Origin of the sequence: Paenibacillus silagei, assembly GCF_017874735.1 — a bacterium.
Classification (GTDB): domain Bacteria; phylum Bacillota; class Bacilli; order Paenibacillales; family Paenibacillaceae; genus Paenibacillus_AQ; species Paenibacillus_AQ silagei.
In genome coordinates this window covers 115344-346029 of sequence record NZ_JAGGLV010000001.1, presented here as the reverse complement: position 1 = coordinate 346029, position 230686 = coordinate 115344, and the positions used below count along the sequence as shown (strand labels likewise).

Annotated in this window: 189 protein-coding genes, 1 pseudogene and 1 riboswitch (2 of these 191 only partly in view); of the genes and pseudogenes, 157 read left to right on the top strand and 33 right to left on the bottom strand. The window is 53.0% G+C overall.

Annotated elements, in window-relative coordinates; translation table 11 throughout:
- Positions 1–1071 carry the end of a bifunctional lysylphosphatidylglycerol flippase/synthetase MprF gene (gene mprF / locus J2Z70_RS01385; RefSeq protein ID WP_209869313.1) on the top strand. It extends 1584 nt beyond the left edge of the window, so only the last 1071 of its 2655 coding nucleotides appear in the window; its start codon lies off the left edge, out of view; the stop codon is at positions 1069–1071.
- Positions 1072–1608: 537 nt separating this feature from the next.
- Here the strand turns inward: mprF and J2Z70_RS01380 are convergent.
- Positions 1609–3402, bottom strand: coding sequence for an ATP-binding cassette domain-containing protein (locus J2Z70_RS01380; RefSeq protein WP_209868632.1), 1794 nt, complete (start codon positions 3400–3402; stop codon positions 1609–1611).
- Positions 3399–4211, bottom strand: a complete 813-nt coding sequence (locus J2Z70_RS01375; protein WP_209868630.1) for an ATP-binding cassette domain-containing protein — start codon at positions 4209–4211, stop codon at positions 3399–3401. Before J2Z70_RS01375 ends, J2Z70_RS01380 begins: the two co-directional genes overlap by 4 nt.
- 225 nt (positions 4212–4436) lie before the next feature.
- On the opposite strand from J2Z70_RS01375, the gene J2Z70_RS01370 reads away from it, so the two are divergent.
- The gene (locus J2Z70_RS01370) at positions 4437–5045 is read left to right on the top strand and encodes a biotin transporter BioY (protein ID WP_209868628.1); all 609 of its coding nucleotides are present in this window, start codon (positions 4437–4439) and stop codon (positions 5043–5045) included.
- A gap of 439 nt (positions 5046–5484) precedes the next feature.
- On the opposite strand, the gene J2Z70_RS01365 is transcribed toward J2Z70_RS01370, so the two are convergent.
- The 3 genes from J2Z70_RS01365 to J2Z70_RS01355 form a co-directional block, all read right to left on the bottom strand.
- Entirely contained in the window at positions 5485–6969 is a 1485-nt protein-coding gene (locus J2Z70_RS01365) for an alpha-amylase (RefSeq protein WP_209868626.1), read from the bottom strand.
- 94 nt (positions 6970–7063) lie between these two features.
- Positions 7064–7909, bottom strand: coding sequence for a DUF72 domain-containing protein (locus J2Z70_RS01360; protein ID WP_209868624.1), 846 nt, complete (start codon positions 7907–7909; stop codon positions 7064–7066).
- A 363-nt stretch (positions 7910–8272) separates the two neighbouring features.
- Positions 8273–9865: a histidine kinase N-terminal 7TM domain-containing diguanylate cyclase gene (locus J2Z70_RS01355; protein ID WP_209868622.1), complete on the bottom strand. Its 1593-nt coding sequence runs from the start codon at positions 9863–9865 to the stop codon at positions 8273–8275.
- Between the two features lie 330 nt (positions 9866–10195).
- Between J2Z70_RS01355 and J2Z70_RS01350 the strand changes: the two genes are divergently transcribed.
- The 6 genes from J2Z70_RS01350 (at position 10196) to J2Z70_RS01325 (ending at position 16805) form a co-directional block, all read left to right on the top strand.
- Positions 10196–10978: an ABC transporter ATP-binding protein gene (locus J2Z70_RS01350; RefSeq protein WP_209868620.1), complete on the top strand. Its 783-nt coding sequence runs from the start codon at positions 10196–10198 to the stop codon at positions 10976–10978.
- Positions 10979–10980: 2 nt separating this feature from the next.
- Positions 10981–11793: an ABC transporter permease gene (locus J2Z70_RS01345; RefSeq protein ID WP_209868618.1), complete on the top strand. Its 813-nt coding sequence runs from the start codon at positions 10981–10983 to the stop codon at positions 11791–11793.
- Positions 11793–12647 carry an ABC transporter permease gene (locus J2Z70_RS01340; RefSeq protein ID WP_209868616.1) on the top strand — a complete coding sequence of 285 codons (855 nt, stop codon included), beginning with the start codon at positions 11793–11795 and terminating at the stop codon, positions 12645–12647. Before J2Z70_RS01345 ends, J2Z70_RS01340 begins: the two co-directional genes overlap by 1 nt.
- An 86-nt stretch (positions 12648–12733) precedes the next feature.
- On the top strand, positions 12734–13843 hold the full coding sequence (locus J2Z70_RS01335) for an ABC transporter substrate-binding protein (protein ID WP_245367897.1): 1110 nt from the start codon (positions 12734–12736) through the stop codon (positions 13841–13843).
- A 100-nt stretch (positions 13844–13943) separates the two neighbouring features.
- Positions 13944–15407: a CoA-acylating methylmalonate-semialdehyde dehydrogenase gene (locus J2Z70_RS01330; protein WP_209868614.1), complete on the top strand. Its 1464-nt coding sequence runs from the start codon at positions 13944–13946 to the stop codon at positions 15405–15407.
- A 30-nt stretch (positions 15408–15437) separates the two neighbouring features.
- Positions 15438–16805 carry an aspartate aminotransferase family protein gene (locus J2Z70_RS01325; protein ID WP_209868612.1) on the top strand — a complete coding sequence of 456 codons (1368 nt, stop codon included), beginning with the start codon at positions 15438–15440 and terminating at the stop codon, positions 16803–16805.
- Here J2Z70_RS01325 and J2Z70_RS01320 read toward each other — a convergent pair.
- Positions 16771–18459, bottom strand: coding sequence for a PucR family transcriptional regulator (locus J2Z70_RS01320; protein ID WP_209868610.1), 1689 nt, complete (start codon positions 18457–18459; stop codon positions 16771–16773). The genes J2Z70_RS01325 and J2Z70_RS01320 overlap by 35 nt on opposite strands.
- A 304-nt stretch (positions 18460–18763) precedes the next feature.
- On the opposite strand from J2Z70_RS01320, the gene J2Z70_RS01315 reads away from it, so the two are divergent.
- The 4 genes from J2Z70_RS01315 to J2Z70_RS01300 are packed head-to-tail and all read left to right on the top strand — an operon-like array spanning position 18764 to position 23143.
- Entirely contained in the window at positions 18764–20155 is a 1392-nt protein-coding gene (locus tag J2Z70_RS01315; protein ID WP_209868608.1) for an NAD(P)-dependent oxidoreductase, read from the top strand.
- Positions 20156–20186: 31 nt separating this feature from the next.
- A complete protein-coding gene (gene preA, locus J2Z70_RS01310; RefSeq protein ID WP_209868606.1) occupies positions 20187–21476 on the top strand; it encodes an NAD-dependent dihydropyrimidine dehydrogenase subunit PreA in 1290 nt (429 codons plus the stop codon).
- 1 nt (position 21477) lies between these two features.
- The gene (hydA, locus tag J2Z70_RS01305; protein ID WP_209868604.1) at positions 21478–22905 is read left to right on the top strand and encodes a dihydropyrimidinase; all 1428 of its coding nucleotides are present in this window, start codon (positions 21478–21480) and stop codon (positions 22903–22905) included.
- Position 22906: 1 nt separating this feature from the next.
- Positions 22907–23143 (top strand): hypothetical protein, encoded by a 237-nt coding sequence (locus tag J2Z70_RS01300; RefSeq protein WP_209868602.1) that lies wholly within the window; start codon positions 22907–22909, stop codon positions 23141–23143.
- Between the two features lie 7 nt (positions 23144–23150).
- On the opposite strand, the gene J2Z70_RS01295 is transcribed toward J2Z70_RS01300, so the two are convergent.
- The 4 genes from J2Z70_RS01295 to J2Z70_RS01280 all read right to left on the bottom strand — a co-directional run bounded on the left by J2Z70_RS01295 (position 23151) and on the right by J2Z70_RS01280 (position 28924).
- A complete protein-coding gene (locus tag J2Z70_RS01295) occupies positions 23151–23462 on the bottom strand; it encodes a GNAT family N-acetyltransferase (protein WP_245367896.1) in 312 nt (103 codons plus the stop codon).
- A gap of 73 nt (positions 23463–23535) precedes the next feature.
- The gene (locus J2Z70_RS01290; RefSeq protein WP_209868600.1) at positions 23536–24210 is read right to left on the bottom strand and encodes a cohesin domain-containing protein; all 675 of its coding nucleotides are present in this window, start codon (positions 24208–24210) and stop codon (positions 23536–23538) included.
- 464 nt (positions 24211–24674) lie between these two features.
- A complete protein-coding gene (locus J2Z70_RS01285) occupies positions 24675–25802 on the bottom strand; it encodes a response regulator (RefSeq protein ID WP_209868598.1) in 1128 nt (375 codons plus the stop codon).
- A gap of 2 nt (positions 25803–25804) precedes the next feature.
- Entirely contained in the window at positions 25805–28924 is a 3120-nt protein-coding gene (locus J2Z70_RS01280; RefSeq protein WP_209868596.1) for an ATP-binding protein, read from the bottom strand.
- Between the two features lie 181 nt (positions 28925–29105).
- Here J2Z70_RS01280 and J2Z70_RS01275 point away from each other — a divergent pair, with 181 nt between their 5' ends.
- Positions 29106–29744, top strand: coding sequence for a TVP38/TMEM64 family protein (locus J2Z70_RS01275; RefSeq protein ID WP_036728222.1), 639 nt, complete (start codon positions 29106–29108; stop codon positions 29742–29744).
- On the opposite strand, the gene J2Z70_RS01270 is transcribed toward J2Z70_RS01275, so the two are convergent.
- The 6 genes from J2Z70_RS01270 to J2Z70_RS01245 form a co-directional block, all read right to left on the bottom strand.
- A complete protein-coding gene (locus tag J2Z70_RS01270) occupies positions 29730–31244 on the bottom strand; it encodes an aminotransferase class V-fold PLP-dependent enzyme (RefSeq protein WP_209868594.1) in 1515 nt (504 codons plus the stop codon). The two genes, J2Z70_RS01275 and J2Z70_RS01270, sit on opposite strands and share 15 nt — an antisense overlap.
- A gap of 180 nt (positions 31245–31424) precedes the next feature.
- Positions 31425–31901, bottom strand: a complete 477-nt coding sequence (locus J2Z70_RS01265) for a DsrE/DsrF/DrsH-like family protein (RefSeq protein WP_209868592.1) — start codon at positions 31899–31901, stop codon at positions 31425–31427.
- Positions 31902–32141: 240 nt separating this feature from the next.
- Positions 32142–32453, bottom strand: a complete 312-nt coding sequence (locus tag J2Z70_RS01260; protein WP_209868591.1) for a hypothetical protein — start codon at positions 32451–32453, stop codon at positions 32142–32144.
- Positions 32454–32536: 83 nt separating this feature from the next.
- On the bottom strand, positions 32537–34681 hold the full coding sequence (locus tag J2Z70_RS01255; protein WP_209868589.1) for a bifunctional diguanylate cyclase/phosphodiesterase: 2145 nt from the start codon (positions 34679–34681) through the stop codon (positions 32537–32539).
- A 260-nt stretch (positions 34682–34941) separates the two neighbouring features.
- A complete protein-coding gene (locus J2Z70_RS01250; RefSeq protein WP_036692138.1) occupies positions 34942–35565 on the bottom strand; it encodes an acetate uptake transporter in 624 nt (207 codons plus the stop codon).
- 122 nt (positions 35566–35687) lie between these two features.
- A complete protein-coding gene (locus J2Z70_RS01245) occupies positions 35688–38057 on the bottom strand; it encodes a bifunctional diguanylate cyclase/phosphodiesterase (protein ID WP_209868587.1) in 2370 nt (789 codons plus the stop codon).
- Positions 38058–38228: 171 nt separating this feature from the next.
- Between J2Z70_RS01245 and J2Z70_RS01240 the strand changes: the two genes are divergently transcribed.
- The 4 genes from J2Z70_RS01240 to J2Z70_RS01225 are packed head-to-tail and all read left to right on the top strand — an operon-like array spanning position 38229 to position 41967.
- Complete coding sequence (locus J2Z70_RS01240) at positions 38229–39149, top strand: prenyltransferase (protein ID WP_342592972.1); 921 nt, start codon at positions 38229–38231, stop codon at positions 39147–39149.
- Between the two features lie 48 nt (positions 39150–39197).
- Positions 39198–39971: a DUF6081 family protein gene (locus tag J2Z70_RS01235; protein WP_245367895.1), complete on the top strand. Its 774-nt coding sequence runs from the start codon at positions 39198–39200 to the stop codon at positions 39969–39971.
- A 32-nt stretch (positions 39972–40003) separates the two neighbouring features.
- Positions 40004–40957 carry a 1,4-dihydroxy-2-naphthoate polyprenyltransferase gene (locus J2Z70_RS01230; RefSeq protein WP_209868585.1) on the top strand — a complete coding sequence of 318 codons (954 nt, stop codon included), beginning with the start codon at positions 40004–40006 and terminating at the stop codon, positions 40955–40957.
- A 14-nt stretch (positions 40958–40971) separates the two neighbouring features.
- Positions 40972–41967 (top strand): Gfo/Idh/MocA family protein, encoded by a 996-nt coding sequence (locus J2Z70_RS01225; RefSeq protein WP_209868583.1) that lies wholly within the window; start codon positions 40972–40974, stop codon positions 41965–41967.
- A gap of 100 nt (positions 41968–42067) precedes the next feature.
- On the opposite strand, the gene J2Z70_RS01220 is transcribed toward J2Z70_RS01225, so the two are convergent.
- A complete protein-coding gene (locus J2Z70_RS01220; RefSeq protein ID WP_209868582.1) occupies positions 42068–43438 on the bottom strand; it encodes a dicarboxylate/amino acid:cation symporter in 1371 nt (456 codons plus the stop codon).
- Between the two features lie 330 nt (positions 43439–43768).
- On the opposite strand from J2Z70_RS01220, the gene J2Z70_RS01215 reads away from it, so the two are divergent.
- From J2Z70_RS01215 to J2Z70_RS01185, 7 genes are all read left to right on the top strand, one after another.
- Complete coding sequence (locus J2Z70_RS01215; RefSeq protein ID WP_209868580.1) at positions 43769–44590, top strand: hypothetical protein; 822 nt, start codon at positions 43769–43771, stop codon at positions 44588–44590.
- A 70-nt stretch (positions 44591–44660) separates the two neighbouring features.
- Positions 44661–48410, top strand: a complete 3750-nt coding sequence (locus J2Z70_RS01210) for an S-layer homology domain-containing protein (RefSeq protein WP_209868578.1) — start codon at positions 44661–44663, stop codon at positions 48408–48410.
- A 194-nt stretch (positions 48411–48604) separates the two neighbouring features.
- The gene (locus J2Z70_RS01205; protein ID WP_076080960.1) at positions 48605–49405 is read left to right on the top strand and encodes an ABC transporter ATP-binding protein; all 801 of its coding nucleotides are present in this window, start codon (positions 48605–48607) and stop codon (positions 49403–49405) included.
- Positions 49398–51062, top strand: a complete 1665-nt coding sequence (locus J2Z70_RS01200) for a hypothetical protein (protein WP_209868576.1) — start codon at positions 49398–49400, stop codon at positions 51060–51062. The genes J2Z70_RS01205 and J2Z70_RS01200 overlap by 8 nt, the downstream gene beginning before the upstream one ends.
- A gap of 225 nt (positions 51063–51287) precedes the next feature.
- Complete coding sequence (locus J2Z70_RS01195; RefSeq protein ID WP_209868574.1) at positions 51288–53297, top strand: putative bifunctional diguanylate cyclase/phosphodiesterase; 2010 nt, start codon at positions 51288–51290, stop codon at positions 53295–53297.
- Between the two features lie 365 nt (positions 53298–53662).
- Positions 53663–54229 carry a transposase gene (locus tag J2Z70_RS01190; RefSeq protein ID WP_209868572.1) on the top strand — a complete coding sequence of 189 codons (567 nt, stop codon included), beginning with the start codon at positions 53663–53665 and terminating at the stop codon, positions 54227–54229.
- 27 nt (positions 54230–54256) lie between these two features.
- Positions 54257–55069: a transposase gene (locus J2Z70_RS01185; protein ID WP_209868570.1), complete on the top strand. Its 813-nt coding sequence runs from the start codon at positions 54257–54259 to the stop codon at positions 55067–55069.
- A 321-nt stretch (positions 55070–55390) separates the two neighbouring features.
- On the opposite strand, the gene J2Z70_RS01180 is transcribed toward J2Z70_RS01185, so the two are convergent.
- Positions 55391–57085 (bottom strand): methyl-accepting chemotaxis protein, encoded by a 1695-nt coding sequence (locus J2Z70_RS01180; protein ID WP_209868568.1) that lies wholly within the window; start codon positions 57083–57085, stop codon positions 55391–55393.
- 272 nt (positions 57086–57357) lie between these two features.
- Between J2Z70_RS01180 and J2Z70_RS01175 the strand changes: the two genes are divergently transcribed.
- Positions 57358–57768, top strand: a complete 411-nt coding sequence (locus J2Z70_RS01175; RefSeq protein ID WP_209868567.1) for a MarR family winged helix-turn-helix transcriptional regulator — start codon at positions 57358–57360, stop codon at positions 57766–57768.
- A gap of 162 nt (positions 57769–57930) precedes the next feature.
- On the opposite strand, the gene J2Z70_RS01170 is transcribed toward J2Z70_RS01175, so the two are convergent.
- Complete coding sequence (locus J2Z70_RS01170) at positions 57931–59871, bottom strand: LTA synthase family protein (protein WP_209868565.1); 1941 nt, start codon at positions 59869–59871, stop codon at positions 57931–57933.
- Between the two features lie 202 nt (positions 59872–60073).
- On the opposite strand from J2Z70_RS01170, the gene J2Z70_RS01165 reads away from it, so the two are divergent.
- Together J2Z70_RS01165 and J2Z70_RS01160 are read left to right on the top strand one after the other, a co-directional pair.
- The gene (locus tag J2Z70_RS01165; protein WP_209868563.1) at positions 60074–62389 is read left to right on the top strand and encodes an ATP-dependent DNA helicase; all 2316 of its coding nucleotides are present in this window, start codon (positions 60074–60076) and stop codon (positions 62387–62389) included.
- A gap of 53 nt (positions 62390–62442) precedes the next feature.
- Entirely contained in the window at positions 62443–63411 is a 969-nt protein-coding gene (locus J2Z70_RS01160) for a Gfo/Idh/MocA family protein (protein ID WP_209868562.1), read from the top strand.
- A 27-nt stretch (positions 63412–63438) separates the two neighbouring features.
- Here J2Z70_RS01160 and J2Z70_RS01155 read toward each other — a convergent pair whose 3' ends face one another.
- Positions 63439–64119 carry a CidB/LrgB family autolysis modulator gene (locus J2Z70_RS01155; RefSeq protein WP_076080997.1) on the bottom strand — a complete coding sequence of 227 codons (681 nt, stop codon included), beginning with the start codon at positions 64117–64119 and terminating at the stop codon, positions 63439–63441.
- Positions 64119–64490, bottom strand: a complete 372-nt coding sequence (locus J2Z70_RS01150) for a CidA/LrgA family protein (RefSeq protein WP_209869297.1) — start codon at positions 64488–64490, stop codon at positions 64119–64121. The genes J2Z70_RS01155 and J2Z70_RS01150 overlap by 1 nt, the downstream gene beginning before the upstream one ends.
- A gap of 112 nt (positions 64491–64602) precedes the next feature.
- Here J2Z70_RS01150 and cidR point away from each other — a divergent pair, with 112 nt between their 5' ends.
- The 7 genes from cidR to J2Z70_RS01115 all read left to right on the top strand — a co-directional run bounded on the left by cidR (position 64603) and on the right by J2Z70_RS01115 (position 74839).
- Positions 64603–65520 carry a cidABC operon transcriptional activator CidR gene (cidR, locus tag J2Z70_RS01145; protein ID WP_209868560.1) on the top strand — a complete coding sequence of 306 codons (918 nt, stop codon included), beginning with the start codon at positions 64603–64605 and terminating at the stop codon, positions 65518–65520.
- A gap of 114 nt (positions 65521–65634) precedes the next feature.
- Positions 65635–65919 (top strand): aspartyl-phosphate phosphatase Spo0E family protein, encoded by a 285-nt coding sequence (locus tag J2Z70_RS33810; protein WP_209868558.1) that lies wholly within the window; start codon positions 65635–65637, stop codon positions 65917–65919.
- Positions 65920–66063: 144 nt separating this feature from the next.
- Entirely contained in the window at positions 66064–67470 is a 1407-nt protein-coding gene (locus J2Z70_RS01135) for a hypothetical protein (protein ID WP_036728250.1), read from the top strand.
- 403 nt (positions 67471–67873) lie between these two features.
- Positions 67874–68260 (top strand): MarR family winged helix-turn-helix transcriptional regulator, encoded by a 387-nt coding sequence (locus J2Z70_RS01130; RefSeq protein ID WP_051478267.1) that lies wholly within the window; start codon positions 67874–67876, stop codon positions 68258–68260.
- Positions 68253–70013, top strand: coding sequence for an ABC transporter ATP-binding protein (locus tag J2Z70_RS01125; RefSeq protein WP_209868557.1), 1761 nt, complete (start codon positions 68253–68255; stop codon positions 70011–70013). Before J2Z70_RS01130 ends, J2Z70_RS01125 begins: the two co-directional genes overlap by 8 nt.
- Entirely contained in the window at positions 70010–71908 is a 1899-nt protein-coding gene (locus J2Z70_RS01120; protein ID WP_036728258.1) for an ABC transporter ATP-binding protein, read from the top strand. The genes J2Z70_RS01125 and J2Z70_RS01120 overlap by 4 nt, the downstream gene beginning before the upstream one ends.
- Positions 71909–72610: 702 nt before the next feature.
- Complete coding sequence (locus J2Z70_RS01115; protein WP_209868555.1) at positions 72611–74839, top strand: MMPL family transporter; 2229 nt, start codon at positions 72611–72613, stop codon at positions 74837–74839.
- 514 nt (positions 74840–75353) lie between these two features.
- Here the strand turns inward: J2Z70_RS01115 and J2Z70_RS01110 are convergent.
- From J2Z70_RS01110 to J2Z70_RS01100, 3 genes are all read right to left on the bottom strand, one after another.
- On the bottom strand, positions 75354–75677 hold the full coding sequence (locus J2Z70_RS01110; protein ID WP_209868553.1) for an antibiotic biosynthesis monooxygenase: 324 nt from the start codon (positions 75675–75677) through the stop codon (positions 75354–75356).
- A gap of 61 nt (positions 75678–75738) precedes the next feature.
- Entirely contained in the window at positions 75739–76458 is a 720-nt protein-coding gene (locus J2Z70_RS01105; protein WP_036728266.1) for a 3-ketoacyl-ACP reductase, read from the bottom strand.
- A 175-nt stretch (positions 76459–76633) separates the two neighbouring features.
- Complete coding sequence (locus J2Z70_RS01100; RefSeq protein ID WP_209868551.1) at positions 76634–78187, bottom strand: FAD-dependent oxidoreductase; 1554 nt, start codon at positions 78185–78187, stop codon at positions 76634–76636.
- Between the two features lie 155 nt (positions 78188–78342).
- On the opposite strand from J2Z70_RS01100, the gene J2Z70_RS01095 reads away from it, so the two are divergent.
- The 31 genes and pseudogenes from J2Z70_RS01095 to J2Z70_RS00950 all read left to right on the top strand — a co-directional run bounded on the left by J2Z70_RS01095 (position 78343) and on the right by J2Z70_RS00950 (position 114578).
- Positions 78343–79710 (top strand): spore germination protein, encoded by a 1368-nt coding sequence (locus J2Z70_RS01095; RefSeq protein WP_209868549.1) that lies wholly within the window; start codon positions 78343–78345, stop codon positions 79708–79710.
- Complete coding sequence (locus tag J2Z70_RS01090; protein WP_209868547.1) at positions 79710–80807, top strand: GerAB/ArcD/ProY family transporter; 1098 nt, start codon at positions 79710–79712, stop codon at positions 80805–80807. Before J2Z70_RS01095 ends, J2Z70_RS01090 begins: the two co-directional genes overlap by 1 nt.
- On the top strand, positions 80804–81913 hold the full coding sequence (locus J2Z70_RS01085; protein ID WP_051478268.1) for a Ger(x)C family spore germination protein: 1110 nt from the start codon (positions 80804–80806) through the stop codon (positions 81911–81913). Before J2Z70_RS01090 ends, J2Z70_RS01085 begins: the two co-directional genes overlap by 4 nt.
- Positions 81914–81980: 67 nt before the next feature.
- A complete protein-coding gene (locus tag J2Z70_RS01080; RefSeq protein ID WP_036692190.1) occupies positions 81981–82382 on the top strand; it encodes a Fur family transcriptional regulator in 402 nt (133 codons plus the stop codon).
- A gap of 233 nt (positions 82383–82615) precedes the next feature.
- Positions 82616–84670: a methyl-accepting chemotaxis protein gene (locus J2Z70_RS01075; protein ID WP_209868545.1), complete on the top strand. Its 2055-nt coding sequence runs from the start codon at positions 82616–82618 to the stop codon at positions 84668–84670.
- 91 nt (positions 84671–84761) lie between these two features.
- Positions 84762–85574, top strand: a complete 813-nt coding sequence (locus J2Z70_RS01070; protein ID WP_209868543.1) for a uroporphyrinogen-III synthase — start codon at positions 84762–84764, stop codon at positions 85572–85574.
- Between the two features lie 61 nt (positions 85575–85635).
- Entirely contained in the window at positions 85636–86268 is a 633-nt protein-coding gene (locus tag J2Z70_RS01065) for a ThuA domain-containing protein (RefSeq protein ID WP_036728279.1), read from the top strand.
- Between the two features lie 115 nt (positions 86269–86383).
- The gene (locus tag J2Z70_RS01060; protein WP_036728281.1) at positions 86384–86731 is read left to right on the top strand and encodes a phasin family protein; all 348 of its coding nucleotides are present in this window, start codon (positions 86384–86386) and stop codon (positions 86729–86731) included.
- Entirely contained in the window at positions 86732–88402 is a 1671-nt protein-coding gene (locus J2Z70_RS01055; protein WP_209868541.1) for an ABC1 kinase family protein, read from the top strand. It abuts the gene before it with no gap.
- Positions 88403–88790: 388 nt separating this feature from the next.
- Positions 88791–90710 carry a DEAD/DEAH box helicase gene (locus J2Z70_RS01050; protein ID WP_209868539.1) on the top strand — a complete coding sequence of 640 codons (1920 nt, stop codon included), beginning with the start codon at positions 88791–88793 and terminating at the stop codon, positions 90708–90710.
- Positions 90711–90956: 246 nt separating this feature from the next.
- Positions 90957–91790 (top strand): M15 family metallopeptidase, encoded by an 834-nt coding sequence (locus J2Z70_RS01045; RefSeq protein ID WP_209868537.1) that lies wholly within the window; start codon positions 90957–90959, stop codon positions 91788–91790.
- A 543-nt stretch (positions 91791–92333) separates the two neighbouring features.
- Positions 92334–92672 carry a DUF3243 domain-containing protein gene (locus tag J2Z70_RS01040; RefSeq protein ID WP_209868536.1) on the top strand — a complete coding sequence of 113 codons (339 nt, stop codon included), beginning with the start codon at positions 92334–92336 and terminating at the stop codon, positions 92670–92672.
- A gap of 332 nt (positions 92673–93004) precedes the next feature.
- Entirely contained in the window at positions 93005–93604 is a 600-nt protein-coding gene (locus J2Z70_RS01035) for a methyltransferase family protein (protein ID WP_209868534.1), read from the top strand.
- A gap of 36 nt (positions 93605–93640) precedes the next feature.
- Positions 93641–94662: pseudogene (locus tag J2Z70_RS01030) on the top strand (LLM class flavin-dependent oxidoreductase).
- A gap of 118 nt (positions 94663–94780) precedes the next feature.
- Entirely contained in the window at positions 94781–95257 is a 477-nt protein-coding gene (locus J2Z70_RS01025) for a glutathione peroxidase (RefSeq protein WP_209868532.1), read from the top strand.
- A gap of 243 nt (positions 95258–95500) precedes the next feature.
- Positions 95501–97135 carry a formate--tetrahydrofolate ligase gene (locus J2Z70_RS01020; RefSeq protein ID WP_209868531.1) on the top strand — a complete coding sequence of 545 codons (1635 nt, stop codon included), beginning with the start codon at positions 95501–95503 and terminating at the stop codon, positions 97133–97135.
- 127 nt (positions 97136–97262) lie between these two features.
- Positions 97263–97646 (top strand): hypothetical protein, encoded by a 384-nt coding sequence (locus J2Z70_RS01015; RefSeq protein WP_209868529.1) that lies wholly within the window; start codon positions 97263–97265, stop codon positions 97644–97646.
- Positions 97647–97935: 289 nt separating this feature from the next.
- Entirely contained in the window at positions 97936–99300 is a 1365-nt protein-coding gene (locus J2Z70_RS01010; protein WP_209868527.1) for an FAD-dependent oxidoreductase, read from the top strand.
- 161 nt (positions 99301–99461) lie between these two features.
- Positions 99462–100130: a response regulator transcription factor gene (locus J2Z70_RS01005; protein WP_245367894.1), complete on the top strand. Its 669-nt coding sequence runs from the start codon at positions 99462–99464 to the stop codon at positions 100128–100130.
- Positions 100127–101137, top strand: a complete 1011-nt coding sequence (locus J2Z70_RS01000) for a sensor histidine kinase (protein WP_209868525.1) — start codon at positions 100127–100129, stop codon at positions 101135–101137. The genes J2Z70_RS01005 and J2Z70_RS01000 overlap by 4 nt, the downstream gene beginning before the upstream one ends.
- A gap of 94 nt (positions 101138–101231) precedes the next feature.
- Positions 101232–101999 carry an ABC transporter ATP-binding protein gene (locus J2Z70_RS00995; RefSeq protein ID WP_209868524.1) on the top strand — a complete coding sequence of 256 codons (768 nt, stop codon included), beginning with the start codon at positions 101232–101234 and terminating at the stop codon, positions 101997–101999.
- Positions 101989–104043, top strand: a complete 2055-nt coding sequence (locus J2Z70_RS00990) for an FtsX-like permease family protein (RefSeq protein ID WP_342592970.1) — start codon at positions 101989–101991, stop codon at positions 104041–104043. Before J2Z70_RS00995 ends, J2Z70_RS00990 begins: the two co-directional genes overlap by 11 nt.
- Positions 104044–104229: 186 nt before the next feature.
- Positions 104230–104358: a hypothetical protein gene (locus J2Z70_RS33585; RefSeq protein ID WP_281068106.1), complete on the top strand. Its 129-nt coding sequence runs from the start codon at positions 104230–104232 to the stop codon at positions 104356–104358.
- A gap of 119 nt (positions 104359–104477) precedes the next feature.
- Positions 104478–105875: a PapB family radical SAM/SPASM ranthipeptide maturase gene (gene papB / locus J2Z70_RS00985; RefSeq protein WP_209868520.1), complete on the top strand. Its 1398-nt coding sequence runs from the start codon at positions 104478–104480 to the stop codon at positions 105873–105875.
- A gap of 153 nt (positions 105876–106028) precedes the next feature.
- Entirely contained in the window at positions 106029–107747 is a 1719-nt protein-coding gene (locus J2Z70_RS00980) for an ABC transporter ATP-binding protein (protein WP_209868518.1), read from the top strand.
- Complete coding sequence (locus J2Z70_RS00975) at positions 107731–109518, top strand: ABC transporter ATP-binding protein (protein WP_209868516.1); 1788 nt, start codon at positions 107731–107733, stop codon at positions 109516–109518. Before J2Z70_RS00980 ends, J2Z70_RS00975 begins: the two co-directional genes overlap by 17 nt.
- Positions 109519–109744: 226 nt before the next feature.
- The gene (locus tag J2Z70_RS00970) at positions 109745–110488 is read left to right on the top strand and encodes a LytR/AlgR family response regulator transcription factor (RefSeq protein WP_209868515.1); all 744 of its coding nucleotides are present in this window, start codon (positions 109745–109747) and stop codon (positions 110486–110488) included.
- 271 nt (positions 110489–110759) lie between these two features.
- Positions 110760–111587 (top strand): formate/nitrite transporter family protein, encoded by an 828-nt coding sequence (locus J2Z70_RS00965; RefSeq protein ID WP_209868513.1) that lies wholly within the window; start codon positions 110760–110762, stop codon positions 111585–111587.
- Between the two features lie 543 nt (positions 111588–112130).
- Positions 112131–113342 carry an MFS transporter gene (locus J2Z70_RS00960; protein WP_209868511.1) on the top strand — a complete coding sequence of 404 codons (1212 nt, stop codon included), beginning with the start codon at positions 112131–112133 and terminating at the stop codon, positions 113340–113342.
- Between the two features lie 59 nt (positions 113343–113401).
- Positions 113402–113926: a GNAT family N-acetyltransferase gene (locus J2Z70_RS00955; protein ID WP_036726156.1), complete on the top strand. Its 525-nt coding sequence runs from the start codon at positions 113402–113404 to the stop codon at positions 113924–113926.
- Positions 113916–114578, top strand: coding sequence for an MOSC domain-containing protein (locus J2Z70_RS00950; protein WP_235191902.1), 663 nt, complete (start codon positions 113916–113918; stop codon positions 114576–114578). Before J2Z70_RS00955 ends, J2Z70_RS00950 begins: the two co-directional genes overlap by 11 nt.
- 714 nt (positions 114579–115292) lie before the next feature.
- Here the strand turns inward: J2Z70_RS00950 and J2Z70_RS00945 are convergent.
- Both J2Z70_RS00945 and J2Z70_RS00940 read right to left on the bottom strand, forming a co-directional pair.
- Positions 115293–115841 (bottom strand): GNAT family N-acetyltransferase, encoded by a 549-nt coding sequence (locus J2Z70_RS00945; RefSeq protein WP_209868510.1) that lies wholly within the window; start codon positions 115839–115841, stop codon positions 115293–115295.
- Positions 115842–115883: 42 nt separating this feature from the next.
- Positions 115884–116129, bottom strand: coding sequence for a DUF2164 domain-containing protein (locus J2Z70_RS00940; protein WP_209868508.1), 246 nt, complete (start codon positions 116127–116129; stop codon positions 115884–115886).
- A 214-nt stretch (positions 116130–116343) separates the two neighbouring features.
- Between J2Z70_RS00940 and J2Z70_RS00935 the strand changes: the two genes are divergently transcribed.
- A complete protein-coding gene (locus J2Z70_RS00935) occupies positions 116344–118047 on the top strand; it encodes a glutamine--tRNA ligase/YqeY domain fusion protein (protein WP_209869292.1) in 1704 nt (567 codons plus the stop codon).
- A 169-nt stretch (positions 118048–118216) separates the two neighbouring features.
- Here J2Z70_RS00935 and J2Z70_RS00930 read toward each other — a convergent pair whose 3' ends face one another.
- Positions 118217–119434, bottom strand: a complete 1218-nt coding sequence (locus tag J2Z70_RS00930) for an MFS transporter (RefSeq protein ID WP_036726163.1) — start codon at positions 119432–119434, stop codon at positions 118217–118219.
- A 240-nt stretch (positions 119435–119674) separates the two neighbouring features.
- Here J2Z70_RS00930 and J2Z70_RS00925 point away from each other — a divergent pair, with 240 nt between their 5' ends.
- The 3 genes from J2Z70_RS00925 to J2Z70_RS00915 are packed head-to-tail and all read left to right on the top strand — an operon-like array spanning position 119675 to position 123211.
- Positions 119675–121540 carry an ABC transporter ATP-binding protein gene (locus tag J2Z70_RS00925; RefSeq protein ID WP_209868507.1) on the top strand — a complete coding sequence of 622 codons (1866 nt, stop codon included), beginning with the start codon at positions 119675–119677 and terminating at the stop codon, positions 121538–121540.
- Positions 121470–122141, top strand: coding sequence for a response regulator transcription factor (locus tag J2Z70_RS00920; protein ID WP_209868505.1), 672 nt, complete (start codon positions 121470–121472; stop codon positions 122139–122141). Before J2Z70_RS00925 ends, J2Z70_RS00920 begins: the two co-directional genes overlap by 71 nt.
- Before the next feature lie 2 nt (positions 122142–122143).
- Complete coding sequence (locus J2Z70_RS00915) at positions 122144–123211, top strand: sensor histidine kinase (RefSeq protein ID WP_209868502.1); 1068 nt, start codon at positions 122144–122146, stop codon at positions 123209–123211.
- 490 nt (positions 123212–123701) lie between these two features.
- Here the strand turns inward: J2Z70_RS00915 and J2Z70_RS00910 are convergent, their stop codons facing one another.
- Positions 123702–125321: an aminotransferase-like domain-containing protein gene (locus J2Z70_RS00910; RefSeq protein WP_342592969.1), complete on the bottom strand. Its 1620-nt coding sequence runs from the start codon at positions 125319–125321 to the stop codon at positions 123702–123704.
- Positions 125322–126131: 810 nt separating this feature from the next.
- Here J2Z70_RS00910 and J2Z70_RS00905 point away from each other — a divergent pair.
- Complete coding sequence (locus tag J2Z70_RS00905; RefSeq protein ID WP_209868499.1) at positions 126132–126749, top strand: LysE/ArgO family amino acid transporter; 618 nt, start codon at positions 126132–126134, stop codon at positions 126747–126749.
- A gap of 15 nt (positions 126750–126764) precedes the next feature.
- Here J2Z70_RS00905 and J2Z70_RS00900 read toward each other — a convergent pair whose 3' ends face one another.
- Entirely contained in the window at positions 126765–127433 is a 669-nt protein-coding gene (locus J2Z70_RS00900; RefSeq protein WP_209869357.1) for a YhfM domain-containing protein, read from the bottom strand.
- Between J2Z70_RS00900 and J2Z70_RS00895 the strand changes: the two genes are divergently transcribed.
- From J2Z70_RS00895 to J2Z70_RS00880, 4 genes are all read left to right on the top strand, one after another.
- Entirely contained in the window at positions 127432–128808 is a 1377-nt protein-coding gene (locus J2Z70_RS00895; RefSeq protein WP_209869286.1) for a helix-turn-helix domain-containing protein, read from the top strand. The genes J2Z70_RS00900 and J2Z70_RS00895 overlap by 2 nt on opposite strands.
- Before the next feature lie 287 nt (positions 128809–129095).
- Complete coding sequence (locus tag J2Z70_RS00890; protein WP_036726170.1) at positions 129096–129275, top strand: aspartyl-phosphate phosphatase Spo0E family protein; 180 nt, start codon at positions 129096–129098, stop codon at positions 129273–129275.
- Between the two features lie 76 nt (positions 129276–129351).
- Positions 129352–130674 carry a helix-turn-helix domain-containing protein gene (locus J2Z70_RS00885; RefSeq protein WP_209868497.1) on the top strand — a complete coding sequence of 441 codons (1323 nt, stop codon included), beginning with the start codon at positions 129352–129354 and terminating at the stop codon, positions 130672–130674.
- A gap of 212 nt (positions 130675–130886) precedes the next feature.
- Complete coding sequence (locus tag J2Z70_RS00880; protein WP_209868495.1) at positions 130887–131468, top strand: hypothetical protein; 582 nt, start codon at positions 130887–130889, stop codon at positions 131466–131468.
- A gap of 82 nt (positions 131469–131550) precedes the next feature.
- Here the strand turns inward: J2Z70_RS00880 and moaA are convergent, their stop codons facing one another.
- Positions 131551–132552, bottom strand: coding sequence for a GTP 3',8-cyclase MoaA (gene moaA / locus J2Z70_RS00875; RefSeq protein WP_209868493.1), 1002 nt, complete (start codon positions 132550–132552; stop codon positions 131551–131553).
- Between the two features lie 325 nt (positions 132553–132877).
- Between moaA and J2Z70_RS00870 the strand changes: the two genes are divergently transcribed.
- Together J2Z70_RS00870 and J2Z70_RS33580 are read left to right on the top strand one after the other, a co-directional pair.
- On the top strand, positions 132878–133573 hold the full coding sequence (locus tag J2Z70_RS00870) for a TorD/DmsD family molecular chaperone (RefSeq protein ID WP_209868491.1): 696 nt from the start codon (positions 132878–132880) through the stop codon (positions 133571–133573).
- A 267-nt stretch (positions 133574–133840) separates the two neighbouring features.
- Entirely contained in the window at positions 133841–133969 is a 129-nt protein-coding gene (locus J2Z70_RS33580; protein WP_281068105.1) for a hypothetical protein, read from the top strand.
- Between the two features lie 331 nt (positions 133970–134300).
- Here J2Z70_RS33580 and J2Z70_RS00865 read toward each other — a convergent pair whose 3' ends face one another.
- Both J2Z70_RS00865 and J2Z70_RS00860 read right to left on the bottom strand, forming a co-directional pair.
- Entirely contained in the window at positions 134301–137510 is a 3210-nt protein-coding gene (locus tag J2Z70_RS00865) for an efflux RND transporter permease subunit (protein WP_209868488.1), read from the bottom strand.
- Positions 137511–137569: 59 nt separating this feature from the next.
- Complete coding sequence (locus J2Z70_RS00860) at positions 137570–138469, bottom strand: TetR/AcrR family transcriptional regulator (protein WP_209868486.1); 900 nt, start codon at positions 138467–138469, stop codon at positions 137570–137572.
- A gap of 198 nt (positions 138470–138667) precedes the next feature.
- Between J2Z70_RS00860 and cls the strand changes: the two genes are divergently transcribed.
- Positions 138668–140176, top strand: coding sequence for a cardiolipin synthase (gene cls, locus J2Z70_RS00855; protein ID WP_209868484.1), 1509 nt, complete (start codon positions 138668–138670; stop codon positions 140174–140176).
- A 66-nt stretch (positions 140177–140242) separates the two neighbouring features.
- Here cls and J2Z70_RS00850 read toward each other — a convergent pair whose 3' ends face one another.
- Entirely contained in the window at positions 140243–141790 is a 1548-nt protein-coding gene (locus J2Z70_RS00850) for a phospholipase D family protein (RefSeq protein ID WP_209868483.1), read from the bottom strand.
- 288 nt (positions 141791–142078) lie between these two features.
- On the opposite strand from J2Z70_RS00850, the gene J2Z70_RS00845 reads away from it, so the two are divergent.
- From J2Z70_RS00845 to secA, 80 genes are all read left to right on the top strand, one after another.
- On the top strand, positions 142079–142996 hold the full coding sequence (locus J2Z70_RS00845; protein WP_209868481.1) for a MerR family transcriptional regulator: 918 nt from the start codon (positions 142079–142081) through the stop codon (positions 142994–142996).
- Positions 142997–143209: 213 nt separating this feature from the next.
- Positions 143210–144766: a phytoene desaturase family protein gene (locus tag J2Z70_RS00840; protein ID WP_281068104.1), complete on the top strand. Its 1557-nt coding sequence runs from the start codon at positions 143210–143212 to the stop codon at positions 144764–144766.
- Entirely contained in the window at positions 144763–146283 is a 1521-nt protein-coding gene (locus J2Z70_RS00835) for a phytoene desaturase family protein (protein WP_209868479.1), read from the top strand. Before J2Z70_RS00840 ends, J2Z70_RS00835 begins: the two co-directional genes overlap by 4 nt.
- Entirely contained in the window at positions 146276–147133 is an 858-nt protein-coding gene (locus J2Z70_RS00830) for a phytoene/squalene synthase family protein (RefSeq protein ID WP_209868477.1), read from the top strand. The genes J2Z70_RS00835 and J2Z70_RS00830 overlap by 8 nt, the downstream gene beginning before the upstream one ends.
- Before the next feature lie 2 nt (positions 147134–147135).
- Positions 147136–147921: a carotenoid biosynthesis protein gene (locus tag J2Z70_RS00825; protein ID WP_209868474.1), complete on the top strand. Its 786-nt coding sequence runs from the start codon at positions 147136–147138 to the stop codon at positions 147919–147921.
- A complete protein-coding gene (locus J2Z70_RS00820) occupies positions 147890–148630 on the top strand; it encodes a lysophospholipid acyltransferase family protein (protein ID WP_209868472.1) in 741 nt (246 codons plus the stop codon). Before J2Z70_RS00825 ends, J2Z70_RS00820 begins: the two co-directional genes overlap by 32 nt.
- The gene (locus tag J2Z70_RS00815; protein ID WP_209868470.1) at positions 148627–149787 is read left to right on the top strand and encodes a glycosyltransferase family 2 protein; all 1161 of its coding nucleotides are present in this window, start codon (positions 148627–148629) and stop codon (positions 149785–149787) included. Before J2Z70_RS00820 ends, J2Z70_RS00815 begins: the two co-directional genes overlap by 4 nt.
- Positions 149784–151259 (top strand): phytoene desaturase family protein, encoded by a 1476-nt coding sequence (locus J2Z70_RS00810; RefSeq protein WP_209868469.1) that lies wholly within the window; start codon positions 149784–149786, stop codon positions 151257–151259. The genes J2Z70_RS00815 and J2Z70_RS00810 overlap by 4 nt, the downstream gene beginning before the upstream one ends.
- Before the next feature lie 821 nt (positions 151260–152080).
- The gene (fni, locus tag J2Z70_RS00805; RefSeq protein ID WP_209868467.1) at positions 152081–153226 is read left to right on the top strand and encodes a type 2 isopentenyl-diphosphate Delta-isomerase; all 1146 of its coding nucleotides are present in this window, start codon (positions 152081–152083) and stop codon (positions 153224–153226) included.
- Between the two features lie 44 nt (positions 153227–153270).
- Entirely contained in the window at positions 153271–153744 is a 474-nt protein-coding gene (locus J2Z70_RS00800; RefSeq protein ID WP_245367892.1) for a GNAT family N-acetyltransferase, read from the top strand.
- Positions 153745–153890: 146 nt separating this feature from the next.
- Complete coding sequence (gene ychF, locus J2Z70_RS00795) at positions 153891–154991, top strand: redox-regulated ATPase YchF (RefSeq protein ID WP_209868465.1); 1101 nt, start codon at positions 153891–153893, stop codon at positions 154989–154991.
- Positions 154992–155276: 285 nt separating this feature from the next.
- Entirely contained in the window at positions 155277–156344 is a 1068-nt protein-coding gene (gene prfA / locus J2Z70_RS00790) for a peptide chain release factor 1 (RefSeq protein ID WP_209868464.1), read from the top strand.
- Between the two features lie 4 nt (positions 156345–156348).
- Positions 156349–157434 (top strand): N5-glutamine methyltransferase family protein, encoded by a 1086-nt coding sequence (locus J2Z70_RS00785; protein ID WP_209868462.1) that lies wholly within the window; start codon positions 156349–156351, stop codon positions 157432–157434.
- A 353-nt stretch (positions 157435–157787) separates the two neighbouring features.
- The gene (locus tag J2Z70_RS00780) at positions 157788–158981 is read left to right on the top strand and encodes an FtsW/RodA/SpoVE family cell cycle protein (RefSeq protein ID WP_209868460.1); all 1194 of its coding nucleotides are present in this window, start codon (positions 157788–157790) and stop codon (positions 158979–158981) included.
- 286 nt (positions 158982–159267) lie between these two features.
- The gene (locus tag J2Z70_RS00775; protein WP_036721745.1) at positions 159268–160464 is read left to right on the top strand and encodes an FtsW/RodA/SpoVE family cell cycle protein; all 1197 of its coding nucleotides are present in this window, start codon (positions 159268–159270) and stop codon (positions 160462–160464) included.
- A gap of 139 nt (positions 160465–160603) precedes the next feature.
- Positions 160604–161362, top strand: coding sequence for a stage II sporulation protein R (spoIIR, locus tag J2Z70_RS00770; RefSeq protein ID WP_425355093.1), 759 nt, complete (start codon positions 160604–160606; stop codon positions 161360–161362).
- Positions 161363–161924: 562 nt separating this feature from the next.
- Positions 161925–163049, top strand: a complete 1125-nt coding sequence (locus J2Z70_RS00765; protein WP_245367933.1) for an L-threonylcarbamoyladenylate synthase — start codon at positions 161925–161927, stop codon at positions 163047–163049.
- An 80-nt stretch (positions 163050–163129) separates the two neighbouring features.
- A complete protein-coding gene (locus J2Z70_RS00760) occupies positions 163130–163279 on the top strand; it encodes a hypothetical protein (RefSeq protein ID WP_209868455.1) in 150 nt (49 codons plus the stop codon).
- Between the two features lie 138 nt (positions 163280–163417).
- Positions 163418–163993 (top strand): manganese efflux pump MntP, encoded by a 576-nt coding sequence (locus tag J2Z70_RS00755; protein ID WP_209868454.1) that lies wholly within the window; start codon positions 163418–163420, stop codon positions 163991–163993.
- A 75-nt stretch (positions 163994–164068) separates the two neighbouring features.
- Positions 164069–164656: a low molecular weight protein arginine phosphatase gene (locus J2Z70_RS00750; protein ID WP_209868452.1), complete on the top strand. Its 588-nt coding sequence runs from the start codon at positions 164069–164071 to the stop codon at positions 164654–164656.
- Between the two features lie 49 nt (positions 164657–164705).
- Positions 164706–164789, top strand: a riboswitch (ZMP/ZTP riboswitch).
- Between the two features lie 137 nt (positions 164790–164926).
- Positions 164927–165532 carry a TIGR01440 family protein gene (locus tag J2Z70_RS00745; RefSeq protein ID WP_245367932.1) on the top strand — a complete coding sequence of 202 codons (606 nt, stop codon included), beginning with the start codon at positions 164927–164929 and terminating at the stop codon, positions 165530–165532.
- A 167-nt stretch (positions 165533–165699) separates the two neighbouring features.
- Positions 165700–166947, top strand: coding sequence for a serine hydroxymethyltransferase (locus J2Z70_RS00740; protein ID WP_036721737.1), 1248 nt, complete (start codon positions 165700–165702; stop codon positions 166945–166947).
- A gap of 421 nt (positions 166948–167368) precedes the next feature.
- Positions 167369–167998: a uracil phosphoribosyltransferase gene (gene upp, locus J2Z70_RS00735; RefSeq protein ID WP_036721735.1), complete on the top strand. Its 630-nt coding sequence runs from the start codon at positions 167369–167371 to the stop codon at positions 167996–167998.
- A 64-nt stretch (positions 167999–168062) separates the two neighbouring features.
- Positions 168063–169238 carry a non-hydrolyzing UDP-N-acetylglucosamine 2-epimerase gene (gene wecB, locus J2Z70_RS00730; RefSeq protein WP_209868448.1) on the top strand — a complete coding sequence of 392 codons (1176 nt, stop codon included), beginning with the start codon at positions 168063–168065 and terminating at the stop codon, positions 169236–169238.
- Positions 169239–169402: 164 nt separating this feature from the next.
- Positions 169403–169636 carry an ATPase F0F1 gene (locus J2Z70_RS00725; protein WP_209868447.1) on the top strand — a complete coding sequence of 78 codons (234 nt, stop codon included), beginning with the start codon at positions 169403–169405 and terminating at the stop codon, positions 169634–169636.
- Complete coding sequence (locus tag J2Z70_RS00720) at positions 169629–170006, top strand: ATP synthase subunit I (protein WP_036699219.1); 378 nt, start codon at positions 169629–169631, stop codon at positions 170004–170006. Before J2Z70_RS00725 ends, J2Z70_RS00720 begins: the two co-directional genes overlap by 8 nt.
- Positions 170007–170035: 29 nt before the next feature.
- On the top strand, positions 170036–170803 hold the full coding sequence (gene atpB, locus J2Z70_RS00715; RefSeq protein ID WP_036699217.1) for a F0F1 ATP synthase subunit A: 768 nt from the start codon (positions 170036–170038) through the stop codon (positions 170801–170803).
- A 104-nt stretch (positions 170804–170907) separates the two neighbouring features.
- Positions 170908–171120, top strand: coding sequence for a F0F1 ATP synthase subunit C (gene atpE / locus J2Z70_RS00710; RefSeq protein WP_036699216.1), 213 nt, complete (start codon positions 170908–170910; stop codon positions 171118–171120).
- 97 nt (positions 171121–171217) lie between these two features.
- The gene (gene atpF, locus J2Z70_RS00705) at positions 171218–171706 is read left to right on the top strand and encodes a F0F1 ATP synthase subunit B (RefSeq protein ID WP_209868445.1); all 489 of its coding nucleotides are present in this window, start codon (positions 171218–171220) and stop codon (positions 171704–171706) included.
- Positions 171703–172254 carry a F0F1 ATP synthase subunit delta gene (locus J2Z70_RS00700; RefSeq protein ID WP_036721725.1) on the top strand — a complete coding sequence of 184 codons (552 nt, stop codon included), beginning with the start codon at positions 171703–171705 and terminating at the stop codon, positions 172252–172254. Before atpF ends, J2Z70_RS00700 begins: the two co-directional genes overlap by 4 nt.
- Before the next feature lie 11 nt (positions 172255–172265).
- The gene (gene atpA, locus J2Z70_RS00695; RefSeq protein WP_036721723.1) at positions 172266–173777 is read left to right on the top strand and encodes a F0F1 ATP synthase subunit alpha; all 1512 of its coding nucleotides are present in this window, start codon (positions 172266–172268) and stop codon (positions 173775–173777) included.
- A gap of 71 nt (positions 173778–173848) precedes the next feature.
- Positions 173849–174718 (top strand): ATP synthase F1 subunit gamma, encoded by an 870-nt coding sequence (gene atpG / locus J2Z70_RS00690; protein WP_076084536.1) that lies wholly within the window; start codon positions 173849–173851, stop codon positions 174716–174718.
- A 52-nt stretch (positions 174719–174770) separates the two neighbouring features.
- Positions 174771–176168, top strand: coding sequence for a F0F1 ATP synthase subunit beta (gene atpD, locus J2Z70_RS00685; protein WP_036721719.1), 1398 nt, complete (start codon positions 174771–174773; stop codon positions 176166–176168).
- A 63-nt stretch (positions 176169–176231) separates the two neighbouring features.
- A complete protein-coding gene (locus J2Z70_RS00680) occupies positions 176232–176648 on the top strand; it encodes a F0F1 ATP synthase subunit epsilon (protein ID WP_036699230.1) in 417 nt (138 codons plus the stop codon).
- A 271-nt stretch (positions 176649–176919) separates the two neighbouring features.
- Positions 176920–177177, top strand: coding sequence for a DUF1146 family protein (locus J2Z70_RS00675; protein WP_209868443.1), 258 nt, complete (start codon positions 176920–176922; stop codon positions 177175–177177).
- Between the two features lie 197 nt (positions 177178–177374).
- The gene (gene murA / locus J2Z70_RS00670; RefSeq protein ID WP_036699206.1) at positions 177375–178751 is read left to right on the top strand and encodes a UDP-N-acetylglucosamine 1-carboxyvinyltransferase; all 1377 of its coding nucleotides are present in this window, start codon (positions 177375–177377) and stop codon (positions 178749–178751) included.
- 275 nt (positions 178752–179026) lie between these two features.
- The gene (gene spoIID / locus J2Z70_RS00665) at positions 179027–180193 is read left to right on the top strand and encodes a stage II sporulation protein D (RefSeq protein ID WP_209868442.1); all 1167 of its coding nucleotides are present in this window, start codon (positions 179027–179029) and stop codon (positions 180191–180193) included.
- Between the two features lie 61 nt (positions 180194–180254).
- Entirely contained in the window at positions 180255–180992 is a 738-nt protein-coding gene (locus tag J2Z70_RS00660) for a M23 family metallopeptidase (protein WP_036721710.1), read from the top strand.
- Positions 180993–181213: 221 nt separating this feature from the next.
- Complete coding sequence (spoIIID, locus tag J2Z70_RS00655) at positions 181214–181501, top strand: sporulation transcriptional regulator SpoIIID (protein ID WP_019915029.1); 288 nt, start codon at positions 181214–181216, stop codon at positions 181499–181501.
- Positions 181502–181628: 127 nt separating this feature from the next.
- The gene (gene mreB / locus J2Z70_RS00650) at positions 181629–182627 is read left to right on the top strand and encodes a rod shape-determining protein MreB (protein WP_036699265.1); all 999 of its coding nucleotides are present in this window, start codon (positions 181629–181631) and stop codon (positions 182625–182627) included.
- A 49-nt stretch (positions 182628–182676) separates the two neighbouring features.
- A complete protein-coding gene (locus J2Z70_RS00645; protein WP_209868440.1) occupies positions 182677–183555 on the top strand; it encodes a flagellar hook-basal body protein in 879 nt (292 codons plus the stop codon).
- 71 nt (positions 183556–183626) lie between these two features.
- Positions 183627–184448, top strand: coding sequence for a flagellar hook-basal body protein (locus tag J2Z70_RS00640; protein WP_209868438.1), 822 nt, complete (start codon positions 183627–183629; stop codon positions 184446–184448).
- Positions 184449–184457: 9 nt separating this feature from the next.
- Complete coding sequence (locus J2Z70_RS00635) at positions 184458–184697, top strand: DNA-directed RNA polymerase subunit beta (protein ID WP_036699259.1); 240 nt, start codon at positions 184458–184460, stop codon at positions 184695–184697.
- Positions 184698–185001: 304 nt separating this feature from the next.
- Complete coding sequence (gene fabZ / locus J2Z70_RS00630; RefSeq protein ID WP_036721704.1) at positions 185002–185424, top strand: 3-hydroxyacyl-ACP dehydratase FabZ; 423 nt, start codon at positions 185002–185004, stop codon at positions 185422–185424.
- A gap of 47 nt (positions 185425–185471) precedes the next feature.
- Positions 185472–187190 carry a phospho-sugar mutase gene (locus J2Z70_RS00625; protein ID WP_209868436.1) on the top strand — a complete coding sequence of 573 codons (1719 nt, stop codon included), beginning with the start codon at positions 185472–185474 and terminating at the stop codon, positions 187188–187190.
- A gap of 147 nt (positions 187191–187337) precedes the next feature.
- Complete coding sequence (locus tag J2Z70_RS00620; RefSeq protein ID WP_209868434.1) at positions 187338–189377, top strand: DUF5693 family protein; 2040 nt, start codon at positions 187338–187340, stop codon at positions 189375–189377.
- Complete coding sequence (gene csaB, locus J2Z70_RS00615; RefSeq protein ID WP_209869277.1) at positions 189350–190513, top strand: polysaccharide pyruvyl transferase CsaB; 1164 nt, start codon at positions 189350–189352, stop codon at positions 190511–190513. The genes J2Z70_RS00620 and csaB overlap by 28 nt, the downstream gene beginning before the upstream one ends.
- Positions 190514–190520: 7 nt before the next feature.
- A complete protein-coding gene (locus tag J2Z70_RS00610; RefSeq protein ID WP_342592968.1) occupies positions 190521–191279 on the top strand; it encodes a WecB/TagA/CpsF family glycosyltransferase in 759 nt (252 codons plus the stop codon).
- 113 nt (positions 191280–191392) lie between these two features.
- Complete coding sequence (locus J2Z70_RS00605) at positions 191393–192520, top strand: glycosyltransferase family 4 protein (RefSeq protein WP_036721693.1); 1128 nt, start codon at positions 191393–191395, stop codon at positions 192518–192520.
- Between the two features lie 198 nt (positions 192521–192718).
- Complete coding sequence (locus J2Z70_RS00600) at positions 192719–196639, top strand: S-layer homology domain-containing protein (protein WP_209868432.1); 3921 nt, start codon at positions 192719–192721, stop codon at positions 196637–196639.
- Positions 196640–196765: 126 nt separating this feature from the next.
- The gene (locus J2Z70_RS00595) at positions 196766–197107 is read left to right on the top strand and encodes a hypothetical protein (RefSeq protein WP_036721689.1); all 342 of its coding nucleotides are present in this window, start codon (positions 196766–196768) and stop codon (positions 197105–197107) included.
- 589 nt (positions 197108–197696) lie between these two features.
- Positions 197697–200456, top strand: coding sequence for an Ig-like domain-containing protein (locus tag J2Z70_RS00590; protein ID WP_209868431.1), 2760 nt, complete (start codon positions 197697–197699; stop codon positions 200454–200456).
- Positions 200457–200542: 86 nt separating this feature from the next.
- Complete coding sequence (locus J2Z70_RS00585) at positions 200543–201112, top strand: hypothetical protein (RefSeq protein WP_209868429.1); 570 nt, start codon at positions 200543–200545, stop codon at positions 201110–201112.
- A 188-nt stretch (positions 201113–201300) separates the two neighbouring features.
- Positions 201301–201573, top strand: a complete 273-nt coding sequence (locus J2Z70_RS00580; protein ID WP_209868427.1) for an alpha/beta-type small acid-soluble spore protein — start codon at positions 201301–201303, stop codon at positions 201571–201573.
- A 203-nt stretch (positions 201574–201776) separates the two neighbouring features.
- The gene (metK, locus tag J2Z70_RS00575) at positions 201777–202979 is read left to right on the top strand and encodes a methionine adenosyltransferase (RefSeq protein WP_036699242.1); all 1203 of its coding nucleotides are present in this window, start codon (positions 201777–201779) and stop codon (positions 202977–202979) included.
- A 188-nt stretch (positions 202980–203167) separates the two neighbouring features.
- Complete coding sequence (locus tag J2Z70_RS00570; protein WP_209868425.1) at positions 203168–207196, top strand: Ig-like domain-containing protein; 4029 nt, start codon at positions 203168–203170, stop codon at positions 207194–207196.
- Positions 207197–207452: 256 nt separating this feature from the next.
- Positions 207453–210167, top strand: coding sequence for a stalk domain-containing protein (locus tag J2Z70_RS00565; protein ID WP_245367927.1), 2715 nt, complete (start codon positions 207453–207455; stop codon positions 210165–210167).
- A 57-nt stretch (positions 210168–210224) separates the two neighbouring features.
- A complete protein-coding gene (locus tag J2Z70_RS00560; RefSeq protein WP_036721752.1) occupies positions 210225–211382 on the top strand; it encodes a sensor histidine kinase in 1158 nt (385 codons plus the stop codon).
- Positions 211383–211386: 4 nt separating this feature from the next.
- Positions 211387–212109, top strand: a complete 723-nt coding sequence (locus tag J2Z70_RS00555; protein WP_036699238.1) for a response regulator — start codon at positions 211387–211389, stop codon at positions 212107–212109.
- A gap of 251 nt (positions 212110–212360) precedes the next feature.
- A complete protein-coding gene (locus J2Z70_RS00550; RefSeq protein WP_051477750.1) occupies positions 212361–212804 on the top strand; it encodes a hypothetical protein in 444 nt (147 codons plus the stop codon).
- Between the two features lie 93 nt (positions 212805–212897).
- Complete coding sequence (locus J2Z70_RS33055; RefSeq protein WP_245367890.1) at positions 212898–214178, top strand: hypothetical protein; 1281 nt, start codon at positions 212898–212900, stop codon at positions 214176–214178.
- On the top strand, positions 214175–215137 hold the full coding sequence (locus tag J2Z70_RS33050) for a helicase-related protein (RefSeq protein ID WP_342592967.1): 963 nt from the start codon (positions 214175–214177) through the stop codon (positions 215135–215137). Before J2Z70_RS33055 ends, J2Z70_RS33050 begins: the two co-directional genes overlap by 4 nt.
- 115 nt (positions 215138–215252) lie before the next feature.
- Positions 215253–216134 (top strand): ComFC family protein, encoded by an 882-nt coding sequence (locus tag J2Z70_RS00540; protein WP_209868422.1) that lies wholly within the window; start codon positions 215253–215255, stop codon positions 216132–216134.
- A gap of 141 nt (positions 216135–216275) precedes the next feature.
- Positions 216276–216683 (top strand): TIGR03826 family flagellar region protein, encoded by a 408-nt coding sequence (locus tag J2Z70_RS00535; protein WP_036694666.1) that lies wholly within the window; start codon positions 216276–216278, stop codon positions 216681–216683.
- Positions 216684–216788: 105 nt separating this feature from the next.
- Positions 216789–217076: a flagellar biosynthesis anti-sigma factor FlgM gene (gene flgM / locus J2Z70_RS00530; protein WP_036694667.1), complete on the top strand. Its 288-nt coding sequence runs from the start codon at positions 216789–216791 to the stop codon at positions 217074–217076.
- 12 nt (positions 217077–217088) lie between these two features.
- Positions 217089–217589, top strand: coding sequence for a flagellar protein FlgN (locus tag J2Z70_RS00525; protein WP_076080047.1), 501 nt, complete (start codon positions 217089–217091; stop codon positions 217587–217589).
- 57 nt (positions 217590–217646) lie between these two features.
- Positions 217647–219242, top strand: coding sequence for a flagellar hook-associated protein FlgK (gene flgK, locus J2Z70_RS00520; protein ID WP_209868420.1), 1596 nt, complete (start codon positions 217647–217649; stop codon positions 219240–219242).
- Between the two features lie 12 nt (positions 219243–219254).
- A complete protein-coding gene (gene flgL, locus J2Z70_RS00515) occupies positions 219255–220172 on the top strand; it encodes a flagellar hook-associated protein FlgL (RefSeq protein WP_209868418.1) in 918 nt (305 codons plus the stop codon).
- Positions 220173–220190: 18 nt separating this feature from the next.
- The gene (locus J2Z70_RS00510; protein ID WP_245367889.1) at positions 220191–220754 is read left to right on the top strand and encodes a DUF6470 family protein; all 564 of its coding nucleotides are present in this window, start codon (positions 220191–220193) and stop codon (positions 220752–220754) included.
- A gap of 85 nt (positions 220755–220839) precedes the next feature.
- A complete protein-coding gene (locus J2Z70_RS00505; protein ID WP_209868414.1) occupies positions 220840–221286 on the top strand; it encodes a flagellar assembly protein FliW in 447 nt (148 codons plus the stop codon).
- A 1-nt stretch (position 221287) separates the two neighbouring features.
- Positions 221288–221524 (top strand): carbon storage regulator CsrA, encoded by a 237-nt coding sequence (csrA, locus tag J2Z70_RS00500; protein WP_209868412.1) that lies wholly within the window; start codon positions 221288–221290, stop codon positions 221522–221524.
- 255 nt (positions 221525–221779) lie between these two features.
- Positions 221780–223516, top strand: a complete 1737-nt coding sequence (locus J2Z70_RS00495; protein ID WP_209868411.1) for a flagellin N-terminal helical domain-containing protein — start codon at positions 221780–221782, stop codon at positions 223514–223516.
- A gap of 203 nt (positions 223517–223719) precedes the next feature.
- On the top strand, positions 223720–224112 hold the full coding sequence (locus J2Z70_RS00490; protein ID WP_209868409.1) for a flagellar protein FlaG: 393 nt from the start codon (positions 223720–223722) through the stop codon (positions 224110–224112).
- Positions 224113–224129: 17 nt separating this feature from the next.
- Positions 224130–226013 (top strand): flagellar filament capping protein FliD, encoded by a 1884-nt coding sequence (gene fliD / locus J2Z70_RS00485; RefSeq protein WP_209868407.1) that lies wholly within the window; start codon positions 224130–224132, stop codon positions 226011–226013.
- Positions 226014–226041: 28 nt separating this feature from the next.
- A complete protein-coding gene (gene fliS, locus J2Z70_RS00480; RefSeq protein WP_076080054.1) occupies positions 226042–226434 on the top strand; it encodes a flagellar export chaperone FliS in 393 nt (130 codons plus the stop codon).
- Positions 226427–226762: a flagellar protein FliT gene (locus J2Z70_RS00475; protein WP_209868405.1), complete on the top strand. Its 336-nt coding sequence runs from the start codon at positions 226427–226429 to the stop codon at positions 226760–226762. Before fliS ends, J2Z70_RS00475 begins: the two co-directional genes overlap by 8 nt.
- A gap of 240 nt (positions 226763–227002) precedes the next feature.
- Complete coding sequence (locus tag J2Z70_RS00470) at positions 227003–227200, top strand: cold shock domain-containing protein (RefSeq protein ID WP_036721237.1); 198 nt, start codon at positions 227003–227005, stop codon at positions 227198–227200.
- Positions 227201–227689: 489 nt separating this feature from the next.
- Entirely contained in the window at positions 227690–229144 is a 1455-nt protein-coding gene (locus J2Z70_RS33570) for an S-layer homology domain-containing protein (RefSeq protein ID WP_209868403.1), read from the top strand.
- A 224-nt stretch (positions 229145–229368) separates the two neighbouring features.
- The gene (gene hpf / locus J2Z70_RS00460; protein ID WP_036721235.1) at positions 229369–229926 is read left to right on the top strand and encodes a ribosome hibernation-promoting factor, HPF/YfiA family; all 558 of its coding nucleotides are present in this window, start codon (positions 229369–229371) and stop codon (positions 229924–229926) included.
- Between the two features lie 308 nt (positions 229927–230234).
- A protein-coding gene (gene secA, locus J2Z70_RS00455; protein ID WP_036721232.1) for a preprotein translocase subunit SecA crosses the window boundary here: on the top strand, positions 230235–230686 show its 5' end (the start). 2053 nt of this gene lie beyond the right edge of the window; the window shows 452 of its 2505 coding nt (coding positions 1–452); it begins with the start codon at positions 230235–230237; its stop codon lies off the right edge, out of view.

The following is a 230686-nucleotide window of genomic DNA, read 5'->3' as shown; positions in this document are numbered from 1 at the left end:
GCGGCCGGCGGACTGATTTTCTCTTGGCTGCTGCTGACGATGGTTGTAGCCCTCAGGCCGCAGCACAAGGCAGATATGCTTCTCGCGGATAAGGATATGGCGCGGCTGGAGCGCTTCCTCTCGGAGGGCTGGGGCAATACCTTAAGCCATATGCTGTTTCTTGGCGACAAAAGCTTCTATTGGGCCCAGGAAGGCAAGGTGCTGTTCGCCTTCGCCAGAGTCCGGGACAAGCTGGTGGTACTGGGTGATCCGCTTGGGCCGATGAATCTGCTTAATAACGGAATCAGTGAGTTCAGGCAGGCCGCTGATTTGTATGGCCTCTCTGTAGTCTTCTATCAGGTGACCCCGGCGCATCTTCCGCTCTATCATGAGCAGGGCTACCGGTTCTTTAAGCTGGGGGAAGAAGCGCTGGTTCCGCTGGCGGACTTCAGTATTAGCGGTTCGCGGAACGCCAGCCTGCGTAATGTGAAGGGGCGGTTCGAGCGCGAGGGTTACCGTTTCGAGATCACAGAGGCCCAGCATTCGAAGGAGCTGCTGCAGGAGCTTCGCCTGTTGTCAGAGGAATGGCTGGCCGGGCGCAAGGAGAAAGGCTACTCGCTGGGCTGGTTCAGCGAGCCGTACCTCCAGCTCGCACCGCTGGCACTGCTGCGTGGAGCAGACGGCCATTTGCTGGCTTTTGCCTCCATGGCTCCTGGTTATGACGGGCAGAAGACGGTCTCGGTGGATCTGATGCGCCATCACAAGGATACTCCGAACGGGACTATGGATTACCTGTTCCTGTGTCTGCTGGAATGGGCGAAAGCGCGCGGATACAAAAGCTTCAATCTGGGGTCTGCCCCGCTGTCTAATGTCGGGGGCCGCTTTGGAGCGCTGCGGGAGGAGAAGCTCGCCCGGCTGGTTTTTGAGCGCGGAGGCCACTGGTATGGCTTCTCCGGTCTGCGCCGGTATAAGGAGAAGTTCAACCCGGTATGGGAGCCGCGGTATCTGGCCTATCCCGCTGCGGTGACTCTTCCTCTCTTGACTCTGGATCTGGTGAGGCTGGTCTCCAGGCATCCGGAGGAGGGGAAGTGAGACCTTCACGCTGGAAGGTATGCGACATGGGCTGACTCGAGGGTCGCGGGCCGAATGTATGTCAAAAACAGCATACAAAGTGCTTGCATGCAGACGCACGGGCCAAATGTATGCCAAAAACAGCATACAATGTGCTTGCATGCAGGCGCACGGGCCGAATGTATGTCAAAAACAGCATACAATGTGCTGCCGCGCAGGCAAACGGGCCAAATGTATGTCAAAAACAGCATACAATGTGCTGTCGCGCAGGCAAACGGGCCGAATGTATGCCAAAAACAGCATACAATGTGCTGGTACGCAGACGCACGGGCCAAATGTATGCCAAAAACAGCATACAATGTGCTGACGCGAAGGAGAGTAAAACGAATTAAGGCCAATGGAGCAAAAATCAGGGGCACTAGTGCCCCTGATTTCGCCGGATGCCCACAAGTAGCGGATAGGTAAGAAGGGGTTAACTGTATTTGCTGCGCAGCCGTATAAGTTCTTACACATCCATCCGCTATGGTGATTTTGTTCGCTGAATCGTCCCGTACCCGCTCAGCTGATACGCGCTACCCACCACAGCATAGCTGCAACTGCCAGGATACCTAGCGCTGCCAGTGTATCACGCCTGCTCCAGCGGAGCTGATAGACCGGGGTCCGCTGCTTGGCGGGATCATACCCCCGTGATTCTACGGCTGTCGCCAGCTCGTCGCCCATGCCCAGGACAAGAATCAGCAGAGGCACGATGATTAGGGCGATCTGCCTCGGGGACCAGCGGGCCACCCCGCGGGCGCGCCTTCCGCGTGAGCCCAGCGCAAGCTGCAGCTGGGCCAGCTTGCCGAGAATCCACGGCACGAACTGCAGGGTCACGGATACGGCAAGCGACCAGTTACGGGTGCGGATGCCTAGGGTCCGCAGCGGAGCGATGCCCCATTCCAGACCCTCGCGCAAGGGGGCGCCGGTGGTCGTCTCGGTGAACAGGAAGCCCAGGGCAATTAACAGCAGGAAGCGCAGCACGTTAATTCCCCCGCGCACGAGTCCTGCATAGCTTAAGCTGAGCGGCCCGAGTGCGAAGTCGGGAGAGCTCCAGCTAAGCCCGGACAGGAGCCAGAGGAACAGGAACATCAGCAGGAACGGGCGGAAGAAGCGGAAGGCCCGGCGCCAGGAGATGCGGGCCGAAGCCGCGAGCCCGGCCAGCAGACCGGCGGTAAGCAGCAGCGGGAGCAGAGTGTTCATCCCTAACAGGACCAGCGAGCCGAGAATCATCCCCAGCCATTTGGCCCGGGGATCAAGTCCTTGCCAGCCGGGCCTGCGCGGGGTGTTCTGTTCTAGTCTTGGATTGCCAGGCCTGATTATCGTCTGAACCCGCTCTGTTCTGGAGGATCGAGGAGAATGATCTCGCTTCCAGGTGCCTTTTAAGCTGTATTCCGCACTGTGTTGTTCGCTGGTTTTGGTATTCTGGTTGCCGGGTGACATGGCGCTGCTGCGGGCAGAGGCGCCAGTGCCTGCCGGCCACCTGTCCGTCTGCGGCATAGGCAGCGGGTGCTTTTCCAGCCCTATCAGCAGCTCCTCCAGATTGTCCGGGACTGCTTCCAGCAGGCCATGCTGCACCGCTCTGCGTCCCATAGAAGCATAGACGGGGGGCGTGAGTCCGGCGTCTGCCAGCAGGCCGGGATCGGCAGTCAATGCCGGAGCAGGGCCGTTATAATGGATAGCACCCTGCTTCATCACGATGACCTTGTCGGCAACCGGCAGGAAGCTGTCCAGATCATGGGTGCCGATGATCAGGGTCAGGCCGCTACTGCGCAGCTGCTGTACCATTTCGAGCAGTGCTTGCGCTGCCTGAGGGTCCAGCCCTGCGGTCGGCTCATCCAGAATCAGAAGCCCGGGCTGTACGGCCAGGGCACCCGCAATACATACGCGCCGCTTCTCGCCCCCGCTAAGCAGAAAGGGAGAGCGCCCGGCGAATTCATCGTAAGCCAGCCCGGTCTTCGCCAGGGCGCCTGCGATGATCTCCGTCCGCTTCTCCTTGGACACCCCGCGCTCCATCAGGCCGTATTCGATATCCTTATGTACCGTACCCGCGAACAGCTGGGTCTCCGGCTGCTGGAATACCATGGACACAGCTTCGGCAGTCTTGTAGTCCGTCTTCTTCCCGTGATCGTAAAGTATCTGCCCGGAGGAGGGCTGTGCAAGGTCCGCGAGCAGACGGAGCAGCGTAGACTTGCCGCTCCCGTTCACCCCGCAGAGGACGGTCAGTGTACCTGTAGGGATATCCAGAGAGATATCCTGAACCGCTGGCCTGCCGCCTTCATAGCAGAAAAAAAGATGCTCCGTACGAATTCTCATAGCAGCTCCTCCAGATCCTGTCCGGTCAGCGGCAGCAGGTGAAGCGGCCAGCCCTGCTTCTGCAGCAGCTTCCCGACCCGGACGGCCGGAGAAGGAAGCCAGCCGAGGTTCTCCGGCAGCTCCGAGGTATAGAACAGGCTGCGCGGGCTGCCGTCATAGAGCAATTGCCCCTTGCCCAGCACCGCAATGCGCGGGCTTGCGGCCAGCTCCTCCATCCGCTGCGTGACCCAGAGGATGGTAGTCCCTGCCTGCCATAGCCCCTGGGCCAGCTCCAGAATATCCGATCTTCCCTCAGGGTCCAGCATCGAGGTAGCCTCATCGAAAATAATCATCTTAGCTTCCAGTGCCAGGCAGCAGCCTACCGCCAGACGCTGGCGCTCTCCGCCGGATAGTGTAGATGCCTCTGCCTCCGCTTTATGGCTTAGTCCTACCTGCTGTAGAATCTCATGGATTCGTGCAATCATCCGCTCCCGTTCCAGTCCCCGGTTCTCCAGCCCGAAGGCGATATCCTCGAACGGGGTGGAGCCAACCGTCTGTGCTTCGGGATTCTGAAACACAAGCTGCACGTGCTGCTTAACAGCCATACGGTTCTCCGGCAGGCGCAGATCCAGTCCGGCCACGGACAGACTGCCGCCGGAGGGGGTGTTCAGTCCGTTGAAGGAGCGGATTAGCGAGGTTTTGCCGCAGCCGTTGGCCCCTGTCAGCGCTACCCATTCCCCAGGCTCTATATGAATGTTAATCCCTTGCAGTACCGTTCGGCGATGCTGCCCCTCCCGCCCGGACAAGCTTATATTATGCGCCCTGATCATCCTCATGCCTGCTTTCCGTCCAGCTCTAGTCAACAATTGCTACCCATTATAACAAAGATTTCAGAATTGATGTATCTGGAGGGTGATGTTATAGTGATCCCAAGTGGAAACGGCTTTGCCATCTTTTTAAAGGATGGTACCGTTTCGATGAGAAATAGAAGGATAATTTGTAGCGTGAAACATATAAATTCTTATATTTTAAAAAAAAGGGGGAACCTCTCGGCCATGAAGAAATGGACCACCCGCGGCCTGATATTCAGTGCCTTATTCGCCGCCGTCATGATAGCTCTGAGTTATTTGAAAATCTCGCTGCCCTTCTCCACGGTACCCATTACCATGCAGACCCTCGCGGTAATGCTGGCTGGTTCAATCCTTGGGGCCCGTTACGGGGCGCTTGCTGTACTGATCGTGATCGGACTCGCCGCTGCCGGATTCCAGGTGATGGGCGGAAGCGGAGGATTGGCGGTCCTGGTTGGCCCTACCGCAGGATATATTTTCTCCTGGCCGTTCGTGGCCTGGCTGATCGGCTTTTTCGCTGAACGCATTAAGCAGGACGAATACACCTTCGTGAAGCTGCTGGCCGCTAACTTTATCTTCGGGGCACTGTTAGTTTATCCGGGCGGTGTAGGGTGGCTGGCCTATTCCACAGGCATGGATTCACTCGCCAAGGCACTGACGGCAGGCATGTGGCCGTTTCTTCCGGGGGACCTGCTCAAAGCAGTCTTGTGTTCGGCTGTAGTAACGGCGGTATGGAAGGTATATCCGATCGAACGTATTCTGAACCATGACACAGGCGTCTGGGCTGACGGGGACAACACAACCACAACTCCTTAACCGCAAGCTGCTGACCAATAAGTGCAAATGCTAACTGCAAGCCGTGTCTTGCTCAGCAAAAATAGGTGAATTCATAGCCCCTGTGGCGTGGATTCGCCTATTTCGCGTTGTTCACAATAGTAATTCTATAGGCATCCGTCAGATGTTGAACGTACTGTGGATAAAATGTGGATAACATTGTGGAAAAATCCCAGTGGTGGCGCTGAGTTTGGCCGGATGAGTGTCAAATGAGCCAATGAGTAACTTGTTTGCGTGTAAATAGAGTAATATATTTCTTTTGTGAATAATATGTGGATAAAATGGGAGGTTAGTTGCTCTGAGCCTGCGAATGAAATAAGGTGGACAGATACCCTTGATTCCACTACAAGCGTCACTTCTCACCTATTAAAAAATGCCGCCCCCGTAATCAACAGGGACAGCATTCTTTGTGTCTACAAGCTCACTCCTCCGCGCAGGCATCGGCTGGCTTCGGCTCGGGCAGTGCCCAGACGGAGACGCTGCCGCCGTTCACCGGGAAAACGGCCCAGCCGTCTTCGCCGATGGTGACGGACTCCCCGCGGTTATGGGTGAAGTCCTCCCATACCTCTCCGCTGCGCGCTTCGCCCACGAACATCCGCTTCTCTCCGTTGTCTCCGTTGGAGATGACTACAGCGCAGCCGGAGCCTTCGATCTCCTGAACGCCGCGCCGGACCCAGCCGATAGTGTTCGGATGGTCGAAGTAATCGTCCTGATCACCGTAAGCTTTAGTGTAGCGGGCACAGAGCAGAGGATCGATGGCGTCCTTCTTGCCTTCCATCGGCGCAGGGCCGCCGATGCCGTAATAATCCCCGTAGAAGACAACGGGATATCCGTCGCGCCGCAGCAGAATCAGGGCGTAGGCGCTTTGCTTGAACCAGTCGCCCACCCAGGATTCCAGGGCCTCATGAGGCTGGGAATCGTGATTGTCGACGAAGGTGACGGCATTCGCGGGGTGCGTCTGTACGAGCGTATCATCGAAGATATGCGTCAGGTCGAAATCCCGGCCTGCCAATGCGGCGGAGTACAGCTTGTAATGGAGAGAGACATCGAACAGATCGATCTGGTAATCGACAGTGTTCAGGAATTCGCGGCAGGCCTCCAGATTGGAGTTCCAGAATTCACCGACGATGTAGAAGTCCTCGCCGCGCTTCTTTTTCATCTCCATGGCGAATTCCTTGATGAACTCGTGGTTGATATGCTTGATCGCATCCAGCCGGTATCCGCTGCATTGCAGCGTATCGACCAGCCACTTGCCCCAGTTCAGCATCTCCTGCTTCACATCTTCATTGAGGTAATCAATGTTGGCGAACATCAGATAGTCATAGTTGCCGAATTCAGTATCCACATTCTCATTCCAGCCTTTATTCGTGCCGTCAATCCGGAATACGCCGTTGCGGCCTTCCTTGGCATCGAAATCGGTTCCGTTGAAGTGGGTGTGATTCCACTTGAAGCTGGAGTATTCCTCGCCGCGTCCCGGGAAATCGAATTTGGTCCAGCCTTCAATCTCGAACGGCTCGGAGATATCCTTGTTGCGGTCGTTCGGGTCCACCTCAATAACCTCGAAGACCTCGGTCTCATCCGCTCCGGCTTTATGATTCATGACCAGATCCACGTAGACCGCAATGCCGTTCTTCAGGCACTCGGCAATCGCGTCGATTAACTCCTGCTTGGTTCCATACTTCGTGCGCACATCACCCTTTTGATCGAATTCACCGAGGTCATACAGATCGTAGACTCCATAACCGGTATCTTCGGGCGAGACGGCCTTGGTAACAGGGGGAACCCATACCGAATCAATGCCCGCCGCCTTCAGTTCCGGGGCCATCTGGGCAAGGCGTTTCCAGTGTTCTCCGTCCGCCGCGACATGCCATTCAAAAAATTGCATCATAGTATGATTTCTCTTCATAATTCTTTGGCCTCCTCTACAAATATAAGACGAATGGGACGGTGATCAAATGCTTCAGCAGGGAGTAGAAGAGATTTATGTAGACCTCTGTACATCAGTTGAATAAGTCCAGTTGGCGCGGGGCCAGTCCGCCGTCGATCCCAAGCAGCGATTGCAGCTCTTGGGCATTAGGAGTGGCATCCCCGGCAGAATTATTATTAAATACCACGTAAATATTCTTACAGGTCTGTTCAAGCTCCAGCAGCCGGTCCCGCCACTGCGTTAACTCTTCGGTGCTGTAACGGTACAGATAGCGAAGCTTACGCCAGTCCGGGTGGCTGCTCTGATTCCAGCCTGTAGTGTTGCGCCCGTGCAGCCGTACGTAGGTGAGGTCCGGCCGGGTGGCGACAGGGACAATCGGGATGGAGCCGGAACCTGCCTGCGGCTCGTCGGCTATCGTATGAATCCAGCCTTCCTGCTCCAGGAACCGGAGGGTCCGCTCACGCATCTCAGGGCTGTACCAGGAATCATTACGGAATTCGATGGCAGCGGGCACATCCAGCAGCCGCTCCTTCGCTTCGCGCAGGAAATCCACATTGTCCTTGGTGCAGTCGAACCAGGGCGGAAATTGAAACAGCGCCATCGCCAGCTTCCCCGCTGAGCGGACAGGAGCGATAGAGGTATGGAAGGCCCGGTACATCTCCTCCGGCGTATCGTAGTAATTCTTTTTCCCCCGCAGATGTCCGGTCATTCCCTGATAAGCCTTCACAATGAACTGGAACGCCTCCGGCGTCTGGTTGACCCATTTCTCGTAATTTCGGACCGGCTGAACCGCGTAGAAGGAGCTGTCAATTTCCACAATGGGAAAATGGGCGCTGTAGGCGGGCAGGCGGTCGGCAGGTTTGATTTTGCCGTACAGCTCCTCATGGTCTCCGAAGCCGGTCAGCCCGATCTTGATCATAGAACCCCCTCCATGTCGCATGAACCTGAATTCTGCCGAACGGATCGGCTAACTCTTATTAAACTGAAAACCCGCCTATGCAAACAACAGGAGAACAGGAATGACGGAAATCAGTGCAGGGACAGGAAAGAACTGGAGAAAAGGGGCTATGGAAGCTGGTATCACCAAAAGAGCAGGCGGATATACCCGGCGGGTGCCATTTATTCAAATATAAGAATTTTTGTTTCACGCTATAAATTATCCTTCTATTTCTCGCTGAAACGGTACCGTCCTTTGAAAGGACGGCGAAGCCGTTTCTACTTGTTATGCAGAGGGAAAGCGTGAGGTGACGCGCGGGGCAGGAAAAGATAGGCTTCTCCTCCATCACATGGGCTTGAAGCGGGTGATGGAGGAGACGCCATACAGATGAACGCTATTGCGGCCGTTACGCTTGGAGGAGTAGAGGGCATGGTCTGCTTCCGAGAGCAGCTCCTCCAGTGAGATCGAACGGCGGAAGGCTTCAGTCACGCCGAAGCTGGCTGTGATTTTAATTGTTCCTGTGATGGTGGAGAAGGTGCTCTGCTCGATGTCCCTGCGGATACGCTCAGAGATCAGGGCTGCTTCCTTCAAGGGGGCTCCCGGCAAGCTTAAGACGAATTCTTCACCTCCGTACCGTCCGAAGACATCCCCCTCCCGGACATGCTGGCGGCATACGCTTACTACATGCTGTAAGGCCATATCCCCGTGATGGTGCCCGTAGCGGTCGTTAATGCTCTTGAAGAAATCGATATCCAGCAGGATGACCGAGAAGGGGGCGGCGGAACCGGCAGCTTCCTGCAGCCGTTGCCGGCTCAGCTCCATGAAGTGGGTCCGGTTGTAGATGCCGGTCAGGCTGTCGATGGTGGCGAGCTGCAGCAGCTTTTCCTGGAGCAGGGTGCGTTCGGTAACATCAATCAGCATGATCATCCGCCCGGCAAGATGGCCGTCATGCTTCTGGACTGGAGAGGAACGGACCTGATAATAGCAGACTTCTCCGCCGGAATACCATACCAGCTCCTGCTCCTCGCAGATCTGCGGATTGGAATTCATTACATAATCGACAGCTTCCTTGCCGGCAGGCAGGAAGAGCTGGGCCAGCGGGCGGCCGATGGCGGAGGCATCCAGATCCTCAAGCATCTCGGCAGCGGCCCGGTTATAATCCACCAGCTTGTCGGAGAGGTCCATGACCAGTACGCCGTCGCGCATGCTCTCGAACAGATTCTCGCGGGCAATCGGTGCGGCGGTCAGCATCCCTCTGGACAGAATGGCCCATATATACAGGGACGAGGTTACGCTCATCACAACGGGTACAGGGTCTGTTCCGTATGGAGTCAGGTCCATCAGATAGAGGAAGGCCCCCAGCGCAGGCAGGAATTGTCCGACAAAAATAATCAGCATCTGCCGCAGATAAGCCCGCCGCATCCGCCCCCAGCGCCAGAGGATCAGGCACATACCGGCCAGCATACAGCCGAAGGTCAGACTGCCCTGCACGATATACCAGGGTCCCATGACGATATCCACCAGCGGTGCAGGCGCGCCTTCCCGGAAGTAGATAGCCTTATAGAACAGGTGATGGGAGTCGTTGGTCCAGACAAGCACCGTGGAGATCACCGGGATGGAGTAGAGGAGGACCAGCAGTTTTCGGGAGACTAGCTTCTCTAAGCCCACGAAGTGCATGATCATCAGCAGACTGGAGGGCGCGATGTACGGCATTCCGAGATACTCCAGCTTGATCCAGAACTTAATCTGTTCCATCGAGTTCCCCGAGAGTTCGAGCGCGAAGGCGAATGTGTACACCGCCGAGGCGGCGGAGCTGACGATGAATGCGCGCAGGCCCGAGAAGTCAGTCTTCCTGTAAAAAGCAAACAGGGCGAGCAAGGCGTTCAGCACACCGGAGATCGAAACGATAATAATGTAGTTGGAAATCAGAGATGCCATGGGGAGCGCCTCCATGAATTGGGATAAGCATTGGACATTGTGAATAGTCTCCTGGACACAAAATGAAATGCAATGGCAACGCCGTTTTCACTTATAGTTACTTACTGTTTTTATCGGCAATCAGCTCTATTATTTACACTGTAAGCGGCTCCCTAGACAAAGTGACGGAATTTCACAGTCTCAATGTTACGCTTTGTCTAATGTGGGATTCGCAGGCAACGTGTAACATGTTAATTAATCCTACATGGGATGAGGAATAGGACGGTAGTTAAGATAATAATGTGATGTTAATTAACATTAAATAGATTCAGGGATGGAGGGGGACTGGAGATGTCACTAGTAGCAGCGAAAATTCCTGAAATACAGCTGGAGCATGTCGAAATGCGTTACCAGACGGAGACGGCAGATGTGCTGGCCCTGCATCAGGTAAGTCTCGATATTGCCAAGGGGGAGTTCGTCTCCCTGCTGGGTCCTTCCGGGTGCGGAAAGACTACTCTTCTGAGGCTGATGGCAGATCTTATAACACCAACGGCTGGAAATATTATGGTGGCAGGCAAAAACGCCAAGGAGGCCCGGCTGGCACAGAAATACGGTATTGTGTTCCAGAGTCCGGTGCTGTATGACTGGCGGAAGGTCAAGCATAATATTACACTGCCGCTGGAGCTGCTGGGCGTCAAGAAATCGATCCGTGAGGACAAAGCGCTGGAGCTGCTTGATCTCGTGGGCTTGCAGGGGTTCGCCGATAAGTATCCCTGGCAGCTCAGCGGGGGGATGCAGCAGCGTGTAGCCATTGCCCGGGCGCTCTCCATGGAGCCGGAAATCCTGCTCATGGATGAACCGTTCTCGGCGCTGGATGAATTCACGCGCGAGCGGCTGAATGAAGAGCTGCTCTCCGTCTGGAGTAAGGTACAGAGCACAATTGTGTTCGTTACCCACAGTATTCCCGAATCGATCTTTCTGTCAGACCGGGTGTTCGTCCTGTCTCCGCATCCGGGCAGGCTCTCGGCGGTTGTCGATATTCCGCTGCCCCGTCCGCGTACGGCGGACATGAGGAACAGTCCGGAGTTCTTCGAGCTGATTGCCCGTATCCGCGACAGCTTCGAAGGGGTGTAGTGATGAAGCTGAACCGTGCGTTAATGCGGAACCGCGCGCTACCGCTGTTTGTCTGGATCTGCGGCCTGCTGGTGCTGTGGGAGGCGGTCTCCTGGTGGCTGCTGCATGTGGCGAAGACGCCGCTGGCCCAGTCCAAGCTGCCTTATGTCCACGAGGTGGCGCTTACTCTGTGGCAGTACAGCGGCACCCTTTTCCGTGAAGGGGGAGCTACCTTCGGCAATGCCGGGGTGGGCTTCCTGATCGGAGCGCTCTCTGGAGTGCTGCTGGCCGTGCTGATGAGTCTCTCCCGGACGATAGAGCAGCTTGCCTTCCCGTATGCGGTTGCTTCGCAGATGATTCCGATTCTGGGGCTGGCGCCGATTATATACGGGATTATGCGGGATGAGCAGCTGTCGCGGATCATCATCTCCGGCTATATCACCTTCTTCCCGGTGGCGCTGAATATGCTGCGCGGTCTGCGGAGTGTGGACCCCTCTGCCCTGGAGCTGATGCACTCTTATGCCGCTAAACCGTGGGCTGTATATTGGAAGCTGCGCTTCCCGGCAGCGCTGCCGGGGCTGTTCAGCGGGCTGAAGATTGCAGCGCCGCTGGCTGTAACGGGCGCAATTCTGGTTGAGCTCATGGGTGCGCAGCGCGGGATCGGGGTCATTATGCTCCGCAATCTCTATTACGGACCCTCCCATACGTATATGTTCTGGTCTACGGTACTGGTTGGTGCTCTGCTGGGCATGGCCAGCTATTGGCTGATGAGTCTGGTGGAACGTCTGGTAGCCCCCTGGCAACCGGAATTCCGTCCCCAAGGAGGCAGCCGCTAATGGAAAGTAATACGGTTCGCGAATTCCCGTCATCTAACAACGTTATTACGCCAGATGCGGATCGAGGCGGAGATCCATGGAAATTCCTGAAATGGCTGAACCCCGGGTTCGTGCTGCCGCTGCTTGCCGGAGCTTTGTTCCTGCTGCTGTGGGAGCTCCAGATCTTTCACCGCATCTTCGATCTGAAGAAATATCAGCTCCCCTTGCCCTCCGCCATCGCTGAAGCGATGCGGGACAATCTCAGTCTGCTGCTCTCTTATACAGGGTATACCCTCACTGAAGCCGTTCTTGGTATGCTGATCGGCTCCGGCTGCGGCTTCCTGATTGCCTTGGCTGCTACGGCCTGGCCCCGCTGGGGCGGCGGCAGTCTCACGATGGTAGCTGCACTCAATGCCGTGCCCATAGTGGCGCTTGCCCCTATCATGAACCTGTGGTTCGGGGACGGCATCGGCTCGCGGGCGGCGATTGTGACCGCGACCACGATGGCGGCTATGGCGATCAATGCCTACAAGGGCATGGCGGCTGTGGACCCGCTGGCGCTGGACCTGATGCATTCCTATGCGGCAGGCAAACGGGCGGTATTCCGCCATCTGCGGATTCAGAACAGTCTGCCTTATGTATTCACCGCCTTGAAGATCAACGCTACAGCGAGCATGATCGGGGCGATTGTCGGAGAGTTCTTCTTCTCCTCGCGGGGGCTGGGTTATCTGCTCTCGAATTCCATCAAGGTGGCGAAGATGCCGCTGGGCTGGTCCTGCATCGTGCTTGCCGCGGTTGCCGGAGTAATCTTTTACCTAGTCGTAGAGCGGCTGGAGAAGGTGTTTATCAAGTGGCACCCTTCCCGGCGAACGTAGCGTGTAATTCCTGCATAGGGCAACAAGAACGCAATCATACTGTGTTAGGCCGTCTTACAAAAAAATGATTGGTAGGGGGAGTTGCTATGATGAAGGGCAAACAGAGCAAATATCGTGGAGGATTATGGCTTGCGGCGGCTCTAATGCTGATCTCGCTGCTTGCGGGCTGCGGCGGCAACAACAACGCCAGTCCCTCCGGAGCAGAAGCAACTGCGGGGAATGCGGCGGCAGCTTCACCGGAAGCTGCGGCAACCACAGAACCGGCTGCTGAGCCGGTTACCGTGAAGCTTCAACTCAAATGGGTGCCTCAGGCCCAATTCGCCGGGTACTTCCTGGCGCAGGACAAAGGGTATTATGCGGCGGAGGGCCTGAAGGTTGAGATTCTGCCGGGCGGGCCGGATATCGTGCCTGAGCAGCAGGTGGCCGGCGGTTCGGCCGATATCGGGGTGGACTGGGTGGCGAGTCTGCTGACCAGCCAGGAGCAGGAGATGCCGCTGGTGCAGATCGCCCAGATTTTCCAGAAGAGCGGGCTGGTGCTGGTATCCAAGAAGGAAGCAGGCATCACTACACCGGCTGATCTGAAGGGCAAGAAGGTGGGCAACTGGATGGGCGGCAATGAGTTTGAGCTTCTGGCGCTTTTTGATAAATACAAGCTGGATTCAGGCAAGGATCTGAACTTCACCAAGCAGGGCTTCACGATGGACCAGTTCCTCGGCGGTGAGCTGGATGCGGCCTCGGCCATGACCTATAACGAATATCAGGTGGTGCTGGAGTCGGGCATTAAGGCAGAGGACCTCAGTGTTATCGACATGAATGACGAAGGTGTGGCGATGCTCGAAGACAATCTGTTCGCCAATAAGGAGTGGCTGGAGGGTAACAAGGAGACGGCGGCCAAGTTCGTCCGCGCTTCCCTGAAGGGCTGGGCGGATGCGATTGCTGGTCCGGAAGCAGCTGTGGACAGTGTGATGAAGCTTGCGGAAGCGGGCAGTACAACCCGGGAGCATCAGCTGACGATGATGACAGAGGTTGCCAAGCTGATCCAGCCGGAGGGCTTCGATGCTTCCAAGCTGGGCTATACGGATGCTGCCGCCTTCCAGCAGACCGCCGATATCGCGCTGAAATTCGGGGTCATCAAGACGGCTTCCAAGGTGGAGGAGGCTTACACGAACGAGATTGTGGAGATGGCGGCGAAATAACAGGCAACAGGATTCCTTCATAGCTGAAGCAGATGGCCGCCTGGTAAGGCGGTCATCTCTTCTAGGGTAGCGGACGAACACAGGAAAAGAGGTGCGGACGATGACACTGCTCACGGGGCAGGCCAGTAAGGTGAAGAACTATATAAATGGAGCTTGGGTGGAGTCCTCCTCCGGGCGGCAGGAGGAAGTGTTCAACCCGGCGACCGGCGAAATCATTGCCTATGTGCCGATCTCTAGCCGGGAGGAGCTGGATGCAGCCGTGCGGGCAGCTTCCAGAGCTTATTCCGAGTGGAAAAGAGTCGCCGTCCCGCGCCGGGCCCGCTATTTCTTCCGGTACCAGCAGCTGCTGGTACAGCACAGCAAGGAGCTGGCGGAGCTGATCACGCTGGAGAACGGTAAAAGCCTGGAGGAAGCGCTGGGAGAGGTGCAGCGCGGCATCGAATGCGTGGAATTCGCCGCTGGCGCTCCCACGCTGATGATGGGCAGCCAGCTGCCGGATATCGCGACAGGCGTAGAGTCCGGCATGTACCGCTATCCCCTGGGAGTTGTGGGCGGCATCGCCCCGTTCAACTTCCCGATGATGGTGCCCTGCTGGATGTTCCCGCTGGCGGTAGCCTGCGGCAACACCTTTGTGCTGAAGCCCTCCGAGCGGACACCACTGCTGGTGAACCGGCTGGCCGAGCTGTTCGCAGAAGCGGGCTTCCCGCCGGGGGTGCTGAATGTGGTGCACGGGGCGCATGAGGTGGTGGATGGCCTGCTGGCGCATGAGGAGGTGAAGGCGGTCTCCTTCGTCGGCTCGCAGCCGGTGGCGGAATATGTCTATAAGCAGGGGACTGCGCACGGCAAGCGGGTGCAGGCGCTGGCCGGCGCGAAGAATCATTCGATCGTGCTGAAGGATGCCGATCTGGACCATGCGGTGAAAAATATCCTGTCCGCAGCCTTCGGCTCGGCGGGCGAACGGTGCATGGCCTGCGCTGTAGCGGTGGTGCAGGAGGACATTGCCGATGAGCTGGTGGGCCGGATCGCTGCGGCCGCAGATGGATTGAAGATCGGGAACGGCCAGGAGGAGGGCGTGTTCCTGGGCCCGGTCATCCGGCAGGCGAACAAAGACCGGACGATCGATTACATTGAAGCTGGGCTTGACGAGAAAGCGGTGCTGGTGCGGGATGGCCGCAAGGATGCTGCAGCTGCGGGCAACGGCTATTTCCTGGGCCCGACGATCTTCGATCATGTGGTGCCGGGTATGAAGATCTGGCGTGACGAGATCTTTGCGCCGCTGCTGGCAGTGGTGCGGGTGAAGGATCTGGCGGAGGCGATAGCGGTCACGAATGAGTCGCCCTTCGCCAACGGGGCGTGCATCTATACCGACAGCGCCAGGGCGGTCCGTGAATTCCGCGAGGAGATCGATGCTGGGATGCTGGGTGTCAATCTGGGCGTGCCTGCGCCGATGGCATTCTTCCCTTTCTCAGGGTACAAGAAATCGTTCTATGGAGATCTGCACGCGAACGGCCGTGACGGTGTGGAGTTCTACACCCGCAAGAAAATGATTACCGCGCGTTACTAAAAGAAGGAAAGCCAAGGAGGAGAGTGTGCCGTGCAGAGTCTGGGCAAAGAAAGTGAGCTGGCGGTTAAGAAGGACCAGCGGTATTTGTGGCATAATATGACTCCTTACAGTGAGCAGCATCCGCCGATGATTGCCGCTTCCGCAAGCGGTTCATGGGTTACCGATATCGACGGCAACACATTCCTGGACGGCATGTCCGGCCTGTGGTGCGTGAATGTGGGGTACGGGCGCAAGGAGCTGGCGGAGGCGGCGTACAACCAGCTGCTGAGCCTGCCGTATTTCCCGCTGACGCAGAGCCATATGCCGGCCATCGCGCTGGCCGAGAAGCTGAATGAGTGGCTGGAGGATGAGTATGTCATCTTCTTCTCCAACAGCGGATCGGAAGCGAACGAAGCAGCCTTCAAAATCGCCCGCCAGTACCAGCAGCAGACCGGCCAGCCTGACCGCCATAAATTCATTGCCCGCTACCGGGGCTATCACGGAAGCTCGCTGGGCGCCCTGGCGGCGACCGGGCAGGCGCAGCGCAAGTACAAGTACGAGCCGCTGGGCGGCGGGTTCCTGCATGTAGCGCCGCCGGACAGCTACCGCCGTCCGGCCGGCATGACCGAAGAGGCGTTCAACCTCCAGTGCGCGCAGGCGATTGAGGATATGATTGTCTGGGAAGGCGCAGAGTCTGTAGCGGCGGTAATTATGGAGCCGGTCATTACCGGCGGGGGCGTGATCGTGCCGCATCAGGTCTATATGGACCGGGTGCAGGAGATCTGCCGGACCCACGGCGTATTGCTGATTATCGACGAGGTGATCTGCGGCTTCGGGCGGTCCGGCCGCAAGTTCGGACACCACAACTTCGGAATCAAGCCCGATATTGTCACGATGGCGAAGGGGCTGACGAGCGGCTACCTGCCGTTATCGGCTACTGCTGTACGCAAGGAGATCTATGAGGCCTTCAAGGATAACAGCGATGACTACGGGCACTTCCGTCATGTGAACACCTTCGGCGGCAATCCGGCCGCCTGTGCGCTTGCCCTGCGCAACCTGGAGATTCTGGAGCAGGAGCAGCTGGTCGAACGCGCCGGAATTCTGGGCCGCAGGCTGGAAGGCGGGTTCGCTGGGCTTCTGGAGCATAAGCTGGTTGGCGATATCCGCAGCTTCGGGCTGGTTCTGGGGATTGAGCTGGTGGCGGATAAGGCCACCAGAGTGCCTGCTGAGCTAAGTGTGGTTAAGGGAATTATTGCCGGCTGCAAAGCCAAGGGGCTGATCATCGGCAAGAACGGCGATACGGTGGCTGGCTTCAATAATGTGCTCACCTTCGCTCCGCCGTTATCCTCGACGGATGAGGATGTGCAGTTCATCATCGATACCTTCACAGCTGTGCTGAACGGGAGCTGGGCAGAGTAAATTTCTCCGGGTACAGGAACTGGTAGGCGCGCAGGGCGACCTGAATGGAGATCCGGTTCTCCGGGAGCATGAAGTCCTCGCCGAGCAGCTCGGTGATTTTGTCCAGCCGGTAGTAGAGGGATTGCCTGACGATGAAGAGGCTGCGGGCGGCGATCTGCTTCGACCCGTCATGATCGAGGTAGACGCGTAGCGTCAGCAGCAGTTCGCTGCCCTTCGCCTCATCATGGTCAATCAGCGGGCCGATATAGCTGCGGATGAAATTCTCCAGCGTCTTGCCGTCGTTCAGGCTCAGCAGCAGCTGGAAGACGCCTAACTCCTCATACATCAGGACCGGCTTCTGGTAACAGGAATAGAGGGACAGCGCTTGTACAGCTTCCTGGTAACCGGCATGAGCATGCTTCAGGCCCTTGTGGGACTTGCTGACTCCGATGACGAGCTGCAGGTCCTTCAGTTTCTCATCCGCACGGATATGCTGCAGGGAATCAAGCGCCTGCTGCAGGCGCAGCTTGCCGGGCAGCTTGGACTGGATATCCAGTGCAATGACGGTCAGCCGGTTGTTCTTCAGGGTGATCAGCGGCCGGAGGGAATACTTCTCGAAGATGGAGCGCAGAATGAGCGAAAGATGGAAGGTGATGGATTCCCAGTCATTCTCCGAGCTGTTCCATTTGACATCCCGGGGATTCTCAATCTCGATCAGACAGACCCGGTAGGGCAGCTCATTGACCAGGTTGAAGTCCGGGCCGACCAGCCCCTTGAGCCGGTTGTCGTCCTGAGTGCGTCCAGAGGCCAGCTCATCCACCCACAGATTCTCCGAGAACAGCTTCCGCTCCTCCATGTACCGCGTGCGCAGCAGCTCCTGTGCGATGGATAAGGAGGCGGAATCGAGCAGCAGACAGTCGAATTCCTGCGGCTTGTGATTACAGACCATCAGGATATAGGCCCAGGTCTGATCCAAGGCTCCAACGGGCTTCACGGCGATGGTCTTGTGGCCGTATTCGCGGATATAGGGGGCCGCCTCGGGCTGTACCCCTTCCATCTCTTCGCTGAAGGTCTCGAAGAAGCCCAGCAGCGGGCGCTGCTCCTCGGGCGCGAGGGCCGGGAAGAAGAGAGGTTTACCTTGCAGGTGCATATAGAGAATCTGTGTGCGGGTGCTTTTACATAACAATTGCAGGACCTTAAGGGTCCCCTGGGAGGTTAGGGTCAGCCGGTGGAATTCGCGGGAGATGCTCTCCAGCTCTTGCAGCATCCGGTGATGGCGGTTGATGATGAGAGAATGCAGATCGAGTGTAATGTCGACGAACCGTACAGTGCGGGTGAATTGGATCAGCGGAAAATCATGCAGGTTTGAAAGAGCGATCATCTCCTGCGGAATGGCACTGAAGTAGGCTCCCAGCTCAATGCACAGGCAGGCGGCGTTCTTATCAATCAGATTCTGCATGAAGGACAGGGCGGCGTCCAGATCCGTGCTTGCGCTCATTCCGGTAGTCAGAATCATCTCTTCCCCGTGAATCAGACTCTCCAGGCTCGCGCTCTCCAGCACATGCACCCAGCGGACTGCCCGGTTCAGGCCGTTTCTTCCCCCGATCAGCTCAGCTTCAGCGAACAGCGGCCGCTTCAGCGCGTCGCGGATCGTAAATACAAGTTCAAAGTCCATAAGCTTCCCCCTCGTTAACATAGTTCTCAGGCCATTCTCACAGGTAAAAAATAGACTTTTGAAATTAGACAATCTGTCTAATGTAACGAAAAAACGAATTGACTATAGTTTGAATATAATATGTCAGGAAACTTAACTCAGATTGGAGTTCGATTAGCGATTTTATCGGCTTGAAGTTTATTTTACTACAATAATTCTTACAAGTATGCAAAATATTAAGGCGATCATCGTAATAATGTTATATTATATAACATAAATCGAAGCCGAGAGTGGAAGCTACTTTGGCCAGAAGGAGGGGTACCCGATGGAGCAATCTTCACCGTTAACCACATTTACACCTGAGCTGTTCATGCGTAATTTTGCCGAGGCAGAGCCGGGGCTTACCCGCAAGGGAGCTATCGAAGAATCCAACCGCTGTCTGTACTGCTATGATGCGCCGTGTATCCAGGCCTGTCCGACCAGCATTAATATCCCTTCCTTCATCAAAAGAATCGCAACCGACAATCTCAGAGGGGCGGCGCAGACCATCATGGACGCTAATCCGGTCGGCGCAAGCTGCGCACGGGTATGTCCTACGGAGGAGCTGTGCGAGGGGGCCTGTGTGCTGAACGGCACTTCCGCGCCGATTGAGATTGGCCTATTGCAGCGATACGCTACGGATTGGGCGATCCGCAGCGGGCTCCAGCTTTTCCAGGCTGGTGAGTCTAACGGCAAGAAAGTAGCGGTGATCGGCGGCGGACCAGCAGGTCTGTCAGCGGCCAGAGAGCTGGCGCGTGAAGGCTTCCAGGTGGTGATCTATGAGGCGAAGCCGCTGGCCGGAGGCCTGGATACCCACGGGATTGTCTCCTTCCGGCTGCCGCAGGATATCTCGCTCTGGGAAGTGGAGCAGGTGGAGAGGCTGGGCGTAGAGATCCGCACGGGAATGAAGGTAGGCTTGGATATTTCCATAGAAGAGCTTAAGGCCGGATATGATGCCATTGTGCTGGCGGCCGGGATGGGTTACGTCCCTCCGCTGGGGATTGAAGGCGAGAAGCTGTCCGGTGTCTATGATGCGATCGAACTGGTGGAGACCACTAAGACCGGGATTCCTACCCTAGAGCTGATGGGACAGCGTGTGGCTGTCATTGGTGCGGGCAATACGGCCATTGATGCGGCTACCTGCTCGGTGCGGCTCGGCGCGGCGAATGTGAAGATGATCTACCGCCGGACGCGCGGGGAGATGACGGCTTATGATTTCGAATATGAATTCGCCAAGCAGGAGGGGGTGGAATTCAATTGGCTGACCCTGCCGAAGCGGATTGTCGGGGATGAGCTGGGGAATGTCGCGGCACTGGAATGTGTGCGGATGGAGCTGAGCGGTGAGGCCGGGCCGGATGGACGCCCCTCTCCCGTGCCGGTGGCAGGCTCGGAATTCCTGCTCCCGGTGGATGCTGTAGTGGTGGCTATCGGCCAGAAGCGGCGGATGGACCTCATTGAGGCGCTGGGGCTTAAGCATAAGCGGGGCGTAGTGGAGATTGATCCCGCGACCGGCCGTACCTCTGATCCGCAGATTTATGCTGCCGGCGATATTGTCTTCGGCGCAGGGACGGGGGAGGCCATGGTGGTCTCTGCCGCGCAGCAGGGCAAGGATGCTGCCTATGCGATTGTGAAGCAGTGGTCAGGCCGTCAGGATGGCATAGTCGGCTCTGCCGTATAAAGCGTATTTCTTAGAAGGGGAGGGAATGGCAATGGCAGATCTCAGTATTGATTTTGCAGGCATCAAGTCACCGAATCCGTTCTGGCTGGCCTCTGCGCCGCCTACCAATACAGGCTATCAGGTGCAGCGTGCGTTCGAGGCAGGCTGGGGAGGCGCGGTGTGGAAGACGCTCGGAGAGCCAGTCATCAATACCTCGGCCCGGTTCGCCGCCGTTCATTTTGGCGGCCAGCGTGTAGCGGGCTTCAACAATATTGAGCTGATTACCGACCGTCCACTGGAGGTCAACCTGAAGGAAATCTATGAGACGAAGCGGAGATTCCCGGACCATACGATCATTGCTTCCCTGATGGTGGAGCCGAAGCGGGAGAAGTGGCATGAGATTGTGAAGCGCGTGGAGGCTATCGGGGTAGACGGTCTGGAGCTGAACTTCGGCTGTCCGCACGGCATGGCTGAACGCGGCATGGGCGCGGCTTCGGGCCAGCAGCCTGATTTGGTGCAGGCGCAGACCGCCTGGGTCAAGGAGGTGGCAACCACCCCGGTCATTGTGAAGCTGACGCCGAACATCACCGACATTACCGTGGTGGCCCGGCACGCCGTCAAGGGCGGAGCGGATGCGATCAGCCTGATCAATACCATCAACAGTCTGGCCGGGGTGGACATCCACAGCTGGAATACGATTCCGAATGTCGGCGGCCAGGGAGCGCACGGCGGTTATTGCGGCCCGGCCGTCAAGCCGATTGCCCTTAGCATGGTGGCAGAATGTGCCCGGGACCGTGAAGTCGGCGTACCGATCTCCGGCATCGGCGGCATCTCCACCTGGCAGGATGTCGTCGAATTCATGCTGATGGGCTCGACAGGTATTCAGGTCTGCACAGCGGTTATGCATCATGGCTTCAGGATTGTGGAGGAGATGATCGACGGTCTGAACCATTACCTGGACGAGAAGGGGCTGGCTTCGGTAACCGAGCTGATTGGCAAGTCGGTGCCTAGGTATTCCAACTGGGGCGATCTTGACCTTAACTATCAAGTCGTTGCGCGGATCAACGAGGAGAACTGTATCAACTGCAATAAATGCCATATTGCCTGTGAAGACGCCTCTCATCAATGCATCGATATGCTGACGAATGCGGAGGGCAAGGCGATTCTGCAAGTGCGTGAGGAGGATTGTGTGGGCTGCAATCTGTGTTCGATTGTCTGCCCGGCAGACGGAGCCATTGATATGATTGCGCTGGAGGGCGGAGCGGCCCCGATGAGCTGGAATCAGCGCAGCCGGATCATCAGCGGGGTTAACGGTTCTTATTCGGAAGCGGAGGTGGGATAATATGAAGAAGATCATCAAGCACGGAATTATCGTTACAGCGGCAGATACGTATACGGGGGATGTCCTGATTGAGGATGGAATCATCAGCGGCATCGGCCTGAATCTGGAAGCGCCGGGAGCGGAGATCATTGATGCTTCCGGCTGTTATGTCTTTCCGGGAGGGATTGATCCCCACACCCATCTGGATATGCCCTTCGGCGGTACGGTTACCGCCGATGACTTCAAGACCGGCACGATTGCCGCTGCTTACGGCGGAACCACCACGGTCATCGATTTCTGCCTGACCACGAAGGGGCAGCCGCTCCAGCAGGCTGTAGATACCTGGCATCACAAATCGCAGGATAAAGCGGTCATCGACTACAGCTTCCACCTGATGGTATCAGAGCTGAATGACAAGGTGCTCAGCGAGCTGCCGCAGATTATCGAGCAGGAGGGCATCACCTCGCTGAAGGTGTTCATGGCCTACAAGAACACCTTCCAGGCCGACGACGGAGTTCTGTATAAGACGCTTCAGGCGGCGAAGCGCGAAGGGGCGCTGGTTATGGTACATGCCGAGAATGGGGATGTCATCGAGTATCTGGTGGACCAGGCGCTGGCCGCAGGAAATACCGATCCGCTCTATCATGCGCTGACCCGTCCTCCTGAGCTGGAGGGCGAGGCGACGGGCCGGGCGGCGTATTTGACCGGGCTGACGGATTCACAGCTCTATGTGGTGCATGTCACCTGCGCCGAGGCGGCCTGGAAAATTGCGGAGGCCCGCAAGAAAGGGCTGCGCGTCTACGGCGAGACCTGCCCGCAGTATCTGGTGCTGGATCAGTCGGCGCTGGCGAAGCCGGACTTCGAAGGCGCCAAGTATGTCTGGTCTCCTCCGCTGCGCGAACAGTGGAACCAGGATGTGCTCTGGGATGCCCTCTGGAGCGGGACGCTGCAGACCATCGGCTCCGACCAGTGCTCATTCAACTTCAAGGGACAGAAGGAGCTGGGACGGGGGGATTTCTCGAAGATCCCGAACGGTGGACCCACCATCGAGGACCGGTTCAGTGTCCTCTACTGCGAAGGGGTGCAGAAGGGCCGGATCACGCTCAACAAATTCGTGGATATCATCGCCACCTCAAGCGCCAAGCTGTTCGGCCTGTTCCCGCAAAAGGGTACGATTGCCGTGGGCAGCGATGCTGATATCGTGATCTTCGATCCTGCAGTGGAACGGACACTGTCGGCAGAGACCCATCATATGAATGTGGACTATAATGCGTTCGAGGGGCTGGAAGTCAAGGGAGAGCCGGTCTCTGTGCTGAGCCGGGGAGAGTTCGTGATCCGGGACAAAGTATTCGTCGGTGCCGCAGGCCAAGGCAAATACCTGCACCGCAAGCGCTTCGAGGCCGAAGCTCCCCATCCGGCCCAGGCAGAAATCAGTGGAGGAGTGGTCTGAGATGTCAGCATTTGCAGAGTTCGACCGGGAACGGCAGGAAATCGACAATCTTGTCGGGCTGGGCTATAACGTTGCCGGAATCTATGAGGATCTGGACGGTGCCAGGGTTACCTTCATCCGCAGGGAGCCGGCCGGCGGGCCGGTGGAGCTGCTGCTGCTCACAGCGGACGCACGTAAGCATGTGACGACGCTGCTTGTGGGCGGAAGCAGGCAGGCTGCTGCTGAGATTCATCGGTGAACCCGCATTACAGTGAATCATTCCCCTTATATTCCTCACGAAGGATCGACATGATTGTCAGCGATTCAAATCCACCCTCCGTCCGTATACATTCGCGGAGGGTGCCTTCCTTTTTGAAGCCGGCCGCTTCATAGATATGCTGCGCTCTGACATTGTAATCCTTAACGTCGAGCCACAGCCGGTGCGTATCCGTGTGATTGAATGCCCAATGGATCAGCAGCTTCAGCGCCATTGTTCCGTAGCCGCGGCCCTTGGCCTGAATCACAATCCGTTTGATGCACAGTGTGAGATTAGGATATGTATATACACCATAGTACAAGAAATATAGCCGGCAGCTAATTATGTAAGGGATATGTATGTGGATGGAGCTGCCGCAGTTGCAGGGTACACTGCTACGTCAGACGGTTAACGGACTCCAGTGCAGAGAAGACGGAGACGGACGGAGATTGGGTAATTTCGATCCTTGCCGGGGCGTTCGCTGTGACATCGGGCGAGTAGAGATAGATGCTATTCGCGGCTTCAGAGGTGCGGATTCTGGTGAATTCATTGGCCAGGCTGATCGTTGAGGAGGAGGCAAGCGTAAGTTCTTTGACCCTCAGCTTGAACGTGACCAGAGTCTGATCTACTGCCGGAATCGCCTGCTGCCCGCTGCCCGCTTCAACCTGAATATCAATGCCGCGCATACTTGTGTTTTTTCCGAGATAGATACTGCCATCCACAGGACTCTGGAAATTGAACTGGAACAGGTTATCCACCTCATTGCCAGCCGTATAATTTCCTTCCGTATAGACCGAATGCTGTGTATATTCAAGGTTATCAAATACCTGGCTGTCATATTGGATAATGAAGTTAAGATAGCTGTAGCCAAGGTCATTTGGCGCGAAGTCTTTTAAATGCACCAGCACGGTAACTTCATCCCCCGGATTATAGGCCTCTTTGTCAGTGGTCACCTCAACAGACATCGCAGGAGCGGTGGTATCCACTGCAGCCTCACGAATCATGGACATCATAAGCGGCAGTACCTTCATCCCTCTGATTGCCCGCTTGAATCTATTCCTTTTATTCATGTTACATCCCCCATTGCCATCATAATGATGCATCCCTATGCACGAATGATCTTGTATATGAACAATGGTAACAATTGTCACTGATAAAATACTGATAAACGTCGAACCATGGCGTAAAATATCGAAAAAATGCCGGGATAATTCCTGGGGTGAAGGGATAGTTGCAGAATGTACATTTAAAAACAGCGGAAAGGCATGAATATATCTTCTAACTGTATTCTATACAACTAAATCTGCCTAATGAGGTGAAAACCCAGAGAAGGCTGCTGTTTAAATGTACGAAATACAACTAAACCGGGAAGTGGGTATAAATCCGGCGTTTTAGTTGTACAAAGTGCAATAAGGCTAATTCCACCTTCCGTCCTCGGGTCATGGCTAACTTTTTTCCCGAATAAGCGCTGCTTGGTCCGTTACGCCGAGCCAAACGCCCGTGGAGAATAAATCCGCCGGCAATGCTCCGGCGGCTATTTACCCAGCCGCCGGTATTCGTCGACGAACCAGTCCGGCAAGGCGTCGCCGGTCTCTGCGATGTAGGATTCACTGAACTGGGTGAATTTGCGCTGGGCGCGCAGGGGTTTGGCGGTTTCGTAATAGATCGCAATCAGCCGCAGGGCGTAGCTCTCCTCCAGCGGCTCCAGCTCCGTCAGGCGCATGGCGTAATCTTCGGCCTCGTGTGGCCGTGCAGCCTGCACCAATCCCAGGGTAAGCTGCTCCAGCAGCTTGAGGTACAGCCGGCGATATTTGTCACGGGCGGAATACACCCAGAGGCTGTCCAGCGACTGAAGCAGATCACCGGTGTACAGAGCGGCGGCCTGCTGCATACCCTCTAGCTGGCTGCTTTGCAGCGCAAGCGCCGCAGCTTCCTGGAATTTCTCAATGTCCCCCTCAATCCCCCTCGATTCCAGCCTGTAGTTCTCCCTGCCGAAGGTCAGCTCAATCTTGTCCTCCAGCGAGGCTTTCTTCAAGGTGGTGCGGATCTGGTAGACCGTAGTGTGCAGATATTGCTTGCCTTTCTCGTAATTCCACTGCGGAAACACATCATTCAGAATGACGCTGACACTGCCCTGCCTGTGAATCCACAGATACGCAAATAATTCCTGGGCCTTATGTGTCCTCCACTTCACCAAGCCCTGAGGGCTGGTTAGCTCATAATCCCCCAGGAGCCGGAACGCAGTTGTCCTCCCGGCTGCTCCAGTTGCTCCGGCTGCTCCGGCAGCCCCGGGCGATAGGCGCTTACTGAGCAGCTTGTTCCAGGTCTTGAGCAGCCGCGAAGGATCAACGGGCTTCAGCAGATAATCCATCGCAGACAAGTCGAAGGCTTCGACAGCATAATTCCGGTAGGCGGTTACGAATACGATGTCTGTGTCCGGAGATACTGGCAACAGCTTCTCGGCAAAAGTGAGGCCGGACAGCTCCGGCATCTGGATGTCCAGGAATAGAACATCCGGCTTCAGTTCGGAAGCAGCAGCGAGGGCTTCGCGCGGGTTATCGTACGTCAGGACAGAGGATACTCCTTCACACTGGAGCAGAAGCCGCTTCATCTGATCCAGTGCCGGCCATTCGTCATCAATTACCATTACAGAGATGCTCATACTCAGGAGATCTCCTCCTTCCATGGGATTGTTATCAGTACATCTATACCTCCGCTGGCTCCCCGGGAAAGAATCAGCGGACGCCCGAACTGTGTGAGCAGCCGGCGGTTAATGTTCCGCAGGCCGATTCCGGTGCCTTCGCCATGCGAAGATCGGTAGTCGTCCTTCATCCACGAGGATAGCTGTTCATCGCTCATTCCCTTTCCGTTGTCCGAGACGGTGATCAGGATATCACCGCCCTCCTGCCGGGTGGAGATGATCACTGTTCCTCCGTCAATTTTCTCCATCAGTCCGTGACGAACAGCATTCTCTACAATGGGCTGCACAATCAGCGGCGGCAGCGGGAATTCACTAACCTCAATATGATACTCGGCATTCAGCCGCTTCCCGAACCGGGCCTGCTCCAGTGACAGATAGGCTTCGATCAGCTCCAGCTCCTTCTCGAATGGAATGGCGGTCTCCTGGTTGCTGAAGTCGAAGCTGCCACGCAGGAAATGGCTCAGATCGTATAGCAGCAGCTGCGTCTTCTCGGTGTCACGCGTACTCATCCAGATGATTGTATTAATAGCGTTGTACAGAAAATGCGGCTTGATCTGCGCACGCAGCATGGCGATCTCCGAGCTGAGCCGCTCGGAGACAGACCGCCTTAGCTGAACCAGCGTGTTAACCCGTCCCTTAAGATCGCTCCAGATATAAGGCTTATGGATAAAATCATTGGCTCCGGCGCGGAAGGCCGCCTCGTTGAAGTGAAGCTGCTGCCCGGCTGTAGCCATCAGGATCGGCAGGTCCAGCGGGGTGTAAGTCTGGCGGATGATCCTGCATAGCTCAAGGCCGGACATCTCGGGCATCATAACATCGATCATACAGAGATCGAAATTACGGTCCACAGCCAGCAGTGCAAGCGCCTCCTTGCCGCTGCTGCGGCTTGCGATGCTGTAATTCTCCAGCGACAGCAGGTTGGTCAGAGCCTTCAGGCTGGCATAGTCGTCATCTACGATCAGGATACGCGGCGCATAGGGAATGGCTTGTCCGCTGGACTGCGGCGGGTCAGCCGACCGGTATTTCCAGAGGTCATCCAGCATTTCCGGCTGGGTATACGCTTGTCTTAAGAGCGCCTGTTCTCCGGCTTGGGCGGCAGCGGCGGCTTCCGCCTCGTTGCCCGGAAGCGTGAAGGTGAATGTGCTGCCCTGGCCAACCCGGGAAGAGACGGAGATGCTCCCGCCATGCAGCTCTACCAGCTTACGGCTGATCGCAAGGCTCAGCCCGAGGCCTCCGGTCTCAAGGGAATCGGCCTCGCTCAGCTGCTCATAGTCATGGAAGATACATTCCAGCTGATCCTCGGGAATGCCCTTTCCGGTATCGGTGACGGCAATGGAGAGGAACTCCTCCTGCCAGGCGGCCTCGATGACTACGCTGCCGCGGTCCGTGAATTTCAGTGCATTATCCAGCAGGCTATAGAGGATCTGCATCAGCCGCTGTTCATCAGCTTGGACCAGGAAGCGGCCCGGCGGGATGTGATTTTTGATGCGGATGCTGCCCTTCTTGTTCAGGAACTGGAAGACCTCAATGACAATGGCTGCTACCCCCTGGACATCGACAGTCCCCCATTGCAGGGTGATGCGCTGGCGCTTGATCTGCTCATAATCGAGAATATCCCTGACCAGGAAGGCCAGCCTTCTGCCAGTACCGAGAATCAGCCGCATATCCTCCCGCTGGGACGGGCTTAGCGGTCCTCCGGCTCCCTCATGCATGGATAAAGCCACGTTAATGATGGCATTCAGCGGCGTACGCAGCTCGGCGGAGGTCTTCAGCAGGAACTCATCCTTATCCCTGTCCTTGCGCTCCAGCTGCCGGGACAGCTGCTTAATGGTCTCGTAGGCATGGGCGTGGCGCGCAGACAGGAACAGCCCTTCGGCAAGAATGAAGATCGGACCGGCTACCGGCGGAACAGCGTAGAGTTCGGTACCGAAGAACAGATTGCTGGCTAAGGATAAGGTGAACATGACTGCGGCAATCACACCGATCAGTAGATAGTTAGAACCGGTCTCCCTCAGCCAGGCAGCCTTGACCATGACATAGAAGGTATAGCAGACAGAGATGAAGCTGAAGGCCAGCAGCACCCCTGTAATCCGCGAATATACAGGCAGTGTGGTGAACAGTACAATGGTGCAGAAGCACAAGGCATATACGAAGCAGATCCGCTTGAAGAGCCGGGAATACAGTGCGGGAAACAAAGAATGGGTATAGCTGGACACGCAATAGAACCCGACTACACCCGACACCGCCTGCAGCTTGCTGAATCCTTCATAGGAGAGGGATGGAAGGTACTCGAAGAGCAGCTTCTCACTGTGAGTCAGCATGTAGAGGGCGATCACGAAGCAGTAGACGGCCAGCTGGAGCGAAGACTTGTCCTCTTTGCGCTGCAAGCCCTGGCCGATGAAATAGCAGCCGATAAAAGCAAAGCCTGCTACCAGCAATATATCGTAGGTCCGGTTCCGCTGGTCGATGGCAGCTATAGCAGCAGGAGTGCCGATCCGGATAGGCTCCGCAATGCCTCCGTTTGAATAAGTGAAATTGGATGTATGTATCAGAATCTCCGCCAGGTTATCCTTGCTGTGAAAAATCAGGGAATACGGATGATTGCGCGGCTTGGTGGTCTCCCGGGATTCCCCCGGCGTTCCGCTTCCGCCCAGCCGCTCGCCATTTACATATACCTCGCTGGCATTGCGGATATTGCTCACCTTGAGGGCGAAGGCGGGAACCTCCGGCGGCAGCTGAACCAGCAGACGGTAGGTTGCATATCCGTAGCGGGAGAAGCCGGTAGCCTCCGATGCCCGGCCCCAAGCGCCGGGCACGGACATATAGGCCGGTGCCTCTGCTGTTCCGGATAAGGTATCCAGCGGTTCCAGCAGATCCTGCCAATAGAATTCCCATTTCCCTTCAAGCGGGTAGACGGCAGAATTATCGAAGGTGCAGGAGGATAAATCGGCCCATCCTGACCTTGGGCTGTAGCAGGCAGACGAGGAGCCGAGCAGGGGGATCAGCGCCACTGCGGCGAGCAGGCCGATGCATAACAGGGCGAGCACTCTTTTGGCCAGCAGACTATAATCAAATGTTCTCATAATTTCATCATATCTCCGGCAGCTTGCGCTTGTCCAGCCTGTTGATTACATATCCTTCTATTTCCCGCTGATACGGTATCGTCCATAAATTAGACAGTAAAGCCGCGTCCGATTGGCATCAGAGAAGCAGAAAGTATTGTATAATTGAAGCTCACTAGAGTACTTGAGGAGCGCTGAAGAAATGTTCTATATAGATATCATGTCATGGCTGACCGAGGAGCGCCTGTTGCAGCTGCTGGAGCAATACCGCTCGTTCGGGCCGCTGCCGGGTGTGGGGCTTACCTTCATGAAATCGTTCGTACCTCCGCTGCCGACTATAGCGATTGTAGGGCTTAACGGGGCGGTGTACGGGTTATGGCTGGGGTTCCTGTATTCCTGGATCGGTCTGGTCGCAGGCTGCACGGTCACCTTCCTGATTATCCGCAAGATTGCCGGACATCCCTACCTCACCAAATGGGCCAAGCGGCCCAAGGTAGCCAAAGCGATGACCTGGGTCCGCCAGAGCGGGTTCAGCTATGTGTTCCTGCTTAGCCTGTTCCCGGTGGGGCCGTTCGTGGTGATTAATATGGCGGCGGGTCTGGCCGGAATGCGGCTGCGTTCATACCTGATTGCGCTGTGTGCTGGCAAAGCTATTATGGTATTTGCGGTATCCTACATCGGCAATGATGTGCAGCGGTTCATCCGTCATCCGGCGGAAATCATCTATGTGCTGCTGTTTATCGGAGCTTCTCTGTGGGGGGTTAAAGCGATTGAAGCCAGGTTCGCCCGGCTGGCGCGGGAGCGGGAGCTGCGCGGCCAAGCGCCGCTACAGCACAAATAATTCACGAATCTCCCCGTCCTCTGTAACGCCTCTCTCCCCGGTATGAAGCCAGCTATTGGTGACAGCATTGTAGCGGTAATCCTTGCTCCATTCCCCAATATTGCTGACGATAGACTGTACGGCGAAGACCATATGCTCCACCTCCCGGTCCGTCATGATCGGGTGCAGGGACAGGCGGATCCAGCCCGGCTTCAGCGACTGGTCCCCGGCGTGGATCGCCTGGATAAATGCCTGGGATTGCGCCGGGTTCAGCCCGAGCAGCTGATGGCCGTACGGACCGGCGCAGGAGCAGCCGCCACGCGCCTGAATGCCGAAGCGGTCATTCAGCAGCCGTACCGCGAGATTGTAATGAATCTCCTTCAGCGTGAAGGAGACAATGCCATGCCGCTTACGGTGTACGCCCTCCAGCACGGAGCAGCCGGGAATCTGCGCCAGCCCTGAGAGCAGCTTAAGGCATAGCTCTTGTTCACGGACGATCATATATTGTCCAGTTCCGTTCATCTGCTCTTTCAGCTTCACGCAGAGGGCGGTGCGGATCGCCTGCAGGAAGCCGGGGGTGCCCCCGTCTTCGCGGACCTCAACATCATCGATGTAGCGGCGTCCGCCCCAGCGGTTCACCCATACCACGGTGCCGCCGCCGGGCTCATCCGGCAGCCGGCCGGTGCAGAGCGCGGTGTCGAACAGCAGCACGCCACCGGTTCCCGGGCCGCCGAGGAATTTATGCGGCGAGAAGAAGATGGCGTCCAGCTTCTCCTGCGGGGCTGCCGGATGCATATTGATCTCCTGATATGGGGCGCTGGCTGCAAAATCCACGAAGCATACCCCTCCATGCCGGTGCATGAGCGCAGCGAGCTGATGATACGGGGTCTCCATGCCGGTGACATTGGAGCAGGCAGTGAAGGAGCCGATCTTAAAGCGGCGGTTCCGGTAGATCGTCAGCAGCTCCCCGAGCTGCTGCAGATCCACCTCTCCTCCTGGCCCGGATGGAACGGTAACCACATCGCCGAAGCTTTCCTGCCAGGGCAGCAGATTGGAATGATGCTCCATATGACTGATGAAGATAACAGGGCGCTCCTCCGGTGCGCAGAGGGTTTCCTGCTTCAGCCATTCCGGCAGCTTCAGGCCCATAATCCGCAGCAGCTTGTTCACCGCGCCGGTGGTGCCGTTGCCGCAGAAGAGCAGGGCATCTGCGGGGGCGGCGTTCACATGCTGCCGGATGATGCTCCGTGCTTCATGATAAGCCAGGGTCATGGTCAGGCCGGTGGTGTTGGAGTCGGTGTGCGGATTGCTGACATAGGGGCCGAAGGTCTCTTGTATTTTGCGCTCAATCGGCTCATACAGTCGGCCGCTGGCCGTCCAGTCGGCGTACAGCAGCGGCTGCCGTCCGTAGGGGGTGGAGATCAAATGGCGGCTGCCGACAGTGTGCTCACGGAATGCCGCGAAATGCTCTTGCAGTGAAGACGGCGCGTCTGCCGCAGCGGCGCGGTGGATACTCAGCACGGACAATCCCTCCAGGCAATGAATGCTCTATCATTTGAGACGGATTCCGGCAGGCGCTGGTGCTGCGCAAGGCAAATATCGTATGAGTCGCAGCCTCTGCATGCCCGCAGGGGTAACCAATCCGTCTTCGTCTGCCTCAGTATATGCCCGGTGGCGTAATTAGGTTAAAGCCCATAGCCATCAGATGAAGAGCTGGATATCGCTCTCCAGCGCATCCTTCAGATACGCGGCGGCATCGATAATCTCCACCTCGGGCAGCAGCTCCTCCGGCTTGAAGCCCATGATCTCCACCGAGAGCTTACAGGCGTAGAACTTGATGTTCTTTTTGCGCGCGCCCTTCAGGAAATGTATAAGCTTCGGTGCTCCTTGATCCTCCATCATCTCCTCCAGCATCAGCTTGCCGAGCCCGCTGAAGTTCATCCGCGAGAGCGGAAGCTCCTCCGGTCCCTTGGGAGTAATGACATCCATCAGCTTCTCATAGATACTCTTATCCTCTAGCGTCATAGTCTCCGGGTCCCGGACGAGAAACAGCCCCCAGAACGAGAAGAACATCGTAACCTCCACCTCAATATCCCTGGCCGCATTCGCCAAAATCAGCCCGGCCATCGCCTTGTCATACTCCCCGCTGAACATCAGCAGATTCAGTTTTTTGCCCATTCATCAGCCCTCCATCGGTATCCATAGAATGTCATTAGTATGGTTAGGGAGAGGGAAAGTATGCCTGCTGCCCGGCCGGAAGACACAGAAAAGGCTCCCTGGCGGGAGCCTGAAACGTAAATATAAGCTGGTACAGCGCGTATGGCCGAATGTATGCGAAAAACAGCATACATTGTGCTCACATAATCTGCGTAATCCGGATAGAGAGAGGGGCGAATGGTGGCCGGGTTACCGTGTCCCTCACTGCTCCTCTTCTTGCTCGGCCTCAGCCCGGCGGGCATTGTCATAGCGGCGGGCGGACAGCCAGATGCTGCCGGTGAACAGGACGATCAGGCCGAGGATAATGCCGAAGCGCCAGTCTCCGGCCTTGAAGTTGAGCTGAAGGACGGTAAGCACCAGGGCGACCTGGGTCCAGACGAGGGTCCGTTTGCGGAAGGCGGTAATGTCTCCGGCCATCTTCGGCATGCCGCGGATAATCCGGTACGCCAGGAGGGCCAGGATCAGCGCAAACAGGGCGGTTCCGGCCATTTCGCCGGTAGTCAATCTATTCATGTTCTCAGAATCCTTTCGGGTTAACATCGGATGAAGCTAATTATAACGATCCCCATACCCGCATGCAAAGCATCCGGACAGCTTCAGGAGAACAGCTTGCGGATCTCATCGGCAGGAAGCGGAGGGAAGAACAGGAATCCCTGAATATGCGGGCAATTATGCTGCACCAGGAAGGCCAGCTGCTCCTGCGTCTCGACCCCTTCGGCAATCAGGTCATAGCCAAGCTGGGAGGCGACGAAGACGATGGATTTGATGATGGTCTCATCTATGGAGCTGACGCCGATGCCGGTGATGAAGGTGCGGTCAATCTTGATTTTGTTCACGGGAAAATGCTTCAGGTAATTCAGCGACGAATATTTCGTACCGAAATCATCGATGGAGACGATGATCCCGTGATCACGCATCTGCTGCAGCAGCGGATAATGCTCCTCTAGTAGTGCGGTGCTCTCGGTGATCTCGAATTCGAGCACACCGGTATCCAGCCCGTACTCGTCAAGCACGGCGAACAGATTCTCAATCAGGTTACGGTTGTAGAACCAGCTGTTGGAGATATTGATCGAGGTCCGCAGCAGCGGCATCCCCAGGCTGCGCCACTCGCAGAGCTGGCGGCACACCTCGCGCAGCACCCAATCGGTGAGCTGGATCATCAGTCCGGCTTCTTCAACGGCAGTGATGAACGTCCCTGGTCCAATCAGCCCCTTCTCGGGGTGATTCCAGCGGATCAGCGCCTCTATGCCGATCATTTCGCCTGTGATGGCGTTGATCTGGGGTTGATAATAAAGCACGAATTCTTCCCGTTCCAGGGCGGAGTGCAGATATTTGGCGATCATCGTCTTCTGCTCCAGCTTCTCGCGCAGCTCCCAGTCGAAGATGAAGTAATTGGTGTCCTCCTGCGACTTGGCCTGATACATCGACATATCGGCGAATTTCAGCAGATCGTCCGTATTCTGCGAATGCTCGGGGTACAGGGAGATGCCAATGCTGGTGGACAGACTCAGATGCGCTCCCGAGATCAGGAGGGTCTGTGAGATCAGCGTGCTGATCCGCCCGGCGATCACAGGAATATCCGTGTGCGGCAGACCCGCGAAGATCATCACGAATTCATCTCCGCCGGTACGGGCGAACAGCTTGAAGGGCAGGCTCCCGGATTTGAGCCGTCCGGCCAGGGTCTTAATCACCTGATCCCCCGTAGAGTGGCCGAGCGTATCGTTGATCTCCTTGAACCGGTTCAGGTCGAAAAAGAATAAGCTATAGGTCTGTGTGGGCTCCGAGCTCTGCAGCAGACGCTCAAATTCGTCCATGAAGAACCGCCGGTTGGGGATCTCCGTCAGACTGTCGTAGTGCGCAAGCTTTTCATAGAGACGCTTGGAAATACGCAGGTCCCGGGTCCGGATGCTGACCACCCGTTCCAGCTCACGGTTGAAGCGGCTCTGATACCAGAAAATATATAGAATAAAGGCAATCACCAGCAGAAAAGCAATATCGATCCACAGTACGCTGAGCAGCACCTGCCATTTCTTATGCGGGGGCATGGAAGTACCCATCAGCCAGTGCTGATTATAGGTGTTCACGGGAACCGTAAGCTGCGGGTCCTTCGAATGGGCTTCATTGCCGAACAGGAAGGTATGATCCTTGGTGGTGACAGATATTTTGCTGTCCTTATACACAAGCTGGTTAACGATATTATCCATCTTTACGGTGACGGAGACGATGCCCTCCAGAGAGTTATCCTTATAGATGGCCTGCCGGATCACCATGCCATAGCCGCCCTGGGCAAGTGTGCGCGGACCGTCTATTGTAATGCTGCGGGAGCGGAGCGTTTCTTGGATCATGCCGGGAGAGGCCAGGGAGGAATCCAGCAGCAGGCTTCTGCCGAGCAGTGTCGAATTACCTTCAAGCGGGTAGAGGTAGCGGATCAGACCATCCGGAGCGATCATGATATTCGTGACATTGCTGGTGTTCTTGGCGTGTGCGGTGACCAGGTAGCTCTGGATTAGTGCAGGATCGGCATCGAAGCCGACGGTTTGGATAAAGGAGCTGACCCCTTTCACAATGGCCACCCGCTCTTCGATGTTCGAGGCCAGCATGACCGCCTGTGAGGCCAGATCCGCCTTCTCGGCTCTATATTCCCGGGCCAGGGATACGGAATAATAATAGAACAGGCAGAGCTGCAGGATGATGATGAAGCCGATGATGATGCTTAAAGGCTTTTTACTAAGGAAAGCCATGGATTGCCCCCGATACCGGAAAAATAAAAGCCGCAGATGTCAAAGTGTATAATAAGCGGTTCCTAGACCGCAGGGAAATGTCGATAAATGTCGTTTGGGTCTCTATAGCATGTCATTATTATCGTGTTTGCGCAAGGGAATTCCTAACAAAACCCGCCTGAATCCAAAAACGGATAAACACCATCTGCATAAAAGGGCAGTAAGCATTTATCCGAGTCTTTGGAGAGAAGCGCATGGCCCTGCCCGGCTGGAAGCCGGTGCTATTTTTTGAAGATGCCCAGCGGGGCACCAATCGGCAGGAAGGTACGTCCGAAGTGGGCGTTGAGCACAGATGCGCCGCAGCCGTAGAGCGATACGATACCGATAGCCATTTCCGATACGGCAGCCAGCTTGTGGAAGAATTCCGCAGCGACGCCGAAGGCATCCATCGAGAGTCCGAGGAACAGGAAGTCGATCAGGATGAAGATAATCAGCAGTACACGGTTTGCCTCAACGGCGCCGAGCGTCATGAAGAGGGTGAACACAAGATATCCTGCAAAAACAAATCCCAGCTGCTTGGGGTCAACGCCCTCTGCCAGCACTGCACCGAACACACCGAGCTTGATCAGCCAGCTTGCCCCCATGCCGAACCAGAAGAACGCATAGGCGCCAAAGGCAGTCATGCCGAAGGTGTTGTTGTGCTTGGCATCCTGGATGGATGCGAATAGCTGGGCGAAGGCTCCAAGGAAGATGGCCCATGGAATACAGTAGCTGAGACCTGTTGTAATTTCGAGCTTTTGTGAAGAAGCGACCAGGGTAACGATGGCTAGTCCGAATAAGCCGATGGCGCTGGGGTCGGCGGTAACGATTTTGACGGACTGTGCGGTGTGCGGTTGCGCTGACATAACAATGAAAGCCTCCAATTTTCATAAGTGTTCGCATAGGATAACAGCACCCTAAGTCGGGTGCTGTTATCAGCCTGCCTATCATATCATATCGCCAGTAGCTTGCCTATAAAAGAAGTCTCTTAACGGCCGGTGTAATAATTACCCTGCTCCAGAAAAGAATACAGTGCCTGGGCCTGAAGCGGCCTGCTGATATAGTAGCCCTGAAGCTCGTCGCTGCCCAGCTCCCGCAGCATATCGAATTGCTCTCTATGCTCAATGCCTTCCGAGACTACGCGCAGCCCCAGATTATGGCTCAGCTCGATAATCGCCTTGACGAGCACATCGCCCTGGGCCTCCCGTGACATCTCGGAGATGAAGGAGCGGTCAATCTTGATCACATCCACCGGGAAGCGGCGCAGATAGCTGAGGGAGGAGAATCCGGTGCCAAAATCATCCAGCGAGATCCGGAACCCGTGGGCCCGAAGCTGCTGCAGCGACAGGAAGATGCCGTCCCCGGAGACGAGCACGCTCTCCGTGATCTCCAGCTCCAGGCTGGAAGCGGGCAGCTCATATTCATCGAGCAGCTCTAAGAGCAACTCCAGCAGGCCCGGCTGCATGAGCTGCAGCGCGGAGATATTCACTGCGGCGGTGAGCTCAAGGCCCCGGCTGCGGAAATCGCGCATATCAGAGCAGACCTGGCGCAGCACCCAACTGCCGATGCCAACAATGGAGCCGCTGCTCTCTGCCAGCGGGATGAATTCGGCCGGGGAGACGGGGCCATAGGCTGGGCTGTGCCAGCGCAGCAGGGCCTCCACCTTGGATACCCGTAAATGTCCCGCGCCAAGAATCGGCTGATAGTGCAGCTCGAACTCGTTCCCGGCGGCAGCGGAGAGGAGCTGCTGGGCCAGTACCTTTTTGCGCCGGATGCCTGCTTCCAGATCCTCTGAATACTGGAAAATGTTATTGCGGCCGGTCTCCTTGACATGGAACATGGCCAGGTCTGCCTGCTTGACCAGATAATCGGCGTCTTCCCCGTTCTGCGGATAAATACTGATGCCGATGCTGGCGGTATTATATAGAAGATGCCCCTTGATCCGGTGCGGCATGGAGAGGGCTTCCTGAATCCTTGAGAGCTGCCGGGCAATGCTGCCTTCATCAGGCACATCATAGAGCAGAATGGTGAATTCATCCCCGCCGAGCCGGGAGACGACATCATGCTTGCCGACAACCTGCGTGATGCGGAAGGCGGTCTCCTTCAGGATGGCATCTCCGAAGTCATGGCCGAGGGTATCGTTCACCGTCTTGAAATGATCCAGATCAATGAAGACCAGCACGATCTGCCGGTCACTTCCCTTGACGGCGGCAATCGCTTCATTCAATTTGTCGAAAAACAGCGAGCGGTTGGGCAGACGGGTCAGCGGGTCCAGCATCGATTGCTGCCGCAGCTCATCCTGGGTCTGCTCCAGTGAATCAATCATCCGGTTGAATTCAACCTCCACTTCACTGAATTCATCCTTGCCGGAGCTGGGAATCCGGATGGAGAGATCCTTGCTGCTGCCGATCATTCGGATGTTGCGTACCAGAGTGGACATCCTTCTCAGAATGAACCGGTTCACGAAGAGGAGGCTGGCACCCAGCATTAGCAGAATGGAGATGAAATAGAACATACGGAAGGTGGAGAGCGACTTGAGCCCGCTGTTGTAGAACTGGCGCGGCTCCTTCAGGGTGAGGACCATCCCGGGATCTTCGAACAGGTCGTCCAGTATGGTGTGGATGGACATCTGCCCGCCCCGGGCGGGGCTGGTCCAGACGCGCTCCCCTCCGCTGTCCGCAAGCAGCGGGGTAGTGAGGCGCGACATCTCCATTGTGGACAGGGTATCCTCCCAGATCTGTGCGATTCCATCCTGGTGCAGCATCCGTCCGGCAATGGCCGTTCCAATGACCGGCTTGTTCTTGCTGCTGTTAAGAATAGGCGTAAGGGTAATTAGCATAGTCCCTTTATCCAGATTAACGAAGCCGCTCCGGCTCTTGCCGGGAGATCCCGGCACAGGCAGACGGCTTCGGATCAGCTTGATTAACGTCAGTTGCTCCTCAGTTAGCGGGGTGACTATTCCTGCCGGAAGGTCGTAGGAGCCGCCGTACAGCGGTTGTCCATCCAGATCAAGCAGGGCAATCATATCGAAATGATTCATTGGATAAGCAGCCGGTTCAAGGCTGCTGCGGATGAAGGCGGCAGCCGTACTGCTGGAGTCCGCAGAGCCGGTAGCCGCTGCGTTCTCTATGAAGCGGTAGGTTTCATCCCGGACAGCAACATCAAGGAGTCCCGTTCTCAGGTTGTCCAACTCTTGATGATAAGCTGCGGTAGCCTTGCTCAGGTTGCGCTTCAGCTCTGCCTCGTCCAGCTTCTCGAAGCGGTTCAGCAGAATCACATGAAGCATCAGATAGGTGGCGCCAATGCCGAGGATAGCGACAAAACTAATGAAGATGATTATTTTTTTGCGGAGTTTCATCTGATCCCCTTCATTATTTAAGATTTAATAGGAAATAAGTACCATCGGTTATAGTGTACCACGATTAGGGAATATTTTGCAGCGTAAATCTGCCCGAAGTGTCGAATTTTGATGTATAATAATTTAATGATAATAATTATCAAATAATAATAAAAGGAGATTTTTCTTGGCATGCTGGAGAAGTGGACCCTATTTAAGAAAGCCTCACGGTTTGGAGTAATCCCCGTTATGCTCATACCGGTTGTCCTGGGAACAGCCGGGGCCTATGTATGGCAGGGAGTATTCCATCCGTTTTTATTTGTAATAACGTTCATTGGAGCGGCTGCAGCGCATTTATTCTCCAATATGGTGAATGACCTGTGGGATTTCCGCAACGGAACCGATACAGAGGCGCAGCATACTCCTGGTGCTATCTCCACGAACTCCGGGTTCCTGTCGGGGGGCGTTATGCGTGAGTCCCTGTTTGCCCTGCTGACCTGGGGGCTGCTGGCTGTTGCGGCTGGCTGCGGACTGCTGCTCAGCTTGTACATCGGCTGGGAGATTCTGTGGTTTGTAGCCGGAGGGGCGCTGATCGCTTACTTCTATGTGGCGCCGCCGCTGCGGTTCGGATACCGGGGCAAGGGCTACAGCGAGCTAGCCATCTTCCTGGCCTTTGGATTAATGCCGGTGCTTGGCGCATACTTCGTTCAGACCGGAGCGTTCAGCCTGAAGCCGGTGCTGCTGTCGTTGCCGGGCGGCCTGCTCACAACCCTGCTGCTGTTCAATCATCACTTTCTGCACTGGAGAGCCGACCGGCAGGCCGGCAAACGCACACTGGTCGTGGTATGGGGGGAGCGCAGAGCGCTGATTTTCTCGCAGGTACTGCTCTACATCTCCTATGCTTCGCTGATTGTATGTGTACTGCTTCATATCTTGCCGATATACGCGCTGCTCGCTCTGCTTACAGCCATTGCCCCGATACGGATCTACCGCAGCCTCCGGCCGGAGAATCCTTCTGAAGCTTATCTGCCGCTTATGGGTGCCTCACAGCGCGCATCGGTACGCTGCGGGGCGGTCATGACGGCAGCGCTGCTGATCCAGGGGCTATTTTAAAATATAAGAAAAGGATAGGCTACTACACTACAGAAAGCGGGAGAATTCATGGACAAGCATCTGCCAGCGAACGAAGGCATGCCTGCAACACAGGGCAAGCAAACGGTGATCGGGGATTTCCATACCATTCTGGAGGAAGGGAAGGTCTGGCAAACGGGCGGCTTTAAGCTGCCGGACGGCTCGTTCTGGGCGTATCGTGAGCCGGAAGCGGTGGTGATTGTACGTAATGAGTATCTGTACGTGCGGGCTCAGCTGAGCCGCCGTCATGATCAGGTGCAGATTCTGGATAATGCCAAGCATATGTACTATTCGGCTCAGCCGGTAGAGATTCCGGAGGAAGGCGAAATCCGCTTCGAGCTCCAGATCCGCGCCCGCACACAGGGCACTGCACCAGGGGATCTGTATGACGGCTATGTGTCGCTGAATCTGCTGGACTTCACCACAGGCGCTGCGCTTGATTTCTTCGCCGGCAACGACAAATACGCCAGTGTGTACGGCATCCTTCCGTTCCCCGGGGTAACCGTACCCGAGACGGGAGGGACCAAATACTTCTGTATTTTCAAGGAGGATACGGACTTCAAGCCGCGCGAATTCAACACGTACACCATCACCTACCACAGGGGCAACAATGAGGCTGTCTTCTATGTGAATGGGAATGAGGTTCGGCGCGAGCGCAATGTGCCCGTGAAATTTAACAGCTTCACCATCGCGCTGGGCATTATGACGGAGAAGGACCTGACCCCGGAAGGCAGCGTGTCGGCGCACGGACAGACGGTTATCGCTGAATGGTCGCCGGTTACCATTACAACCACTGCACAGTAACGTGCTCATATGACTGATAAGGATGAATGGCCGTGAATATAAGAACTTTCTTCAAGTTTGTCGAGCTGCCGACGAAGGTGGCCAGTATGCTCCCGCTGCTGCTGGGAACGCTGTATGCCCTGTACCGGTTCGAGGACTTCTATATCCTGCGCTTCGTGCTGATGCTGGTGTCCCTCTTAAGCTTTGATATGGCGACAACAGCGATCAACAATTACTATGATTTCAAAAAGGCCGCCAAAACCCATGGCTACGGGTATGAGACCCATAATCCGATTGTCCGCTTCAAGCTGAAGGAGTCTACGGTGGTGGCGCTGATCGTCATTCTCCTTGTTCTGGCGGCAGGCGGGGGCATTGCTCTGGTATTCCAGACCGGACTGCTGGTATTCCTGCTCGGGGGACTCTCCTTCCTGATCGGCATCCTGTACTCCTTCGGACCGATCCCCATCTCGCGGATGCCGCTCGGCGAGCTGTTCTCCGGGCTGTTCATGGGGTTCGTCATTATTTTCATCTCGGCCTATATTCATTCGGATCAGGCGGTGGTCACTCTGCTGCTGAAGGGCGAATGGATCAGCCTGCATATCAATTTCCTTGAGGTGCTGTATCTGTTCTGGTTCTCCGTCCCGGCCATTCTGGGCATTGCGGGAATTATGCTGGCGAACAATATCTGCGATATCGAGGATGATATCGAGAACCGCAGATACACGCTGCCGGTGTACATCGGACGGGAGAATGCGCTGCTGCTGTGGAAGCTGCTCTATTATGTGTCTTTTGCCGATCTGATTGTGCTGGTGCTGCTCGGGGTCCATCCGGTCCTGGTCCTGCTGCTCCTGCTGACCCTGATTCCGCTGCGCCGCAATATTGCACGCTTCTATCAGGAGCAGCATAAAGGCACAACCTTCATTCTGGCGGTGAAGAATTTCGTGCTGATGAGTGCGGCAAGAATCCTTGTGCTGGGTATAGCTGTTATATGGGTCACACTAAGATAAGGAAGGTGATAACTATGGCAGAGAAGCTTCGCTGGGGAATTATGGGCTGTGCGCAGATCGCTACAGGTTCGGTAATGCCGGCTATCCAGGAGTCTGAGACCGGGGTGATCCGGGCGGTGGCCAGCCGCGGACTCACGAAGAGCAGCAGCGTAGCCGCCGAATTCGGCATTGAGCAGGCATACGGCAGCTATGAGGAGCTGCTGGCGGACCCGGAGGTAGACGCTGTCTATATTCCGCTTCCTAATCATCTCCACTGTGAATGGGTGATCCGCGCGGCTGAAGCGGGTAAGCATATCCTATGCGAGAAGCCGATTGCGCTGAACAGCCGTGAAGCAGCCGAGATGGTAGAGGCCTGCCGGAAGGCGGGCGTTCACCTGGCGGAGGCTTATATGTACCGTCATCATCCGCGCATCAATGAGCTGCAGGTGATTATCGCCAGCGGCGAGATCGGCGCGGTACGTACCATCCGCGGCACGTTCACCTACAACGATGCTACGGATACCTCCAACATCCGCTTCAACGCTGCCTGGGGAGGCGGATCGCTCTACGATGTCGGCTGCTATCCGCTCACGGCCGCGCGGCTGCTGTTCGGTACAGAGCCGGAGGCGGTAACCGTGCACGCGCTGTTCTCTCAGGAGCATGATAATGTAGATATGATGGCCTCCGGGCTGGTGGAGTTTCCCGGCGGGAAGAGCCTGATCTTCGACTGCGGGATGTGGGCGTACAACCGCCAGCTCCTGGAGGTGCTCGGTACGCAGGGGCGGATCGAGATTCCGATGCCGTTCAATGCGAGATTCGATGATGCGGAGTTCTTCGTGTACGGGGGCGGAGAGCCCCGGCGTGTCGAGGCCTTTGGAGCCAACCCTTACGTCCAGCAGGCCGACCATTTCGCCACGGCGGTCTTCACGGGCAAGCCCTGGATTGCGGAAGAGGACCCGGTGCTGAATATGAGGCTGATCGAGAGCTGCCTTACATCAGCCCGGAAGCGTGAGCGGATCAGCATGACGTAATCATTTGTTCCATCTGTTAATAACGCCAAGCAGCGATTCTTCCGGTTATGGAGGAATCGCTGCTTTTTGGCGTCCTTATGCTTTTATAGAGGGAGCTTGCTTAGATTGGGTTCAGGAGGAGCTCATCATCCTCTTTATCCCCACGGTTGAAGGCTTCGCGGTCGAATTCGCCCTCTGAATTCGCCACCAGCAGAGCTGTAACGGTAGTCCCGGTAGCATTCACAGCGGTGCGGCCCATGTCGATAAGAGCTTCCACCCCGGCAACGATGGCTATACCCTCAAGCGGCAAGCCTAGCGCGGTCAATACAACGGTGGTGGAGATTACAGCCGGTCCAGGCACTCCCGCTACCCCAATAGAGGAGATAATGCTGACCAGCACCAGCGTGATATAGTCGGTTCCGGTAAGCTGAATCCCGTAGACCTGAGCGGTGAACACAGCCACAATGGCCGGCCATACGCCGCCGCAGCCATTGAAGTTGACGGACGCGCCGAGCGGAGCCACGAAGCTGGCAATACGCGGGGAGACATGCAGCCGTTTCGTGATGACCTCCAGATTGATCGGCAAGGTGGCGTAGCTGCTTCTGGTGGTGAAGGCCACGGTCAGCATCGGATAAATTTTGCGGAAGAAGCGGAGAGGGTTCACCTTGGCAACGAGCAGCACCAGTCCGCCGAAGATCAGGACAAAGTGCAGGATCAGTGCGGCATAAGAGGTTAGGATGACACTGCCTAGCTCCTGGAGGGTATCCCAGCCGTAGCGTGCCGTAATTCCGGCAATCAATGCGAATACGCCGTAAGGCGTCAGGCGGATGACGAATTTTACAACCTGGTGCAGCACTGTCGTCAAGGATTCAATAAGATCGCGGACAGGCTTCACAGCCTCCGGCTTTTTGGAGCCGACCTTAATAATGGCCACTGCCAGGAAGATGGCAAAAATCAGCAGAGGCACAACCTTGCCGGTAGCGGCTTCATTCACCGGGTTGGAAGGGACAAGGTCCAGGATCACCTGTGAGAAGGTGGGAATTTCACGGGCGGTGAAGTCCTCGGGAACGGTCTGCTGGATACCTTTGCCCGGGTTGAACAGCAGAGCCACGGACAGGCCGATGATGGAGGCGATTCCGGTGGTGCCGAGGAACCAGGCGAAGGTCTTGATTCCGATTTTGCGCAGGTATTCCAGGTTAGTTAAGGAGGAGATGCTGTTCAGCACCAGAATGAACACCAGCGGCACAACAAGCATACGGATCAGACTGACATAGATGCTGCCGAAGGTGCTGATGGCCTTAGTCTCCAACGTAAAATATTGAAAAAATATTCCCGCAATCAGTCCGATGCCCAGCCCTGCCAGAACACGGGTGCCGAAGCCGATTCTCTTGCGGGCCATGAAGAACAGGATACCGAATACGATAATAGAAACCACGAAGCCATGCCAGTTCGTCTCGATGGCTGTTAATAGATTGTTGTCGATATTATTCATGCTGCTCTAAAGCCTCCTAATAAAAGTTTTTTGGTCGGAATTATGGGGTTAAATGTATATGGTAATTTTATGAATGTCAATGTATAAATATGTTAATTAAAATCAATTCCGATAAAACACATGTGATAAATAAATTTGTGATTGACAAGGGATGTCAGGATGAATAATATGGAACTTATCTGCAAGCCATTTCGGGATCGACTGGACCGCCAGAGATTCAACAGGAGCGCATAACCATGCGTGCTGTTGAATCTCTTTTTGCGTTCTGTTGTCCTGTAATCGGCAATGCCAACTATCAGCCAAGGGCGAAGTGAAAGGAATGATTCATCTATGAAAAAGCTTACGGTATCCGTTATTACCGCAGCGGTAGTCTTCTCGGCACTGACCTTTGCCGCAGTATCCGCCACTAAAAAAACAGCGGAGGCTGAGCCGGTTCAGGAGAAGGCCGCCGCTGCCGCAGCGGCAAGCCAGCCACCGGTAGCACCCGTGCAGAAGGCCCAGCCTGCAGAGAGCTCTTCCGCTGTAGCGGTGCAGACTGAAGCACCTCCGGCTGAGGCGGCTCAGACCGCAGCAGTCCAGCCTGAGGCATCAGCAGTACCGGCTGTGGTTGCTGCCGTGCAGACTAAGGCCAGCGCAGCCCCTGCCGTGGCGGCTCCAGCCGCCGCAGCTTCAGCAGAGCCGAAGGATGCCGCAGCATTGAACAAGACGGCGGCTCAGCCGAAGGCTACCCCCGCCGCTGTCGTTCAAGCCGCTCAAGTGCAGGGTGCCGGCGCCAAGCCGCAAGCAGCCGTTCCAACAGCAGCTCCTGTAATTAGCACCCCTGCTCCTAAAGCAGCCGTTGCAGCGGTTCCTACGGCCGCTCCGGCTGCTGTTACCGCCACGCAACAGCCGGTGGTTGCTGCAGCGCCTGCTGTAACACAGGCCCCTGCTGTAACACAGGCCCCTGCTGCGACACAGGCTCCAGCCAAGGCGGTTACATTCTCCACAACCGAGGTGGTCAAAGCCAAAGCTACTGCAGCCCCTGCTCCTTCGGCTAACACAGCTAATTCTGCACCGCAGCAACCGGTAAGCGCTCCTGCGCCTGCACCGGCAGAAGCTGCCCCTGCGGAGGCTGCTCCGGCTCCGGCAGCCACAGAAGAGGTTTGCCCATGACGGGCAAGCCTGCTTCTGAAGTCCGCTGGCCGTTACAGACCATACCCCAATCCGAGTCGAGGTGCACATAATGACAAAACTGATTAAGCTGAAAAAAATTGTTCCGCTGCTGCTGGCAGCCTCTCTATTTGTTCTCCCGGTTCACCAGGCAACAGCAGACCGGGCCGTGCCGGAAACGGAGGCCGTAGTTCAAGCAGCTTCTAAGGGCGGCGTAAGCCATTATAACTATTTCAACAATGTCTACGGAAATTTGAAGGACGAGAATCATGTGTTCAAGACAGCGACGTATGAGGACATCGTCCATCTGTTTGAGAGCGAAGGAAATTACGCGGTGCTGGTGGGCGGAGCGTGGAGCGAGCATACTCAGGCGGAGATAGGCTTTATTAATGAGGCTGCCAAGGCGTACGGTGTATCCACCATTTATAATTTTGATACGAAGCTGGATGGCGATAACCTGGATATTTCTGACATAAATAATAAGTATGCATATAAATACGTGGATCTGGTCAATAAGTACTTGAAGAATCTTGCCTTGTACGACAAAAGCATTCCCGAGCACAATGTCAGCTACATAAACAAAGCGGGAGCCGTAATTACTGCGAATAAGCTTGAAGCGCCTTTTCTGTTCGTCTACAACAAGGATCATAAAGACAGCCAGGGCAACAGTGCTCCGATCGTATCCTATCTGAATGAGAGCAGGTCCTGGAGTGATTTCCAGACGGGAGGAACGCTGGACCCGGTTAAGGTTGCGGACTACAAAGCCCTTCTGGAGCCTGTATTCCGGTCAGTGCCTTCCTTTAACACAATTGATGAGTCAGCTTATATTAAGGCGGCCTTCAATAACAACTATCTGGGGGAGAATCCGGGCAAGCCGGCAATCTTCACCGAAGGGGACGGCAGCCTTGTCTATGAGCATGTAACCTATCATCAGCTCAAGCAGATTTTGGCCAGTGACGGGAATTTTGCGATTCTGTTCGGCGGGTCCTGGTGCCCGAATACGCAAGCGGTCATCAAATACATTAACGAGTATGCCAAAAGATATCAGGTGGACAAAATTTACTTCTTCGATACCAAGCTGGATGCCGGGGTGACTGTTGCCGAACCGGATAATAACAGCGGTGGTACCTATCCGGCCAATCCGCACGGCAATGAAGAGCTTCAGATCCGGCTAACAGGACATCCCTATGCGAACCTGTATGTAGATCTGGTCAACACCTATCTGACCAACATCAAGACAGAGAACAATACGGCGGCGAAGCCTTCCGTCATTAGCTATATCGATGCGAGCGGCGTTAAGGTTAGCGGCGACCGGCTTCAGGTTCCGTATCTGTTCACTTACAGCAAGAATAATAAGGATGAAGCCGGGAACAGCGCTCCGATCCTGGGGCATGTGGAGCTGATGTACTCCTGGACGAACATTCAGCCGGGTTATGTCGATACCAGATATCCTGGCGTGTATCCGGCCGGCGTCAGATTTTCCAATACCGTAACGGCCTTGTCGGCTTTGTATTCGCGACTGGAGAGCGTGCCGGTGGGATTGACAGGAATAGCTCCTGTTACGGCGGGAGGTACTGACGGGCAGATTGCAGGCACAGCAAACAGAGCATTGGAGTACACAAGAGAGGGGGAAACTGCATACACCCCTGTAACAGGCGATGCCATTACCGGACTCGCTCCGGGAACCTACACTGTCCGCTACGCCTCCAAGCCGGGGTATCAGGGGCCGATTACATCCAATGGCGGTGCAGTAGCCATCTCTTACCCGGCAGGAGCTCCAGTGAAGGTAGTGGTACCGGAATATATTGAGTCCCAGGCGGCACCTTCCGGACTGACGGGGGTAGCTCCTACTACAGAGGAGAATATTGACGGGCAAATCACAGGGACGTTGGCCGGACAGGAATATAAGCTGGCTGAAGGCACTGAATACGTTAAGGTAGAAGGCTCGTTGATCACCGGACTGACCCCGGGGATCTATCTGGTGAGATACCCTGCCAGAGAGGGCTATAGCGCCAGCCCGGCAACGGAGGTTGAGGTTCCTGCCTACGGGGAGCAGGCGGCGCCGACCGGACTGGCAGGCATTGCACCGACCACTCCCGAGAATAAGGATGGACGGATCACAGGCACCACCTCGCTACTAGAGTTCAAGCTCTCCACAGTCACCGATTATGTCTATGCGACGGATGGTGAGATTACCGGACTCGTGCCAGGTGTATACAATGTAAGATTTGCAGCCAAAGAAGGCTATAAGGCGGGGCGCGCTGCGGATGTAACCGTGCCGGCTTATACGGCTGAGCAGGCAGCCCCAACAGGACTGGCCGGGATTGCTCCAACATCGGCAGCGAATAAGGACGGCCGGATTACCGGTACCACGGCAGCGCAGGAATATAAGCTGTCTACGGCTACGAGTTACGTGTATGCAACAGGCCCGGAGATCACCGGTCTGATTCCGGGTACGTATGAGGTCAGATATTCAGCCAAAGAAGGCTATAAGGCGGGGGCGGCAGCCAGCGTCATTGTGCCTGAGTATGTACCAGCTTCCGGCGGCAATCCCCCGGCTTCCCCTGGCACTACAACGCCAGGGTCTGCACCAGGCTCAACACCGGCCACGCCTGTCAGCAGCGAGCCTGTTACGACAACAGTGGGGGCAACGGTGACGGTATTGGCAACGGCTTCGGCCACCACTGATGATACTACCGGAGTAACTACGGCGTCCCTTACAGCGGATACGCTGTCCAGGCTTGTGGAGAGTCTCACAAAGGCCGAAGCCACCGGTAAGAAGGCCGTCCTGGAGATTAAGGTGGAGACTAAGAGCGATACGCAGACCGCAGAGCTGATTTTGCCAAGAAGTGCTTTCAATGCCTTGGCCTCGGGGACGAAGGCTGAAATTAAAGTGAGCTATCTGAATGTGGGGACCATTACACTCGATGCCCGGTCCGTAGCCAGCATCAGCGGCGCAGCAGACGGTGGAGATATCCATATCCGGATCGCCAGGGTCTCGCTGAACGAGGAGGGGCAGGCTGTGCTCGGCAACCGGCCGGTCTATGATCTGTCCCTGACTGCAGGCGAGAGTGAGATCAAGTCGTTCGGCGGCGGTAAAGCCCGCATCAGTGTGCCGTATACTCTGAAGGAAGCTGAAGATGCCGATGCCTTGGTTATCTACTATATTACGGAATCCGGCAGCCTGGAAACGATTCGCGGCGGGTATAGCCAGGCGGCAGCCAGTGTGAATTTCGTTACCCCTCACTTCTCCCAGTACATTATCGGGTATAACAAAGTGAGCTTTGCCGATGTGCCGGAGAGTGCCTGGTATAACAACGCAGTGAGCTTCCTGGCAGCCAGAGGAATAACCTCCGGTACAGATGACAACAACTACAGCCCAAATGCTGCTGTAACCAGAGGCCAATTCATTGTTCTGCTGCTCAAGGCGTATGGAATAGCGCCGGAGAGTGAAGGAGCAGCGAACTTTACCGATGCGGGAGCTGCCTATTACACCCCTTATCTGGCCGCTGCCAAGAAGCTGGAGATTGCCTCCGGCTCCGGGGATAACCAGTTCAAGCCGGATAAGCAGATTACACGGCAGGAGCTGTTCACCTTGCTGTATCGCGCATTGAATACGCTGGGAGAGCTTCCCGGGAAGTCGACAGGCGCAGCGCTTTCCGCTTACAGCGATACCCCACAGATTGCCGGATATGCCCAAGAAGCCCTGCAGGCTCTTGCGGAACGCGGAGTGATCCAGGGTGACAACGGCAGATTACAGCCGCTTGCACTGTCCACGAGAGCAGAGGCGGCCCGGGTCATATATAATCTGCTGGCGCAATAGCACCGTTCCTCAGTAGCATAGCAAATTCACCAAGAGTAGCCTAAGGGCTGCTCTTTTTGCTGTTTCCGGGTTGATGCAGAATTCCGGCTGCGATAAATCACAGGAATCAAGTGCTAAAATTTGCTAGAATAGGGTGAATGGTAATTTCTGTTTGCGGGATGAAGAGTATGCTTACTGAAGGGAGAGAGACGTCAATGGGCTTAACGGAAGAGCCGGTGATTTCAATTGAGGGCTTGTGGATGAATTATAGTGACCGGATGGTGCTGCGGGGGATTGATCTGAAGGTATACCGCGGGCAGATTATCGGATACATCGGACCCAACGGGGCCGGTAAAAGCACGACAGTCAAGATTATGCTCGGTCTGGTGGAGGGTTACAACGGGACCATACGGATTTTTGGCAGGGATATCTCGGACGGGGATACGGCTTACAAAAAAAGAATCGGTTACGTGCCTGAGGTAGCAGAGCTGTATGACAGCCTGACAGCGCGGGAGTATCTGACCTTCACCGGTGAGCTCTACGGACTGAAGCAGGCGGATGCCGATGACAAGGCGCGGAAGCTGATGGGGCTGCTGGGCATGGAGAAGGCCTATGATATGCGGATTGCCTCCTACTCCAAGGGGATGAAGCAGAAGGTGCTGCTGATTGCCAGCATGCTGCATGACCCGGATATTCTGTTCCTGGATGAGCCGCTCAGCGGGCTGGATGCCAATAGTGTCATGGTGGTCAAGGAGATCTTCGCCACGCTTGCCGCCAGGGGCAAGACCATCTTTTATTCCTCGCATATTATGGATGTGGTCGAGAGAATCAGCAGCCGGATCATCCTGCTGGACGGAGGCGATATTGTCGCGGACGGAACCTTCACGCAGCTGCGGGAGCAGAGCCGGGAGGGGTCGCTGGAGGAGATTTTCAATCAGCTGACCGGGTTCGATCAATACAGGGATATTGCAAGCGAGTTCGTGGCTGTGATAGGCGAGGGTGCGGGGCATGAATGAATTCCTGATTCTGAAGCTGCTTGACCGGATACAGTGGATCTTTAAGGGCCTGGGAGCCGATTATGCGCTCATGCGCCGCATTCTTCAGGTCAAGCTGACGATGGATGGCAGACGGACACCTACCCTGTTCTCCGGGTCGCAGAATTCCAAGCTGGAGATGGAGGGCTCGCCCTTCAGAGTCCAGTGGCTCTATCTGCTGCTGGGGCTGATGCTGATCGCTATGGTCGCACCCAGAGATCATCATATGCTGATGATGAGTCTGCTGTTCAGTATAGTGATGTTCCTGATCACCACGACGCTGATCTCCGACTTCTCGACGGTGATGCTGGATTTGCGGGATAAGAACATCCTCTTCTCCAAGCCGGTGGACCGCCGTACACTGAACATGGCCAAGAGCTTACATATTCTGATCTATCTGCTGACCTTAACGCTGACTTTCACCGGACCTTCGCTGTTATTCTCTTTATTCCGGCACGGGCCGGGCTTCTTCTTCGTGTACGCAGCTGAGATTCTGCTGATGGACGGCTTCATTCTGGTGTTCACTGCGCTAATCTATCTGCTGATCCTGAGGTTCTTTGACGGGGAAAAGCTCAAGGACATCATCAACTACGTTCAGATTGTCCTGTCTGTGGCGGTAACCGTCGGCGCGCAGCTGGTTAGCCGGATGTTCAATCTATCGGAGCTGGGGCTGGATTTCACTCCCGCCTGGTGGCATTTTCTGCTGGCTCCGGTCTGGTTCGGGGCGCCGTTCGAGCTGCTGGGCGGCGGAACAGGAAGCCGGTCCGTGGTTATTCTGACAGCGCTCTCTGTGGTGGTGCCTGCCGTGATGTTCGCCGCCTACATCCGGCTGATGCCGGTATTTGAACGCAGCCTTCAGAAGCTGGCTGAGCATGGCGCAGAGGGCCGGGATAGCGGGCGGCTTGCCCGTGTGCTGTCGGAGACCGTGTGCCGGAACAAAGCGGAGGCCATGTTCTTCCGCTTCACCTGGTCGATGATGAAGAATGAACGCGAGTTCAAGCTCCGGGTATATCCGACCATCGGCTTCTCGCTGATCTTTCCCTTTATCTTCATCTTCAATCAGGTGTGGAGCGGCGATCTGGCCGGGATCAGAAGCTCCAAGTCCTTCCTGTTTATCTATTACAGCGCGCTGCTGCTGATGACGGTCGTGCAGATGGTCCGTTACTCGGCCAGCTATAAGGGGGCATGGATCTATCAGGTGATTCCTTTGCCGGGCAAGGGGCTGGTCTACCGGGGAATGCTGAAGGCAGCGGTCGTGAAGCTGCTGGTGCCGCTCTTTCTGCTGGAGGCGGCAGTGTTCACCGCTCTCTTGGGCTCCTGGATTATTGCAGATATGGCAGTCGTCCTGCTGGCTCTGCTGCTGTATGCCGTGATTTGCTTCCTTACGTTCCCGAAGGCGCTCCCGTTCTCGGAGAAGTACGAGGCGGCGCAGCGGAAGGAATTCACCGGCAGTGCTTTTGTACAATTGTTCATTCTTGGGGGGCTGGCCGGAGTGCACTATGTCTTCACCCTGATTCCTGCAGGAATATACATCTACATGGTAATTCTGGTAGCTGCAAATGCCTGGATCTGGCGCAGGGCCTTCCTGCCGGATACCTCCCGGGACAACGGATTTCCAACCCTCCGCGCAGGCGGCTGAGGACAAATATGGACAATTTTTGCCGGCGTTCAAAAAAGGGTCCAAGTTCCATTATTTACTTAGACAGCCCGGTGATTACAAGGTAAAATACAGCTAAAGTTAGTTTTCAGAGAATACCTGCAATCATTATATACTCTTCCATTTATCCGCTATCCGTATATTGATTTATAACTTAAGATAGACCCTGAAACGACGCTGATACTATAACCAGTGAAGAGGTCAACTATGGATCAAATGGGAATCCACTATAATATCTGGATCGTTTTACTATCCTATACGCTAGCTGCCGCAGCAGCGTACTCCGCGCTTAATCTGATTTCACAGGTTTCCCATTCCGCGGGCCGGGTCAGACGTCTCTGGCTGCTCTCAGGTGCCTGTGTCCTTGGCGGCGGGATCTGGGCCATGCATTTTGTCGGCATTATGGCCAGCCGCCTGCCGTTCAAGGTCAGCTACCATCCGGTGATGGCTGCCGTGTCCCTGCTTATTATTATGTCCTCCTGCTATGCAACCCTTCAACTGGTTACGGCACCCCGCCAGAGAAGCTGGCGTCTTCTTGCGGGCGGCGGCATACTCGGCAGCGGCATCTCGTTCATGCATTATGCCGGAATGTCCTCGATGGAGATGGAGGCCAAGATTCATTACAGGGCAATGGATCAGGCTGTATCGGTACTGATTGCCCTTGCTGCTTCCTACATCGGAGTTCTAATGTTCCGCAGATTCAAGGATCATACAGGCTTCAACCGCTGGAAGCTGTATTCGGCTCTATTCATCGCCCTGGCGGTTACCGGTATGCATTATACGAGTCTGAGAGCGAGCGACCTGCATAGTTACAGCTGGCAGGCGCCCGCCCCGATGCTGATGGAGACCGATGTGGTTCTGCTGACAGGGATTTCACTGGTTACCCTGTTCGTGCTGGCAGTCTCCGGCGGGACTGTTTTTCTGGACAGGGATGTATTGGAGCGCATGGCCTATCATGACCCGCTCACCGAGCTGCCGAACCGGCATGGTCTGGAGCGCTACTTCAAGGATGATTTCTTCGGCGGGATCTCCGGCGCCGTGTTTTTTGTTGACCTGGACCGCTTCAAATCGATTAATGATACGCTGGGCCATGATATTGGAGACTTGCTGCTGTGTGAGGTGTCTGCCAGGCTGACCTGCTGCGTGGGCGGGAAGGGGAAGGTGTTCCGGCTTGGCGGGGATGAATTCCTGATTGCGCTGCCGGATTGCACCGCCGTGGCGGCGGAGGAGGTAGCACAGCATATCCTTCAGGAGCTCAAGAAGTCTTACAGCATTGAAGGTAACGAATTGTACGTAACTGCGAGTGTTGGAATCAGCATGACTCCGGCGCACGGCACCGACCGTTCGGCGCTAATGAAGGCAGCCGATACGGCGCTATATACCTCCAAGGATTCGGGCAAGAATAAATTCAGTGTGTTCGATCTGGAGATGAACCGTCATCAGGTCCGGCGGATGTCACTGGAGAAGGATCTGCGCAAGGCACTGGCCCGCTCGGAATTCATGGTGGTCTACCAGCCCAAATGGGATTCGCTGCTGAATGTCACCGTGGGGCTTGAAGCGCTGCTGCGCTGGAGACATCCGGAGCATGGCGTCATCTCTCCGGGAGAGTTCATTCCGATCGCCGAGGAGACCGGCCTGATTGTCCCTATTACATACTGGATGCTGCATGAGGTGTGCGGACAGAATATGCTCTGGCATCAGGCGAAGGTTGCCAGTGTAGCGGTCTCGATTAATATGTCGGCGCGGATGTTTGAAGGCGGAAGCCTGTATGAGGTAGTGGAAGAGGCGTTGTCGCGTTCAGGCCTTGCGCCGCATTTCCTTGAACTGGAGATTACTGAGTCGATTGCGATGAACAATATGGAAGAGACGGTAGCCCAGCTCTCCAAGCTGCGGGATCTCGGTGTGCGGGTGTCCCTGGATGATTTCGGAACCGGTTTCTCTTCGCTTGGCAATCTGGATGAGATTCCAGTGAATACCCTGAAGATTGATCAGGTCTTCATCCGCAAGAGCAAGATGCATTCCAAGAAAGCGATCATCAGCAACATCATTGCCATTGCCAGCAATCTGAACATGGAGGTTGTGGCTGAGGGCGTGGAGACTACGGAGCAGATTGAACTGCTGCAATCGCTGGGCTGCAGCGTGATGCAGGGCTACTACTACGGCCGTCCGATGCCGGTTAACGAATTAGGCCAATGGTTCATTGAGAATACGGCATAATGCTCCTGGTTGCTGTTGCACGCAAAAGGCTGTCCTGGATGTGGAGGGTTGTTCCACATCAGGGCAGCCTTTTTAGCTACTTAGGAATTGTATGCGAAAAAGCGAATACAATGGGTGCTGATATGCCGAGAGAAGGGCCCCATGCTCTAAAGCCAGTAACATTTATAGAGAAATCTTGCAAGAAGGAGACAATTTCATAATTCAAAACCCTTGCTATACCTGGCTTTTTTGAGCACAGAAAAAGGAGTACCTCCCCACATTCTCGAAGTTATAGGCGACGAAACCAACACCCGAGAAGAAAAGAGGTAATCCCTATCTATTCTATTCGACAAGAAGAACTGTTTTCCTTTGAGGAATTGCTCCAGATGGGTCCGGAAGATAAATACAGCCAAATCTTTGAACACCTACATTTAGCTCCTGTTCTGTCCGCACTGGGGAAAAAGAGCCATCGCGGACGGCCTGAACAATTAAACGTACCTGCCATGATCTACTCGCTGCTGATTGCCAAAATGGAGAACATTGAGTTTATCTCCGCCTTGGTCCGGCGACTGAATCATAGCCACGAATTTCGAGTCCAGTGCCGGTTTACGGGCTCGGACAACATTCCAAGCCAGGCTTCCTATTCTCGTTTGATTCATGCCCTAGAGCAAACGGGAATGCTGGAACAACTTCAGGATCGCCTAGTCACGTCTGCCCTAGAAGAAGGCTTTGTGAGCGGAACCCATCTTGCTGTGGATTCCTCCATGGTCGAGGCGTGGGATTGCCAATTTAGCGAATCAGCTTCCAAGCGTCGTGCGGCTCGTCGGGAGCAAAAGAAAGGCGAAGCTCCGGTGGCCGAGCAACTTCAGCTCGAATCTCCCGAGCCTGAGCCGAAGGCGGTGAACGAGCCGCTGAAGAAACCCAAGTACAGCAAGCCAGGTCGTCCATCCTAGGCCGAAAAGGAACGTCGGCGCGAGGAAATGGAAGCCTATGAACAAAGTCTCGGACCGTTCCAGAAAACCATTGAAGCGATGTTGCCTTACACGTACGATGAACTGCTGATCGCGTTGCCCCGGCATGCTGCGCGTTGTGACAAGAAAAATACGAAGGGCCGAATGACCAGCTATTACGGGTTCAAGGCGAATCTGCTGGTCGACACGGACAGCCAGTATATCCTCAGTGGCCTCTTTAGTTCGGCTAATCCGAATGACCAGCGGATGGCGGTCGTCCTTCTCAAAGGCCTGCTCCTGAAGTTTCCGGGGCTAAAGGTCAAGCATATCTTGGGCGACAAAGGCTACGACTGCGCGGCGATCTACCAGTTGATTCATTCGCTCGGCGCCTATCCTGCGATTTCCCTGATTCACCACAAAGACCCGCCTGCAGGAATGAATCTGGATTACACGCCGGTGTGCGCTCAAGGACATGCGTACCGTTACGACAGTTTTGATGCCAAGTATGAGACCCTGAAGTACACCCGGCCTAGCGAATGCAAAGGCTGCGCGCTCTCCGGTACCGATTGCCAAAAAGTGTTTAAAATTCGCATGCAAACGGATTTGCGTTTACACACCTATCCCGCAAGAGGTAGCGAAAGTTTTACCACGCTGTACAACAAGCGTACGGCGGTGGAGCGTGTGTTTGCCTATCTCAAAGAGTATTTCGGGATGAAACGCACACGTCACCGCGGTGTCCGGGCAAGTGTTGATTTCCAGCTCAGTACGCTCGCGTACAATTTGAGTAAATTTGCCTTAGACAAGTTGAACCAGCAGATGAGAAGCTCTCAGCAAGTCGCCTGATTTTTTTAAAAAATGACCTTAAATTCTTGGCCCAGTCTTGATATCTAGCACACTGAATTATGAAATTGACTCAGAAGTGCAACAATACTGCCCCATAGAAGCGGTCTATGCCGAAATCCTGCACGAAATGCAACAAAGTCAGCATTAACTTGCCCTCTGCCCCGGAATTTGTGCAAATAATGCAACATTGTACCCGTATCCAGTAACTTTTATAAAGGAATCCTGCAAAATGTGCAACAATACAAGCGGCGGGTGAGAGAAGGCAGCAGCATCCTTCACCCGCGGGGTGATTTTGTTCTGAAAAATGTATGAGAATCCGGTCTAGATTTTGAAATTCTCGACTAATACCTGCAGCTTCTCTGCGAGGGAGGAGAGGAATGCGGCGGAGGATTCGACCTCCTGCATGGCGGCAAGCTGCTCTTGAGACGAGGCGGACAAGGTCTCCGCGCCCTCGGCCGTCTGATTGGAGACCGCTACGATCTTCTGGATCGAAGCGACCAGTCCGTCAGAGAGCAGGGCCAGCTCACGCACGGTGGCTGAGATCTGTTGGCTATGTGCAGACATATCGGAGACGGATGACTCAATCTCGGAGAAGGAATGGCCGGCCGCTATAATCATTTCTTTGCCGTGATGCATTTCTTCCGTGGAGTGCCTCATGGTCTCTCCGGCCTTGTCCATCTGCTGGACAATCAGACTGACCAGCTCACCGATCTGGCGGGCAGATCCGGCAGATCGCTCGGCCAGCTTACGTACTGAGCCTGCCACAACAGCGAAGCCGCGGCCCTCTTCTCCGGCCCGTGCGGCTTCAATTGCCGCATTGAGGGATAACAGGTTCGTCTCCTCGGCAATACTGGCAATGGTGCCGACAATATTCTCAATCTCTTTGGAATGGCTGCCCAGCGTCTCAATAATGCCGGAGAGATCCGAGATGCTCGCACCTACAATGGCCATCTGGGAGGTGGTCGAGTCCATAGATTCCCGGCCTGTCCGGGCCTTCTGGGAGTTGATGGCTGCCTGGTTCATTGCGCTGTCCGCATTGCATGCAATTTCAGTAATGAAATGCGACATATCCTGCACGGCCTTGAAGCTGCCTTCCAAATTCTGCAGCTGGGTGTGTGCCCCATCGGCCAGATCCAGAGTGACATTAACGCTGTGTTCTCCGGCCCGGTTGGTCTCCTGGGCGCTGGCGGACAGCTCCTGGGAAGAAGAGGCAACCAGCATGGACGTATCGTTAACCTGTGTGATCAAGTCACGCAGATTCAGGGTCATCGCATTGAAGTCGCGGGCAAGCTCGCCGATCTCGTCCTTGGCTGTGAAGAGCAGCGGTTCCCGGGTCAGATCGCCTTGGGCTACCGTGTTCACGGATGCGGACAGCTTGGTGAGAGGGCTGACCATCCGGCGGATCAGCAGATAAGCGGCGAGAATCGCAATAATCAGAATGGAGCTGCCGATCAGGAAGGGCTGGGTGATGATATCCATGGTCCGGGATTGAATTAAGGGGCCGTCGAAGTTAATCGCCATTAATGCAATGATGGGTTTGGTAGGGTCATGGTCCTGATAGATGGGGCCGTAGCCGGTTTTGAGGGAGGTGCCCTGATATGTATACACCTTCGAGTAGGCGGAGTGCTTCATCGTGGTAATCATTTCTTTATCTTCATCTGCGAAGTAGAAGGGGTCTCCAGCTTTGTAGCCGCGTTGTTTGAAGTTCTTGTCAGCGGCCAGCACCTTGCCGTCCAGTGATAGAATGAAGGCTTCTTTGAAAATAGGCTTGTGATCACTGATCCATCCGATGCGGTCTTCGATCGCAGTCAGCTTGCTGGTATCGCCGGCAGCCAGAGCGGTTATGTCGGCAGGATCGATAAGACCGGTTGTTATATTCGCGCAGCCTACCAATTCAATGCCTGCAGCTTCATCGATCTGCTTGTAAGCCGCATGATAACCGAAGAAGCCTATGGATGAACCAACCAGTAGCAATACAATCAGCATCATCCATGTTAATTTTGTTGCCAATTTCATAACAAATATCACCAGCCCTGACTCTAAAAGATTAAGTGAATTATGGGGTTCACTGCTACGATTATAGCGCATACGCTGCGGTTTGAGCAGACGTCAGAAAAAAGAATTTTTGTGTCGGAAAATGATGGATTATGTATAAAAAATCATTGAAAAACAGGCGCCTAATCCTATTTCAGTTTCAAAAAATATTGTATGTCGGACCCGTATAATGGTACGCTTGAAGCAGAACAAACGGACTGGGAGCTGAAGGGATGTCACAAGAAGTCAATCCTTTGATCGAACGTGTGGGATTATCCATGTGGAAGGTTCAGCGCAGAATCATGTCGCAGATGTCATTTCATAAGGAATTGGGCTTGACTGTGCCGCAATTCGGGCTGCTGCATATGATCTTTCAGGAGCAGCAGGCACGGGTGATTCAGCTGGCGGACAAGATGGAGGTGAAGTCCAGTGCAGTCACCGTCATGCTGGACCGGCTGGAGCTGCTGGAGCTGATCGCCCGCGTGACGGACGAGAATGACCGCAGAGCGGTAATCGTCACGATCACCGGCAAGGGACAAGAGGTGCTGGAAGAAGCACAGCGCCGGTCACTGCTGCTGCTGGAAGAGCATCTGGCCATTCTGGAGCCGGCAGAGCTGGAGAACTTCGCGGATTATTATCTCATGCTGGAGAATCAGGAGCGTTAACATAAGTATTACAAAGAGGCAGCGCTTCTCCCGTTACGGAGAGGCGCTGCCTCTTGTCTAAATATAAGAATTTATAAGTTTTACACTATAAATTATCCTTCTATTTCTCGCTGAAACGGAACCGTCCTTAAAAAGGACGGTTCCGTTTCCACTTGAGTCTGGCTATTCTGCGGCAGGTTCTTTGTCCGGCAGCTGCGTGACATAACTGTCAGACAACTGGCGCAGCCGCAGAGCGCGGTTGTATTCATCCTCGTTGCCGGCCGGAGCAGTACCTCCGGTCGCCAGCGGATATTGGGTATTATCCTCGAAGCTGTTGCCCGGAATCAGCAGGGCAGAGCTGGAAATAAAGGAGCCTGTAGGCAGGTAATACCGCTGCGGCAGCAGATTGTAGGACTGGCTGAGCAGATTTTGGCCGAAATAAATGTTGTTATCCATGGATACCCCCAGCAGGCTGGCAGCTGTAGGCATAATATCGACTTCTCCGCCTACCTGTGCAAGCTTCTGCGGAGCAATTCCTTCGCCATGGATAAGCAGCGGAATGTTGAGCATATTGGCGTAGCTGTAATCATATCCGTAGATTTCCTTCATTAGCTGCTTGTCGTCATGATCCAGCGAATAGATCGGCAGTCCCATATGGTCGCCGTAGACCATAACCAGACTGTTCTCCCATAATCCATTCGCCTTCAGTTCATCTACGAACTGTCCGAAGGCATAGTCCGCATAGTTCTGCGACCGGACATAATCGCCGACGAAGGTTCCTTCATACCGCTCAGGAAGCTTCATCTTGTGCTTTTCTTCAGGAATAGTGAACGGGTGATGCGCCGACATGGAGATGACCTGGGCATAGAACGGCTGGCCCGCATCGCTCATTTCCTTCAGCTTCTCCGAGGATTTGCGGTAGAGCACCTCATCGGAAGCGCCGAAGAAGAAGGCATCCTCATCACCGAAGAACTGGTGATCGTAATACTTCTGCCAGCCGAGGGCCTTGTATAGCTCGCCCCGGTTCCAGAATTCCACTACATTGGTGTGGAACGTGGCCGTCTGATAGCCGTTGTCTCCCAGCAGACGGGGGAGACTCGGCAGCTGCTTGTCGATATAAGACATGGTGGCCGCACCCTGCGGAGGAATATAGAAGGACGAATTGACCACGAATTCCGCATCGGAGGTATTGCCCTGGCCGACCATCTGATAGAAGTTCGTGAAGTACAGGCTCTCCTCCATCAGGCGGTTCAGGTTAGGGGTAATCTCCTGGCCGTCTATCTTCAGACCAAGCAGGAAGTTCTGGAAGGACTCCAGCTGGATCACAATCAGATTCTTGCCCTTGGCGGAACCGGCATAAGCCGAGACAGCTGAAGGGTCGATGCCCTTGAGCTGGTTAATCGTGCTCTGTGTGATTTCACTGGCCTGGACCAGCTCGGTTTTATCTTTGGCAAAGATCGTGTATGCTTCATAATTAAGGATGCCCATCTCCTGGGCCTTCTTGATCTCATTCATGCTCGCCTTATTCGGAAGAATATTGAACAGGCAGAGTCCGAGCGAGACCGCGAACAGTACGACATGCAGCGTCCGGCCACTGCGCCGGTTGATCTGGTCTTTTTTATAATTGCGTCCGTTCTTGTTAATGAAGAAGTAGAAGCCCAGCACGATAATATCGGTGAAGATCAACAGATAATAAGGGTCCATCAATGAGAACACGCTGTTCTTGACGGCAGTGACCTGGTTCACCTGCTCGGCGGCATGGTAAGTGACAATGACCCCGTAATATTTGAAGTACATAATGGCGGCAAAAAAGATCGCGGTAACCAGCAGATTGACCGTCATGTAATAGCCGAGCTTCCGTCTGGAAGCAAAGCGCTCAATCAGGAAAAACAGGGCCCAGACAAAGGGGAGCTCTGTCAATACGGATTTCCAGAATTGCAAATCATCAAAGATTACACCCCAGGCCAGCAGGCTTTTGAACAGAAAAAGAATGGAAAAGAACACAAATGGCTTAAGGAGCCAGCGTTTCACAGTTTGGGATGACACAGCTTCGCCTTCTTTCTGAAGAATGAACAGGTTTCCCGGGTGATAGGAAACAGCAGCATGAGGACATAAGAATACCATTATCAATAGAACTTATTATGCAGTGCCAGGGAAGGAATGTCAAAAATCAGAAGCGGCCGTATACTCCCTGGAGCGCGCGTAAACTACGGCTAGAACGAACCCGGCGCAGGCCACTCCCTCAGGCGGGGGGATATCGGCGTTAAACGAAGAATATGAGCCTTACGCAGCGGAAGCTGGCGGAAATTATTGGAGGTGGGGGCGGATGGAGCATACAGAAATCATACTGTCCGTGAGGGCGCTTGTGGAATTTGCCTACAGCAGCGGCAGTCTGGAGCCGGGCTTCCGCAGCGGAGCCGCCATGGCGGAGGGGACGCGCAGCCATCAGCTGATCCAGAAGCAATACAAGGAAGGGGACCGCAAGGAGGTCTATTTGAAGACCGGAATTGCTTACGGAGAGCTGCTGTTCCAGATTGACGGACGCTGCGACGGACTGCTTACGGCAGAGGATGGGAGCCTGACAGTGGAGGAGATCAAGTCCATGGCCGGAATCCCGGACCCTGCGCTTGAAGGGAAGGAGGTACACTGGGCCCAAGCTTATATGTACGCTTACATGCTGGCAACGGATCTTGAGCTTCCCTACATTCAGGTGAAGCTCACCTATGTGCAGCGGGGAAGCGAGGCACAGTACAGTCTCTACCGGGAGATGTCCCGTGAAGCGCTGACGGCCTTTGCGCTAGAGACAGTAAGCAGATATGCACCGTATGCCGAGATGATGGTCCGTTACAAGGCGAAGAGAGGGGAGAGCATCACGAACCTGTCTTTTCCGTTCTCGGCTTACCGGCCCGGCCAGCGCCATTTCGCAGCCGCAGTCTACACCTCCATTGCTGAGGGGGCGAACCTCTTCGCCCAGGCACCGACAGGCATCGGCAAAACCATGTCCACTCTGTTCCCGGCGGTCAAAGCGCTGGGCGAAGGCAAGGCGGCCGGTATCTTCTATCTGACCGCAAAGACCGTTACACGGATCGCGGCGCAGGAGGCAGCCTCGATGCTGAACCGCCGGGGGCTGCATCTGCATGTCATTGCGCTGACGGCGAAGGAGAAGGCCTGCTTCCGGGAGGAAGGCATCTGCGGCACGGATTCCTGCGCGTATGCGGAGGGCTATTATGACCGGATCAACGGCGCGCTGATTGATATGCTGGAGCATGAGACGCTGATGACCCGGGAGACGATCGCCGGCTATGCCCATAAGCATCAGGTCTGCCCGTTTGAGTTCTCGCTGGATGCCGCCTATGCCTGCGATGTTGTTATCTGCGATTATAATTATATCTACGACCCGCGCATCAGTCTGAAGCGCATGTCCGAGGAGCGTAAGAAGAACACCGTGCTGCTGGTGGATGAAGCGCATAATCTGGTGGACCGGGGCCGGGAGATGTATTCTGCTTCGCTTACCAAGGCACCCTTCCTGGCGCTCAGCCGGACCTACAAAACGGCGAATCCCCGGCTCGGCACTGCCGCCAAAGCGGTGAACGCTTTCTTCATTGCGCTGCGTAAGATCTGCGGTGATAAGGGTGCGGGAGAGTGGGCGGCCTATCCGGAGGAACTGCCGGAGCTGCTGGAGAACTTCGCAGCCGAAGCGGAGCTGGAGCTGCTGAATTCCTCTTCCCCGGTAAGCTCTGTGCAGGCGGACGAGGACGAGGTGGTTAGCCTGCTGGATACCTATTACGCAGTACAGGGGATGCTTCGTACCTTCAAAACCTACGATGAACGCTACATTACCTATGCCGAGGTGCGCAGCGGAGATGTGTATCTGAAGCTGTTCAATCTCGATCCGTCGCATTTGCTGCAGCAAATGGGCAAGAGCTTTCGCAGCCAGATTCTGTTCTCTGCGACCCTCTCGCCGCTCTCGTACTACAGGGACATGATCGGTGCAGGCGAGGAGGACTACAGTCTGAGCCTGGCCTCACCTTTTCACAAAGAGCAGTGGCAGGTGTCTGTCCTGCCGGTATCCACCCGGTTTCATGACCGGGAGGCTTCCTTGCAGCCGCTTAGTAATGCTCTTAGAGGCATGGTCTCGAAGAAGGGCAACTACCTGGTCTTCTTTCCCTCTTATCTGTACTTGAGGAATGTCTATGAGGTGTTCACCGAGAAGTACCCTGAAGTCCCTACGCTGCTGCAGGGCAGCGGGATGAGCGAGCCGGAGCGGGAGGGCTTCCTGGCGGCCTTCCGCCCGGATAACCCGGAGCCGCTGCTTGGCTTTGCCGTGCTGGGCGGTATTTTGTCCGAAGGGGTGGATCTGCCCGGCGACCGGTTGAACGGGGTAATGGTGGTGGGGGTCGGACTCCCGCAGGTGGGTCTGGAGCGCAACCTGCTCCGGAGCTATTTCCAGTCACAGGGCAAGAACGGCTTCGATTATGCTTATATCTACCCTGGCATGTGCAAGGTGCAGCAGGCTGGAGGACGGCTGATCCGCAGTGAGAACGACAGCGGGGTCATTGTGCTCGCAGACGACCGCTTCATGCAGCCTTCCTACCGGCAGTTGCTTCCAGAGGAGTGGCGGGACTACTCTGTGTTGACCTAAGCGGGTATAATCTATTGAAAAGGCATTCACCAGACAACTCAGGAGGTAATGACATGACGCTTAATATCGGACTTGTTGGAACAGGCTGGTTCTCCAAGGTACATGCGGATTTGCTGGCGGGCATGCAGGATGTGTCGCTGAAGGCGGTCTGCGGCAGCAGCAAGCTTAAGGGAGAAGAGATGGCCCGCCCTTACGGGGCCGAAGGCTACGGGGAGATTACCGAGATGCTGGACAGCCACAAGCTGGATGCCGTCTACATCTGTGTGCCGCCACAGTCGCACGGGGCGATTGAGCGGGCACTGATCCGCAGGGATATCCCCTTTTTCATCGAGAAGCCGCTAGGCTCAAGTACGGCCATTCCGGCCAGTCTGCTGGAGGATATCAAGCAGCATCAGCTGCTGACCTCGGTAGGCTATCATTTCCGCTATCAGGAGAATATCCAGCGGCTGAAGCAGACGCTTGCCGGAGACAAGGTAGGGATGATTACCGGAGAATGGATGGGCGGAATGCCCGGCGTGGCGTGGTGGCGCAATCAGGAGCAGTCCGGCGGGCAATTCACGGAGCAGACGACGCATATCGTTGACCTGCTGCGTTATCTGGCCGGTGAGGTGACAGAGGTCTACGGCATGTTCGGCAACCGGATTATGCATGAGAAGCATGAAGGGGTGACCGTAGCCGATGTGGGCACCGTGTCGCTGAAGCTTGCGAGCGGCATTATCGCCAGTATCTCCAATACCTGTGTGCTGCCCGGTGAGGTGAACAAGGCCGGAATCAGCTTCTATAATGACAACGGCATGCTTGACTGGAATCCGGAGCGTCTGCTCGAAGTCCGCAGCGGGGACAGCAAGGAATACAAGAATACGGGCAACCCTTACGCTGTAGAGAGCGAGGCCTTCCTGTACGCTGTCCGCACCGGAGACCGCTCCCGTATTCTCAGCGATTATGAGGACGGGTACAAGACGCTGAAGGTAACCTGCGCCGCGTATGAATCCGCCCAGAGCGGATTGCCGGTGAAGCTGTAGGATTCTGTCTTAGGGGCAGGGAGCTGCTTAATGAATGAACACTGCGATCAGTGCGGGTGCCAGCCCAATGGAGAACAGCGCCGCCAGAATCATTGAGATACTGGAGATGGTGCCGGTCAGCGAGCTAAGCTCGAAGGCCTTGGAGGTGCCGGTGCCATGCGCTGCGGTGCCCAGCGACACTCCGCGCGCCACTTCATTCTCAATGTGGAAGAGGCGCAGCACCGAGGGCCCCATCATCGTTCCAAGCACACCCGTGAGAATGACGAAGACTGCGGTGATGCTGGGAACTCCGCCGATGCTCTGCGAGATGCTCATGGCAATCGGCGTAGTTACCGAACGGGGGACCAGACTGGTGGCGAGATCTCCGCTCAGGTGCATTAATTTGGCCAGCAGCATGGAAGACAGTACAGCCGTTACCGTTCCTGACAGCACGCCTGCCGCAATTTCGGCGGCGTGCTTTTTGAGCAGCTTGAAGTTCTTGTGCAGCGGAATCGCAAAGGCGATTGTCGCCGGCTGAAGCAGGTCTGACAGCCATTTGCCGCCTGCATTATAGGATTCATAGGAGCTGCCTGTGATCAGCAGGAAGCCGATGATTACCAGCGGGGTGATGATCAGCGGAGAGGCGTACATTTTGCCGCTGGCCGCATAAATCCGTTTGGTTACAAGGTATACCGCAATGGTAAGTCCAAGGAATAATAGTCCGGTCATCATGAGCTTCTACGCTCCTTTACTTTATAGATCATCCCTGTCAACAGACCTGAGCTGGCCATGACAGCAAAGGTGCCCACGAGCACAACAGCCAGTACCTGCAGGCCGAAGGATTCCAGCAGCTTCGAGTAGTTCATGACCCCGATAGCCGATGGAATGAAGAACAGCAGCAGCTCAGCCAGCAGCCAAGAAGCTCCTGCCTCCACCCAGTTCAGACGGATCACGCCGGATTCGAGCAGCAGGAATAATAGAATCATCCCGATAATGCTTCCGGGAAGCGGAATATGCAGTAGTGAGGTTAATCCGTTAACGAGCAGGGAGAACACGGTTAGTCCGGCCACCTGCAGTAAGCCTAAGGTAATCTTTTTCATCATGATTACCTCCTTTCATCTCTTACTGAAATTTTACATCTAATTCTTTCATAGGTACAATGAATGAATTGAATAGCTCACATTCTAATTGTCTATGCATGGAGGTTACCTAATGGATATCAGACAGCTGGAGTATTTCGTGCAGGCCGCCAGGCTGAACAGCTTCTCCAGAGCCGCAGAATCGCTGTATATCACCCAGCCGACCATCAGTAAGATGGTCCGCAATCTGGAGACGGAGCTGGGGGCCGACCTGTTCTACCGCGAGGGCCGGAGCATCCGTCTGACGGATGCGGGAGAGCTGCTGCTCGTCAAGGCGCAGAACATTGTAGAGTCCTTTGCCAGCCTCTCCTCCGAGCTGGACAGCCTGCGCAATCTGAAGCAGGGGCATATCCGTATCGGACTTCCGCCCATGGTTGGAGCCAGCTTCTTCCCGGCGGTCATCGGGGAATTCCACCGGAAGTATCCCGAGGTGACGATCCGGCTGCATGAGGACGGGGCGAAGAAAGTGGAGGATGACGTAGAGTCCGGCCTGCTCGATATCGGGGCGATTGTACTGCCGGTGGACCCGGCCAGATTCCACTGCTTCACCTTTGTGGAGGAGAAGCTGGAATTGCTGGTTCCCGCAGGCCACCGTCTGGACGGAGCGCAGCAGGTGCCGCTGAGAGAGCTGGCCGAGGAGGAGTTCGTCCTGTTCCGGGAGGACTTCGCCCTCCATGACCGGATTATCTCGGAATGTGTCAAAGCTGGCTTTCAGCCCAAGGTGGTCTATGAAAGCTCCCAGTGGGATTTGATCAGCCGGATGGTCGCCGCCGGGATGGGCATTGCGCTGCTGCCGGAGACCATCTGCCGGGATATCGACCGTTCGCGGATTGCGGTGATTTCCCTGACCGAGCCGGTGATTCCCTGGCAGCTGGGCATGATCTGGCGCAAGGACCGCTATTTGTCCTTTGCCGCCAGGGAGTGGATTGCTTTTGCGATGAATGTACTAGGAGAGCGGTATTCGCGGCCGGAGCCTCCCGAGGATATATAAATAACAGAGCTTATTTATACTTCCGCCGACATTTTTTTCTTTTTTTGCAAATTTTGTTTTTTGGCATCATGATTTATGATAGGGGAGAAGTTGATAGAGAGAAGGTGAGTAACCGTGAACCTTTACCAGAATTCTCCTGATGTTAGCGGCCGGGATTACAGAGAAGATGAGCTGTTCCTTACTATAGAGAATTTAAGAAGCGAGCTGCTGGAGGTGGCCCGGGAACGGAGTCTGAGCGACCATACAGTGCTGGAGCTTAGCCAGCGGCTGGACGGATATATTGTGATGGCCCAGAACCTGATGATGGAGAGCCTGCGCAGCCGCAAGAATGGAGCCGCGCCTTACGGCAAGAATAAGAAGGGCCAGCGGATCAGGAATCAGGCGGCTCTGCAGCAATAATCCATAATACATCCGAGCATCTGACGGTGTTTGTTAATCATGGTCCTACTAAATGTGGGGCCATTTTGTTGTGCTTTTCATAGTGTTGTCCTATAATGGCAATTAATAGAAGGATAACCTGAATGATGGATAGGGAGGTGCCGGGTGGAGGCGAAGCTGACTACATTACGTACGGAAATCGAGAAGAGTCTGTCCCGCTCGGGCCATAATCTTGCCTCATTTGCCAAAGTCTCCGGCCTGAACCGCGGCAGTCTCAGCGCCATTCTTCACGGCAATCCGCCGAAGCCCATCTCGCTGGGACAGCTCGATGCCATGATCCGGGCCTTCGGCTTCCCGGAAGGCTGGCTGTATCCGCTGTATGTGGATGAGTGCTTCAGTGAAGAGCGGATCTCACGCCGCCGTATCGAGCCCTTCCTGGTTAAATGTGCCGAGATGGGCAAGCAGCAATGCATTGAAGAGGTCTTAAGGCGGATTATGGAATATCAGCGGCCGCTGGATATCATCTACAGGGTGGCAGAGAGGCTATTCTGCAGCGGCAAAGTACAGGAGTCCATCGTATTCTACAAGCTGATTGTAGACCATGAACAAGATAGCTATTCCGAGCGTATGGCGATTAGCCAGTACCGTATCTTCATGTCTTTGCAATCCACTCCGGATGTGGATATGGAGCAGAAGCTGCGCGCCGTAATCAGCTTCGAGCCGTATCGTGGGTTGCTTCCCGAGGAGATGCAGCTGGACGGGCTGCTGAAGCTGGCGAAGGTATGCTTCGCGCTGCACCGCTGGAAGGATGTGGAGAAATTCGCTGATGAGCTGAGGGCATTAGCAAGCGGAATCTACCGCGAGGAGCTGCGCCGCAGCAAGGGGAAGAGGGCAGAGGCCTTTCAGGCAGAACGTCCGCTGGTGGTCTATTACGGGCACGGTTATCTGATGAAGGCATCGGCGCTTACCAAGCAGGGAGAATATCAGCAGGCCAAGAAATATACCGCCGGCTATGCGGACCTGGGATGGTTCGAGATGCTGGATGACGAGGGGCGCAGCAGTGTGGACAGCTTCAAGCTGTTTGCCACGGCCAACGGGTTCACGCTGGAGATTCTGATGGGCAACATCTCTGTATTGCCGTCCTATATCGCTTTCTTGTCCGAGCATCCCGGCGAGATTCTGTCCGGCATGGTGATCATTATGGAGTCGGCCAACCGCTTCGGGTTCTCCGCTGATGCGGTGATGTCGCGCTTTTCCCGGGAGATGCTGCGCTTTGAACAATTCCAGGATACGATCAATGTAGACCGGGTGTACCGTCTCTATTATCAGATTGCGATCTACCATATCTCCCGCAAGCAATATGCCAAGGGAATAGACTATATCATTCATTGTCTGCGTCTGACCATCAGGCTGAACAGCGGCAAGGACTTTATTAATTGTGTAACCTTATTTGAACTGAACAGAGACTATGCCTCGGATACCCAGCAGAATGCGTACCGGGAGCTGATCAGGGAGGTGAGAGCACATGAAGAGATCACTGTTGACGACGGTCAGCGTTTTGGTATTGTTTAGCTTCATTCTTGCGGGTATAGGAACAGATCAGAAGTCCAAGACCAGAGGGTTTACCGCTGTTGAACACGGAGTGGAATTTTAGAGCAGATTAGAGCAGTTAATTGCATAGCTTGAAGAGACTCCCCGGCCCTCTGTGTCGCGGGAGCGTTTGCGCGTGGTAATGTGAAATAAATTACATAGCAAGGACGTAATCAGGAATTGACAAATTGCAGGCACGAAAATATAATTAGGTAGCCTAATTAATACATGGTTTAATTATTTGTAGACCTAACTAAAATGGGGTGGAAGCATTGGGATAAATCGCGAAGGTGAAAACTCAGTCGGACACAAGCTTTTCTCTGCACTTCGGAAGCTGCGCAAAGGGCATTGGCATCACTCAGTGGAGGGGCATAAGCCAAGTGAGATGACTTTATTGATATGTATTGCACGGGCGTCGCATGCTTCAGATCTGGGACTTAAGGTGTCGGAGATCAGCCGCTTCCTGGGACTGACTCCGCCAACAGTAACCCAACTGATTAACAGTCTTGAAGCCAAGCAGATGGTAGAACGGCAGGCTGATCCGTCTGACCGGAGGGTAGTGCGCATCAAGTTGACCGAACAGGGGAAAATTATTACCCGCAGAGCCAGGGACCATATGGACGCCACACTTAACAGGATGGTGGAGTATTTAGGTGAGGAAGAATCTGATCAACTGGCGGAACTGCTGCTGAAAGTCTATGCCTTTATGGAGGATAATCCTCCGCCTAATCTAGACCGGCTACAAATGAACGGAGATGAGAAGCATGATTAAATTAATGAAACAATTGAAGCCCTTCCGCTTGGCCATCGCAGGGGTACTGATTCTGGTATTCCTGCAATCCATGGGTGATCTGTATCTTCCCACCTTGATGAGTGACATTATCGATAAAGGGATTGTGGACGGAGACCAGCCGTATATCTGGAGAATAGGCGGCTTCATGCTGCTGGTGGCGGCTGGCGGTGTGCTATGCTCCATTATTGCCAGCTATCTGTCAGCCAGAGTGGCAGCAGGCTTCGGGAAGAATACCCGTTCCCGGGTGTTCAATCATGTGGAGAATTTTACGCTCCATGAATTCGATAAGCTGGGTACGGCCTCATTGATTACACGTACCACTAATGATATTACACAGGTTCAGACAGTATTGACTATGATGCTCCGCATGATGGTCGGTGCTCCGATGATGATGATCGGCGGGATTATTATGGCGGTGTCGGAGGACGCCAAGCTCTCGCTGATCTTTGTAGTGGTGATTCCGCTGCTGGTGGGAGCAATATTTTTCATCGGAATGAAGGGTCTGCCGCTGTTCAAGGCGATTCAGATCAAGCTGGACAAATTAAATCTGGTGCTGCGCGAGCATCTGACCGGTATCCGCGTCATCCGCTCCTTCAACCGGATTGAGCATGAGAACCGTCGCTTCAGCCTGGCCAACGCAGATCTTACGGATACTGCAATCAAAGTCAACAAGGTTATGGCGGGACTGATGCCGCTGATGATGATCGTCATGAACTTCTCGATGATTGCCATTCTGTATTACGGCGGAATCCGCATTGGCGATGGGGATCTGAAGGTTGGCTCCCTGATGGCATTCATTCAGTATGCCATGCAGATTATGTTCTCGCTGATCATGGTGTCCATGATGTTCGTGCTGATTCCAAGAGCTTCTGCCTCAGCACTGCGCATTAATGAAGTGTTAGATATGCAGCCAGAGATTAAGGACCCTACCTCTGCAGAACTGAAGACTACGGCTACAGCTACACATGAGGACGGCCGTGACGGGATGCACGGGTATGTGGAGTTCGACAATGTATCCTTCGCTTATCCGGGTGCAGAGCAGGCAGCCTTGTCGGGAATTACCTTCAGTGCGCGCCCCGGTGAGATTACCGCCATTATCGGCGGAACCGGGTCAGGCAAGTCCACGCTGCTGAACATGATTCCGAGATTCTATGATGCCATAGAAGGTACGGTAAGTGTGGACGGTGTGGATGTGCGCCAGATGACGCAGGAGGAATTGCGGAGCAAGATTGGTTATATTCCGCAAAAAGCCGTGCTGTTCACCGGTACCATCAACGAGAATATCCGTTACGGCAAAGAGGATGCTACCGAGGAGGAGATTCTTCATGCCGCCAAGGTGGCACAGGCCTATGACTTTGTCACAGCGATGAAGGAAGGCTTCGATTCAAGCATCTCCCAGGGGGGCGGTAACGTCTCCGGCGGCCAGAAGCAGCGTCTGTCGATAGCCCGTGCCCTCGTCCGCAAGCCGGAGGTATATCTGTTCGATGACAGCTTCTCCGCGCTGGACTTCAAGACCGATGCCAAGCTGCGTGCCGCGCTCAAGGAGGAGACTACGGAATCTACTGTCCTTATCGTCGCACAGCGGGTAAGCACGGTAATGGATGCAGACCGGATTATCGTACTGGATGAAGGTCAAATTGTCGGTATGGGCACGCACCGCGAGCTGCTGGACAACAATGAGGTGTACCGCGAGATCGTATCCTCGCAGCTGTCAGAGGAGGAAATAGCATGAGTGAGCAGAACAAAGCAATGAAGCCGCCCGCCCGCAGACACGGCGGATTCGGCCCCGGCCCGGGCGGACCCGGCATGGGTATGCCTCCCGAGAAGGCGAAGGATTTCAAGGGCACCCTGCGCCGCCTGATCCGGTATTTGCGCCCGCGCCAGGTACAGCTGATTATCGTATTCGTAATGGCGATTGCCAGTACCGTATTCAGTATTTTCAGCCCTAAGGTGATGGGTAAGGCAACGACCAAGCTGTTCGAAGGCGCTTATGGCAAGATGATGGGCGTGCCTGGGGCGGCGATTGATTTTGGCTATGTGAATGATATTCTGATCCTGCTGGCAGGCCTGTATCTGTTCAGCGCGCTGTTCAGTTATATCCAGCAGTATGTCATGGCCGGTGTGGCGCAGAAGGTCGTATACGACATGCGCGAGCAGATCAACAGCAAGCTGGAGCGGCTGCCGCTGAAATATTTCGATTCCCGGACCCACGGGGAGATTCTTAGCCGGGCGACCAATGATGTGGACAACATCAGTACCACCCTGCAGCAGAGCTTAACCCAGCTGATCACCTCTATTGTGACGATTGTCGGGGTTATTGTGATGATGCTGACGATCAGCCCGTGGCTGACCCTAATTACGATCGTAACGCTGCCGCTGAGCTTCGTGGTGATCATGTTGATCACCAAGCGCTCCCAGACCTATTTCGTCGGACAGCAGAAATCGCTGGGCCAGCTGAATGGTCATGTGGAGGAGATGTATACCGGGCACCGGATCATCAAGGCTTTTGGACGGGAGAAGAATTCCCTGAAGGATTTCAATGCCATCAATGAGGATCTGTATAACTCCGGCTGGCGCTCCCAGTTCATCTCCGGGATTATTATGCCGCTGATGATGTTCATCGGGAACCTGGGGTATGTGCTGGTATGTGTGGTCGGCGGGATCTTCGTGACCAAAAAAGCGATCGATGTCGGTGACATCCAGGCATTCATCCAATATTCGCGCCAGTTCACCATGCCGATAACGCAGACTGCCAACATTGCCAACATCATTCAGTCCACCATCGCTTCGGCAGAACGTGTATTTGAACTGCTGGATGAGGACGAGGAAGTCCCTGAAGTGGCTGCTACACTGGCGAAACGTTCAGCAGCTGCAGAAGAGGGCTCTGTGGAATTCCGTCACGTGCAGTTCGGCTACAAGCCGGGTGAACTCCTGATTGAAGACATGAACATCGAGGTCAGTCCGGGACAGACCATTGCGATTGTAGGACCAACCGGAGCCGGTAAAACCACACTGATCAACCTGCTCATGCGCTTCTATGAGATCAGCGGCGGGGAAATTGTGATCGACGGTGTGAACATCACCGATATGAAGCGCAGCGAGCTGCGCAGCAAATTCGGTATGGTGCTTCAGGATACCTGGCTGTTCAACGGGACCATCCGCGATAATATCGCTTATGGCCGGGAAGGGGCTTCGGAGGCTGATGTGGTGCGGGCAGCCAAGGCTGCGCATGCCGATCACTTCATCCGTACGCTGCCGCTCGGGTATGACACGATTCTGAATGAAGAGGCCTCGAACATCTCCCAGGGTCAAAAGCAGCTGCTTACCATCGCCCGGGCGATTCTGGCCGATCCGTCCATCCTCATTCTGGATGAAGCAACCAGCAGCGTAGATACGCGGACAGAGGTGCAGATCCAGAAGGCGATGAACACGCTGATGCACGGCAGAACCAGCTTCGTGATCGCTCACCGCCTGTCCACCATCAAGGACGCCGATCTGATCCTGGTGATGAACCAGGGTAGCGTCATTGAGAAGGGCACCCATGTGGAACTGCTGGAAGCGGGCGGCTTCTATGCCGATCTCTATAACAGCCAGTTCTCCGGTGATGACCTGCCGGACGCAGGCTGATCCGAATAGAACAGTTACCTGAATATAGCCGGCTGTAGACCACAGCTAAAGTTAACCAGCGTTCATGCAGAGCGTCTTCGGACATTCTCTGTATGAACGCTTTTTTTATAAAAACCGAATACAATGCAACTCACACATCAACTCACCACTTAACTATGCCACTACTCGACTCCACCAACCTAGCCTTTCCTGCATAAAATACAACTTTTCCCGCGTATAATTGGCCTTAATCTCAAATTGTTGTACAGAAGGCAGCATTCCCCCTTCATCCATAAGCTACTAATAAAAATTCCTGCATTTTATACAGCATTCCTCGAATTATCAGCTTATCTGTGAGCGGAAGTTGCAATTCCTGCAACATTTCTGTCTGCGGATTCAAAAGCAGGTCTAAATCGAATTCTCCAGATAATACTAGAGAGAGTGTCTACGATCACCCGTTATTAGCGGCATTGAGTCAGCTATTTCCGGGCAGCAGTGGTAGTGATCACTCTAGTTTTTCAACATTTTAGAAAAAAGATTTGCTTAAAATTTTCGGGGTATATATGATAAGGATATCAAAATGACCCGCGGCTCATTTTTTTGGAATATAAGAATTTATATGTTTCGCGCTATAAATTATCCTTATATTTCTCGCTGAAACGGTGTCGTCCTTTAAAAGGACAGCACAGCCGTTTCTACTTGGGCGGACGGATAGGAGAGAGGATGAAAGGTATGTCGGGCTACGGAAAATGGGTAGCAGGGAGCAAGACCAAATGGATCACTCTGCTGGTATGGGTTGCACTGGTCGGGGTGCTTACGATGCTATGGCCATCAGTGAATTCACAGGTTGCTAACAATGCCTCCAATCTGCCGGAGGATTCACAATCGGTGCGGGCATCGGTCGTTGCTGAGAGAGAATTTCCGGCCGGAAGCGGAGTGCCGGCACTGCTTGTATGGCATCGTGACGGAGGAATCGCGGAGGAGGATCTCGTACATATAACAGCAGTATACAGCAAGCTTGAGCAGCAGCCTCTTATGCATCAGAACTTCGTTCCTCCGCTGGGCAAGCTGCCGCCGCAGGCGCTGCAGGCGTCCTTGTCGGAGGACCGGAGCACGCTGGTCACCCCGGTGCTGTTCGACAAGACGGCGGACAGCGACCAGCTCGGAGAGTCGCTGAAGAGCCTGAAGGAGCTGGTCCGGACGGAGACGGGGACTGACCCGTCTGCCGCCAAGCCCGACAGCGGAGACTTGAGCCTGCGCGTATCCGGCCCGGTCGGAATCTCGGTAGATGCTACAGGGCTGTTCAAGAATGCCGATGTGTCGCTGCTGATTGCCACTGTCATTCTGGTGCTGGTCTTCCTGCTGCTGATCTACCGTTCACCGATTCTGGCGCTGATTCCGCTGGTTGCTGTAGGCTTCGCTTATGGCGTAACCAGCCCGGTGCTTGGTCTGATGGCCAGGGAAGGCTGGATTACAGTGGACTCGCAGGCGGTCTCGATCATGACGGTGCTGCTCTTCGGGGCAGGGACAGACTATTGCCTGTTCCTGATCTCGCGCTTCCGTCAGATGCTGAAGGTGGAGGAGAATAAGGGGCGCGCACTGCTGAGCGCCATTTCCCACTCCTCCGGGGCGATTGCGATGAGCGGCTTCACCGTGGTGCTGGCCCTCTTCGCTCTGCTGCTGGCCAAATACGGCGCGTACCACCGGTTTGCAGTGCCGTTCAGCGTCTCCATTCTAATTATGGGAGTAGCCAGTCTGACCCTGGTTCCGGCCTTGCTGGCGATCTTCGGACGGACCTCCTTCTTTCCGTTCGTGCCGCGCACGCCGCAGATGGAAGCAGAGCGGGCCAAGGCCAAGGGCAGACCGGTGCCGCAGCCGCAGCCTGCCCGCCGTAAGGGAATCGGGTACCTGGTGGTATCCCGTCCGTGGGCCATTGTCGGAATTACCGTAGTACTTCTGGGAGTGCTGGCCTCATTCTCCAGCGGAATTAAGTTCACCTATGATATTCTGTCGTCATTCCCGAAGACTATGGAGTCGCGGGAAGGCTTCGACCTGATTGGCGAGCAATTCTCCCCCGGTGAGCTGGCACCCGCCAAGCTGATGGTTGATACGGAAGGGTTACCCGGCGGAGAAGACCTGAAATCCGTGCTGAGCAGCCTGTCTTACGTGGATGTGGTCTCAGACCCGCAGCAGGGGGCCGTCAACCCAAAGATTACTGCCTATGATATTGAGTTCAAGGACAATCCGTATTCGATTGAGGCGATGGACCATATCCCGGCACTTCAGGCTACGGTTGAGTCGGCCCTGACGGAATCCGGGATTGAGAACGCGCAGGATAAGGTATGGATCAGCGGCCAGACCGCTACCCAGCACGATACCAAGGAGCTTGGGGAACGTGACACCGATCTGATCATCCCGGTCGTTATCGGCCTGATTACGGTGCTGCTGCTGGTCTATCTCAGATCTGTCGTAGCCACAGTATATCTGGTGGGGACAGTAATTCTATCGTTCTTCTCGGCACTGGGCCTGGGCTGGATCATCATTCATTACGTGCTCGGTGCAGATGCGATTCAAGGGGCCATTCCGCTATATTCCTTCGTCTTCCTGGTAGCGCTAGGGGAGGATTACAACATCTTCATGATCTCGAATATCTGGAAAAAGCGTAAGCATATGCCGCTGAAGCAGGCGATTGCAGAAGGTGTGAATGAGACCGGCTCGGTCATTACCTCCGCCGGATTAATCCTGGCCGGTACTTTCGCCGTGCTGGCAAGCCTACCTATTCAGGTGCTGGTCCAGTTCGGGATTATCACTGCGATCGGTGTCCTGCTGGATACCTTCGTGGTCCGTCCCTTCCTGGTACCGGCTATCACTGTTCTCTTCGGCCGTCTGGCCTTCTGGCCGGGTAAGCATCAGGAAGTAAGTGAAGCCTCTGCTTCGGATACACAGCGGTAAGAAGTAGTTAGTTCTACAATTTTCTGGAAAAACAACAAAGAAATCGCCCTTTCGGGAAAATGGAAGATCCATCAACCATCCCGAAAGGAGCGATTTTTTTGCTGTTGCCAGCGAATCTCTATTAAAGGGAGAAGCCCTTCTTTTGAGCGAAGCTAGTAGATCATCAGAATTAAACAAGTGAGTTCATTCCATAAAAGCAGTAAGGTACGAAGCTGCCTTCTTCGTAGCGAAAAAACAGGGATAAGTATATTCTGTGCAACTAAAAACAGGGAAACGGGTTGACTTCCTCTTCTAAGTGTAGTCTGTACAACTAAATTTGCCCGGATGGGCGAAAATCCAGGTATTGGGGCATTTTAATTGCACGAACTACATCTAAATGGAGATTTGGCAGCATATCCGACGATTTAGTTGTACGAATTGCGATTAAGCCTACCCCTTGCACCCTAATCGGGTGAGGTAACCCCTCAGCAAGCCATTAGTTAAAGTAATTCTCAACATGTTTAGATCTGATGTGCTACTGGTCAGCCTGGACATCCGGAGTACGGCTGTGCAGCAGCTCGTACTTGTCGAGCGAGGAGCCAACAATGGCTTCGTTCCGGCCGGCACCGCGGTGCGAGTCCCGGAAGGCGGGACTCGAGGTCCAGCCGTTCAGCGCTTCCTCATTCTCCCAGACGGTGCTGATCTTCAGCTCCTCCACGCCTTCCTTGGGAGCGCCGCGCCACACTTCCATGCGGATGAAGCCGGGGATGCTCTGCACCCCGTTATCTGCGCTGAACCGTGAGGCCAGCGCTTCACCATGTCCTTCCTTGATCTTAATCGTATTGGTAACTACCAGCATGCCAAGTCCTCCTTGTAGGGCTGTACTTAATGTCTGTCTTTGTTGTACGTAATGTCTGTCGTTACTGCGGATTCGTGGTCCAGATACCTGCTGTTTTCAGGAAGACGCGGTCAGGCAGCTTAAGTGCAGCGAGCGTCAGCTCGGCCACATCCTCCGGCTGCATCATCCGGTCCTCGTCCCCGATCTTAAGACCCGCATCGGCAGCAAGGCCTGTATTCACTGTGCTTGGGGTCAGCGCTACGACACGGATATTATGCTTACGCACCTCCATCGCCAGGGACTCTGTCATGCCCATGAGCGCAAACTTGGAAGCACAGTAGGCTGAGCCTGTGGCGAAGCCGCGTTCTCCTGCGGTGGAGGAGATATTGATGATATTGCCGCTCGAACGCTCGATCATCGCAGGCAGTGCCGCGCGGGTCACATAATAGGCCCCGAACAGGTTGATCTGCATATGCCGTTCCCAGTCCGCCGGATCCATCTCCAGGAACGTGCCGAACTGGGCGATCCCGGCATTGTTAATAAGCGCGTCGAAGGGGCCGAGGTCCTTCTGCAGGGCCACTACCGCCCGCTCCGCTTCTTCACGTACGGCAATATCGGCTACAGCGATACTGACCTTGATGTCGTACACCTCGGTCAGCGCCGCCTTCAGCGCCTCCAGATCCGCCGAGGTTCTGGAGATCAGCCCCAGGTTGGCACCTTCCTTAGCCAGCGCCATAGCGAGCGCCTTGCCGATTCCCTTGCCTGCACCTGTAATGACAATACTGGTTCCTCTCAAATCCATAACCTGTCGTCACGCTCCTTATATATAGAATGATGGGTAATTCTAGAAGATACTGTCTATTATACCTGAGCGGCCGGGCACAATCACGCCGGAGCCGCAGCTCCGGCAGTGCAGACCGCCAGGCCCCCGGTACCGCCTGTGCCGCTAATGCCCCGTAGCGCCCGGTCATCCCGCTTTAGTCTTCCGGCGTAATTGTCTTAAGCGGCAGGGTCGCCGGACCTTCGAGTACATCGCCTTCGTAGGAGAAGCGGGAGCCATGACACGGGCAATCCCAGGAGCGCTCGGCGTCATTCCACTCGCATTCACAGCCCATGTGAGTGCAGGTTCTGTCAACGAGATGCAATTGGCCCTCAGGGTCGCGGTAGGCACCTACGCGTTTGCCGTCATGGAAGACAACAGCCCCCTGATCCGGCTCCAGATCTTTTGTCTTGGTGTGCACAATCTCCACTTTGCCGGCCACCAGCTCCTTGGCGACCGAGAAGTTCTGCACGATGAAGTTCTTGATGGCTGGAACGGCCTTGAAGCGTGAGGGATCATATAACCCGGTGTACGGGTTGCTGCTTCCTAGAATGCCGTCTGCGATCAGGCGGGCAGCCACGGTTCCGTTCGTCATGCCCCATTTTCCGAAGCCGGTGGCGATATAGATCTCCTCGTCCTCGGCGCGCTTGCCGATATAGGGAACCCGGTCCAGCGTGATCAGGTCCTGGGTGGACCAGCGGAACGGAATACTGCGGATGCCCAGCAGCTCCCCGGCGAACCGCTCCAGATTCTCATAATGGCCGAACGTACAAATGCCTTGACCCGTCTTGTGGTTCTCCCCGCCGGCGATGACCAGCTTCCGGTCTCCCCATTCCACTGCCCGCAGCGAACGGGCCGGTTCACCGGCACTCAGATACATGCCGCCCTCATAATCCGTCTCCGGCTCGAAGGCCAGACAGTAGGAGCGTTCGGCATGCAGCCGTGAGAAGTAGAGGGAGCCGCCGTCATAGAAGGGAAAGTGGGAAGCCGACACGGCATGGCGGCAGCGGATCTGGAGCTTCTCTCCCTCGGTATGCAGGGTTATCTGTCCGTCCGTATCGACCTTCTCTCCGATCATCGTATGCTCAAATACGGCGCCGCCCCTATCCAGAACCGCCTGCAGCAGTCCCTTCAGGTACTTTAGCGGGTGAAAACGGGCCTGATCCGGCATCCGGATGGCCCCGCCCGCGCCCAGCGGCAGGGGGACCTGATCCAGCCACTCTCCGGGCAGTCCCAGCTTGCCGTAAGCCTCGAATTCCTTATTCAGCGCCTTCAGCGTCTTCTCGTCACCTTGATCCGCATACAGGTAGGCCGCCTCCCGCTTCATCCCGCAGGACAGGTCCAGCTCCTCCGCTGTGGCAATCATCCATTCCATGGCCTCGCTGTTCGACTGATAATACATCCGGGCCTGCTCTTCGCCGAAATGCTTCAGCAGATCATGATAGATCATGCCGTGCTGGGCGGAGATTTTGGCGCTGGTATAGCCGGTGGCCCCGCCGAGAATCTGTCCGGCTTCAAGCAGTGTGACCTTATATCCGACCTTGGACAGCAGATAAGCGGTAGTAATCCCGGTAATTCCTGCCCCTACAATAGCTACGTCTGTGACATGATCTTCCGCAAGCACCGGAAAAGACGGCAGGCCTGTACTGTCTATCCATAACGATTCCGGAAATTGCGGAAGACCTTGCGGACGGGGTTCCTGTGTGCTCATAGTCTAGTCCCTCCTAAGTGATGATCCATTTCATTTATTACCACTCTTCCGTGAAAAGAAACGCCCCGCTCCCCCGGCAGGTGCATGAAAACCGCCAGAAAGTGCCAACCTAAGAAGAAATTCACGGAGCAGCGGGCGGAGAGGGGCAGAGACCTATGTCGGAACAACAGCATACACAGGCGGTTCTGCTCGAATGGATCAGAAGCCAGCTAAGCGGGTTCGGCGACCTTGAAGACAAGGTCTTGACGATTCCGGCGGGACAGGTCAGCCTGCTCTATATCAAAAGTGTGACAGACGGACAGGCCATCAGCCGCAATATTATTGCTCCGTTCTACGAGATGGGCCATCCCGCAGCCTACTACAGCTATGTGGCCGATTACCCCGGCAGTGAAGAGGTGACAGACGGGCAGCGTGCTCTGGATCTTCTGCTCAGCGGCTATGCCTGTATTGGGCGGGAGGGCAAGCTCTGCTGCTTCGATGTCCTCCGGGCGGAGGCCAGCAGTATCAAGGAGACGATTACGGAGAGCATCAGCCAAGGCCCTTCTGATGCGCTGGGGGAGAGTCTGGCGGTGAACCTCAATCTGGTCCGGCGGCGTTATCTGTCCTCTGCGCTCAAGATGGAATTTACCGTTATCGGCAATGTGTCCAAGACCAAGGTGGCGATTCTCTACGACGAGAGCCGGGTGAATCACCAGGTGCTGGCGGAGTTAAAAGAGAAGCTGGATTCGCTGAAGCTCGACATTTTGCAGGCTGCCGGTGAACTGGAGAAATATATCAGCAGCGACAAGCTGCGCATTTTTCCCAAGACCATAGTAACCGAGCGCCCCGACCGGGTGGTATTCAATCTGGCAGAGGGCAAGGTGGCGGTCCTGCTGGATACGACCGGGTATGCGATTGTGCTTCCGTCCATATTCAATGATTTCTTCACCGCCATGGATGACAAAATCCATCTGCCCTTCGTCGGCCGCTTCCTGAAGCTGCTGCGCATTCTGGGCGTGGCCATGACGTTATGGCTGCCGGCCTTGTACATTGCCTTCACCTCATACAATCCGGAGATTGTGCGGGTGCAGATCGCCCTGCTGATCGGGGGAAGCCGCGCTACGGTGCCTTATCCTTCTTTTGTCGAGGTGATTCTGATGATGATTATGATGGAGTTCCTGACGGAGGCCAGCTTGCGTCTGCCCAGAGCCATCGGTCCTACAGCGACCACGGTCGGCGGTCTGATCCTGGGGCAGGCTGCTACAGCGGCGGGGCTGATCGGCAACATTATGATTATTCTCGTCTCCGTAGTGGCGATATCCAATTTCCTGGTTCCGCTGAATATGATGAGCTTCTCCATCCGTGTGCTGAAGTATTTCTTTGTCATTGCCGCAGCTGTGCTCGGGCTTGTCGGTGTCGTTATCTGCCTGGTGGGCTTCACGCTGTACTTATGCAGCCAGCGCAGCTTCGGCCAGCCGTATTTCAGGATGTTCGCCCTCGATGTACTGGGAGCAGATCAGAGGAAGAAAAGCGGGGGTCAATAATGGCGAAGAACCGCTATTTCTATTGTCTTTTTGTCATGAATACCCTGATCAATATCCTTAATTTCACTCCCAGGGAGCTCATTGATGCCCGCTTTGACGGTGCCCAGTCCTCCATTCTGGTTGCAGTGGCTGTGGGCACCTTGTTCATTTATCTGTTCACCAGAGTCATTCATAAATTTCCTGGGCAGGGGCTGCCAGAAATCTTCGGATCGGCGTTGCCGAAACTGTTGGCTTCTCCGCTAATTTTTGTATATGCGGTACTCTGGTATATGGCGGGGACGCTTATCCTTCTGTCATTCGTAGATATTACCCTGCGGTTTATCAGTCCGGACACAGGGCCGTATGCGATCATGTTCGGGTTCCTCGCGGTTGTCTGCCTCTGTTCGCGGATTGATTCGTTGTCTCTTCTCTACGGACTGGAGGTCACGCTGGGGATTACAATACCCTTAATTCTGTATACGATCGTTAAGGCAATAATTAACCCGGACTTCAGCTGGGATGCCGTGCTCGAGGTGATGACCCATTCCCTGCATGCTCCGGATCTTAACAGCATTGCAGCGGCCACATTTACGTTCAGCGGCTATATTAATATGGCGGTCTTCAACCGGGTGTTTCATGGGCTGAAGCTTAAGCATCTATGGATTCTGAGCCTGGAAGGCTTCCTGATGCTGCTGATCACTTTTTTTGTGCCCATAGGGTACCATGGGACAGTCGGCATCGAGCGTCATGTGTATACGTGGTTCTCAACGGCGGACAGCATCCGCATTGAGGCTTTTTTGATCGAACGCATGCTGTATGTTTTCTATTTTGCTTGTATTACGTTATCACTGGTTAGTGCCATTATCCAGTGGCATGTGGGCAAGGAATTACTCCTCAGCCTGCTTCCCTCCCCCTCCGGGAAGCCAAAGACAAAGCTGCTGCAGGAACTGGTTATCCTGGTTCTGTTTGCTTCCGGAGCGCTTGCTCTCATGCGCCTGGATCAATATAACCTTAATATGCTTGGGGTGTTTCTGCAGCATATCCGCTGGTACGGCGAGATGCTGATGATCGGGCTGCTGTTCTGGTGCTACTGGGTTGTTAGGGGGCGAAGAGAATGAGAAGCCTGCGTGGCGGGATTATCGGGATTATTCTGCTGCTGGTGTGCACGGTGTTGGCTGGCTGTAACTTCAAGGATATTGACCGGAGAATATTTGTAGTAGCCATCGGAATAGATCCCGGCAAGGAGGAGGGAGTCTTCAAGGTGAGCTTGAAGCTGGCTATCCCCCAAGGGGATGTCACGAAGATTGACGAGAAGATGCTGATTCTCACGGAAGAATCCGAGAGCATCTCTGAAGCACTGCGGAGAATGAAGTCCAAAGTAGAGAAGGAGCTGGATTATGTCCACTGCAAGACAATAATTCTGGGAGAGCGAATAGCGGCGAAGGATATCCGACATGTGACAGATTGGGCGGTGCGTCGCAGAGATATCCAGTCGATTCTAAACTTTGCGGTAGGAAGACCGGGAGCGCTTGAAGTTTTGCAGGTCAAGCCGCCCTCCGAGCGTATCCCGTCCAACTCGCTGATTCTGGCGATGAGCGGGCAAGGTACAGAGTCGCCTTTTATCTCCAGTGTATATTCCTATCAACTGATGCGGAATATTTATGAGAACGGCATAGATCCCATCCTGCCTATTATTGAAGCACAAGGGAAGGAACAGTTCCTTATCGATAAGATCGCCCTGCTGGATAAGAGCAAAATCAAGCTTGTCTTCTCCCCGAATGAGACCAGACTCTTCAATCTGCTGTCGCGTTCCAATCTGCGTACGAACTTTCCGGCCCATATCGGAAGCGGAATGTACCAGTATTACACCGAGAGCTCCTCCTCCAGTTACCGGATTGTGACGAATCGGGACGAAGAGCCTTACATCCGCTACACCATTAAGATCCGGGCGATCCTGGAGGAAAACAGTACGGAGGAGATGATCACCCACCATATGCTGAAAAAGATTGGTAAGGCCGGTGCAGCAGAGCTGGGCGGTGCAGTTAAGGCTCTGCTGGTCAAGATCCGGGATAGCGGCATGGACCCGCTGGGCTGGGGACTGCATTACGGCGCACGGCATTGGAATAACGGCACGGAGATGGCCGAATGGGGCAGGCTGTATCCCCGGCTGAACTTCCAGGTGAATGCACAAGTGGAGGTGAAGTATTCCGGCATGATCAAGTAGAGGCGCATTGACGCTTCCGGCATCAGGACTTATACTTGATCTAAAAACAAATTAGAGGATGATAAAGATGAGAACCCTGAACCTGACCTCTCAGCGTCAAGCCGTGTATGATATCGTCCGCAATTCCCATGATCACCCTACCGCTGCGGAGGTCATGAACCGGCTGGTTGAGCAGGGGCATAACCTCGCTTATGGAACGGTCTACAATTCCCTGCGCTACCTTACAGATAAGCAGATGATCCGCGAGCTGAAGCTGGGCGAGGCGGCCAGCCGGTATGATGCGCGCCTGGACGACCACCAGCATATTGTCTGTGAAATCTGCGGTGCCGTGGATGAAGTGATGAGCCAGGTCCCGCAGGAGTGGAGCGACTCGGTGGCAGCAGATACAGGCTATTCGATCACTCATACGCATGTGGTATTCGGAGGCATATGCCCGGCCTGCCAGAGCAGAAATTCACGCCAGAACTAGGACGTTTGTATGAGGCGTGCTGGCTCGCTTAGTAACGGAATATAACAAAAGACCGTTTTCATGGAAACGGTCTTTTTGCTGTGCTCCTATAAAAATTATCAATAAATATAGGGAAATTATCATTAATTGCCGGAAAAAAGAGGGTTTCGGGGGCTGATATTTAATTATATAAAGCTGCCGCTATGATCCTTCTTAAGACCCAGGAAGAATGAAAGAGAGAGTGAGTCCATTATATGAATAAAAAGGTGCGTCTGAACATCCGTACGAAGCTGATTACTACCTATCTGCTTGTCCTGCTGGTACCGAGCATCATTATAGGCTGGTTAACCTATCAATCGGCCAGCAGCAACATAGGGGAGCAGCTTACCAATAATGCCCAGGAAAGTGTAGTTGCAGTGAACCAGATCATAAGTTCCAATATTCAGTCGAAAATAGATGATATTCTCTATTTCGCCGGACAGCTTCCGGCAGATTCCATTAATAACGAGGCGGCCGGACTGGCGGCGCCTGCACTGGAGAACAGATTGCGGGAGTATGCCGCGCTGCATCCCGATGTGCTTGATATTTATGCCGGAACCAGCAAAGGCAAGAGCATCCGAGCGGCAGAGCTGGAGCTGCCGGAAGGCTATGATCCGCGCAAGGAGAATACATATATCAATGCGCTTAAGAAGGGCAGCGGCACTGTGATCTCACCGGTATTTCAGACGGTGAACGGGGAGAGCGCCATTGCGGTATCGGCGGTGCTCGCAGGCGGGGACGGCGTAGTCAGTCTTGATCTGAATCTGTCCTCCCTTGCCGGTATGACGGATATCAAGGTCGGTCAGGAGGGCTATATTCTGATTATCGACAGCAGCAAGAAATTCCTGGTTCATCCCACAGAAGCGATTGGTGCGGAATCCTCGCTTGAGTTCGTGAAGCAGATGTTCGGGAGTGAGAGCGGAAGCTTCGATTATGTATATAAGGATGCACCCAAGAAGATGACCTTCATGGTGAATGAGCTGACGGGCTGGAGAATCGGAGGCACCATCAGCTTGAATGAGATTACGCAGGCAACCAGCGGCATCCGTGAGACGGTCTGGCTGGTCATCTCTGTATCCGTGCTGCTGGCGCTGGTGCTGATCTATTTCAACATTGCGTCGATTCTGAAGCCGCTGATCCGCCTGCGCAAGGCAACCGAGCGGATTGCCGGCGGCGACCTGTCGGAGGATATCGGGGAATTCCGGGGGGATGAGATCGGCCTGCTGGCCGGGAATTTCCGCCTGATGGTGGAGAATCTGCGGCAGATGATTATCGGGGTGCAGACGATGACGGATAATGTCTCTTTCTCTGCAGAGCAGCTGAGCGCGGGGGCAGAGCAGACGACCAAGGCTATAGAGCATGTGACAGTGGCCATCCAGGAGGTGGCAGCGGGCACGCAGCAGCAGGTGGGCAGTGTACATAAAGGAATGGCAAGCACGGCAGCCACCACCACCGAGGTAGCCCATATCTCTGAGTTCATGCAGCAGGTGTCGGTAATGATGGACAAGACCTCGCTGTCGGCTTCGGAGGGCAATGATTCGGTCATCAGCGTAGTCGACAAAATCAACGGCATTCATGAGACCGTGGAGGAGATGGGCAAGGTCATCGATCAGCTGAGTGAGCGGGTCGGGCAGATCCAGGGGATTACCGGAGTGATCTCGGGAATCTCGCGGCAGACGAACCTGCTGGCGCTGAATGCGTCCATAGAAGCGGCCAGAGCCGGTGAACAGGGCCGCGGGTTCGCTGTGGTAGCCTCGGAGGTCCGCAAGCTTGCGGAAGAATCCGGAAAGTCAGCAAGCCTGATCTCCGAGCAGGTTGCCTCTATCCATTCAGAGATGCTCCGGGCTACGGCAAGCATGGAGGATGCGAAGACCAAGGTGATGGACGGCATCATGGCTGTGGATACAACGGGACGTTCGTTCTCGCGTATCCGCAGGGCGATTAAGGGGGCAGCGGAGACTATAGGCGGAATGAACGAAGGCGTTCAGACCCTGACTGCAGAAGCAGATAGTCTGGATCAGGCTATTAACGAGATCCGCGGCATTACCGAGGCTGCGGCAGGCAGTACCGAGACGATCTCGGCAGCCGCCCAGCAGCAGCTTGCCTCGGTGGAAGAGATCGCCTCTTCCTCAGCCGACCTGAGCCGGCAAGCCGATGAATTGCAGCAGCTGGTCGGACGCTTCAAGCTGTACCCGGGAAACCAGGCTCCTGCTGCGCCGGAAGCGGTCAAGCCGGGGGAGAACCTCGCTGGGGATCAGCAGAATTCATGAGGCCGAATATGCAGTCTGGTCTTTTCTTTTACCTCACTTTGCAAGTATACTGGTAAGCAACAATACGGGGTGATGAAGGGGAGAAGCGTTCATGGCAGAGCAATTAAAGGGCATTACCGTAGCCCTGGCCGGTCCGCGTAAAGCGGAAGACATGGCCAAGCTGGTAGAGAATATGGGAGGCACCGCGCTGCACCGTCCCGCTCAAGGGACAACCTTTCTGGATGATGCAGCCCTGCGTGAGGGGCTGATTGCCTGGACAGAGCAGCCGCCGGATCTGGCTATTCTGACTACCGGTATGGGGCTGGACGCATTGTTCAAGACGGCTGCGAAGCTGGCGCTTGCGGACCGCTTCCTGGAGGTTCTCTCTGGCTCACCTGTTGCTGCCCGTGGTTATAAGACAGTGAATGCCCTGAAGAAACGGGGACTTGAGCCGGTCGTGCGTGACGATGACGGCAGCTCTGCCGGACTGATTCGCGGCCTGCAGGATTATGATCTGCAGGGCAAGCGGGTCATGCTTCAGCTGCATGGGGAGACTGCCCCGCAGCTGACCGGTTGGCTGGAGCAGGCGGGCGCAGCCGTAAGCTGTGTGCAGCCTTACCGGTATACTCAGCCGGAGCCTGGAGCGCTGGAGCTGCTGCTCACAGAGATCACCGAAGGACAGGTGGATGCAGTGGCGTTCACCAGTGCGCCGCAATTCCGCTTCCTGGCACAGCATGCGCGGGAGCAGGGGCAGCTTGCGGCGTTGGTGCAGGCTTTTGAAGAGAAGGTGCTGGCGGTATCTGTCGGCCGTATGACCTCGGAGGCCCTGAAGGAAGAAGGCGTGAAGCGGATTGTCATGCCGGAGCACGAGCGGATGGGCAGCATGTTCGTTACCCTGGGCCGCTATATTGCAGCTAACCGGTAGCAGCAGGCTGTTCAATTACATTTACTACTACAATTACAGAGAGATATGGAGGAGGAGACCTATGGACAAGAGAAAATGCCTGTTGTTAGGCGATTACACACACCCCCGGTTTCACCCGTTGCAAGGTGTGGACAAGCAGGTCAGTGAAATTCTGAATGAGCTTCTGACGGTACAATGCTCGGAGAACAAGAAGCTGATGCTAAGCGAGCATTTGTCCGGATATGATCTGTGCATCGCATATAATGAATTGTGGAATGAAACCGTATCTCCGCAGCAAACGGCAGGTCTGCTGAGCTATGTCAGCGGAGGAGGCGGTCTGATTGTCCTGCACACCGGGGTATCCCTGGCGAAGCGTTATGAGCTGGCCCAGCTGATCGGTGCCAGATTCACCGGCCATCCGGCTTATACTCCGCTTCAGTTCAAGGTGCAGGAGCATGATATTACCGAAGGCATCGAAGACTTCCAGCTCGATGAAGAGCCGTACCGGTTCGAGTTCGATCCGTTCACCGAGAAGCAGATTCTGCTCGAATACGAAGCGGACGGGGAGATGCTGCCTGCGGCCTGGTGCCACAGCTATGGCCTGGGACGGGTGGTCTATCTGATGCCCGGCCATCATGAGCCGTCGTTCCGGCATCCGGCGGTCCGTCAGCTGATTCTGCGGGCAGCCACCTGGGCGGCGCGTATCCCCAGATAATCAGCAAATAATCGGCAATATCGAAGCTTAGCCCCACTTTGTGGGGTTATTTTGTGAAATGGCGGGCGAAGGGGTATACTTTATCCATAACTGCAATCTTTGGGAGGGAAGTACCATGAGTGATCTGTTGAAGAAAGCTATCTCATTAGGCGTAGGCCTCACCATTGTCAGCAAGGAGAAGGTTGAGAAGGTCGTTGACGAGCTGGTAAAGCGGGGCGAGCTGGCCCCATCGGAATCCAAGGCGCTGGTGGAACGGCTGGTAGAGCGCGGAGATGAAGAACGGGGTGTGTTCAAGTCTGCCGTGCAGGAGCAGGTTCAGCGGGTGCTGAAGGAGCTTAAGGTACCTGTGCAGGAGGATATCACCAGGCTGGAGTCGCGCATTGCCCAGCTTGAGGGCCGTGTTGCCGAGCTTGAGGGCAAGTCACCCCAGGAGACCACCGTGCCGGAACAGCGTACGGAATAAATGGCTGTCCGCATAAGGCATGCCGGACGTTACCGGGCAATCGCCATGGCGCTTATGCGTCATGGCTTCGGCTATATGGTGGAGGAACTGGGCCTCTACCATCTTCTGTCGCTTCCCCGCCGGATCATCACACAGGAGGTTCATGAAAGTGTGACCCTCGCTGAACGGGTCCGCAGGGTGCTGGAGGAGCTGGGGCCGACCTTCGTCAAATTGGGCCAGCTTGCCAGTACGCGCTCCGATCTGCTGCCTGATGCGATTATTCAGGAGCTGGTCAAGCTGCAGGACAATGTGCCGCCGTTCTCAGCCGAGACGGCCCGCAATATTCTGGAGCAGGAGCTGGACCAGCCTATTGATGCGGTCTTCGAATACTTCGAGAACAATCCGCTCGCTGCCGCCTCCATCGGCCAGGTGCATCGCGCTGTGCTGCATGGCGGACAGAGTGTTGCGGTCAAAATACAACGTCCAGGCGTCATGCGGACGATGGGCAGGGATCTTGAGATTCTATCGGATCTAAGCCTGCTCGCCGAGCGCAAGATGGACTGGGCCAGGCAATACGGATTAGCCCGGATGGTCGAGGAATTCTCCCGGGCGCTGCTGGCGGAGCTGGATTATGCCCAGGAAGGGCGCAATGCCGAGCGTATAGCCGGGCAGCTGTCTGCTCAAGATAACATCTATATTCCGGCCATCTACTGGGATTTCAGCTCCACAAGGGTTCTGACTATGGAGTACATGGAAGGGATTACGCTGAACCGCAAGGACGAGCTCCTGGGCTCGGGCATGAAGCTTAAGACGATTGCCCAGCAGCTCGTGGAGATGATGCTGAACCAGATTTTTATTCATGGCTTCTTTCATGCCGACCCGCATCCCGGGAATGTCATGGTGCTGGAGGACGGAAAGCTGGCCCTGATCGACTTCGGAATGGTCGGGCGGCTTAGCGAGGAGATGAAGGATGGCCTGTCCGCGCTGGTGATTGCACTCATGCGCAAGAATACGGACTCAATGGTACGGGCCATTCTGCGCCTGGGAGTAATCCCGGAGGAGGCCGACCGGATGGCACTGCACGAGGATATGGACCGGCTGCGCGAGCAGTATTATGATATCCCGTTCAAGCAGGTCAGTATCGGCAAGGCGCTGAATGATTTGTTCAGCATTGCCCGCAAGCACCGGCTGGTCATTCCGCCGGATCTGGCGCTGCTGGGCAAGACGATGCTGACCCTGGAGGGCATGGTCGCCAGCCTGGACCCGGCCTTCAGCATTATGCAGATGGCCGAGCCGTTCGGCAGGCGGCTGATCAAGCAGCGCTTCAGCGGAAGCCGCCTGCAGCGCAAGCTGCTGGGCGGAGTAGCTGATCTTGCCGAGAGTCTGGTTGAGCTTCCCGCTCAGGCCCGGCAGCTCTCCTCGCTGATCAGCAAGGGGAAGCTGAAGGTGGAGATCGGGGTCCCCGAGCTGCAGGACCTGGAGCATAAGTTCAGCCGGATCGGCAACCGCCTCTCCTTCAGTATCGTGCTGCTGGCCTTCAGCATCATCATGGCCGGACTGATTGTTGCCTCCTCCCTGCGCGGCGAGCCGTCGCTGCTCTGGGACTTCCCGATTGTGGAGATCGGCTCGGTCATCGCGCTGCTGATGATTCTGTGGCTGCTGTTCTCTATCTTCAAATCGGGCAGATTCTAGCCGGAAGAGACGGATAAATAATTATTCTTCGCCGAATGCATACAAAGGTTGCAAAATCAAGTACAATATTAAGATAACTTGCCACAATTAAAGTGTAATGGAACGCAAATGGAGTGCCGTCTGAACGTCCGGTGGATCGCTGCTGCGCCGTATAACCGAACGTTCGACCGCTGCCTTGCGGGCCCATGGGACGGAAGGGCTCCGGTGACGGGGTGCTTCCGCTTTTATTTAATACGATAAGAATGTGAAACGGTACCGTCCTTATACAGGGCCTGAGGGTGAGATCCCCTCTGCTTACCTTGCGTACATTACTCCGTTACATGGATGAATATAAGTTATGGACTGCCATGATGAACTGAAAATTTAGAAAATTAGTGAGGTGGAGCAATTGCCGGGTTTTAAAGATTTAGGAGTATCTGAAGTGCTGATTGATCTGCTCAAGGGGCAGGGCATCGTGAAGCCGACGCCGGTGCAGGAAGAGGCGATTCCGCCGCTGGTGCAGGGTCTGGATGTGATCGCACGTGCGAAGACGGGAACGGGGAAGACGCTGGCTTTTCTGCTCCCGATTATGGACAAGATCCGGGTGGAGGCCGCTTATCCGCAGGCGCTGATTCTGGCACCGACGCGTGAGCTGGCGCTGCAGATTACCGAAGAGGCACGCAAGCTGGCCCGTCATACGGGTGTGAAGATTCTGGCGGTCTACGGCGGTCAGGATGTGGAGAAGCAGCTGCGCAAGCTGGAAGGCGGCAGACATCTGATCATCGGTACACCGGGACGGCTGCTGGATCACCTCCGCCGGGAGACCCTGGACCTTAGCGGCGTGAAGATGCTGGTGCTGGATGAAGCGGACCAGATGCTGCATATGGGCTTCCTGGAGGATGTGGAGACGATCATTACGGCTGTGCCTTACCGCCGCCAGACGATGCTGTTCTCCGCGACGATGCCGGACCCGATCAAACGGCTGGCAGCGAACTATATGAAGGAGCCGCTGGATGTCATTATCAAGAGCGGTTCGCCGATCCCTCTGGATAATATCCGCCAGCAGGTGGTGGAATGCTCGGACCGCAACAAGGAGGAGGCGCTGATCTCCCTGATCGAGCGCGACCGTCCTTACCTGGCGATCATCTTCTGCCGGACGAAGCGCCGGGCCATCAAGCTGAACGAGGCGCTGCAGGCGGCCGGGTATGACTGTGACGAGCTGCACGGCGATCTGTCGCAGGGCAAGCGCGAAGCCGTCATGAAGCGGTTCCGTGACGCCAAGCTCCAGTTACTGGTGGCTACGGATGTGGCGGCACGGGGTCTGGATGTTGAAGGGGTCACCCATATCTTCAACTATGATCTTCCGCTGGATGCGGACAGCTATATTCACCGGATCGGCCGCACCGGCCGCGCCGGAGGCAAGGGCCTCGCGATCACGTTCGCTTCGCCGCGTGAGCGCGCCGGGCTCGAACTGATCGAGCACGGCATCTCCCAGCGGCTGGACCGCCGCCGGTACGAGAAGGATGAATTCGGCGTAGGCGAATTCACCTCGGTGCAAGGCGGCGGCTCGCCGCGCGGGCGGCAGAGCGCGGCGCCTGAAGCGGCGCGCGCCGGCCGTGGCGGCCGCGGGCAGGGCCGCAGCGGCGGTGCGCCGCGCGGCGAAGCCGCAGGGCGTCCGGGCGGGCGCGGACGCGGCGGCAAAGACGCAGGCGGCTGGGGCGCGCCTGCGGAAGGCGGCGGCCGCAGCCGGAAGGACGCGGCCGGAGGCGGCAAGCGCAGCGCGTACAGCGCAGCTGCGGCGCCGAAGGGCGACTCCGCCGGGCAAGGCGCGGCGAAGAAGCCGAGACCTGGCGGCGGCTACGGCGCCTTCGCCAGCGGCGGCGACAGCGCACCAGCCAGCGGCTATGCTGCGGGTGCAGGTGCGGGTGCTGCAGCCGGGCGCGGCGGCAAGGGTGGCGCTGCGCGGGGCGGTTCCGCCAGAGGCAACGCCTCCCAGGGCGGGCCGAGCAGCGGCTACAGCACCAACGTATCCCGGGGTGCAGATGCCGGCGGCTTCAGCTACGGCGCTTCGAAGGGTGCCGGCTCGGGTGCCGGGTATAATCCCGGCGGCGCGAAGTCGAGCCCGAAATTCCGGGCGCATGTAGCGCGCAGCAACGATGCGGGCGGCTATAACGCCTCCGCTCCCAAAGGCGGCTCACGCGGCGGCTCCAAGGGCGGTAAGGGCGGCTTCAGCTCGGGCGGACGCAGCAGCGGCGGGAGTTCATCGCGCGGCGGGCGCAGCGGAGGCTCCGGCGGCGGTGCACGCGGCGGACGCGGCTCCTCCAGATAAAGGCGCTTTACATGCATAGCTAATCCTTGTTACCATAGGGCCGTTGGCGTAACAGCCAATGACTCTATGGTAATATTTATTTACTGAAACCTTTTGGCTATCAGGCCTGTCTAATAGATACTGCCGTAACATTCGGGTACAAGTATAAATAGAGAGATAAAGAATGTAACCTGCACTTTGGATCAGGCGGGGTTCTGCCGAATTCAGGAGTGCGGGGGTACACAACGTTTAGGAGGATTACACAGCATGTCCAAAACCGCTAAAATTGTCATTCTACTTATCGCCGTCATTGCGGTCGGCTGGGGAATCGGGAAGTACACGGCACCGTCCGCTTCCCAGGAGAACGAAACCAATATAAGCACAGGCACAGATCTGGGAGCCGAGGGGCCGGAGGCAGCGCCTGAAGCTTCGGCAGTGCCGGAGCCTACGGATCAGCCAGCTCCTGGCGGTTCAGGCAATGGCACATCCGGGAACAATGCTGCGCAGATGGTGGTAGCCGAGCCGGAGAGCATCACGGTTATGGTTAATAAGCAGTACAGCCTGCCTGATCAGTATAAGCCTGCCGATCTGGTCTACCCGGACGTACCTTTCATCTTCTCGGAGAAGATTGAGAAGCGGATGCTGCGGCGTGAAGCGGCTGCGGCGCTGGAGGAGATGTTCGCGGGGGCGAAGGCGGACGGGGTCTATCTGGCCGGTGTATCCGGCTACCGTTCGGAATCGACCCAGAGACGGCTGTTCGATAACTATGTCGCCAGAGACGGCGAAGAGAAGGCCCGGACTTACAGCGCCATGCCGGGACACAGCGAGCATCAGACGGGGCTGGCCATTGACCTGTCCGGCAGAGACGGCAAGTGTGCGGCGGAGAGCTGCTTTGCAGGAACGAAGGAAGCGGAGTGGCTTGCCGCCCATGCCGCTGAATACGGCTATATTATCCGGTTCCTTGAAGGCAAGGAGGCGATTACCGGGTACAAGTATGAGCCTTGGCATGTCCGGTATGTAGGCAAGGAGATTGCAGCTTCCATAGCCGAAAGAGGGATCACACTCGAAGAATATTACGACGCCGTCCCGGTGTCGAATTAACCTACACTATGATCAGGCGGTCCCGCGATTTGCGGGGCCGTTTGTGTGTCTGGGCGGGAGGGAGGTGGTTTGTTCGCCAGTTGGCTGTATCGCCACAATGAAGCGTGTACGGACATTAACGGGGCGCTATAGTAAGAGGTTGCATCTCTGAAGCTACAAAGAAGCAGGCTAGGGTGAGTAATGTATGCTTTTGATGCTACAAGGCACGCTAATGTCGGGTAATAGATGCTCTGATCATACGTGTGTCAGGAGAATAAGTGGATTTCATCCACCTGCTGTGGCGCGATTGAGCCCTCCTCTGGTAGCAATTGGAAAAAGAGCACTTAATTAATCACTATCCAGCAAAAGTAGCCAAACGCTCCAAATTAGATGCTGTTCATCCACTTTCTTCCGGCCAATCGTCTGAAACCGGGAAAATAAGATACGTTAATCCACGTGCTTGCTTCTGAGGCGGATAATGGCTCGTTCAGTAGCATGGTTCACCCCCGGAAACGCTGGTTAAGTAGTGGGAAACCGCACACTATGAAATGGGAGGCGTTCTGGATGTCTGAACATAATCATGTGGTGAGTAAGGACGGCAGTGTGACCATGAACCGGGTAACGGAGGCGCTGGACCGGATCGATCCGGGGCAGAAGGAGATGATTCTGGACAATTTCGGGCAGTTCAAGGCGTATTTAGGAAAGCGCATTCAACTGGCGCAAAAAATCGGTCTCAGCGACGAACAGCTGGCGCAGGCCGCCGAGAAAATCGCCGATTATCTGGCAGCGTATGAGGAGCCCCGCAATAGCGAAGAGAAGCTGTTGCTGGAATTGTGGAAGGCCGGGAACAAGGAGGAGCGCCACCGGCTGGCGCATATGCTGGTAAAGATGGTGCAGCACTAAAAGTAGCGGTACCGGAAAGTAGCAAACGTTTTTGTAGTAATCAACGCTGATGGCATAGAGTGCCTATACTCTCCTGCAAAAAGCATGAACAAGCAGCATGGCTCCCTGAAACAGTAACAACGTTGCTCCATCCCATCCTATAAAAGTAAAGTAAATCAGGCGGTTCCGTGATACTTGCGGTGCTGCCTTTTTGCTGTGCAGGAAACAATTGACCCAGCAGCGTATGGGAGATATAATTATTTTATTATATGAGCATTTGTTCATATGTATGATAATCAACCATCCAACTATTAACCATCCAAACCATCCATCCAACAAAGGAGCTATGTCCAATGACCACCCTCAATTTCCTATCCCTGATTTTATTCTTTACGTTCCTTGCCTCTTATGTGTTAAAGCTTGTAATTCTCAACAGAAAGAACAACATCCAGGCCAATGTACTGGGCAAAGGTAAGAAGATTACGACCATTAAATCAACCGAATGGTTTGTCAAAATCGCTACGCTTCTGTGGGGCGCTACATGGTTCCTGATGTCCATAGCTGAGCCGTATCTTGTGAACTTGCTTGGGCGGCATTATAATCTTCCGGTTGTGAATTATATCGGTGTGGGTATAGTTAGTATAGGGTGTGCGGTATTCATTCTTGCCATGGCAGCGATGAGCACTTCCTGGAGAGTAGGAATTGATAAGTCCACAACAACCAGGCTGGTGACCCGCGGGGTATATAAGATTAGCCGGAACGCTGCTTTTGTCGGCTTCGATCTGATGTTCGCAGGTCTTTATCTTATGTATCCGAGCTGGCTGACGCTGGTTATTCTAGTGTTGAATGTTGCTGCTATTCATCTGCTGATTCTGCAGGAGGAGAAGCATCTGCGTCTTGTCTTTGGCGAAGAATACAGATCCTACAGCAGCAGGACGCCAAGATATCTCTGAAGACTCTAAAATCCAACCCATTGGAGTTGCTCTCATATGAAATTAAGCATTCTCGATCAATCTCCGGTATCGGAGGGAAGCACTCCGGCAGAGGCGCTCCGGCAGACGGCCCTGCTGGCCCGTGAAGCGGAAAGGCTCGGCTATCACCGCTTCTGGGTTGCGGAGCATCATGCTGCGCCAGGCCTTGCCGGCTCCAGCCCTGAAGTGCTAATGGCGCATCTCGCTGCGGTGACCTCAGCGATCCGCATCGGCTCGGGAGCGGTGCTGCTCCCGCATTACAGTGCGTTCAAGGTCGCGGAGAATTTCCGCGTCCTGGAGGCGCTCTATCCCGGGCGGATCGATCTCGGGATAGGGAGAGCGGCAGGCGGCGGTGCCCTGGCCGCCAAAGCACTACAGGATACCCGTGTGACTATTGACGACGTTGACCGGTACGAGCAGCAGATTCAGGAGCTGATTGCTTATCTCTATGAATTTGAGGGCGGAGCATCCCCGCAGCGCTATGCCGGATTGCGGGCAACGCCTGCAGTAGACTCAGCACCGGAAATCTGGCTGCTGGGCTCCAGCCGGGAGAGTGCGGCGCTCTCGGCCCGGCTGGGAACCGGTTATGCCTTCGCCCGGTTTATTGCCGGGAATGGGGGAGCGGAAGTGGTGCATGAGTACCAGGACAGCTTCGCGCCATCCGTGGCCGCTGCATCGCCGAAGCCGCTGCTTGCGGTGTTCGCCGTCTGTGCAGAGACATCGGCCGAAGCAGACCGGCTGGCTGCCAGTATGGATCTCTCACTGGTAGCCTGGAGAGGGAACACCTCTCTTCCCCGACCCCGTCCGTAGAGACTGCACTGAACTATACATATACCCCTTACGACCGTTTTACCATTAAGGATAACCGGAAGCGGATGGTCATAGGCTCGCCTGCTGAAGTCAGGGAGCAGCTTCAGCTGCTGGCGGAGGAATACCGCTGCGGGGAGCTGATGATTTCTTCGCATATCCATGAGTTCAGGGACAAGCTGCAGTCCATCCGGCTCATCGCCGAAGCCTGCGGGCTGCAGCGCAGGGCGTAGCCTTTGCCGCCGGAATTTGGTTTTGGCTGCGAATAGGGTAAAATGAAGAGGTTACTTATCTAAAGCTTAAAGCGCACTTCAAAACTGGGCCATACAGCCGAAAGGAAGCGAAGCAGAGATGTCAATTTATAGTTTTGCCGGAGTGAAGCCTTCGGGTACAGAAGTGCCGTTTAAGGACTATGAGGGCAAGGTGCTGCTGATCGCCAATACCGCCAGCAAGTGCGGACTGACCCCGCAATACGGGGATTTGCAGAAGCTGTACGAGCAGTACGGGGACCAGGGGCTGGTGGTGCTGGGCTTTCCGTGTAACCAGTTCGCCGGTCAGGAGCCGGGCACAAGCGAGGAAGCGGAGTCCTTTTGCCAGATTAACTATGGGGTTACGTTCCCGGTGTTCGCCAAGGTCGATGTGAATGGTCCGGAGGCGAGCCTGCTGTTTCAATATTTGAAGGGTCAGCAGCCGGGTGACGGCGAGAGCAGTGATATCCAGTGGAACTTCACGAAGTTCCTGGTTGACCGCAGCGGCAATGTGGTGGCCCGTGTCGAGCCGAAGGAATCACCGGAGAGCATGAAGGGACTTATCGAATCCCTGCTGTAATGAGGCTGAAATCATCCGCTCTGAAGGCTGGAGCCAGGCAATACGTGTTCTCCCGGATAGTGGTGCAGATGCGCCCGGTCCGGGAGTTTTCTATACAATTAAGTTTCACCCTTTATGAAAATTATCCTTGAATCTTTTCAGAGACCCTGTATTCTTTGAAGAGAAATGCTTCGCCTGACTACATGAATCGCATACAGGAAGCAAGAATGCAGGATAATAACGGCAGGAGGGTTACATAACGGCATGAGGTTAATTACAGAGGTAGCATCGGCAGCGGGGATCAAGGAGGAGCATCTGGAACTTTACGGCAAATATAAAAGCAAGCTGGCGCCCTCGCTCTGGGCAGAGCTGAAGCACAAACCGGATGGCAAGCTGGTTCTGGTTACCGCAATGAATCCTACACCGGCAGGTGAAGGCAAGACGCTGACGACGATCGGGCTCGCCCAGGCGATGAATGCAGCGGGTGTACGGACGGTAGCAGCGCTGCGTGAACCCTCGCTTGGTCCCTGTCTGGGGATGAAGGGCGGAGCGACCGGGGGCGGCAAGGCGCAGATCGTTCCGGCAGATGAGATTAACTTGCATTTTACGGGGGATATCCATGCGGTGACGTCAGCACATAACCTGCTCTCGGCGATGATCGACAATCATATGTTTCAGGGCAACATCCTGGGGCTTGATCCGCAGCGAATCGTCTGGAAAAGGGTCATGGATATGAATGACCGCAGCCTGCGGAATATCGTGACCGGCATTGGCGACGGCAATGGAACTGTGCGGGAGAGCGGCTTCCAGATCACAACAGCCTCCGAGATTATGGCCGTGCTCTGCCTGTGCAGCGACCTTGCGGATCTGAAGCAGCGGCTCAGCCGCATTCTGATCGGGTATGACCATGCGGGTCAGCCGGTAACGGCACAGGCCATAGGAGCCGTAGAGGCGATGACTGCGCTGCTGAAGGAGGCGGTGAAGCCGAATCTGGTGCAGACGCTGGAAGGAACACCGGTCATTGTACATGGCGGCCCGTTCGCTAATATTGCCCACGGCTGCAGCAGTGTGATCGGAACCCGCTACGCGCTGAAGCTGGGCGATGTGGTGGTGACCGAGGCAGGCTTCGGCGCGGACCTGGGCGCGGAGAAATTCATGGACATCAAATGCCGCCAGGCCGGGCTGGCACCTTCGGCCGCTGTTCTGGTGGTTACGGTGAAGTCGCTAAAATACAACGGCGGCGTCCGCAAGGAAGAGCTGTATGAGGGCAATCGGCCGGCGCTGCTCTCCGGATTGTCCAATATGGAGCGGCATATTGAGAATCTGCGCAAGTTCGGTGTGCCTGTGTTGGTGGCGCTGAATCATTTTGAAGGGGATGCCCCTACTGAAGTGAATGAGGTGCTGGAAGCCTGCGGGCGGCTGGGTGTACCTGCTGCCGTATCCAAGGTATGGGCTGAGGGAAGCGCGGGCGGACAGGAGCTGGCGAAGGAGCTGATGAAGCTGCTGGACCGGGAAGAGCCTGTGAATTATGCGCCGCTGTATGAAGACCATCTGGATATTCCGTCCAAAATCAACCGCATCGTCACGGAGATCTACCGTGGTGCGGGAGTAGCCTTCTCTCCGGCAGCCAAGCGCAGTCTCGCTGTCATTGACCGGCTGGGCCTGCACCATCTTCAGGTCTGCATGGCCAAAACCCCGTATTCCTTCTCGGATCAGCCCCGGCTGCTCGGAGCCCCGGAAGGCTTCACCATGGGCGTCCGGGACATCACCCTGTCCCTCGGGGCGGGATTCGCTGTTGTGATCACCGGCAACATGGTCACGATGCCGGGTCTCCCCGCCAAGCCCGCAGCAGAAGGCCTGCTGGTGGATGAGGATGGCGTGATTTCGGGTCTGGAATAAGACAGCAGCAGCTAATAGTTGTAGTTTGGCCTCACTTTACCGCAGATATGCTGCGGAGGGTGAGGCTATTTGGTATGCGAAAAACCGAACACAATATGATACCCAGTAGGAGAATGGACCAACGTAGGTGAAAAACCGAACACATTGTGCAGCCGCGAGGGTCAGTGACCACAATGTAATCGAAAAACCGATTACAATGGGCTGGCGCGGCGGACACGGAGCAAATGTAATCGGAAAACCGATTACATTGGGATGGAGCAGCGGACACGGAGCAAATGTAATCGAAAAACCGATTACAATGGGCTGGCGTGGCGGATACGGAGCAAATGTAATCGGAAAACCGATTACATTGGGATGGAGCAGCGGATACGGAGCAAATGTAATCGAAAAACCGATTACAATGGGCTGGAGCGGCGGATACGGAGCAAATGTAATCGAAAAACCAGGGCTGCGGTTCTGCCTGGCTGCCCCTTGTGCTCCTCCTGCTGTTTCCTGCTCCTGGCAGACATAATGCCCCTCCTCCGGGGGAAACTAAGCTAAGGTTGAAGAGTGCAGCGGTGGTACAAATGGAGTGGATGATGCGGTGAAACTCCAAAGTTATTAAAATTTGAAATTGTGAACAATGTGAGAAAAATCACAATAACTCTTGCAATGTGATAAATATCACAATATAATCAGTGTATAAAGTGAAAACAATCACAAATGTAAAGTTGTATAAATGCAGTCAGTACAGCACTTTTTTACAGACGCAATCACAAGCCCTGATAAATAAGCTTTTCAACTTGGAGGAGGAAGAAATTATGAAAGTAGCAGTCATTGGATGTACCCACGCCGGAACGGCCGCCATTGTAAATACCGCACAGTTATACCCGGATGCCCAGATTACGGTGTACGAGCGCAACGATAATATCTCATTCCTGTCTTGCGGCATTGCCTTATACGTTGGCGGTGTGGTCAAGGACCCGCAGGGACTATTCTATTCCTCCCCGGAACAACTTGCCGCCCTGGGTGTGCAGACGAAGATGCGTCATGAGGTAATCAACGTGGATACTGCCCGTAAAACCCTAAAAGCCCGCAACCTCGTGACCGGCGAGGAAATGGAAGATACTTATGACAAACTGATTATGACAACAGGCTCATGGCCGATTGTGCCTAAGCTTGAAGGAATAGAGATGGAGGGCATCCTGCTCTCGAAGAACTACAATCATTCCAACACCATTATCGAAGAAGCACAGAAGGTGAACAGAATTACTGTGGTCGGCGCCGGTTATATCGGGGTCGAGCTGGTAGAGGCTTTTCAGATGAATGGCAAGGAAGTTACGCTGATTGATGGGGAAGACCGCATCCTGAGCAAATATCTTGATGAAGAGTTCACCGCACCGATCCAGCAGTCGCTTGAGGATCACGGCATTAAGCTGGCGCTGGGCGAGAAGGTCGCCTCTTTCGCTGGTGAGAACGGCAGAGTGACCAAGGTGATTACGAGCAAGGGTGAGCATGAGACGGATCTGGTGATTCTCTGCATCGGCTTCCGTCCGAATACCGAGCTGCTGAAGGGCCAAGTGGATATGCTGCCGAACGGCGCGATTATGGTTAACGATTATATGCAGACCAGCCTGCCGGATGTGTATGCTGCTGGTGACAGCTGCGCGATTCATTACAATCCGACTGGTAAACACGCGTATATCCCGCTGGCCACCAACGCAGTGCGTATGGGAACGCTGGTTGCCCGTAATCTGGTCTCGAATACGATCCCTTACATGGGAACACAAGGAACGTCGGGCATCAAGATCTATGAGGACAATATTGCCGGAACCGGACTGACGGAAGAGGCTGCTGCAGCCGAGGGAATGGATACGGAGAGTGTGATGCTGATCGACAACTACCGTCCGGAGTTCATGCCGACCTTCGAGCAGGTTCAGTTAAAAGTGGTCTTTGACCGTGCCACCCGCCGCATTCTGGGCGCGCAGATTATGTCCAAGATGGATCTGACGCAGTCGATCAATACCGTATCGGTCTGCATCCAGAATAAGATGACCGTGGACCAGCTGGCCTTCATCGACTTCTTCTTCCAGCCGCATTACAACAAGCCATGGAATTTCCTGAACACCGCAGGCCTTCAGGCTCTGCCGAAGCTGGCTGCCGTTAAAGAACCTGTACACGTATAAGAGCTGAATATTTTGCCGGAGCCCGCTTAGGGCTCTTTTTTCGTTGTTTGCGTGGACTATGGTATGTCTTGAAAATTGGTTTGGAGGAGTCTAAAATTAAAATGATAGGTTAACAAATAAAATACTTTTAGTAAATATTATGAAATGTGGTGGGATGAATCTTGAAATATTCCATTATGGTAATCGAAGATAATTCATCGATCCGTAAAGAGCTGGCCAATCTTCTTTGTAAAAGCGGATATGAGGCCAAAGAAGTTACAGACTTCCAGAATGCCGCCGAGATCGTGGAGGAAACTAGACCGCATCTTATTTTGCTTGATATTAATTTGCCCGGCATCGATGGTTTTCAGTTATGCAGCCAGATCCGCACCCATTCGGCTGTACCGATTATTTTTGTGACGAGCCGCAATACCGATCTGGATGAGTTAATGAGCATCACTTTAGGTGGGGATGACTTTGTGACGAAACCGTATAATACGGCGGTTTTGATGGCGAGAGTAGCTTCCCTACTGAAAAGGGCTTATCCGGAAACCGCTGAGGATGTGTTTGAACATAAAGGGGTGAAGCTGCATATTCTGGCAAGCTGTGTAGAATATAACGCCAGGCGTGTAGAGCTCTCACGGAATGAATTAAAGATTATGCATTATCTGATGCAGAACAAAGGAAAGATCGTTGGCCGGGGTGACCTCGTTGAGTTTTTATGGGATAGTGAGGCTTTTGTAGATGATAATACGCTGAGTGTCAATATAACCAGAATCCGGGGGAAGCTTGGAGAGCTTGGCGTGGAAGAATTTATCCATACCAAACGCGGGCAGGGTTACCTGATATGACTATAAAAGAGTATTTATACGATAACCTGCTATCCTTAGTCCTTAATCTTACCGGAATGGGAATGCTGTTTTTTTTTCTGCTGGCTAACGGCGATGACCCGAAAGAGATTCTATACCTTGTTTTGGTATGGGTATTTCTGCTGCTTGTTTATTATAGTTACCGGTATAGACAATTATCGAGAAATTATCATTGCCTGTTAGAGATTGCGGCCAAACTGGATAAAAAGTATCTGATTGCCGAAGTTATCGGCCGCCCCCGGAATACAACTGCCCTGCCTTACTTTCTCCTCATGAAAATAGCCCAAAAGTCCATGCTTGAAGAACTCACACTCATTAAAAATAACCGTAAAGAATATAAAGAATACATTGAGCAGTGGGTGCATGAGATCAAAACGCCCATCTCCGCAATCAAGCTGAGCGCCGAGAATAACAAATCCGAGGTGACCAGGTACATCCTATCCGAGCTGGAGAACCTTGAGCAATATGTGGATCAGGCTTTATTCTACGCCCGCAGTGAGCATGTGGAACAAGATTATCTGATTAGAGAATGCTCCCTGGTCTTCTGTGTACATGAATGCTTAACGAAGCACAAGCAGATGTTCATCAAGAATAAAATCAAGGTTCAACTGGAAGGTTTGGACAAAAACGTATACACCGATAAGAAATGGCTGTCGTTCATTATTACTCAGCTGCTGATCAATGCGGTCCAATATAAGAAAGCTTCTGAGGCGATGATTACAATCACCTCAGAAAATGTTCAGAATGGCGTAAAGCTGATGATCACTGATAATGGGATTGGTATTGCGGCCCACGAGCTTCAGCGGGTATTTGAAAAAGGGTTCACCGGAAGCAATGGGCGCCGGCTGGCGAGCTCGACCGGGATTGGACTTTATTTGTGCCGCAAGCTGAGCCTGAAACTCGGGCTGATCCTTGAAATAGAGTCCGAGGAAGGCTTGTATACGCAGGTCTCGCTGTTTTTCCCGAAAGGAAGCTTTAACATCCTATGAATAAGTTATCTTACAGAACTGTAAGTTTCACGTAAGCTTATTTGATACAATCGCTTATGCTTCAAGTCTATACTTAATCTCGAGGTGAGAGGGAATGAAACCGATTCTGGAGGTCGTGAACATAGAGAAGTACTATGGGGGCAAGACCAGTGTAACCAAAGCCCTCAATGACATCAGTTTTACAGTACATGAAGGTGAGTTTATCGGCGTCATGGGACCGTCAGGCTCGGGGAAGACGACATTACTGAACATGATTGCAACGATCGATGAGGTGAGTGCTGGCCATATTCACCTGGATAATCAGGATTTAACGGAGATTCATCCCAAAAAAATGGCACAATTCAGACGTGAAAATCTGGGCTTCGTCTTTCAGGATTTCAATTTACTGGATACCCTGACTGTTGGGGAAAATATCGCACTTGCGCTGACCATTAACCAATATAAAGATACAGAAATTGATGAACGGGTTCAGCAGATGGCCAAGCGGCTTGGAATCAGTGAGCTTGTAGATAAATATCCTTATGAGATTTCCGGAGGGCAGAAGCAGCGTACAGCATGTGCAAGGGCGTTAGTGACCTCACCCAAGCTGATATTGGCAGATGAACCCACAGGGGCGCTTGATTCCAAATCCTCGCAGATTCTGCTGGAGACCCTATCAGATTTAAACCGGCAGCTGAATGCCACAATATTAATGGTTACCCATGATCCATATGCGGCAAGCTACTGCAGCCGGATATTGTTCATCAAGGACGGAAAGCTTTTCACGGAAATGATCAGAGGAGAACAACCGCGTAAAGTTTTTTTTAGCCGGATATTGGATACGATTGCCTTACTTGGGGGCGAGATTACCAATGTACACTAAATTATCAGTCCGCAATGCCAGACGGTCTATGATGGATTATCTAATCTACTTCGTGACGCTTGTGATTAGCATAAGCCTGTTTTATGCATTTCTCTCGGTCTCAAGCTCTCACTACCAGATTATCACGCTGGCCGAATACAATTTCGAACAGCTGTACACCTATTTAAGATATGGGACGTACCTGGTCTCGGCAGTCCTGATTTTCCTCGTATACCAGGTTAACAAATATATGATTAAGAGGCGCAAGAGGGAATTTGCTACCTATGTGCTGCTAGGAATGGAGCAAACCAGAGTCGCCTTTTTATTTTTTATCGAAACGCTGGTTGTGCTGTCTGTCTCTATGGTTATCGGGATTTTGTGCGGAACTTTATTTTCACAGGTGCTGACTTCTTTGATATTGGCTGCTCTTCAAAGCGATATTACCCTCAAGTTGCGGTTATATCCGGATACTATGCTGCAGACGGTATTATTTTTTTTGCTTATTTTTATTATAATCGGGCTGTTGAACGTCCGGCAGTTAAGAAAGTTGAAGCTTATCGATATGCTGAATAGTGACAAAAAGACGGAGATCCAGTTTACCAGAGGTAAATTGTTTTACTTGACGGTTGCAGGTATCAGTATAGTCTGTTTTGCTGCAGCTGCGGCATCCATGAAGAGATATTTGGGCATTCTGCCGCTGGCTTCAGTCGACGTATCCGTTAAAAACCAGACCCTGTTTTTATTTATTCTGTTCTTGATTGCCGGAGTCTACGGATTATTCTTTTCGCTAGGTTATCTGCTGGTTCTGGTTAAGCAAAAAAATATCCGTTGGAAGTACAAAAAAACGAATTTATTCCTGATCGGCAGCCTGCTCTCAAAAATTTCAACTACATCCTTTATGCTGGCAACCATAAGCTTAACTCTTCTTGGGGCTATTGTTAGCTTTGTGTTCGGTCCTGTTGCCTCACAGTGGGCTAAAGGGTATCTCGATTACCGGAGTGTTTACGACATTCAAATGAATAATGTCTATAATTCCATTGCTGAAATCAATGACCTGCCCGTTATTCATTACCAGAAAGTAAAGGATTATATTGCTGAAAGCGGTTTTGGGATCAAAGAGTCGGTGGAGTTTGAGCTCAAGTTTCTGCATGAGGATGATTTTTTTAAACGGCGGCGCGGAGAGTTCCCTGTATTGGCTATTTCCCTGAGTGATCTGAACCAATTGAGAACAATGGCCGGCTACAAAGAAATTGCATTAGAGGAAAATGAATTCACGACACAGTGGGATCAGACGGTTACTGAAAGCGGAATCCGAGCGGAACTGAAACATATGCCTGCACTTTCAATTGGCGGGAGTTCCTATCATTTAAGCAATGAGCCCTTTTATAAGGAGAGTCTTGGAGAATCCATCTTTAATTTTTACACGGATTATTTAATAGTTATACCAGATGCTGCATCCGAAACATTAATAACGGCCACTACCAATTTCTATGCCAACACGTCCAGAGAGATGAGTTACGAATTTGCAGAGGGGCTTAGTGCTTATGCAGAGCGGTGGTTCAGGGACGAGTATACTGCACTTTATGAGAAATACGAGAATGATCCAGAATTTAAAGACTTCATCGTAGTAAGGACAGGTACAGAACAGATGAATAATGCAACGATAGCGTCACTTCTGATCAACATCATCGGACTGTATCTGGGCACCATTCTGTTAATTATTTGTCTGACTCTACTTGCTCTCCATCAGCTCTCGGATTCTCTGGAGCACAAGAAAAGATACATGATCCTGCAAAAGCTGGGCGTCGATTCCGAAAGCATCAGCAGACTTATATTTAAACAGATCGGTATGTATTTCGGAATTCCTTTATTCACAGGCTTTTTCGGTTTTATAGTTCTGCTCTATCTCTTCAGCCTGGGGAATGTTAACAAGATCAGGACTTTTGTAGGCAGCGGAGTGTTTGTAATGAATCTTACGGTCGCGCTTTTCCTTGTTGTTGTAATCTATGCTGCTTACTTTTTTACGACTTATATAAGCTTTAAGAGGAATTTATTAAGGGATTAGTATGAGGTCAATCAATACTTTTATCACGAATTGCTCATATCTTATCATGAAAGACAATAATGGTGTTACTAACTCAATGAGGTGGTGAAATGATACAATCAGGTACAAGTACTTGTATGGGATTATATATAATAGTATCATAATAGTAGGAAATATTTCCAACATAATACTGAGGAGGAAAAGAAAATGTTTAAACAAGTCAATGTTTCTGAGTCTTTAGTCGAGCCAAATGGTGTGTGTATTTTCTGTGATTATCCGAAAGATAATGACTGTGCAATTTGCGACGGCGGAAAGCTTGACTTCATTGAACCATAATAAATTTTAAATAGACCAAGGCTCTATGAAACCTATCCAATCATGGATAGTAAGTTCCTAGAGCCTTGCTATTTTTTATGTCTGCAACGTAATTGTAATTTGAAGAGGGAGGAATATTAATGAGTCATCTCACTGAAAAATTATCATTTTATCCATATAGAATCTTTAATGAGGATAGCGGAAGCTATCTGTACAGCTTGAACAATAACAAGATTTTCGAAATTGATGAGAAGGTAGAGAAGTTATTAAATCAGGAAGGTAAGGATTTTGAGCAGGCGTATAACAGCGTTGCAGATGTATTTACGGAGCATGAGTTCAGTGAAGTTATATCTCAGATGGAAGAGGCGTTCTTCATAAAGAATGCTGAAGCAGATCTTAAAATGGAAAAGGCTTACACTAAAGAAATGCCAGATTCCATCTCCTCCATTACTTTAATGATTGTCCAAGAGTGTAATATGAGATGCAGCTATTGTTACGGCGAAGCCGGGGAATACCATGACCGGGGGAAGATGAAGTTCAGCACAGCTCAAAAAGCTATTGATTTCCTGCTTGCCAATTCGCAGACAAAAGAGCTTTCTATTTGTTTGTTCGGCGGAGAGCCCTTGCTCAACTTCAACCTGTTTAAACAAGTTGTCGCGTATTGCAAAGAGAAGGAAGCGGAGACAGATAAAATTTTCCGTTTTACAACTACGACTAATGGAACTCTTATTAATGAAGAGATTGAGCGATTTTTTACAGAAAACAAGATCACAGTGCAGATCAGTCTGGATGGAGACAGGGAAACCCATGACAGAAATCGCTATTTTCAAAATAGAATCGGGTCCTATGACATGATATTGGAGAACACAAAAAATATGCGTGAGAACAGCGCGATATCCTGCAGAGCAACTATTACAAAAAAGGGCTTCGATTTAGTCAGCAGTTTTGAACATTTGTATGACTTGAATTTCAGAGCCATCCCCATGTCGCCGGCTTACAATTTATTAAAAGATGAGGATTATCCTGAATTAACGGAAGAATACAACAGATTAATTGACCATTACGAGCAGCTCATTAAAAAAGGGGACCGTGACAGATATTCTAAACTGAGTATATTCACCGGTTTTATGCGGAAAATTCATCAGGGTTCTACACGGGCGCTTCCTTGTGGAGTAGGCTGGAATATGTACGCTATTGATATTAATGGGGATATTTATCCGTGTCACCGGTTTGTTTCTAATAAAGAGTATGTTCTGGGCAACATTAATACAAAAGCTGAACGAAGAGATTCATTCCTTGAGGAAATCAATGTTTCTAACCATAAACAATGTGATGATTGCTGGGCCCGAAATTTATGTATAGGCGGTTGCCCTAACGAGAATCTGAATCTCACTGGCAGTGTTACGGAAATGAGTGAACCTGTGTGCGAGCTTACAAAAAATATTTTTGAAAGATTGATCCGGCTTTACATACGGTTGACACCTGAAGAAAAAGAAAGATTCTTTAATCCAAAACAAGCTACTGTGATTAGCAGTTGAGTGCATTTAGCAGTTACAGGAAGGTTATGAAAGCGAAGGGGGGAGATTGGAGTGGGGAAATTAATAAAAGCTTTTAAGGATGTTCGGTATATTCTGATAAGCATCCACAAATATGACAGGAAGCTCCTGATCTATTGTACTCTTTTTTCTACGATGAAAGGCTTATCCCCCTTTGTTTTCATAATTCTGCCACAGCTTCTGGTTGAAGAATTAATGAACGCCCGAAGAGCGGATTACATCCTCACTGTGATCTTCATAGGGTGTTTTATTTATACTATCCTGACCATTTTTAAAAATTACTTTAATGCTAAATGTATTCCGGGCTATGCCAGAATCAGGAATGTCTTCACTATCAGACACTGGGATAAAACATTGACCATGGATTATGAGCATTTGGAAGATAAGGACATGCTGGATCAGAATAGAAGGGCTTTAAGAGCGGTTTCGAGTACCAGCCTGGGGTTCGAAGCTGCTATAAAAAAAATGTTCGAGCTTTTTTCTTACGGACTTAGTCTTATAGGCTATATTGCTATTATTTCCCGTCTGCATTTTTTAGTCGTTATATTAATAGCACTAGTGGTTATTATTAACTTTTATATTGATCTTAGTACTAAGCGTTACGACCAGAAGCTTAATATTTCCAACATAACATTACAAAGAAAAGCTGATTACCTTAGTAATCTCATGCATGATTTTACCTATGCCAAAGATATTCGTTTATACCGGATGAATGACTGGATTTATAAAGATTTTGATCATACATACGAAGCTAATATAGACGTGCAACGGAGAATTCAAAGGCGGAATTTAATTTCCGGTATAGCCATTCAGTGTGGAGTTATCTCACAGATGGCCGCAAGTTATGGTTATCTTGTATACAGAGTACTTATAAATACAATTTCTATTGCCGATTTTTTGATGTTCTCAACAACGATTAATAAGCTTAATGAGAGCCTTCAACAGTGTATTCAGCTATATACTGGAATCATAAAAGACTTTATGACTATTGATGATTATCGCTGTTATATGGAACAAGAGCCTACAACTCATTCCCCTAAACTCCCTGTAAAAGGATTTAACCATGAGTTTTCATTTTCTGACCTCTGCTACAGATACCCCGGTACTAACAAATATGCGCTGCATTATATTAATGGAGTTATCAAAAAAGGGGAGCGCATTGCAATTGTCGGTCCAAACGGATCCGGAAAAACTACATTTATTAAATTGCTGCTTAGGCTTTATAACGCTTCCGAGGGTGAAATCCGGATAGATAATGAGAATATAAATAAATTCGAGTGCAAACCATACTTCGACTTGTTCTCAGTTGTTTTCCAGGATATAAAAGTGCTGGCTTTTACACTCGCTGAGAATATATCCTTACAAGAATCCCAAACCACTAACACTGCAAAAGTTATTTCTTCACTTAAACAAGTCGGATTATGGGAAAAAGTCAGTGAAATGCCCAAGAGGATACATACAAGCTTACTTCAAATTTTCGATGACAGTGGTATCGATCTTTCCGGGGGAGAGAAACAGAAGCTTGCTGCAGCACGCGCTTTCTACAAAGACGCACCTGTCGTAATACTGGATGAGCCAACTGCGGCGCTTGATCCGTTGTCAGAGTATCAGATTTTTAAACGGTTTGATGAAATGGTGAAAGATAAAACGGCCTTTTATATTTCTCATCGTTTATCGAGTACCCGCTTTTGTGATCGAATTCTTGTTTTTAATGAGGGGACCATTGTAGAAAGCGGTTCTCATCTGGAGCTTCTGAACAAACAGGGGTTATATGCTCACATGTTTAATGTCCAGGCGCAGTATTATCAGGAATCGGATACGGTCCAGGAGGGGACATATGCAGTCAATCAATAAACGTTTCAACCTGAAAGGCCTTCATCTTCTTCTTAGCGTAGTATGGAAAACCTCGCCATTCGTGTTTGTTACTGTTCTTCTGGTAACATTGGCTAACACTGCTTTACAGTTCATTCCGGTTCTGATGCCTAAGATTATCATCGATGAATTAATGGGCCAGTGCAGGAATTCTATACTTGCCAGAGATATTGCTCTATTTGTTGCTGTGAGTTTAGGCTTAAACGTATTTACAATGGCTTTGCAATATTATATAAACACTAAAAATTTAGAAATCACAAAAGAATTTAACTTGAAGATAGGAAGCAAATTATTAACTATGGATTACGAGTACACTGAGAGTCCTGCAGCGCTGGATAAAAAAGAACAGGCCTATCAGGCTATTTCGGCATCGGGTGGCATCACCAGTCTCCTTAACACCTTGATAAGTACAATCTCCAGCCTACTGTCTATTGCTGGTCTGATATATATTCTCTCTACTTTGAACTACTTGATAATAGGAATTATAGTGCTCATTATTCTGATAAATACTTTGCTTCAAAGAAAAACCCGTAATATTCAATATAGCTTTTGGCATAAGTTAATCCCTGTGAATCGTGAGTACAACTACTTTTATAGAACAATCCTTGACTTCAATTTTGGGAAGGATATCCGCTTATATAATATTAAAGATTTGCTTCTGCAGAAAAGTAAGCAAAATATGAAAAAGACCGTGGATAATATGATGGAGTTAACTAACAAAAAAAGCTTATATGCATGTGTTACTGAGATTGCCGTGCTGGTACAGCAGGGGGTCATTTACGGTTACATGGCTTATAAGGTACTGAACAATTCGATCAATATAGGGTCTTTTACTATGTATGTGTCAGCTGTTTATAAGCTTAGCCAAAATATAAACTTGATTATCGGTTACATTATTAATCTCTCACAAAGCTTACTTTACTTGAACGCGTTCGTGGAATTTATTAATCTGCCTAATCAAAAACAGCGAACGGGCCAACCGGTTAAACTAACAAATCCCTACCAGTTGAAGCTGGTGAATGTATCTTTCAAATATCCTGCGGCAGAGCAATATACTTTGCATAACGTTAGTCTTACGCTGAATAGTGGTGATCGTCTATCGGTCGTCGGAATGAATGGTTCCGGTAAAACAACTTTAATTAAATTAATAACAAGACTATACGATCCGACAGAAGGAGAGATTCTGTTAAACGGTGTAAACATAAAAAATTATGATTATACAGAGTATCTTGATCTTTTTTCAGTTGTGTTTCAGGATTTCAGATTTCTGGCTGCTTCTTTAAAAGACAATATAACTGTTGGGCAGGGATGCAAAGAGCGAACCCATCTGCTGGAGACTCTGAGCAAAGTGAATCTTCATGAAAAAATAGAAGGATTTGTAAATCAAGAAGATACAATGTTGTATAAAATATTTGATGAACAGGGCGTAGATTTATCCGGCGGGGAAAGCCAAAGACTTGCTATTGCCAGAGCATTGTACAAGGATGCCCCTATTGTTATATTGGATGAACCGACTGCAGCCTTAGACCCTCTATCTGAATATCATTTATACAGTCACTTCAATGATCTTACAGCAAATAAGACTGCAATTTATATTTCGCACCGCTTATCCAGTTGTAAATTCTGCGATACAATAGCGGTTTTTCAGAGAGGACAGTTGATTGAAAAGGGAAGTCACGAGGAGCTAATGGCCTGTTCATCTGGGATTTATAGGGAGATGTTCAATGCACAGGCTAAACAATATGTAATATGAGAAGATGGGAATGGATTCTAATTAATAATTATACCTTTTTAAGATTATTTTATGTACTATTTTCCTCATATTAAAAATATTGTTTTTGTATTATATTTTATTTACAACACTGTTTTGCTTGTTATTTGGCAATTCGGTTGCCTCAAAGTCCGCATCAGTTTAATTGATAGTTTACGTTTGTATAATTGAATTCAGTAAGACGATTATTAAAAATGGGGAGAGAACTATGAAAATCATAATTTGCGAAAATAATGATCAGGCAGCGTTATCAGTTCATTCAGCGATAAAATCCATAGTATCTGAACTGGATGTCAGCATATCTGTTCCGCTCATTACTTCTGATCCCAGAAGGGTGATCCGTTATCTCTCAGCTAATAATCACAGTGACTGTGTTTACTTATTGGAACTAAAACTGCAATCAGAATTAAACGGAATTGACCTGGCAAAAATAATAAGAGACTACGACCCGTTGGGTTATATCGTATTTCTAACTTCCTCATTCGAACTTGACCTCTTAACATACCAGCATAAAATTAAAGCTATGGACTACATATTTAAATTCCCCTTCTTGGATTTACCCAAAAGACTGAAGTTATGTCTAAGTTCAATTATAGGCGACTTCAAAAAGATTAATGTGGGTCATAAGGATAATCTGTTAACAATTGATACTGCTACACAAGTAATTAATATTAACATTTCAGAAATCCAGTTTCTTGAAACAGACATAAACCACCGCATTAAAATACATAGTCTCAATGAAACTATAGAATGCTACGGAACGTTGAAAAGTGTAGAATCTCTCCTCCCAAGCTATTTTTGTAAAGTGCACAGATCTTATATAGTGAATACCAGATATATTAAATCGATTGATAAAACTCAATTCACGCTTAATATGACCAATAAAGAAACCGTTTACGTATCAAAAAGAAATATGCAATCCCTGTTATCCTATTTCAGCGTTTCCGTTTAAAGATCCGAAACGGCTGTTCCACTTAGGAACGCCGTTTTTTTGGTTGTTGCATGTCATGTAAGCAGGCATTGTCTAGCCGGTGAATCGACAAAAGTTCCCGGAACTGCATTAAATCAGTGCATGATGCCAGCTTTTGTGGTAAATTTGACATGTCAGTGAAAACTTTCACGTGGTTTTTATGATAGTGACTTTTATCACGTAAATGTGATTGGGATCACGTTACAATGGCATAAAGGAACAAATTTTAAGTAATTCGAAGGGGATAGGAATCATGGCTTATAACAAACCGCAGGGAATCGCTGAAGTGACGGTAGAGAACGGAATTAAGAAGGCGCATAATCCGCTCAGCACTGTACTCATTCTCGGTTTCCTGGGAGGAGCGTTTATCGCGCTCGGATTTTTGCTGGATATTCGTGTCATTGCCGGTGCACCCGCCGAGTGGGGGTCCATAGCTAACTTCATCGGGGCTGCGGTGTTCCCGGTTGGACTGGTGCTGGTGCTGCTTGCCGGAGGCGAACTGCTTACGGGCAATATGATGGCGGTGCCGCTGGCTTTTATGGCGAAGAAGATTTCGTTCTGGGAAGTCATGAAGAACCTGGTGCTGATCACGCTCAGCAACCTGGCAGGCGCCTTGTTCGTCGCTTATTTCTTCGGTCACATCGTTGGCCTTACATCAGATGGCGTGTATCTGGAGAAGCTGGTAAGTATGGCGGAGCATAAGATCGATGCTACGTTCCTGCAGGCTTTTATCTCCGGGATCGGCTGTAACTGGCTGGTAGCGCTGGCGGTATGGCTGTCGTACGGGGCAGACAATTTCAGCGGCAAAATCCTCGGTATCTGGTTTCCGACCATGGCGTTCGTGGCCATCGGCTTCCAGCACGTTGTAGCTAACATGTTCCTTATCCCTGCTGCGATCTTCGAAGGGCATTTCACCTGGGCCCAGTACTTCGGCAACTTCGTTCCGGTCTGGCTGGGCAATCTGACGGGCGGCGCGATCTTCGTGGCTGCTGCGTACTGGATGGCTTATTTGCGCAAGGAGCCGGGTGCTGTGAGCCCTTCCGCGGGCGTCCCTGCTGCGGGATTGAAGAAACACGCTTAATGCGTAATCATTGACGAACCGGTGTGAATCGCCGTACTTTACCATAGCTTGGCCTAGCACTTCCTGCTTCTCGGCACCCTGCTTCAAGGGTTTCGTAGAGACAGGGAGTGTTTTTGTATAAAGATAAGAATTTATATGCTTCGCGTTATAATTATCCTTATCTTTCTCGCTGAAACGGTACCGTCCTGTAAAAGGACGGCAAAGCCGTTTCTACTTGTTTGGTATAGGTACAGCAGGATCATCCTCCGGACAAAACAAAATTCACCGTGCAATCCGATTCGGGGGAACGAAATCGGATCTCACGGTGAATAAAATAGGGAGTGTTTCATATGGATCATTACCCCGGCTTCCGGGGAACGAATCAGTGCCGGCAAGGTATTTTTGTTTACGTGTGAAAGAGCGGGTTATAGAATATAAATATCACAAATTATATCCTGGTTTCCCGCGATACAGCATTAACGCACATGCTTGCCCCGCCCCCTGTTTTGGGATGATACTGGATGGATTAATGACAGCTATGTTACAGGGGATGACAGACAAGATATGAGATTCATGCAGGCCTATCCGAAGGAAATTAAAGTATTCTTGATTGCCAGTCTGATTAATGCTACCGGCAGTGCGCTGATGTGGCCGCTGGTTACAATGTATGTATTCGATGAACTGGGACGCAGTATGAAAGACGCGGGAATCGTGCTGCTGGTGCAGTCACTTGGCGGGATTGCCGGTCAGCTGCTGGGCGGTTCGTTGTATCATAAGGTAGGAGTGAACCGCCTGATTGTCGGCGCTTTGGCGATGAATGCCTTCACGCTGTTTGCCCTCCCGTGGGCGAGCGGAAGCTGGAGCGTATTCATAATCGTTATGGGTATGATGGGATTGTTCAACTCCCTCTCCCTGCCGGCGATCCAGGCGTTTATCGGTTTCCGGTTCGCGGAGCAGCGCGCAGAGCTGTTCAATATCATCTATGTTGCCAATAATATAGGGGTAGCCCTGGGAACCGCGCTGAGCGGCTTCCTGGGCAATTATATGCTGAGCTTTGTGCTTAACGGGGTGACCTCGGCCGTATTTGCCGGATTCTTCTTCGTCTATCTGCGTAAGGTAGGGACGGCTCCGGCTCACAGCACAGTATCGAAAAAGCAACCGCAGAATGAAGTGTCGGGCTGGAGACTCCTCGCCCATATACGGATCTATCTGTTCATGGCGGTGGGCTCGATGTTCCTGCTGATCGGTAATTCGATCTGGAACAGCGGAGTCTCGCCGTTCATTATCTCGGAAGGCTGGTCGAAGCAGCTGTACGGCTTCCTCTGGACGCTGAACGGTGTGCTGATCTTCGCGGCGCAGCCGCTGGTCAGCCTGATCAAGCGCGGGTTCGCGCAGACGTCAACTGCGCAGATGACAGCAAGCGCCGTCTTTTACCTGGGCGGGTATGCTGTAATTCTGTTTATACCAAGCTATCCGGGGATGCTGCTGGGTATGGTGCTGGCTACCCTTGGGGAGATGCTGATCTCTCCGGCGATGCCTTCCTTCATCTCGGAGCATGCCCAGCGCAGCGCGCCGTTCTATCTCGGGCTGAGCGGCGGAATCGGCGCAATCGGCCGTGTCATCGGGCCTTATCTGATGGGTGTTCAGTTCGACAGGGGCGGTCTTGCGCCAACCGGCTGGCTCGCTTGCGGCATGGCTGTACTATCCGTAGGATTCTTCGCGCTTCACGCCTATATGAACCGTTCAGCTGTACGGCTTGAGCGCAGGACTGCATAATCGTTCATGCTGCAACTAATCTTTTTCTATCTGCTTAGTAAGGCAAGGGGGGTATAATAATGCAACCAATTAACAGTGATGCTGCACTGCTTATCCGGCCTTCCGAAATCAGGGATGCCCGTGAGCTGATCGTGCTCGATAATATGATCTGGACGGAGAATACAACCCCGGGTCCGCTGATGTGGCGCTCGCGGGAGGACTATCTGCTGCATGCGCCGCCCGGCTCCCAGCTTGTGGCCTTGCAGGACGGGGAGCTATGTGGTTACGTTGGCTTCGGCTGTCCCAGCGGGATGGAGAGCAACCGCCATGTATGCGAGGTGAATATCGCTGTGCACCCGCGCTTTCAGCGGTTGGGTGTAGGCAGCCGATTGATCGCGGAGATCAAGCGCCATGCCGCGGGGCATGGCATCCGCAAGCTGCGGCTGCGTGTGCTCTCCTGCAATACACCGGCACTTCAGTTCTACCGCAAATGCGGATTCGAGGAAGAGGGACGGCTGCGGGAGGAATTCTACTTAAGCGGACGTTATGTGGATGAAGTATTTATGAGCTGCAGGCTGACGGGAGGAGAAGGGGATGGAGAGTGAAGTGAAGATGCAAGTCGTCTCGCTTAATGTAGGCAAGCCGAAGACGGTGGAGTACCGTGGTAAGCCGCTGGACACCGGAATCTACAAGCTGCCGGTAGCCGGGCCGCTTGCGCTTCGGGTGGGTGGGTTCACCGGAGACGGGCAAGCGGATCTGGTCAATCATGGAGGCCCTGACAAGGCAGTGTGCGTCTATCCGGTGGAGCATTATGCCCACTGGGAGGAGTGGCTTGGCCGGAAGCTGGAGGTTTCCGCCTTCGGCGAGAACATCACGGCGAGCGGACTGCTGGAGACCGAGGTGTGCATCGGGGATGTTTTTGAGATCGGTACGGCACTGCTGGAGGTCAGCCAGCCGCGCTTCCCGTGCTTCAAGCTCACGCAGAAGCATGGACCGGCGGATATGCCGGCTCAGGTGCTGTCCACGGGGTATAGCGGATTCTATTTCCGCGTGCTGCGTGAGGGCCGGGTGGCAGCCGGTGACCGGATTGTTAAGCTGGAGAGCGGTGCGGGAAGCTTCCCGGTGAGACAGGTACTGTACTCGATGGAGCATGGGCGTAAGGACCCTGCCGGGCTGGCTGAGCTGGCCGGACTGGAGAGCCTTGCGGCTGGCATCCGTGAGCGGTTCCAGAGATGGCTGGATGCGGCGGAGAGCTAAGACACTTTTCCTTCTCCACTCCACACCTGCACATGCTACTCTGTCTCTCCGCCGCCCTCAACCCGCCCTTCAAGTAAACAAGTGGAGAAACGTATCTTATCTCGCCTACTTCTGGCAAATAACCGAAAACAAGTGGAAAAAGAGCAACTAAAATAGTTAGTTCCAGCCCTGTTAGACGAAAGGTGATAAATTAAGTGTTATTTATCCAACTCCAGTCCGCGCACGGGCCAATCGTTCATCAGTAAGTGGACAAAATCCAACTATATCGGTGCTCCTGAATCCGCCAAAAGCGGGCCGGGAGCGGAAATGAGGGGCAGAAATGCCCCTGAATCCGCCGAAAGTGGGCTGGTCGCGGAAATGAGGGGCAGAAATGCCCCCGAATCCGCCAAAAGTGGGCTGGTCGCGGAAATGAGGAGCAGAAATGCCCCTGAATCCGCCGAAAGTGGGCCGGGAGCGGAAATGAGGAGCAGAAATGCCCCTGAATCCGCCAAAAGCGGGCGGGGAGCGGAAATGAGGGGCAGAAATGCCCCTGAATCCGCCAAAAGTGGGCCGGGAGCGGAAATGAGGAGCAGAAATGCCCCTGAATCCGCCGAAAGCGGGCCGGGAGCGGAAATGAGGGGCAGAAATGCCCCTGAATCCGCCGACCCGACCGACCCGTTCCCCTGTATGCTCCGCGCACCGCACCTGTGCTCTATTATCGGCAGCCCTCCCCGCTCAGGCCAGCAGCTTCCATTCGCTGCGCAGCAGGCCGTACACTGCATGGTTCACATAACCACTAGGCAGCTTCTCAGCCTGGCGGATGACCCCTTCGAAGATAAATCCCAGCCGTTCGGGGATCGCTCTGCTGGCCAGATTGCCTGTGGCACAGCGGATCTCGATGCGGTTCAGCTCAAGCTCCAGCAGGGCGTAATCGACAAAGACCCGGCAGGCGCTGGTCATATAGCCTTGTCCCTCATAGCCTTCGCCCAGCCAGTAGCCGATGCCGACCGAGCGGTTATGCCAGTCAATCTCGTGATAGCCGATAATTCCGGCCAATTCCTCCCGGACCCACAGTCCGGCAGTGAAGCCGCCGTTATCAATTCCCTGCTTCACGGAGTTCTTGATGAACGTGGTAAGATGAGCCTGCTCGGCTACGCCATCCACCCAAGGCAGCCACTGCCTGAGCCGGTGGCGGGAGCGTTCCACCAGGGCGAACATCTGACGGGCATGCTCCGGCATGAGCAGCTTCAGCTTCAGCTCTTCATCTATGACATAATTAAACATGTGGCAGCCCCCTATGCGTTGTGAGTTATAAGCCTCGCTGAACTAACGCTTCTGCCACTCCAAGGCGTAGATATCTTCCTCAAGGGCTTGCATGCGCTGAAGAGCAAGCGTGCGGCAGTCGCTAAGCGCCCCGTTGTAAATCGCCGGCCCCAGCTCCTTCAGGAAGAACTCCAACAGATTGTCTGCGGCCAGGTGGCCGATCGTTTCCCCGCGCTCCGCCTCGAAGTAGGCACGGATATTCTCATTAAGCATCTCCCGCTGCTCTTTAGGCAGTTTTACCGGTTGCATAAGCATCCCCCTTTAGCTTAATATTCCTATATTTATCATGCTACTCCATCGCCGGGAGAGAAGTCAAAGGATGCGGAGCTGAAACGGTACCGTCCTTTAAAAGGACGGCAATGCCGTTTCCGCTTGTTGAACATTCCCGGCTTAACGGGTATATTAATAGGAAACATGTTCATACAAGGAAGTAGTTATATTACAGAATGAAAGGTTGATCAATGTGGAGAACCAGGGTACACCCTCCAATTTCATTAAGAACGTCATTACCGAAGATCTCCGCTCGGGTAAGGTTAAGGAAGTCGTCACCCGCTTTCCGCCGGAGCCGAACGGTTATTTACATATCGGACATGCCAAGGCGATCTGGATTAACTTCACGCTGGCGGATGAGTTCGGCGGCAAGACCCATCTGAGATTCGATGATACGAATCCGCTCAAGGAAGATACCGAGTATGTCAATTCCATCCAGGAGGATGTGAAATGGCTCGGGTATGAATGGGAGGAGCTGCGGTTCGCCTCGGATTATTTCGGGGAGATGTATGCGCGGGCCGAGCTGCTGATCAAGAAGGGCAAGGCCTATGTCGATGATCTCAGCGCCGAGCAGATCCGTGAATTCCGGGGAACCCTGACGGAGCCGGGGCAGAACAGCCCTTACCGCGAGCGCGGGGTGGAAGAGAACCTTGATCTGTTCCACCGTATGAAGGCGGGAGAATTCAAGGACGGCGAGAAGGTTCTGCGCGCCAAAATTGACATGTCCTCTCCTAACATCAATCTGCGGGACCCGGTCATTTACCGGATCTCCCACTCCCATCACCATAATACGGGCGACGCATGGTGCATTTATCCGATGTATACCTTCGCACATCCGCTGGAGGATGCCATTGAGCATGTCACCCATTCCCTCTGTTCCCTGGAGTTCGAGGACCAGCGCCCGTTCTATGACTGGGTTGTCGCGGAATGTGACATGGAGGCTGCACCGCATCAATATGAATTCGGACGCCTTAATCTGGCCCAGACCGTTACGAGTAAGCGCAAGCTGAAGCTGCTGGTCGATGAAGGCCATGTGGACGGCTGGGATGATCCCCGCATGCCGACGATCTCCGGGCTGCGCCGCCGCGGCTATACACCGGAGGCCATCCGCAGCTTCGTGCATGAGACCGGTATCTCGAAAAGCCAGGGGCTGGTGGACCTGCAGATGCTGGAGCACTTCATCCGTGAAGATCTCAAGCTGACGGTTCCCCGGACGATGTCTGTGCTGCGGCCGCTGAAGGTGGTTATTACGAATTATCCGGAAGGCGAGACCGAATACTTCGAAATTGAGAACAATGTGGAGAACCCTGAGATGGGCAACCGCCAGATTCCGTTCTCCCGTGAGATCTATATTGAACGCGATGACTTCATGGAGATTCCGCCGAATAAGTATTTCCGCTTGTTTCCCGGCAATGAAGTGCGTCTCAAGAATGCTTATTTCATCAAGTGCAACGACTTCATCAAGGACGAGAACGGCGAAGTGGTGGAGCTGCACTGTACCTATGATCCTGAGACGAAGAGCGGCAGCGGCTTCACCGGCCGCAAGGTTAAGGGAACGCTGCACTGGGTAGATGCAGGCCAGGCTGTACCGGCGGAATTCCGCCTGTATGAGCCGCTGATCTCTGCCGAAGAGGCGGAGACGGATGCTGAAGTAGAAGGTCTGGAAGCTTCCGCTGACAAGCCGGAGCCAACCTTCCTGGATCAGCTGAATCCGAAGTCCATCGAGATCCTGCAGGGCTTCGTGGAGCCTGGGCTGAAGAACAGTGTGGCGCAGGACAAGTTCCAGTTCTTCCGTCACGGGTACTTCAACGTAGACAGCAAGTATTCGTCGCCGGAGCATCTGGTGTTCAATCTGATTGTATCCCTCAAAAGCTCCTTCCAGCCCAAAAAAGGCTAGAAGAGCTGCATATAAGCAAACAGGCTTGGTCTCCCGCCGGGAGGCCAAGCCTGTTTGCTGTATCCAAATATAAGAATTTATATGACGCTATAAATTATCCTTCTATTTCTCGCTGAAACGGTACCGTCCCATTAAAGGACGGCAAAGCCGTCTCCACTTGTGCGTATTCCTAGTCTTCCGCCAGCTCGTCCTCGGGATCAGCCGGAGGGCGGTAGCTGCCGCGAATGACAGTGAGCCACATCATTCCGAAGCCGATCGCCCCGAACAGGGCAAGAAGCGCACCGGATTGATACATCGTCTGCGCGCCGAGGGTCTGATACATCCAGCCGCCGAGGACGCCGCCAAGAATTCCGGAGATTCCGCTCCAGGTGAGCGTGTAGAGAGCCTGTCCCGAGGAACGGTAGGGCTTTGGCACCAGCAGCATAGTCAGCTGGGTTCCGACATAGAAGAAGCCGCCGAAGGTAATGGAGTGCAGCACCTGAATAAGTGCAACCTGCAGCGGAGTCGTTGCATCGGCCATCAGCCACCACCGCAGGAAGAACAGCGCGCTGACCAGCGTGAGCGAGGCGAGCAGGACAGAGATTTTGCGCCGGAGAACGTAATTGCATAGGAGCAGCACTCCCATCTCCAGGATGGAGGACAGGAACACTGCGAGACCGATCATGGTCTTGCTTCCTCCCAGCTCCGTGATGTACAGTGACACAAAGGTGTTATTCATCGTATTCGGAATCGAGACCAGGATGCCGAAGAGGATGAAGCACAGGAAGAACGGGTTATGGAAGATCTGGCTCATGCCTTTGAAGGGCAAGGGGGCAATTCCGATCGAATGGTCCAGCTTCGGCAGCGTGATTAGTGCAATCATCGCCGCACAGAGCAGTGATGCAAACAGATAGGACAGCACAGAGATGCCGGCCCATTCAATTACGGGACCGGCAAGGATGGCGGTGAAAGCCCAGCCTAGTGATCCCCATAGCCGGAAAGAGCCAAAGCTGCGGCTGGTTCCGTCAATATAGCTGAGAATCATTGTGTTGCTCTGGGCGAACAGGGGCCCCTGGAAGAAATAGAAGAACAGAATGGATATGTAGATCATTTCATATGTATTCGCCTGAAAGACAAGTTGGGTCAAGACCAGCGTTCCCGTCAGCATGACGAGGACAATCCGCCGGATATTCTGATACCGGTCACTCCAGATGCCCCAGAAGGGGTTGGCAATAATGGAGACCAGTGCGCCTACAGACATCAGGCTCCCGATCTCCAGCTTATTCATCCCTACATCCTGCAGATATAAGGGAAAGAAGCTGGTGAAGAGGACAACCGTTCCATATACGAAGAAGTTGAACCATTTCAGAGAGGTGAAAGACAGCTGCTTATCGGATTGATCCCGCAAACGTTGCACTCCTTTCCCGCTAGGATGCCTTGCATTCTTGCTGTGGCCGTCTTATGATGCCGCTGATATCACTGTAACATTTGTTGAAAAGGTATACAAACCAACTTTTATGGGGAACTACAAATCAATGGCAAAATATCTGTTTAACTTCAGTTTACATAGGTCAGTTATTCTGGGTTCTAAGGCGGAAGCGGGGCGCCACTGCTCCATACATCTATCTGCCGGAAAAGGGGATTCCTTATGACAAACAAGCAAGCACCGCAGAAGCAGGGCGCGGCCATGAGGCCGTTCCTGAAGCTGCTGCACGAAACCAAGCCATCTTATCTGCTGCTGGCGCTGGCCCTTGGCCTCAGCATCATTTCGACCCTGGTCGGTCTGGTCATTCCCATGTTCACGAAGAATCTGGTGGACGGCTTCTCGCTGGCTTCTGTCAGCAAGCTGCAGATTGCCGGCATCGCCGGAGCGTTCATTGCGCAGACCGTGGCCGGCGGAGTCTCGATCTATCTTTTGAATGCCATCGGGCAAAAAGTTGTGGCCGGGCTTCGTGACAGGCTGTGGCGCAAATTCCTGGTGCTGCCCGTCTCCTACTACAATGAGAACCGGACAGGCGAGAGCGTCAGCCGGATGACTAATGATACAGGAATTCTCAAGACACTGATCTCGGAGCATCTGGCCAGTCTGTTCACCGGCCTCATCTCCATTGTCGGCTCTGTCCTGGTGCTGTTCTATCTGAACTGGAAAATGACGCTGGTGCTGTTCACGGTGCTCCCGCTGTCGGCGCTCATTCTGGTGCCGCTGGGACGGCAGATGTACAAGATCTCCAAAGGCACGCAGGACGAGACGGCCTCCTTCACCGCTGTGCTCAGCGGTGTGTTGTCCGAAATCCGGCTGGTGAAATCCTCGGGAGCGGAGCAAAAGGAGTATGAAGCGGGACGGAAAGGGATTATGAACCTGCTGGGCTTCGGGATTCGTGAAGGCAAGATCAGCGCCCTGATCAGCCCGCTGATCTCCTTCGTCTTCATGATGCTGCTGGTGGTCATTATCGGCTATGGCGGGATGCTGGTATCCTCAGGGGTGCTCACTGCCGGTGAATTGGTCGCCTTTATTCTGTATCTGATTCAGATTATTATGCCGCTGACACAGCTGACGCAATTCTTTACCCAGCTCCAGAAGGCCAAGGGTGCCTCCGAGCGGATCATTGAGACCCTTGCTGCAGAGGAAGAGGTGTATGAAGGTGTGGAAGAGGCTGAGGGCACAGAGGGTCCGATTGCAGTGGAAGATCTCAGCTTCGGATACAAGACGGGCGAGAAGGTTCTCAGCAAGGTAAGCTTCACTATGCAGCCGGGGCAGGTGACTGCCATTGTCGGCCCGAGCGGCGGCGGTAAAACAACCCTGTTCTCGCTGCTGGAACGGTTCTATGAGCCGCAGGGCGGAGTCATCCGGCTGGACGGCAAACCGGCTTCGCTGTTCTCTCTGAAATCCTGGCGGAAGAGAATCGGTTATGTCTCACAGGAAAGTCCGCTGCTGGCCGGTACCATTGCCGAGAATCTCGGATACGGGCTGGACCGCGAGATCAGCAAGGAGGAGCTGAAGCGGGCTGCGGCCATGGCTTACGCTGACGGCTTCATTGAAGAGCTCCCGGACGGGTACAACACGGATGTCGGTGAACGCGGCGTCAAGCTGTCCGGCGGACAGCGGCAGCGGATTGCCATCGCCAGAGCATTGCTGCGCGATCCGAAGATTCTCATGCTCGATGAGGCTACCTCAAGCCTCGACAGCCAGTCGGAGGCCGTAGTGCAGAAGGCGCTGGGCAATCTGATGCAGGGCCGGACTACGATTGTGATTGCTCACAGATTAGCTACGGTGGTGAATGCGGACCAGATTATTTTTATGGAGAAGGGCCGGATCACCGGCAAAGGCACGCATGAGGAGCTGCTGAGGGACCATGAGCTGTACCGTGAATTCGCCGAGCAGCAGCTGCAAATGAACACACCTGAGCTTCTGGGCCAAGGGATAGAGGAGGGTTCTACAGACTATGGTCAAAATACTGGTAGTGGACGACGATCCGCACATCCGCGAATTGGTGGGAGTGTTCCTGAGAGCTGAAGGGATGGCCGAGGTGCTGAGCGCTTCTGACGGACTGGAGGCGCTGCGGCTGCTCGAAGAGACTGCGGCGGATATGGCGATCATTGATATTATGATGCCGAATATGGACGGCTGGGAGCTGTGCCGGGAGCTGCGGGGGCGGTATGATTTCCCTATTCTGATGCTGACGGCCAAAGGGGAGACCTCGCAGATTGTCAAAGGCTTCGAGCTGGGCACAGACGACTATCTGGTCAAGCCGTTTGAGCCGCCTGTGCTGATCGCCAGGGTCAAAGCCCTGCTGAAGCGTTACCAGATTTCAGCCGCCCAGAGTGTTAACGTTGGCAGTCTGCGGATGAATCGCGCCACCTATGAGGTGCTGTCCGAGCATGGCGAGTTCACGCTGCCGCTGAAGGAATTCGAGCTGCTCTTCAAGCTGGCCAGTTACCGGGGGCAGACGCTGACCCGTGACCGGCTGATTGAAGAGATCTGGGGCTACGATTACGAAGGCAATGAGCGGACGCTGGATGTTCATGTGGGCCGTCTGCGCGAGCGGTTTCCGCAGGAGCGATTCGGATTCTCCATTCGCACGATCCGGGGGCTTGGCTACCGGCTGGAGGGATAGGCATGAAGCGCAGAGCCAAGAAGATATGGGAGAAAGTCAAAATAGTTGGACCTATAGCCGGACTATTGAGCATGTTCTTTATCACCTGGAACGGGAGCTATTTCGGCTCAAGGCTGCTGGTCCATTATTTTCACTGGTCCTTCTCCGAATATGGGTATCACCTGTTTGTGATGGCGATGCAGATTATCATCTTTTTCGTCTGCGGGGCGATGATTGCCTTCGCTACACGCGGCAAGGATCAGAACTTCTATAGGCCGATCCTTACAGCCATGCGGCAGATCTCTCAAGGCAACTTCAAGATTGAACTGGAGAACAGCGGCCAGTACCGGCAGTTCGGAGGGATTGTGGAAGGGATCAACGAAATGGCGAGTGAGCTGAGCCGGATGGAGCTGATGCGGCAGGACTTCATCGCCAGCGTATCCCATGAGATCCAGTCGCCGCTGACCTCGATCCGCGGATTCGCTGCCGCGCTGCAAGAGGAGAACCTTAGTCCGGAGATCCGCAAGCATTACCTGGATATTATTGAAGCGGAGAGCCGCCGTCTGTCCGGCCTGAGCGACAATCTGCTGAAGCTGTCCGTGCTGGAGGCAGAGAGCTTCCCGTTCGAGCGGAAGCCTTATAGGCTGGATAAGCAAGTGCAGGCGATGATCCTAGCTGCTGAGCCGCAGTGGCTGGGCAAGGAGATCGAGGTGGAGGCCGAGCTTCAGGAGACCACCGTGACTGCGGTGCAGGATCTGCTGAGCCAGGTATGGACCAACCTGCTGCATAACAGCATCAAATTCACCCCCCAGGGCGGACGGATCACCGTCATTGTACGCAGCATGGGGGAATGGGCCGAGGTGGAGGTCAGGGACAGCGGGATCGGCATGAGCGAAGAGGAGCTGGAGCGGATCTTCGAACGGTTCTATAAGGCGGACAAGTCCAGAAGCGTCAGCAGCGGGAGCGGAAGCGGGCTGGGCCTCCCGCTCGTGAAGAAGATCGTGGAGCTCCATGAAGGCAGCGTAGACGTAACGAGCCGTCCCGGAGAGGGGACGGCGTTCATCGTGCGGCTGCCGCAGCAGAGCGGATGAGCCATGAACCCGCCGTTCAGGCGAATAATCAGCGCCGGTACTTCAGCCGGGTATTCACTGGCCAGGAGGCCGGTTAAATTAGTACAGTGTCAGGTTTAAAATAGTGGAGTAGAAGCAACTCCCCTTCAAATTACATCTTTTCTAAGCGGGGGTGTTCTTCAGGGGCGTTGGCTTAGCGTAACGGACTGAGGTGCTCTTATTTGGGAAGAAAGTCGCCAACTGGGCGAGTAACGGACTCCACAGGCCTTATCCTTTAGACTTCGGCTCCGAAACGTCTCAGATTGAAACAATAAGGCCACTGAGTCCGTTACACTGCAAAAAGTGGCATTTTCGTGGGGATAAAGTCTCTCCGGTCCGTTAGACCTTGGGGTGGATAGGGTTTCCCATCCGAACAGCATAGCCCCGCACCCAGGATAGGCAGAACATACTGTCATGGGTGCGGGGCTATTTACGCAGCCGTACTCGGTTGAATCCGTCTGTGCTGTCTCAATCACAGTCCCCGCCGGATCAGCTCTGCCAGCAGGGGGATGCTGCGCTCCAGTTCGGCCGCAGAGGCATAAGCGTAGGACAGCCTGAGATGCCGCCGGTCGCTGCGGTCATACAGATCGCCTGTATTCAGCAGCAGTCCGGCACGTAGCGCTGCGGTGAATAGCTTGCGCGGGGAGACAGCCTGGCGGAGAGACAGCCAGATATAGAAGCCTCCTGCCGGCACGTTCCAGCTTGCCAGTCCGGTGCAATGGAGCTGCAGCAGCTCAAGCATGTGGTCGCGGCGCGCGCGTAGTCTGCCGCGCAGCACATGCAGGTGCTCTTCATGATAGCCGCCCGTAAGCCAGCTGGCGGCAGCCAGTTGAGACAGGGAGCTTGCACCATAATCACTCTGCATCTTGATGTCGGCCAGCCGCCGGACTACCGGCTCGGGTCCGGCAATCCAGCCGATGCGCAGACCGGGGCTGGCGGCCTTGGACAGAGTGCCCAGATGCAGGACCCGTCCCTCCTGGTCCAGCGCCTTCAGCGGAGGCGGAGGCGGAGCGTCCAGCCATAATTCCTGGTAGGCCCCATCTTCCAGAATGGGCAGCCCAAGTCTGCCTTTGACCTCCATCAGCTCCTGGCGGCGCCCCTTATCCATGAGGATTCCGGTCGGATTGTGAAAGGAAGGGATGCTGTAGAGCATCGCCGCCTTAGTGCGGATCGCCTCAGCCGTGAGGTATTCCGGGATCAGACCACGCCCGTCCATAGGCAGGCCGCTGAATTTCACCCCCGCAGACTGAAAGGCATGAATCGAATACAGATAAGACGGCTTCTCCAGCAGGATAGAAGAGCCGCGCGGCAGCAGCCCGAGGGCAATGAGCTGAAGCCCCTGAAGGGCACCGGAGGTAATCAGAATGGAGTCCGGGCCAGCGGTAATGCCGCTCCGGGCCAGTAACTGGCTGACCGCCGCCCGCAGCGCCGGACTACCGAGCGGCTCCTCATAGGAGAGTGGGGGAAGAACGCGCTGCGCGAGTCCGGCCAGCACCTCGTTCATTGCTGCCCCGGGCAGCAGCTCGGGTGCTGGCTCACCCGTGCCAAGGCGGATCAGGCCCGGCTCATATTCGAGCCGGTTAATGTCCTGGATGGTGGGCAGGTTGGGATAGTGAATCCCCTCCTCCACATAGTCATTCCAGTTGCCTGAGTGTTCCGGCTCAGGGGGCACCTCTTCCCCGTCTTCTCCGCATTCTCCGGCGGAACCAAGGGAAGCCGGGAGCACAGAACGTATGCCTGTAACTATCGTTCCGCCCCCGCGTCTGCCTTCAATCAGGCCGAGGGCGGTCAGCTGCCCCAGCGCTGTAACCACCGTACTGCGGTTCACTCCAAGCTGGCGGGACAGCTCCCGCTGCGGAGCCAGACGCATACCGGCAGGCCAGGCCCCGGTGCTGATCTTGGTCAGGAAGTAGGCGTAGATCTGACCATGCAGCGGCAGCGGAGAAGCCGGGTCCGGCTTCCAGGTGTCCGGCAGACCGGAGCCAGCGCCCGCTTGCTGCGCTTCAGGAGCTGCGGGCCGGGAAGCCTCCGAATGTACGGATTGGCCGGGCGTGCTTAAGTCTGTATGGTTGGAGCGTTGTGAATGTGTCAAGGGCAGGCTCCTTCCGGACGAATGATTGTAGACAATTAGCAGTTATCATGCCAAGGGCGAAAAACCGAATACATTGTGCCACTGCCAAGGCAACCGGCTCCATTGTATGCGAAAAACTGAACACATCGGCCATGCGCCTGCGTGCCACCACAATGTATGTTGTTTTCCGCATACATTTGGCCCACGAGCCTGTGTGCCACCACAATGTATGCTGTTTTTCGCATACATTTGGCCCATGCGCCTGCGTGCCGCCACAATGTATGCTGTTTTCCGCATACATTTGGCCCATGCGCCTGCGTGCCACCACAATGTATGTTGTTTTCCGCATACATTTGGCCCATGCGCCTACGTGCCACCACAATGTATGTTGTTTTCCGCATACATTTGGCCCACGCGCCTGTGTGCCACCACAATGTATGTTGTTTTCCGCATACATTTGGCCCATGCGCCTGCGTGCCACCACAATGTATGTTGTTTTTAACATACATTGTGTCACTACTAAGGTAACCGGCCGATTGTATGCGAAAAACCGAACACATTGCTCACTGCGCAGGCTACCGAGCGATTGTCCCCCTTCACAGCCGCTGTTGACTAACATAATCCCTCATTGCTTGCTTTCCTTCTCTCTTTCGTTCTTCCAGTCTACCATGATTTCTCCCCTTTCATTCATCTTGGTTGGTATGTGTCGATAAACTTGGATGGTTACGGTAGCTGCTGTGGCAGGGTACGATCAGTAGGCTATAACCGGAGGAAGCCTGGGAGGTTTGTTTATCGGGAAGCAACAATAGGAAGATATAAGGGGGAAAAGAAATGGTGCAGGCCATTCTACATGGAATTATCCTGGCCTTCGGGCTGATTCTGCCGCTGGGCGTGCAGAATATATTCGTTTTTAATCAAGGGGCACAGCATACCAGATTCCGTAGTGTACTGCCTATCGTACTAACGGCAGCGATATGCGATACGCTGCTTATCGCTGCGGCAGTCGGCGGTGTTTCGCTGGTCATTTTATCGCTGCGCGGGGTCACGCCTGTTATATATGGTGCGGGCATTCTGTTCCTCACCTTCATGGGCTGGAGAATCTGGCGCTCCGATCCGGCGAAGGATGAGTCGGGCCGCCTCTCCCCGAAGGGACAGATCCTTTATGCGCTGTCTGTGTCCCTCCTGAACCCGCACGCCCTGCTGGATACGGTGGGCGTGATCGGGACCAGCTCGCTGCAATACGATGGTGCGGTGCGCTGGATATTCGCGGCGGCGACAGTGGCCGTCTCCTGGCTTTGGTTCCTGGGTCTTGCTGCAGCGGGCCGCCAGCTCGGCAGGCTGGATGCTTCCGGCAAGGTTATGAAGGGGCTGAATACCGTTTCCGCCCTGCTGATCTGGGGGATCGCCGTCTACATGGGGGTTCAGCTGTGGGGGCTGTTGTATGGCTAAGTGATTCCCCCTTAATTAGTCTTTGCTCAATAGATCTGTTAATTCTTTAGAGCTGCGATCTTTTAATTTCAACATTTTTTCGCTATTACTATCTTTAATCAAAAATCCACTTTTGGTTTTAAAATCTAAATAAAGGCTGAATCTCACAACTTCGGTATCCGCGTAAGTAACATTCATTCGATACGTTGGTGGACCCACATCAACAGCCCCGCGCACTTTTTTCACAGTTCTTATAGCATGGTTGAATACCCGGATGCTATCGTTATCAGTGTAAGTAGTTTCAGCTGTTTCAGAAGTAAGAGTGACGCTAACAATCTCAGGATTTGGTCTGACTAAAACATATATTAAAACAAGTAATAGTATTAATGAAATTGAAATGATGCCGATTTTTCTCATAAACGCTCCCCCTTGTAGCAATCTTGTAGATCCTTGGATACCTCTATGTATGCTCTGGACCTTTTTGGGAAAAAGAGTGCCGTTTAACATAGTTTCGGCCTGTATCCGTAAGATTCGGCAAGCCGCTTGCCAAACTGTTTCGAATTCTTCACACTTTCGAGCTATAGTTGTTTTATTTGACTTTATTCTATTGACGGTTGAAATCCCATCCTCTACCATACAGATATAAACATAATGTTCTAAATTATGGAATGTGGGAGGTGGTGTTGCTTTGAAGCCTGCAGTCATGATTCGAGACCAGCTTGCAGATTATTTAACCCAGCATGGGCTGTCCATTAATCAGTTCGCCATAAGATCCGGCATTAATTCCGGGACACTGAGCCGGATTATTAATGGCCATCAGCCCATTGCCATGAGCCATCTGGAGTTAATCACTGCAGGAATGGGGCTTAGTGAGGATTTTTTTTACAGCCTATATGTGGAGGAATGCTTCTATTATTCGGCACCGACCTGGCGGCGGCTTCGCCCGTTCATTGTGAAATGTGCGGAACTGGGGCGTACGGATTGTATTGAGCTGCTGGTTCAGAACTTGCTGGATAATCTGACGTATGTCCCCATGCTGTACGAGGTTGCGGAAGGCTTGTTCCAGCAGGGCCACTGGCCGGCGGCTGCACTGCTCTATGAGAATGTTAGCGCCAGCGAGAAATACCAGTATTCTGAACGCTTGGCCACCTGCCAATACCGTCTGTTCCAGATTGCCCTGGGTGATGACCAGAGCACGAACCTGCGCGCGGCAACTCTGTTCGAGAGCTACATTCCGCGCCTGAATGAGGCGGATCAGTTGGATGGGTTGAAGGATCTTATGCATGTCTACTATACACTGCAACTGTGGAATAAAGTAAATGAGCTTGCTATTGAGCTGCTTCGGCTTGCGACAATCCGGTACGATCTGTATTGTAACCCGAAATATAAAGAGGCAGTGAAGAGCGGAGAAAGACCTCTTTGCTTTTATATATTGTATGCTCATCTAATGCGTTCCAATGTATACGAGGAATATGGAGACTACAAAAAGGCTCTTGAACTTGTTCCTTTATATTCCGACGTAGATTGGATACATGAAGAAAGTGAAGAAGCGAAGAGGACTGTAACGCAATTTCAGGAATGGGGTAAGGCTAATACTTACTTGTATCGGTTACTGGATGGACAGCTAGAGGTATTAGATGATTATGTTAATTATATTTCCACGCAACAAGGTGAGATCTTCACAGCTTTATTTTATATCGTCAAATCTGCGAATCTGTATAACTGGAGTGTAGACTCTGTCCTGGAGCGCTTCTCTGATTATATGCCATATAGGATACATCTTAATGAGTTCGGAGCGTACAATCAGCAGATTAAAGCTGACCAACATGCTCGATTTCTTGTTGAGCTGGGAGTCTATTATTTACGGAATAGTCGTAGTGAAGGCATTGGATATATCCTACGAAGTTTGGAATCATCATCTAAACTTAATAATGAGAGCATGATCTTCAAATGTGTTGATTTATTCGAGCAGAACAGGCATATTGCCGGGGAAGATGAACAGATGCAATACAAAATCTTAATAAAAGAGGTACGGGATGCAAATGAAAAGAAAACTCATATTAATGCTAGCCTCGTGTAGTATTGTTGTTCTGATTACTATGCCTCTAGCAGAACCAGCAAGCAAACCTATACAGCAACAAATGATTGAAACCATGGGTCATGGCACGGGCGCCTGAATAAGCGCAAGAATTATAAATAGTATCATTTTAGGCGTCTTCTGCTAATGCAGGGGCGTCTTTTTTATGGACAACTTCTATCTCGTCAGAGCTTTGTCAATATATTCACTTTAACAGATAATGCAATCAGTCCATTATTTTGTAGTTTTACATAAAAATCTATAATGTTGCATAAGGAGGCGGGATTCCCATGCATAGTCCAGCAATCGTTAGAATTCGCATAGAGCAAGCTAGAAGTAAGCTTCATACATTACATATTCAATATGGCGGTTTCAATCATCCTGAGGTCTTGCGGCAATCCGTGGTGCTGGATGAGCTGCTCAATGCCTACGATAATGCCTACCGGATGAATAAAAGGCCGCCTGCTTAAACAGTGCTTCAAGAAACAATCGGAGAGTCAGATATAAGTTCCATTGGACACGTGTATAAAAAAGGTGGTAACTGCTGTGGAGCATACAGTCAAAATTCGAGACGAGATAGCGGCGTATCTCACAAAACATAAACTGTCTATTAATCAGTTTGCGATTGCCAGCGGAATTCATTCCGGCACACTCAGCCGGGTAATGAAAGGCCAGCAGGCCTTAGCGATGAACCATCTGACCCGCGTGACCAGCGGGATGGGGCTGCCGGAGGATTACTTTTACAGTCAGTATGTTGATGAATGTCTATACGATTCGACGCCGACTTGGCGGCGTTTACGGCCATTCCTGCTGCAATGCGCGGCGCTATCGCGTCTGGATTGCATTGAGCGGGTGGCACAAAATTTACTGGATAATCTGCTGTATGCACCGCTGCTGTTCGAGGTTGCGGAGGAGTTATTTGAGCAGAAAAACTGGCAGGCCGCAGCACTAATCTACGAAAATGTGGGAGCCAGCGAGAAATACCAGCATTCCGAACGGCTGGCGCTCTGCCAGTATCGGCTCTTCCTCATTAATCTGGGCGATGATCCGCAGAAAAATCTAATCGCTGCTACTATATTAGAGAATTATGTCGATAAGCTGGATGAAGTCAATCAGTTGGATGCGCTGAAGCAGTTGGCTAATTTATACAGTGGGCTTCAGGCGTGGGACAAAGTATCTCAGTCTGTAGAAGAACTGCTAAGAGTCGCCACTGTTCAATATGAACTCCACGGACAAGTGCATCGTAAGCATAGTAGCAATCAATTTTATAAAAAGCCGCTGTATACATATATTTTATATGCTCAGCTTATGAGATCCTGTGTTTATGAAGAGCTGGGCGACTATAAAACCGCACTGGATATGGTACCTCAGTACATGGATCACAGCTGGATACGGGAAGATGACGAAGAAGCAAGACGTATTAAGGCTCAATATATAGAATGGGGAACGGCTAATACGTACCTTTACCGCTTAATGGATGGGCAGATTGAGGTGCTGGAAGAATATATAGAGTATATCTCCACCTGTGAGAACGAGATTTTTATGGCGCTGTTCAAGATCGTTCAATTGGCTAATCAGTATAAGTGGGACGTGGATCATGTGATACAGAGATTTGCGGACTACATTCCTTACCGGAAGGTTTATAGTATCTTTGGTGAGCACAACAAGTTCATTCATGAAAAAAACTACACCCAATTCTGCAGCGAGCTGGCGACCTACTATCTATCCCGCAAGCGGTACAAAGGCGATGATGTGATTATGCAAAGCGTAGACTTATCCGCCAAATTAGACAGCGAGCAGCAAGTGATCCGGGGGACCATATCCGTGGATTTCGAGATTGCGATTTCGGATATTCCGAAGTCGGGCTGAAGTATTCAGGAACGGCTTAAACTATAGATCCTCCATACATAACGGCTGAGAATCCTTCAAGGAATCTCGGCCGTTGTGCGTTGGGTACAGCACAGAATGATATTATAGATTTCCAAAAATGAAATATTATTGAGACCATTATGAGAACTTTCCGCAGGCAGTCTAGCCTATGATGGATAAATAGGTTTCTGAAGTATGGGGAGGAATTAAGAATGAACAATAAAAGAAGATTATTGGCGAGTGTCGTATTAATAGAAATATTGTTAGTTGGTTGTAGTCAGGTTAGTAACATATCTTCTTCTGATCCAGCCCCGACCGGTAAGCCGTCTGTGACTGAGCCGATCCAAACCGTAAATGCTGATAACGATCCAGGAGAGAAGGACAATCTAGAGGAGCAACAAGGTGAACTGTTAAGTTACACCGATGAGCAAATAAACGAAATCCTTACTGCTGCGAAGAAAGCTGGACTTAGTAAAGTGTACATACCCACAGTTGGCTTGGGTGTTGACGACTACCTGCATAGCGTTAAGGCTGGAGAAAATGAAGTTAATCTCTCGTTTATTCGTGGTTTAATTACGGAGTCTTCCAGAGAGCTTGAACCGTTACACGAAATTGAAACAACAAGAAAAGTTCAGCTTACTCAAACCATAACGGGAAATTGGATTAAGGAAAAAGGGTCCCAGGAGTTCTTATATTTTGAGATTGATGGAATTTACTTTAGCATGAAATCTGCCAAACAAATTGATCCAGAGGCTTATGAAAAGGCTGTTGCTTCAATGAGTGTGTTGGAGTAGCTTAACACTTTAACTATGAATCTATTCTAAACAAGCAGGCCCATGAACTTGTTCATGGGCCTATTACATTTGTCGCCGTGCCCTACCCGCCAATCTGCGACATGCGGCGGGCGGTGGGGGTGTGGCTCTGGGCTTTGTGCTCCAGGGCCAGCGCCATCTCATGATTATGCGGCTTGTTGCCTAGCGCCTCGCGGAACAGGGCCTGCACCGCCGCAGGGGAGCTGATCAGCGGGCGCACATTATATTCGTCCTGCCAGTACAGGCAGGCTTTGATGTTGCCGTCGGCGGTTAGGCGCAGGCGGTTACAATTGTCGCAAAAATGCTCGCTGACCGGATGGATCAGCCCGAAGGTTCCCTTCGCGCCGGTGACCCGCCGGTTCTGGGAAGGGCCATTCCCGGAGGGCATGTCGGCCTCCTCGGTGGTCCAGCCAGTTTCCTTGCAGGCCGCTACTACAGTCTCCAGCGGCAGATAGGTCTGCCGCCAGGCATCGCTGGCGCTGCCAATCGGCATGTATTCAATGAACCGCACATTCAGCGGGCTATTCAGTGTCAGGGCGATGAAGTCCTTGATCTCGTCATCGTTAATGCCTTTCATCAGCACGACATTCAGCTTGATCGGGGACAGGCCGGCGGCTTCTGCGGCTTCAATTCCCTTCAGCACCTTGGCAACATCGCCGCCGCGGGTAATCATCGAGAAGCGGTCCGGCCGCAGCGAATCCAGGCTGATGTTCACCCGGGACAGCCCGGCCTGCTTCAGGATAGCCGCTTTGGCTGGCAGCATCAGCCCGTTCGTCGTCAATGATATGTCATCTATGCCGGGTATGACGGCGATCATAGAGACCAGCTTCTCCAGATCCTTGCGGACCAGCGGTTCGCCCCCCGTCAGCCGGACCTTCCGCAGGCCCAGGGGCGCAAGCGCCTCCACCACAGCGGCAATCTCCTCGTAGCTCATAATCTCGTCCTGCGGCTGGAATTGCATTCCTTCGGCGGGCATACAATAGATACAGCGCAGGTTGCAGCGGTCAGTAACCGAGATGCGTAGGTAATCATGTATGCGTCCAAAAGGGTCAGTCAGCGGCTCCATAGCGTTGCTCCTTCACCTGTTGATTTTAGTTTAAATTTTAAAGAAACCATTCCGCCGCGTCAATGCACAACGGACAATCTAAAGCATAGGGGGACAGAAGGCCAAAGCAGCAGCCTAATTATGACAAAAGTGCGACAATTCCAGGGAATGGTCATAGAATGCTCACCGAAAGCGCTTATCATATTCGATATAATTTAGGTGCGGAAGATTCAAACTTTAGATACTTTTACTTTTGCGAAGCACAGCTATGATACCGGAAGGCTCAGGCGGCGATCCCTAAGGATACCCCGGGTATCCGGCAAACTATGTAGGGAGGATTTGCAAAATGACCATACCAACTGTTCCATCGCTTGTCGTGCCGGAGGCTTGCAGCCGCTGGCTGGAGAGTCGGGGATTAATATATCAGCTGCTGGTGGACTTCTATGGAAGAAAACCATCTCTCTCACTGGTCGCCCAGTGGAGCCGTAACCGTGAGATGAGTGTCGCTGCGGAGATGACCGAAGGCGGCCGTGAATTGAAGCGTTACTTGTGCAGCCAGGAGCCGTCTATGCTCCCGGCCATCTGTGAGAAAGAGAAACTCGAATACAAGCGTCTGATGAACGAGCGCGCCGTCAGATCCTTCGTAGCCCGTGAAGCGGCTCAGCTGGGCCGTGAGGAAGAATTCTGCAACGTGCTCTCGGATGTGTACGCTTCGGCGGGGATTGTCTTCAAGAAGTGCAGCGGCGAAGCCGACGACCATATTGCCATTGAACTGGAATTCATGGCCGTGCTGCATGAACGGATGCTGTACAACAGCTTCTCGATCCGCAGTGCGATGGAGCTTCTGGAGATCCAGGAGAGATTCCTTGAGGAGCATCTGCTGAAGTGGACTCCACAATTCTGTGCAAGAATGAACGCTGCCACCGAGAGCCCGCTGTATCTGGGACTCAGCCATATGCTGGAGGAATTCCTGCCGCAGGATCTGCATATGCTGCGTGCCTGGAAGGCTTCGCTGGAGAGCAGCGAAGCAGCCATGGCTTAATAAGTACCATACTCAAGGCGCCCTTCCATCCATCGGAAGGGCGCCTTGTTTCTGCTCCGGGGGTCGTTGGGCTTTAAGTGTAGTCTGTACAACTAAAGTGATGGGTGATCGCTAGTACATGGTTATAAATGTAGTCTGTACAACTAAATATCCTGATTTTCCATAAAACAAGCGATACCGTTGTTTTTAATTGTACGAAATGCAGTTATCCCGACTATTCAGGCTTTTAACCATCATTTAGGTGTACAAAATACAATTAGCGGCTAAATGATCCTTCCGCACAGCCCGCTGTATCTGGGGCTCAGCCATATGCTGGAGGAATTCCTGCCACAGGATCTGCATATGCTGCGTGCCTGGAAGGCTTCGCTGGAGAGCAGCGCGGCGGCCATGGCATAATAAGCATCCATATTCAATCAAAAAGGCGCCCTTCCATCAATCGGAAGGGCGCCTTATTTCTGCTCCTAGGGTCTTGAACTTAAGCTTTCACTTTATAGGTTGTGATCTGGAGAAAATACAAAAAGCGTGTAAGATCGGAGGGGGATTTTGGAACTGTAGGAGCGGTAGCGTCCGCCTTTGTCTCCAGATTTCTACCGCAAAAAGCGGTATAATCAGGAAATCTGGAGACAACAGCGGCCGGAAGTCCAAATATCCACCGTAGTGACGTCTGAGCTTTACGCTATGTTCTTACGATCACCCCATATAACTGAAACTGAAGTTCATCCCCTATTTATTCGTAAGTCTTCTTACTCCGAAACTTCATCAGGAACTCATACACCACCGGTACAACGACCAGGGTCAGCAGCGTGGAGCTGACGAGACCGCCGATGACGGTTACGCCAAGTCCCTTGGAGATGATTCCGGCGCTGTTCTCCAGGCCTGTAACCAATGGCAGCAGGGCGCCTATAGTAGCGAGCGCAGTCATGAGAATCGGGCGAAGGCGGGTAGCCCCGGCCTCAAGCAGCGCCTTGCGTGTAGACATTCCCTCTTGTTCCTTATGGATTACCCGGTCAATCAAGACAATTGCATTGGTGACCACGATACCGATCAGCATCAGCGCACCCATCAGTGCGGAGACGTTCAAGGTCTCGCCGGCCAGGAGCAGGGCAACAAGAGCGCCGATGACTGTGAACGGCAGCGAGAACAGGATGGCGAACGGTGCCAGACCGCCGCCGAAGGTGACTACGAGCACGAAGTATACAATCGCAATAGCCGCGAGCATGGCGATGCCAAGCTGTCCGAAGGTCTCATTAATCTGCTCGGTGACTCCGCCGAAGGTGATGGTCACGCCGTCCGGGAGATCAAGAGCATCTATTTTGTCCTGCACAGCCTTGGAGGCACTATTAATGTCACTGGAGATAATGTCGGCGGTTACCTCGACTTTCATTTTGCCGTCTTCACGGGTAATGGAATCCGGGGACTGGCCCTGTTCGATGCTTGCTACCTCGCCAATCGGTACAGTAATACCTAGCGGCGAAGTGAGCGTGGCGGCCTTCATTTCTTCAATACTATTGTAGGAATCCTTGTCCGTCTCAATGTAGACCTTGTAATTCTTGCCGTCCAGCTCTACCTCAGTCAGTACAGGCCGGGTTCCGGCAGGGCTCAGCTTCATCGCAAGCTGTCCGGCCGTTAGGCCCAGTGAGCTAAGCTTGGCCTGGTCAGCGACGATGGTGTATTGATCATAGGCTTCAGAGAGGCTGGTCTTCCCGTCTTTGAAGTTCTTGGTGTCTGCCTGAACGATTCCGGCAATGTCATCGGCTACCGGTTTGAGCTGCTCCAGCGTATCGCCGAAGATGTTAACAGTAAGGGTGCTGCCGCCGAGCCCGCCTCCGGCCATGCCGGACAGATCGCCCCACACGCCATCCGGCACCTCTTGGCTCAAGCCTTCAATTAACTTCTCCTTCACGGTATCGAAATCAGGCGTGTTGCTGTCATACGTGACATAGAACAAGCCTGAATTGCCTGAGCCCATTCCGAACGGGCTGCTGCCGCCAATGGAATACTGCATTTTGTCGAGATGCTTCTGGGCCAGAATGAACTTCTCAGCCTTCAGGCCCTGCGCCTTCACATCCTCCAGCGTCTGACCGGCCTTCGGGGAGAAGGTAAGCGTAACATTCTTCTCTTCCTGGGAAGGCAGGAAGCTGACGCCGATCGGCTTGATCAGGAACAGACTGCCTGCCAGCAGCAGGACAGCAACACCCAAGGTGATCAGCTTATGCGAGAGACACCAGTCCAGGATTCGGACATACCCGCCCGCCAATGCGCCGGGCTTGTCTTCGTGACCCTTTTTTCCCTTCTTGAGTCCATTACGGAACAGGGTATGGGCCAGTGCAGGCACCAGGGTAATGGCAACCACCAGTGAAGCCAGCAGCGCGAATACCATAGTGAGGGCAAACGGCAGGAACAGCTCACCGACCATCCCGCTGACAAAGGCGAGCGGCAGGAAGACGGCAATCGTCACAATGGTTGAGGACATAATCGGCACAAACATCTCACGGGTAGCCGCGCTGATCAGCTCTCTGCCGCGAAGCTTCTCGCCGGACAGTGTAAGCCGCCGGAAGATGTTCTCAATGACCACGATGGAGTCATCGACTACCCGCCCGATGGCTACGGTCATGGCGCCGAGCGTCATCATATTCAGCGTAATATCCATTTGCCGCAGGCATAATACTGCAATCAGCAGTGATAATGGAATCGAGATAATAGAAATAATGGTAGAGCGGATATTGCGCAGGAACAGCAGGATGATAAGCACGGCGAACAGGGCGCCGAAGGCAGCCTTGGACAGCATCGTGTTCACGGAATCCTCAATCGGCTTGCCTTGATCCAGCAGCACGGTGAGGTCCATCGACTTGTATTGTTTCTTCAGTTCTTCTGTCTTGTCCTTGACCCCGTTCACGACATCGACGGTGTTGGCATCATTTGCCTTCACAATCTGAATCCCGATGGATTCCTTACCGTTGGTGCGGGAGATGGATTCCGATTTGCCGACTACCTCGATAGTGGCAAGCTCGCTCAGCTTCACCGTCGGCAGCCCGGTCATGGCGCCAGCACCAGCCCCGGTACTGCCAGCCGCAGCATTGGTGCCGCCAGCAGCACTAGCACCGCCTGAAGCTGCACCGCCTGCTTCCCCGGCTCCTGTGCCAGGCATGCCAGTTGCACCGGCTCCGGCAGCACCCGCCGCAGAACCAGCAGGAACCAGCGGAATGCTGACATTCTGCAAGTCCTCCACTGTAGTGATGTTGCCGTCAACGACAACAGCCTTCTGTGACTTGTCCATCTCGAACAATCCTAGCGGTACCCGCAGGGAGGAGGCTTGGATGATGCCTTTGATCGTATCCTCGGTCAGTCCGTACTGCTTCAGCTTCTCCTGATTGAACTTCAGGGAGACTTCTTTGACATATTGTCCGGCAATCTGCACAGAGGCGACGCCTTCGATATCCTCCAGTGCCGGGCGGATATCATTCTCGGCAACCCGGGTCAGCTCCTCCAGATCGCCGGAGCTCTCGTCAGAGATACTGAGGGAGATGACCGGCAGCGAGCTGAGGCTGAAGCGCGAGATTTGCGGCTTTTGCACCTCATCCGGCAGCTTCACCTCGTTCAAGGCTTCCCGCACTGCTGCTGTAGCATTGTCCAGGTTCGTGCCGTAGTCGAACTCAATGGTGACGCTGGAGGCGTTCTCCAGAGAGGTGGAGGTCAGCATCTTCACGCCGTCTACGTTGCGGAGCTTCTGCTCCAGCGGCTTGCTGACGTCATTCACGACCCCTTCGGGTGCGGCTCCTGGATAAATAGTAGTAATGCTGAGATAAGGGATACTAATGTTAGGCAGGGTCTCCTGCTTCATGGTCAATCCGCTGTACAGACCGGCGAAGACAATAATGATCGTCAGCAGCCAGACGGCGAATTTGTTGCGGAGCGAGAAATTAATTAGGCTTTTCATCAGTAAAAGGAACCTCCAGTACAATTATTCTTGATCTTACAGGCGTGCCGCCTCTGTCTTTAATGAAGTCCGCAGGAAGTGTGCATATAAGGTGTGAATGCTTTCTTTAGTTGACTTAGCTCGCCGGACAGCTCGGGGTACCCCTCAAGATTGGCAATCATCCCTTGAATGATCGCTTTCCGGGGCTGGGTGGTGAGGATTTCGCTCTCCAGAATACCCAGGGACTCCAGACCGTCTTCGGCATGCTCCCGGCTGATTCCGTCCGCTTCACTGAGCAGGAGCTTCATCGCCTTGATCAGCTGAAGCGGGCTCTGGCGCGGTCCTTCTCCTTGACCCTCGGCCCATCCGGCGAGGACTGCGGAAGAGATCAGAGGGGCGGGCTTCCCTGCAAGCAGGCCGGAGACCATAATGTCCAGCCAGTCCACCAGCCGGTCAGCCAGTTCAGGGATGGAGACAACAGTCTCCTGGCCGAACAGCAGCTTGATGCTGGAGCTGATCATGCCGTGGCTGAGCACGCACAGCTCGCCTGCATAGGGCAGAATCTCTGGCCCGTACATGAGCTCCAGCTTCTGTTGGAACCAGCGCAGCAGGGCGGCGTTGTTCTGCTTCACCCAATCGGGAATCTCGGCCACACCCCGGCCGGCCACCTCCTGGAATTGGCGCTGCAGGAATTCGCGCAGCTCGTATACATGACTAAGCAGAATTTCGAGCTGGTTACGCAGCTTCTCCCGGGGCTCTCTGCCGGCAGCCTGCTCCTCCTGCTGCAGCGGATCATGAATCATCCGGAAGCAGTAGATGTATATACTGCGTTCCAGATCTTCTTTGGATTTGAAGATCAGATACAGACTTCCTTTGGAGATCCCGCATAATTCGGCAATCTCCTGCATGGAGGTGGAGGAGGAGCCTTTTACAGCGAACAGCTGCATGGCGGTCTTGATGATTTGTTCTTTTTTGGTCATGCTTTTAGCGGTCAAGGCGATATAAGCCCCCGTTCTGACTAGACAGTTCTATATTTGACTGATTGGTCAGTGAGATTATATTATATATCCTGCAGCAATACAAATTTGCAGGTTTCAGTAGGAAGAAACGGATTCTTCATGTAAGATATAAATGTGTCATTTTGGTGAGAATCGGCGGAATGAGAAGGTAGGGTACATATGAGAAGAGGACTGCAGGCAATAGTCATTATAGCGGCTTTGCTGGCTTTTTATTATTTTGGATTTGGCGTGTTCGGCAGTACAGCCGGGACGATTATCAGTATATTTTCCACATTGACGGTCATCTCTGTCGCGCTGGGGATCTTCATGGAGAACCGCAATCCTTCCACCACAGTGTCCTGGATTCTGCTGCTCGCGCTGATCCCGGTGCTGGGGCTGGTGTTCTATTTCCTGTTCGGGCAGAATGTATTCAAGCGGCGCAAATATGACAAGAAGGCCCAACGCGACCTCATGGCCTATGAACGGATTGAGAACGATGCGTTGCGGATGCACCAGGACTGGTCGGTGTTCAGCCCCTCGCAGCAGAAGCTGCTGGGCCTGTCCCAACGGCTCGGGCGCACGCCGATCTCCTTCAATTCAGAGTCGCGCATCCTGACCAACGGGGAGGAGACCTTCGGGACACTGCTGCTGGAGCTGCGGCAGGCGCAGCATCATATCCATATGGAGTATTATATTTTCCGGGCAGATCATATCGGCACGCGCATTCAGCAGATTCTGATTGAGAAAGCCCGCGCAGGCGTGGCGGTCCGGTTCATGTATGATGCGGTCGGGAGCATTCAGCTCTCCAGAGCCTTTCTTAAGGAGCTCAGTGATGCGGGGGTGCAGGTGGCTGCTTACGGCAACTCCACCTCCTTTTTCTCCAGCAGGGTGAATTACCGCAATCACCGCAAAATCGTGGTCATCGACGGCGATGTCGGCTTTATGGGCGGGCTGAATGTCGGGGACGAGTACTTGAGCCGCAGCAAGACCTACGGGTTCTGGCGGGATACACATATGCTGCTGAGGGGCGAAGCGGTACGGACGATGCAGATTATCTTCCTGCAGGACTGGATGCACACGACCGGCGAGAAAATCCTGGAGCAGGACTACCTCTCCCCTCAGCTTCGCTTCACTACCGGAGACGGGGCGGTGCAGATTATTGCCAGCGGCCCGGATAATGAGCGGCGTGCGCTCAAGAATATTTTCTTCTCCATGATTACTACTGCGGAAAAATCCGTCTGGATCGCCAGTCCCTACTTCATCCCCGATGAGGATATACTGACTGCGCTGCGTGTGGCGGCGATGTCGGGGCTGGATGTCCGCCTGCTGTTCCCGGCCAAGCCGGATAAATGGATTCCGTTCCTGGCCTCCCATTCCTACTTCCCGGCGCTGCTGGAGTCCGGCGTGAAAATCTATGAATATGAGAAGGGCTTCATCCACTCCAAGCTGCTGATTGCAGACGGGGAGATTGCTACGATTGGAACAGCGAACATGGATATGCGCAGCTTCCATCTTAATTTTGAGGTGAACGCGCTGCTGCTGCAGACCGAGAGTGTCTCGCGCATTGTTGCAGACTTCGAGCGTGACCTGCAGTCCACGCGGCAGATTGTCCATGAGACCTTCATGGAGAAAAGACTGCTGGAGCGGCTGCTGGAATCCGCAGCCCGGCTGATGTCTCCGCTGCTGTAAGCGGACAGCGGACAACAAAAAGCGGTACCGTCCTTTGGGACATGGTACCGTTTTTTTGTTGTTTCATCAGAAGGTAGTGAATCCAAGCCGGGTCTGTATCCGGTAGAGGATGTATTTTAACCAGGTGACGTCACTCTGATATTCCGTGAGCGGCAGGCTGTATTCAGCGCCCTCGTTGTTCCATAGCCGGTTGAAGTAGCCCTCCACCTCCGCATACAGCGGCTGTTCCCGCGGAACGGATACATAGAGGTCATTCTCCAGGTTATAGTCGTCCAGATTACGGGCTGTGAAGTTCGTTGATCCGCCCAGCAGGGTAGAGTCGCCTGATGCCTTGGCAATGAACATCAGCTTGCTGTGATACTGCTCCTCGCCTGTGTTGTACCAGCGGATCAGGATATTTCCTTCAGAGCGGCGGTCCAGGTCCATGGCAACGGGACGGTTGGGTATGCCGATTTTGTCCCGTCCGAAGGCATTCTGGTTGGGATCAAGCAGCAGTCTCACCTGGGCGCCGCGGGCATCTGCGGCAAGCAGGGCATCGATAATTCCGTCGTCCGCCAGATAGAACATACCCATCCAGATGACATCCCCGGGTCCTGCCGCAGCGATCCCATCCAGGGCATATTTGTATACCTTGCCTTCGGTCAGATAGCGGACTTCAAGCGAAGGTTCCCCGGATGCGGCGGCGGGCGGTTTGAATTCAGGTGGCTTGCTCAGCAAGGGACCGGCTCCCGAGAGATTAGCCGCCGCCTGCTCACTCCGCAGAATATCCTCCTGGATTGGACCCTGCACCTCCAGGGCAATGTTGGAATGATAAGCACTGGCATCATGCACATTGCCGGAGGAGATCAAGGCGGTGTTCTCGCTCAGCACGACCTTGCGGTGGTTCGCTTTGACATTGAGCAGCTTCAGGTAGGAACGTGCGGTAATGTCCGGTCCTCCGCTGGCCATCAGATTCGGAATCCAGCCGGTGCCGGATTGTCCGAACCACTGGATGAAGGTGCGCCAGACCGCAGAATAGGCAGGAGTCGAGTCCCGCAGACCGTCTACATCTGTCATGATGATCTTAATACCGGCAGCTCTCATCTCTTCCAGAAGGGCATTAGGCGCAGAGCCGTAGTTCGTATTCACCTCATCGGTGATGAAGGCGATCTCCATGGCGGGATAGGCGGCTTTCTGGGCAAGCAGCTTATCGGTAAGCTGTCTGCTGACAGCGGGGAACTGCTGGTCTGTATGGGTATAGTTATTGAACAGGAACAGATCGATCACGAGGAATTGTCTGGACTCTTCAATAATCTGCAGGATTCTGGGCAGAATCTGTTCTTCCCTTGCCTGCTTCCCGCTGCTGTCCTGATAGGTCAGATCATGCCAGAAGGCGACCGTACTCACCTTATAAGCAGGGCTCTCCGCAGAAAGTCCGGGCGGCAGCGGCTTATGGGTCTGATAGATCATCACCCCGGCCAGCCAGAGGAGAAGAAGGATCAGGGCCAGCAGGAGTCTGGAGCGGCGGCGCAGGAAGAACTGCGTCTGACGCTTGTGGCGGGATGCCGTAATGGCACCTGAAGCCAGCGTGATCTGTAACTTTTCGGGTGTGACGGGATGGCGGCCTTGATTCATAGTTATCCTCCTGGGTCTGCTGCGGGGCTAGAGCGGCTATAGGGTAGCCCGGCATTGTAAATACCTATAACGCCCGCTAAGGAGAAGTGAAGCAGCTGACGGCAAAATCCCTGAAAAATCTAGTGTTGCACAAAGCGCTCCTGTTCATCCGCGCCGTACCTGCAAGCTGCATCATACAAGTTCTGGTGACATAACACAGATGCAATTGTATAATGAGTGTAAATAATTTGTATAAGGTTTGAATCTTCAAATGTATTCAGTGTAAACAGGAAGGCAGTGAGATCCATCGTGTATTCCATCAAACAGGTTGTCGAAATGCTCGATATTCCCTCTGTCACTCTGCGGGCGTGGGAGAACCGGTATCAGGCTGTCGTCCCGGAACGTACCGAGTCCGGCTATAGACTGTACAACCAAGAGAATATTGAGGACCTTCGCTGGTTGAAGGAACAGACCGATAAACAGGGCATCAGTATCTCACATGCTGTGCGGATGCTGAAGCAGCATAAGCAGAAGGACCTGGATGAACGGCTGTCCGTTGCGGGCGGTGACCCCAAGGATGCCTTGGACAAAATGAGACAGCAGATCTATGCAGCGCTGCTCGACATCCAGGGTGAGCGGGCCGATGCCCTGATCGATTTCGGGTTCTCCCTGTACGGCTATGAGGCGATGGTCCATCAGGTGTTGGTGCCTGTTCTGGTGAAGGTTGGTGATGCCTGGGAGCAAGGGACGGCAACCGTAGCCCAGGAGCATTATATGACACATATGATCTCGAACCGGCTGTCCCAGTTCTTTCACGTGTTCCCGGTGTATGCCCATCTGCACAAGGTGCTTGCCTTTTGCCCGGCAGGAGAGCATCACCAGGTCGGCCTGCTGCTGTTCTCGCTGTTCCTGCGCAGAAACGGGGTTGAAGTCATCTATCTGGGGGCCAATACCCCCGAGGACGGTGTGATGGAGCTGCTGGAGAAGCAAGAGCGTATCGGAGCTGTCTGCCTATCCGTTACGAATGGTACGCTGGTCCCCTATACGGAGGAGCTGCTTGAACGGCTAGGCAGCTTGTACCCGGAGATGCAGCTCATTGTGGGCGGTAGAGCTTATGAGGCAATCAGCCTCCAGGATACCAACGCCACCTATGTGATGGCGGAGCCGCCGGAGAAATGGCAAGCCTGGTTCGATCAGGAATATGCCACAATCCGGCATAGAGCGTAGCAGTTATATTGAATTTTAATAGTGTAGGAGATTCTATGGAACCGGTCAGGACCCGCTTGCGGGGCTGTCCGGTTCTTTTGCTATGGACAAGTCTAGCAACCAAATTGCTGGAAGTCCGGCGGATGATATTTACATGGCCCGGCAAAGTATGTATGATATTTGTATCACTATTGTATAGTTTTTGTATAATGTTTGAACGAAGGAGGACGTCGCTTGATCCGAACCACAGATACCGCAAAAGTCGCAGTAATCGGCGCAGGACCGGGAGGGCTGGCCGCCGCCATGCTGCTTGCCGCCGAAGGATATGAAGTAGATCTCTATGAACAACAGGCAGAAGTTGGCGGAAGATCAGGCGAGCTGAAGCTGGGAGACTACCGTTTTGACCGGGGAGCCACCTTCTTGATGATGCCGCATTTGCTGGAGGAGCTGTTCACTCTGGCAGGGCGTTCGGTGCATGACTATGTCTCGCTTACACCGCTTGATCCGCTGTATTCACTGCATTTTGGAGATACCGTATTTACGCCTTCTACGAACCAGGATCAGACGGCCGAGGAGATTGAGCGGCTGTTCCCGGGCAATGGCAACGGCTACCGCCGGTTCATGGCCGAAGAAGCCGACAAGCTGGAGCGGGTGATCCCGCTGCTGCAGCGTCCGTTCCAATCGTTAGGGGATTATGTTAAAAGAGATGTGTTCCACGCGCTGCCTAAGCTGAACGCTACAGACACCGTGTATAACCGGTTGTCCCGTTATTTCGATGATGAGCGGCTGCGGTTCTCGTTCACGTTCCAGGCCAAGTATCTGGGAATGTCGCCTTGGGAGTGTCCGGGCACCTTCACGATTCTGTCGTACATGGAGCACCGTTACGGCCTCTATCATCCGACTGGCGGTATTAACCGTGTGCTTCAGGCTATGGCTGAGGTCATCCAGGAGCATGGCGGGCGGGTCCATACCGCAAGCGGGGTGAAACGCATCATCGTCAAGGACGGGCAGGCCGCAGGCTTGCTGCTGGAGAACGGGGAGAAGGTGGATGCGGATTATATTGTGATTGGTGCAGATTTTGGATCTGCAATGACCCAGCTGTTCGAGCCCGGTCTTCTGAAGAAATACACCCCTGCCAAGATTGCCCGTAAAAGATATTCCTGTTCCACCGCCATGCTCTACCTCGGTGTGGATGGAGAGGTGGACCTCAGTCATCATTCGGTTCATTTCGCGGACGATTACCGGCGTAATGTCAGAGAGATCACGGAGCTGGGCGTTCTGTCGGAGGATGCTTCTATCTATATTCATAATCCGTCAGTCATCGATAAGACACTGGCGCCTCCCGGTAAGTCCTCGCTCTACGTGCTGATGCCGGTGCCTAATCTGAGTGCTGATATCAACTGGGAGCAAGAGCGTGCGGAGGTGGAGGACTGGATGATGGAGCGGCTGCAGCAGATCCCGCAGCTGGCCGGAATCGCCGGACGCGTGGAAGAGAGCCTGTTCTTCTCTCCGCTGGACTGGCAGAACCAGCAGAATGTATATAACGGGGCCACCTTCAATCTGGCCCATAATCTCGGGCAGATGATGCATCTGCGGCCGCATAATACCTTCGAGGAGGTACGCGGCATCTGGCTGGTCGGCGGGGGAACCCATCCGGGCAGCGGCCTGCCGACGATCTTCGAGTCGGCCAAGATCAGCGCACGGCTGCTGCGGGAGCATGACCAGGCTGTGCGGGGGCGGTTCACCGTACAGGCGGGTGCGCCCGGCGCAGGTGCGGGGGTTCCGTTATGAGCCGCATTGCCATCGTAGGCAGCGGAATCGGCGGGCTGACGGCGGCGCTGCTGCTTACCCGTCAGGGACATGAAGTAGTGATCTATGAGCGCGCAGCCCGGGTGGGCGGGCGTGTGGCCTTTGAAGAGCAGGACGGCTACCGGATTGACCGCGGGCCTACCATCGTGCTGCTGCCGGAGATGCTTCTGGGTATTCTGGAGGAAGGCGGCCTTCCGCGATCCAGTCTGGAGCTGCTGCACTGTGATCCGCTCTACCGGGTTCACTTCCGAAGCGGGCGTGTGTTAACCAAATTCGCGGATGCATCGGCGCAGGCGGAGGAGATTGACCGGCTCTATCCCGGAGAGGGCAAGGGCTTCACCCGGTTCATGAAGGACATGGCAGTGCTGTATCCGCAGGGGCGGACCTCGTTCCTGGAGCGGGGGTATGCCAGCGGGCGGGAATTCTTTAGTCCGGCTAACCTGTCGCTGATGGTCCGCCTGCGCGCTTACCGGAATCTGCGCTCTGCGATCGGCCAGTATTTTCGTAATGAGGAGCTTAAGGATGCGTTCTCCCTGCAGAGCCTCTATATTGGAGGAGCGCCCTTCCGCACACCCGGTATCTACACCATGCTTCCTTACGCCGAGCATGCCTTCGGCATCTGGATGCTGAAGGGCGGATACGGGACGCTGCCGCAGATCATGGCCCGGGAGCTGGAAGACCGCGGGGTACAGATTCATACGGGCGCTGAGGTGGAATCCTTGCTTGTTGAAGGAAGCCGCTGCTGCGGAGTTGTTGTTCAGGGGCAGTCGATTCCTTATGATGCCGTTCTGTACAATGGAGATTTCCCGAATGTAGAGAAGTTGCTGCCGCCTGGTGTGTTCAAGCAGGAACAGGCACCGGTTGTGACGGCGAATAAGGGCAGATCCGTATCGGCCAAGGCCATAAAACGCGGAAGCTGGAAGCCCTCCTCGGGCTGTCTGCTGATCTATGCGGCCACAGACAAGCGCTGGCCGGATTCGCTGGTGCACCAGTTCTTCCTGCCGGATAGTCTGAATAGCAGCCTGCATGAGCTGTTTGACTTGGGACAAATTCCCCAGGATTCATCTTATTATGTATTTAATCCGGTAGCGCTGGACGATAGTGCAGCTCCTTCCGGACAGAGCGTGCTGTATTTCCTTGTTCCTGTCCCGGCGGCGCCGGATAAGAACTGGGAGGAAATAGCCGGAGCACTAGCCGATAAAGTCATGGCAGATGCCGAGAAGCGGGGCTTCCCCGGGCTTGCCGCGAGTGTGATCTGGCGCAGGCTTAGAACGCCTGCCGATGCGGAGCAGGAAGGGATGTATGGCGGGGGCAGCTTCGGTATTGCACCGCTGCTGAGCCAGTCGGGGGTATTCCGGCCCCAGCCGAAGCCTTATCCGCTTAAGGGGTTGTATGCCGCAGGTGCTTCCGTCCATCCGGGCGGCGGTGTGCCGATCGTGATGCAGGGAGCGAAGCTTGCCGTTCAGGAAATGATAAAGGAGATGAGCGTACATGGATGAAAGGATACTGCAGCAATGTGAGGAACTGATGAAGAAAGGGTCCACTTCGTTCCATAAGGCGTTTGATGTTCTGCCAAGTCCCAGGCGTGAAGCGGTGCATGTTATTTATGCCTTCTGCCGGATTATAGACGATAGTGTGGATGAGCCGGAAGGCGCGCCGTACAGCATTCATGAGCTGCGGGAGCATTTCATGAATCTGGAGCAGGCGGACGGGCATTTCATCTGGCCGGCGCTGCGCTGGCTGTTCAGCAGCTTCCCGCAGCTTCAGCGTGAGCCGTTCCTTTTACAAATGGAGGGACAGCTTAGAGATCTTACCTTCACAGCCTATGACACGATGGAGCAGCTTAAGGATTATTGTTATCTTGTAGCGGGAACGGTAGGGGAGATGCTGCTGCCTGTTCTGCGGGATGATCAGAGTGAAGCGGCACGGACATCGGGAATTGCGCTGGGGATAGGAATGCAGCTGGTCAATATCATCCGCGATGTGGGTGAGGATCTCAGAAGAGGACGCAGATATGTGCCGCTTGAGGTGATGGAGGGACATGGCTACAGCCAGGAGGAGCTGGAGAACGGGGAGGTCAATCACCGTTTTACTGCCGTTATCCAGGAGCTGCGGACAGAAGCGTTGGACTGGTTCCGGCGAGGGCTGGAGCATGTGCATACGTATCCTTTGGAGAGCGGTCTGGCCATTGAACTTGCCGCATCCTTCTATGCTGCTATTCTGGATGCTGTGGAGGCAGACGGGTATGATGTTTTCCGCAAAAGATCCTATGTCAGCGATGAAGCCAAGCTTCAGCTGTTCCAGCGTACGGTCGTGCGTTATGCCGGTGTAAGAACTGCGGTGGTCTAGCGATGGTCCGAACCCTTTTTTGGATCTGGTATACCATCGGAGCGCTGCTGCTGATCGTGTTCGGAATTCCGGATAGTCTGAAGTTCTCTAACGGATTTTTTCTCGTATTCTATGGTGTCTACGGGCTGGACTTATTAATCAAGGGGCAATTCAAACCCTTCATGTCTGACTGGTCAGTCAATTCTTCAGGAGGCCGGATGACCAAGCGATTCTGGTATGCTGCGGCTCTGATCTGGTTAGGCGGAATGGCCGTCGAATGGGTAGGCGTGCATTCCGGCCGGTTGTTTGGGGATTATAATTATTCTACTATTCTCGGGCCTTTATTATTTGGTGTGCCGCTTACCCTGGGCTTCGCCTGGATTGCTGTTGTGTGTAATGCCGTACTGATCAGCCATGATTTCGGACAGCGCGGCCTCCGGCTTCTGCTGCTGCGGGCCGTGCAGGTAGGCTTCTGGACGGTCCTGATGGATCTGGTGCTCGATCCAGTTGCCCATGCCAGAAACTTCTGGCATTGGGAGGGCAGCGGGGGCTTCTATCAGGTGCCCTGGAGCAATTTCGGCGGCTGGCTGATTGCAGGCGCTGCCTTGTCTATGCTGCTCCCGGCTGTGCCGTTCACCCGCCTGGCTGCCCGCCGGGGCACCCGCCTGTATCAGGCGATCCTGATCCTGTTCGGCCTGATCAGCCTGACAGAGGGATTGCCTGCCTGCGCGGTGATCGCCGGAGCAGGCACCGCTTTGGCCGAAGGGAGTCTACGCTATGCTGGAAGCCGTTCCATCGGGAAGGTTTGACTGGTTATTCTCCCGTTATAATTCCTTGTATCTGCTGCGCAGACATTTCCACTTCATTGGAATCAGCGGAGAGCTTCAGCCCGCTGCCGCTGCCGGGCGGGGGATTCTCTACCTCATGAATCACAGCTCGTGGTGGGACGGCCTGCTGGCCTATCACGCCGCAGGGAAGCTGCCGGGGAAGCGTCATTATTTCATGATGGAAGAGGAGCAGCTCCGGAAGTATGCCTTCTTCAGAAAGCTTGGCGCGTATTCCATTAACCCTGGAAGTCCAGGGGATGCGCGGGCTTCGCTGCGGTATACAGCCGGGCTGCTGCAGGCGGGAGAGAGCGTCTGGATGTATCCTGAAGGGGAAATCCGGCCACTGGAGCACCGGCCGCTGAGCCTGAAGGAAGGGGCGGCCCTGGCGCTGCGGCTCAGTCCGCAGACGGCCGTAGTCCCAGTGACGCTATACCACGGCCTGTTCCGGCATACGAAGCCGGAGGCTACGCTGCTGGCCGGTGCGCCGCTGCTGCTCCCTTGGGCGGAGATGGAACGCTCAAGGGTAGCCCTTACGCTGGAGACTGTTCTTGGCGGACAACTGGAGTCCCACCGCAGCAGAGTGCTTAACCATCAAGGCTATATGCCGGATGAATTCAGGCCGCTGCTCCGCCGGGGGAGATCTACCAATGAATGGCTTGACCTGCTGCGGCCGGGCGGTGGGAGAGGATGAACGTATTCTTTCAGGTTGTAACCGGTATTGTGCTGCTCCAGCTATTGTTCGCAATATGGAATGCAGCGCAGCTCCTCAAGCTGGGGGCAGCGGTCGGTACAAGAGCGGCGAAGGCGCTGCCAGCAAAAGCAACGGCATCCTCACGGGCCTTGAGCTTATCGGTACTGATCCCCGCCCGGGATGAAGCGGATAATATTGGGGACTGCCTCTCCTCTGTACTGGCCTCAAACACCGGCGGAATCGGGGTGGAGATTATTGTACTGGATGATTCATCAACTGACGGAACGGGGGCTATTGCCGCAGCAGCGGGCAGCGGAGTACGCGTTCTGAAGGGAAGAGAGCTGCCGGAGGGCTGGCTGGGCAAGTCCCATGCCTGCGCTCAGCTTGCAGAAGCGGCAAGCGGAGACTGGCTGCTGTTCCTGGACGCAGATGTCCGTCTTCAGCACGGTGCGCTTCAGGCGGTGCTTTCTGCTGCTGAAGCAGCGGGCGGCGGCATGATTACCGGCTTCCCCCGGCAGATGACCGGAACCTGGCTGGAGCGGCTGGTTGTTCCCCTGATGGTCTTCACCATCATCTGCCACCTGCCCATTCCGCTGGTCCGCGGCTCCAGAGATCCGCGGTTTGTTGCGGCGCATGGGGGCTTCATCCTGATTCACCGGGACAGTTACGACAGCTGCGGCGGGCATGAAGCCATCCGCAGCGAGCTGGTGGATGACATGGCGCTGGCCCGCGCCGTGAAGCGGTCGGGCGGAACGGTGGCGCTCATGGATGTTACGGAGCAGGTGTTCATGCGGATGTATCACAATGCCCGGCAAGTATGGAATGGCTACCGGAAGAATATCTATGCCGGTATCGGCCGCAGCCCGGTGCTGCTGCTGGCCGTGCTTATTGTATATTTGTCGCTGTACGTGGCACCGGCCGCCGCAGTTCTGTACTATGGCCTAAGCGGACAGCCAGGCGCGGTTCTCTGGCCCGCTGCTGCACTGCTTGCGGGTCTGGCCGTGAAATGGACCAGTGACGCTGCCGGACGGCAGCCGTTCTGGTTCTGTCTCCTACTCCCGGCGAGTATACTCTGCCTGTCGCTGATTGCTGTGGCGTCCTGGCGCGGAAGCCGCACGCGCGCAGGCTATGAATGGAAAGGAAGGCGTTATGGATGAAACCGAAGGCAGTCATCATAGGCGCCGGATTTGGGGGGCTGTCCTGTGCGGTCACCCTTGCCGCGGCGGGCTGGGAAGTCACTGTGCTGGAACGCCAGCAGCAGCCGGGCGGCAAGCTGCAGCGTGTTCAGGCGGGGGGCTACTCCTTCGACCGTGGCCCAAGTACAATTACGATGCCCCATGTCTTCCGCTCGCTCTATGAGCTTGCGGGAGCCCGCATGGAGGATTATGTCCAGCTCTATGAGCTGGAGCCGCGCACCCGCAATGTTTTCGCAGACGGCAGGGTTGTCGATTTCTCAAGGGATACCGGGCGAATGCGGGAGCAGATGGCTTCCTACAGCCCGGCAGATGCTGCGCGGCTCCCGGAGTTTCTGGCAGAAGCCTCACGGCTGTATCAGCTCAGCGAAAAGCAGTTCCTGAACAGGCTGCTGCTATCCTGGAGGGATAAGCTCTCGCCTTCCCTTGTGCGGGATCTGGTGCGTGTAAGGCCTTTTCTCAGCCTGCATAGCTTGCTGCTCCGCTACTTCAGCCACCCGAATACGCTGGCTATGCTGGGCCGCTATGCCACCTATGTCGGATCATCGCCGTATCGCTCCCCCTCCATCTTCGCCATGCTTGGTCATCTGGAGATTCAGGAAGGCGTATACGGGGTGAAGGGCGGCACCTATGAATTAATCAGCGGTCTGTCTGCACTCGCCCGGAATCTGGGCGTACGGCTGATCACAGGCACAGAGGTGACGAGGATTTCCGTAGTCTCCGGTGCGGTGGAAGGTGTGGATACGGAGCAGGGCTTCTACCCGGCCAAGACCGTGATTGCCGGTGGCGATGTCCTGAGCATCAACCGGATGCTGCTGCCGCAAGCGGTTCGTCCTGGAATGACGGACCGCAAGATTGAAGCCTACGAACCCTCCCTGTCGGGGCTGGTAACGCTGGCGGGTGTGCCGCGCACGTATGATGCGCTGCTGCATCATACGGTGTTTTTCCCGGAGAACTACGAGCAGGAATTCAAGGATATCTTCGAGCATAAGCGTCCGCCGCAGCAGCCGACAGTGTATATATGCCATTCCGGTTATTCCGAGCCTGAGCTGGCGCCTGCGGGCGGCAGCAACCTGTTCATTCTGGCTAATGCGCCTTATCTGAGCCCGGCCTGTGACTGGAGTGAGGAGAGGGATGCGTACGGGGAGCGGGTAATGTCTGTACTGGAGAGCCACGGTGTGAGCGGGCTGCCGTCCGCAGATGTGCTGGAGCGTTATACTCCGCAGGATATTGCCCGCGATACGCTGGCGCATCAGGGGGCGATTTACGGGATATCCTCCAATACGGTGAAGCAGACCTTCGCCCGCCCGGGCAACCGTTCCAGCGATGTTAAGGGACTGTGGTATGTGGGCGGAACCACGCATCCCGGCGGGGGAACCCCTGTGGTGTCCTTGTCCGGCAGGCTGGTGGGCGAATATATTGCAAGCCATGTATGAAGAGTGAGCACCCCGCCAGCGTTCAACGGCCGAGCGGGGTTGTGCTATAGTTGTGCTATAATGGAAGGTAATTGTGGAGCGGGATATATTGCAAGTGGTGACGGTTTCGCCGCCTTTTAGGGGCGGCACCCGTCTTTGAATAACTCGTAGAGTGTCTTTGTTGCTGAATGTATGTGGAAAACAGCATACATAGTGCTCGCACGCAGGCGTATGGCCGAATGTATGTGAAAAACAGCATACATTGTACTCGCACGCAGGCGCATGGGCCGAATGTATGTGAAAAACAGCATACATTGTGCTCGCACGCAGGCGTATGGCCCAAATGTATGTGGAAAACAGCATACATAGTACTCGCAGGCAGGCGCATGGGTCGAATGTATGTGGAAAACAGCATACAATGGGCTGGTGCGGGGGTATGTGGGCCGAATGTATGTGGAAAACAGCATACATCGTGCTCGCAGGCAGGCGCATGGGCCGAATGTATGTGGAAAACAGCATACATAGTACTCGCACGCAGGCGTATGGCCGAAATGTATGTGGAAAACAGCATACATTGTGCTCGCACGCAGGCGTATGGCTGTATGTATGTGGAAAACAGCATACATAGTGCTCGCACGCAGGCGCATGGGCCGAATGTATGTGGAAAACAGCATACATTGTGCTCACAGGCAGGCGTATGGCCGAATGTATGTGGAAAACAGCATACATAGTGCTCGCACGCAGGCGCATGGGCCGAATGTGTGTGGAAAACAGCATACATTCTCCGTAGGATGATTTTGTTCTTTTTTGAGAAAAGTGAAGCAGAAACGGAGGAAGACAGCATGAATGATATGCCGCGAAACGGTGTGCCGCAGAGCGCTGTGAAGCCCTCAGGAACAGGGCCCCAGCCAGGTCAGGAGGCAGCAGGCTCAGGCCATGCCGGACATAAATCTCTGCTGCCCGACTCCAGAACCGGAGAACGGAAGATTGAGCATGTACGGCTCTGCCTGAATGAAGATGTGGCCGGCAACGGAATTACAACCGGGTTCGAGCAGTACCGGTTCCGCCATAACGCGCTGCCTGAGCTGGATTATGATAGAATCTCACTGAATACTGAATTCTTGGGCCGTACGCTGCGTACCCCGCTGCTGATCAGCTCTATGACCGGGGGAAGCGCGGCTACAGGGAAGATCAATGAGCGGCTGGCCGAAGCGGCGGAGCGCCGGGGCTGGGCGCTTGGCGTCGGCTCGGTGCGCGCGGCTGTAGAACGCGCGGAGCTGGCTGCTACCTTCCATGTGCGGGCCAATGCACCCACGATTCCGGTCATTGCCAATGTCGGAGCCGTGCAGCTCGCTTACGGCTTCGGGGTAGAAGAATGCCGCCGGGCGGTTGAGATTGCCGGAGCCGATTGGCTGGTTCTCCATCTGAACGGGCTGCAGGAGGTATTCCAGCCCGAGGGTGACACTGGCTTCGGTTCCCTGCTGCAGCGGATAGAGGCATTATGCCGGAGCCTTGAGATTCCAGTGGGGATCAAGGAGGTCGGCTGGGGGATTGACGGCGATACCGCCGCCCGGCTGTATCAGGCGGGCGCTGCCTTCATTGATGTAGCCGGGGCTGGCGGCACTTCATGGAGCCAAGTAGAGAAGTTCCGCAGCATCGACCCGGTACGGCGTGCGGCTGCGGAGGCCTTCGCCGACTGGGGCATTCCCACGGCGGAGTGCATTGCCGAGGTCCGCGCGGTCTCCCCGCGCGGGGCATTGATCGGCAGCGGCGGACTGAAGCACGGCGTCGATGCCGCCAAGGCGCTGGCCCTTGGCGCTGATCTGGCGGGCTTCGGACGGGGGCTGCTGGGTGCAGCTGTCAGCTCCGAGGAGGCGCTGGATCAGGCGCTGGCCCAGGTAGAGCTGGAGCTGCGGACGGTGATGTTCGGCATCGGCGCGCCGGACCTTGCCGCACTGCGCGGAACGCCCCGTCTGGTCCGGCACTGAAGCCAGGCTTGCTTTTATAATCAGAACCGAAGGAAGGTATCCAAATGACGATTACATTGGTCCCGATGGACGAATCTGCGTTTCAGTCATTCTTGAAGCAATCTACCCGCGACTACGCAGAAGAGAAAGTACAAGCCGGTGCCTGGGAGGCAGATACAGCGTTAGCGCAGGCCCAGGAATCGATGAATCGCTACCTGCCGCAAGGCCTCAATACGGCGGGAGCTTATTTCTATTCGGTAGTAGAAGACGTTTCGGGGACTGGGGCCGGTTATATCTGGTTCAACGTGACCGAGAACCGCGGGGTGCGGGAGGCGTTCATTTATGACATTTATATCTTCGAGCCGTTCCAGGGCCGGGGCTACGGCAAGCAGACGCTGCTCCTGCTGGATGAAGAAGCCCGGAAGCTGAAGGCGGCCAAGATCGGCCTGCATGTCTTTGGGCATAACGAACGCGCCTTCGGACTGTACCAGAAAATGGGCTTTCAGGTTACAGACATCACAATGTCCAAAACCCTATAGGTAAGGCAGACCCCTTTGCGGGGTATTTTGCTGTCCGCTTGACTTCTGCTGTTGCTGGAGAATTTGTTCTAATATATAATGGTTTGAGATCAGTTCGGTATTTCATGCGGTGATCAAACCAACCGAAAATAGGAGTTGTCATATAAATGGCTTTGAAAGCAGGTATCGTTGGACTTCCCAACGTAGGCAAATCGACATTATTCAATGCAATTACACAAGCGGGCGCAGAATCCGCCAACTATCCATTCTGCACCATCGACCCGAACGTCGGGGTTGTAGAAGTGCCGGACGAACGTCTGGATAAGCTGGTGGAGCTGGTACAGCCGAACAAGACGGTTCCGACCGCTTTTGAATTCGTCGACATTGCCGGACTGGTGCGCGGTGCGAGCAAGGGCGAAGGCCTGGGCAACAAGTTCCTGGCCCATATCCGCGAGGTCGATGCCATTGTTCATGTGGTGCGCTGCTTCGTCGATGAGAACGTGACCCATGTAGACGGCAAGGTGAATCCGATCAGCGACATCCAGACGATTAACCTGGAGCTGATTCTGGCTGACCTGGAGAGCGTGGAGAAGCGGATCGAGCGTTCCCGCAAAAACATCAAGGGCGGCGACAAGAAATACGCCCAGGAAGTAGAAGTACTGGAGCGTGTGAAGGAAGCCCTGTATCAGGACCAGCCTGCACGCAGTCTGGAGTTGTCTGACGATGAGCGCCAGATCGTGCGTGACCTTCACCTGCTCACCCTGAAGCCGGTGCTGTATGCGGCGAATGTGGGCGAAGATGAAGTGGCGACTGCTGAGGAGAATCCTTATGTGCAGCAGGTCCGTGAATTCGCAGCAGCCGAGAATGCTGAAGTGGTGCCGATCAGTGCCAAGGTGGAAGCGGAGATTGCAGAGCTGGAAGGCGAAGACAAGGAGATGTTCCTGGAGGAGCTAGGTCTGCAGGAATCCGGACTTAACCGTCTGATCAAAGCGGCTTACAAGCTGCTGGGACTGTACACTTATTTCACTGCGGGCGTTCAAGAGGTTCGTGCTTGGACCATCCGCAAGGGCACCAAGGCCCCTGGAGCAGCGGGCGTGATTCATACGGACTTCGAGCGCGGTTTTATCCGGGCGGAGGTTGTGGCTTATACCGATCTGGTGGCGGCAGGTTCAATGAACGGTGCCAAGGAACGCGGGCAGCTGCGTCTGGAAGGTAAGGAATATCTGGTGCAGGACGGCGACGTTATGCATTTCCGGTTCAACGTATAGGATACTTTTCGCTTGTTATAGAGAGGCCATTCAGGAGTAGAGGTTTGCTTGCTGGATGGTTTCTTTGCGTCATTCGGACTCGGTGCTGGTGTATAAGCTGGCCGGAGGCTCAACATCATAAGATCATACAGAATCAAAATTTAAAAAAATCCCCGGCCCGCCGCATGTACTGTAGCCAATTGAGGCTTGTGGTGGTATAATATAAAGTCGTATATCTACTTCAGTTGTAGCAACAATTTAAAGTAATAATGAACGAAGAATTTGAATCAGGAGAGGTGAATTCCCTTGTTGGACCGATTGCAATCCCTGGCGGACCGCTATGAGAAACTCAGTGAACTGCTATGTGACCCGGATGTTGCAAGCGACAGTAAGAAACTGAGGGACTATTCCAAAGAACAATCCGACTTGCAGCCCGCCTTCGAGGCGTATAGCGAATATAAGAACGTAATGGAAGAGCTTGAAGCCGCGAAGATGATGCAGGCCGAGAAGCTTGATGATGAAATGAAAGAAATGGTCAAGATGGAGATCGATGACCTGTCCGAGCGTCAGGCCATTCTTGAGGAGAAGATTCGTCTGCTCCTGCTGCCTAAGGACCCTAACGACGATAAGAACGTAATCGTTGAAATCCGCGGCGCAGCTGGCGGGGACGAAGCGGCCTTATTCGCTTCTGACCTGTACCGTATGTATACCCGTTATGCCGATACCCAGGGCTGGCGCGTGGAGCTGATGGATGTGAACACGAATGATCTCGGTGGCTTCAAGGAAGTGATCTTCCTGATTAACGGGCGCGGCGCTTACAGCAAAATGAAATTCGAAAGCGGCGCACACCGTGTGCAGCGCATACCTACCACAGAATCCGGCGGACGTATTCATACGTCTACCTCTACCGTGGCTGTAATGCCGGAAGCGGAAGATTTCGAAATCGAGATTCATGACAAAGATATCCGTGTCGATACCTTCTGTTCGAGCGGCGCGGGCGGACAGTCCGTTAACACGACCAAATCAGCAGTACGTGTAACCCATGTACCTACGGGGATCGTGGCTACCTGCCAGGATGGCAAGTCCCAGAACTCCAACAAGGATAAGGCGCTTAAGGTGCTGCGTACCCGGATCTCGGATCTGAAGCGTCAGGAAGAGGAAGCGAAGTATTCCGGAGAACGTAAAAGCAAGGTGGGAACCGGTGACCGCAGTGAGCGTATCCGTACCTACAACTTCCCGCAGAGCCGTGTGACGGATCACCGGATCGGCTTAACCCTTCACCGTCTGGATCAGGTGATGAACGGGGATATTACCGAGATTATCTCGGCACTGTCGATTGCGGAACAAGCAGAATTGATGGAAAAAGGAGAATAATGCTTTGAAACACGACTCTTACGTCATGTCGGAATTGCAAAGCATCCGGGAAGCCTTTGCGGAGGCTTCTTCTTTTTTGGCCGGACACGGCCTTACGGAGCCGCAGCGCAGCAGCCAGCTCCTGCTGGAGCATGTGCTGGGCTTGTCCGGGGCGGCTTATTATATGGCGCTGGCTGATCCGTTCCCGCCAGCTCTCAAGGCCGAATGGGAAGCGCTGGTGACCCGCCGGGCGGCGGGAGAACCGGTGCAATACATCACCCGTGAGCAAGAGTTCTACGGACGGGCCTTCGAGGTCACGCCCGATGTACTGATCCCCCGCCCGGAGACGGAGCTGCTCGTCGAGGCGATCCTGAAGTACGGCGCGGAGCTGTGGCCGGACGGTCTGGCGGGGGTGCGGGGCAAAGCCGCACGTGAAGCTGAAGGAGACGAGCAGTGGACAGCTGCGGGCGGTGAGGCTGGAGTGGTGCGGGGCGAAGCCGCACCGGGAAATATGGCGGCTGCGGATGAAGCAGCCGCCCACAGCGGGGCGGGCCGCAACGCAGCCCGCCGGGAGAGCGGCGCGGGCGCAGCCGGCGCCGCACGGCCGCTGACCGCCGTCGATATCGGCGCCGGCAGCGGAGCCATCTCCGTCACGCTGGCGGCGGAAGCGCCGGCGTGGCGGGTCTGCGCCGGCGATATCTCGCCCGGCGCGCTGGCCGTGGCCCGGCGCAATGCGCAGCGGCACGGCACGGCGGTGGACCTGCGGCTCGGCGATCTGCTCGAGCCGTTCGCGGGGCTGGAGACGGATATTCTCGTCTCCAACCCGCCGTACATCCCCGGCGGCGACATCGCCGGGCTGCAGCGCGAGGTGCGCGACCATGAGCCGCGCACGGCACTGGACGGCGGCGGGGACGGGCTGGACCCGTACCGCCGCATGATGGAGCAGCTGCCGCTGCTCCCGGCTCCGCCGCGCCTGGTCGGCTTCGAGCTCGGCCAGGGGCAGGCCGAGCAGGTGGCCGGACTGCTGCGGGCAGCCGGACATTGGGATGAGATCATCACCATCGATGATCTCGCCGGGATTCCCCGGCATGTGCTCGGGATAGCACGGTGAGGACGGGGAACGGACTGAGAAGACGCTATTTGCTCAAATAACGCGAAATGACCAACTCTTGTGGACTGAGAAGACCTTATTACCTGTAAACAAGCCTGTTTGAGCAACCAACTGAACGAATAGCGTCCTCTCTGTCCGCATAACTTCCGGGAAGGTGCTTTTGCAGCGAATAAGGTCCGCTCAGTCCGCTGGAGGGGAGGCGGCCCGGCTGTTCGTCTGACAGAGTACCCCCAAACGATGGAAATTGTATTTAAGTGCTCCCTTCCTTTACAATAGAGATGACGGAACTTCTGCCTGGGCGGCTGCCGGGAGACAAGAACGGGAAGAACCAGTACTGAGTAAGGAGACAGAATATGCTTCAGAAGATTAAGAAGATTGACGGCGTTATCCTGGTGATTCTTGTGCTGCTGATGGTGGTCAGCATTTTCTCCATATACAGTGTGACCCACGGGCGTGAGAGGCTGGACGGGTCGCATATTAAGATGATCAAATTCTATATCGTGGGCTTTGTTGCCTTTATCGGGCTGACGTTCGTGGATTATCGCCTGCTTGTAAAATATGCGTTATATGTGTACATCACGGGGATTGGCATTCTGATCCTGGTCAGCTTCGTGGGTACAGAGCAGAACGGTGCGCAAGGCTGGATCAAGTTCGGCAACAGCTTCAGTCTTCAGCCGGCGGAGCTGTTCAAGCTGATTCTGATTCTGTTCCTGGCAGCTGTGCTTGTCCGCAAAAATAAAAATAAGCTGCTGTTCTGGCGTGATGTGGCTCCGCTGGGATTATTCAGTCTCATGCCGTTTGTCATCGTAATCAGCCAGAATGACCTGGGGAATGCGCTCTCGTACATCGTTATTCTGATCGGTCTCCTGTGGATCGGCAATATTAAGTTCACCCATGCGCTAATCGGACTGCTGGTTATAGGCGGCTCTGCGGCTGCCGGAATTATGAGCTATATTCATTATCACGATGAAATTAAGGATTTCCTGGTAGATATCAAACGCTCGCACTGGATCGAGCGCTTCGACCCATGGCTGGTACCGGATAAGGCGACAGCCAAGGCGATCTACCATACGAAGAACGCCAAAATGGCCATCGCCTCCGGCGGAATGAGCGGTGAAGGCTACATGACGGGCAGCTCGGTGCAGACCGACCGTGTACCGTACACCTATTCGGACTCCATTTTTGTCCAGATTGCGGAGGAATACGGCTTTGTCGGCTCGGCACTGGTACTGCTGCTGTACTTTATCCTCATTCACCGGATGATACTAATTGCACTGGAGTGCAAGGACAGGGGCGGGCCGTTCCTGATCGTCGGGGTGGTGGCGATGCTGCTGTACCAGATTTTTGAGAATATCGGGGCCTTCCTGGGCCTGATGCCGCTGACGGGGATTACGCTGCCGTTCATCAGCTTCGGGGGAACCTCACTGCTGATCAATATGGCGAGCATAGGGCTTGTCATGAGCGTACGTCTGCACGGGCAAGAGGTGGAGGAGGATCTGCCGAGTCCTGCGCTGTATTCTTCCCCGGCTTCCGCCAAGAGAAGTTAACTTATTAAGAATAATAAAGCCCGCGCATTTAGGGAAACGGGTTGCTTCATCCATACCGGAATTCTTCGTTTACGAAGGGTTCCGGTATTTTTTTGCAAATGGATGGCAAATCCGTTTCCACCTGGGCTGACATACTTAGAAGGAGGGCGTAGTGGGTCAGCTATGCAGAAATAGAAAAATTGAATAAAAGCTCCCAATTGAATTACAATGGAAATTAGTGGGTTGAAGCCTGGGCTGGGTGTAGCGGGCGGATTCCTAATCCGGAGAGGTTAAGGGGTATATCCTTATGTTGCAGAGAATCAAAAGAATAGACGGCAGCATTGTGCTTATTTTGATTGTGCTGATGGGGATCTGTATCTTCTCCATTTATAGCGTGACTCACGGAAGAGACGGTCTGGATGGTATGCATATCACCATGCTGAAATATTACGCGCTGGGCTTTATCGCTTTTATCCTGATCACCCTGTTCGATTACCGCCTGCTGGTGCGGTATGGACTTTATATTTACATCGCCGGGATTGGGATTCTGCTGTCGGTCAGCTTTTTCGGCAAGGTGAAGAATGGCGCCCAGGGCTGGATCGGTATTGGAGATTTAAGCATTCAGCCGGCGGAGCTGTTCAAGCTGATTCTGATTATTTTTCTGACCACCATGCTTGTCCGTAAAAATAAAACCCGGCTCCAGTTCTGGCGCGATGTCGTGCCGCTGGGTCTGATTGCATTCATGCCGTGCGCGCTGGTTATCGTCCAGAATGACCTGGGCAATGCGCTCAGTTATATCGTAATCCTGCTTGGCTTGCTATGGATCGGGCGTATCAAATTTTCGCATGCGCTGATCGGTCTAGTTGTCGCGGGCGGAGCGATTCTGGGCTTCATCCTGTGCTATATCAACTATCACGAGCAGACGGTTGATTTCATTGAGAAAACGCTGGGCCGGGATCACTTCGTCAGCCGGTTTGATCCTTGGCTCGTGCCTGAGCTGGCGAGCAGCACGGCGAGCTATCAGACGAAAAATGCCCAGACGGCGATTGGCTCCGGGGGCCTTAAGGGAGAAGGGTATTTGCAGGGCAGCTCCGTACAGAGCAACCGTGTGCCATATCTGTATTCGGAATCGATTTTTGTGCAGATTGGGGAAGAATTCGGCTTCCTGGGCGCAGCGGCGCTGCTGATGCTCTTTTTTATCCTGATCCACAGATTAATCCTGATTGCTCTAGAATGCAGGGACCGTGGCGGGCCGCTCCTGATTGTCGGGATTGTGGCGATGCTGCTGTATCAGATTCTGGAGAATATCGGTGCGATGACCGGACTGATGCCGCTGACCGGCATTACCCTGCCGTTCATCAGCTACGGCGGAACCTCGCTGCTGATTAATATGGCCTGTATGGGGATTGCGATGAGCGTAAGGCTCTACGGGCAGGATGTGGAGGATGATCTCCCGCTGCCGCAGCCGGAGGCGAAGGGCAAATCTCTTTTGTCCAAAAACTAGGTGTTGCCGTCTCTACTTCATAAATCATAGATTAATAGGTTTGCAGTCTCTCATTCCTGGACATACTGGGAACATAAGAGGTTCAGAGGGAGAGGGGCTGCGGAAGATGGAAGATTATAAGCTGGAGCGAGGGGATTCCCTGCGGATTACCTTTAAGTATACTGCCATTTTAATTTGTTTTTTTATGATTCTGATGATGGCCTGGGAAGGCCAAAAAAGCGATGCTGCCGTAGCAGAGGTATCCATCCCGCAGGAGTCGATCCGCCTGCGTATTCTGGCGAATTCGGACGGCACCGGGGATCAGCTGGTCAAGCGCCAGATTCGTGACCGGATCGTGGAGCAGATTAATCAGTGGGTGGCCGGACTGGAAGATCCGCAGAGTCTGGAGCAGGCCCGTGCCCTGATCCGTAATCATCTGCCGGAGCTGAATGAGCTGGTGGGCAGAGAACTGGCGCAGCGCGGGATTGAATACGGCTATCAGGTGGAGCTGGGCACGGTTCCTTTTCCGACCAAAATGTATGGCGGACGGGTCTACCCAGCCGGAGAATACGAGGCAGTCCGGGTCACGCTTGGAGCAGGCAAAGGGCAGAACTGGTGGTGTGTGCTGTTTCCGCCGCTCTGCTTCATCGATGCGGGAACCGGGGATGCTGCGGCTGCGGAACCGGCTGCTGCGAAGGCAGGGGCTAAGGAGGCGGCTAAGGTCTCAGCCAAGGCTTCGGGAGACGGTGCGAAGGTGAAGGCGGCGGATGGAACAGCGCAAGGGGCAGTATCCAGTCTCTCTGATTCAACTAACAAGGTAGGAAGTTCAGGTGATGCTGCTGAGACACCGAAGGTGAAGTTCTTCGTGTGGGAGCTGCTGAAGAATATCTGGAGCTGGATCTGCGGGCTGTTCGCCTGAATGTCCTGAAAAGCATGGCGTAAACGTATATTGGATTCTACAGTTTTTGCGCCGGATATGGTACGATGATTGCAGTACTTGAGCAGAGGCGGCTCCACCTGAGGGGGCCGTTTTTGAGTGTAGAGGAAACTATAGTTTCCTCCTGTTGTGGACAAGGTGTCTAAAACCGAGCACAATCGGCTGGTACAGGCATATGGGCCAAATGTATGTGGAAAACAGCATACATTGTGCTGACACGCAAGTAATCTCATTCATCCGGTCGGATGATTTTGTTCAAAGATAAGAATCTATATGCTTCGCGCTATAATTATCCTTATCTTTCTCGCTGAAACGGTACCGTCCTTAAAAAGGACGGCAAAAGCCGTTTTCACTTGCGTAATAATTCAATTCAGAAAGCTAGTGATGATAGATGACAGAAGATAAGCATTCACCGTTCGCGGCCCAGCGCCGCAGCGGTCTTATTGAGTCCACTCTGTACTGGAGCCTTGCTTCCGGCAAGGAGGGAACGGATGGCAGAACGGAGAGTTCTGACGGTTTGCCGGTGAGCACGAGTGACTTGGGCATGATCTCGGAAGCGGCAGCGCTGCTGCGGAGCGGGGAGACGGTGGCCTTTCCGACGGAGACGGTGTACGGGCTGGGCGCAGATGCGCGGAACACCGCAGCGGTAGAAGCGGTATTCGCAGCCAAAGGCCGTCCCTCCGATAACCCACTGATCGTGCATATTGCCCGGCGGGAGGATCTTGATCGCCTGGTGACGGAGGTGCATCCGGTGGCCGAGGCACTGATCTATGCGTTCTGGCCCGGCCCGCTGACGCTGGTGCTGCCGGTCCGTCCCGGCGTCCTCTCGCCGCTGGTGACGGCGGGCCTGGATACGGTTGGCGTGCGCATGCCGGATCATCCGGTGGCGCTTGCGCTGCTGCGCGCGGCGGATTGTCCGGTTGCTGCGCCTAGCGCCAACCGCTCCGGGCGGCCGAGTCCGACGCTGGCCGCCCATGTGCTGGAAGACCTCGCCGGATATATCGGCGGTGTTCTGGACGGCGGCGCGGCCGGGGTCGGCCTGGAGTCGACCGTGGTGCAGGTGCAGCCGGACGGGACGGTAGCCGTGCTCCGTCCCGGGGGCATCACCGCCGAGCAGCTCGCGGCGGTGACCGGCACTGAAGCGGCCGCAGCGGAGCCGGCCGCCGGGGCGGACACGCCTGCCGGTGCATCCGGCGGCGGGTCCGTGCCTGTGCCGCCGGCAGCCGTGCCCGGCGGCGGCGAAGCCGGCGCTGCTGCGCAGGCGGCCGCAGGCAACAGCCCGGCGCCGCGCGCGCCGGGCATGAAGTACACGCACTATGCCCCGCGCGGCGCGCTTGGCATCGTACGCGGCTCCTCCGCGCAGCGCGTGGCGGAGACCGCCGCAGGGCTGCTGCAGGCGGCGCAGCGGGCGGGCGAGATCACGGGCCTGCTCCTCTTCGAGGAGCATAGGGCCCTGTATCCCGCCGACCCGGCCGCCTGCACGGTGTCTCTCGGCTCGCTGTCCTCGCCGGAGGAGGCCGCCCGCTTCTTGTATGCCGCCTTGCGGCGCTTCGATGAAGCGGGGGCCACGTACATTCTGGCCGAGGCCTGCCCGGTCACGGGCCTCGGCGCAGCCATCATGAACCGGCTGATGAAAGCCGCTGGAGAATCAGTGATCGACGCCGGGTAGTCAGTTGCTGTTAGGATGGTATGGACCATGTCCTCCTGCTAAGAGACTGGAACTCATAAGATTAACGTGGAGGTGCTGCTATGAGTGGAAAGGATCAGGAAGCCGATCAGGACAAACTCAGAGAGCTTGAACGGAAACTGAAGGAACGCAATCGGCAGCTAGCCGAGATGGAGGAAGAGTTGGTCATCCTCAAAAAGGCAAAGGAATACTTCGATAAATTTGGAAAATGAATGTTCGGATACACCTGATATTACGCAATCTGGGTCCCTTCGCCCCCGCCCTGCCATCCACCCCACAGTCATGAATACCATCTTGTCCGCATATCGTTGTTGTACAAGAACTTACGGACTCAGGGTGGAGGGTTATTCATGGGCTGGGACGGAATGTATGGGGGCTGGGGCCAGATAGTAACAGTGGCCATTATGGCAGTTGCGCTGGGGATGGATGCGTTCTCGCTTGGCGTGGGCATCGGGATGAGGGGCATCCGTCTGCTGCATGTGCTGCAGCTTAGCCTGCTGATTGCTTTTTTTCATGTGCTGATGCCGCTGCTGGGCTTGTTCACGGGCAGCTATGTCGGGCATTTGCTGGGACAGGTCACCACCTATGCTGCCGGAGGCCTGCTTGTTCTGCTGGGCGGACATATGGTGTTCAACTCCTTCCGTCAGGACGACGGCGGCAGCAGCCGGCAGATGGATCACCGGACAGTGTGGGGCATGCTGCTGATCTCGCTCAGTGTAAGTGTGGATTCGTTCTCGGTCGGGGTTTCGCTTGGGATGTTTGTGAATAGTATTATTCTAACCGTGCTGGCCTTCGGTGCCTGTGGCGGTGTTATGTCCATTACAGGGCTGCTACTGGGCAGGCGGGTGAGCCGGGGCCTCGGAGAGTACGGGGAAGCGCTGGGCGGAGCCATTCTCCTGGCGTTTGGCTTGATGTTCATCTTTTGATACAATAACGGCAATACCCATAATTTTTAAGCTTGCTTAATACCGAAATTATAATGTTTACCGGAGGTGGAAAGGTTGCTGCATATTTTATTTGTCTGCACAGGTAATACCTGCCGTAGTCCCATGGCCGAAGGGCTTCTGCGGAAGCTTGCGAAGGAGCGGGGCATTCATGTGGAGGTGCGGTCTGCCGGAGTTTCTGCTGTCCCGGGTACTTCCATATCCAGACATGCTGCGGGCATTCTGCAGGATGAAGGGATTCAGGACCGCATCGTATCCTCACAGCTGAACGGGGAGGCAGTGGCTTGGGCCGATCTGATCCTTACCCTGACAGGAGCACATAAGCGGCACTTGCTGCAATATTTTCCTGACGCTGTTACCAAGACCCATACCCTTAAGGAGTATGTCCAGACGCAGGAATCCGTGAACGCCGATATCCGGGAGCTGGACAGCTTGTATGCAGATGCGGAGCTGAATCTGGCCCTGGGTACCGAGCCGGATGCTGCGGCTATGCAGCGGATGATTGAGATCCGCCAGCGTATCCCCAGCTTCGATATCAGTGATCCGTACGGCGGCTCGCGTGAAGATTACGAGCTGGCGGCTGCCGAGATCCGTACGGCGCTGTACAGTCTGCTCGATAAGCTTGAATCGCTGAGACGGCTTTGAAGTGGTTGATTTTTTGCTGACTATCCCTTAAGATGTAATAAATATGATCCGGTTCCGGTGTAACTGGCGACAAGTGTGGATGAAACCACGATGGAGCACCTGGAATAAACGGCCGGTCGCCTGGGCAAAAGAGCACATCCGCAGTTCAACCTGCGGACTGCTCTTTTTTGTTTAAAAGTTGCATCTCCATGGAAATCAGAAACGGTTGAAGGGGGCGGTAAGATGGAGGAAGTCCTGAAGCAGAAGTCAGGGGATGACCGCTTATCCGGTATGGCAGCTGCAGAGCAGCAGCTAACGGGCAGCGGGGAGCTCTCTTTGGCCGCAGCCACTGCTGCGGTAACGCGTGAACTTGCAGTAGCGGGCCAGCTCGGTCCGGGGAAGATCCTGGTCGTCGGAGCCAGCACAAGCGAAGTGGCGGGGAAGCGGATTGGGACAGGCGGTGCGCTGGAGGTTGCGCGGCAGCTGCTGGAGGGGATTACGCAGATTGCGGATGAATTTGGTTTTCACCCGGTCTATCAATGCTGCGAGCATTTGAACCGTTCGCTGGTGATGGAACGCGCTCTGCTGGAATCCCTTCGCCTTAGAGAGGTGTCGGCTGTGCCCATTCCGGGAGCCGGAGGCTCCATGGCAGCTGCGGCCTACCAGTCCATGACAGATCCGGTACTGGCAGAGACGATTGAAGCTCATGCCGGTATAGATATCGGGGAGACCCTGATTGGCATGCATCTGCGCCGGATTGCCGTACCTTACCGGCCTAGCCTGCGGTATATCGGGGCTGCCCGGGTAAATGCCGCATGGAGCAGACCGCCGCTGATCGGCGGGGAACGGGCCGTGTACCGCACGCCTGAGACTAGCGGTTCCGTGAATTGTGACTGAAGTGAGAGAGTTTAGCTAACGGTTTTTCTAAAGATAAGAATTATATGCTTCGCGCTATAATTATCCTTATCTTTCTCGCTGAAACGGTACCATCCTTAAAAGGACGGCAATGCCGTTTCCGCTTGTAATACCACATAAATCAGAGTTACAGGGAGGAAATTAGAAACATGGAACAATTGCGTAAAAGTGACCCGGCAGTACTGGAAGCGATGGGCCTCGAACTGAGCCGCCAGCGTGCGAACATTGAACTTATTGCCTCAGAGAATATTGTAAGTGAAGCCGTCATGGAGGCCATGGGCTCCGTGCTTACCAACAAATACGCCGAAGGTTATCCCGGCAAGCGTTACTACGGCGGCTGTGAAGATGTGGATATCGTAGAGAACCTGGCCCGTGACCGTGCCAAGGAGCTGTTCGGTGCAGAGCATGCCAACGTGCAGCCGCATTCCGGCGCACAGGCTAACATGGCTGTATATCTTGCTGCCCTTAGCCCTGGCGATACCGTACTGGGTATGAATCTGGCGCATGGCGGCCATTTGACCCACGGCAGCCCGGTGAATGCCTCCGGAATTCTGTATAACTTCGTGGCTTATGGCGTACAAGAGGATTCCTTCCTGATCGATTATGATGAAGTGCGCAAAGCCGCCTTCAAGCATCGTCCCAAAATGATCGTTGCCGGTGCGAGCGCGTATCCGCGTACGATTGATTTTGCCGCACTCGGTTCGATTGCGAATGATGTGGGCGCTTTGTTCATGGTCGATATGGCCCATATTGCCGGTCTGGTAGCTGCAGGTCTTCACCCGAGTCCGGTTCCTCATGCCCACTTCGTGACTACAACTACGCACAAAACCCTGCGCGGTCCGCGCGGCGGGATGATTCTGTGCAGACAGCCATGGGCTGCCGCGATTGATAAAGCAGTCTTCCCTGGTTCCCAGGGCGGACCTTTGATGCATGTGATTGCGTCCAAAGCCGTATCGTTCGGTGAGGCGCTGCAGCCTTCATTCAAGACTTATGCCGAGAACGTAGTTAAGAATGCCAAGGTACTGGCAGAGACCCTTGTTGGCGAAGGTATTAATATTGTATCCGGTGGAACCGATAACCATCTGATCCTGCTGGATACCCGCAACCTGAACATTACCGGCAAGGTCGCTGAGAAGGTGCTGGATTCCATCGGAATTACAGTCAACAAGAACGCGATTCCGTTTGACCCGACTAGCCCATTCGTAACCAGCGGTATCCGCATCGGCACACCGGCTGTTACTTCACGCGGTATGGATGAGCAGGCTATGGTTACAATCGGCCGGATTATTGCTGCTGTCCTGAAGAATCCGCAGGATGAAGCTAACTTGACTCAGGCGGCCCGTGAGGTAGCCAAGCTGACTGAACAATATCCGATTTACCCTGGATTGCAGTACTAATCAGAGTCCTCGAATAATCGCCTTTGCGTACCCGGTTCCGCCGGAAGTACGCAAAGGCTTTTTATTTGCTGCGTTGCTGTTACATAATGTTCACAAATGGCTGCCGGGAAAACGTTTGAATTATACTGAAAGTTACATGAAAGTTCATGGAACTTTCATTAAAAGTAGTGAAAGAACTGTGAATAGTATTAAAAGCGCCCAATCGTACAAACTAAGCTTTGTTTTATATCCAAAGAGGTGGATATATTGACTTAAGCTTCCATGGGCTGGGAGTCTGCAGGAAGCCGGAGGACTCGCGGATCCGTCTATCTGTAGGTGAAAAGCAGTCTTGGTGATGATATAATAGATAGGATTTAGCCACCTGAGAAGCCGAGTGCTTACTTTGGCTATAAATAAGACTTACAATTACCGGAGGGACAACATGGGAAAATTGGTGATTTGCGATCATCCATTGATTCAGCACAAATTGACATTCATTCGCGATGTGCGGACCAACACAAAAGACTTCAGGGAGCATGTCGATGAAGTAGCAACACTTATGGCTTATGAGATTACACGTGATATCCCGCTGGAGACCATTACGGTGCAGACGCCAGTGCAGGAAACGCAGAGCAAGGTGATTTCGGGAAGAATGCTCGGGCTGATTCCGATTCTGCGCGCCGGTCTTGGCATGCTGGAAGGTGTTCTTAAGCTGCTTCCTGCGGCGAAGGTAGGTCATGTAGGCCTGTTCCGTGATCCGGACACCCTGCAGCCGGTGGAGTACTACATTAAGCTTCCTACGGATGTCCAGGAACGTGAGCTGATCGTAATCGATCCTATGCTGGCTACAGGCGGCTCTGCCATTGCGGCGATTACCTCGCTTAAGAACCGCGGCTGCACTCAGATCAAGATGATGAACCTGATTGCTGCCCCGGAAGGTGTTGCGGCTGTACAAGCTGCTCATCCGGATGTGGATATCTATGTTGCAGCGCTTGACGATCATTTGAATGATCACGGATATATCGTTCCGGGCCTCGGAGATGCCGGGGACAGACTGTACGGAACCAAGTAAGAAGCACAGATAATAATAGTACGAACCCAATAGACCACGGTTTTCAGAAGAGAGGGAAGGGCTTATGTCCAAAATTAAAGTAATGACGATTTTCGGAGTGCGCCCCGAGGCAATCAAGATGGCGCCTCTGGTTCTGGAGCTGAACAGACATCCTGAGCAGATTGAATCGATTGTTTGTGTAACTGCGCAGCACCGGGAGCTGCTGGATCAGGTGCTTGAGGTGTTCAAGATTACCCCGGATTATGATCTGGACGTAATGAAGGACCGCCAGACGCTCAATGAGATCACGATCCGGGTGCTCGAAGGCCTGGAGCCGGTGCTCCGCGAAGTGAAGCCGGACCTCGTGCTTGTACATGGCGATACCCTGACCACCTTCCTGGCCAGCTATGCGTCTTTCCTGCAGCAGATTCAGGTTGGGCATGTGGAAGCAGGTCTTCGGACATGGAACAAGCTTTCGCCTTATCCGGAAGAAATGAACCGTCAGCTGACAGGCGTGCTTGCTGATCTGCATTTTGCTCCGACCCATTGGTCAGCGGGCAACCTGAGACACGAGAACAAAAAAGAATCAAGTATTTATATCACAGGCAATACCGTAACCGATGTGTTTCAATATACCGTACAGCCGGACTACCGGCATCCGGTCCTTGATTTTGCTTCAGGAAAAAGACTTATTTTGATGACGGCGCACCGCAGAGAATCCCAAGGCGAACCGCACCGTCATATTTTCCGTGCAGTCAAAAGAATCGCTGATGAATTTGAAGATGTAGCCATTGTGTATCCCGTGCACCCGAGTCCCGCAGTCAAGGAACCGGCGCATGAGATCCTCGGCGGACACCCTAGAATCAAGCTGATTGATCCGCTGGATGTCGTTGACCTGCATAACTTTTATCCGCATACCCACCTGATATTGACCGATTCCGGCGGCCTGCAGGAGGAAGCTCCCTCCTTTGGAGTTCCTGTGCTTGTGCTGCGTGATACAACCGAGCGCCCGGAAGGGATCGAGGCCGGAACACTGGAGCTTGTGGGAACGGACGAGGAGAAGGTGTATCAACGGACACATGCTCTTTTGACCGATCAGAACCTGTATCAGTCGATGAGCCGGGCCGCCAACCCGTATGGAGACGGCAAAGCCTCCGAGAGAATTGTCAATGCGATTTTGCACCATTTCGGAGCCGCTGAAGAACGTCCAGAAGAATTTCACACAATGTTCACAAATGATAAAACAGAGCAAGACAACTAATATACTAAGGTTAATAAAAGCAGCATACAGTTAAACTGTACGGTTTATATGGTTTTGGTGTATTTTGCTGTGATTATTTTCATATTTTCATGCGATTTTGGGCAATTTTCTGTGAATTGACAAAGAGTCTGGATATTCAGTAAAATTAGTTGGGATTGTAGCCTATGAAGGAACCAAAGAATGAGCCTGGACTGGGGCGTACGGCTCTAGTACTCGGGGGTGCGGGCAGCTTGCTCGCCGCTTACATTGTAATAGGCTTTTTTGTGGCAAAGTGGCTGCGCAATCTGATGGACGGACCTGCCTTTTGGCTGGCTATCGGAACAATTACCGGGTTGATTCTCGGAGTTGTGAATGTTGCTTTGCTAATCAAAAATTTTTTGGGGGAGCAAAATGGATAATATGACTCCCGTAATCAATATCGTCACCAGGGTGACAGTAATCATTATGGCAGGATTGGTAATGGGGTGGGCTCTCCATCATGAGACCCGTGCAGTTACTCTGGGAATGACACTCGGCTTGCTGGCAGGACTGGTTAATTTCCGTTATCTAGCCCTTAAGGTCAGAAGAGTGACAGCAGCGGTGGCGAAGCAAGGGAAAAGCTCCTTCAGCCTTGGTTTTGCTACAAGAATCAGTTTTGGAATTCTGGTGACCATGTTCTCAGTCAAATACGAACATTTCTCGCTGGAGGCAACGATTATCGGCCTGTTCATCCCCCAGCTTCTGGCTATTCCCGTGGGGATATATCTAGGAATCAAGAATAAGCTGTAGCCATATTAAAGAGAAAGGGGGATGATACTATGCACGAAATGCCTTTAATCTATGTTGGCGGAATACCGATTGACCTGTCTGCTGTGCTAATGCTGGTAATCAGCTCGGTGATAGTGTTCGTACTGGTCATGCTCTCCGTCCGCAACCTGTCGGTTGAGAATCCGTCCAAGCTCCAGAATTTCATGGAATGGGTGGTTGAATTTGTACAGGGACTGATCAGCAGCGCCATGGATCTGAAGAAGGGAAAGCCTTACATATCACTGGGATTGACGCTGATACTGTTTATCTTCGTCTCCAATCTCCTTGGTCTGCCGTTTTCCGTTATTACAGAGGCCGATGGTCCGGTTACAGTCTTCGGACATGTTATCGAAGCAACTAAGAACCTGGCCGATGGCGCGCATGCTGAGATTCTGTGGTACAAATCGCCGACTGCAGACATCAACGTAACCGCAGGACTTGCGATCGTTGTGTTTGTACTCATGAACTACTTAGGCATCAAGCTGAACGGCAAGCATTATTTCAAACATTATATTGAGCCGTTTCCAATTTTCTTGCCGCTGAACATCATTGAGAACCTGGCGAAGCCAGTGGCGCTTGCCATTCGTCTATTCGCTAACATTTTTGCCGGCGAAGTTCTGATTACCGTCATTCTGAAGCTGGGACTGTTCAGTATTCCGTTCCTGGCCATCTGGCAGGGCTTCAGTATCTTTGTCGGGGCGCTTCAGGCCTTTATCTTTACGATTCTGACGATGGTCTACATCGCACAGATGACGATCCACGAGGAAGAAGCGCATTAATAAGCTGCCGTGAGGATAGCGGCAGGTGCCGGAAACCTTCGCGGGAGATTTTATATTATTAAGACATTACAAAAAGAACCGAAATTAAAGGAGGATATTTACAAATGGAATTTTTAGCAGCAGCAATCGCGGTTGGTTTGGGCGCACTCGGCGCAGGTCTGGGTAATGGTATGATCGTCAGCAAGACGGTGGAATCTATCGCCCGTCAGCCGGAAGCACGTAACGCACTGCAGACAACAATGTTTATCGGTGTAGGTATCGTGGAAGTTATTCCTTTGGCCGCTACAGTTATCGCGTTCCTGATCATGTTTACTTAATAAACCGTTTTTACGGTTTGGCGGGGAGGGCAAGTGCCATCCGCGCCTTACTTTTGTATATGTCCGCAAGCCGCGGTAACGGAAGGGAGTGACCTCAGTGAATATCGTTTGGACCAATATAGTATTTTCCATTGTTGCATTTGGAGTTCTGTACTTCCTGCTCAGCAAGTTTGCCTTCAGCAAGCTGTTCGGAATTATGGAGAAGCGCCGCGAAATGGTACTGCAGCAAATGGATGAAGCAGCCAAGACCAGAGAGCAGGCGGTCGCTTATGTGGAAGAGCAGAAGCAAGCCCTGCAGCAGGCGCGCCAAGAGGCACAGGCTATCATTCAGCAGTCCCAGGCTACCAGCAACAACCAGGTTGACAAGATTCTTGAGCAGGCTCACGTGGAAGCAAGCCGTCTGAAAGACGAAGCGGTACGTGACATTGAGAACGAGAAGAACAAGGCGGTAGAAGCGCTGCGCAGCGAGCTGGGTACAGCCTCGGTCCGCATTGCCTCGAAGCTGCTTGAGAAGGAAGTTGCAGCTGACGGCGAACAGGAACAGCTTGTTGATCAATACCTCAAAGAGGTAGGAGGCCGATCATGAGCCGCGACACGGTAGTTGCCGGGCGCTATGCCAAAGCCTTGTACAGTGTAGCGGTGGATGAAGGCATTACGCTTCAAGTGGAGGAACAGCTGAAGTTAGTCGTTGAAGTGCTTGATAACGATGCAGAGGTGAAACGGTTTATCCTGGCACCCCGCATCTCGCAATCCGACAAGCTGAATGTGCTGCGCGGAACACTTCAAGGTAAAGTCTCGGAAGCCGTAATGAACACTGTTGAGTTATTGGTAAAGCGGGGCAGAACCGATATTTTCGCAGAGCTGCTGGCTAAGTATATCAAGATTGAAGGGGATGCCCTTGGCATTGGCTACGCTACTGTCTATTCCGCTTATTCCCTGAACCAGGCAGAACAGGACAGTGTGGCGGCTGAATTCAGCCAGCTTACTGGCCGTAAGATTCGTGTAACCAATGTGGTCGATACAAGCCTGCTCGGCGGACTGAAGGTCGTCATCGGCGATACGCTGTATGACGGAAGTCTGGCCGGTAAGCTTACGCGTCTTGAGAAATCCTTTAATGATAAGCAAAGAAGATAGGGGTGAGGATATTGGGCATCAGACCTGAAGAGATCAGCACTTTGATCAAAAGTCAAATTGAGCAATATAAAGCCGATATCGAAGTGGCCGAAATTGGCACCGTCATTCAAGTCGGCGACGGTATCGCCCGTGTCTACGGTCTGGAAAACGCAATGGCAGGGGAACTGCTGGAGTTCTCCAACGGGGTAGTAGGCATGGCGCTTAACCTGGAAGAAAGCAACGTCGGTGTTGTTATTCTGGGTGAATACAAAGAGATCCGCGAAGGCGATCAGGTTAAACGTACCGGTCAGATCATGCAGGTTCCGGTTGGCGAAGCCATGCTGGGCCGCGTAGTGAATGCACTGGGCCAGCCGCTTGACGGCAAGGGACCGATCGCTACTACAGAATTCCGTCCGGTTGAACATAACGCACCGGGGGTTATCGACCGCAAGTCGGTACACGAACCGATGCAGACGGGGCTAAAAGCAATCGATGCCATGGTGCCAATCGGCCGCGGACAACGCGAGCTGATCATTGGTGACCGTCAGACAGGTAAGACTGCGATTGCAATTGATGCGATTATCAACCAGAAGGGCAACGGGATGAAGTGTATCTATGTTGCTATCGGACAAAAACAATCTACTGTAGCACAGGTAGTAGAAACCCTCCGCCGTCATGGCGCGCTGGATTACACTATCGTTGTAACCGCGTCGGCTTCCGAGCCTTCTCCGCTGCTCTATATTGCTCCGTACGCAGGCTGCGCTATGGGCGAATACTTCATGTACAAGGGTGAGCATGTGCTTGTCATTTATGATGACCTGTCCAAGCAGGCTTCGGCTTACCGCGAATTGTCCCTGCTGCTCCGCCGTCCACCGGGCCGTGAAGCCTTCCCTGGTGACGTATTCTATCTGCACTCCCGTCTGCTGGAACGTGCGGCCAAGCTTAGCGATGCGCTTGGTGGTGGTTCATTAACCGCGCTGCCATTCATCGAAACACAGGCTTCTGACGTATCGGCTTACATTCCAACGAACGTAATTTCGATCACAGACGGCCAAATCTTCCTTGAATCCGACTTGTTCAACTCCGGTCAGCGTCCGGCGATCAACGTAGGTATCTCCGTATCCCGTGTAGGGGGCTCCGCACAGATCAAAGCCATGAAGAAGGTCGCCGGTTCCCTGCGTCTGGATCTGGCTCAATACCGTGAGCTTCAAGCCTTCTCCCAGTTCGGCTCCGATCTGGACAAATCAACGCAAGCCCGTCTGAACCGAGGCGCGCGTATGATGGAGATTCTGAAGCAGGGTGTGAACCAGCCGCTTAGCGTTGAACATCAAGTGCTTAGTCTGTACACCGCTGTCAAAGGACATCTGGATGATATTCCTGTCAAGGATGTTAAGCGTTTCGAGAAGGAATTCCTGGCCTTTATCGACAGCAGTGCAACTGAAATCCTGAAATCCATCGCGGATACCAAGGATCTGACAGCAGACAACGAAGCGGCGCTCAAGGATGCCATCGAGAAATTCAAAAGAGGCTTTGCTACAAGCTAATATATAGAGTTTACCGTTTATGCTTACGAAGTTAGCTTTGACCTACGTCAAAGCTCTAAGGTGGTGAAATCATGGCAAGAAGCATGCGCGATATTAAACGTCAAATTAAGAGCGTTCAGAACACCAGACAGATCACCAAAGCGATGGAGATGGTCGCTGCATCCAAGCTGCGCAAGGCGCAGGAGAAGGCGGAAGCAGCCCGTCCGTATTCAGAGAAGCTGAAAGAGGTCGTCTCGAGTATTGCTGCCGGTACGCAGGATCTCCAGCACCCGATGCTGGTCAGCCGGCCTGTCAAAAAAACAGGTTATCTGATCATCACCTCGGACAGAGGTCTTGCCGGCGGCTACAATGCGAATATTCTGCGTAAAGTAACGATGCTGATCGCAGAACGCCATAAGTCCAAGGATGAGTATGCGCTGTTTGTGATCGGGCGCAAAGGCCGTGACTTTTTGCGGCGCCGTGAATATCCCATTGTAGAAGAAATCACCGAGCTGTCCGATACCCCGAAATTTGCCGACATCAAGTCGATTGCCTATTCGGCGGTTAACCAGTTCGAGACAGGCGTCTATGATGAGATCTACATTTGCTACAACCGGTTCGTTAATGCGATCAGCCAGGTTCCGACTGTAGACAGACTTCTGCCTATGGAAGGCGTTGGGGAAGGCGGGCATCACGGAGCATCTGCTGCTTATGAATACGAGCCTTCACCTGCAGGCGTGCTGGAGGTTCTGCTTCCGAAATATGCCGAAACTTTAATCTATGGTGCTCTTCTGAACGGCAAGGCCAGCGAGCTGGGAGCCAAGATGACAGCGATGGGCAGTGCAACGAAGAACGCGTCAAAAATGATCGGAGAACTTAGGCTTACGTACAACCGTGCCCGTCAGGCGGCCATTACGCAAGAAATTACCGAGATCGTGGCTGGTGCGAACGCGCAGTCTTAATATGAGTGGGCTTAAGGTCCATATGTAACAGCTTTCGAGGAGGGAAATGAAGATGAACAAAGGACGCGTTGTGAGCATTATGGGTCCGGTTGTCGATATTGAATTTGAACGCGGCCAGTTGCCCGAGATATTCAACGCCATCAAAATAGTTGCGAGCCTCAGCGATGGCCGCAGCATGGATCTGACTCTTGAAGTTTCCAATCATCTTGGAGATAACCTGGTGCGCTGTATCGCCATGTCCTCTACAGATGGACTGGTTCGCGGGATTGACGCTATTGACCAGGGAGCGCCAATCTCGGTTCCTGTGGGTGAAGCAACACTTGGCCGCGTATTTAACGTACTTGGTAATCCAATCGATAACGGTGCTGAAGTGGTGGCGGCTAGAAACCCGATCCACCGTCTGGCTCCTACCTTTGATGAATTGTCAACTCAGGCAGAGGTTCTGGAGACCGGAATTAAAGTTATCGACTTGCTGGCACCCTATGCCAAGGGCGGTAAAATCGGCCTGTTCGGCGGTGCCGGCGTAGGTAAAACAGTAACCATCCAGGAATTGATCAACAACATCGCACAGGAACACGGCGGGATCTCCGTATTCGCCGGCGTTGGCGAGCGGACACGTGAGGGGAATGACCTCTATCACGAAATGACCGATTCCGGCGTAATCAAGAAAACGGCCATGGTCTTCGGACAAATGAATGAGCCTCCTGGCGCGCGTCTGCGCGTAGCACTGACCGGTCTGACTATGGCGGAATATTTCCGTGATGTGGAAGGCCGCGATACGCTGCTCTTTATCGATAACATCTTCCGCTTCACCCAGGCGGGTTCCGAAGTATCGGCCCTGCTCGGCCGGATGCCATCTGCGGTAGGTTACCAGCCTACGCTGGCTACAGAAATGGGTCAGCTGCAGGAACGGATTACGTCCACGAAGAAAGGCTCTGTTACATCCATCCAGGCGATCTACGTGCCTGCGGATGACTATACTGACCCTGCACCGGCTACGGCATTTGCCCACTTGGATGCAACGACCAACCTGGAGCGTAAAATCTCCGAAAAAGGGATTTTCCCTGCGGTTGACCCGCTGGCTTCCAGCTCGCGGATGCTGGCACCGGAAATCGTCGGCGAAGAGCACTATAACGTGGCACAAGGCGTTAAGCAGCTGCTGCAGCGTTATACCGAGCTTCAGGATATCATTGCCATCCTCGGTATGGATGAGCTGAGTGAAGAGGATAAGGTCATTGTGGCCCGCGCCCGTAAGGTTGAGCGCTTCCTGTCCCAGCCTTTCCACGTAGCAGAGCAGTTCACCGGCTTCAAGGGCAAATATGTGCCGATCAAAGAAACCGTACGCAGCTTCAAGGAAATCCTGGAAGGTAAGCATGATGATCTTCCGGAAGTAGCGTTCCTGTTCGTAGGCACGATTGAAGAAGCCGTGGAAAAAGCGAAAACGTTGTAACCCTAAGCATGCTTATGCTGGGGGATCGGGCTTTATTCTGTAAAGCTTTGAGGAGGAATGGAAGTGAATACCTTTTTGCTCGAAATAGTTACTCCGGAGCATCTGGTCTACTCCAAGCAAGTGAACAGTCTGACGGTACGCGGTGTGAATGGTGAACTGGGGATTCTCCCGGGACATATTCCGCTCGTCACCCCGCTTCAGGTTGCTCCGCTTAGCGTTAAGGCGGACGGCGTCACAGTCTCCATCGCTGTGCATGGCGGTTTCGTTGAAGTGCACAAAGATAAGGTAACGGTGCTGGCTGAAAGTGCTGAGCTGCCCCGGGATATTGACGTGGAGCGCGCTGAAGCGGCTAAGGAGCGGGCTGAGCGCCGCCTTAAGCTGCAAAGCAAGCAGGATGAGATCGATCACCGCCGTGCGGAGCTGGCATTGCAGCGTGCTGTAACGCGGATCAAAGTTTCGACCGGCAAAGGACAACAGTAGCAGATAAGCGGTCAAGCCCTGGGCTTGACTGCTTTTTTTAGAATTTATATGTTTTGGGGCCCCCGCAAAGTACCTGAGTCATCATCGAAGCTAAAGCCCACTTTGTGGGGGAATTTAGCTAGCGCAAATCTAGCAGATTATGAACATATCGTCATCAGATCTGCATATAAAGACCCAATTGTTTAAAATTTCGTAAAAGTACTGGATTCTTTTCCCCTGCACAAGTATGATATAAGAGTCGATTTCCGAGTACCTAACACAGGGGGCTAATATGAACACACGCTTATCCGCTGAGTTGTCGGGTGCGATCGGCACCAGCAATATGATTTCGATGATTATCTCTTTGATCTGTGTTGCATTATCCTGGTGGGCACTTCAGAACCTTAAGCTGGATTTGGTCATAAGATATCCCAAGAGCCCTCAGGGCAGACTGCTGCACCTGCTCTTGGCGATTGTTCTGGGTCACTTCGTGGCCGGGTTCCTGCTTGATTACCTGGGCTGGAGCGGACTTATCGCACGGATGTTTTAACGGCAGCGGCTTTGGTTATATCTGTATAGGCCAACATAGTGAAAAAAGTGTCGAATAATAAGGTTTTATTATGTCAACACTGAAGTTAAGCAAGGAATCTGCACCTAAGACGCAATGGCGGAATATTCAATATCTTAACAGACGAATTTTAACCTCAAAATTAATTTCAGAAATAATGGACGCGGAGGGAAACCGAAATGAGCAAATTTATCGTCCGCGGTGGCAACAGATTGACCGGGAGCGTGAAAGTCAGCGGCGCAAAAAATTCCGTACTACCGATCATAGCCGCCTCTCTATTGGCAGAAGAAGGAGTCAGCGTCATTGTGGACGCACCTCCGTTAGACGATGTAATGACGATTAACAAAGTATTGGAATCTCTGGGTGCAGGTATTACATACCAGAACGATGTGATTGAAGTAGATGCCACTAATATTACTTCCTGTGAAGCACCATATGAATGGGTACGCAAAATGAGGGCTTCTTTCCTGGTTATGGGCCCGCTCCTGTCCCGTATGGGGCATACTCGTATTTCTCTGCCTGGCGGTTGTGCCATTGGAACTAGGCCGATTGACCAGCATTTGAAGGGTTTTGAAGCGCTTGGGGCCGAGATTAGTCTGGGCCAGGGCTATATTGATGCGAAAAGTAACGGGAGACTGCGCGGCGCCAAGATTTACCTGGATGTGGCCAGCGTAGGTGCGACCGAAAATATAATGATGGCTGCCGCGCTTGCCGAAGGCACCACAGTGATTGAGAACGCCGCAAAAGAGCCGGAGATTGTTGACCTTGCCAATTACCTCAACGGGATGGGCGGCATTGTACGCGGAGCCGGTACCGGAGTGATCCGGATTGAAGGCGTTGAGCGTATGCACGGCGTAAGACATCATGTCATTCCTGACCGGATCGAAGCTGGAACTTACATGGCGGCAGCGGCGATTACGGGCGGTGATGTGTATGTTGAGGGAGCTATTGCCGACCATCTGGGTCCGGTGATTGCCAAGATGGAGGAAATGGGCGTTACGATTATCCCGGATGAGAACGGAGTCCGTGTCATCAGCGACAAGCCGCTGAAGGCTGTCGATCTCAAGACATTACCTTACCCGGGATTCCCGACAGATATGCAGTCACAGATGATGGCGCTGCTGCTCCGCTCGGAAGGAACCAGCGTAGTGACAGAGACTGTCTTCGAGAACCGGTTCATGCATGTGGATGAATTCCACAACATGAACGCGGAGATCAAGATTGAGGGCCGTTCTGCAATCGTGACCGGCAATGCCAGTCTGGTCGGCGCTAAGGTATGTGCTACGGACCTGCGTGCAGGAGCTGCGCTTATTTTGGCAGGACTTGTGGCGGAAGGCACTACAGAAGTTAGCGGAACGCATCACATTGACCGCGGATATGTGCACCTGGCTGAGAAGCTGTCAGGACTTGGTGCGGACATATGGCGGATTTCCATGGAAGAGTCGGCTGTTCCTGCTGCGAAGGAAGAAGCGCTTAAGCCTGAACCGGCCAGAAGCGAATCCTCCAAAGCCGAAGAGATCAGACCCCGTTTCCAGATTCAGCCGTCTTGGGTATAATAGTTATTCTTAAAAATATGAGGACCAGCCGCTAAGCGGCTGGTCCTTTTTTGAAATATAAGAGTTTATATGTTGCACACGATAAATTATCCTTCTATTTCTCGCTGAAACGGTACCGTCCTTTAAAAGGACGGCAAAGCCGTTTCCACTTGGGAAATTTACCTTATATGTTCCGGGGGATTTCGCAACTCTCTTTCTCTCAAAATCCCGTTCTAGCAGGTGCCGCAAATTCATATCTATAAGAATCACCGGTGCTTACGGAAGGAGCCATAGAGATGAAAGAGTTAATCAACCTGCGGCGCATTCTGAAGCGTCCGCGCAGCGTAGCGCGCGTGCGGCGGCGCGGCGCACACCCGCTGCGGCGGCTGGCCCCCGCCGCCTGGCTGGCAGCGCCCCTGCTGGCGGCGCTGCTGCTGCCGCTGGCCGTTGTCCCGCAGCGCGGGGGACAACAGCCGCCGGCGCCCCCGGCCGTGCCGCAGGCCACGGCCGCTCCGGCGCCGCCGGCAACGGCTGCCGCAGAGGCGCCGCAGCCGGAGGTCTCCGTCTATTTGTCGCGCAGCGGACAAATAGAGACCCTGCCGCTGGAGGAATACGTCAGCGGCGTACTGGCGGCCGAGATGCCGGCCGAATTTGAGCTTGAAGCGCTCAAGGCGCAGGCCGTAGCGGCCCGCACGTTCATTGCCCGCCGTCTGATCGCCGGCGACCACAGCGGGGTCCCCGTTCCCGAAGCGGATGTGAGCGATACGGTAAGCCATCAGGCTTACGTATCCCAGGCCGTGCTGGAACGGGACTGGGCGTCCGGCAGCAAGCGCGCCGGCCTGGCGAAGATCCGCCGCGCGGTCTTGGAGACGCGCGGAACCATCATGACCTATCAGGGGCAGCCGATCACGGCTTCCTTCTTCGCCTCCAGCGGAGGGTATACGGAGAACTCCGAGGAGTACTGGAATGCTGCGGTTCCCTACCTGCGCAGTGTAGCCAGCCCGTGGGAGCTGCAGATCACCCCGAACCTGGCGGTAAGCTACACCTTCAGCAATTCGGAGCTGCGCAGCAAGCTGGGCCTTGGAACCAAGGACCTTCCGGTAGCAGCCAGTCTGGGAGCTTCGGGCAAGGCAGTGCCGGTCTCCGCTCAATCCTCCACCAGTTTGCCAGCGGAGGTGCTGTCGCTTACAGCCGGCCACCGGATCAAACAGATCTCTATCGGTGGGAAGGTATTTACCGGGCGGGAAGTGAGAGAGAAGCTGGGGCTACGCTCGAGCCAGTTCACCTGGAAGCGCCAAGCGGGGAAGGTGCAGATCACCACGTATGGTAACGGCCACGGTGTCGGCATGAGCCAGTGGGGGGCGAACGGAATGGCGAAAGAGGGCAAGACCGCGACCCAGATTCTCAAACACTACTACAGCGGGGTCTCTTTTACCGGAATCTCAACTCTCCTGAAAAAATAATCTGCAAGATACGTATAAAAGCGAAGCGCCCGGTAACACTGGTTACTGAGGTGATAACCATATGAATGAACAAGACAAAATCAAATCAACCCATGATGAATCTCTCAAAAACAAGCAGGGAGATTCAGGCGCCAAGCCTTCTTCATGGAGCAGACTGTTATCCAAACGGTGGGTATTCCCGGCAGTCTACACGGCGGCAGCGGCACTTATACTAACCTTGGTGTGGGTCTATCAGGATGCCGGCCAGAAGCCGCTGAATCCCGACAACGCCGCGGTAGTATCCCAAGGTGAGGCCGGCAGCAAAACCGGAGCCGCAAACGGTGATCCCGAAGCCCTGGAAGTTGTCGCATCCGCCGAAAGCCTGGTCTGGCCTGTAGCAAGCCCGAGTGAAGTGGAAGTGGTCAAACCGTACTACGATGAGAACGGCACGGAAGAGAATCATATTGCGGCGATGGTGCAGTACAACAATACTTTTGTCACCAACACCGGAATTGATATTGCCCGTGAGGACAACAAGACGTTTGATGTGAAGGCGGCACTCAGCGGTGAAGTCACCAGAGTGGAAGATGTTGCTGTACTGGGTAAGGTAATCGAGATTACCTCTCCCGGCGATCTGAAGACGGTCTATCAGAGTCTGGGTGAAACCAAAGTGAAGCAGGGCGACGAAGTGAAGCAGGGCGATACACTGGCTACAGCGGGACGCAATGAGATGGAGAAGGGTCTTGGCAACCATCTGCACTTTGAAGTGCATGAGGACGGTAAGATTGTGAATCCTTCGGATCTGCTTCCGCAGCGCTAAGCCGAATGATCAGCAGGGGGCGGAAGCCTCCTGTTTTTTTTCTACCTGAAATGGACAGTCCGGCAGGTTCTATTCTGGAAATGGGGCCGTGAAATGCAGTGAATTGGGTTGTCCGACAAATAAAATGAGCCTTCCTGAGCTTGTCATGTCCTGAAAGCGCGAATATATAGGCCCGCCCCTCATATAATGTACCAAACTATTCACAGTTGGGAGGCGGGAGCGTGCACGATTACATCAAGGAACGTACCATTAAAATCGGACGCTGCATCGTGGAAACCAGGCACACGGTCCGGACCATAGCCAAGGAATTTGGCGTTTCAAAAAGCACGGTGCACAAAGATTTAACCGAACGGCTGCCGGAAATTAATCCGGATCTGGCTGATCAGGTGAAGCACATTCTCGAATATCACAAGTCCATCCGTCATCTTCGGGGGGGAGAAGCCACAAAAATTAAATATAAGAAAACGACAGGTAAGAAGCGTGAGGTTGCCGTAGCCTCAAAGCCATAAGATTTTCGGATTTTCGCGCCATAATTCAGGTTTAGTCCATTGTACTCACCCCCTAAAGTATGGTATTTTTAAATTTGGTACAATCTTCTTTTCTCATTTAAAATAACACTTTGGGGGCTCTTTCATTATGCTTAGCAAGGATATCGGAATCGATCTCGGCACAGCCAACGTGCTCATTCATGTCAAGGGAAGGGGAGTCGTTCTGGATGAACCTTCCGTGGTCACACTTGAAAGTGATACGAAGCGGGTCCTTGCGGTTGGTGAACAGGCACGCCGGATGGTTGGGCGGACACCTGGAAATATAACGACGATTCGTCCGCTCCGTGACGGGGTAATCGCCGACTTTGCCATTACGGAAATGATGCTCAAATACTTTATTGACAGCGTTGGCGGCCGGACCTGGTATTCACGGCCCCGTATTTTGATTTGTGCTCCCACCAATATTACATCTGTGGAAACGAAGTCCATCCGTGAGGCGGCAGAGCGCAGCGGGGCCAAAGAGGTCTTCATGGAGGAAGAGCCCAAAGCTGCAGCCATTGGCGCAGGAATGGACATTTATCAGCCTAGCGGAAATATGGTCGTCGATATTGGCGGCGGAACGACGGATGTAGCCGTATTGTCCATGGGCGACGTCGTTACCGCCTCTTCCATTAAGATCGCAGGGGACAAGTTCGACGATGCCATTTTAAGATATATTAAACAGAAATATAAGCTACTGATCGGTGAACGCACGGCGGAGGATATCAAAGTGACCATCGGCTCGGTACGTCCGGGCGGCATGAAGGCAGAGATGGACATCCGCGGGCGTGATATGGTGAGCGGATTGCCTCAGACTCTTACCATTTCATCCGGCGAGGTGAAGGAAGCGCTGTGGGACCCGGTTTCGTCGATTGTGGCTGCGGCCAAGTCGGTGCTGGAGCGTACGCCTCCTGAGCTGTCGGCAGATATTATTGACCGTGGAGTGGTGCTGACCGGCGGAGGCGCCCTGCTTAACGGACTGGACGAGCTGCTCTCCGAACAGCTGCATGTTCCGGTCTGGGTGGCTGAAGATCCGATGCACTGCGTCGTCAAGGGCACGGGAATTATGCTGGATCATTTGGACAAGGTAGTTAAGAAAAAGTTCTAGCCTGCCGATAATAAGGGAGAACAGCAGATTCCAGGAAGGGACTGACCTCATGCTCAGAGGATTATATACAGCCGCAGCAGGAATGGTGACGCAGCAGCGCAGACATGATACGGCGACGCAGAACTTGGTCAATTTAAATACTACGGGGTACAAGCAGGTCGACAGTGTCAGCCACGCTTTTCCCGAGGTGCTGGTCACCGCGATGAACGGGGGCACTGCTAAGACTGTAGGACGGATCAATACCGGGGTTTTTGCCGAGCAGTCCGTCTCCCAATACCTGCAGGGCGACCTTATTGAGAGCGGCAAAAGCGTAGACTTTGCGCTGTCTACCGATCTGCAGGTCCCAGACCCGGAGAATCCGGGTACCAATCTTGCTTTTGACGGCTCGGGGAAATATATCAGTCCGGATGGCGAGGTTACTTACCGGCCCCAGGCGTTCTTTACGGTTCAAGATAATGAAGGCAATAATTTATATACACGTAACGGAAGCTTTACAGTTGCTCCTACAGGGGAAGTGCTTAGTTCTGGCGGATTCAAGGTGCTCGACAGTAACGGCAATCCACTAAGTTTGAAAGAGCCCCAAGATAGCCTTAAAGTGGACGGGGAAGGGAATCTGATTGATAATGATACTGGGCAGCCTTCAGGCACCCGGATCGGAATCAGCGTCGTCACAAGACCGCAGGAGCTGGTGCGTGACGGCAACGGGGTTTTTCATGCTGATGATGCCGAGGCCGCAGACATCCGCTTTTCTAATGGAACGGATATTCTGCAGGTACGCCAGGGCTACCTTGAGAACTCTAATGTGGATGCCACTCAGGTCACTGTGGATATGAACGCCGCTTACCGCGCGTATGAAGCGAATCAGAAAGTGATCCAGTTCTACGACAGCAGCCTGCAGAAGGCCGTGAATGAAGTCGGCCGGGTATAGCCGGGCTGCATGGACCATTACTGATGGTGTAAGCCAGTTTCTTCTTATCAAGCTAGTAGGAGGTTAGACCTGTGAACAACTCGACAATCGGTGCTTCTGTCTCAATGGCCAGTCTGCAGCAGCGGCTGGATATTATAGCGGATAACATTGCCAATATGAATACCAATGGTTATAAGAGCAAGCAAGGCTCGTTCGAGGATGTGCTTACCCGTGTACAGCAGCAATCCAAGGATTATGACCAGCCTGGGCGCAGCATGCCGCTGGGCTTCAATATCGGCTTTGGTGTGCGTGTGCCTACAGTGTCAAGTAATTGGGAGGAAGGCACGCTCCAGGAGACAGGGAAGCCTACGGACTTGGCGCTTCAAGGCAATGGATTGTTCGGCGTTCAGGTGAACGGTGAAACGGCATATACCCGCCAGGGGAATTTCCACTTCACCCCGGATACGGCCAATAAGGATAAGATGATTCTTGTGGACAATACCGGCAATCCTGTGCTGGGTGCTAACGGTACTCCGCTCAGCGTAGGAGCTAATGTAAGTGCTGCTATTGATGAGCGCGGGCAGGTGTGGACCAAGACGGATGAGAAACAGCCGCCTGTCCTGGCAGGCAGCTTAATGATTGTTGAGCCGCTCAGCAAGAATGCTTTGCAAGCTGTGGACGGTAATTTCTATGTATTAGCTGAAGGCGTGACAACGCAGCAGGCATTCGTGCAAAGAGCAGCGGGCGAAGCGAAGGATGTAGGCGTTCGCTCAGGCTATCTGGAATCCTCTAATGTGGATCTGAGCCGGGAAATGACGGAGATGATGCAGATTCAGCGTACGTATCAGCTTGCTGCCCGGGCGCTGTCCTCCAGTGACCAGATGCTGGGCCTGGCTAATAACATGCGCGCGTGAGGTGAAGGAATGAGTCGTGAGAAGGTTAAGACTGCACAGAAAGCAGAAGAGGAGCAGCAGCAGCCGGTGAAGCGGCGCAGGATTAGGGCCTGGACCATTATTCAGTGGTTCCTGATTCCATTGCTGCTGGTTGCCGCACTTGGAGGCGGGCTGGTCGTAGGGTATGTGATCCTCGGCAAAAAGGAACTAAGTGATGTGCTCCTGTGGAGTACGTGGAAGCATGTATATGATCTGGTGTTCGCACCTTAAAGTGTTATGGCATACCGATATCGGAGGCTCCCTTGTTGTGCAGGGGAGTTTTCTTTTTTATACTGAAAAATGTATAATGATGGCGTGCCCTAAGAGCGCCAAAAAGGGCCCTCTCCGCCATGCTGCCGCGTGCGGTGGAGAAAGCCCCTTATCTTAACCTCCACTGCTGCAGGTGGTGAAGGATAATTATAGTTTTTGCCGAAGCTGTCCATATTTATGCAGAGACGGCGGAGAATAAAACAAAAGTGCTGCTGTAGGCGGAGGTTCATAGACGCGGTTACAACCGAAGGGAGCTTTAATAATCATGATGAATACCAATCAAATTCAAGAAATAATCCCCCACCGGCCCCCATTTCTGCTGGTGGACAAAATTACAGAAATAGAAATGGGCAAACGGGCAGTCGGCATCAAAAATGTAACGGTAAATGAGCCGTTTTTTGCCGGACACTTCCCTGGCTTCCCGGTGATGCCGGGTGTGCTGATTACGGAAGCCTTGGCTCAGGTGGGCGCTGTGGCTATTCTTGGCGTAGAAGCTAACCGGGGCAAAATCGGTTTTCTGGCCGGGCTTGACGGCTTCCGCTTCCGCGGACAGGTTGTTCCCGGCGATACCCTTGTGCTTGAGGTAGAGATTACCCGGCTTAAAGGCAGTATCGGTAAAGGACAAGCCACTGCCAAGGTGGACGGCAAGACGGTAGCGTCCGGCGAGATTATGTTCGCACTCAGCTAGTTCCTGTTATAAACTTATATATTATAGATGGAGAAGGAGAGATAGACATGACTGGATTAAGCCCGAAGGCGCAGGAGACCCTGACACGCTGGCTGCAGGACCCTTCTGTCGACGAGAACACCAAAGAAGAGCTGAAGGCCCTTGCCGGTGAACCTAAGGAACTGGAAGAGCGATTCTATAGAGATCTTGAATTTGGTACAGGCGGTTTGCGCGGAGTCATCGGAGCAGGCAGTAACCGGATGAACCGTTATACAGTCGGCCGGGCTACTCAGGGCTTCGCTGATTACATTCTGGGACAGCATACGGGAGAAGGCAGACCCTCGGTGGTTATCGCCCACGATTCCCGGCGCTTCTCGCCGGAATTCACGCTGGAGGCTGCGCTTGTACTCGCCGGCAACGGAATTGAGACCCACCTGTTCTCTTCCCTGCGTTCTACGCCGCAGTTATCCTTTACCGTCCGTCATTTGAAGGCGTCTGGAGGCATTGTAATCACTGCCAGCCACAATCCCCCTGAATATAACGGATACAAGGTCTACAATGCCCAGGGCGGACAGCTGGTGCCGCATGAAGCGGAGAAGGTTATTGCTAATATTTTGAATGTGGACTCCTTCAACGGAGTGAAGCGCATGTCTCAGGAGGCTGCAGAGAGCGCAGGCCTGCTGCACTGGCTGGGGGCCGAAGCGGACGAGGCATTTACGGATACGGTTGCTGCGGTAAGTGTCAGCCGTGAAGAGATTGCCTCTTCGCTGGGCCGTGACTTCTCCATTGTCTATACGCCGCTGCACGGGACAGGCAATCTTCCGGTCCGCCGTGTACTGGAGAAGATCGGCTTCACTCAGGTACATGTAGTTCCTGAACAGGAACAGCCGGATTCCGAATTCTCTACCGTGAAATCTCCGAATCCGGAGGAACGTGAAGCCTTCACCCTGGCGATGAAGCTGGGCGAAGAGCTGAATGCGGATCTGCTGATCGGTACAGATCCGGATGCTGACCGTATGGGCGCCGTGGTTCGTGACAACGAAGGCAAATTTGTAGTGCTGTCCGGGAATCAGTCCGGCGCGCTCATGATTCATTATTTCCTGAGCCGTTTACAGGAACAAGGGAAGCTGCCGGCTAACGGCGCTGTAGTTAAGACCATTGTAACCAGTGAGATGGGCGCTGCTGTAGCCAGCCATTATGGCGCTACGGTGTTCAACACCCTGACCGGATTCAAATATATCGGGGAGAAGATGAACCAGTTCGAGCAGTCCGGCGAGTATACGTATCTGTTCGGATATGAAGAAAGCTACGGCTATCTGGCCGGCAACTATGCCCGTGACAAGGATGCAGTCCTTGCTGCAATGCTGATCGCTGAAGCGGGTGCCTATTACAAGGCCCAGGGCAAGACCCTGTACGATGTGCTGCAAGAGCTGTATGCACAGTTCGGATACTTCCTGGAGAGCCTGGAATCCCGCACGCTGAAGGGCAAGGACGGAGTGGCCCAGATTCAGGGGATCATGAATGACTGGCGGACCAGCCCGCCGCACGAAATCGCCGGGGCATCCGTAACGCAGGTGCTGGACTACTCCATGGGACTGGACGGTCTGCCTAAGGAGAACGTGCTGAAATATCTGCTGTCGGACGGCTCGTGGTTCTGCCTGCGCCCTTCCGGCACGGAACCGAAGATCAAAGTGTATTTTGCCGTGGTGGGTGAATCCCTGGACAACGCCAAGCACAAGGTTGCGGAATTGACCAGTCAGGTTATGGCACGGGTAGACGGGAAATAATAAGTAATAGATAACTTCCCTGCGGAAACGGAGCTGCTCCAGATGGACAGACCTCCGTTTCCGCTTAAATTTGCCGGTGGCAAGAGGGTCGGGTCGGCAGCTGTGATGTAAGGCAATCAGCTTTAAAGTGAAAGAGGAGGTACTTTGGTGCAGCAGAAATGGCAACGCTGGAATATAGCATCACGCAAGTGGTTATGGATCATTATGGTGATAGGTCTGATCGGTGCGCTTCCGGTCGTATATGACCGTCTACAGACAGAGAAGTCTTCCAAAACGGTTGAGTTTGTCTTTGATTACCGCGATCTGGTTGAGGTTGCGAGCTACCGGGAGAACCCGCAGGATTATATCAACGAGCAGTTAGACCGGCTGAAGGCAGCCGGTGTTCAGAGTATGGCTATCTATGAAAATACATTGGAGGATTTCCGCAAGGCGCGCCGCCTGATGATCTGGGGAGCGTCTGATATCGCCAATCTTACCGATACTGTGATTCCGGAGAATGAGAACTATACATATGTCCTCTTTACCAGTGCGAAGAACAGTGAAATGCTCTCACCGGTTATCCGCGATGCCTTCAGCAGACTGGACATCCGGACGGAAGAATGGAACTACCGCGGCCAGCAGGGGCTGATCATCCAGACACCGCTGGAGGATGCAACGCTCAAGCCGCTGCAGCCGGACCCGATTACACTGGAAATGCTGCATGCGAAGGGCTTCAACATTGTGCCCCGGCTTGTAGACTCTCTGGCATACAATCAGGATGCCGTGAAGAAGCTGCTGGACCGTTACGCCGAGCTTGGCGTCAAGCGGATTCTTTTTGAAGGAGAGTCTGTCAAAGGGTACTCCGATGATGCGGATACGGGCAGTCTGACCGTCTTCGCCGATCTCCTGAAGCAGCACGGGATGGGAATTGCGGCAATCGAGAATATTAAGGTTCAGCAGAAGGGCTTCTCCAAGCTGGCCTATATGCTGGATTACAACGTGGCGCGCCTGTATTCACTCAGTGAGGCGGATTCCAGCCTGAAGACTGAAGTGATCGCAGACCGGTTCGCGCTGGGCACCAAAGACCGCAATATCCGTATGATCTATCTGAATACGATTCCCTCCAGAGACACTAAGAAGGCTGCTATCACAGATACGCTGGATAACCTGATTGAGAGTCTCAGCGGACCTGAGGGTGCAGTAGCCAAGATTGAGGCGAACGGCTTCAAGATTGGACAAGCTACAGCCTTTGATGTGAGCGATTCCTCCTTCCAGCGTTACTTCAAGCTGATTGCGGTGATCGGGGCGGTGGCTATGGTTGCGCTGCTGTTCTCCTACTTCATCCCTTGGCTTACTCTGCCTGTATGGGTGCTTGGACTGGTTGGAAGTGCAGGACTGCTGGTTCTGAAGCCGGCATTATTTGAACAGGCGCTTGCGCTTGCCGTAGCCATAAGTGCGCCTACCCTGGCTATAGTGCTGGCTATCCGCAAAATTAATGAGATGGGCCCTCCTTTACGCGCCAATCCGTTAACCTTTGCCGTAATGAGCCCGCGCCGCCGTCTGACGCATAGTCTCGTTCTGTATGTCAAAACTGCGTTAATCACCTTCAGTGCGGTGCCTTTCGTCATTGCGCTGCTGAATAATATTACCTATGCCCTGGTACTGGAACAGTTCCGCGGGGTAAGTCTGCTGCATTTGGCCCCGATCGGGCTTACTGCACTGTATGTGCTTTTGTATCGTGGAGAGTTTGCCTTTAACAAGACAGGTAAGCTGCTGCGGACGCCGATTACACTCGCTATGGTCATTGCCGCCGGTGTGATCGGTATCGTGGGGATGTATTATTTGAGCCGGACCGGGAATGCCGGAAGTGTAAGTGCACCGGAGAAAATCCTTCGTGTCTTCCTGGAGAATACCGTCGGGGTAAGACCGCGTAACAAGGAGTTCCTGCTGGCACATCCGCTCTTTATCCTCGGTGCATTCTTGGCCTATAAATACCGGAGTGCAGCCTTCATCATGATTATTGCAGTTATTGGGCAGTTGTCTATGGTGGATACCTTTGCCCATATTCATTCACCTGTGCTGATCTCGCTGATCCGCGGACTCCTGGGTCTTGGACTCGGCCTGATCATCGGTATTATCGCTGTTGGGGTATGGCAGATTGCGGAAGGATGTTGGAAGCGATGGTCACCACTCCTCAAAAAATTGTAATCTCCGGCTTCTACGGCTTCCGCAACAGCGGAGACGAAGCCGTTCTGCAGTCGATTCTGAATGCTCTGCGCAAGCAGTCCCAGGCTGCCGGAATAACGCTTGCGCCTGTGGTTCTATCCATTGATCCGGAGTGGACGGCTGCCACGTACGGGGTGGAATCTGTACACCGGATGAAGCTGGGAGAGGTCCGCAGAGCCATATCAGAAAGTGCGGGCCTGATCAGCGGCGGCGGCAGCCTGCTTCAGGATGTTACAAGCAGCAAGACCATTCCGTATTACCTCGGTATTATCAAGCTGGCCCAGTGGATGGGGAAGCCGGTATTTATCTATTCCCAGGGAATCGGCCCGGTGAACCGCAAGCTGTTTCATCCGCTGATCAAATCCATATTCCGGAAATGTGCCTATATCTCCGTGCGGGATGAACAGTCCCGCCTGTTGCTTCAGTCTATGGGGCTTAGTATTGATGAGGTAGAGGTAGTACCTGACCCGGTTATGGGTCTGGAGTTGCCTGAGGATATGCAGCCAGGGGTAGAAAAAGGGACGTTGATTGGGGATACGCCAGTTCCTGGCCTGCAAGTTGTGCCCGCTACTGTAGGTGTCTCTGTCCGCTTCTGGGAGCAGTCCCGTAAGGAGCTGGACGCGTTGGCTGAAGGCCTGGTGAAGGCTTCTGCGGTCCAGCCGCTCCATGTACACTTTCTGCCCTTCCATCATTCTGCGGACAATGAGGCTTCTCGCTATGTAATGCAGAAGCTGGGCCGGAGTATAGAAGACAATGGAGGATCGGTAACGATCCGTGAGGATGCGCTTCATCCGCTGCAGATGCTGCGGGAGGTAAGCCAGTGCCAGGCCCTTATAGGTATGCGGCTGCACAGCCTTATCTATGCTGCGGGACAGCGTGTTCCGCTGATGGGCGTCTCTTATGATCCGAAGATTGATCATTTTCTAGAGCGGGTGGATTGTCAGCCGGTAGGCAAGACAGATACACTGGAGGCAGACAAGGTAGCTGCCGGGCTTCTGGAACTGCTGCGCTCAGGGGAGCGCTGGAAGCAGGAGCGGGAGCCGCTGATTGCCGCGCTCACCCAAGAGGCAGAGGCACCGGCCCGGCGAATTGTCCAATATTTCGGCCGTAAAGGATGAGTGACAAGTGAAAGCAGATAGCGCATTACCGACAGTACCCATTTTTGGCATACGAGTATCCAAGGCGGATATGAAGACCACCGTTTCTTATCTGACAGAGGCGGTTCATAAGCGTGAGCCTCATCAGGTAATTACTGCCAATCCGATTATGGTCATGGCGGCGCTGGAGAATCCGTCTTATATGGAGATTATGAAATCAGCAGAGCTGGTTGTCCCTGACGGAACTGGAGTGGTGTGGGCCGCGGAGTATTGTCAGGAGCCTGTAGCTGAGCGTGTAGCGGGCTTTGATCTTTTACATGAATTATTGCACCAAGGCGAAAGCTATAACTGGAGAGTATATTTGCTCGGTTCAACCCCTGAGGTGATTCGCGAGACGGCTTCCCGGTTACAAACAAGATATCCCGGTATTGTCATCGCAGGATATCATGACGGGTATTTTGGTCCGGCAGAGGATGAACACATTGTGGGCGGAATCCTTGAAGCGAAGCCTGACTTGCTCTTTGTTGCCAGAGGGGCGGACAGCCAGGAGCCATGGATCGCCAAATACAAAGCCCGGCTGCAGATCCCGGTGATGATGGGTGTCGGCGGGAGCTTTGATGTGATCTCCGGCAAGAGCCGCCGTGCCCCTGTGGCCTTCCAGAAATTAAGGGCAGAATGGTTATACCGGCTGCTCAAGGAACCCACACGTTACAAAAGAATGCTTGCGCTGCCGAAATTCGCAGTAAAAGTGGTACGAGAGAAAGATAAAGTGACAAAAGAACAGTAAAATGAGGAAATTTACTGAAAAAATCCGTGTTACCGCCTAAAAACAGTATTGGAATTTGTTTTTGGTTCAGCGTATAATTCAATGCGGTAGAGAAATGGAGGTCGACTTTTCACATGTTAATCATATACATCGCCGGATTCGTTGTGTGCATGGGGCTTGCACTGCTTTTGACGCCGTTCGTGAAGAAATTCGCCATTAAGATCGGTGCGACAGATGTGCCAAATGCCCGGAAAGTGCATACGAAGATCATGCCCCGCCTTGGCGGACTCGGCATATTTCTGGCGTTTGTGTTAGGCCTGCTTGCCGTATTACCAATTATTCCGTATGACTTCACTCCCCGGGAGGCTAATTTCATTAAAGCGCTGCTATGCGGCGGAGGCCTGATTGTGTTGATCGGCGGTCTGGATGACCGTTTTGAGCTATCAGCCAAAGTGAAGCTGCTGGGCCAGATTGCCGCTGCCTGTATTGTGGTTTTCGGGTTTGGCATCACGGTAGATTTCGTAAATATTCCTTTTCATAATAGCTATTCTTCCTTAGAGAGCTGGATTGCCATCCCTCTGACGATCTTCTGGATTGTCGGCGTCACGAACGCCGTGAACCTGATCGATGGGCTGGACGGGCTTGCAGCAGGCGTATCCGGTATTGCCATTGCTACGATTGCTGTCATGGCTTTCCTGATGGGGAACACGATGGTTGCCCTGCTCTGTCTGCTGCTTCTGGGCAGCATACTGGGATTCCTGTTCTTCAACTTCCATCCCGCCAAAATCTTCATGGGAGATACGGGCTCGCTGTTCCTGGGCTTCTGCCTGGCACTGCTTGCACTCCTCGGCTTCAAACAGATTGCGGTGGTTTCATTCATCACACCACTCCTGATTATCGGAGTTCCGTTATCGGATACGTTCTTCGCCATCGTCCGGCGCAAGCTGCAGAAGAAGCCGATCTTCGCTCCGGATAAAGGCCATCTCCATCACTGTCTGCGCGAGCTCGGCTTCAGCCACCGCCAGACGGTACTGATCATCTACGGCATTGCCGCATTCTTCGGTATCCTGGCAGTCATCCAGACCTCTGCTTCGCTCTACGAAGCCAACTGGGTTACCTTCGTAGTCATCTGCGTCATGCTCTTCTTCCTCCAGATCGGCGCAGAGATCACCGGCGTCATCAGCAAGACCAAGCGCCCGGTGATTGATTTGTTTTTGAGAATGCGGATGAAGGTTGGGCAAGAGCGGGGCAGTAAGTTATAATTTCTTTTGAAGCTGAATTACGATTCACAAATTGTTTCATTAAATATCGGTGCGTATCCTTCCATAAGGGTACGCTCTTTTTTTTGTCTTATTGCAGATCTGGATGCCGCTTACAGAAAAGTTGGGCGGAGTCCTTCATATTATGGGCTGCTGGACCGATAAAATAATTATCATCAACAAAAGGGAGAGGTTAATGACATGCAGCGCATGAAAAAAACATTTATCTGGACACTTCTGTTCGCTTTATTGGTATCCTTAGTCCCGCCGGGACTTATGAATATTGCGGCGGCTGCAGATAAGCCGACCAGTTACTTTACACCGGATAATCAAAAGCTTCGGAATACGGTTGATCTGACTTTACTTCCATCATCTTCAGTGCCGTCATTGCAAATTGCCAGAGATAATGTATTGCAGGTGACAGATGCAAGCCTGACAGTTACAGGTACCTTTACAAAGGTAACCAGTTCTACACTCGGAGCAAATGTACAATTATTAAATTGGGATCAGCAGAACAACAAATGGCTGGAAGATCCTACACACGTAACACCGGGAGTGGTCCAACTGGATGTTGACAGCCCCGATAACCGTTTCAGTGCCAATCTGACCTTGTATCCTGGTATGAACCGGATTACATTGACCGGATCGCAAGGCAGCAATGATCGCTCAGAAGCATTTTACGTTCTCTTCGATAAGGTTCCTTATGTGGAGAAGCTTCAGGTTCTTGGAGGATCAGAGAAGCTGAATCTAAATGAAGGCGCACAGTTAGTCGTAGCCAACAAGGAAATCACACTTGAAGGTAAAGCGCAGAATGCCACCAAGGTTACGGTTTCCCTTAATGATGGCACTGCTTCAAGCACATCATTATTGCAGGATGGCACTTTCTTTTCCCAGCGTATGGAGCTTAAGCCTGGGGTGAACAGCCTTAAGCTGGTTGTACAGAATGGTTCTGACACACTCAGCTTTCAATATTCAATTTTCTATTATGATGAGAAGAACCCAATAGTCGCTATGTACTTAGGAGATAGTACCGGTCAAGGGCAGGACCTTTTATACGGAGATCAGCCAGTGATGACAGAGGATAAAGATACTGCCAGCCTATTTGTCCAGATGATGGTTCCAGACAATGCCGGAGTGCCTTTCAGCGGTTCGGCAGTTGTGAAGCTGGATAGTGCAGTACCCGCTATTGAATATGGGGAAGGTTTAACACTTAGCAGCAGTGGTGCGGTGGGGTTGAAATCAGGCTCCGAAATTTTAGTTCCTTCTCCAATTAAGGATTCGCCTGCTTATCGGCTGGTAACATTTAAAATCCCTTTGACCTTAACAAAGGATAATGCAACACCTGCTAACCGTTTAGAAAAGCAGACGCACAATCTTTCAGTAGCGTATGGAACCAAGACCGTTAACCGGTCCATTGATTTTCAGTATATGAAGAATAACATTGTAATTACAGATATGAAGTATTTGCCGGGGTATAACGGAACAACAGGGACAGTACCTGCCGGAGTAGCGCTGAATGGGGCTAAGGTGGATTCTGGAGAATTCTATATCTTGGTTAAAACCAATACAGCTATGACAACCACTCCTGTAAAGCTGCTTGCAAGCTATTTGCCTTTGTCCACCAGAGTTTTAGCGCCGGAATGGATAAAGGCGGTATCGCCAACAGAACATATCTTTAAAATTACGGATTTCCAGAACGGGAATCAGACCGTCCGGTTCAAGATAGATGGCTCATCCTCAAACAAGGATGTGAATATTTCTTTTGCCTCGAAGAGCTACATTTATGTATCCAACCTTACGGATGGGCAGACTTATGTAATTAACTCCAGCGAGAGCAAAGTATTGAACGTAAAGGGACAATATATCGACTTTAATCTGGGTAGCAGCTACTTCCTGGCTGAAATGTATGTGAATGGGTTGAAAATAAAACCTACAGGAACAGAGAAGTGGCCAAATCCAAGTGATGGTGCTTTTTCTGTAGATTTAAAAATTGATGCTAAAGAGGGACCTATTGTATTCGGGGAGAATAAAATTGTCCTGACAGGAACAGGGGTAGATGAAAAAGGACAGGTTCGTGAGGTCCGCAAGGAACTGCGTGTCTATATTCTTGATGAGAATGTATCAACCATCAGCAAATTCCAGCCGGCCTTAGGCACAGGAAGACCTACATTCCCGGACGCTAATTTTGGACCAACGGATGTACTGCTCACGAAGCTGTTCAATCTGACACCTGATTTTATTTATAATGATACAAAGTATACAACTAGTCTGAAAACCTATGATTTGGTGCTGCGAGGCAGCGGGGCAGTGAAACTGAATCTGAACATGGGTACCAAAAATATATTGTCGCTTGATATTCCGGCTAACGCCAGTGCTGCTAATACAGCAAGCCCTGTGTTTGCGGATCAACGTTATACTACCAGCTTTGCCGGCAGTCAGAAGGATTTCGTAATGCGGATTCAGGATCTCACCAATGATACACCGGGAACCTACATCTATACGCTGGAACTGATCAACAGCACGGGTGCCAAGACTAGTCAGAAACTGGAGCTGATCCGGGAGGTCAGTGCTTACCGCATTCTGTCTCCTCAGCCCTCTGTAGGGACTCAGTATGTTGTGAACAAGAACTTTGTTCATTTTGATATTGAGGCTGAGGGAGCTACAAGTGTAGTTATTGACAAAGAGCAGGCCGTTAAGCGAACGGATCTGGGACCGGGCAGGTTCGTTCTGGATTACGTAGGCTTGAAGCCAGATAAGGCAAACAGCATCAAAATTCAAATTGTCAGAGGAAGCAGTACAAGTACAGATACTATCTCAATATTCTATACGGGCACTGTAGCAGTTGATTCGCAATACATGGCGCCTAAGGTAGCGGACAAATACAGTGTATTTAATAAGAAGCTGGAATTGACCTTCCCGAAAGGGACTGTAATGCAAAGTACAGATACACGCAATCTGAAGAAGTTCTATCCTGATACCAAACTTCGCTTCGGTATTGCTGAACCGACAACAGGTGTGGTCGAACGCCGTAACGATTATGGCAATGTCATCGGCTTCCCGGTAACATTTGAAGAGAGCGGAATTCCTAACTGGACCATTCCCGATGAATTCTCACTTCGTTTCAGTTCTCCATATGAGAGCAGTAACTTCGTAAGAATATCCGATGTGTACTGGATTAGCGGAGGCTTGGGCGAATTGGGTACAGTATCGACTGGAGGGTACATTCCTGCAACGAATGGCCTGGCTCCATATTCTGTAGATGGTTTGTTCGGTGATCCGCAGACTCCGGCAGAGCGCAAGATCACTCCATCCAAGCGGGGGAAACTAACACTGGCTTTTGACTCCAATGTTGTTGATGACGCGGGGACTGTTGTCACTGTATTCCAATATAACTCCAACCGTGAATGGGTGAATATTGGTGGTACTGTGGATACCAACAAGCATACAATCAGTGTTCCGTTTGATGAATTTGGTTATTACAAGGTTATGAAAATGAGCCGTGGCTATAACGATATTACGAATCACCAATGGGCCCGAAACATTCTTAATGCCCTGTATTCCAAGGGGATCATGAATAATCTCCGTTTTGAACAGTTTGGCACAGACGATCAGACAACAAGAGGAGAGTTCGCGACCCTGCTTGTTAAGGGCTTGAACCTGCCGCTTAACTACGATAGTAATAAGACCTATTCAGATTTGGTTCCAGGGGCCAGTTCAGTAACCTGGGATTATGAACATATTGAGACAGCATCCAGAGCCGGAATTGTGACTGGACTTACCGATGGGGTATTTGGTCCAGATCAACCGATTACGCGTGAGCAAGCGGCTGTGATGATTGCCAGAGCACTCAAGCTGAAGCTGCCGGTTAATGATCAGAAATTAAAGGATGCAGTAGCCAAGTCCTTCCTGGATTCCGGTAAGATAGAGTCCTATGCATTAGCCGCAGTTCAGGCCGTGTCAAAGGCTAAAATTATGAATGGGGCTGAAGTGACCACTACGGGCCAAAAGAAGGCTTCGTACAACTTTAATCCTAAAGCCAATATGACAAGAGCTGAGGCTGGTAAAATTGCTGTGGAGCTTTTGAAGAAAAGCACTACAATTTTCCCTAAAACCCTGAGCTAGGCAGTAACAGTCCCAGAGTAAAAACCTTATTCAGGTTAAATTACCATTCGGACATCTTTGTAATCTGCTCCCATTTGCGTTACAATGTCAAAGAAACCATTTTTACGTGAAAGGTGAAAGCCATCGATGAAACCGATTTTATCAAAAGCACAATTGGATTACACGAAAGCAAAGAATATGTTTGAGAATAGAGCAAAGGTTATGGAAAAGGAAATTGCAGCGAAGCGGGCTCTGCAGGAGATCACTCAGGAGGTAATGGAAGAGCTTGTCCAAGCAACTGGCTTCCATGATGCTTATAATGAACTTGTTATTGCTGAGAATGCTTTGATCGATTGGTCCCATAGCACCATCAAGCATGAGAAGACCTACCGTGAGAACCGCGCAGCGATCGATGCCATGTATGAGAATGTAAATGCAAGTCCTGAGAAGCGCCAGGAGTTAATACAGCTATCTATGAAGATTCGATAGCCCTGGATATACTGAGTTGAAGGTAAGGCTGCTGAGTTGATCTCAGTAGCCTTTCTTTATGTCAATCATTATCTGGGAACGTGTTAACCCTGCTGCAATGTGGGTATATACTTATTAGCTCGAATGTTGGTCAACAAAAAAACCACATTTAGTATGCAATATTTGTTTATAAACTTAGCAAATATTGTTTAATGACGTTTGGAATGCCTCTATGCTATACTGATTCCCGTAGCCACCCAACATTAACAATAGTTAGTAGAACATACATATTGTATCTTCTAGAGTATCGGGGCAGGGATACAGCAGGGCAGAAAAAGTTTTTTTAACCAAAGCGCAACTTTTTTGAAACTATTGCGTTTAAGGTGTAGAGTCACTTGCACAAGGCAATTGCGGAATGCCCTCAAGGCACTGTTCATTGCTAAATGGAAAAATTAGCTTTACGTGACTAGAGGCACATTGTATAATACTTAGGTAGAATTAGGAATCTAGTATTACTATGCCTTGAAGCTGTTTACAAGTTTCTGTGATACCCGTCACAGACATTATTTATACTTAATCTGCTCAACTCGGGAAAGGGGGTGCTCGACAAATGAGTGATATGAGCTACACAACTAAAGAAAAATCCCAGTTTATGAATGTCCAAGGAGGAGAAAAAAAGGTTATGAAGAAAATTTTATCCGTAGCATTATCTACAGCAATGGCATTCTCGATGTTTGCCTCTGTAGCATTTGGTGAAACAGCAAAGGTAACTCCACAACAAGCATTTGATGCTTTAGCAGCAAAGGGTGTTGTTAATGGGTTCCCTGATGGTAAGGCTCATCTTGATAAAGATCTGACTCGCGGAGAATTCGCTAAGATCGTTACTAAATTGTTCGGTCTTACTGAAGTAACTGGCAAGTTGTCTTACAACGATAAAGGTTACAACGCTAAAAACTGGGCTGTTCCTTACATCGAAGCAGTTACTGCAGCAGGATTGATGCAGGGTCAAGATACTGTTAAAGGTATCTTCAACTACAACGGTAAAGTAACAGTTGAAGAAGTAGCTAAAGTATTGGCTATCGCTCTTAAGCTGGAACAACCAACTACAACTGATAACAGTGCATCTGTATGGGCTAAGGGCTATGCGCAAGCAGTTATCAACGCTGGTCTGGTAGAGAAAACTGCCAACTTCAAAGCTAACGCTCTTCGTTCTTTGGTAGTTGAAACAGCTTACTATGCTGATCAAATCGGTAAAGTTCCTACATTGACTGTAGCTTCTGCTGAAGCAGTAAGCCCAACCAAAGTAGTTGTAACTTTCTCTGACAAAACTACTGCAAACGTTGAATTGACAACTGCTCTGGTAGCAGGCGTTGAAACAACAATCAACTTCAAACACCTTGAAAAGGACTACACTGCAAAAGTAACTCTGCAGGCTCCTAAGGTAGTTTCCGTAACTGCTCCAAACGCTAAGCAACTGGTTGTTAAGTTCAACCGTGCTATTGATGGAGAAACACTTGTTGAAAACACTGCTAACGGCGCGAAATTGATTGATGAAGTTGTTAAAGTAACTCGTGTTAACAACAGCGATCAATTGGTGAATGCTAATAACGCAAACGTAGTTCTGGCTTCCGATGGTACAGAAGCTTGGATCACATTTGCAGGTAGTGAGTATCTTAAAGGTACTTACACTGTTGTAATTAAAGACAGTGTGAAAACAACTGCCGGGGAAGCTATTCCAGCCTTCACTAACTTGTTGACTGTTGCTGATACAACTGCTCCAACTGTTGCTTCCGTATCCTCTGTTGCTAAAACAACAACTAACAAAGTTTACGTTAAACTGAGCGAGCCAGTTAAAACTGCTGGGTTGATTGCATACGTTAACGGCGCTCCAGCAAGTGTGAGCCGCGATACTTATGCTCCACTTGACGAAGTGACTTTGAACACTGGTTCTGCATTGACTAGTGGCGCAACTTATGATGTATCCCTGACTAATCTGACTGATTATGCGGGAAATGTTGCTAACCCTAATCCAACAAAAGCTTCTGTCACTGTAACTGCTGATTCCGCTGCTCCTACAATCGTAAGCGCGACTGCAGAAGGCGACAAGAAAGTTAAAGTTGTATTCAATAAAAACATTGATTTCAATTCCCTGGTAGGTAGCGTACGTTTGCTCGACCCTAACGGTGAACTGAAGAGTGTTATGCAAATCAATGCTGGTGTTGATGGCAAGACGTTCATCTTGACTTCAACTATGGCGAGCCTGCCTGAGAGTGGAACATTCACAGGAACAATTGTTTTCGGAGCAAGTGTTCGTGATACACTTGGTAACACTCTGGGAACTGCACTGTCCCAACCAATCACTTTCACTAAGGATACAGTAGCTCCAACGGTAACTAGCGTAACTTACAAAGCCGGAACTGGTATCACTATCAAGTTCTCTGAAGAAGTTACTTATGGTAATGTTAATGGTCTGACTTTGATCAATGACTCTACTGGTGTTGCCAATACTGATCTGGTTTATACTGGCCGTTCTAATGATGGCAAGTCTTTGACATTCAAAGTAGGAACGACTGCTGTAGTTGGTGCTCAAACTCTTCGTCTACCTGCAGGCCTTGCGGCTGATACGAGCTACGCTAAGAACAAATCTGCTGCAACAGTATTGCCTGTAACAGGAAGCAGTGCTTCCACTGATACTGAAAGACCAACAGTTATCAGCGCTGTATACCAAACTGAGGTTGAGACTAGCGCAGATTACGTAATCCGTGTAACTGCTACGGATAACTCAGAACTTAACATCAAATCGCTTCAAGATAATAACAGTTATACATTGGCTGACGCTGCACTTCCAGTTGGTTCTTATGTAACGTTGCTGCCTGCAACAAGTGGCAGCACTACAAGAGTTGCAGAAGTTCACATTCCTAAGTCCAGCATTAGCGAAACTAAAAACTACAAGTTCACAGTTGCTGGTATCGTGGATACTGCCGGAAACGGTTTGGACGTTGCTTTTGAACAGGTCATCAAACTGGGTGACAGAGTAAGACCTACATTGTCTTCTGCTGTAGTATCCGCTTCTGACAGCAAAACAATGATTCTGACATTCTCTGAAGTAGTTAAGAATGCAGATGCTGGTGACTTTATCTTCACGCTGAATGGTACTCCTGTAGATCCTTCATCATTTGCTACTATCGGTAATGCTTCTGCAGCCGACAAGTTCTATGTAACATTCAATGATGCAAATGGAGTTATCGATCTTAATGGTAACACTGTTTACACATTGAGTGTGAAAGTTAGAGATGTAGCACCTATTGCTAACATCACTGACGTTGAAGGAAATAAAGTTAACACTGGTACTTCCATCACTGTTAAGTAATCTCCGATTACTGCAATTAGGAATAGCCTCTTCGGAGGCTATTCTTTTTTTATAGCCATTTATCCCATTATGAGGAGGAATCACTTGTGAAGACCGCTTGGAAAGTTACGATGTCAGCAGTGCTGCTGGCAGGTGGCCTGTGGGCAGGCTCCGTGCTTAACTTAAAGGCTGAAGGCGCCGGTGTTGGATCACAGCCAGGAACGGCTGAGGACCCGGTGGTTACTAAAAGCTATGTGGACCAACAGATCCAGAAGGCTTTGCAGGGTGGAACAATTAGTCCACCTACTCAGACTCCGGCTGCTACTGCAACTAATGCACCGGCTGCAACCACAGCTCCTACCAAAGCGCCGGCTTCCGGTTCGGGTGATACAGGCAATACGGGCAATGCCAGCGAAATCGTTGATGTGAAACCTGGACAAACCCTGATTGCCGGGGCGGGTGCAGAATTTATTGTTCGCGCCGGCAAAGCGGTTATTTATTCCCAAGATGCTAATGGGGTAGCTGACTTGACGGATGGTGTCGATTTGGCGAATGGTGTAGCTGCGCCTACGAATCATCTGTTATCTTTCCCCCGGGATGGCCGTGGAATTGCTGTACAGGACGGTCAAACGATGAAAATCGTTGTTATGGTCCGTGGAGCATATACTCTAAAATAAGCTGCAACCCATTTAAGTTACACTACAATTAACATTTTCTTTCTATATAAAGAATGCCCTATTTTGGACCTCCATATACACCGGAACTCATTCCCACAGTTGACAAACATTAAGCCGACTCAGGCCTTTGGGATTCGTACACAATACCACCTGTAATCTTAAAAAAAATTCGCAGGAGGTGCTGTAACATGGCACGTACAAATCGCACTGTGGTACCAGAGAGCCGGGCAATGCTGAAACAAATGCAATATGAAATTGCTTCTGAATTCGGATTATATGGAGCTTCGTACGGCGGAGGAATGGATACGGAGTTTGCTTCTGAGCTGGGGACGATTGGCGGAGCAAGTGTTTCTGGAGGAACTCCATATCTGGGACATCTGAGCTCCAGAGATAATGGATCTGTTGGCGGGGAAATCACAAAGAGGTTGATCAAACAGGCAGAGCAGTCTCTTTTCGCATAACTGGCTTCAATTGACAGCCACCGGTAAATAAGATAATATGACCTTTGAGGAAGGCCGTAGACCTTTTCCATCTGGAAAAGGTTCATTTTTTGAATAAAACAGGCATTGGCCATTATTATTCTACTACTTATATTTGGCCTGTTATCTACTAGGGAGCCCCCTTGAATACAGTGTCAGATCAACAATATGGGAGGTTGTTGTATATGTCGATCAAAGGGCGTCATCTGTTTACTTCTGAGTCCGTAACGGAGGGACACCCCGATAAAATCTGTGATCAGATATCCGACGCGGTACTAGATGCATTTCTTGCTAACGATCCTAATGCCCGTGTAGCTTGTGAGGTAGCTGTAGCAACAGGTCTTGTGCTTGTCATCGGGGAAATTAGCACTAAATCTGAATATGTGGATATTCCGGCAATCGTACGTAATACTATTAAGGAAATTGGCTATACCCGCGCGAAGTTTGGCTTTGATTATAATACTTGTGCTGTCCTTAGCTCCTTGAACGAGCAATCGGCAGACATTGCCCAGGGTGTAAATGCTGCTCTTGAGCATCGGGACCCTGCGTCATTAGCTGAAGAGACTGCTAACATTGGTGCCGGTGACCAAGGTCTGATGTTCGGGTTCGCTACGAATGAGACACCTGAGCTTATGCCGCTTCCGATTGCCCTGTCTCACCGGATTGCCCGGCGTCTGGCGGAAGTCCGTAAAGATGGAACTTTGAAATATCTGCGTCCGGATGGCAAAACCCAGGTTACGATTGAGTACCAAGGCGACAAGCCGGTGCGTGTGGATACTATCGTTGTATCTACCCAGCATGCAGAAGAAATTACCCTTGAGCAAATTCAGGCAGACATCAAAGAGCATGTCATTCTTCCGGTTGTTCCGGCTGAACTATTGGATGAAGCCACTAAATATTTCATTAATCCTACTGGCCGTTTCGTTATTGGTGGTCCTCAAGGAGATGCCGGTCTGACTGGTCGTAAGATCATTGTGGATACATATGGCGGTTATGCCCGTCACGGCGGCGGAGCCTTCTCCGGTAAAGATCCGACCAAAGTGGACCGTTCTGCAGCCTATGCGGCTCGTTATGTAGCGAAGAATCTGGTCGCTGCCGGCCTTGCTGACAAGTGCGAGATTCAATTGGCGTATGCTATCGGAGTTGCAAACCCTGTATCAATCAATGTGGATACATATGGAACGGGCAAGATCAGTGAGGAGAAGCTGGTTCAACTGATTAGCGATAACTTTGATCTTCGTCCGGCGGGAATCATCTCAATGCTGGATCTGCGTAAACCTATCTATAGACAGACTGCAGCTTATGGACATTTTGGCCGTACCGATGTGGACCTTCCGTGGGAACGCGTGGATAAGGCGGATTTGTTAAAGGCTCAGTCTGGAATCTAAGAAATTAAGAATAAACATGCCCATACAGAAGCCCTCATGAAGAGGGTGATGTGTGGGCTTTTTTTTGTGAAAAAGTAAGCAGATGTGCCCTCAGCCGTCATCTTCTAAACTTTGGAAGCCCTTTAGCCGAAATATAACAGTATACAAATACAAGAAGTGCTGGAAGGGCTGAAAGGGGTTTTTTAAGAATGAGAAAGAAATTAAGAATAGGAACGGCAATTATCATTGCAGGCAATCTGCTGCTTGGTCTGGGCAGTCCGGTTATCGGTATACATACATCAGCGGTATACGCCGCTTCGGAATTCGGAATCAGCATTTCTCCTGCGAACGGGTCTGCTTTTGTAAATGTCGGGGCTTCGCTGGGGCTTGGCTTTGACCGCCAGGTGATCCCGCAAGCCGGGAAAATCACCATTACAGATGTAAATGCCGAAACGGTATTTACGGAAATTGCAGTCGGGAGTGCAGGACTAATCGGAAACTCGTCAAGCTACGAGATCAAGCTAGGCGCCAGCCTTAAATTTGCTCCCTACAAAACATATAGCGTAAGTGTGCCTAAGGGGCTGTTTAAGGATAGTGCAGGCAATGAATCTGCGGCAACAAGCTGGAAGTTCACGACAGCCCCGGAGGTAAATCCGGCGATTACAGCAAGCAGCATGTCTCCTGCCATCAATTCCAGAGTAGAGGCAGGTAGCTTAACGGAGCTGAGTATTCGCTTATCTGGAGTCCTTACAGCCGGAGGAGGCAGCGTCAGGCTGCTCTCGTCAGCGGATAACGCGGTTATACAAGAGTTTGCGATCAGAGATGGAGAACCTGGGGTAGCATTCCAGAGTGCAGATTCCTCGACAACGGTGACGTTGACACTGGCTAATAAGCTTCCGTCCGGCGGGAATTATTATGTGCTTATCGACGCTTATGCATTCAAGGATGCTAATAATACAACCTATCAGGGGATAGCGAGCGGCAGCGGCTGGAGCTTCTCCACGGTCGGCACGGGTACTATCTCTGCATCTACGGCTCCGGCCAATGCATCTTTTGGCGCATCGGTTAGTGGAGCCCTTAAGCTATACTTCGACCGCCCGATGAGTCCGGCCTCTGGAGTAATCTCGGTCTCTCCAGGTGCAGGGGACCCTAGAACAAGATGGCTGAATGTCAATTCAACGAATGTTACCGGTGGGGGAAGCTCGACAATAACTCTGTTGCCAGCCTCCACAGCTTCACCGCTATTGAGCGGTACACTATATACAGTGACTATACCGCAGGGGGCTTTTTATGATCAGGATGGTCATCTCTTTCCGGCCTCAGGTCCGTACTCCTGGACGTTCACGACGGCATCACTGACAAGTCTGTCTGTAGCCGCGTTAACACCAGCGGACCGCAGTGAGTCAGTAGATATCTCCAAAACGATTGCGGTTAATTTCAACCGGGATGTTGTCTATAATAACACCATTACGAACGGGGTTGTTCTATACAAAAGCAATGGATCTAAAGTGACAGCGACAGTTCAGCAGGGCGCCTCTGCCAAGGAGTTTTTAATCAAGCCGACTGCAGCATTGGAGTCAGATACGATCTATTATATCGACATCGCCAAAGGAGCGTTCACGGATGCCGCAGACCCCAGCGTGCAGTATGAGGGTTTAAGCGGTACCAAGTCATGGAGCTTCCGTACTGTGGCCATAGATAAGACTCCACCCTCGCTGACGAGTGCAGTGCTGGAGAACAACAGGACGATCCGCCTGAGGTATAATGAGTCGCTTAACGCTTCAGTGGCGCTGCTGGCTTCCAGCTTCGGGGTAACCGTTAATGAGGAAACCCGGAATATTGAGAGTGCCTATATTCAAGGAGACAGTGTATTTGTAGTGATTAGCACAGGCATCGCTGTAGGCCAGAATGTAAAAATCAGCTATACCGGCGGCGTGCGGACGATTCAGGATACGAGCGGGAATGCTGCGCCTACCTTTTCTGGACAGCAGATCACTAATACTATAGAATCGGCGCTCCCTACGCCCAAAGAAGGCAGAATAACTGGCAGAACAGTGACACTGACCTTCAATGATACGCTCAAAACGGTCTCTCCTTATGCGTATGATCAGTTTGTGGTAACAACTGACGGGTATTCGCTTGGGGTGAATTCTATCAGCTCCAGCGGCAACACGCTTTATTTAACAGTGGGTTCCGAGGTGGGCAATTCGGAGTCGGTCCGGGTATCCTACTACGCCGGTTCGTATCCGCTGGTTAGCTCTCTGGGGCAGAATATTGCAAACTTCGCTGAGTTTAACATCCGCAATAGTAAGGATAATGTGCCGCCGGTGTTCCAGAATGCGACAGGAGCGGGCAATAAGATCCTTTTGAATTATAACGAAGGTCTGTCTACGATTAATTTACCGATGAATAGCCAGTTCTCTGTACTGGTTGGCGGTAAACCAAACTATGTTACCAATGTATCGGTAAGTGGATCGCAGGCTACATTGACCCTTCAGACTGCTTTGCCAGTTAACGGAACAGTGACGGTATCCTATGTTCCAGGTACTCTTGGACTTAGTGATCTGAATGGTAATCGTGCAGCCTATGTTGATCTTCAGCCAGTGACTGTAACTTCAGCCACGGTAGTATCGGAGATCAGCATAGCTACAGTGAAGGGCAACGAACTTAATGTTACTTTTAATAAGAGCATGCAGTCATCTTCGAAATTGTATGTTAATCAGTTTGGGATTAAGGCTGATGGAAGCAGCATTGATGTTCAGGATTTCAGCCTGTCTGGAACTCTTTTAAAATTGAATCTCTCGCAAGCAGTGACGGCCGGACAAAAGGTTGAGCTCTCTTACCTGTCTGGTGCGGGGATGATTACAGACACGAATGGTAACTCTCTTCCGTCCTTCAATTCCTTGTCTGTTCAGAATCTGACCACTGGTGTAACGGGCAATGGAAGCCGCCCTTCTTACCTTGGAACCCTGCCTGCCAGTGAATTTGGCAAGGAGTACCCGTTACTGAAGAGTGATTCGGCTCTTGGGGTTACAGATCTTTCGGTCTACAAACAAATGGTTAAAAGATATGATCTGAATGCAGAACGTATGGCTGCCAGTTATCAATATCTGAAGCTTGCAGGTGGGGATGAGCTGGTATTCGAGGTTCCTTCTACAGAGAAGTCAGCCTATGTTACCGTTCCCCTAAAAGCTCTATCGGATGCAGCCGCAAGCAACAAGAATGCAAAACTGATTATCCGGTACGGAGATCAAATGTATGGTGTAAAACTAAGCGACATTGATGTGAATTCGCTAATTGCTAGTCTGGGGACAGATATCAATAAGGTCTCACTTGTGCTGCGTATGGAGAGTGTTCCGGGCGGGACGTTCTATTCGTTCGAACAAAAAATCGGAAGCCAGGCCATGCGTAACGTTACCGGTCTTATGGATTTACGTCTTACCGGTTCAATTAAAGATAACTATTCCAATGCCAAGGAATTAAATGTAAAAGGGCAATACACTGTTCGCAATGCTGCTGTATTGAACTCCGCCCAAACGATGGCCGCCGGTGTAGATTCGACATACAATGATGCTATTTATTTGCCGGCCCAAATTGCTACAGTGGGCAGTAATAGCGTTGTTAGTGCACGCACGAATGGTAACCAGGTGGTGGGGGTGTTCATTTCCTTGCGTACCTTTGGAGATATGACCTCCCATTGGAGTAAGACTGCTGTAGCAGAGTTAGCCGCCAAAAATATCATCGATAGCAGCTATGGAACTGCGTTTAAGCCTGATCAGCCGATCACTCGTTCTGAGTTCGCTGTGATGCTCAGCCGGGGCTTAGGTTTACAGGCAGTACGCGGTGGAGCTTCCCAGTTCAAGGATGTACGTCCTTTTACACAAACAAGTGACTTCATAGAAGCCGCAGCCAAAGCCGGCATCATCAACGGCAATACGGACGGGACCTTCCGTGCGGAGGATAAAATTACCCGTGAGCAGATGGCGATTATGATGGTGAGGGCGCTGGAGTATACGGGGCAGCCTGTAACGTTGAGTGCATCTGTAATGGATACGCTTAGCCCGTTCAAGGACCGGGCGAGGATTCTGAGCCAGAGTATCGAATTTGTAGCCAAGGCAGTCAAGGCGGGGATTATTCAGGGAGTCAGCACCACGCAATTCCAGCCGCAGGGTAATGCTACCCGAGGGCAGGCTGCAGTCATGCTGCAGCGGATGCTGAAGACAGCAGGCTATTTGTAAGAGCAAGGGAATTGTATAGTTAAGCAGAGCATCCGGTCTATGGGCCGGGTGCTTTTTTGGCATACCTGGACAGCTCCAGCGTGACTCCGCTCATCCGGTAAAACCTGCTAGTTCTCTCCAATTTTCGCAACTTTTCGAGCTGGATTCAGTCTATTAAAGGTATAGTCTATTACTATGAACTGATATCCAGGTCTTGATAGCGAGGTAGAAGAGTACAAATAGATGGGAGAGTTACACTGAAATGAATGAGCTTTTCATGGGGAAAAAGAGTACTGAGTCAACACGGGGAAATCAATGGTCGCCTGCTAAAAAATGGATTGCTGCATCCTTGGCGGGTGTAATCTGGATCATGCCGGTTGTCGGGAGTGAAGGTGCAGGATGGCTGGGTGCAGGCACTGCGCCGGTAGCACAAGCAGCAGCGTCCTTCTCGGCGACAAAACTGAGTGAAGAGGTTATCACTTCCGGTGCGATGATGATGAAATATAAATTTACCACAGTGCGTTCAGGTAAAAGTGCCACAGGACTGGCCAGCGTCATTCGTGTCGATCTGAATAATCCTTATGTCTCTCTGGATGTCATGACCGGCAAAGGCGGGAATCTGACGACACGGCAGAGCACCGGGGGCATGGCGGCGGAGACAGGAGCCGTCGCGGCGGTGAACGGGGATTACTTCAATACCGGCGGAGAAGGTGCGCCGATTGGCGGTCAGGTATCTGGCGGTGTGCTGGTGTCTACTCCTTCACAGCTAAACGGAATGTATGCTTTTGCAGTAACCAAGGACCGTAAACCTATCATTGATGAATATACGTTTGAGGGGATGCTGACCGCAGAGGATGGTTCCCAGTTCCCGCTGTCCGGCATCAACAAAGGGGCCTACAATCCCGAAGGCGGCAGCTCGACTTACAGTCATGCTAATGCAGCCTATATCTACACGGATGCGTGGACAGCGCTAGAGCGGCCTAAGGGCAGCTCTACTACACCGACAGAGGTGCTGGTAGAGAATGATACGATTACCCAGATCTCGCTGGATTCGGCGTTGCCGGTGACCGTGCCCAAAGGGGCTTATATTCTGCGGACGCACGGGCTGGCTGCCGAGTTCGTCAAGGCACATCTGGTTGTAGGACAAAAGATAAACAGTACCTATCTGCTCCGTTCCAAAACCACCCAGCAGGAGCTCGATCCTTCTACGCTGCAGATGATGATCGGGGGGCATACGATTCTGGTCAATAACGGCAAGGCGTCGTCGTTCTCCCGTTCTACAAGCAGCATTGGCGGGTACCGGGCGCGTACAGCGCTGGGCTATTCCCAGGATGGCAGGTACGTATATGTCATTGCAGCTGAGAAGAACAGCAATAGTGCGGGTCTGTCGCTGACAGAGCTGCAATCCTTCATGACGAATATCGGGGTATGGAAAGGAATTAATCTGGACGGAGGGGGCTCTACAACGATGGTAGACCGCCCGCTGGCTGAAACCTCGACTACGCTTACCTTCAATACCGAATACGGCAAGGAGCAGCGCACAATCGTTAACGGCGTGGGAGTATATACTTCTGCTCCGCAAGGTGAAGTGAAAGGAATCAAGATCAGCGGCAGCTCGGTACTGTTAATCGGGCAAAAGGCCACATACTCCCTGAAGGGCTATGATACGTACTACAATCCGGTGGATGTAGCGGCGGCTAATCCGGCCTGGACCGCAAGCGGCGGGAGTGTGACTGTGAATGCGGGTGAAGCCACGGCCGTCAAGCCGGGAACCGTCAAGCTGAAGGCGACCAGCGGAACAGCGAGTGCGGAGACCGAGGTCACCGTTCTGGGCGGAGAAGACCTGTCCAGCCTGATTGCAGGTACAGCAACTGCACCGCTGCAAGCAGGAGCCACTGTATCGGTTCCGGTTAGCGCGGTGTCGAAGAGCGGGGCAACGATAGCTGTTCCGGCAACCGCACTGAAGTGGGAGTTTATCGGCTTCAAAGGAAGTGTGGGGGACGGCAAGCTTAAAGTGGAGTCAGTCGATCCCGGCGTAACTACCGGATATGCGATTGCCCGCTATGACGGCTTCAGCACGGCGGTTGTCTTGTCTACTGCAGCTGCTACGGCGTGGGAGGATTTCGAGAATGCCAATTATCCGTTCGCGTTCACAACCAATGCGGCAGGGGTTACTGGAACAGCAGCAGTAGTTGCGGGCAGCGCAGAGCGTGCAGGCTCGAAGGTCTTATCGCTTAGCTACGATATGAGTGCAGGCACCGGTAAAATGTACGCATACGCCCAGTTCAACGGTACAAAGGGCAAGGATATTCCGGCGGCGGCAACCTCCATGTCAGTCGATGTGATGGGGGACATGAGCCTGAACTGGATGCGTGCCGAGCTGACAGATGCCAGCGGAAAGACGGCCTATATTGATTTGGCGAAAGTTATCGACTGGAACGGCTGGAAGACGCTTAATATCGATCTGTCCGGCTCAGGGATTAAATTCCCAGCTTCCCTTAAGAGACTTTACGTGGTAAATGTAGAAGAAGGCCAGGATGAACGGGCCAAGACAGGGACAGTGGCTTTTGATAATATTTCCTTCGTGATGCCATCGCTCTCCAGTGAGGCGGGACTGCCCAAAGGGACGGCGGCGATGAGCATTGGAGGCAAGGCGATGACGGTTAACGGCACCAAGCGGCCGATTGATGTTGCGCCGATCGTGAAGGACGGCAGTACGTATGTGCCGATAAAATATGTTCTGGACGCGTTCGGCGGCAATGCGGTCTGGGATGCGAAGACTAAGAAGATTATGGTCCTCCGGGGCTCTAAGGCGCTGGATCTGACCGTGAATAAGAAGGAGTTCGTACTGAACGGGAAGCGGCAGAGTGCTGAAGTAGCACCGATGATTCTGAATGCCAGGACTTTAGTACCGCTTCGACTCGTGACAGAACAGCTCGGACTCACTGTAAAATGGGAACAGAACACTAAGACCGTAACTATCGAATCGTGATATGTTAATATAAAGGAAAGCCTTTAATACGATTCGATAGAAATGGGGCAAGCATCCGTGGAATTTCAAGCCGATGCGATAGATCGGGTGATTAAAAACACCATCGACGTGATGGAGAGCAGCAAGTATCAGATATTCGAAATATTGCAGGTGGCACGCGATGAGCTTGCTGCACTCAACAAAGAACTGCAGCGGGTCATGGAAGAAACGGATGAAACATTGCAAAAGGTAGACAAGCTGGAGCAGCAGTACCACCGCTCCCGGATCCGGCTGACAGAGGTCAGCCGGGATTTTGTCCGCTACACGGAGAAGGATATCCGGATTGCCTATGAGAAGGCGACGGAGCTGCAGCTGGAGCTGATGATGACCAGGGAGAGGGAGGCTTATCTGCGGAGCAGACGCGATGAATTGCAAATGCGGGTTCGCAGTGTCGAAAATTCTGTAGAACGTGCCGAATCGATTGGTTCGCAAATGAGCGTTGTCCTGGAATATCTGTCCGGAGAACTAGGTCAAGTGACGCGAATTGTCGAATCTGCGAAGAACCGCCAGATGATTGGACTCAAAATAATCCTGGCTCAGGAAGAGGAACGGAAAAGAATTGCCCGGGAAATTCATGACGGTCCTGCTCAAATGCTGGCGAATCTAGTCCTAAGGACGGAAATTGTAGAAAGAATGCTGGTAAAGCAGGAATTTGGGCTGGTACAAGCCGAAGTAATAGACTTAAAGGGGCAGGTAAGATACAGCCTGGAAGAAATGCGCAAGGTGATTTTTAACCTGCGTCCGATGGCGCTTGATGATTTGGGGCTGATTCCGACTCTGCGGAAGTATGTGCATGATTATGAGGAGAAGACGAAGATCCGCACCTCTTTTGAAACCAGGGGGAAGGAGCACCGTTTGTCCTCGGCAATGGAAGCGGCGGTATACCGGCTGGTGCAGGAGGCTCTGTCCAATGCGGCGAAGCATGCTTATCCGAGCTACGTACTGGTAGAGATTACTTATCAGGCTCAATTGATCAAGATTGTCGTGAAAGACAATGGCTTAGGCTTCAATGTGAAAAAAATCAGTGAACAAGCCAACCGGGAAAGCTTCGGTCTGGTGGGTATGCGCGAACGCGTGGAATTGCTGGAGGGAAGAATGGAAATACAATCAGCCGAGAACCAGGGCACAACAATCGTAATTCACATTCCGACGAATGTGGAAAAGGGAAAGGAGTAATGTGATGGAGAACCAAAACTCTGGCAAAGCGCCCATTAAAGTTCTTTTGGCCGATGATCATCAATTGTTTCGTGAAGGGCTTAAACGTATTTTGAATATGGAGGATGACATCGAGGTCATTGGCGAATGCGGGGACGGCATCCAGGTGCTTGAATTCTGCAACGGCAATAAGCCGGATATCGTGCTGATGGATATCAATATGCCGATTGAGAACGGCGTGGAGGCTACGCAAAAGCTCCGTGAAATGTTCCCGGATGTCAAAGTGATTATCCTCTCGATTCATGATGATGAAAGCTATGTGTTTGAGACGCTGCGCAAGGGGGCAAACGGGTATCTGCTGAAGGATATGGAGGCCGAGTCGCTGATTAATGCGATCCGCTCTGTATGCGAGGGACATGCTTTTATCCATCCGAAGGTGACCGGCAAGCTGATTAATCAGCTGCGGCGCATGACGTACCTTAACGAGACTGGCGCTATGGCCGAGACGGCCGTGAAGGAAGCCGGTGTCAAATTCGTTGCAGGCGATAACAATCCGCTGACCCGCCGCGAGGCAGAGGTGCTGCGGTTGATGGCGGAGGGCAAGAGTAACAAGATGATTGGGGAATATCTGTTTATCAGTGAGAAGACGGTCAAAAACCATGTCAGCAGTATTCTGCAAAAGATGGAAGTGGACGACCGTACGCAGGCTGTAATTAATTCTATCAAATACGGCTGGGTAACTTTATAGCTTCCCTCATAAACTTTTAACTGAGCGTTTTGGAGAATCCTAATGATCCTTATAAACGGTACATAACTTGTATGCAGCTGAGAGCTGCAGCCATAGTATTGTTTCAGTCCGCACTCTATTCGAATTTTGCAAAATGCTAACTTAAATATGTACCCTAAGTTGAACTGGCGGGTGGGCTCCCGCGCTAATGGGCTGTCACCGTCCTTTTATCCCCGGCATATAGTGTGGGTATAAGAGGGAGGTGCATCTTCATGATCGCCCAGTTAATCTGGATTATCTCTATTTATGCATCCGCAGCAGCCCTTGTTCAACTCCTGCATCATCGGGAAGAGACCCGGGCAGCAGCACGGACTGGTAAGCGGCTTCACTATATTCTGATTACTCGTAATCATGAGGCCGTGGTGGAGTGGTATCTCAGGGTTTTTGCAGTGTATGCTTGCTGGATCGGCAGGCCCCTGCAGATCACCTTGGTGGATGACGGTTCAGAAGACAGGACCATGGCGGTAGCCTCACGGATGGCTTATCATAACTCTTCTATTGAATTTGCACCTGCGGTGCCGTTCTTCGGCCTCGCGGACAGGGCAGAACTCCGGCAGGGGGTTACGGTAGACCTGCGGGTGCAGGAGCCGCTGCTGCCGCTGCGGATAATGCGGTTGCCGGGAAGCGGGAGATCCCCATCCAAGCCCGGCGAATGACAGCTAAATATGTAAGTTACGGGTGAAGCACACTCTCCAGGAATGGGGCGGTGTGCTTTTTGGCGTGCTCTAAAAGATAAGGAGGCGTTGGGATTGAAGGTGGCGGTGTATGTGGTGGCGCAGGGCGGACAGTGGCAGGCCCGGATTTCATTGAATCTGGCGGTGGATGAATTATGGTGGGCGGGTGAGGTGGAGGGGCTGGGGGCTTGGGGCGGGCGCTGGGTAGTAGGGAGAGGTCAAGTGGCAGACTGGGAAAGCCAAGCGGCGGAACGAAAAGGTCAGCGGGTAGCTCGGGAAAGCCAAGCGGCAGAACGGAAAAGTCAGCGGGCAGACCAGAGAAGCCAATCGGCAGACCGGGTTGTGGTGCTCTCCCGGTCACTGCCGCTGGGCTGGGCGGTGAAGCTGGCAGCAGCCTGCCAGTTCACGAACCAGATGCAGCGCTGGGATGAGGCAGCCTGGAGGAAATACGCCGCAGCGCTCTTGAAGGCGGAGATCCGGGCGGAGCAGGCTGCCGGAGGTGGACGGGAAGCGGGCTGGCCTTTCGAGGAGATTCAGGTGTATAAGCTGCCGGAGGACAGGGGATGGAGCGAGGATGAGGGGAGAGTGGTTGGAGGATGGAACGGGGGGCGTAAGGCAGGGGTGAGTGAATGGAGGGATAGAGAGGGATTTGAATGGGGGGATGAGCCGGGGAGCGAGTGGGCGAGTGGGAGGGACAGCGGCGGGGAGAAGGAGTGGGAGAATGAACGGGTTATCGAGCGGGGAAGTAGGAGGGAGAACTGGCGCGGGAACGAACAGGTGAGCTTACGGAGAAAAGGGCTGGAGGCACTTGCAGCGGGAGCAGACCGCCTGGTTACGGCGTTGGATGGGCGTTCGCTGCTTCAGGGTGAAGCAGAGGCGCTGGTGGCCGAGCAGCTCCCGGAGCTGGCGGAGCATTGGCGGGCTGCGGCGCAGCTCGCCAATCTCCAGGGACGGCTGCGGCTTACGGCCGCCGTCCTGGGCCCTGCGGGCGCCGCGCGGCTGGGCCTGCGCCGCCGCGAAGTGCCGCGCTGCCTGCGCTGCGGCAGCGTACCCACGTGCCGCACGGCCTGCGCCGCGTGCGGCCTTGCCGGCTGCGCCTATTGCGAGGCCTGCCTCGCACTGGGGCGCAGCCGGGCTTGCGCGCTGCTGCTGCGCAGCGCACCGCTGCCGGCCGTGCGCTGCACGGCCGGCGTGTCCCCCACCGTAGCGGCACGCCGGTGGGGGCTGAGCGCAGCGCAGGCGGCGGCCGCCTGCGCTGCGCTGGGGTTCCTGGCGGAGCCGCGCTGGGGTTCCTGGCGGAGCCGCGCAGGCGCTCCGCCGCAAGAGGCCCAGAGCGGTTCCTGCTCTGGGCAGTGACGGGCGCGGGGAAGACGGAGATGGTCTTCCCGCTCCTGGAGGCGGCGCTCGCGGCCGGGGGCCGGGCGCTGATCGCCACGCCGCGGCGCGACGTTGTGCTGGAGCTGGCGCCGCGCCTGGCCAGAGCCTTCCCGGCGGATGTCCCCGCCGTGCTGTACGGAGGCAGCGAGGACCGCTTGCGCCGCAGCCGGATCACCCTGGCGACCACGCACCAACTGCTGCGGTTTCACCAGGCCTTCGATCTGGTCATCATCGATGAGATCGATGCGTTTCCCTATCACAACGATCCTATGCTGGACTATGCTGCAAGGCAGGTCTGCAAGCCCGGCGGACGATTCATCCTACTCTCCGCCACGCCGCCTGCGGAGCTTCAGCGTCTTGCCCGCTCCGGCAGATTGCCGCATGCGAGGGTCCCGGTCCGTTTTCACGGCCACCCCTTGCCGGTTCCGCGCCATATCCGGATGCCGCCGCTTCATCGCTGCCTGAAGCAGGGCAGAATTCCGGCAGGACTGCGTTCAGTGCTGCAGCGGTCCCTTGACCGTAAGGCGCAGATCTTCCTCTTTGTCTCACGAATTGCCCATATCGAGGGGCTGCTACAGCTGCTGCGGCGGATGTTTCCCGAAATTTCTATAGAGGGCACCTCCTCTCAAGACCCGGGGAGAGCAGAGAAGGTACTGAAGTTCCGTGATGGCACCATTTCCCTGCTGGTAACGACCACGATTCTGGAGCGTGGGGTCACGGTACCGCATAGTGATGTATTTATTCTGGATGCGGACAGCGGACTATTCGATGAAGCAGCCTTGGTGCAGATGGCGGGCCGGGCGGGCCGCTCTAAGGATGATCCGGCAGGCAACGTCATCTTTGCTTCAGCAGAGTGGAGCCGCTCACAGCGAGCCGCCATATCACAGATCCGCAGTATGAATGCAATCGCCCGCAGACAGGGATATCTCAAGTCTTAATGATTTTGTGAGGATTCCTTGGAAATAGCTGTGAATGCCCGGCTCCCCTCATTTTGAATGCTATACATGCTGAACTTTTGATCTCCACACACCCTATTTTACAAGGAGGATTACCATGCGCTCCCTAACCTCATGGATGAAGCAAGCCCGCTCCCTAATCTCGCCTTCGCAGCCGGAATGTCTGTTTTGCGGCCGCAGAGGCCGCCCTTCCCCTGAATGGCCTGAGATCTGCCTGCACTGCCAGAGCAGCATTCCATGGATTCGCGTTCCCCGGTGCCAGACTTGCGGAAGACATGTGGGTTGTCCCGATTGCAGCCGCAGCCATGGACCCATACCGATCCGGTGCAACCGGAGTGCAGTAGCCTACACCAGTGAAATGCGTGAAATACTAGGCCAGTATAAATACCGGGGGAATGAGCGGCTCGCACCCCTGCTCGGTCTGATGCTGGACAGGGCATACGCGCTGCTGCAACAAGAACAGAGTGGACAACAACTGAATGAAGCGCTACAAAGCAACTTTTTTAGTAAACCATTCCCGATACGGCATTCAAAGCTTCGTATGCGTTCTAACCTATGGCAAGCCGATTTGCTGGTCCCTGTGCCTGTGAGCGCTGTCCGTTTGTCGGAACGGGGCTTCAATCAGGCGGAGCGGCTGGCGGAAGTAGTATCCCTGCGCAGAGGAATCCCTCAGCTCCCACTGCTGGTTCGCACCCATCACACTGCCAAGCAGAGCTTCAAAAGCAGAAGGGAGCGGCTGGCCGATATGAAGCATGCTTTTGCCGGGAATACAGATTCGGCGGTTCTGCAAAGTCTGAAGGAACACCTGGATTCCCGTGCGACGCATCAGCTTGAGCAGCGTCCCCCGCAAATCATCATTGTCGATGATATCTACACTACCGGAAGTACGATTCGTGCCTGCGCCGAAGCGCTTCAGCAGCTCTGCCGCAGCCAGAATTGCCTTGCTGAAATCTACTCTCTGACCTGGGCGCGTTCCTAGTAGCTGCCGCCGCTTCGGAATTCAATAAAACCGCTTCCCTGACCGATACTAAACATAGACGGATCTTCGGCGATCATGTAATCTTAGTAGCATAAGCGATTCATGAGTTGTGCAGAATGATAGAAGGGAGCCGCGGTAGATATGAATGTAGACAATTGTCCAAGATGCGGCCGGTTATATGTCAAGAACCTGATGAACCTGTGCCAGCCCTGCATCAAAGAGTTAGAGCATGAGTACGAAATCTGTGTAGAATACTTACGCAAAAATAGAGGCACCAACATACAGGAACTGTCCGATGCCACCGATATTTCCATCAAGGAAATCACGCGTTTTATCCGGGAGGGCCGGATTTCCATAGCCAATGCACCCAATATGATGTACCCTTGCGAGGTATGCGGAACCCTGATCCGGGACGGGCATATGTGCGACAGCTGCCGCAGCCGTTTGACCAAGGACCTTGCCAATGCAGCCAAGGAAAGTGCAGACTCGAGCGCTTCCAAGAAGGCTCCAGATGGCGCTTACCGCGCGGTAGACAAGTTCCGCAACTAAACAATTCTGCAAAAAAACGCTTGCAGCTATAAAGAATGTTTCAACAGGGGCCGATAAACTTAGTAAAGATTATCGGCTTTTTTATTACAGAAGGAAGGTGAAGTTATGAAAATTAACGATGCCGGACGAATTAATGCGATTAATCCATACCAACGAAGTGCGGAATCGCAAAGGCAGGAACAGATGAAGAAGAGTACACGCAAGGATGAGGTATCGATTTCGGATGAGGCCATCAAGCTGCTTCAGGCACAGAAGAGCGGCAAGATTGACACGGAACGTGCGAATAAGATCGAGAGCCTGAAACAGCAAGTATCCGCAGGTACCTACCAGGTTGACGCAGCCAAGCTCGCTGAGACACTCGCCCCCTACTTTAAGCAATCCTCCGAGAATTAGGTGAACACACCCATGGCACTTACAACATTATTAGAATTGCTTGAGCGGCTGGACGAGGCGCATGTGCAGATGCTGGATCTGGCCGCAGTGAAGAAACAGACCATTATGGACAACAAGGTAGAGGGTCTCATTGATATCCTGAACCGCGAGTCCAAGCTGATGAAGGTGATCGGACAGCTGGAAGAACGGCGTGCAGAAGCGGCCTTCGAGTTTTTGCAGGGGGTTGGAATCCGTTCCAATCTGAATCTGAATCTTACCGAGCTGTCCCGCCTTGTCTTTGATCCCGATGACAAATCGCGCCTGCTGCAGATTCAGCAGAAGCTTTCCGGCACATTGCAGCAATTAAAAAAGGCCAATGAGCTGAACCAGAAGCTGATTGAGCAGTCGCTTACCTTTATAGATTATTCCCTGGATTTGCTGGTCGGAAGACCAAATCAGGAAATGACATACCATCATCCGTCCGACAAGGGCAGCAGTGTAACTCGGCCGGGTCTTTTTGATGCCCGTGGATAATCAGGTTATCCGCTGAGCTGCGCTCATCGCAGCAATCACAAGGGAGGAACACGCAGTATGACATCTACATTCCACTCCATCGAGACCGCAAGACGAAGCCTGTTTACCCAGACAGCGGCGCTCAATACCACCGGCCACAACATTGCCAACGCCAACACGGAGGGATACACCCGCCAGCGTGTGAATATGAAGGCGGCCATCCCGATTGAAGCCTATGGTATGAATAACTCGACGATGCCAGGGCAACTGGGAACAGGGGTTGAATTCAGTTCCATTGAGCGGATTCGGGAGATGTTCCTGGACGATCAATTCCGCGGGGAGAACTCGGCAAGCGGGAACTGGAGCATTCAGTCGGACACCTTAGATAAGCTGGAAGCGATCGTGAATGAGCCTTCAGATACCGGTGTCCGTATCGTGCTGGATAACTTCTGGAAATCCTGGTCGGACCTCAGTAAGAATCCGGAAGATCCAACCGCCCGTAAGATAGTAGTCCAGACAGCTCAGGCCCTCACGGATGCCATGAACTATATGAGTACACAGCTCAGCAATCTGGACCGCGATCTAAGCACCAACATTGATGTCAAAGGCAAAGAGATCCAGAGCTATCTCAGTTCTATCGCTGACCTCAATCAATCCATCTCCAAGATCGAAGGCATGGGCGACAAAGCCAATGATCTGCGCGACCAGCGCGACCTGTTGACGGACAAGCTGTCCAAGATTGCTAACATCACCATTCTGGATACAGATGCCGGATATAACATCTCACTGGGCACACAGCCGTTAGTTCAAGGAGCAACCGTAAGTGCGGCTGTAGACAGTACGTTTCTTAATACCGCCTTCGCCTCCGGCGATTTGAAGGCTGGTGAAGCTTATGGGATGCTTTTCTCCAAAAACACCTATGTAGCAGATTACAGGAAGCAGCTCGACGCGATGGCCAATACCATTGCCAATGGTGAAGTGCAGGTGACCATACCGTCAGGCTCTAACCTGCCCGCAGGAACGACTGTGCTCAAGGATTCAGAGATTATTAATGCAGATGGCACCAAAACGACTCTAACAGCAGGAAGCGCGGTACCTATCCCGTTGCCGGGTGATCTAAGAACAACAGTCAAGGGTCTGAATGGACTTCATCAGCTGGGGTATGCGCTCAACGGGACGTCAGGCCGGCCGTTCTTCACCTCTGCGGTAGCGGGGGAAGCGATCACTGCTGCCAATCTCAAGCTGAATCCGGAAATCGCTGCTGATCCCACGCTGTTTGCTACTTCCTTGCGTACTACTACAGACACCTCAGGCAATGTATCCGTAGTAAAAGGAAATAACACACTGGCGCTGCTGTTCAGCAATATGAAGGATAACAATACTTTCGCTACAGCGGATGGTACTAAGACCGGTACAGTCGGGTCCTATCTCAGCTCCATGGTTGGACAATTGGGTATCCAATCTCAAGAGGCTACACGCCAGGCCAGCAACTCGGATTACTTGGTGGATCAGGTGAGTTCCCGCCGCCAGTCTGTAAGCGGTGTGTCCCTGGATGAAGAGATGTCCAATATGCTCGTGTTCCAGCATGCCTACAGTGCTGCTGCGCGTTTCATGACCACCTATGATGAACTACTTGATAAATTGATAAATTCTACCGGCACAGTCGGAAGATAAGGAGGCCATACCATGATCAGAGTCACCTCCAATATGATGAGCTCACAGCTGCTGCTTAACTTGAACCGCAATGCGCGTACCATGAACGAGACCCAGCTCCAGCTGGCCAGCGGCCGCAAAATCAACAAGCCCTCCGACGACCCGGTAGGCATCACCTATTCCCTCCGCTACCGCGCCGAGCTGTCTTCTAACGAGCAGTACACGAAGAACGTGGACAGCGCGCTGTCTTGGCTGGATTATAATGATACTGTATTGGGTCAGGCGGGGGATGTGATTCAACGTCTGCGGGATTTGACTGTACAAGCCTCTACTGGCAGTAATCCGCAGTCAGCTCTGGACAGTATTAATGAAGAAGTGATGCAGCTCAAAGAACAGCTGGTGGATATAGCGAACAGTAAGCTGAATGGAAAGTATATTTTCAATGGTGAGCAGTACACCACGAAGCCTTATGATTTTGCCAAGGGTGCTGATGGCACCTATGACACCTCACAGGAGGTTATAACGGACGCTGGGCAAATTCAGTACATTGTCGGCGAAGGGGTTCAAATGCCGATCAATTTAACCGGCAATTCAGTATTCGGTAACACTGGTGAATCAGATAATATTTTTTCATTAATCAATAATCTTTCATCTGCCTTGAAGGCCGGGAACATCACAGGTATTTCCAGCCAGCTTGATAAAATCGATACCCGCACCGAGACGATTCTATCCGCACGCTCTGAGATCGGAGCCAAGACTAACCGTGTGGAACTGATGCAGGACCGCTTAAGCGATTTGAACATTAACTTGACGGATCTCCAGGCTAAGACAGAGGATGCCGATTATGAAGGGCTGATCATGCAGTCGAAGATCCAGGAGAATATCTACAATGCCTCGCTGTCTGTGGGAGCGAAGATTATCTCTACAACCCTTGTAGATTTTATCCGATAACGGAGGTGGTTCTTGTTGATGCAGCCTATTTTGCAAATTCGACAGACACCTGCACGGATCGGCATTGATGCGGATATCGGGTCTTTCTCTATTACTCAACCTAAGGCAGACGTCAGCATCACGACAACACCGGGTGAGCTAAGCGTTCAATCCACTCCTCCAGAGCTTATTATTGACCAGACCAGGGCACGCGCCGCGTATAATGGGGGCAGTGTTCTGGATATGAACCGTAGAATCTACTCGGGAATTCAGCAGTTGTATCTTCAGGCCATTGCCCGCAGAGTGGAGCAAGGCACGCGCATGGCTGAATTTTTCAAGCCCGGTAACAGTATTGCTGAGATTTACGGAACAGATACCGAGCCGAATTCTTTTCCTGAACCTTGTGGCCCAGCGTCATATGATAATGTGGACTTGCGCTACGAAGCGAGGGCACCGGAAATTAATTTCAGACCTGCCACAGTTGATATTCAGGTGGAAAGACACCGCCCGGAGACGGAATATACACGCGGCAAGCTTGATATTTATATGCAGCAACATGCTTCGGTGCAGTTTATTCCGCCGGAATTGAATGTTCAAATGTAATTGTAATAAGCTATGGATGTGCTTAAGGCACTTCTATAGCTTTTCTGTTATCTTACAACAGTCAGAATAATAAGGAGTGAATAACTTGATTATAGAAACGCTATCCATGGGTACACTTGAAGTTAGGGAGGATCAGGTGTTCCACTTCGCCAAAGGGATTCCAGGGTTTGATGAAGAAGCAGACTTTGCGCTTGTGGCTCTGGAGGAGTCTCCGTTTTGGGTATTGCAATCCGTTAAGGAGCGAGGCCATTCGTTTTTGCTTGCTGACCCTTTTACATTCTATCCTTCTTATGAATTTGAACTTCCGGACGATGAAGCAGAAGAACTAGGGATCGAATCTGATGTGCTTGTCCGCTGTATTGTTACTCTGAAGGAACAAGTAGAAGCTTCAACCATTAATTTGTTAGCACCGATTATCTTCAATCCCAGCGGATTGACCGGGAAGCAGATTGTAATACACCGCACCTCATATCATACGAAGCATAGCCTGCTGCAAGAGCAGCTAGTGGCTGATGGAAAGGATGGGGGTTAATATGCTTGTACTGTCCCGCAAAAAAGGGGAGACGATCGTCATCCAGGATCAGATTGAACTCACGATTCTGAGTGTAGACGGCGACACCGTAAAAGTAGGGATCTCAGCACCGAAGCACGTGGATATCTTCCGCAAAGAAGTCTACTTATCGATACAGGAATCGAACCGTGAGTCCGTAGCGCCGCAACCCTCAGACTTGAGTGCCTTGATACATCGTCTTCGCGGGTCGAATTCTTAAGGTAGTCTCTTAGGAAAACAAAAGATATATTATTGAACCTGAGTAGCTTATGTGGCTCAGGTTTTTTTGCGATCGTTTTTGAGATCATAGTAAAGAATCAAAAAAATATTAAAAAAAGAAAAAAAGATCTAAACAGTTAGGGCCAAGCCGTCGATATATGTATTAGGCATTGAGCCGGCAGGGCGGCCGACCTTAATGGTTCAGTGCTTACCACATGGATGTGGAACTAACTCAATTTCAGGGAGGAAATATCAAATGATTATTAACCACAACGTACCGGCGTTGAACACTCACCGCCAATTGTCCATCAACACTGCAAACACTAACAAAAATATTGAGAAGCTGTCTTCCGGTCTTCGCATCAACCGTGCTGGTGACGATGCTGCCGGTCTGGCAATCTCCGAAAAAATGCGCGGTCAGATCCGCGGTTTGGATCAGGCTTCCCGTAATGCTCAAGACGGTATCTCCTTGATTCAGACAGCTGAAGGTGCTTTGAACGAAACTCACTCCATCCTGCAACGTCAACGCGAAATCGCCAACCAATCCGCGAACGGAACCAACACTGATTCCGACCGTCAAGCGCTGCAAGATGAAATGAACGCTCTGACTTCCGAAATCAACCGTATCGGTAACACAACTGAGTTCAACACTCAGAAATTGCTGCAAGGTGATGGGAAAGCGAACTTGGCTGGTACGACTGTAGTAGCGGATACAAAACTTGCAGGTGGAGTAGCAGCTTTTACAACTGAAGTTAAAAGATCAGATAATCTTACTACTGCTTTTGCAAACGGTAATACACTTGCCTACACTATTAATGGTCAGACTTTAACTGCTACTTTTGCTACAGATGCAACAGCTGCCGCTACTGAAAGTAAAGTGCAGGATACCACTGTAACTGGTAATGCTGCAACAATCGGAGTAGGAACTGGTACTTTGGATCTTCCAGGACAGGAAACAGCTATTGCAAGTGCATTGCAAGCAATGATCGACAAAAATGACACCTTAAAAGGCCAATACACTGCCAAAGTAACTGGTGGTAATGTTGTCATTGAGGCAGTAAAAGGTGGAAAGTTTGAAGGAGCTGCTGGTAACGTTTCGGCAGCGACCGCAACAGGCGCAGGTGTCGTTGCTAACGTTGCAGGTGCTGGTAATACTAATGCCGGTTCATCGACAGCAGCTGTAGCCGCAACAAGCACTGTTACATTTGCAGCAGGTACTGACGATACAGCTTTGAAAGCACTTGTTGGTAAAGGCTTTACTGTAGGTGATCAGCAAATTGAGTTCTACAATGCCAGTGAAGGTGCATACAAAGGCAAAGGTATTGGTGTAGCTATTGATACTGCTTTGGCTGCAACTGCAGGTAATAAAGATGATGCAATTGCGAAAGCAATTGCTGATACTGTAGGAAGCAAAATTGATGGAGTTAAATTTACAGCCGCAACAGGTACTCTAACCATTACCGCTGCTAAAGGCGGCCTGGATGGTAACAACATCGAAATCAAAGACGGGGGAGTTCAAAAAGCATTCGAAACTTCCTTCCAAATTGGTGCTAACACTGGCCAATCCATGAGCTTGTCGATCAACGACATGCGTTCCAAAGCTCTGGGTATCACTGGTAAAGCCGGCGATGCTGGTTTCACAGCAACTAACACTGTTACTGACGGAACTAACGATGTTAAGGGCGAAGCTGCTCTGAACATTGCTACTAAAGAAGGCGCAGCTGCTGCTATCGCAATTCTTGACAAAGCAACTGCTTCTGTATCCAGCGAACGTTCTAAACTAGGTGCGACTCAGAACCGTCTTGAGCACACTATCAACAACTTGGGAACAGCTTCTGAGAACCTGACTGCAGCTGAATCCCGTATCCGTGATGTTGATATGGCGAAAGAAATGATGCAACAGACTAAGAACAACATCCTTGCACAGGCTGCACAAGCTATGTTGGCTCAGGCTAACCAACAGCCACAAGGCGTTCTGCAATTGCTTCGTTAATTTCAAGTCATTCTCAAACATATTACATCTTCAAGCTCCGGGATTTTCCCGGAGCTTTTTTTGTCGCCCTAAGCTCTTACTTTTCCACGAAAACTCTATTAATACTTGATATTTCTATGTTTATCTTTGGTAAGTCCTAAATTATCCCTGAATGTAACCGATATATAAAGTATAAAAATGAGTGTTGGTGGAGGTCGGGGTTAATGAATGTACAGTTTTCGCTTACTGCTAGTACGACAACAAGTGGACAGAGCAAGCCTGAAGCAGTACCGTCCAGTACAGGGTCAGTAGCGCCTGTAGATCAAGTATGGGGTATCCGAGATGTTAAGGATATGAGCTTGAAGGAAAAGCAGGGAGCGAGTGTGTCAGTAGGTGAGGAACAACTTATCCGCACTATAGAACGGGCAGTAAAATCTCTGCAAGGACCCCAGACCACGCTGGAGATCAGCATCCACGAGAAGACACATGATATTATGGTTAAGGTTCTTAACAAAGATACCGGTGAGTTAATACGTGAAGTTCCCCGGGAGAAGACTTTGGATCTAGTGGCGAATATGATGGAGCTTGCAGGTATTCTTATAGACGAAAAGATTTAATAGAGGGAGGTGCTGTTTTGGTTACTCGGGTCAATGGATTCTCAGGTATGGATATCGATAGTATGGTGAAGAGTATGATGGCTGCCAAGCGGGTACCGCTGGACAAGCTTAATCAGGACAAACAAATTCTACAATGGACACGTGAGAGCTACCGGGAGATGAACAGCAAGCTGTATGACTTCCGGACCAATAAACTAGTTACCAAATATGGCAGGGACGCAGCGCTGAATGCCCAGAAGGCTGTGCTAAGCGGCAATACGACCGCGCTTAAAGCAGAAGCGACATCAACGGCAACCGGCCAGGAGATGACTGTTAAGGTCACAAAGCTGGCAACAAGAACTACATATGAGACAGCCGGATTAGGACAAGGCATACCGGCTACGACCTCCTTGGCAGCACTTGATGGCGTTGACCTTGGAAGCATGCGAGGTCTGGATATGGAGGAATACCTGAAGAAGGGCTTCGACATCAGCATCAACGGCGAGACCTTCAAGGATAAGGAGGGGAAATCCCTATTCAACGGCATGACCTCGATCTCGACGCTGGTCGCAACGATTAATTCTTCTGAGAAGGCTAATGCGATCGCTAGTTATGATGAAATTACCGGAAAGCTGACCATCGCCTCCAAAACGGGCGGCAAAGATGGTACGGTAACGATGGGGACCCCTTCAAGCAGCAATACAGTTCTAGGGTTATTCTCTACGAAGAAGGTTGCAGAGACGAATAAGCTTACAGGCGCTACTGGCTCCACTACATTGACGCAGCTTACGAACCAGCTTAATAATTCTGTTTTGACCGATGACGAAGTCAAAGATATTACATTTAGTATCAATGGTAAAGCATTTACGTTCAAGGGTTCGGATACTATTGATAAAATTGTGGATACCATCAAAAATGACCCTGATGCAAAGGTAAATGCAGAATTTACGACAGACGGCACTTTGAAGCTGACCGGGATAGTAGCAGATCCTGGTAATCCGAAAGGGGCTGTCAACCTTAGCGGCAACTCTTACGGATTCATGAAGCTCTTTAACGGGATGAAATCAAACCCGTCAGATGACAATTCAATTACTAAGACAATCACAGGCGAGAATGGTGAAGTCAAGATTAATAATGTGGATATTGATAATGTAACCAGCAATACGTTTACCATTAACGGCGTCCAGCTCACATTGCTGGAGGTTACCAAAGCGGATGAGCCTGTCATCATCAAAACGCAGACCGATTCTAGCAAAGCCGTTGAGTCCATCAAGAGCTTCGTTGAAGATTATAACAGCCTGATCCTAGCCTTGAATTCCAAGATTGACGAAGCCAAATATCGTGATTTCAGGCCGCTGACGGATGCGCAGAAGGCTGAAATGAAAGAGGCTGACGTCAAAACCTGGACCGAGAAGGCGCAGAGCGGGTTGCTCAAGAATGATGATATTATCAAGTCCGTATTGTCTGAAATGCGCAGCATAATTAGTGATAAACTGGGGCCGTTAAGCACCCTAGGCATTACGACCGGGAATTATACGTCGAACGGCAAGCTTGTGATTAATGAGGAGAAGCTGAATACGGCGATCAATGCGAATCCGCAGCTCGCAATGGATCTGCTGCAAGGCCCTGCCAGTGCCCCCAAAGAGGGGATTTTCGACAAAATGGCTGACAAAATCACATCGGCCATCGAGAAACTATCGGAGCGGGCAGGCACGAACAGATACTCCATGGACCTTACCAGTACATTCAAGGAAGAAAGTGTGATGGGTAAGAAAATGAAGTTATACAACTCGCGGCTCAATGTCATGACCACGATGTTAAATAACACAGAGACCCGTTACTACAAACAATTCACCGCCATGGAAACCGCCATGAACAAGCTGCAATCCCAGTCCAACAGCCTCTTCTCCACCGGCAAATAAGAATATTTCACAATAGAGGGTGACCAATTTGATTAAATCTCCTTATGATAAATACCGCCAGTCTTCTGTCCAGACTTCAACACCTGCGCAACTCGTGATTATGCTGTATGATGGGGCCATTCGCTTCGTGAAGACTGCGGTGGACGGGTTGAACAAGCAGGATTTGGAGAAGTCCAATTTGAACTTTGGCAAGGCTCAGACCATCATCAGTGAGTTGATGAGTACGTTGGATCACTCTATTGAAGTCTCGAAGGGACTCTACTCCCTTTACGAATATACGAACTACCTGTTAATTCAGGCCAACATCCAGAAGAACCCCGAGAAGGCTGAAGAAGCCATCGGCTACCTTACAGATCTCCGTGAGACTTGGCTACAGGCTTCCAAGCTGGCGGCCAGCCAGACTGAGATTGCGAATGGATGAGCTTATCCGTAACTTGGATCGGCTGACTGGGGAGATGATGGACCGGCTTCAGGACGCAACCTATGAGGAGCTTGAAGACTTTGTGGAGGAGCGGCAGAATCTTGTCGATTCCATCACACAAGAGGTCGAATTTTGTCCGGCAACACAAGCGCAAAAACAGGGAATTAATCTTATTTTGTCACATGATAATGAATTGCTGGACCGGATGAACGCCCTCCGCCAGGAAGCCCAAGACTTCCTCCAGAAGCGCGGCCAAGCCAAAATCCAGCGCAATGCCTACGAGACGGCCTACACCCCGGACAGCTTCCTGATGGACCGCAAAAAATAAACAGAAAATAATAGATTTTTCCTGTTTCAATAGGGGAGTGGACGGGTATTTACAAGCGTCTGCTCCTTTTTTTGTAACTTATATTACCGAATTCTATCCATTTCTGATGCCGATTGTACCCTGGTAAATTATTGAAAGTAATCATTTACTATTCCAATTGACAATAGAGAAGCTGCGGTGGTATAGTCGAATTGTGAGCAAGACTCACGTTCATCTGATGACGAAGGGAATGTTTAGTCAATGGAAGGTAAAGTTAAATGGTTTAACGCAGAAAAAGGTTATGGTTTTATCGAAACTTCCGATGGTGGCGACGTATTCGTACACTTTTCCGCGATTCAAACTGACGGTTTCAAGACTTTGGATGAAGGCCAATCCGTAGAGTTCGATATCGTTGAAGGCGCACGCGGACCACAAGCAGCTAACGTCATCAAATTATAATCATCCGGCGAAGCCGACCTACATATATGGTAGATGGTTAGCAATTGAGACAACGCTAGCGTTAGACCCAAGGGGATCTCCCTTGGGTCTTTTTTATGCAGTGAATGAAGTTGCTTTTGTCTAATGATGTGCCTTTGTCTGTTGTGGATAAACTGTGTATAAAGCTGGGGATAAGAGTTCGAGAGGTGTTCTTTGTAAGGAGGGGCCGTATGACTCTGTTCTTACATTCTTCTTATAAATATTCTCAATTTCGAGTAAATGGCCTACATTTCGAGATGAAAAGAGTCCTAAATTGGACACTTTGTAAAAATTAGTTACGGAAAAATGTTAACATCCTCCAAAATATGGGTAATAGAAACCGTTGGGCTTTTTTGTTGCCTAGTCTGCACTCTCATTATTGCTTAGGCGTATGCTTCCGAAAGATCTTTTGGTAAGAAGTCATGCAGTGAAGCCTATGCCCATCACACTCACAGGAGGATGAACAAAAGAATGAAGAAATTGTGGCGTGGCCTTACGGCCGGAGTACTTGGTATTTCAATGCTGCTTGGATCACTGGGAAGTGTGTCCGCAGCGCCTGCACCTAAGGATATTCAAGGACACTGGGCGCAGAAGCAACTGCAGAGCTGGCTGGATAAAGGATACCTGGGTGGTTATCCTGACGGAACGGTTAAGCCGAATAAGGCAATTACCCGTGGTGAATATGTGGCACTGATAAATCGTCTGTTCGGGTTCACCGAAGCAGCTACTCTTAACTTCACGGATGTGAAAAAATCCAATTGGGTCTACAGTGAAGTGGCTAAAGCTGTGAAGGCCGGTTATATTGGCGGGTATGAGAATAATACCTTCCGGGCCAACAACCCGCTCACCCGGCAGGAAGCAGCAGTTATTGCTGCCAAGCTGCTTAAGCTGAGTACAAGCTCTACTCCGCTTAAGTTCAAGGATAATGCTCAGATCGCGGCATGGGCCAAGGTGGCCGTAGCCTCAGCGGCTGAGAAGAAGATCATTAACGGTTATCCTGACGGAACCTTCGGTCCGAAGAAATCCCTTACCCGTGCCGAAGCGGTGGGAATTATAAGCAACTCAGTTGTGCATAAGCCGGCTACAGGCGGAGTAACGCCTACACCAGCACCGACAGCAACACCAGCTCCTTCTGCAACACCTGTGCCAAGCACCAGCCCAACAGCTACTCCAGCTCCTGGCGGCGGTAGTGGTGGCGGCACTGGCGGAGGAGGCGGTGGTGGAGGAGGCGGTAGCGTTACCTTGCCGTCTGTAAGCAACGTGACTTACGGCCATGTAGGTTCTGTTACCGCTGATGTATATGTTACGCCTTCTGTAACAGGAGCCGTGTATTATGTAGTTGCTCCATACAGCATGAACGTAACCGCACCAACTGCAGCACAAGTGAAAGACGGACTGATTAATGCTACAACAGCAGGCGTTCATTTCGGCCAAGTTGCGGCTACTGGCGGCACATCCGTTGCTTTCTCGGTGTATGGTCTGACTGCAAATACGGATTATACCGTTTATGTTGCCCTGGCTGACGCTTCTGGTAACTGGTCCGGCGTAACGCCGCTTCAATTGAAAACAGCACCAGGCAGCGCATGGTCGGTCGCTCAGGTTGGGATCACCAATGTAACAACGGCGACTGCCGATGTATATGCTTCTTACGGGCAGACGGGTACACCAGTAACCCCTCTGAAATATGTGGTGGTTAAGGCAACAGAAGCTGATCCAACTGCATTACAGATTTCCCAAGGGCAGAACAGTACAGGTGCTACATTAATGGGGCCTTGGGCTGGTACAATCTCAGGCAGTCCAGTTGTGAAACACAGCATTAACCTGACTGGACTCACTGCCAATACAGCGTACAAAGTCTTCTTTATCACAGATTCTAATGGTACCTTGTCACCTGTAGAGCTTCTGCGTATTCACACTAATCAGTAATCTTGATGAATGAAATCATTCATAATCCAGGCTTCAGCGTGAAATAATACAGCAATCAGTATTCGGTCCGGCGAGGGCGGCATTATGCTCGAGCCGGGCCGTTTGTTGTTACGGCAGGTCTGTTACATCTATTGTTAGGTGAATGTAAAGTCTGTCATGATTTGTTTTTTACTTAGCCCTGACAATTTGCTATAATGGAAAAGTAAACAAAGGAGGAGTGCCTTATGAAATTCAGCATTCGAGGTCAACAAATTGAAGTGACCGACGCTTTGAGAGACTATGTTGATAAGAAGCTCAGCAGACTTGAGAAGTATTTCGAAGCACCCCCTACCTCTGAAGGATATGTGACGCTTGGCGTCGTTCGCGGCCTTCATACGGTGGAAGTGACAATTCCTCTAGCTGGTGTGACGCTTCGTGCGGAAGACCGCAGCGATGATATGTATGCATCCATCGATGCCGTAGTGGACAAGCTGGAACGTCAGATCCGCAAGCACAAGACTAAGCTTAATCGCAAGTTCCGTCAGGAAGGCAGCCTGAAGACCTTGTTCGTTGAAGGTTCGGGCAGCGCCGTAGCTGTTGAAGAGCAGGAACAGGATTATGATGATCTTGAGGTTGTGCGGAACAAACGGTTCACCTTGAAGCCTATGGATGTGGAAGAAGCGATTCTGCAAATGAACATGATTGGACATACGTTCTTCGTGTTCTCCAACATTGACACTTCCGAAGTGAGCGTAGTTTACAAACGCGATGACGGCAAGTACGGTCTGATCGAGCAGAACTAACCTGTGGACCGGGAATTGTTGGAATAAGCAAGGGCTTCGGTTCAGCCTAACGTGGACAATTAGACGAGTCCCTATTCGCCTGAAGCGAATAGGGCTCTTGTGCGTATATATAGAAGTTTCATTAAAATGCCATCATCTGTCCTCATGTAAGGGGATTATACAGAATAAGGTTAGGGCGGCTTGTATTGCGGCTTCTCTTACAAACTGTTACAATTTATGAAGCAGCGGAATCGAAATCATATATGGCCCTTTCAATCTATGAGGATGGGCTCGGTTCCACCATCTGTGTTGCATGAAAGGGGTTAACCATGCTAGGACTTGTTAAGAAAATATTTGGCGACACTAATGAACGGGATGTCAAACGTCTCATGAAGACGGTCGAAGTAATTAATGGGCTGGAGCCGGATTTCGTATCGCTTACGGATGAAGAGCTGCAGGCGAAGACAGCGGAATTCCGCGCCCGTATTGAGAAAGGTGAGACCCTGGAAGAGATTCTTCCTGAGGCCTTTGCTACCGTACGCGAAGCTTCCAAACGGACGCTGGGCATGCGGCATTTTGACGTTCAGCTGGTTGGGGGTATGGCGCTGCATGAAGGCCGGATCTCCGAGATGAAGACCGGGGAAGGCAAGACACTGGTTGGAACGCTGCCGGTGTATTTGAATGCGCTGCTGGGTAAAGGCGTGCATGTCGTCACCGTAAATGATTATCTGGCTCAGCGCGACAGTGCGCAAATGGGACAAATCTATAACTTTCTGGGCAT

Bases quoted from the DNA above. Each gene is read 5' to 3' on its own strand.
- atpB (WP_036699217.1), top strand. From the start codon at position 170,036: ATGCACGAAATGCCTTTAATCTATGTTGGCGGAATACCGATTGACCTG.
- J2Z70_RS01355 (WP_209868622.1), bottom strand. From the start codon at position 9,865: ATGGCATCTCTGATTTCCAACTACATTATTATCGTTTCGATCTCCGGT.
- J2Z70_RS01315 (WP_209868608.1), top strand. From the start codon at position 18,764: ATGGAGCAATCTTCACCGTTAACCACATTTACACCTGAGCTGTTCATG.
- J2Z70_RS00675 (WP_209868443.1), top strand. From the start codon at position 176,920: ATGAACACACGCTTATCCGCTGAGTTGTCGGGTGCGATCGGCACCAGC.
- J2Z70_RS01200 (WP_209868576.1), top strand. From the start codon at position 49,398: ATGAATGAATTCCTGATTCTGAAGCTGCTTGACCGGATACAGTGGATC.
- J2Z70_RS00570 (WP_209868425.1), top strand. From the start codon at position 203,168: ATGAGAAAGAAATTAAGAATAGGAACGGCAATTATCATTGCAGGCAAT.
- J2Z70_RS00740 (WP_036721737.1), top strand. From the start codon at position 165,700: ATGGAACAATTGCGTAAAAGTGACCCGGCAGTACTGGAAGCGATGGGC.
- J2Z70_RS01180 (WP_209868568.1), bottom strand. From the start codon at position 57,085: ATGAAATTGGCAACAAAATTAACATGGATGATGCTGATTGTATTGCTA.
- J2Z70_RS00965 (WP_209868513.1), top strand. From the start codon at position 110,760: ATGGCTTATAACAAACCGCAGGGAATCGCTGAAGTGACGGTAGAGAAC.
- J2Z70_RS00495 (WP_209868411.1), top strand. From the start codon at position 221,780: ATGATTATTAACCACAACGTACCGGCGTTGAACACTCACCGCCAATTG.
- J2Z70_RS00595 (WP_036721689.1), top strand. From the start codon at position 196,766: ATGAAACCGATTTTATCAAAAGCACAATTGGATTACACGAAAGCAAAG.
- fabZ (WP_036721704.1), top strand. From the start codon at position 185,002: ATGATGAATACCAATCAAATTCAAGAAATAATCCCCCACCGGCCCCCA.
- J2Z70_RS01055 (WP_209868541.1), top strand. From the start codon at position 86,732: ATGGCTGTCCGCATAAGGCATGCCGGACGTTACCGGGCAATCGCCATG.
- J2Z70_RS01165 (WP_209868563.1), top strand. From the start codon at position 60,074: ATGGAGCATACAGAAATCATACTGTCCGTGAGGGCGCTTGTGGAATTT.
- J2Z70_RS01280 (WP_209868596.1), bottom strand. From the start codon at position 28,924: ATGAGAACATTTGATTATAGTCTGCTGGCCAAAAGAGTGCTCGCCCTG.
- J2Z70_RS01160 (WP_209868562.1), top strand. From the start codon at position 62,443: ATGACGCTTAATATCGGACTTGTTGGAACAGGCTGGTTCTCCAAGGTA.
- csaB (WP_209869277.1), top strand. From the start codon at position 189,350: ATGGTCACCACTCCTCAAAAAATTGTAATCTCCGGCTTCTACGGCTTC.
- J2Z70_RS01190 (WP_209868572.1), top strand. From the start codon at position 53,663: ATGGGTCCGGAAGATAAATACAGCCAAATCTTTGAACACCTACATTTA.
- hydA (WP_209868604.1), top strand. From the start codon at position 21,478: ATGAAGAAGATCATCAAGCACGGAATTATCGTTACAGCGGCAGATACG.
- J2Z70_RS01345 (WP_209868618.1), top strand. From the start codon at position 10,981: ATGAAGCTGAACCGTGCGTTAATGCGGAACCGCGCGCTACCGCTGTTT.
- J2Z70_RS33585 (WP_281068106.1), top strand. From the start codon at position 104,230: ATGTTTAAACAAGTCAATGTTTCTGAGTCTTTAGTCGAGCCAAATGGT.
- J2Z70_RS00860 (WP_209868486.1), bottom strand. From the start codon at position 138,469: ATGACCAAAAAAGAACAAATCATCAAGACCGCCATGCAGCTGTTCGCT.
- J2Z70_RS01130 (WP_051478267.1), top strand. From the start codon at position 67,874: ATGACTTTATTGATATGTATTGCACGGGCGTCGCATGCTTCAGATCTG.
- J2Z70_RS00475 (WP_209868405.1), top strand. From the start codon at position 226,427: ATGGATGAGCTTATCCGTAACTTGGATCGGCTGACTGGGGAGATGATG.
- J2Z70_RS01240 (WP_342592972.1), top strand. From the start codon at position 38,229: ATGCTGGAGAAGTGGACCCTATTTAAGAAAGCCTCACGGTTTGGAGTA.
- J2Z70_RS01170 (WP_209868565.1), bottom strand. From the start codon at position 59,871: ATGGTATTCTTATGTCCTCATGCTGCTGTTTCCTATCACCCGGGAAAC.
- J2Z70_RS00960 (WP_209868511.1), top strand. From the start codon at position 112,131: ATGAGATTCATGCAGGCCTATCCGAAGGAAATTAAAGTATTCTTGATT.
- J2Z70_RS00940 (WP_209868508.1), bottom strand. From the start codon at position 116,129: ATGCAACCGGTAAAACTGCCTAAAGAGCAGCGGGAGATGCTTAATGAG.
- J2Z70_RS01185 (WP_209868570.1), top strand. From the start codon at position 54,257: ATGGAAGCCTATGAACAAAGTCTCGGACCGTTCCAGAAAACCATTGAA.
- J2Z70_RS01205 (WP_076080960.1), top strand. From the start codon at position 48,605: ATGGGCTTAACGGAAGAGCCGGTGATTTCAATTGAGGGCTTGTGGATG.
- fni (WP_209868467.1), top strand. From the start codon at position 152,081: ATGAATGATATGCCGCGAAACGGTGTGCCGCAGAGCGCTGTGAAGCCC.
- J2Z70_RS01260 (WP_209868591.1), bottom strand. From the start codon at position 32,453: ATGAATAGATTGACTACCGGCGAAATGGCCGGAACCGCCCTGTTTGCG.
- preA (WP_209868606.1), top strand. From the start codon at position 20,187: ATGGCAGATCTCAGTATTGATTTTGCAGGCATCAAGTCACCGAATCCG.
- J2Z70_RS00550 (WP_051477750.1), top strand. From the start codon at position 212,361: ATGATCGCCCAGTTAATCTGGATTATCTCTATTTATGCATCCGCAGCA.
- J2Z70_RS01020 (WP_209868531.1), top strand. From the start codon at position 95,501: ATGAGGTTAATTACAGAGGTAGCATCGGCAGCGGGGATCAAGGAGGAG.
- J2Z70_RS00525 (WP_076080047.1), top strand. From the start codon at position 217,089: ATGGCACTTACAACATTATTAGAATTGCTTGAGCGGCTGGACGAGGCG.
- J2Z70_RS00945 (WP_209868510.1), bottom strand. From the start codon at position 115,841: ATGTTTAATTATGTCATAGATGAAGAGCTGAAGCTGAAGCTGCTCATG.
- flgL (WP_209868418.1), top strand. From the start codon at position 219,255: ATGATCAGAGTCACCTCCAATATGATGAGCTCACAGCTGCTGCTTAAC.
- J2Z70_RS01210 (WP_209868578.1), top strand. From the start codon at position 44,661: ATGACAAAACTGATTAAGCTGAAAAAAATTGTTCCGCTGCTGCTGGCA.
- J2Z70_RS01000 (WP_209868525.1), top strand. From the start codon at position 100,127: ATGACTATAAAAGAGTATTTATACGATAACCTGCTATCCTTAGTCCTT.
- J2Z70_RS00950 (WP_235191902.1), top strand. From the start codon at position 113,916: ATGGAGAGTGAAGTGAAGATGCAAGTCGTCTCGCTTAATGTAGGCAAG.
- J2Z70_RS00490 (WP_209868409.1), top strand. From the start codon at position 223,720: ATGAATGTACAGTTTTCGCTTACTGCTAGTACGACAACAAGTGGACAG.
- J2Z70_RS00955 (WP_036726156.1), top strand. From the start codon at position 113,402: ATGCAACCAATTAACAGTGATGCTGCACTGCTTATCCGGCCTTCCGAA.
- J2Z70_RS01010 (WP_209868527.1), top strand. From the start codon at position 97,936: ATGAAAGTAGCAGTCATTGGATGTACCCACGCCGGAACGGCCGCCATT.
- J2Z70_RS01290 (WP_209868600.1), bottom strand. From the start codon at position 24,210: ATGAATAAAAGGAATAGATTCAAGCGGGCAATCAGAGGGATGAAGGTA.
- J2Z70_RS01320 (WP_209868610.1), bottom strand. From the start codon at position 18,459: ATGGACTTTGAACTTGTATTTACGATCCGCGACGCGCTGAAGCGGCCG.
- J2Z70_RS01035 (WP_209868534.1), top strand. From the start codon at position 93,005: ATGACCACCCTCAATTTCCTATCCCTGATTTTATTCTTTACGTTCCTT.
- J2Z70_RS00995 (WP_209868524.1), top strand. From the start codon at position 101,232: ATGAAACCGATTCTGGAGGTCGTGAACATAGAGAAGTACTATGGGGGC.
- J2Z70_RS00820 (WP_209868472.1), top strand. From the start codon at position 147,890: ATGCTGGAAGCCGTTCCATCGGGAAGGTTTGACTGGTTATTCTCCCGT.
- J2Z70_RS01070 (WP_209868543.1), top strand. From the start codon at position 84,762: ATGGCAGAGCAATTAAAGGGCATTACCGTAGCCCTGGCCGGTCCGCGT.
- J2Z70_RS00990 (WP_342592970.1), top strand. From the start codon at position 101,989: ATGTACACTAAATTATCAGTCCGCAATGCCAGACGGTCTATGATGGAT.
- metK (WP_036699242.1), top strand. From the start codon at position 201,777: ATGTCGATCAAAGGGCGTCATCTGTTTACTTCTGAGTCCGTAACGGAG.
- J2Z70_RS00755 (WP_209868454.1), top strand. From the start codon at position 163,418: ATGGGCTGGGACGGAATGTATGGGGGCTGGGGCCAGATAGTAACAGTG.
- J2Z70_RS00865 (WP_209868488.1), bottom strand. From the start codon at position 137,510: ATGAAAAGCCTAATTAATTTCTCGCTCCGCAACAAATTCGCCGTCTGG.
- flgM (WP_036694667.1), top strand. From the start codon at position 216,789: ATGAAAATTAACGATGCCGGACGAATTAATGCGATTAATCCATACCAA.
- J2Z70_RS00905 (WP_209868499.1), top strand. From the start codon at position 126,132: ATGGTGCAGGCCATTCTACATGGAATTATCCTGGCCTTCGGGCTGATT.
- J2Z70_RS00890 (WP_036726170.1), top strand. From the start codon at position 129,096: ATGCATAGTCCAGCAATCGTTAGAATTCGCATAGAGCAAGCTAGAAGT.
- J2Z70_RS00900 (WP_209869357.1), bottom strand. From the start codon at position 127,433: ATGACTGCAGGCTTCAAAGCAACACCACCTCCCACATTCCATAATTTA.
- J2Z70_RS00815 (WP_209868470.1), top strand. From the start codon at position 148,627: ATGAACGTATTCTTTCAGGTTGTAACCGGTATTGTGCTGCTCCAGCTA.
- J2Z70_RS01215 (WP_209868580.1), top strand. From the start codon at position 43,769: ATGAAAAAGCTTACGGTATCCGTTATTACCGCAGCGGTAGTCTTCTCG.
- J2Z70_RS00760 (WP_209868455.1), top strand. From the start codon at position 163,130: ATGAGTGGAAAGGATCAGGAAGCCGATCAGGACAAACTCAGAGAGCTT.
- J2Z70_RS00535 (WP_036694666.1), top strand. From the start codon at position 216,276: ATGAATGTAGACAATTGTCCAAGATGCGGCCGGTTATATGTCAAGAAC.
- flgK (WP_209868420.1), top strand. From the start codon at position 217,647: ATGACATCTACATTCCACTCCATCGAGACCGCAAGACGAAGCCTGTTT.
- J2Z70_RS00470 (WP_036721237.1), top strand. From the start codon at position 227,003: ATGGAAGGTAAAGTTAAATGGTTTAACGCAGAAAAAGGTTATGGTTTT.
- wecB (WP_209868448.1), top strand. From the start codon at position 168,063: ATGTCCAAAATTAAAGTAATGACGATTTTCGGAGTGCGCCCCGAGGCA.
- J2Z70_RS00725 (WP_209868447.1), top strand. From the start codon at position 169,403: ATGAAGGAACCAAAGAATGAGCCTGGACTGGGGCGTACGGCTCTAGTA.
- J2Z70_RS01335 (WP_245367897.1), top strand. From the start codon at position 12,734: ATGATGAAGGGCAAACAGAGCAAATATCGTGGAGGATTATGGCTTGCG.
- papB (WP_209868520.1), top strand. From the start codon at position 104,478: ATGAGTCATCTCACTGAAAAATTATCATTTTATCCATATAGAATCTTT.
- J2Z70_RS01255 (WP_209868589.1), bottom strand. From the start codon at position 34,681: ATGGCTTTCCTTAGTAAAAAGCCTTTAAGCATCATCATCGGCTTCATC.
- J2Z70_RS00810 (WP_209868469.1), top strand. From the start codon at position 149,784: ATGAAACCGAAGGCAGTCATCATAGGCGCCGGATTTGGGGGGCTGTCC.
- J2Z70_RS01265 (WP_209868592.1), bottom strand. From the start codon at position 31,901: ATGGGCAAAAAACTGAATCTGCTGATGTTCAGCGGGGAGTATGACAAG.
- J2Z70_RS00925 (WP_209868507.1), top strand. From the start codon at position 119,675: ATGACAAACAAGCAAGCACCGCAGAAGCAGGGCGCGGCCATGAGGCCG.
- mreB (WP_036699265.1), top strand. From the start codon at position 181,629: ATGCTTAGCAAGGATATCGGAATCGATCTCGGCACAGCCAACGTGCTC.
- J2Z70_RS00765 (WP_245367933.1), top strand. From the start codon at position 161,925: ATGATCTCGGAAGCGGCAGCGCTGCTGCGGAGCGGGGAGACGGTGGCC.
- atpE (WP_036699216.1), top strand. From the start codon at position 170,908: ATGGAATTTTTAGCAGCAGCAATCGCGGTTGGTTTGGGCGCACTCGGC.
- J2Z70_RS00635 (WP_036699259.1), top strand. From the start codon at position 184,458: ATGAGTCGTGAGAAGGTTAAGACTGCACAGAAAGCAGAAGAGGAGCAG.
- cls (WP_209868484.1), top strand. From the start codon at position 138,668: ATGAGAAGAGGACTGCAGGCAATAGTCATTATAGCGGCTTTGCTGGCT.
- J2Z70_RS01245 (WP_209868587.1), bottom strand. From the start codon at position 38,057: ATGAAACTCCGCAAAAAAATAATCATCTTCATTAGTTTTGTCGCTATC.
- J2Z70_RS00970 (WP_209868515.1), top strand. From the start codon at position 109,745: ATGAAAATCATAATTTGCGAAAATAATGATCAGGCAGCGTTATCAGTT.
- J2Z70_RS00880 (WP_209868495.1), top strand. From the start codon at position 130,887: ATGAACAATAAAAGAAGATTATTGGCGAGTGTCGTATTAATAGAAATA.
- cidR (WP_209868560.1), top strand. From the start codon at position 64,603: ATGGATATCAGACAGCTGGAGTATTTCGTGCAGGCCGCCAGGCTGAAC.
- J2Z70_RS01330 (WP_209868614.1), top strand. From the start codon at position 13,944: ATGACACTGCTCACGGGGCAGGCCAGTAAGGTGAAGAACTATATAAAT.
- hpf (WP_036721235.1), top strand. From the start codon at position 229,369: ATGAAATTCAGCATTCGAGGTCAACAAATTGAAGTGACCGACGCTTTG.
- J2Z70_RS01075 (WP_209868545.1), top strand. From the start codon at position 82,616: ATGAATAAAAAGGTGCGTCTGAACATCCGTACGAAGCTGATTACTACC.
- J2Z70_RS00510 (WP_245367889.1), top strand. From the start codon at position 220,191: ATGCAGCCTATTTTGCAAATTCGACAGACACCTGCACGGATCGGCATT.
- J2Z70_RS00720 (WP_036699219.1), top strand. From the start codon at position 169,629: ATGGATAATATGACTCCCGTAATCAATATCGTCACCAGGGTGACAGTA.
- J2Z70_RS00780 (WP_209868460.1), top strand. From the start codon at position 157,788: ATGCTTCAGAAGATTAAGAAGATTGACGGCGTTATCCTGGTGATTCTT.
- J2Z70_RS00980 (WP_209868518.1), top strand. From the start codon at position 106,029: ATGAAAGGCTTATCCCCCTTTGTTTTCATAATTCTGCCACAGCTTCTG.
- ychF (WP_209868465.1), top strand. From the start codon at position 153,891: ATGGCTTTGAAAGCAGGTATCGTTGGACTTCCCAACGTAGGCAAATCG.
- J2Z70_RS00540 (WP_209868422.1), top strand. From the start codon at position 215,253: ATGCGCTCCCTAACCTCATGGATGAAGCAAGCCCGCTCCCTAATCTCG.
- J2Z70_RS01250 (WP_036692138.1), bottom strand. From the start codon at position 35,565: ATGTCAGCGCAACCGCACACCGCACAGTCCGTCAAAATCGTTACCGCC.
- J2Z70_RS01115 (WP_209868555.1), top strand. From the start codon at position 72,611: ATGAAAGGTATGTCGGGCTACGGAAAATGGGTAGCAGGGAGCAAGACC.
- J2Z70_RS01110 (WP_209868553.1), bottom strand. From the start codon at position 75,677: ATGCTGGTAGTTACCAATACGATTAAGATCAAGGAAGGACATGGTGAA.
- J2Z70_RS01365 (WP_209868626.1), bottom strand. From the start codon at position 6,969: ATGAAGAGAAATCATACTATGATGCAATTTTTTGAATGGCATGTCGCG.
- J2Z70_RS00850 (WP_209868483.1), bottom strand. From the start codon at position 141,790: ATGAATCAAGGCCGCCATCCCGTCACACCCGAAAAGTTACAGATCACG.
- upp (WP_036721735.1), top strand. From the start codon at position 167,369: ATGGGAAAATTGGTGATTTGCGATCATCCATTGATTCAGCACAAATTG.
- J2Z70_RS00800 (WP_245367892.1), top strand. From the start codon at position 153,271: ATGACGATTACATTGGTCCCGATGGACGAATCTGCGTTTCAGTCATTC.
- J2Z70_RS01380 (WP_209868632.1), bottom strand. From the start codon at position 3,402: ATGAGAATTCGTACGGAGCATCTTTTTTTCTGCTATGAAGGCGGCAGG.
- J2Z70_RS01040 (WP_209868536.1), top strand. From the start codon at position 92,334: ATGTCTGAACATAATCATGTGGTGAGTAAGGACGGCAGTGTGACCATG.
- atpG (WP_076084536.1), top strand. From the start codon at position 173,849: ATGGCAAGAAGCATGCGCGATATTAAACGTCAAATTAAGAGCGTTCAG.
- J2Z70_RS00835 (WP_209868479.1), top strand. From the start codon at position 144,763: ATGAGCCGCATTGCCATCGTAGGCAGCGGAATCGGCGGGCTGACGGCG.
- J2Z70_RS01195 (WP_209868574.1), top strand. From the start codon at position 51,288: ATGGATCAAATGGGAATCCACTATAATATCTGGATCGTTTTACTATCC.
- J2Z70_RS01060 (WP_036728281.1), top strand. From the start codon at position 86,384: ATGAGTGATCTGTTGAAGAAAGCTATCTCATTAGGCGTAGGCCTCACC.
- J2Z70_RS00915 (WP_209868502.1), top strand. From the start codon at position 122,144: ATGAAGCGCAGAGCCAAGAAGATATGGGAGAAAGTCAAAATAGTTGGA.
- J2Z70_RS00565 (WP_245367927.1), top strand. From the start codon at position 207,453: ATGGGGAAAAAGAGTACTGAGTCAACACGGGGAAATCAATGGTCGCCT.
- J2Z70_RS00895 (WP_209869286.1), top strand. From the start codon at position 127,432: ATGATTCGAGACCAGCTTGCAGATTATTTAACCCAGCATGGGCTGTCC.
- J2Z70_RS00625 (WP_209868436.1), top strand. From the start codon at position 185,472: ATGACTGGATTAAGCCCGAAGGCGCAGGAGACCCTGACACGCTGGCTG.
- J2Z70_RS01300 (WP_209868602.1), top strand. From the start codon at position 22,907: ATGTCAGCATTTGCAGAGTTCGACCGGGAACGGCAGGAAATCGACAAT.
- J2Z70_RS00580 (WP_209868427.1), top strand. From the start codon at position 201,301: ATGGCACGTACAAATCGCACTGTGGTACCAGAGAGCCGGGCAATGCTG.
- J2Z70_RS01375 (WP_209868630.1), bottom strand. From the start codon at position 4,211: ATGATCAGGGCGCATAATATAAGCTTGTCCGGGCGGGAGGGGCAGCAT.
- J2Z70_RS01340 (WP_209868616.1), top strand. From the start codon at position 11,793: ATGGAAAGTAATACGGTTCGCGAATTCCCGTCATCTAACAACGTTATT.
- csrA (WP_209868412.1), top strand. From the start codon at position 221,288: ATGCTTGTACTGTCCCGCAAAAAAGGGGAGACGATCGTCATCCAGGAT.
- J2Z70_RS33570 (WP_209868403.1), top strand. From the start codon at position 227,690: ATGAAGAAATTGTGGCGTGGCCTTACGGCCGGAGTACTTGGTATTTCA.
- J2Z70_RS01275 (WP_036728222.1), top strand. From the start codon at position 29,106: ATGTTCTATATAGATATCATGTCATGGCTGACCGAGGAGCGCCTGTTG.
- J2Z70_RS00975 (WP_209868516.1), top strand. From the start codon at position 107,731: ATGCAGTCAATCAATAAACGTTTCAACCTGAAAGGCCTTCATCTTCTT.
- J2Z70_RS01150 (WP_209869297.1), bottom strand. From the start codon at position 64,490: ATGAAAAAGATTACCTTAGGCTTACTGCAGGTGGCCGGACTAACCGTG.
- J2Z70_RS00700 (WP_036721725.1), top strand. From the start codon at position 171,703: ATGAGCCGCGACACGGTAGTTGCCGGGCGCTATGCCAAAGCCTTGTAC.
- J2Z70_RS00870 (WP_209868491.1), top strand. From the start codon at position 132,878: ATGACCATACCAACTGTTCCATCGCTTGTCGTGCCGGAGGCTTGCAGC.
- atpD (WP_036721719.1), top strand. From the start codon at position 174,771: ATGAACAAAGGACGCGTTGTGAGCATTATGGGTCCGGTTGTCGATATT.
- spoIID (WP_209868442.1), top strand. From the start codon at position 179,027: ATGAAAGAGTTAATCAACCTGCGGCGCATTCTGAAGCGTCCGCGCAGC.
- J2Z70_RS01360 (WP_209868624.1), bottom strand. From the start codon at position 7,909: ATGATCAAGATCGGGCTGACCGGCTTCGGAGACCATGAGGAGCTGTAC.
- J2Z70_RS01045 (WP_209868537.1), top strand. From the start codon at position 90,957: ATGTCCAAAACCGCTAAAATTGTCATTCTACTTATCGCCGTCATTGCG.
- J2Z70_RS01370 (WP_209868628.1), top strand. From the start codon at position 4,437: ATGAAGAAATGGACCACCCGCGGCCTGATATTCAGTGCCTTATTCGCC.
- J2Z70_RS00600 (WP_209868432.1), top strand. From the start codon at position 192,719: ATGCAGCGCATGAAAAAAACATTTATCTGGACACTTCTGTTCGCTTTA.
- J2Z70_RS00830 (WP_209868477.1), top strand. From the start codon at position 146,276: ATGGATGAAAGGATACTGCAGCAATGTGAGGAACTGATGAAGAAAGGG.
- J2Z70_RS01100 (WP_209868551.1), bottom strand. From the start codon at position 78,187: ATGAGCACACAGGAACCCCGTCCGCAAGGTCTTCCGCAATTTCCGGAA.
- J2Z70_RS01155 (WP_076080997.1), bottom strand. From the start codon at position 64,119: ATGACCGGACTATTATTCCTTGGACTTACCATTGCGGTATACCTTGTA.
- J2Z70_RS01120 (WP_036728258.1), top strand. From the start codon at position 70,010: ATGAGTGAGCAGAACAAAGCAATGAAGCCGCCCGCCCGCAGACACGGC.
- J2Z70_RS00590 (WP_209868431.1), top strand. From the start codon at position 197,697: ATGAGTGATATGAGCTACACAACTAAAGAAAAATCCCAGTTTATGAAT.
- J2Z70_RS01285 (WP_209868598.1), bottom strand. From the start codon at position 25,802: ATGAGCATCTCTGTAATGGTAATTGATGACGAATGGCCGGCACTGGAT.
- J2Z70_RS00660 (WP_036721710.1), top strand. From the start codon at position 180,255: ATGAATGAACAAGACAAAATCAAATCAACCCATGATGAATCTCTCAAA.
- J2Z70_RS01235 (WP_245367895.1), top strand. From the start codon at position 39,198: ATGGACAAGCATCTGCCAGCGAACGAAGGCATGCCTGCAACACAGGGC.
- J2Z70_RS01225 (WP_209868583.1), top strand. From the start codon at position 40,972: ATGGCAGAGAAGCTTCGCTGGGGAATTATGGGCTGTGCGCAGATCGCT.
- J2Z70_RS33580 (WP_281068105.1), top strand. From the start codon at position 133,841: ATGATCCTTCCGCACAGCCCGCTGTATCTGGGGCTCAGCCATATGCTG.
- J2Z70_RS00555 (WP_036699238.1), top strand. From the start codon at position 211,387: ATGGAGAACCAAAACTCTGGCAAAGCGCCCATTAAAGTTCTTTTGGCC.
- J2Z70_RS01125 (WP_209868557.1), top strand. From the start codon at position 68,253: ATGATTAAATTAATGAAACAATTGAAGCCCTTCCGCTTGGCCATCGCA.
- moaA (WP_209868493.1), bottom strand. From the start codon at position 132,552: ATGGAGCCGCTGACTGACCCTTTTGGACGCATACATGATTACCTACGC.
- J2Z70_RS01080 (WP_036692190.1), top strand. From the start codon at position 81,981: ATGAGAACCCTGAACCTGACCTCTCAGCGTCAAGCCGTGTATGATATC.
- J2Z70_RS00745 (WP_245367932.1), top strand. From the start codon at position 164,927: ATGGCAGCTGCAGAGCAGCAGCTAACGGGCAGCGGGGAGCTCTCTTTG.
- J2Z70_RS00775 (WP_036721745.1), top strand. From the start codon at position 159,268: ATGTTGCAGAGAATCAAAAGAATAGACGGCAGCATTGTGCTTATTTTG.
- J2Z70_RS01350 (WP_209868620.1), top strand. From the start codon at position 10,196: ATGTCACTAGTAGCAGCGAAAATTCCTGAAATACAGCTGGAGCATGTC.
- J2Z70_RS01025 (WP_209868532.1), top strand. From the start codon at position 94,781: ATGTCAATTTATAGTTTTGCCGGAGTGAAGCCTTCGGGTACAGAAGTG.
- murA (WP_036699206.1), top strand. From the start codon at position 177,375: ATGAGCAAATTTATCGTCCGCGGTGGCAACAGATTGACCGGGAGCGTG.
- J2Z70_RS01220 (WP_209868582.1), bottom strand. From the start codon at position 43,438: ATGAATAATATCGACAACAATCTATTAACAGCCATCGAGACGAACTGG.
- J2Z70_RS01085 (WP_051478268.1), top strand. From the start codon at position 80,804: ATGAGAAGCCTGCGTGGCGGGATTATCGGGATTATTCTGCTGCTGGTG.
- J2Z70_RS00920 (WP_209868505.1), top strand. From the start codon at position 121,470: ATGGTCAAAATACTGGTAGTGGACGACGATCCGCACATCCGCGAATTG.
- J2Z70_RS00825 (WP_209868474.1), top strand. From the start codon at position 147,136: ATGGTCCGAACCCTTTTTTGGATCTGGTATACCATCGGAGCGCTGCTG.
- J2Z70_RS01065 (WP_036728279.1), top strand. From the start codon at position 85,636: ATGGACAAGAGAAAATGCCTGTTGTTAGGCGATTACACACACCCCCGG.
- J2Z70_RS00645 (WP_209868440.1), top strand. From the start codon at position 182,677: ATGCTCAGAGGATTATATACAGCCGCAGCAGGAATGGTGACGCAGCAG.
- J2Z70_RS01090 (WP_209868547.1), top strand. From the start codon at position 79,710: ATGGCGAAGAACCGCTATTTCTATTGTCTTTTTGTCATGAATACCCTG.
- J2Z70_RS01095 (WP_209868549.1), top strand. From the start codon at position 78,343: ATGTCGGAACAACAGCATACACAGGCGGTTCTGCTCGAATGGATCAGA.
- J2Z70_RS01105 (WP_036728266.1), bottom strand. From the start codon at position 76,458: ATGGATTTGAGAGGAACCAGTATTGTCATTACAGGTGCAGGCAAGGGA.
- J2Z70_RS00605 (WP_036721693.1), top strand. From the start codon at position 191,393: ATGTTAATCATATACATCGCCGGATTCGTTGTGTGCATGGGGCTTGCA.